Source organism: Pseudomonas juntendi, from assembly GCF_021560075.1.
Taxonomy (GTDB): domain Bacteria; phylum Pseudomonadota; class Gammaproteobacteria; order Pseudomonadales; family Pseudomonadaceae; genus Aquipseudomonas; species Aquipseudomonas juntendi.
The window spans coordinates 1,472,815-1,703,500 of the sequence record NZ_CP091088.1; the positions used below are offsets into that span (position 1 = coordinate 1,472,815).

General features: G+C 60.8%; 203 protein-coding genes, 5 tRNA genes and 2 pseudogenes (2 of these 210 running past the window's edge). 145 read left to right on the top strand and 65 right to left on the bottom strand.

What is annotated here, in order from left to right:
- From L1P09_RS06775 to L1P09_RS06885, 23 genes are all read left to right on the top strand, one after another.
- Positions 1 to 515: the end of a phage portal protein gene (locus L1P09_RS06775; protein WP_064314514.1), read on the top strand. It extends 883 nt beyond the left edge of the window; the window shows 515 of its 1,398 coding nt (coding positions 884-1,398); its start codon lies off the left edge, out of view; it ends in the stop codon at positions 513 to 515.
- A 13-nt stretch (positions 516 to 528) separates the two neighbouring features.
- A complete protein-coding gene (locus L1P09_RS06780; protein WP_009685295.1) occupies positions 529 to 1,404 on the top strand; it encodes a head maturation protease, ClpP-related in 876 nt (291 codons plus the stop codon).
- Between the two features lie 14 nt (positions 1,405 to 1,418).
- The gene (locus tag L1P09_RS06785; RefSeq protein ID WP_064314513.1) at positions 1,419 to 2,633 is read left to right on the top strand and encodes a phage major capsid protein; all 1,215 of its coding nucleotides are present in this window, start codon (positions 1,419 to 1,421) and stop codon (positions 2,631 to 2,633) included.
- A 43-nt stretch (positions 2,634 to 2,676) separates the two neighbouring features.
- The gene (locus tag L1P09_RS06790; protein WP_064314512.1) at positions 2,677 to 3,066 is read left to right on the top strand and encodes a hypothetical protein; all 390 of its coding nucleotides are present in this window, start codon (positions 2,677 to 2,679) and stop codon (positions 3,064 to 3,066) included.
- A gap of 3 nt (positions 3,067 to 3,069) precedes the next feature.
- Entirely contained in the window at positions 3,070 to 3,546 is a 477-nt protein-coding gene (locus tag L1P09_RS06795) for a head-tail connector protein (RefSeq protein ID WP_235768629.1), read from the top strand.
- Positions 3,546 to 3,887 carry a phage head closure protein gene (locus L1P09_RS06800; protein WP_212632418.1) on the top strand — a complete coding sequence of 114 codons (342 nt, stop codon included), beginning with the start codon at positions 3,546 to 3,548 and terminating at the stop codon, positions 3,885 to 3,887. Before L1P09_RS06795 ends, L1P09_RS06800 begins: the two co-directional genes overlap by 1 nt.
- Positions 3,880 to 4,344: an HK97-gp10 family putative phage morphogenesis protein gene (locus L1P09_RS06805; protein WP_235768631.1), complete on the top strand. Its 465-nt coding sequence runs from the start codon at positions 3,880 to 3,882 to the stop codon at positions 4,342 to 4,344. The genes L1P09_RS06800 and L1P09_RS06805 overlap by 8 nt, the downstream gene beginning before the upstream one ends.
- 7 nt (positions 4,345 to 4,351) lie before the next feature.
- A complete protein-coding gene (locus L1P09_RS06810; protein ID WP_103446289.1) occupies positions 4,352 to 4,720 on the top strand; it encodes a DUF3168 domain-containing protein in 369 nt (122 codons plus the stop codon).
- A 52-nt stretch (positions 4,721 to 4,772) separates the two neighbouring features.
- A complete protein-coding gene (locus L1P09_RS06815; protein ID WP_103446290.1) occupies positions 4,773 to 5,288 on the top strand; it encodes a phage tail tube protein in 516 nt (171 codons plus the stop codon).
- 9 nt (positions 5,289 to 5,297) lie between these two features.
- Positions 5,298 to 5,681, top strand: coding sequence for a phage tail assembly chaperone family protein, TAC (locus L1P09_RS06820; RefSeq protein ID WP_172287375.1), 384 nt, complete (start codon positions 5,298 to 5,300; stop codon positions 5,679 to 5,681).
- Positions 5,651 to 5,920 carry a hypothetical protein gene (locus L1P09_RS06825; RefSeq protein WP_235768945.1) on the top strand — a complete coding sequence of 90 codons (270 nt, stop codon included), beginning with the start codon at positions 5,651 to 5,653 and terminating at the stop codon, positions 5,918 to 5,920. Before L1P09_RS06820 ends, L1P09_RS06825 begins: the two co-directional genes overlap by 31 nt.
- A gap of 50 nt (positions 5,921 to 5,970) precedes the next feature.
- Positions 5,971 to 6,342 (top strand): hypothetical protein, encoded by a 372-nt coding sequence (locus tag L1P09_RS06830; protein ID WP_235768633.1) that lies wholly within the window; start codon positions 5,971 to 5,973, stop codon positions 6,340 to 6,342.
- A 57-nt stretch (positions 6,343 to 6,399) separates the two neighbouring features.
- On the top strand, positions 6,400 to 9,816 hold the full coding sequence (locus L1P09_RS06835) for a phage tail tape measure protein (protein ID WP_235768635.1): 3,417 nt from the start codon (positions 6,400 to 6,402) through the stop codon (positions 9,814 to 9,816).
- Between the two features lie 9 nt (positions 9,817 to 9,825).
- The gene (locus L1P09_RS06840; RefSeq protein ID WP_235768636.1) at positions 9,826 to 10,410 is read left to right on the top strand and encodes a hypothetical protein; all 585 of its coding nucleotides are present in this window, start codon (positions 9,826 to 9,828) and stop codon (positions 10,408 to 10,410) included.
- Complete coding sequence (locus tag L1P09_RS06845; protein ID WP_235768637.1) at positions 10,411 to 11,007, top strand: hypothetical protein; 597 nt, start codon at positions 10,411 to 10,413, stop codon at positions 11,005 to 11,007.
- A gap of 5 nt (positions 11,008 to 11,012) precedes the next feature.
- Positions 11,013 to 11,411, top strand: coding sequence for a DUF6950 family protein (locus L1P09_RS06850; protein ID WP_235768638.1), 399 nt, complete (start codon positions 11,013 to 11,015; stop codon positions 11,409 to 11,411).
- Positions 11,411 to 18,292 (top strand): phage tail protein, encoded by a 6,882-nt coding sequence (locus L1P09_RS06855; protein ID WP_235768639.1) that lies wholly within the window; start codon positions 11,411 to 11,413, stop codon positions 18,290 to 18,292. The genes L1P09_RS06850 and L1P09_RS06855 overlap by 1 nt, the downstream gene beginning before the upstream one ends.
- Complete coding sequence (locus L1P09_RS06860) at positions 18,289 to 18,669, top strand: hypothetical protein (protein WP_064314712.1); 381 nt, start codon at positions 18,289 to 18,291, stop codon at positions 18,667 to 18,669. The genes L1P09_RS06855 and L1P09_RS06860 overlap by 4 nt, the downstream gene beginning before the upstream one ends.
- Positions 18,653 to 18,823 carry a hypothetical protein gene (locus L1P09_RS06865; RefSeq protein ID WP_235768640.1) on the top strand — a complete coding sequence of 57 codons (171 nt, stop codon included), beginning with the start codon at positions 18,653 to 18,655 and terminating at the stop codon, positions 18,821 to 18,823. The genes L1P09_RS06860 and L1P09_RS06865 overlap by 17 nt, the downstream gene beginning before the upstream one ends.
- A gap of 61 nt (positions 18,824 to 18,884) precedes the next feature.
- Positions 18,885 to 19,109, top strand: coding sequence for a hypothetical protein (locus L1P09_RS06870; protein ID WP_064314711.1), 225 nt, complete (start codon positions 18,885 to 18,887; stop codon positions 19,107 to 19,109).
- 59 nt (positions 19,110 to 19,168) lie between these two features.
- Positions 19,169 to 19,657 (top strand): glycoside hydrolase family 24 protein, encoded by a 489-nt coding sequence (locus L1P09_RS06875; RefSeq protein ID WP_064314362.1) that lies wholly within the window; start codon positions 19,169 to 19,171, stop codon positions 19,655 to 19,657.
- Positions 19,654 to 20,148, top strand: a complete 495-nt coding sequence (locus tag L1P09_RS06880) for a DUF2514 domain-containing protein (RefSeq protein ID WP_064314710.1) — start codon at positions 19,654 to 19,656, stop codon at positions 20,146 to 20,148. Before L1P09_RS06875 ends, L1P09_RS06880 begins: the two co-directional genes overlap by 4 nt.
- A gap of 13 nt (positions 20,149 to 20,161) precedes the next feature.
- Positions 20,162 to 20,386, top strand: coding sequence for a hypothetical protein (locus L1P09_RS06885; RefSeq protein ID WP_064314709.1), 225 nt, complete (start codon positions 20,162 to 20,164; stop codon positions 20,384 to 20,386).
- A gap of 2 nt (positions 20,387 to 20,388) precedes the next feature.
- On the opposite strand, the gene L1P09_RS06890 is transcribed toward L1P09_RS06885, so the two are convergent.
- Entirely contained in the window at positions 20,389 to 21,132 is a 744-nt protein-coding gene (locus L1P09_RS06890) for a hypothetical protein (protein ID WP_064314708.1), read from the bottom strand.
- Positions 21,133 to 21,961: 829 nt separating this feature from the next.
- On the opposite strand from L1P09_RS06890, the gene L1P09_RS06895 reads away from it, so the two are divergent.
- The 8 genes from L1P09_RS06895 to L1P09_RS06930 all read left to right on the top strand — a co-directional run bounded on the left by L1P09_RS06895 (position 21,962) and on the right by L1P09_RS06930 (position 30,411).
- Complete coding sequence (locus L1P09_RS06895; protein WP_009681801.1) at positions 21,962 to 22,822, top strand: SH3 domain-containing protein; 861 nt, start codon at positions 21,962 to 21,964, stop codon at positions 22,820 to 22,822.
- 7 nt (positions 22,823 to 22,829) lie between these two features.
- Complete coding sequence (locus L1P09_RS06900; RefSeq protein WP_235768641.1) at positions 22,830 to 24,674, top strand: hypothetical protein; 1,845 nt, start codon at positions 22,830 to 22,832, stop codon at positions 24,672 to 24,674.
- Between the two features lie 10 nt (positions 24,675 to 24,684).
- Entirely contained in the window at positions 24,685 to 25,893 is a 1,209-nt protein-coding gene (locus L1P09_RS06905; RefSeq protein WP_054905777.1) for a hypothetical protein, read from the top strand.
- Between the two features lie 113 nt (positions 25,894 to 26,006).
- Positions 26,007 to 26,198 (top strand): YhfL family protein, encoded by a 192-nt coding sequence (locus tag L1P09_RS06910; RefSeq protein WP_182337245.1) that lies wholly within the window; start codon positions 26,007 to 26,009, stop codon positions 26,196 to 26,198.
- A gap of 504 nt (positions 26,199 to 26,702) precedes the next feature.
- Entirely contained in the window at positions 26,703 to 28,124 is a 1,422-nt protein-coding gene (gene ltrA, locus L1P09_RS06915) for a group II intron reverse transcriptase/maturase (RefSeq protein WP_222186725.1), read from the top strand.
- A gap of 246 nt (positions 28,125 to 28,370) precedes the next feature.
- Entirely contained in the window at positions 28,371 to 28,805 is a 435-nt protein-coding gene (locus L1P09_RS06920) for an acyl-CoA thioesterase (RefSeq protein WP_197886035.1), read from the top strand.
- A gap of 51 nt (positions 28,806 to 28,856) precedes the next feature.
- Positions 28,857 to 29,825, top strand: coding sequence for a tRNA dihydrouridine synthase (locus L1P09_RS06925; protein WP_197886036.1), 969 nt, complete (start codon positions 28,857 to 28,859; stop codon positions 29,823 to 29,825).
- 142 nt (positions 29,826 to 29,967) lie between these two features.
- Complete coding sequence (locus L1P09_RS06930; RefSeq protein WP_009685045.1) at positions 29,968 to 30,411, top strand: Hsp20 family protein; 444 nt, start codon at positions 29,968 to 29,970, stop codon at positions 30,409 to 30,411.
- A gap of 235 nt (positions 30,412 to 30,646) precedes the next feature.
- Here L1P09_RS06930 and L1P09_RS06935 read toward each other — a convergent pair whose 3' ends face one another.
- A complete protein-coding gene (locus L1P09_RS06935; protein WP_235768642.1) occupies positions 30,647 to 33,943 on the bottom strand; it encodes a PAS domain S-box protein in 3,297 nt (1,098 codons plus the stop codon).
- 62 nt (positions 33,944 to 34,005) lie between these two features.
- Positions 34,006 to 34,884 carry a LysR family transcriptional regulator gene (locus L1P09_RS06940; RefSeq protein ID WP_125855449.1) on the bottom strand — a complete coding sequence of 293 codons (879 nt, stop codon included), beginning with the start codon at positions 34,882 to 34,884 and terminating at the stop codon, positions 34,006 to 34,008.
- Between the two features lie 131 nt (positions 34,885 to 35,015).
- Between L1P09_RS06940 and leuC the strand changes: the two genes are divergently transcribed.
- The 24 genes from leuC to L1P09_RS07060 all read left to right on the top strand — a co-directional run bounded on the left by leuC (position 35,016) and on the right by L1P09_RS07060 (position 61,390).
- Positions 35,016 to 36,449, top strand: a complete 1,434-nt coding sequence (gene leuC, locus L1P09_RS06945) for a 3-isopropylmalate dehydratase large subunit (protein ID WP_235768643.1) — start codon at positions 35,016 to 35,018, stop codon at positions 36,447 to 36,449.
- Complete coding sequence (gene leuD / locus L1P09_RS06950; protein ID WP_009681664.1) at positions 36,446 to 37,090, top strand: 3-isopropylmalate dehydratase small subunit; 645 nt, start codon at positions 36,446 to 36,448, stop codon at positions 37,088 to 37,090. Before leuC ends, leuD begins: the two co-directional genes overlap by 4 nt.
- A 146-nt stretch (positions 37,091 to 37,236) precedes the next feature.
- On the top strand, positions 37,237 to 38,001 hold the full coding sequence (locus L1P09_RS06955; protein ID WP_235768644.1) for a class I SAM-dependent methyltransferase: 765 nt from the start codon (positions 37,237 to 37,239) through the stop codon (positions 37,999 to 38,001).
- 54 nt (positions 38,002 to 38,055) lie between these two features.
- Positions 38,056 to 39,138, top strand: coding sequence for a 3-isopropylmalate dehydrogenase (gene leuB / locus L1P09_RS06960; RefSeq protein WP_009681662.1), 1,083 nt, complete (start codon positions 38,056 to 38,058; stop codon positions 39,136 to 39,138).
- Positions 39,139 to 39,201: 63 nt separating this feature from the next.
- Positions 39,202 to 40,314, top strand: a complete 1,113-nt coding sequence (asd, locus tag L1P09_RS06965; RefSeq protein ID WP_029887368.1) for an aspartate-semialdehyde dehydrogenase — start codon at positions 39,202 to 39,204, stop codon at positions 40,312 to 40,314.
- A gap of 478 nt (positions 40,315 to 40,792) precedes the next feature.
- Positions 40,793 to 42,214, top strand: a complete 1,422-nt coding sequence (gene ltrA, locus L1P09_RS06970) for a group II intron reverse transcriptase/maturase (protein WP_222186725.1) — start codon at positions 40,793 to 40,795, stop codon at positions 42,212 to 42,214.
- 497 nt (positions 42,215 to 42,711) lie between these two features.
- Entirely contained in the window at positions 42,712 to 44,133 is a 1,422-nt protein-coding gene (gene ltrA, locus L1P09_RS06975; RefSeq protein ID WP_222186725.1) for a group II intron reverse transcriptase/maturase, read from the top strand.
- A 497-nt stretch (positions 44,134 to 44,630) separates the two neighbouring features.
- Positions 44,631 to 46,052: a group II intron reverse transcriptase/maturase gene (gene ltrA, locus L1P09_RS06980; protein ID WP_222186725.1), complete on the top strand. Its 1,422-nt coding sequence runs from the start codon at positions 44,631 to 44,633 to the stop codon at positions 46,050 to 46,052.
- Between the two features lie 226 nt (positions 46,053 to 46,278).
- Positions 46,279 to 47,283: an aspartate-semialdehyde dehydrogenase gene (locus tag L1P09_RS06985; protein ID WP_235768645.1), complete on the top strand. Its 1,005-nt coding sequence runs from the start codon at positions 46,279 to 46,281 to the stop codon at positions 47,281 to 47,283.
- 71 nt (positions 47,284 to 47,354) lie between these two features.
- Positions 47,355 to 50,129, top strand: a complete 2,775-nt coding sequence (locus tag L1P09_RS06990) for a FimV/HubP family polar landmark protein (protein ID WP_235768646.1) — start codon at positions 47,355 to 47,357, stop codon at positions 50,127 to 50,129.
- Between the two features lie 103 nt (positions 50,130 to 50,232).
- Positions 50,233 to 51,093 carry a tRNA pseudouridine(38-40) synthase TruA gene (gene truA / locus L1P09_RS06995; protein WP_009686022.1) on the top strand — a complete coding sequence of 287 codons (861 nt, stop codon included), beginning with the start codon at positions 50,233 to 50,235 and terminating at the stop codon, positions 51,091 to 51,093.
- Between the two features lie 61 nt (positions 51,094 to 51,154).
- Positions 51,155 to 51,775 (top strand): phosphoribosylanthranilate isomerase, encoded by a 621-nt coding sequence (locus L1P09_RS07000; protein WP_235768647.1) that lies wholly within the window; start codon positions 51,155 to 51,157, stop codon positions 51,773 to 51,775.
- A gap of 219 nt (positions 51,776 to 51,994) precedes the next feature.
- Positions 51,995 to 52,888 carry an acetyl-CoA carboxylase, carboxyltransferase subunit beta gene (gene accD, locus L1P09_RS07005; protein ID WP_009686024.1) on the top strand — a complete coding sequence of 298 codons (894 nt, stop codon included), beginning with the start codon at positions 51,995 to 51,997 and terminating at the stop codon, positions 52,886 to 52,888.
- Positions 52,888 to 54,174 (top strand): bifunctional tetrahydrofolate synthase/dihydrofolate synthase, encoded by a 1,287-nt coding sequence (gene folC, locus L1P09_RS07010; RefSeq protein WP_235768648.1) that lies wholly within the window; start codon positions 52,888 to 52,890, stop codon positions 54,172 to 54,174. Before accD ends, folC begins: the two co-directional genes overlap by 1 nt.
- Before the next feature lie 4 nt (positions 54,175 to 54,178).
- Positions 54,179 to 54,829 (top strand): SPOR domain-containing protein, encoded by a 651-nt coding sequence (locus L1P09_RS07015; RefSeq protein ID WP_009686027.1) that lies wholly within the window; start codon positions 54,179 to 54,181, stop codon positions 54,827 to 54,829.
- A 496-nt stretch (positions 54,830 to 55,325) separates the two neighbouring features.
- Positions 55,326 to 55,883: a CvpA family protein gene (locus L1P09_RS07020; protein ID WP_235768649.1), complete on the top strand. Its 558-nt coding sequence runs from the start codon at positions 55,326 to 55,328 to the stop codon at positions 55,881 to 55,883.
- 42 nt (positions 55,884 to 55,925) lie between these two features.
- Positions 55,926 to 57,431: an amidophosphoribosyltransferase gene (gene purF, locus L1P09_RS07025; protein WP_009683775.1), complete on the top strand. Its 1,506-nt coding sequence runs from the start codon at positions 55,926 to 55,928 to the stop codon at positions 57,429 to 57,431.
- A gap of 16 nt (positions 57,432 to 57,447) precedes the next feature.
- Positions 57,448 to 58,659 carry an O-succinylhomoserine sulfhydrylase gene (locus L1P09_RS07030; protein WP_009683774.1) on the top strand — a complete coding sequence of 404 codons (1,212 nt, stop codon included), beginning with the start codon at positions 57,448 to 57,450 and terminating at the stop codon, positions 58,657 to 58,659.
- Positions 58,659 to 59,429, top strand: a complete 771-nt coding sequence (locus L1P09_RS07035) for an SDR family oxidoreductase (protein WP_161893395.1) — start codon at positions 58,659 to 58,661, stop codon at positions 59,427 to 59,429. Before L1P09_RS07030 ends, L1P09_RS07035 begins: the two co-directional genes overlap by 1 nt.
- Positions 59,430 to 59,714: 285 nt before the next feature.
- Positions 59,715 to 59,790 (top strand) — tRNA-Val (locus L1P09_RS07040).
- Between the two features lie 66 nt (positions 59,791 to 59,856).
- Positions 59,857 to 59,933: transfer RNA gene (locus L1P09_RS07045), tRNA-Asp, on the top strand.
- A 99-nt stretch (positions 59,934 to 60,032) separates the two neighbouring features.
- A tRNA-Asp gene (locus tag L1P09_RS07050) sits at positions 60,033 to 60,109 on the top strand.
- A 140-nt stretch (positions 60,110 to 60,249) separates the two neighbouring features.
- A tRNA-Asp gene (locus L1P09_RS07055) sits at positions 60,250 to 60,326 on the top strand.
- 200 nt (positions 60,327 to 60,526) lie between these two features.
- Entirely contained in the window at positions 60,527 to 61,390 is an 864-nt protein-coding gene (locus tag L1P09_RS07060) for a DUF2242 domain-containing protein (RefSeq protein ID WP_235768650.1), read from the top strand.
- 33 nt (positions 61,391 to 61,423) lie between these two features.
- On the opposite strand, the gene L1P09_RS07065 is transcribed toward L1P09_RS07060, so the two are convergent.
- Positions 61,424 to 62,677 (bottom strand): arsenic transporter, encoded by a 1,254-nt coding sequence (locus tag L1P09_RS07065; RefSeq protein ID WP_054905331.1) that lies wholly within the window; start codon positions 62,675 to 62,677, stop codon positions 61,424 to 61,426.
- Between the two features lie 7 nt (positions 62,678 to 62,684).
- Positions 62,685 to 63,929: an MFS transporter gene (locus tag L1P09_RS07070; RefSeq protein WP_054905330.1), complete on the bottom strand. Its 1,245-nt coding sequence runs from the start codon at positions 63,927 to 63,929 to the stop codon at positions 62,685 to 62,687.
- Positions 63,930 to 64,161: 232 nt separating this feature from the next.
- On the opposite strand from L1P09_RS07070, the gene L1P09_RS07075 reads away from it, so the two are divergent.
- The 4 genes from L1P09_RS07075 to tcuB all read left to right on the top strand — a co-directional run bounded on the left by L1P09_RS07075 (position 64,162) and on the right by tcuB (position 68,714).
- On the top strand, positions 64,162 to 64,956 hold the full coding sequence (locus L1P09_RS07075; protein ID WP_232892716.1) for a substrate-binding domain-containing protein: 795 nt from the start codon (positions 64,162 to 64,164) through the stop codon (positions 64,954 to 64,956).
- A 78-nt stretch (positions 64,957 to 65,034) separates the two neighbouring features.
- Positions 65,035 to 65,955 (top strand): LysR family transcriptional regulator, encoded by a 921-nt coding sequence (locus tag L1P09_RS07080; protein WP_054905328.1) that lies wholly within the window; start codon positions 65,035 to 65,037, stop codon positions 65,953 to 65,955.
- A 142-nt stretch (positions 65,956 to 66,097) separates the two neighbouring features.
- Positions 66,098 to 67,552, top strand: a complete 1,455-nt coding sequence (tcuA, locus tag L1P09_RS07085; RefSeq protein WP_232892715.1) for an FAD-dependent tricarballylate dehydrogenase TcuA — start codon at positions 66,098 to 66,100, stop codon at positions 67,550 to 67,552.
- Positions 67,533 to 68,714 (top strand): tricarballylate utilization 4Fe-4S protein TcuB, encoded by a 1,182-nt coding sequence (gene tcuB / locus L1P09_RS07090; RefSeq protein ID WP_235768651.1) that lies wholly within the window; start codon positions 67,533 to 67,535, stop codon positions 68,712 to 68,714. The genes tcuA and tcuB overlap by 20 nt, the downstream gene beginning before the upstream one ends.
- A gap of 59 nt (positions 68,715 to 68,773) precedes the next feature.
- Here tcuB and L1P09_RS07095 read toward each other — a convergent pair whose 3' ends face one another.
- Entirely contained in the window at positions 68,774 to 69,667 is an 894-nt protein-coding gene (locus L1P09_RS07095) for a LysR family transcriptional regulator (protein ID WP_009683764.1), read from the bottom strand.
- A 147-nt stretch (positions 69,668 to 69,814) separates the two neighbouring features.
- Between L1P09_RS07095 and L1P09_RS07100 the strand changes: the two genes are divergently transcribed.
- From L1P09_RS07100 to L1P09_RS07115, 4 genes are all read left to right on the top strand, one after another.
- Positions 69,815 to 70,894 carry a 4-oxalomesaconate tautomerase gene (locus L1P09_RS07100; RefSeq protein WP_082416152.1) on the top strand — a complete coding sequence of 360 codons (1,080 nt, stop codon included), beginning with the start codon at positions 69,815 to 69,817 and terminating at the stop codon, positions 70,892 to 70,894.
- A 72-nt stretch (positions 70,895 to 70,966) separates the two neighbouring features.
- Entirely contained in the window at positions 70,967 to 72,280 is a 1,314-nt protein-coding gene (locus L1P09_RS07105) for a dicarboxylate/amino acid:cation symporter (protein WP_029886337.1), read from the top strand.
- A 122-nt stretch (positions 72,281 to 72,402) separates the two neighbouring features.
- Complete coding sequence (locus L1P09_RS07110) at positions 72,403 to 73,707, top strand: CitMHS family transporter (RefSeq protein WP_125854883.1); 1,305 nt, start codon at positions 72,403 to 72,405, stop codon at positions 73,705 to 73,707.
- Between the two features lie 59 nt (positions 73,708 to 73,766).
- Positions 73,767 to 75,020 (top strand): OprD family porin, encoded by a 1,254-nt coding sequence (locus L1P09_RS07115; protein WP_232892713.1) that lies wholly within the window; start codon positions 73,767 to 73,769, stop codon positions 75,018 to 75,020.
- 90 nt (positions 75,021 to 75,110) lie between these two features.
- Here L1P09_RS07115 and L1P09_RS07120 read toward each other — a convergent pair whose 3' ends face one another.
- Entirely contained in the window at positions 75,111 to 76,211 is a 1,101-nt protein-coding gene (locus L1P09_RS07120; RefSeq protein WP_232892712.1) for an SDR family oxidoreductase, read from the bottom strand.
- Between the two features lie 74 nt (positions 76,212 to 76,285).
- Between L1P09_RS07120 and L1P09_RS07125 the strand changes: the two genes are divergently transcribed.
- Positions 76,286 to 76,678 (top strand): MerR family transcriptional regulator, encoded by a 393-nt coding sequence (locus L1P09_RS07125; RefSeq protein WP_161893111.1) that lies wholly within the window; start codon positions 76,286 to 76,288, stop codon positions 76,676 to 76,678.
- Positions 76,679 to 76,889: 211 nt separating this feature from the next.
- On the opposite strand, the gene L1P09_RS07130 is transcribed toward L1P09_RS07125, so the two are convergent.
- Both L1P09_RS07130 and L1P09_RS07135 read right to left on the bottom strand, forming a co-directional pair.
- Entirely contained in the window at positions 76,890 to 77,975 is a 1,086-nt protein-coding gene (locus L1P09_RS07130; RefSeq protein WP_232892711.1) for an AraC family transcriptional regulator, read from the bottom strand.
- Between the two features lie 4 nt (positions 77,976 to 77,979).
- The gene (locus L1P09_RS07135) at positions 77,980 to 79,098 is read right to left on the bottom strand and encodes a carbon-nitrogen hydrolase family protein (RefSeq protein WP_110679551.1); all 1,119 of its coding nucleotides are present in this window, start codon (positions 79,096 to 79,098) and stop codon (positions 77,980 to 77,982) included.
- Between the two features lie 194 nt (positions 79,099 to 79,292).
- Here L1P09_RS07135 and L1P09_RS07140 point away from each other — a divergent pair, with 194 nt between their 5' ends.
- Positions 79,293 to 81,329 (top strand): NADPH-dependent 2,4-dienoyl-CoA reductase, encoded by a 2,037-nt coding sequence (locus L1P09_RS07140; protein WP_054905317.1) that lies wholly within the window; start codon positions 79,293 to 79,295, stop codon positions 81,327 to 81,329.
- A 58-nt stretch (positions 81,330 to 81,387) separates the two neighbouring features.
- Positions 81,388 to 82,281, top strand: coding sequence for a 1-aminocyclopropane-1-carboxylate deaminase/D-cysteine desulfhydrase (locus tag L1P09_RS07145; protein WP_232892710.1), 894 nt, complete (start codon positions 81,388 to 81,390; stop codon positions 82,279 to 82,281).
- Here the strand turns inward: L1P09_RS07145 and L1P09_RS07150 are convergent.
- Both L1P09_RS07150 and L1P09_RS07155 read right to left on the bottom strand, forming a co-directional pair.
- The gene (locus L1P09_RS07150; RefSeq protein ID WP_009683752.1) at positions 82,272 to 82,817 is read right to left on the bottom strand and encodes a cytochrome b; all 546 of its coding nucleotides are present in this window, start codon (positions 82,815 to 82,817) and stop codon (positions 82,272 to 82,274) included. The genes L1P09_RS07145 and L1P09_RS07150 overlap by 10 nt on opposite strands.
- A gap of 146 nt (positions 82,818 to 82,963) precedes the next feature.
- A complete protein-coding gene (locus tag L1P09_RS07155) occupies positions 82,964 to 83,986 on the bottom strand; it encodes a DUF1853 family protein (protein WP_054905315.1) in 1,023 nt (340 codons plus the stop codon).
- Here L1P09_RS07155 and L1P09_RS07160 point away from each other — a divergent pair.
- The 10 genes and pseudogenes from L1P09_RS07160 (at position 83,985) to L1P09_RS07205 (ending at position 96,010) form a co-directional block, all read left to right on the top strand.
- Positions 83,985 to 84,875 (top strand): NAD(+) kinase, encoded by an 891-nt coding sequence (locus L1P09_RS07160; RefSeq protein WP_009683749.1) that lies wholly within the window; start codon positions 83,985 to 83,987, stop codon positions 84,873 to 84,875. The two genes, L1P09_RS07155 and L1P09_RS07160, sit on opposite strands and share 2 nt — an antisense overlap.
- Positions 84,875 to 85,846, top strand: coding sequence for a metallophosphoesterase (locus L1P09_RS07165; protein WP_054905314.1), 972 nt, complete (start codon positions 84,875 to 84,877; stop codon positions 85,844 to 85,846). The genes L1P09_RS07160 and L1P09_RS07165 overlap by 1 nt, the downstream gene beginning before the upstream one ends.
- The gene (locus L1P09_RS07170; protein ID WP_232892709.1) at positions 85,843 to 86,721 is read left to right on the top strand and encodes a rhomboid family intramembrane serine protease; all 879 of its coding nucleotides are present in this window, start codon (positions 85,843 to 85,845) and stop codon (positions 86,719 to 86,721) included. The genes L1P09_RS07165 and L1P09_RS07170 overlap by 4 nt, the downstream gene beginning before the upstream one ends.
- Positions 86,722 to 86,734: 13 nt before the next feature.
- Positions 86,735 to 86,995 carry a YeaC family protein gene (locus tag L1P09_RS07175; RefSeq protein ID WP_003260154.1) on the top strand — a complete coding sequence of 87 codons (261 nt, stop codon included), beginning with the start codon at positions 86,735 to 86,737 and terminating at the stop codon, positions 86,993 to 86,995.
- Positions 86,992 to 87,822 (top strand): DUF2797 domain-containing protein, encoded by an 831-nt coding sequence (locus tag L1P09_RS07180; RefSeq protein WP_009683746.1) that lies wholly within the window; start codon positions 86,992 to 86,994, stop codon positions 87,820 to 87,822. The genes L1P09_RS07175 and L1P09_RS07180 overlap by 4 nt, the downstream gene beginning before the upstream one ends.
- A gap of 13 nt (positions 87,823 to 87,835) precedes the next feature.
- On the top strand, positions 87,836 to 90,505 hold the full coding sequence (gene pepN / locus L1P09_RS07185) for an aminopeptidase N (RefSeq protein WP_110679557.1): 2,670 nt from the start codon (positions 87,836 to 87,838) through the stop codon (positions 90,503 to 90,505).
- Between the two features lie 267 nt (positions 90,506 to 90,772).
- Positions 90,773 to 91,795 carry a WD40/YVTN/BNR-like repeat-containing protein gene (locus tag L1P09_RS07190; RefSeq protein ID WP_232892708.1) on the top strand — a complete coding sequence of 341 codons (1,023 nt, stop codon included), beginning with the start codon at positions 90,773 to 90,775 and terminating at the stop codon, positions 91,793 to 91,795.
- Positions 91,796 to 91,815: 20 nt separating this feature from the next.
- Positions 91,816 to 94,191, top strand: coding sequence for an efflux RND transporter permease subunit (locus L1P09_RS07195; protein ID WP_033690558.1), 2,376 nt, complete (start codon positions 91,816 to 91,818; stop codon positions 94,189 to 94,191).
- 433 nt (positions 94,192 to 94,624) lie between these two features.
- Positions 94,625 to 94,914, top strand: a pseudogene (locus L1P09_RS07200) (DUF5629 family protein).
- Entirely contained in the window at positions 94,880 to 96,010 is a 1,131-nt protein-coding gene (locus L1P09_RS07205) for a lactonase family protein (RefSeq protein WP_232892707.1), read from the top strand. Before L1P09_RS07200 ends, L1P09_RS07205 begins: the two are co-directional and overlap by 35 nt.
- Before the next feature lie 147 nt (positions 96,011 to 96,157).
- Here L1P09_RS07205 and L1P09_RS07210 read toward each other — a convergent pair whose 3' ends face one another.
- The 9 genes from L1P09_RS07210 to L1P09_RS07250 all read right to left on the bottom strand — a co-directional run bounded on the left by L1P09_RS07210 (position 96,158) and on the right by L1P09_RS07250 (position 108,794).
- Positions 96,158 to 96,751 carry a glutathione S-transferase gene (locus L1P09_RS07210; protein WP_029885844.1) on the bottom strand — a complete coding sequence of 198 codons (594 nt, stop codon included), beginning with the start codon at positions 96,749 to 96,751 and terminating at the stop codon, positions 96,158 to 96,160.
- Positions 96,748 to 100,392 (bottom strand): AAA family ATPase, encoded by a 3,645-nt coding sequence (locus tag L1P09_RS07215; RefSeq protein ID WP_232892706.1) that lies wholly within the window; start codon positions 100,390 to 100,392, stop codon positions 96,748 to 96,750. Before L1P09_RS07215 ends, L1P09_RS07210 begins: the two co-directional genes overlap by 4 nt.
- Positions 100,389 to 101,627, bottom strand: coding sequence for an exonuclease SbcCD subunit D C-terminal domain-containing protein (locus L1P09_RS07220; RefSeq protein WP_054905307.1), 1,239 nt, complete (start codon positions 101,625 to 101,627; stop codon positions 100,389 to 100,391). The genes L1P09_RS07215 and L1P09_RS07220 overlap by 4 nt, the downstream gene beginning before the upstream one ends.
- 355 nt (positions 101,628 to 101,982) lie before the next feature.
- Positions 101,983 to 103,614, bottom strand: coding sequence for a BatD family protein (locus L1P09_RS07225; RefSeq protein WP_154211498.1), 1,632 nt, complete (start codon positions 103,612 to 103,614; stop codon positions 101,983 to 101,985).
- Complete coding sequence (locus L1P09_RS07230; RefSeq protein WP_235768652.1) at positions 103,611 to 105,329, bottom strand: tetratricopeptide repeat protein; 1,719 nt, start codon at positions 105,327 to 105,329, stop codon at positions 103,611 to 103,613. The genes L1P09_RS07225 and L1P09_RS07230 overlap by 4 nt, the downstream gene beginning before the upstream one ends.
- A complete protein-coding gene (locus tag L1P09_RS07235; protein WP_054906021.1) occupies positions 105,326 to 106,402 on the bottom strand; it encodes a vWA domain-containing protein in 1,077 nt (358 codons plus the stop codon). Before L1P09_RS07235 ends, L1P09_RS07230 begins: the two co-directional genes overlap by 4 nt.
- On the bottom strand, positions 106,395 to 106,889 hold the full coding sequence (locus tag L1P09_RS07240; RefSeq protein ID WP_009683483.1) for a DUF4381 domain-containing protein: 495 nt from the start codon (positions 106,887 to 106,889) through the stop codon (positions 106,395 to 106,397). Before L1P09_RS07240 ends, L1P09_RS07235 begins: the two co-directional genes overlap by 8 nt.
- Positions 106,886 to 107,830 carry a DUF58 domain-containing protein gene (locus L1P09_RS07245; RefSeq protein WP_029886675.1) on the bottom strand — a complete coding sequence of 315 codons (945 nt, stop codon included), beginning with the start codon at positions 107,828 to 107,830 and terminating at the stop codon, positions 106,886 to 106,888. The genes L1P09_RS07240 and L1P09_RS07245 overlap by 4 nt, the downstream gene beginning before the upstream one ends.
- Positions 107,831 to 107,834: 4 nt before the next feature.
- Positions 107,835 to 108,794 carry an AAA family ATPase gene (locus L1P09_RS07250; protein ID WP_009683481.1) on the bottom strand — a complete coding sequence of 320 codons (960 nt, stop codon included), beginning with the start codon at positions 108,792 to 108,794 and terminating at the stop codon, positions 107,835 to 107,837.
- Between the two features lie 229 nt (positions 108,795 to 109,023).
- Here L1P09_RS07250 and L1P09_RS07255 point away from each other — a divergent pair, with 229 nt between their 5' ends.
- Positions 109,024 to 110,322 carry a phospholipase effector Tle1 domain-containing protein gene (locus L1P09_RS07255; protein ID WP_235768653.1) on the top strand — a complete coding sequence of 433 codons (1,299 nt, stop codon included), beginning with the start codon at positions 109,024 to 109,026 and terminating at the stop codon, positions 110,320 to 110,322.
- A 38-nt stretch (positions 110,323 to 110,360) separates the two neighbouring features.
- Here L1P09_RS07255 and L1P09_RS07260 read toward each other — a convergent pair whose 3' ends face one another.
- The 4 genes from L1P09_RS07260 to mtlD all read right to left on the bottom strand — a co-directional run bounded on the left by L1P09_RS07260 (position 110,361) and on the right by mtlD (position 115,862).
- Positions 110,361 to 111,569: an MFS transporter gene (locus L1P09_RS07260; protein ID WP_054906019.1), complete on the bottom strand. Its 1,209-nt coding sequence runs from the start codon at positions 111,567 to 111,569 to the stop codon at positions 110,361 to 110,363.
- A 179-nt stretch (positions 111,570 to 111,748) separates the two neighbouring features.
- On the bottom strand, positions 111,749 to 112,636 hold the full coding sequence (locus L1P09_RS07265; protein ID WP_235768654.1) for a dihydrodipicolinate synthase family protein: 888 nt from the start codon (positions 112,634 to 112,636) through the stop codon (positions 111,749 to 111,751).
- A 45-nt stretch (positions 112,637 to 112,681) separates the two neighbouring features.
- Complete coding sequence (locus L1P09_RS07270; RefSeq protein WP_192440661.1) at positions 112,682 to 113,464, bottom strand: aldolase; 783 nt, start codon at positions 113,462 to 113,464, stop codon at positions 112,682 to 112,684.
- 253 nt (positions 113,465 to 113,717) lie between these two features.
- Positions 113,718 to 115,862 carry a bifunctional mannitol-1-phosphate dehydrogenase/phosphatase gene (mtlD, locus tag L1P09_RS07275; RefSeq protein ID WP_192440659.1) on the bottom strand — a complete coding sequence of 715 codons (2,145 nt, stop codon included), beginning with the start codon at positions 115,860 to 115,862 and terminating at the stop codon, positions 113,718 to 113,720.
- A 397-nt stretch (positions 115,863 to 116,259) separates the two neighbouring features.
- Here mtlD and L1P09_RS07280 point away from each other — a divergent pair, with 397 nt between their 5' ends.
- Entirely contained in the window at positions 116,260 to 116,556 is a 297-nt protein-coding gene (locus tag L1P09_RS07280) for a DUF3144 domain-containing protein (RefSeq protein ID WP_009683473.1), read from the top strand.
- Between the two features lie 249 nt (positions 116,557 to 116,805).
- Here L1P09_RS07280 and L1P09_RS07285 read toward each other — a convergent pair whose 3' ends face one another.
- The 9 genes from L1P09_RS07285 to L1P09_RS07325 form a co-directional block, all read right to left on the bottom strand.
- Complete coding sequence (locus L1P09_RS07285) at positions 116,806 to 117,054, bottom strand: CsbD family protein (RefSeq protein ID WP_009683472.1); 249 nt, start codon at positions 117,052 to 117,054, stop codon at positions 116,806 to 116,808.
- 142 nt (positions 117,055 to 117,196) lie between these two features.
- On the bottom strand, positions 117,197 to 117,652 hold the full coding sequence (soxR, locus tag L1P09_RS07290; RefSeq protein WP_029886682.1) for a redox-sensitive transcriptional activator SoxR: 456 nt from the start codon (positions 117,650 to 117,652) through the stop codon (positions 117,197 to 117,199).
- Positions 117,653 to 117,710: 58 nt separating this feature from the next.
- Positions 117,711 to 118,442 (bottom strand): GntR family transcriptional regulator, encoded by a 732-nt coding sequence (locus L1P09_RS07295; RefSeq protein WP_192440657.1) that lies wholly within the window; start codon positions 118,440 to 118,442, stop codon positions 117,711 to 117,713.
- A 122-nt stretch (positions 118,443 to 118,564) separates the two neighbouring features.
- Positions 118,565 to 120,079, bottom strand: a complete 1,515-nt coding sequence (locus L1P09_RS07300) for a DHA2 family efflux MFS transporter permease subunit (protein WP_235768655.1) — start codon at positions 120,077 to 120,079, stop codon at positions 118,565 to 118,567.
- A complete protein-coding gene (locus L1P09_RS07305) occupies positions 120,069 to 121,214 on the bottom strand; it encodes an HlyD family secretion protein (protein ID WP_235768656.1) in 1,146 nt (381 codons plus the stop codon). Before L1P09_RS07305 ends, L1P09_RS07300 begins: the two co-directional genes overlap by 11 nt.
- Before the next feature lie 494 nt (positions 121,215 to 121,708).
- Entirely contained in the window at positions 121,709 to 123,127 is a 1,419-nt protein-coding gene (locus L1P09_RS07310) for an efflux transporter outer membrane subunit (protein ID WP_232892856.1), read from the bottom strand.
- A gap of 103 nt (positions 123,128 to 123,230) precedes the next feature.
- Positions 123,231 to 123,941, bottom strand: a complete 711-nt coding sequence (locus tag L1P09_RS07315) for an AraC family transcriptional regulator (protein WP_235768657.1) — start codon at positions 123,939 to 123,941, stop codon at positions 123,231 to 123,233.
- A 171-nt stretch (positions 123,942 to 124,112) separates the two neighbouring features.
- Positions 124,113 to 124,493 (bottom strand): cupin domain-containing protein, encoded by a 381-nt coding sequence (locus L1P09_RS07320; RefSeq protein WP_054905099.1) that lies wholly within the window; start codon positions 124,491 to 124,493, stop codon positions 124,113 to 124,115.
- 71 nt (positions 124,494 to 124,564) lie between these two features.
- Positions 124,565 to 125,386 (bottom strand): AraC family transcriptional regulator, encoded by an 822-nt coding sequence (locus L1P09_RS07325; protein WP_009684032.1) that lies wholly within the window; start codon positions 125,384 to 125,386, stop codon positions 124,565 to 124,567.
- A gap of 199 nt (positions 125,387 to 125,585) precedes the next feature.
- On the opposite strand from L1P09_RS07325, the gene L1P09_RS07330 reads away from it, so the two are divergent.
- Complete coding sequence (locus tag L1P09_RS07330) at positions 125,586 to 126,494, top strand: LysR substrate-binding domain-containing protein (RefSeq protein WP_009684031.1); 909 nt, start codon at positions 125,586 to 125,588, stop codon at positions 126,492 to 126,494.
- 15 nt (positions 126,495 to 126,509) lie between these two features.
- On the opposite strand, the gene lysA is transcribed toward L1P09_RS07330, so the two are convergent.
- Positions 126,510 to 127,742 (bottom strand): diaminopimelate decarboxylase, encoded by a 1,233-nt coding sequence (gene lysA, locus L1P09_RS07335; RefSeq protein ID WP_054905097.1) that lies wholly within the window; start codon positions 127,740 to 127,742, stop codon positions 126,510 to 126,512.
- Between the two features lie 132 nt (positions 127,743 to 127,874).
- Here lysA and L1P09_RS07340 point away from each other — a divergent pair, with 132 nt between their 5' ends.
- Positions 127,875 to 128,780 (top strand): LysR family transcriptional regulator, encoded by a 906-nt coding sequence (locus tag L1P09_RS07340; RefSeq protein WP_029887872.1) that lies wholly within the window; start codon positions 127,875 to 127,877, stop codon positions 128,778 to 128,780.
- Positions 128,781 to 128,808: 28 nt separating this feature from the next.
- Here L1P09_RS07340 and L1P09_RS07345 read toward each other — a convergent pair whose 3' ends face one another.
- On the bottom strand, positions 128,809 to 129,162 hold the full coding sequence (locus L1P09_RS07345) for a hypothetical protein (protein ID WP_009684028.1): 354 nt from the start codon (positions 129,160 to 129,162) through the stop codon (positions 128,809 to 128,811).
- A 273-nt stretch (positions 129,163 to 129,435) separates the two neighbouring features.
- Here L1P09_RS07345 and L1P09_RS07350 point away from each other — a divergent pair, with 273 nt between their 5' ends.
- The gene (locus tag L1P09_RS07350; RefSeq protein ID WP_235768658.1) at positions 129,436 to 134,301 is read left to right on the top strand and encodes an NAD-glutamate dehydrogenase; all 4,866 of its coding nucleotides are present in this window, start codon (positions 129,436 to 129,438) and stop codon (positions 134,299 to 134,301) included.
- Positions 134,302 to 134,485: 184 nt separating this feature from the next.
- On the opposite strand, the gene ppsR is transcribed toward L1P09_RS07350, so the two are convergent.
- A complete protein-coding gene (gene ppsR, locus L1P09_RS07355; protein ID WP_235768659.1) occupies positions 134,486 to 135,304 on the bottom strand; it encodes a posphoenolpyruvate synthetase regulatory kinase/phosphorylase PpsR in 819 nt (272 codons plus the stop codon).
- A gap of 191 nt (positions 135,305 to 135,495) precedes the next feature.
- On the opposite strand from ppsR, the gene ppsA reads away from it, so the two are divergent.
- The 8 genes from ppsA to L1P09_RS07395 all read left to right on the top strand — a co-directional run bounded on the left by ppsA (position 135,496) and on the right by L1P09_RS07395 (position 143,740).
- The gene (gene ppsA / locus L1P09_RS07360; protein WP_029887870.1) at positions 135,496 to 137,871 is read left to right on the top strand and encodes a phosphoenolpyruvate synthase; all 2,376 of its coding nucleotides are present in this window, start codon (positions 135,496 to 135,498) and stop codon (positions 137,869 to 137,871) included.
- Positions 137,872 to 137,972: 101 nt separating this feature from the next.
- On the top strand, positions 137,973 to 138,965 hold the full coding sequence (locus tag L1P09_RS07365; protein ID WP_029887869.1) for an alpha/beta fold hydrolase: 993 nt from the start codon (positions 137,973 to 137,975) through the stop codon (positions 138,963 to 138,965).
- 219 nt (positions 138,966 to 139,184) lie between these two features.
- Positions 139,185 to 139,676, top strand: coding sequence for a ribonuclease E activity regulator RraA (rraA, locus tag L1P09_RS07370; RefSeq protein ID WP_009684023.1), 492 nt, complete (start codon positions 139,185 to 139,187; stop codon positions 139,674 to 139,676).
- 27 nt (positions 139,677 to 139,703) lie between these two features.
- Positions 139,704 to 140,699 carry a zinc transporter ZntB gene (locus L1P09_RS07375; RefSeq protein ID WP_009684022.1) on the top strand — a complete coding sequence of 332 codons (996 nt, stop codon included), beginning with the start codon at positions 139,704 to 139,706 and terminating at the stop codon, positions 140,697 to 140,699.
- Between the two features lie 112 nt (positions 140,700 to 140,811).
- The gene (locus L1P09_RS07380; RefSeq protein ID WP_009684021.1) at positions 140,812 to 141,084 is read left to right on the top strand and encodes a hypothetical protein; all 273 of its coding nucleotides are present in this window, start codon (positions 140,812 to 140,814) and stop codon (positions 141,082 to 141,084) included.
- Between the two features lie 2 nt (positions 141,085 to 141,086).
- Positions 141,087 to 141,911, top strand: coding sequence for a mechanosensitive ion channel family protein (locus tag L1P09_RS07385; RefSeq protein WP_054905093.1), 825 nt, complete (start codon positions 141,087 to 141,089; stop codon positions 141,909 to 141,911).
- A gap of 113 nt (positions 141,912 to 142,024) precedes the next feature.
- Entirely contained in the window at positions 142,025 to 142,591 is a 567-nt protein-coding gene (gene sigX / locus L1P09_RS07390; RefSeq protein WP_003248665.1) for an RNA polymerase sigma factor SigX, read from the top strand.
- A 111-nt stretch (positions 142,592 to 142,702) separates the two neighbouring features.
- Entirely contained in the window at positions 142,703 to 143,740 is a 1,038-nt protein-coding gene (locus L1P09_RS07395) for an OmpA family protein (RefSeq protein WP_009684019.1), read from the top strand.
- Between the two features lie 81 nt (positions 143,741 to 143,821).
- Here L1P09_RS07395 and cobA read toward each other — a convergent pair whose 3' ends face one another.
- From cobA to L1P09_RS07420, 5 genes are all read right to left on the bottom strand, one after another.
- Positions 143,822 to 144,562 carry a uroporphyrinogen-III C-methyltransferase gene (gene cobA / locus L1P09_RS07400; protein ID WP_235768660.1) on the bottom strand — a complete coding sequence of 247 codons (741 nt, stop codon included), beginning with the start codon at positions 144,560 to 144,562 and terminating at the stop codon, positions 143,822 to 143,824.
- Between the two features lie 27 nt (positions 144,563 to 144,589).
- Complete coding sequence (locus L1P09_RS07405) at positions 144,590 to 146,260, bottom strand: bifunctional protein-serine/threonine kinase/phosphatase (protein ID WP_235768661.1); 1,671 nt, start codon at positions 146,258 to 146,260, stop codon at positions 144,590 to 144,592.
- 9 nt (positions 146,261 to 146,269) lie between these two features.
- Entirely contained in the window at positions 146,270 to 147,481 is a 1,212-nt protein-coding gene (locus L1P09_RS07410; RefSeq protein ID WP_235768662.1) for a nitrate/nitrite transporter, read from the bottom strand.
- Between the two features lie 189 nt (positions 147,482 to 147,670).
- The gene (locus L1P09_RS07415; RefSeq protein ID WP_192440643.1) at positions 147,671 to 148,246 is read right to left on the bottom strand and encodes an ANTAR domain-containing response regulator; all 576 of its coding nucleotides are present in this window, start codon (positions 148,244 to 148,246) and stop codon (positions 147,671 to 147,673) included.
- Positions 148,247 to 148,258: 12 nt separating this feature from the next.
- The gene (locus tag L1P09_RS07420) at positions 148,259 to 149,473 is read right to left on the bottom strand and encodes a CmpA/NrtA family ABC transporter substrate-binding protein (RefSeq protein ID WP_054905089.1); all 1,215 of its coding nucleotides are present in this window, start codon (positions 149,471 to 149,473) and stop codon (positions 148,259 to 148,261) included.
- Positions 149,474 to 149,631: 158 nt separating this feature from the next.
- Between L1P09_RS07420 and L1P09_RS07425 the strand changes: the two genes are divergently transcribed.
- Positions 149,632 to 150,654 (top strand): quinone-dependent dihydroorotate dehydrogenase, encoded by a 1,023-nt coding sequence (locus tag L1P09_RS07425; RefSeq protein WP_235768663.1) that lies wholly within the window; start codon positions 149,632 to 149,634, stop codon positions 150,652 to 150,654.
- A gap of 106 nt (positions 150,655 to 150,760) precedes the next feature.
- Here L1P09_RS07425 and rmf read toward each other — a convergent pair whose 3' ends face one another.
- Positions 150,761 to 150,976 carry a ribosome modulation factor gene (gene rmf / locus L1P09_RS07430; RefSeq protein WP_003248687.1) on the bottom strand — a complete coding sequence of 72 codons (216 nt, stop codon included), beginning with the start codon at positions 150,974 to 150,976 and terminating at the stop codon, positions 150,761 to 150,763.
- Between the two features lie 558 nt (positions 150,977 to 151,534).
- On the opposite strand from rmf, the gene rlmKL reads away from it, so the two are divergent.
- Positions 151,535 to 153,727, top strand: a complete 2,193-nt coding sequence (rlmKL, locus tag L1P09_RS07435; protein WP_232892861.1) for a bifunctional 23S rRNA (guanine(2069)-N(7))-methyltransferase RlmK/23S rRNA (guanine(2445)-N(2))-methyltransferase RlmL — start codon at positions 151,535 to 151,537, stop codon at positions 153,725 to 153,727.
- Positions 153,728 to 153,821: 94 nt separating this feature from the next.
- Complete coding sequence (locus L1P09_RS07440) at positions 153,822 to 156,212, top strand: sensor domain-containing diguanylate cyclase (protein ID WP_054905087.1); 2,391 nt, start codon at positions 153,822 to 153,824, stop codon at positions 156,210 to 156,212.
- A gap of 75 nt (positions 156,213 to 156,287) precedes the next feature.
- Here L1P09_RS07440 and dacB read toward each other — a convergent pair whose 3' ends face one another.
- The 8 genes from dacB to L1P09_RS07480 all read right to left on the bottom strand — a co-directional run bounded on the left by dacB (position 156,288) and on the right by L1P09_RS07480 (position 165,373).
- Complete coding sequence (gene dacB, locus L1P09_RS07445) at positions 156,288 to 157,745, bottom strand: D-alanyl-D-alanine carboxypeptidase/D-alanyl-D-alanine endopeptidase (protein ID WP_029887788.1); 1,458 nt, start codon at positions 157,743 to 157,745, stop codon at positions 156,288 to 156,290.
- 186 nt (positions 157,746 to 157,931) lie between these two features.
- Positions 157,932 to 158,276: a YggL family protein gene (locus tag L1P09_RS07450; RefSeq protein ID WP_009684007.1), complete on the bottom strand. Its 345-nt coding sequence runs from the start codon at positions 158,274 to 158,276 to the stop codon at positions 157,932 to 157,934.
- A 41-nt stretch (positions 158,277 to 158,317) separates the two neighbouring features.
- Positions 158,318 to 161,950 (bottom strand): ATP-binding protein, encoded by a 3,633-nt coding sequence (locus tag L1P09_RS07455; protein WP_235768664.1) that lies wholly within the window; start codon positions 161,948 to 161,950, stop codon positions 158,318 to 158,320.
- A gap of 8 nt (positions 161,951 to 161,958) precedes the next feature.
- On the bottom strand, positions 161,959 to 162,576 hold the full coding sequence (locus tag L1P09_RS07460) for a response regulator transcription factor (protein ID WP_009684005.1): 618 nt from the start codon (positions 162,574 to 162,576) through the stop codon (positions 161,959 to 161,961).
- Between the two features lie 284 nt (positions 162,577 to 162,860).
- A complete protein-coding gene (locus L1P09_RS07465) occupies positions 162,861 to 164,192 on the bottom strand; it encodes a deoxyguanosinetriphosphate triphosphohydrolase (RefSeq protein ID WP_054905086.1) in 1,332 nt (443 codons plus the stop codon).
- Positions 164,193 to 164,348: 156 nt separating this feature from the next.
- Positions 164,349 to 164,678: a hypothetical protein gene (locus L1P09_RS07470; RefSeq protein WP_009684003.1), complete on the bottom strand. Its 330-nt coding sequence runs from the start codon at positions 164,676 to 164,678 to the stop codon at positions 164,349 to 164,351.
- A complete protein-coding gene (locus L1P09_RS07475) occupies positions 164,675 to 165,049 on the bottom strand; it encodes a phage holin family protein (RefSeq protein ID WP_009684002.1) in 375 nt (124 codons plus the stop codon). The genes L1P09_RS07470 and L1P09_RS07475 overlap by 4 nt, the downstream gene beginning before the upstream one ends.
- A gap of 9 nt (positions 165,050 to 165,058) precedes the next feature.
- Positions 165,059 to 165,373 carry a DUF883 family protein gene (locus tag L1P09_RS07480; protein WP_009684001.1) on the bottom strand — a complete coding sequence of 105 codons (315 nt, stop codon included), beginning with the start codon at positions 165,371 to 165,373 and terminating at the stop codon, positions 165,059 to 165,061.
- 324 nt (positions 165,374 to 165,697) lie between these two features.
- Between L1P09_RS07480 and L1P09_RS07485 the strand changes: the two genes are divergently transcribed.
- From L1P09_RS07485 to L1P09_RS07505, 5 genes are all read left to right on the top strand, one after another.
- Entirely contained in the window at positions 165,698 to 166,906 is a 1,209-nt protein-coding gene (locus L1P09_RS07485) for an ammonium transporter (protein WP_054905085.1), read from the top strand.
- Between the two features lie 65 nt (positions 166,907 to 166,971).
- On the top strand, positions 166,972 to 167,211 hold the full coding sequence (locus L1P09_RS07490) for a glutaredoxin family protein (RefSeq protein ID WP_009683999.1): 240 nt from the start codon (positions 166,972 to 166,974) through the stop codon (positions 167,209 to 167,211).
- A 108-nt stretch (positions 167,212 to 167,319) separates the two neighbouring features.
- Entirely contained in the window at positions 167,320 to 167,751 is a 432-nt protein-coding gene (locus L1P09_RS07495) for a D-Ala-D-Ala carboxypeptidase family metallohydrolase (protein WP_029886185.1), read from the top strand.
- Between the two features lie 65 nt (positions 167,752 to 167,816).
- Positions 167,817 to 168,125: a hypothetical protein gene (locus L1P09_RS07500; RefSeq protein ID WP_009683997.1), complete on the top strand. Its 309-nt coding sequence runs from the start codon at positions 167,817 to 167,819 to the stop codon at positions 168,123 to 168,125.
- A gap of 51 nt (positions 168,126 to 168,176) precedes the next feature.
- Positions 168,177 to 169,061 (top strand): pseudouridine synthase, encoded by an 885-nt coding sequence (locus L1P09_RS07505; RefSeq protein WP_054905084.1) that lies wholly within the window; start codon positions 168,177 to 168,179, stop codon positions 169,059 to 169,061.
- A gap of 67 nt (positions 169,062 to 169,128) precedes the next feature.
- On the opposite strand, the gene L1P09_RS07510 is transcribed toward L1P09_RS07505, so the two are convergent.
- Together L1P09_RS07510 and L1P09_RS26310 are read right to left on the bottom strand one after the other, a co-directional pair.
- Positions 169,129 to 170,694 (bottom strand): methyl-accepting chemotaxis protein, encoded by a 1,566-nt coding sequence (locus L1P09_RS07510; protein ID WP_029886187.1) that lies wholly within the window; start codon positions 170,692 to 170,694, stop codon positions 169,129 to 169,131.
- Positions 170,695 to 170,874: 180 nt separating this feature from the next.
- A pseudogene (locus tag L1P09_RS26310) lies at positions 170,875 to 170,961 on the bottom strand (hypothetical protein); the annotation flags it as partial.
- A 368-nt stretch (positions 170,962 to 171,329) separates the two neighbouring features.
- Here L1P09_RS26310 and L1P09_RS07515 point away from each other — a divergent pair.
- Complete coding sequence (locus L1P09_RS07515; protein WP_235768665.1) at positions 171,330 to 171,659, top strand: hypothetical protein; 330 nt, start codon at positions 171,330 to 171,332, stop codon at positions 171,657 to 171,659.
- A 101-nt stretch (positions 171,660 to 171,760) separates the two neighbouring features.
- Here the strand turns inward: L1P09_RS07515 and L1P09_RS07520 are convergent, their stop codons facing one another.
- Positions 171,761 to 172,729, bottom strand: coding sequence for a hypothetical protein (locus tag L1P09_RS07520; RefSeq protein WP_235768666.1), 969 nt, complete (start codon positions 172,727 to 172,729; stop codon positions 171,761 to 171,763).
- Between the two features lie 27 nt (positions 172,730 to 172,756).
- Positions 172,757 to 172,975, bottom strand: a complete 219-nt coding sequence (locus L1P09_RS07525; protein ID WP_235768667.1) for a helix-turn-helix domain-containing protein — start codon at positions 172,973 to 172,975, stop codon at positions 172,757 to 172,759.
- A 473-nt stretch (positions 172,976 to 173,448) separates the two neighbouring features.
- Between L1P09_RS07525 and L1P09_RS07530 the strand changes: the two genes are divergently transcribed.
- Complete coding sequence (locus L1P09_RS07530; protein WP_235768668.1) at positions 173,449 to 174,078, top strand: hypothetical protein; 630 nt, start codon at positions 173,449 to 173,451, stop codon at positions 174,076 to 174,078.
- 64 nt (positions 174,079 to 174,142) lie between these two features.
- On the opposite strand, the gene L1P09_RS07535 is transcribed toward L1P09_RS07530, so the two are convergent.
- Positions 174,143 to 175,420: a hypothetical protein gene (locus tag L1P09_RS07535; RefSeq protein ID WP_235768669.1), complete on the bottom strand. Its 1,278-nt coding sequence runs from the start codon at positions 175,418 to 175,420 to the stop codon at positions 174,143 to 174,145.
- 446 nt (positions 175,421 to 175,866) lie between these two features.
- Between L1P09_RS07535 and L1P09_RS07540 the strand changes: the two genes are divergently transcribed.
- The 21 genes from L1P09_RS07540 to L1P09_RS07640 all read left to right on the top strand — a co-directional run bounded on the left by L1P09_RS07540 (position 175,867) and on the right by L1P09_RS07640 (position 194,807).
- A complete protein-coding gene (locus tag L1P09_RS07540) occupies positions 175,867 to 178,089 on the top strand; it encodes a DEAD/DEAH box helicase family protein (RefSeq protein ID WP_235768670.1) in 2,223 nt (740 codons plus the stop codon).
- Between the two features lie 152 nt (positions 178,090 to 178,241).
- Positions 178,242 to 178,997 carry a PDDEXK family nuclease gene (locus L1P09_RS07545; protein WP_235768671.1) on the top strand — a complete coding sequence of 252 codons (756 nt, stop codon included), beginning with the start codon at positions 178,242 to 178,244 and terminating at the stop codon, positions 178,995 to 178,997.
- A 14-nt stretch (positions 178,998 to 179,011) separates the two neighbouring features.
- Complete coding sequence (locus L1P09_RS07550; protein ID WP_235768672.1) at positions 179,012 to 179,503, top strand: RuvC family protein; 492 nt, start codon at positions 179,012 to 179,014, stop codon at positions 179,501 to 179,503.
- A 2-nt stretch (positions 179,504 to 179,505) separates the two neighbouring features.
- Positions 179,506 to 180,030, top strand: coding sequence for a hypothetical protein (locus tag L1P09_RS07555; protein ID WP_235768673.1), 525 nt, complete (start codon positions 179,506 to 179,508; stop codon positions 180,028 to 180,030).
- A 489-nt stretch (positions 180,031 to 180,519) separates the two neighbouring features.
- Positions 180,520 to 181,956: a terminase large subunit domain-containing protein gene (locus L1P09_RS07560; RefSeq protein WP_235768674.1), complete on the top strand. Its 1,437-nt coding sequence runs from the start codon at positions 180,520 to 180,522 to the stop codon at positions 181,954 to 181,956.
- Positions 181,957 to 181,986: 30 nt separating this feature from the next.
- Positions 181,987 to 183,312 (top strand): DUF4055 domain-containing protein, encoded by a 1,326-nt coding sequence (locus L1P09_RS07565; protein ID WP_235768675.1) that lies wholly within the window; start codon positions 181,987 to 181,989, stop codon positions 183,310 to 183,312.
- A 59-nt stretch (positions 183,313 to 183,371) separates the two neighbouring features.
- Positions 183,372 to 184,313 carry an STM4504/CBY_0614 family protein gene (locus L1P09_RS07570; RefSeq protein WP_235768676.1) on the top strand — a complete coding sequence of 314 codons (942 nt, stop codon included), beginning with the start codon at positions 183,372 to 183,374 and terminating at the stop codon, positions 184,311 to 184,313.
- Positions 184,314 to 184,442: 129 nt separating this feature from the next.
- Positions 184,443 to 185,342, top strand: coding sequence for a hypothetical protein (locus L1P09_RS07575; RefSeq protein WP_235768677.1), 900 nt, complete (start codon positions 184,443 to 184,445; stop codon positions 185,340 to 185,342).
- A gap of 107 nt (positions 185,343 to 185,449) precedes the next feature.
- Positions 185,450 to 186,199: a hypothetical protein gene (locus L1P09_RS07580; protein WP_235768678.1), complete on the top strand. Its 750-nt coding sequence runs from the start codon at positions 185,450 to 185,452 to the stop codon at positions 186,197 to 186,199.
- A gap of 255 nt (positions 186,200 to 186,454) precedes the next feature.
- Positions 186,455 to 187,294: a hypothetical protein gene (locus tag L1P09_RS07585; protein WP_235768679.1), complete on the top strand. Its 840-nt coding sequence runs from the start codon at positions 186,455 to 186,457 to the stop codon at positions 187,292 to 187,294.
- Between the two features lie 91 nt (positions 187,295 to 187,385).
- Positions 187,386 to 187,745 carry a histone-like nucleoid-structuring protein, MvaT/MvaU family gene (locus tag L1P09_RS07590; RefSeq protein ID WP_023661705.1) on the top strand — a complete coding sequence of 120 codons (360 nt, stop codon included), beginning with the start codon at positions 187,386 to 187,388 and terminating at the stop codon, positions 187,743 to 187,745.
- 34 nt (positions 187,746 to 187,779) lie between these two features.
- Entirely contained in the window at positions 187,780 to 188,553 is a 774-nt protein-coding gene (locus L1P09_RS07595) for an FRG domain-containing protein (protein ID WP_235768680.1), read from the top strand.
- Positions 188,554 to 188,637: 84 nt separating this feature from the next.
- The gene (locus L1P09_RS07600; RefSeq protein WP_023661703.1) at positions 188,638 to 188,904 is read left to right on the top strand and encodes a hypothetical protein; all 267 of its coding nucleotides are present in this window, start codon (positions 188,638 to 188,640) and stop codon (positions 188,902 to 188,904) included.
- Positions 188,905 to 188,974: 70 nt separating this feature from the next.
- Positions 188,975 to 189,781: a hypothetical protein gene (locus L1P09_RS07605; protein WP_023661702.1), complete on the top strand. Its 807-nt coding sequence runs from the start codon at positions 188,975 to 188,977 to the stop codon at positions 189,779 to 189,781.
- The gene (locus L1P09_RS07610; protein ID WP_235768681.1) at positions 189,778 to 190,179 is read left to right on the top strand and encodes a hypothetical protein; all 402 of its coding nucleotides are present in this window, start codon (positions 189,778 to 189,780) and stop codon (positions 190,177 to 190,179) included. Before L1P09_RS07605 ends, L1P09_RS07610 begins: the two co-directional genes overlap by 4 nt.
- Complete coding sequence (locus L1P09_RS07615) at positions 190,160 to 190,816, top strand: hypothetical protein (protein ID WP_235768682.1); 657 nt, start codon at positions 190,160 to 190,162, stop codon at positions 190,814 to 190,816. The genes L1P09_RS07610 and L1P09_RS07615 overlap by 20 nt, the downstream gene beginning before the upstream one ends.
- Entirely contained in the window at positions 190,806 to 191,423 is a 618-nt protein-coding gene (locus L1P09_RS07620; protein WP_235768683.1) for a hypothetical protein, read from the top strand. The genes L1P09_RS07615 and L1P09_RS07620 overlap by 11 nt, the downstream gene beginning before the upstream one ends.
- Positions 191,424 to 191,569: 146 nt before the next feature.
- Entirely contained in the window at positions 191,570 to 191,959 is a 390-nt protein-coding gene (locus L1P09_RS07625) for a hypothetical protein (protein ID WP_235768684.1), read from the top strand.
- Between the two features lie 4 nt (positions 191,960 to 191,963).
- Positions 191,964 to 192,665: a hypothetical protein gene (locus L1P09_RS07630; protein ID WP_235768685.1), complete on the top strand. Its 702-nt coding sequence runs from the start codon at positions 191,964 to 191,966 to the stop codon at positions 192,663 to 192,665.
- A 91-nt stretch (positions 192,666 to 192,756) separates the two neighbouring features.
- Positions 192,757 to 193,524, top strand: a complete 768-nt coding sequence (locus L1P09_RS07635; protein ID WP_235768686.1) for a hypothetical protein — start codon at positions 192,757 to 192,759, stop codon at positions 193,522 to 193,524.
- Between the two features lie 119 nt (positions 193,525 to 193,643).
- Positions 193,644 to 194,807 (top strand): P22 phage major capsid protein family protein, encoded by a 1,164-nt coding sequence (locus L1P09_RS07640; protein WP_235768687.1) that lies wholly within the window; start codon positions 193,644 to 193,646, stop codon positions 194,805 to 194,807.
- A 329-nt stretch (positions 194,808 to 195,136) separates the two neighbouring features.
- Here the strand turns inward: L1P09_RS07640 and L1P09_RS07645 are convergent, their stop codons facing one another.
- Positions 195,137 to 195,820, bottom strand: coding sequence for a hypothetical protein (locus L1P09_RS07645; RefSeq protein WP_235768688.1), 684 nt, complete (start codon positions 195,818 to 195,820; stop codon positions 195,137 to 195,139).
- A gap of 235 nt (positions 195,821 to 196,055) precedes the next feature.
- Between L1P09_RS07645 and L1P09_RS07650 the strand changes: the two genes are divergently transcribed.
- The 9 genes from L1P09_RS07650 (at position 196,056) to L1P09_RS07690 (ending at position 201,303) form a co-directional block, all read left to right on the top strand.
- Complete coding sequence (locus L1P09_RS07650) at positions 196,056 to 196,331, top strand: hypothetical protein (protein ID WP_235768689.1); 276 nt, start codon at positions 196,056 to 196,058, stop codon at positions 196,329 to 196,331.
- Positions 196,328 to 196,849: a hypothetical protein gene (locus tag L1P09_RS07655; RefSeq protein WP_235768690.1), complete on the top strand. Its 522-nt coding sequence runs from the start codon at positions 196,328 to 196,330 to the stop codon at positions 196,847 to 196,849. The genes L1P09_RS07650 and L1P09_RS07655 overlap by 4 nt, the downstream gene beginning before the upstream one ends.
- Positions 196,849 to 197,340, top strand: a complete 492-nt coding sequence (locus tag L1P09_RS07660) for a lysozyme (protein WP_235768691.1) — start codon at positions 196,849 to 196,851, stop codon at positions 197,338 to 197,340. The genes L1P09_RS07655 and L1P09_RS07660 overlap by 1 nt, the downstream gene beginning before the upstream one ends.
- Positions 197,340 to 198,287 carry a minor capsid protein gene (locus L1P09_RS07665; protein WP_235768692.1) on the top strand — a complete coding sequence of 316 codons (948 nt, stop codon included), beginning with the start codon at positions 197,340 to 197,342 and terminating at the stop codon, positions 198,285 to 198,287. Before L1P09_RS07660 ends, L1P09_RS07665 begins: the two co-directional genes overlap by 1 nt.
- Positions 198,288 to 198,419: 132 nt before the next feature.
- Positions 198,420 to 198,782 carry a phage protein Gp36 family protein gene (locus L1P09_RS07670; protein WP_235768693.1) on the top strand — a complete coding sequence of 121 codons (363 nt, stop codon included), beginning with the start codon at positions 198,420 to 198,422 and terminating at the stop codon, positions 198,780 to 198,782.
- Complete coding sequence (locus tag L1P09_RS07675; RefSeq protein ID WP_235768694.1) at positions 198,779 to 199,237, top strand: phage virion morphogenesis protein; 459 nt, start codon at positions 198,779 to 198,781, stop codon at positions 199,235 to 199,237. Before L1P09_RS07670 ends, L1P09_RS07675 begins: the two co-directional genes overlap by 4 nt.
- A 16-nt stretch (positions 199,238 to 199,253) precedes the next feature.
- Positions 199,254 to 199,688: a hypothetical protein gene (locus L1P09_RS07680; RefSeq protein WP_235768695.1), complete on the top strand. Its 435-nt coding sequence runs from the start codon at positions 199,254 to 199,256 to the stop codon at positions 199,686 to 199,688.
- A 36-nt stretch (positions 199,689 to 199,724) separates the two neighbouring features.
- Positions 199,725 to 200,477: a phage tail tube protein gene (locus L1P09_RS07685; protein WP_235768696.1), complete on the top strand. Its 753-nt coding sequence runs from the start codon at positions 199,725 to 199,727 to the stop codon at positions 200,475 to 200,477.
- A 70-nt stretch (positions 200,478 to 200,547) separates the two neighbouring features.
- Entirely contained in the window at positions 200,548 to 201,303 is a 756-nt protein-coding gene (locus L1P09_RS07690; RefSeq protein ID WP_235768697.1) for a hypothetical protein, read from the top strand.
- Between the two features lie 40 nt (positions 201,304 to 201,343).
- Here the strand turns inward: L1P09_RS07690 and L1P09_RS07695 are convergent, their stop codons facing one another.
- Both L1P09_RS07695 and L1P09_RS07700 read right to left on the bottom strand, forming a co-directional pair.
- Positions 201,344 to 201,664, bottom strand: coding sequence for a hypothetical protein (locus L1P09_RS07695; RefSeq protein ID WP_235768698.1), 321 nt, complete (start codon positions 201,662 to 201,664; stop codon positions 201,344 to 201,346).
- Entirely contained in the window at positions 201,657 to 201,890 is a 234-nt protein-coding gene (locus L1P09_RS07700) for a hypothetical protein (protein WP_023661683.1), read from the bottom strand. The genes L1P09_RS07695 and L1P09_RS07700 overlap by 8 nt, the downstream gene beginning before the upstream one ends.
- 200 nt (positions 201,891 to 202,090) lie before the next feature.
- Between L1P09_RS07700 and L1P09_RS07705 the strand changes: the two genes are divergently transcribed.
- The 11 genes from L1P09_RS07705 to L1P09_RS07755 all read left to right on the top strand — a co-directional run bounded on the left by L1P09_RS07705 (position 202,091) and on the right by L1P09_RS07755 (position 216,101).
- A complete protein-coding gene (locus L1P09_RS07705) occupies positions 202,091 to 202,498 on the top strand; it encodes a phage pre-tape measure protein (RefSeq protein WP_023661682.1) in 408 nt (135 codons plus the stop codon).
- A gap of 299 nt (positions 202,499 to 202,797) precedes the next feature.
- Positions 202,798 to 205,593 (top strand): coiled-coil domain-containing protein, encoded by a 2,796-nt coding sequence (locus L1P09_RS07710; protein WP_235768699.1) that lies wholly within the window; start codon positions 202,798 to 202,800, stop codon positions 205,591 to 205,593.
- A gap of 36 nt (positions 205,594 to 205,629) precedes the next feature.
- Positions 205,630 to 206,502, top strand: a complete 873-nt coding sequence (locus tag L1P09_RS07715) for a hypothetical protein (protein WP_235768700.1) — start codon at positions 205,630 to 205,632, stop codon at positions 206,500 to 206,502.
- The gene (locus tag L1P09_RS07720) at positions 206,502 to 207,452 is read left to right on the top strand and encodes a hypothetical protein (protein ID WP_235768701.1); all 951 of its coding nucleotides are present in this window, start codon (positions 206,502 to 206,504) and stop codon (positions 207,450 to 207,452) included. The genes L1P09_RS07715 and L1P09_RS07720 overlap by 1 nt, the downstream gene beginning before the upstream one ends.
- Positions 207,445 to 209,130 carry a hypothetical protein gene (locus L1P09_RS07725; protein ID WP_235768702.1) on the top strand — a complete coding sequence of 562 codons (1,686 nt, stop codon included), beginning with the start codon at positions 207,445 to 207,447 and terminating at the stop codon, positions 209,128 to 209,130. Before L1P09_RS07720 ends, L1P09_RS07725 begins: the two co-directional genes overlap by 8 nt.
- Positions 209,087 to 209,887 carry a baseplate hub domain-containing protein gene (locus L1P09_RS07730; protein WP_235768703.1) on the top strand — a complete coding sequence of 267 codons (801 nt, stop codon included), beginning with the start codon at positions 209,087 to 209,089 and terminating at the stop codon, positions 209,885 to 209,887. Before L1P09_RS07725 ends, L1P09_RS07730 begins: the two co-directional genes overlap by 44 nt.
- A 16-nt stretch (positions 209,888 to 209,903) precedes the next feature.
- Positions 209,904 to 212,273 (top strand): phage tail protein, encoded by a 2,370-nt coding sequence (locus L1P09_RS07735; RefSeq protein WP_235768704.1) that lies wholly within the window; start codon positions 209,904 to 209,906, stop codon positions 212,271 to 212,273.
- A 53-nt stretch (positions 212,274 to 212,326) separates the two neighbouring features.
- On the top strand, positions 212,327 to 212,785 hold the full coding sequence (locus L1P09_RS07740) for a DUF6957 family protein (protein ID WP_235768705.1): 459 nt from the start codon (positions 212,327 to 212,329) through the stop codon (positions 212,783 to 212,785).
- A gap of 217 nt (positions 212,786 to 213,002) precedes the next feature.
- On the top strand, positions 213,003 to 213,491 hold the full coding sequence (locus L1P09_RS07745) for a 3'-5' exoribonuclease (RefSeq protein WP_235768706.1): 489 nt from the start codon (positions 213,003 to 213,005) through the stop codon (positions 213,489 to 213,491).
- A gap of 422 nt (positions 213,492 to 213,913) precedes the next feature.
- On the top strand, positions 213,914 to 214,924 hold the full coding sequence (locus L1P09_RS07750; RefSeq protein WP_235768707.1) for a restriction endonuclease: 1,011 nt from the start codon (positions 213,914 to 213,916) through the stop codon (positions 214,922 to 214,924).
- The gene (locus L1P09_RS07755; RefSeq protein ID WP_235768708.1) at positions 214,917 to 216,101 is read left to right on the top strand and encodes a DUF3800 domain-containing protein; all 1,185 of its coding nucleotides are present in this window, start codon (positions 214,917 to 214,919) and stop codon (positions 216,099 to 216,101) included. The genes L1P09_RS07750 and L1P09_RS07755 overlap by 8 nt, the downstream gene beginning before the upstream one ends.
- 38 nt (positions 216,102 to 216,139) lie before the next feature.
- On the opposite strand, the gene L1P09_RS07760 is transcribed toward L1P09_RS07755, so the two are convergent.
- From L1P09_RS07760 to acnA, 4 genes are all read right to left on the bottom strand, one after another.
- Positions 216,140 to 217,330 (bottom strand): relaxase/mobilization nuclease domain-containing protein, encoded by a 1,191-nt coding sequence (locus tag L1P09_RS07760; RefSeq protein ID WP_235768709.1) that lies wholly within the window; start codon positions 217,328 to 217,330, stop codon positions 216,140 to 216,142.
- A complete protein-coding gene (locus tag L1P09_RS07765; RefSeq protein ID WP_235768710.1) occupies positions 217,327 to 217,605 on the bottom strand; it encodes a ribbon-helix-helix domain-containing protein in 279 nt (92 codons plus the stop codon). Before L1P09_RS07765 ends, L1P09_RS07760 begins: the two co-directional genes overlap by 4 nt.
- Before the next feature lie 401 nt (positions 217,606 to 218,006).
- A complete protein-coding gene (locus L1P09_RS07770; RefSeq protein ID WP_235768711.1) occupies positions 218,007 to 219,311 on the bottom strand; it encodes a tyrosine-type recombinase/integrase in 1,305 nt (434 codons plus the stop codon).
- Positions 219,312 to 219,445: 134 nt separating this feature from the next.
- Positions 219,446 to 222,196 (bottom strand): aconitate hydratase AcnA, encoded by a 2,751-nt coding sequence (gene acnA, locus L1P09_RS07775; protein ID WP_235768712.1) that lies wholly within the window; start codon positions 222,194 to 222,196, stop codon positions 219,446 to 219,448.
- Between the two features lie 224 nt (positions 222,197 to 222,420).
- On the opposite strand from acnA, the gene rlmM reads away from it, so the two are divergent.
- The 3 genes from rlmM (at position 222,421) to pdxB (ending at position 227,593) form a co-directional block, all read left to right on the top strand.
- The gene (rlmM, locus tag L1P09_RS07780) at positions 222,421 to 223,485 is read left to right on the top strand and encodes a 23S rRNA (cytidine(2498)-2'-O)-methyltransferase RlmM (protein WP_054905083.1); all 1,065 of its coding nucleotides are present in this window, start codon (positions 222,421 to 222,423) and stop codon (positions 223,483 to 223,485) included.
- Positions 223,486 to 226,147: 2,662 nt separating this feature from the next.
- Complete coding sequence (gene tusA / locus L1P09_RS07785) at positions 226,148 to 226,390, top strand: sulfurtransferase TusA (RefSeq protein WP_009686255.1); 243 nt, start codon at positions 226,148 to 226,150, stop codon at positions 226,388 to 226,390.
- 60 nt (positions 226,391 to 226,450) lie between these two features.
- Entirely contained in the window at positions 226,451 to 227,593 is a 1,143-nt protein-coding gene (pdxB, locus tag L1P09_RS07790) for a 4-phosphoerythronate dehydrogenase PdxB (protein ID WP_029887248.1), read from the top strand.
- 132 nt (positions 227,594 to 227,725) lie between these two features.
- On the opposite strand, the gene L1P09_RS07795 is transcribed toward pdxB, so the two are convergent.
- Positions 227,726 to 227,899, bottom strand: a complete 174-nt coding sequence (locus L1P09_RS07795) for a PA1571 family protein (RefSeq protein ID WP_009686257.1) — start codon at positions 227,897 to 227,899, stop codon at positions 227,726 to 227,728.
- Between the two features lie 207 nt (positions 227,900 to 228,106).
- Here L1P09_RS07795 and L1P09_RS07800 point away from each other — a divergent pair, with 207 nt between their 5' ends.
- Complete coding sequence (locus tag L1P09_RS07800) at positions 228,107 to 229,870, top strand: ABC transporter transmembrane domain-containing protein (protein ID WP_054904153.1); 1,764 nt, start codon at positions 228,107 to 228,109, stop codon at positions 229,868 to 229,870.
- A gap of 108 nt (positions 229,871 to 229,978) precedes the next feature.
- On the opposite strand, the gene L1P09_RS07805 is transcribed toward L1P09_RS07800, so the two are convergent.
- Both L1P09_RS07805 and L1P09_RS07810 read right to left on the bottom strand, forming a co-directional pair.
- A tRNA-Pro gene (locus tag L1P09_RS07805) sits at positions 229,979 to 230,055 on the bottom strand.
- Positions 230,056 to 230,135: 80 nt separating this feature from the next.
- Entirely contained in the window at positions 230,136 to 230,357 is a 222-nt protein-coding gene (locus L1P09_RS07810) for a YgdI/YgdR family lipoprotein (protein ID WP_009686259.1), read from the bottom strand.
- A gap of 186 nt (positions 230,358 to 230,543) precedes the next feature.
- Between L1P09_RS07810 and moaB the strand changes: the two genes are divergently transcribed.
- A protein-coding gene (moaB, locus tag L1P09_RS07815; protein WP_009686260.1) for a molybdenum cofactor biosynthesis protein B crosses the window boundary here: on the top strand, positions 230,544 to 230,686 show its beginning. It continues 397 nt past the right edge of the window; the window shows 143 of its 540 coding nt (coding positions 1-143); its start codon is at positions 230,544 to 230,546; its stop codon lies off the right edge, out of view.

The following is a 230,686-nucleotide window of genomic DNA, read 5'->3' on the forward strand; positions in this document are numbered from 1 at the left end:
AGCAGTCCAGCTGGGCCGCCTCGGTTGAGGCGCAGAACCTTCACTTCCTCACCAACAGCCTGCGCCCTCTGCTGGTCAACATCGAGCAGGAGATCACGCGCTGCCTGATCGGCGAGGCCGATGCCGACGACTACTTCGCGGAGTTCGCGGTGGAAGGTCTGCTGCGCGCGGACAGCGCCGGCCGCGGGGCCTGGTACAACACGGCTCTGCAAAATGGCTGGATGTCTCGCAACGAGGTGCGCCGGCTGGAGAACCTGCCGCCTATCCCGGGCGGTGACACCTACACGGTCCAGTCTGCGTTGGTACCTCTGGATCAACTCGGGAAGCCGAGCGCAGGCGTATCCCCGGCGGCCTCGGCATTCATGCTTCGGCTGGTCTCGGCGCGCAACAGCGACGACCGAGAGGCCATCAACCAGGCGGTCGAACTGGCGACCCAGGCTCTGGAAGCCGGAAACCCGGACGGCCCAATGATGGCCCACGCGCTGATATCGATGCCGCTGCTCAAAGCGGCCTGACCTGGAGTAACCCATGACTCTCAAGACACTACCGGCAGCGCCGGCGGTGCGGCCGCACGCGCGCGTCGAATCCGATCTACTGCCCAAGGCCATGGAGCGCTGGAATCCAGCGATCAAGGCGGCAGCTGGTGACGACTCCACCACCATCACCATGTACGACCCGATCGGCATGGACTGGTGGACGGGTGAGGGCGTTACCGCCAAGCGCGTCAGTGCCGCACTTCGCAGCATCGGCGACAAAGACATCACCGTGAAGATCAACAGCCCAGGCGGCGATGTTTTCGAAGGCTTGGCGATCTACAACCTGCTGCGCGAGCACAAGGGCAAGGTAACCGTCCAGGTGCTTGGCCTGGCTGCATCGGCTGCATCGTTCATCGCCATGGCAGGCGATGAGATCCAGATCGCCCGCGCCGGCTTCATGATGATCCACAACGCCTGGACCATCGCCGCCGGCGATCGAAACGACTTCACCGAGGTCGCCGACTTCCTCGACCAGATCGACGCGACCCTAGCCGACATTTACTCGGTCAGAACCGGCGATGAGGTCTCCGCGATGCGCGCCCTCATGGATGTCGAGACGTGGATGGGCGGGAGCGGGGCCGTAGAAGCGGGCTTCGCTGACGGCCTTCTCCCATCGGACGCCGCGCAGGAAGACCCACAGGCCAAGGCGCCGCACCAGGTCGCAGCTCGCCGATTGGACGCGATCCTGGCCAAGCAGGGGATGCCCCGCTCCGAGCGGCGGTCCCTCATTCAAGAACTCAAGGGTGGTACGCCAGGCGCTGCCCCCTCCGGTACGCGCAGCGCTGCCGAACCCCCGGCCGATCTGGCCACCCACTTTGCCGAACTACAGACCGCCATGTCGCGGTTCTCGGCAGCAGCCCTCAAATAACCGGAGACAATCCCATGGCAGACAATACCGCTGACCTGCTCAAGCAGGTTTCCGCCGAGCTCAAACAGGCGACCAGCGATTTCAGTAAACAGGCCGAAAACGCCCTGGCCGAGGCCAAGAAGGCCGGCAGCCTGTCCGAAGAAACCAAAGCCGCCGTCGATGAGATGGCCACCAAGTTCAACAGCCTGACCGAGGCCGAGAAGCAGCTGAAAGCCCAGCTGGGCGAGCTCGAACAGGAGTTCGCACGCCTGCCTTCGCCAGGCACCCCGCAAGCCCAAGACAGCCTTGGCGGCGTGGTGATCAAAAGCGAAGCGCTGAAGCAGTTCGCGGCCAGCATCGAAGGCGGCAAGCGCGTGAACATCCCGGTCAGCGCCGCCCTGCTGTCCACCGATGTTCCCGCCGGCATCGTCGAGCCTCAGCGCCTGCCCGGGATCGACACCGCGCCCAAGCAGCGGCTGTTCATTCGCGACCTGATCGCCCCGGGTCGAACTACCGCCCCGGCGATCTTCTGGGTGCAGCAGACCGGTTTCACCAACGCCGCCAAAGTCGTGGCCGAGGGAACTGCCAAGCCGTACTCGAGCATCGAATTCGCGTCGAAGCTCACCGCGGTATCGACCATCGCCCACATGTTCAAGGCCTCCAAGCAGATCTTGGACGACTTCGCCCAGCTGGGTTCGACCATCGACGTAGAAATGCGCTACGGCCTCAAGTACGTCGAAGAGCAGGAGATCCTGTTCGGTGACGGCACCGGTGTGCACCTGCACGGTATCGTCCCGCAGGCCTCCAAGTATGTGCCGGCATTCGAGGTCGAGAAGCGCTCGGGCATCGACGACCTCCGCTTGGCGATGCTGCAGGCCCAGCTAGCGCGCCTGCCTGCGTCTGGCCATGTCCTGCACTTTATGGACTGGGCCAAGATCGAATTGACCAAGGACACGCTGGGCCGTTACATCCTTGCCAACCCGCTGGGTCTGGCTGGCCCCGTGCTGTGGGGGCTGCCTGTGGTGGCTACCGAGGTCGCTGCTTTCCTGGGCAAGTTCCTGACCGGCGCATTCCAGACCGGCGCTCAGTTGTTCGACCGTGAAGACGCCAACGTGGTCATCTCGACCGAGAACGCCGACGACTTCGAGAAGAACCTCATCTCGATCCGCTGTGAAGAGCGTGCTGCGCTGGCGGTCAAGCGTCCTGAAGCGTTCATCTTCGGTGAGTTCGCCGCCCCGGTCACCCCTTAACCCTGCGTAAGGGCCGTCCGAGTGACGGCCCCTGGAGGCATTCATGAAGCTGAAAACCCTGAAACCTCTGTACCTGGGCGGCCAGACGCTTGTGGAGGGCACGTCCTTCGAGACCATCGAGCAGCACGGACGCCAGTTGATCCAGAAGGGCTATGTCGAACTGGACGACTCCGAAGGCGAGGTGGTGGTGACCATTTCGAAGGAAGATGCCGCTGGCGCGGGCGTGCTGACCACCAGCAGCCTGGGGCCGGTAGCCTTGCCGATTGCTCCGCCAGTCGCCACCTTCAAGGCTAAGCACAAGGGCGCTGGCAAGTACATCGTGGTGGACGTTGAAGGCAACCAGGTTGGCGCGTTCTCCGGTAATCAGGAAGAAGCCAATGCGGAAGCTGAGCGACTGATCGCCGGTGGCGAGCCGGCGCAGGCCGAGGAGTAACCCATGCCCGTGATCGCCATCGATCTGGCCATGCATCACCTGCTGGCCGAGCCGGAAGACCAAGTGCTGGTCGAGGCGCAACTTGGCGCGGCGGAGGATGCGGCGATGAATTTCCTCAATCGTCGTTTCTACCTGGATCAGGTGGCTCTCGACCAGGCCCGCGCCGGCGTATCGGCTTCCATGCAGCAAGCCAGGGTGGCAAACGCGGCGGCGGTTGCTGCTGCTGATGGCGAGCAGGATCACACACTGCGCTGCCGCCTGCTTGAGCATGCCCGCCAGGCGCTGGCCGACGCCTACGATCAAGCCGACGCCATCGCCTACGGAATAGTGCTCAACCCTGCGATCCAGGCTGCTTGTCTGCTGAAGCTGGGTCACCTGTTCGCCAACCGTGAGGAAGTGGTCACCGGGACGACCGCAGTCGAGTTGCCGCTGGCGTCCCAGCACCTGCTGATGCCGTACCGCATCCGGATGGGTGTGTGATGCAGGCCGGTAAGCTCCGGCACCGCATCGACATCGAGGAAATGACCATTCCCCGAGATCCGGTTACCGGTGAATACGGCGAACCCCAGTGGGTGGCGCGCTGGACGAAGTGTCCGGCGCGTGTCGAGCCGCTATCGGCCCGCGATCTGGTGGCGGCTCAGGCAGCCCAGTCCGAGGCCACGGCGAGAATGGTGATCCGGTACCGGGCCGGCCTGCTGCCCACTATGCGCATCGTTTACCGCGATGAGGTTTACAGCATGGAGGGGCCGCCCTTGGCAGATCCCAACTCGGGGCTGGAGTACCTGACGATCCTGGTATCGAAGGGGGTGAAAGATGGCTGACGGTATCAGTGTCAGCCTGCAGGGCTTGAAGGCTGCCACCGACAAGATGGTTGGCTTGGCTCCCAAGCTGCGCCGCAGTGGCCTGCGTAAGGCTGCCCGGCAGGCCATGAACATCGTCAGGGACGACGCCAAGGCGCGGGCGCGAGCGCTCGACGATCCAGAAACCGCCGAGAAGGTCTGGAAGAACATCGTCACCCAGGAATCTGCCCGCCAGGGGCGGCGCGAAGGCGGCGTGGTGATGAAGGTCGGTGTTCGCGGTGGCGCCAGTTCCAACCAGCACAGCCAGGACGCCAGCGGCAACCCCGGCGGCGACACCCGACACTGGCGCTACCTGGAGTTCGGCACCCAGCACAACCCGCCGGCCCCATTCATGAGGCCGGCGTTCTCCACGAACGTCAACGCCGTGACTGAGCGCTTCGTGCAGGTGTTCGTTCAGGAAATCGACGCAGCACTGTGAGGAATCCATGGAAGCGCCAATTTTCGCCGTTTGCTCGGCAGACCCCGGGGTGGCCGCGCTCATCGGCTCAGGCATCGATTGCCGCCTGTATTCCTTCGGGGAAGGGCCGGAAAAACCGCTGAAGCCATATGTCGTCTGGAGCGTGATTTCCGGCAGTCCTGAGAACTACCTGGCCGGCAGGCCAGACACCGACGGCTTCACCCTGCAGCTGGACGTGTATGCCGCAACCGGCGCACCGGTGCTGGCCGTCACCAAGGCGCTGTGTGCAGCGATCGAGCCGCGCGCCTATGTCGTCCGCTGGGGAGCCACTGACCGCGACCCGGATACCAAGGACTTCCACCGAAGTTTCGACGTGGACTGGATAGTCCCCCGATGAACCAACCGAGCCCGCCCAGTGCGGGCTTTCTTTTACCTGACAGGAGACCACCATGTCGATTTTGACCCAAGGCACCCAGGTTTTTGCCCTGGTACCGCCTGCCACTGGTACCGGCCCGATGACCGTGATGGAGGTGGAGTGCGCCACCGCCTTCAACCCCGGCGGCTCCCCCAAAGAGCAGATCGAGGATACCTGCCTCAGCTCCGACGAACGCACCTACAAACCGGGGCTTCGTACTCCGGGCCAGGCTTCGTTGACAATCAATGCTGATCCAAAAAGCCCGAGCCATGTCCGGCTGCATCAGCTGTCCGAGGCAAATGGTGACACCACCTTGAAATGGGCAGTGGGCTGGTCTGATGGCCCGCGGGATGCTGAAGGTAAGCCGACCGCGCTGCCGACAGTGAACGCAGACGGCGATGACTTCGAGTTGCCAGCGAGCCGAACCTGGTTCTTGTTCCAGGGCTATGTCGCTGACTTCCCCTTCGACTTCGCCGCCAACACCGTGGTTAGCACCGCGGTTTCCATCCAGCGCTCGGGCGGCTCTGCCTGGGTACCGAAAACCGCTTAAGGGGTAACCATGGATCTCGCGCAACTGAAGAAGAAAGGAGGCGTCATCGCCGACGCCCTGGTGCCCAAGAAAGTCGAGTGGAAACACACTGACGAAGAGGGCAAGCCCATCACCGACAAGTTCACGGTCCACGTCCGCCGTCACGCTTTCGGCGTCATGGAGGCGATGTTCGCCGGAGGAGAGGCGGAGCGCTATAAGAATGCCAGGTATTTGTCAGCCAGCATCATGCTTGGCGAGGGTGGAGTTGAGGAGCTTCCATTCGAGGACGCAGTCAATCTTGATCCAGGCCTGGGCATCCTCCTGCTCAACGCTGTCAACGAAGTGAACAATCCGCCAGCAAAGAAATCACCCCGGCCGAAGAGATCTGGCACGAACTCGTCCTTAACGGCGTAGGGGGGAATTCGATTGCAGAGGCCAAGGCCACGCTTTCTTATGCGGAAGTGCTGGCCTGGGTTGCCTACCGTGACAAGCATGGATCGTTGAACCTGGCCGGCCGGGTCGAGCTTTCCAGCGCCCTTATTGCGCTGCAGGTCAACCGCGGTGCAGGGGGCTCGGCTGACCTGCAAGCCTTTATGCCGCATCATGTTCGCCGGGGTACGGATCTAGAGCGAGCAATGGCCGAATGGGTGTGAAGCAGATTCCGCTGATGATACATTGCCAGCATTACATCCAAGGAGGATATATGGCGACAGTTAAAGTTGAGGCAGGGGATCTTGATAAGGGTTCGTGGCAATTCTCTGGATTGTTTGGGGCTGCGATCATGACCCGGGCTAGCACAAAGGACCATCCCTGGAAGGGTGAAACTATCAATCTGGGGATTGATCTTGAAAGCGTAGAAATGCTTGACGAGGAGAAAGTTAAGAAATTGCTAGGGACGGCCGGCTGGGGCGTAGCTGGAGCGGTGCTGCTTGGACCTCTAGGAGCAATTGGAGGCATCCTCCTTGGCGGTAATAAAAAGGAAGTCGCATTCGCTGCATACCTCAAAGATGGCCGGAAATTCATGGCAACCACCGATGGGGGCACATGGAAAAAGCTGATGGCCATCACATTCTGAACTTACTTAGCTCAACGACCCGCTCCGGCGGGTTTTTTTATGGCCGGAGAAAAGTGAATGGCTACTCGCTCGCTGGGAACGCTGACTTTAGACTTGATCGCTAGGATTGGCGGCTTTCAGCAGGGAATGGACCAAGCAGCCAGGACGACTCAGCGGTCAATGGCGCAAGTTCGGCGTGAGTCTGAGCAGGCCTCTCAATCTGTTGCCTCGTCTTTTAAGGGTATCGCCGGGGCTGCTGCTGCATATTTGAGCGTGCGCGAACTAACTGATTACTCGCAGGCGTGGATTGGCGTACAAAATCGGATAAAGCAGGTTTCTGATACCTACGAGCAGTTTTCCAAGCAGACGCAATCTGTTTTTCAGATTGCTCAAAACTCTCAGTCTTCGCTTGATGCTACTGCCGAGCTCTATCAACGAATTGCAGCTTCCTCGGGCCAGTTGGGTGCAACACAGGAGAAAATCGCCCAAGTCACCCAGAACATCAGCAGGGCTATGTCTGCCAGCGGCGTATCCGCTGAGGCCGCTCAAGGAGCGCTCGTTCAGCTCGGCCAGGCCTTTGCATCTGGGGTGCTAAGAGGAGAGGAGTTGAACTCTGTTCTCGAGCAGGCTCCTGGATTGGCACAGGCAATTGCCGACGGATTGGGTGTTTCGCGAGAGTCCCTGAGAAGCCTAGGGGAGCAAGGGAAGCTTACCTCTAAAGAGGTATTCCAGGCGATCCTGAACCAAACGCAAGCTATCGACGATGCATTTGCTCGCTCACAAACCACGCTTTCTGCAGGCTGGACGGTTATTCAGAACAGCGCTACCAGAATCGTTGGATCTCTTGACGAGGCCTACGGCGTCACCAAATCGGCAGCACAAGCGATGCTTGATCTCTCTGAGGCTGCCGACTCGACCAACATCAAAAATCTGGTAAACATCCTTGAAACTGGCTTGTATGTGGCGTTGGGGCGAGTAGCTGGCGGGATGGCGAGCACGCTTCTCGCCTGGAGGGCTGCCCGCGCCGCAGCTTCCGAGCAGGCCTTTGCAAGTTCCGTGGCTGCTGCTGGCGAGCTTAGGAGGGCCGAGGCTACTCAGGCCGCCGCCGCATCTGATTTGGCGGCGGCCAGGGCTGCGGTGTCCGCAGCGGCAGCCAAGGTAAGTGCCGATAGGCAGGTGATAGGAGTTGAGGTAGCAAGGCTTCAGACCGTACAGGGTGCGATAGCTGCAGAGAAAGTATTGGAGGCACAGCGCCTCCAGGCTCAAATCACAGATGCTGGTCGACAGCAGTCGGTAGCTCGAATGGCCGAGCTTCGATTGACCGAAGTAGCGATTACTAAGCAACTCACAGCAGCTGAAGCTCAGCTATCTGCCGTAACGGTTGCAGGGTCGGCCGAAATGAGTGCCGCGCTGGCTCAAAGGACGGCTGCAACGGAAGTCTTGGCGACTGCCAACGGCCATTTGACCAGCACGCAACTTGCTGCGAATGCTGCCACCACTTCTGCGATGGCTAGTTTCCTTCCGGCGACTACAGCGCTCGGGGCGGCGATTGCTAGCCTTCGCACCGCTGGCTCTGCATTGCTGAGAATGGCGGCGGGGTGGCCGGGCCTTATTATCACGATGGGGGTACTGGCTTATTCCTTTATCGACTTCGGTGACAAGGCTGAGGAGGGGGCCGGCAAGGCAGCGGACGCTTTTGAGGATGCTTCGACGCGCATTCGCCAGGCTTCGCGGTCGATGTTGCCGGAAAACCTGGGCACCCAGTCCTACGATCAGTTGCAAGATCGGCTGAAGGGCCTGCAGGCTGAACTCAAGGAAACCGAGAAACTGCAGGAGCAGTTCCAGAAAGGCGTCGATGACAAAAGCGATGTTCCGTTTGAAGCTTCGCTCGACGCTTCGAAGGAAAAAGCTGATGCGCTCAGGCTGGCCATCCAGTCGGTCCAGAAGGAGCTGAATAGCTCTCGCCTTGCGTCTGACAAGGAGGGCGGCACCTACCTCAAGAACCTCGAAAAGCAGGCGGTAGTCGCGGGCAAGCTGACCGAAGTCGAGAAGCTTAGGGCCCAGATCGCCGCCGGCTCGGTGAAGTTCTCGCCGGACGATGAGAAGAAGGCTCTGGCCGCCGCTGAGGCGATCGACAAGGCGAACAAGGCCTTGAAGGAATCGAAGGCTGGCGATAAGGACAGTAAGTCCCTCAGTCGCCGCTTCGAGGATATGGAGGAGGGGTACCAGCGACAAATCGAACTGATCAACACCTCGACCGACAAGCGCAAGAATGCCACTGAAGTCGAGAAGCTGGCCTTCGAGGTATCCGCCGGAAAGCTGGAGGGCGTCAACGCTCAGCAGCGCAAGCGCCTGGAAGGGCTAGCGGCTGAGCTAGACGCGCTGAAGAAGCTGAAGCAGGCCGAGGAGGATGCCAAAAAGCTTGCATCCTTCCGCTCCAGCGTGAACGAGGACTACCAGACCGCGAAAAGCGGGTTCGATCAGGAGCTTGCTGGCGCCGGCCGGGGCGACAAGTACAAGGATCGGCTGAAGGAGCGACTGGCGATCGAGGAGGACTTCAACCGCCAGCAGCGCGAGTTGGTCTTGCAGCGAAACAGCGGCGACATCAGCCAGGGCCTGTACGACCAGGAAACCCAGGTGCTGAGCGATGCCCTGGCCGAGCGCCTGGACCTGCAAAACCACTATTACAGCCAGCTCGATGAGGCGCAGAGCAACTGGATGGATGGCGTAACCAGCGCCTGGGAGAACTTTGCAGACGCCGCGACCGACTACTCAGCCATGGCCGCTGATGCCACCACGTCTGTCCTCGGTAGCGCCAGGAGCGAGCTCAGTTCGTTCATCTCTGATGTGGCCACGGGCTCGAAGGATGCCGGTGATGCGCTGATGGATATGGTGGGCGGGTTCGCCAGGTCGATGGTTGATGCGCTGGCAGACATGGCCGCGCAGTGGCTGGTCTATCAGGCCGTGCAGCTTATGGTGGGCAAGACAACGCAGTCCTCTGCCGGCTTGGCTATGGTTGCGAACGCCCAGGCCACGTCATTCCAGGCGCAATTGGCGGCATTTGCTTCAACGGCTGCGATTCCGCTCATCGGCCCTGGGTTGGCACCTGCCGCGGCGATGGCTGCCGCAGCCGCAACCGCCCCGATGGTTGCAGGTGTGGCATCCACAGCTCTAATGGGCATGGCGCACGACGGTATCGATAGTGTTCCCCGGGAAGGCACCTGGCTGCTGCAGAAGGGCGAGCGGGTCACTACCGCCAACACTAGTGCAAAGCTGGACAAAACACTCGACGAGGTGAACAAAGCCAGCAGAGGAGGTCAGCCGGAAGGCGCCGGCCAGCCTGTGGCGGTGCACCAGGTCTTCCATGTAAATGGCGATGTGAGCCCTCAGACGGTTGCCATGATTCAACAGGGCATGCGCCAAACCATGTCCGCGATCCTGCAGGACGTGGGCCGAAACGGTCAGATCATGCAGAGCATCCGTAAGAAACTTTAAGGTGGAACGATGGCAATCGAATGGCCGACTCAGGTGTGCCCGGCTGAGATGAGCTGGGGCATGGTCTACAACAACCGCGACTTCAGCTCCACGCTGAACAACAGCCAGCAGATCGTGGGTTACCCGGGGTCGTACTGGAAGTGCTCACTGTCGCTGCCCCCGATGACCCGCGACGGAGATCGGATCGTGACTGCGTTCATGGGGCGCCTGCAGGGGCGCTTCGGCACGTTCAAGCTGCCTGCGTTCACGCGCAAGCGGACTGACATTATCGGTGCCCCGGTTGTGCAGACCGGTTCAGCCATGGCCTCAACTATTACCCTGAGTGGATTGCAGGGCAGCCGCCGGGTGTTCAGGCAGGGCGACTACATCACCATTGATGGTGTGATGCACGAGGTAGTTGAGGATGTGGTATCCAGCTCCGGTGGCACGGCTGTATTGCCCCTGAACAGACGGTTGCGCTCTGCGCTGGTAGCTGGCACAGCAGTGGAATACCGAAACCCTTACTCGATCATGCGCCTCACAGAAGACAGCTACACCCTTGCTATCAGGCCTGTGGTGGCCGAACTTTCTATCGAATGTCGGGAGGCCTTCTAAATGGCGGCAGTTTTCCCATTTTCCCAATCAGTGCTGAGCATCATTGCCGCCGGCAACTTTACGCCGGTTTTTGCATGCGAGTTGGATTTCGCCGATGGCGTGGTCAGGGCGCACACCGGCACTGGCCAGCTGGTCATCAACGGCTACGCCTACGACGGCGTTGGCACCTTCGGCGAAGTGGGCGCGGCCAGCGAAAGCGCTGACTCGAGTTCTTCTCTGTCCATCGATCTGACGCTGAATGGCCTGGACAGCTACATCCTCTCCCAAACATCGGTTGCGGGCTGTCGAGGCCGGTCGGCCCGCCTGATGTTCGTCGTCTATGACGAGGCCGGGAATTACGCGGCTGACATTCTGTTCAGCGGTCGTATGGACGCCGCCAAACTTTCCTATGGGGGATCGGGCGAGGATAGCACCATCACGGTCACCATTATCGACCGCATGGCCGAGTGGAACCGGATTGGTACTGAGCGCTGGACCGACGAGAACCACCGAGCCCGCCACGACGGTGACCGCTTCTTCTACGCCGTCGCGCAGATGGCGGAATGGCCCATCTACTGGGGTGCCAAGAAAGACGCGCCGTCCTTCACCTACGAGTAAATGTCATGCGCTATCGAGACTGGCCCGCGAGGCTACACGAAACCATCCAGGCCGCTTCCGAGCGGCCTTTTTTATGGGGCGAATTTGACTGCTGCCTGTTCGTGTCGGACTGCTCAATGGCTATTTGCGGCGTTGATCCGGCGAAGGAGTACCGCGGGCGATACAAGACGGAGATCGGCGCCAAGCGCGTCATTGCAGCGCGTCATGGCTCGCTCGAGGCCGTACTGGATGCTCACTTCATGCGGGTGCCCGTTGAGTTCGTGCAGCGCGGCGACATCGTCGCCTTCGAGAACGAGCAGGGCAAATGCGTGGCGGTGTATTGGTCAGATCGCTATTGGGCGGCAACCGACATAGGCGCGTCCAGCGTGGACTGCAAGCCACTGGCGGCATGGAGAGTTGAATAGTGAGCAAATCTATCAAGTCGGTTGCCAAGCTGGTAACGGCTCCAATCAAAGCGCTGTACGACCCCGTTGGCGCGATCAAGGACGTGTTCGGCGGCGTACAGGGCATCTTCGCCGGCCTAACTGGCGCAGCCAAGGTATCAGGTGCCAATAGCTCCGAGCCAAGCTCACAGACCGTTCGGTCGTCCAAGGCTCCGGTGCGCTTCATTCTCGGCCGTGTCAGCACTGGGGGTGTGCTCGCCTGGGTTCAGGAGCAGTCGGGCGATCAGACCAGTGGTGAGTGGCTGCATATTGTCTATGTACTGTCCGAAGGCGCCATTGCGGGTGTCGATGAGATCTACGTAGATGAGCGCCCCCTGTCCGAGTTGGGGGAGAATGCCACTTCTGAGGTGATCATCGACCCGGCCCAGGCAAACGCGTTCCTCCTGGCCAACTGCCCAGACTGGCGCCAAGAGCAGATCGGCCGCGGCCTATCGTTTGTTCGCCTGTCGTTCAAGTACGACGCAGAGAAGTTTCCATCCGGCATTCCTGATGTGCGCTTCGTGGTCCGCGGGCGCAGTGATGTATATGACCCGCGCAACGGCGCCTCGGGATATTCGGCCAACACGGCGCTGCTGATTCTCTGGTACCTGCGCAACCGCTGTGCGATTCCTGATGACGAGATCATCTTTGAATCTTTCGCCAGTGCGGCCAACGTCTGTGATGAAACCGTTATCGGGCCAGATAGCAAGGACACCCGCAGGTATTTCGCAGGCGCGGTCATTGGTGCCGATGAAAAGCGAAACACCGTTCTGGATAACCTGTTGTCGGCCTGCGCCGGGACACTGATCCGTGTTGGCGGCCGCTGGTCGCTGCAGGTGGGTGCTTACTATGGCCCAGCTGACTTCACTATTAACGAAGACATGGTCATCGGCACCGTTGAGGGCACGACCGAGGTCAGCAACAGTGACGCCATCAACACCATGCGCGGGACGTTTGTTGACCCCGCGCAGGCCTGGGCAGAGACCGACTATCCGGAGGTCGCAATTCAGGACTGGATCGCTACCGACGGCGGCGAGCTCGCTGAGTCGCAGTCGTTTGCCTACGTGACAGATGCGTACCTGGCGCAGCGGCTCGCAAACATCAGCCTTCGGCGGCGGCGCTCGGGTGGCTCTTTGGCCGTGCCGCTGAACTTCAATGGTTACAATTGCCGCCCGGGGCGTGCAGTCAAAGTCGATCTGCCGTCGCTGAATATCCTGGGCGAGTTCATGATCACCGATTGGACCATGGGCGCCGCTGATGCCTGCAAAGTCACCCTCAAGCCCTATGAGCAAGCCATTTTTGATGATGCTGTGGGTCAGCCCTATGATCCGCTGGGGTTCATCAACCTGCCGGTTGGCGGCCTGGCTGCAGTCACTGGCTTGGCCTGGGCCCCCAGCGGTGTGGCCGAGGTAGTCCAAGGCGTGCTGAGCTGGACGCCACCGATACAGACCGTGCTCAGCTACACCGTGACGATTCGCAAGGGCACCGAGGTAGTACAGTCCCTCAAGATTGGCGGTGAAGCCTCGAGTTGCAACATCAATGGCCTCACCTCTGGCGTTTACGCCATGAGTGTTGTTGCCTTTGGCCCTGGCACCCGATCTGGCGAGGCAAGCATCAGCGTTAACGTGGGTGGCCCTCCCGTTCCGGAGAGCTGTGCTGTGTTTGCGTCGGTCGATACCATCACGCTGGTACCGGCCAACCTGCAAAACAGCCTTAATGGCGGCACCTATGAGTACTTCTATGCCACCAACCCTTCGGCGCCTATTGCGGACGCTGTGTACTTGGGACAGGGCCTGACCTTTACCCACACTGGGCTGGCATTCGCCCGGGAGTACTTCTACTACGTGCGGGCCGCGAACGCGTATGGAAAAAGTGATTTCCTGTTCGTGCCTGCTGCGACATCCAGCGATCCAACCCAGATGCTGGATGTCATTGCAGGCCAGATCACCGAAAGCGAACTGGGTAAACAGCTCACCAGTCGCATCGACCTGATAGACATGAACGGGCCTGGGTCGGTCAACGATCGAATAGGAACGGCCAAGACCGAGCTGGCCCAGCAGATCAGTGAGGTGAACAACGCCCTCAACACCACCAAAGGCAATTTGCAGCAGCAGATCACCGCTGTGAGCACTGATGTGTCGGCTGCCAAGGCCGACCTGCAGCAGCAGATCGCCAACGTCTCGGCCTTGGCCGGCTCGTTGCCGTACCGGAAAGACAAGGCCTACAGCGTCGGGCAAAGCGCCCTGGGCAGTGATGGCAAGTTGTACCAGGCCCTAAAAGCGGTACCGCTGAACACGCCACCGCCGAACGCCACCTACTGGACCGATGTTGGCCAGGCGGTGGTGACTGCCAACGGCATGGCCGCGCGCGTCCAGACCATGGAAACAAAAGTCGAAACCCTGGAGGGCGCCACCTCAGCCCAGGCCCAGCAGATCTCGGGCCTGCAGTCGAGCCTTACCACCACCAACGGCAACGTGTCGGCTGCCCAGCAGGCTGCGCAGGATGCGGCCACGCTCGCGGGCGGGAAGGGCAAGGTCATTGTTCAGTCGGCCGCGCCTGCCGTCGCCGACCGTCTGGCTCAGAACCTTTGGATCGACACCACCAGCAATGCCAACACGCCGAAGAGGTGGAGTGGCACCGCCTGGGTCGCTGTTACTGACAAGGTTGCAACCGATGCTGCCGCAGCTGCCGCCGGCGCATTGGCCTTGGCCCAGACTAAGGCCGACGCCACGGTAGTCAGCAGCCTGACCACCCGGGTCAGCGATGCCGAGGGCAAGCTCACGTCGCAAGCCACCCGCATGGACGGCATGCAGACCAGCATCGACGGCAAGGCCAGCTCGCAGGCGCTGCAGCAGGTCACCACCCGGGTGGCGGCTACCGAAGACAAGGACAAGGCGCAGGATCAGCAGCTTTTGTCGCAGAGCCAAGCCCTGACTTCGTTGACCGATAGTGTGAGCAAGAAGGCGGATGCTTCGGCTGTCCAGTCCCTGGGTAACCGAGTGGAGGCTGCTGAAGGGGCACTGAGCAGCCAGAGCACTGATATCACGCAGCTGAAAAACAGCGTAGGCGCTGCCCAGCCATTCGTTGCTGGCCGTGCCTGGGAGTTCACCGGTTCGACAAGGGGTTGGGTGGCGACCGCGACAAACGGGACGATTACTGCGGGCCCGCTGTTTGCTACCGTGACTGCAAACCCGAACCTTCAGTGCAATTTCACCCCAGTCGTTGCAGGCGCAGAGAACCCTTATCTGCGGATCAGGCTACGGCGGCGTAATACCAGCCGGGCGGGTGCCCAGATGTACTGGGCCAACGAAGACGGCGGATTGGCCGAGGCAAGGCGCTTTGGGTGGTTCATCAGCGCCACAACCACGGATTGGCAGGACATCGAGCTTGACCTGTCCGGCCATGCCGGGTGGAACGGCAAGAAAATTTACGCCATCCGCCTGGACATGATGAACTCCGGTGATACAAGCGGCGAGATCGATATCGCTTATATCGCCGTTGGTAGGCGTTCCGCCTCGGCCTCGGCAGAAGCCGTTTCCACTCTGAACAACGCGGTTACCGAAGCAGAAGGAAAGCTATCCAGCCAGAGCCAGTCGATCGTAAATCTGCAGGGTGGGCTCAATGCCACCAACGGTAATGTGTCAGCTGCGCAGAAGGCTGCCCAAGACGCATACAGCCTCGCTGACGCCAAGGGCAAGGTGATCGTCCAAAACTCAACACCTTCAGCCATCAACCAGCAGATCCAGAACCTTTGGATTGATACCACAGGTGGCGGGAACACACCCAAACGGTGGAATGGCTCCGCATGGCAGGCAGTTTCGGACAAGGTAGCCACGGATGCCGCAGCAGCAGCGGCCAATGCCCTGAGCCAAGTAGCGACAAAGGCTGATGCCTCTACCGTTCAGAGCCTCACGAATAAGGTAGAGCAACAGGGCACAGCCATCACCGCCGCTGGCGAGGCGATCACTGGCATTAATGCATCGCTCGGCCAGGTTGGCGGCGAGAACCTACTGCCTAACCCTTCGTTTGAGGTAGAGGGGCCAACTGCCGGCCTTGCTGATGGCTGGCGTATTGGCTCCTCGCTGTCTGCACCCAATCGGCTCCTGTCGTTGGTGCCGTCAACCTTGGACCCTCGCGGTAAGGCGCAGCGTGTCGATGCCAAAGGGCTGTCCGGCTCCGCGTATGTGGATGTTGCGCTACCGAACGCAAGCTGGGTGTCCATGGCGCCAGGGCAGGTACTGACAGTGTCGGCGTATGTCCGGGGCACCCAGGATCTGGTCAGCGAGATATACCTGCAATACAAGAACAGTGGTGGGGCCACGGTAGGGACGCATGGACCGCTCCGAACCATTCTGAGCGACGCATGGAACCGACCAGTCTTCACTGGCGCTGCCGCTCCAGCGGGGACGATCGGGGCAGACCTTCTTTTACGCGTCAGAGGTCCTTTGGGTGGTACCGCCAGTGACGGCTACTACGAGATTGATCGCGCCCAAGCTGAACTATCCACGGTAGTGAGTGCCTGGAAGGACAACGCCAAGAACGCTCAAAGCGCAGCGCAAGCAAACGCTGCAGCGATCAACAGCGTATCGGGTCGTGTCTCCAGCACGGAGGAGGGGCTGACGTCAGTCAGTGGTCGGCTAACTCAACTGGACAATTCGATCGGAGACGTTGGCGGAGAGAATCTGCTCTACAACCCGGCTTTCACCAAATTGGGAGCAGCTACGGGGAACAATCCTGATGGATGGGTGCCGGAAGGGACGGCGACCTATACGCCCTCAATGGTCAGCTCCTGGCTTAACGCTGCAGAAAATGCATATCGGTGCACCACCACCGGCGTTGGCACAACAGCTTCGGGCAACCCTTACACGTCGCTGGTCACAGCAAGTGAACGGGCTCCTGCAGTTGCCCCAGGTCAGACGGTGACGTCGTCGATCTATGCAAGAAAGACCTCCGATTCAGGCGATTTGGGATTGAGGATCTTCCATCAGTGGGCAAACGCCGCCGGAGCCGTAATCTCTGCTCCGGCCTCGCTGGTTGTGCCCGTATCGGTGTCCGGCGATCGCGTGTCGTTCACATCGATTGCTCCTGCTGGCGCCGCCAAGGTTCGGGTGTTTTACCGGGCCCACGCTGCAAGCGGGAGTAGTGCTGCTGGTACTTTCGAGGTTGCCAGGCCACAGGTCGAATACGGTTCGCGGCCGACTGGCTGGCGAGACAACGGGCAGGTCAACAGCACCACCATCGGCGCCGTTTCTACGGCAGTCGACGGCCTGACATCCAGCGTGAGCCAGCAGGGCAAAGACATCACCTCTGTGTCCGGCAGAACGACCAGCCTTGAGAACAGCGTCAACAACGGTTCCACTGGCCTGGCCAGTAAGGCGTCGACCGCTGCGCTGACCAGCGTGGCCAACCGCGTCGCTGCTACGGAAAGCGGACTGACTGCGCAATCCACGAGCATCACCAACCTGGAGGCGAAGATTGGCACCGCTCTGCCATTCGTGGCTGGGCAGACTTGGGAGTTCGTTAACTCGGTCGAGGGATGGATAGCCAATACGTCTGGAGCAACCCTGACCGCTGGCCCTCAGTACGCAACTGTCGCCAAGTTCACGACCATTCAGGCAACCAACACCTTCCCCGTCATAGACGGAGCCGCGAACCCTCTTGTGAGGATCAGGCTGCGCCGGCGCAACACCGGCCGGACCAGTGCGGCTATGTACTGGGCCAATGAGGATGGGGGCCTTGCCGAGGCCCGGCGGTTCAATTGGCCTATCAGCACCTCTAACGGGGACTGGCAGGACATTGAGTTCGACCTTTCCGGCCACGCAGGCTGGAACGGGAAGAAGATCTGGGCCATCCGCCTGGACATGTACAACTCAGGTGATGCCAATGGCGAGGTGGACATTGCCTACATCGCAGCCGGTCGGCGGTCGGTGGCTGCTTCGGGTAGGGCGTTTGATTCGCTCAGTGTCAACGTATCCCAGCAGGGCGACAAGCTGGCGGCTGAAACACAGAGGATAAATGGACTGCTGTCCTCTGTCGGAGATGCCAACGCCGCGATTCAGAACGAAGCCAAGGCCCGAAGCGATGCTGATGGAGCACTCAGTCAGCAAATTCAGAGCACCCAATCGTCTTTGGGGGCCACCAATGCTTCGGTACAGCAGATCAGTACCGCGCAGACCGGATTGAATAATCGGGTCAACGCTCAGTTCTCGATCAAGGTTGCAGTTACGCAAAGCGGAGTTTATGCGCTCGGTGGGATTGGAGTAGGCATTCAGAACCAGAATGGGGTGCTGCAGTCGGTCGTGGCCGTCTTGGCGGACCAGTTCGCGGTAATCAACGCCGCCGGCAATGGTTACGTCAGCCCGTTTGCGATTCAAGGCGGCCAGGTGTTTATGAATGATGCCTTCATTCGTGATGGCAGCATCATCAACGCCAAGATCGCCAACGGTGCGATTACGTCCGCGAAGATCGGGGTGGCGGAAATCGACACGCTGCGAATTCGTGGTAACGCTGTCACTGTGCCGGTATCGGCAAGCAGCCCCGGGAATGTGCTGGGTGCGGGGGTAGGCCAATGGCAAAACCTAGTCGCTGTCGGCGTTCAGATGGACGAGGGCGGTTTCATCACGGCCCAGTACAGCTGCTACCAAGGGTTTGGCAGTGGTATCCGTAAGTACCAATTCCAGATGGATATCAACGGCTTGGTGATCGCGGAAGGTGGCGGCGACTGGGCGGATGGTTTCCCTAACCTGATGGGATCAATCGGCGTTGGCCCGGGTTTTTTCGTCGTCACTGTGAAGTGGTGGGGGGAGAACACGGGGGTCGGCGTGAAAAATCATAACCTCTTTGCGATGGGAACCAAACGATGATCAACACTGGACACTTCGCAGCCTATGAGCCTGACGGCCGGATCGTATTTGCCGTCAGCTGCCCGCCCGAGTACGGGAAGCAGATCATCAGGCTCAACACCGACCGGCCTTTCATCCAGGTGGCCACACCGGCAAGGCCGGCCGATCACTTCGTGATGGGGCAAATGCTCAAGGAGCGCCCCCAGATGGGGGCGGTTCTCCAAGGGCTCTGGTTGAAGGGGGTGCACGAAGGTGCCGCCGTCAACATCGAGAGCGAAACCTACACCGCTGACGGCAGTGACATCGAGCTGGGATTTTCGGCGCCGGGTATCTACACCGTCACGGTCACCCTTTGGCCATACCGCGATCAGGAGTTCACCGTTGAAAATTCAGCATAAGAGCGACCACAACAAGCGCCGTGCGGCCGAGTACCCGCCGGTGGAGGAGCAACTGGACATGCTGTGGCACGCGATGAATCAAGGGCATATGCCCAAGGCTGAGCCGTTCTTCTCGACCCTGCAGCAGATCAAGCAGCAACACCCCAAGGCTTGAATCCAAGCCGACTACCCAATGCCCGCCATCGAGCGGGCTTCTTTTGCCTGGAGATTTACCCATGCCATTTGTCGCCATCAACCTGAGCAATGACTACGAAGTTGCCAACAAAACTCGCTACGCCACCCAGGAGGAGGCCGACGCCCGAGCCCGCGAGATTCTGACCCAGTTCCCGGCCGCCCAGGTCTGTGTCGCCCAAGTGCTGAAGGACTACACCGCCAAGGTCTCCATCAGCGCGAAAGATCCGGCAGAACCAGCACCAGGGCCTGAGGCGTCTGCTGCCTGACGGCGTTCGCAACCACCCAATGCCCGCCAAGCGCGGGCTTTTTTTCGCTTGGAGAAACCATGGCCAGACTCACCGAACCCCAGGCCGGAGGCGCGAATGTGCTCCGGTTTCTGGATCTGATCGCTTTTTCCGAAGGCACCTCGACCGTAAAAGCCAGCGATGACGGCTACAACGTGCTGTACGGTGGCGGCCTGTTCCAGGGGTACGCCGACCACCCAAGGCGCAAGCTGACATTCCCCATCAACGGCAAACCGGTCACCAGCACCGCTGCCGGCCGGTACCAGCTGCTCGAGCGTTACTGGGATGCGTACCGGGTCAGCCTGCGCCTGTCTGGCGGCTTCACCCCTGAGAATCAGGATCGCGTAGCCCTGCAGCAGATCCGCGAGCGCCGCGCCCTCGACGATGTCAAAGCCGGCCGCATTCAGGAGGCGATCGCCAAGTGCTCGAACATCTGGGCCAGCTTCCCGGGCAACAGCTATGGGCAAAACCCGCACCGCCTGGACAAGCTGCTCGGGCGCTGGGTGGAGCTCGGCGGAGCGCTGGCATGAACTGGCCGGTGCGGCTGGGCCTATTGGCCCTGGTGCTGGCTTCATATTGGGGCATATACCAGCATGGCCGGTCGGTGGAGCGCAGTCAGGCGCTTGCCACATCGGCGCAGCGTGATAGCGGCGATCGGCTGGCCGAGACGTTGGGACAGCGCGATGCCCGCGCGGAAGAACAACGACGCGCCCAGGCGCAGGAGGAGGCGAGAGCCCGTGCACACGAACAACACCAAGTGGCTGACACTGGGGCTGCTGGCGCCGATGTTGCTGGCCAGCGGCTGCAGCACGACGTCGCTCAGCTCGCAGCCTCCGTCAGTTGCCCCGGCCCGGATACCGGTGCTATCGCCCGAGGCAAGGCAGCCACCCGCGCCGCCATGGTGCTCTCCGACCTGCTCACACGGGCTGATGCTCGAGCGGGAGAATTGGCGAAAGCTTATGACCAAGCCCGAATAGCGGGGCTCGCATGCGAAGCATCCTATAATGCGCTGATCAAGTGATCGGAGCAGGGCAGTGGACAAGCGCACCTTCATCGGCATGGTCGAGGCCGGCGAGCCGCTGATTCAGCAGGCCATCGACGCAATGCGCGAGTATCACCAGGCCAAGGATTGCGGCGCGCCGGCCGAGGAGGTCGAGCGGCTGCGGCTGCTGGCGGAATCTTTGTTCCAGGCGGTATCCGACTATCAACTGCGCGTGGTGGCCACGGCCCGGGGCAAAGACCTGCCCCGTCTTCACTGATATCAGACTGATTGCGGTAAGAGACCTTTCAAGCCTTCTCCCAACTGAGCCCACAGAGAAGGCGGTGCTCCGGTAGCTATTGACACGCCATCGGCTACTGCACCCAAGGTCGAAAAGACCTTGTATCCGAGATCCGCGTCCAACGATTTTTTGAAGTTCGAGTCAGTAAACATATGGCCAGCTACGATCTCAATTGACTCCAGTACCGGTACGACTCCAGTGAAGCGGTAATTGTCAAGTGCTGATTCCACTTTTCTAAGTGACTTGACAAGGTATTCTTTAACTTTGATTTCAACGTCGCTGCTTATAACTTCTTTGATCAAGTTGGAGATAGCCTGCTGGAAATCGAGAATAACCAGGCTGTCAATTTCAGGAGGCGAATCTATAGCGAGCATTTGATTCATGACCTGTAGGAAATCGTTCGAGGCGCTGCTATATCTCGATGTGAAAGTCGAGATGTGGCTAGTTAACACCTGCTCTTGCATGGCCTTCGTGAACGTCCGGTGCCACGTGGTGGTCTGGGATTTCAGGGGAGGGTATCGATCATTCATAAGCTCAACGGCTTCGGTTGTGACCGCGATGAATTGACCAAGCCCAATCAGCAGGGGGCCTTCATCATTCCCCTTGATTCCCAATGCTTCACGCCATGCCTTCTTCGTCTCAGTTGTGTTAGGCATCGCTTCGATTGCTTTCAGTACGCGAAATGCGCGAGCGGCTGGATTATCTGTAGTCATCTGTTCATCCATGGGGTAAATCAGTAAACGCTGGGGTAGCGGTGAGTAGAGCTACGACGCTGGTTTGGAGAGGCCAAATGCTATCAGAAGCTGTGGGGGAATCTTGGGGGAATCGATCCCCCGAATGTTGTGGAATGCTGTTGCGTCACCTTGCGTCGAAGTTTCTGATTTATTTAGATTTTATGAAAATACCTCAAAAGAATATGAGGCCAAAAACGGATTCGAAATCCGTTGTACTGGCAACAGTACCTAGGGTTCAAATCCCTATCTCTCCGCCATACACGTAGTAGCCGAAGCCCCCGAAAACGTTGAAGTTTTCGGGGGCTTCGTCGTTTTGGTGGTTTGGATCAGGGCAGCCATAGGCAAAATGGTTCTGTGATGTTGTCGGTGGGCAGTGTTTTTATTGCCCTGGAATCGTGTTTGCCGGGCTGGCCCCTTCGCGGGCACGCCCGCTCCCAAAGGGGACGGTGCTGCACCTGAAAACCTGTGGGAGCGGGCGTGCCCGCGAAGGGGCCGGTCCTGCCGACGCTGAGGACCGCAACATTTTGTCTTGAACTGCCAATAGCACCTTGGGCTACAATGCGGCCCTCTACTACACCACTCACGCCCAGGTCAAACGCCGTAATGATTACGCGCGCTGGGCGATGACTTTTTCTGACATGGATTCGTTGGATGCTTCGCGCCGTACTGGTCTTCCTTTTTGCCCAGCGCCGGGCGGCTGAATTGCCGCTCGCGACCAGTGCCGCGCCCCCTCTCAAATCAACGCACACCTTCGCCTGCCGCCGCCTGCCATTGGCTGCGGTACGCGGCTGTGCGCCCCATCGACAATGGAGTGCTCCACTTGCGTAAGAAATTCGTCGCGTCCCTACTGGCGGTCGCCATCGCTTCTACCACGGCCTGTGCACAGCTCGGGATCAGCAAAGAGCAAGCGGGCACGGTGATCGGTGGCCTGGCTGGCGTTGCCATCGGTTCGACCTTGGGCAGTGGCAACGGCAAGATTGCCGCCGCGCTGATCGCGGGTGGGATTGGCGCCTACGTCGGCAACCGCATCGGCAACATGCTCGATGAGAAGGACCAGCAGGCCCTGGCGCTGCGCACCCAGGAAGTACTGAGCCAGCAACAGGCAACGGCCAGCGCCCAGCCCGTGACCTGGAAGTCCGACCACTCTGGTGCCAGCGCGCAGATCGTGCCAGGCAAGGAATACACCAAGACCAAGCAGGTCGAGGTCAAGCGCGCGCCCAAGATCCAGGCCGTGCCGTCGATGAAGCTGATCAACGAACCGTATGTGACCACCAGCGACAACCTGAACGTACGCGCCGCGCCGAACGCCTCTGGCGAGAAGGTCGGCAGCCTGAAGAACCACACCGAGTTCACCGCAGTGGGCGCCACCGGCGACTGGATCCTGGTCGGGCGCAAGGGGGTGACCGTGGGCTACGTGCACAAGGACTACGTGGAGCCCAAGGCGCAGGCCGTGGCCAAGCGCGTGACCCCGGCGGTAAACCTGGACGAGCTGGACGTTGCCGCCAGCAAGGAAACCCAAGCCTTCGACCTGGACTCGCTGCAGTCGCTGCCCACCCAGACCGTTGCCGCCGAAGCGGCCTGCCGCCCGGTCACCGTCAGCCTGAAGGCGCAAAACGGCAAGACCGAACAAGAGCAGAACACCTTCTGCAAACAAGCCAACGGCACCTGGGAACTGATCTGAGGACTCCATGAAAAAGCACGCGCTCGCGCTGGCTGTGGTCGGCGTTTGTGGTCTGGTACCGCAAGCGTTCGCCCATGAGCTGGCCTATTCCAAGAAAGACAACATCAAGGTCGAAGTGCCTGGCGATGCCAGCACCTGGTGCAAACCCCAGGTCGACCTGACCATCAGCCGCCCAGCCTGGGATAACCAGGAACTGCTGACGGGCCTGCTGAGCAAGCTGCCGTTCGTGTTTGCCAAGGACTGCTCGACCGCCAAGGTGAGTTGGAAGGCAGTCGATGGCAACGGCAAGCTTTACGCCAGCGGCTCGGGCAATGCCAGCAACCTGGGGCTGGTGACACTGGCTGCTGCACCTGCCGTTGCCGCCCCGGCGCCTGCTGCACCGGAACCGGTACCGGAACCGGCAGCGGAGCAGGCACCTGCCCCGACCCCGGCACCTGCCACGGCAGCGGCCCCGGCAGCCGCCGAACCCGCCCCCGCGCTGGCACAACCGGCACCGGCGCCCGCCGTAGCGGCAGAACCAGCGCCTGCTGCGCCCGCCCAAGCCCCTGCTGCACCACCCGCGGCGGCCCCAGCCCCAGCAGTGGCCGCAGCCCCCAGCTCGGACTTTGGCCGCCCGGTGGTCCTGGCAAACCCCAACCTGATGCAGGTAACCGACGGCGCCGGCTGCAAATGGGTGCTGAGCAAGTCGATCATCGGCGCAGGCGACACCCTGTCGTTCGGTACCACCCCGGCCATGCCGTGCCCGGCCTCCGGCTTTGGCCAAGGCAGCTTCGACAGAATCAGCTGGAAAGCGGTGGGTACCTATCGCGGCGATAACTGGGACAAGGTCTATGCCCACCCCAGTGGCCTGATCTTCACCAAGCGCCTGGAGGCCGCAGTGAAGGACAAGGCGGTTTCCTACCTGACTGCCGACGCAGACCAGGCCGCATTCCTGGTGGGTGAGATCCCCGGCCGGCAGATGAAGGTGTACCTGACCTTCAGTCGTTCCAGCTATGGCGTATTGCGCCCGTTCGGCAGCGACCCGTACTACGTGGCGGTCACCCCGGACGAATCATTTGCCCTGGACCCGGCCAAGTACAAGGAGGCCGCGCTGGAGATCTTCGACCTGGTCAAGACCGCCTCGCCGTCCACCACCGATGTGGCCACCCTGTTGATCGTCAAGGACATCTCGGCCATCACCAACAGCCTTTGGGGCAATGACGCGCAGAAAATCACCCGCAACCGCATCGGCATCAACCGCCAAGGCCTGTTCTTCGATGTGCGCGACGGTGCCAACTGGGCGGTACAGCGTGAGCAGCAACGCCAGCGCGAGCTGCGCCAGCGCCAGCAGGAACTGGCGCGCGTGCACACCCGTGTGCTGGAGCGCTACCAGCAGCTGCAGGACGGCATGAGCGAGTTCAAGGGGCGTGAAACCGAGGCACTGGCGCAGATGGCCGGCATCAAGGTGCGCTTCGCGTCGCCACTGGAGCAGCAGAACCCGGCGACCTCGGCCACTGTGGCGACGATGATGGTGCATGTAACCGGCAAGCAGGGCGACTTCTACAACATCGATTTCCCGAGCAAAGGCCGCCTGGTCGCGGACGAGGAATACGGCGAGGGCTGGTACGTAACCCAAGTGGCCAACGCCACGCCGTACTACCCGCTGGACGACGGCCGCGCGGTGCCCACCTTCCGCGCCTACAGCGCCGGCGAGCCTGCGGCCTGCAAGCAGGAACACTGTGCCGACCGCGTATCGTTCGGTGCCGTACTGGCCAAGGAATTCCCCAACGCCGGCATCGATTTCAGCTGGACCCCCGAGGTCTCCCAACAGTACGTGAACGACTGGAACAACGCTTCCGCCATGGTCCAGTGAGGCAAACACCATGATCAAACAGATGAACAAGAAGCAGCTGCTGATGGGCGGTGTGGCCGCAGCGGTGCTGGTGCTTGGCGGTGGCTATGCCCTGCTTTCCAGCTCGGGCAAGAAGGCTGCGATGGCCTACTACGACGACTTCAAGGAGCGCTACTTCCTGGAAGACGTCTTGTCAGAGGGCGACATTTCCTACTCGGCGTTTTCCGGCAACCTGACCGTGGCCGACCCGGAGATCCGCGTGGCCGCTGCACAGACCAACGGGGCTCAGCAGTTCATGCGCGGCCTGTCAGGCCTGATGGAGTCGGTGCAGGGCAGTTCGGCTGAGGAAGGCCTGGCCGGTTGGGCCAAGTACCAGCTCAACGCCAGCCGTGATGTGGCCGGCGTGTACCTGAAGGCAGATGCGCTGAAGCTGGCCCATGACGGGGACAGCAAGGACGGCAGTATCCATGTGCAGTTGCTGGGCATGCAGATGGGCAACCCGTTCGTGGCCACCAAGGGCGCCGAGGTGGTGTTGGTGGCCGATGTCAGCGACGAGATCCAGCCACGGGCCGAGCTGCTCGCCAACGGGCGCGCCGCCCCGTCGAGTTTCAACTGGGGGGGCAACATGGCCGTGCGCCAGCCGCTGACCGGTGCCTTCCTGGTCAGCAGTACCGGCGACTTTGGTACCACGGTCGACCTGGACTTCACCATCAAGCGCTCCAGCGACGGTGAAGGCTCGATGACGTTCGTGGTTACCCACCGCAACGACGGCTCCAAGGTCGGTGAGATCGTGCGCAAGGCGGAGTTCCAGTCGCTGCCGGAGCTGGACGATGTTGAAACCCAGCTCAAGAGCGCCCTGAGTGCCATGGTGATCGGTGCCTACAGCGCGTATTCCGGCCAGGCGGTGCTGGCGGAGGCGGTGAGCGGCTTTGCCCGCAAGGCCAAGGTCGAGAACTACACCTTGAGCTACAGCGGCTTCAAGCCGCTCAAGCAGGCGTTCAACGATTACCAGCAGCGGGTTCCCAAGGCCAAGTTCGCGGCATTCTGCCAGGAAGTGGGGCTGTCATCGTGGAGCAGTGATTTCGGCACGAAGGCGAAGAACCACAGCGACTCCGAATGTGCCATCGGGCAGAAGCTGGTCGAAGACGGCCAGTTCGAGGAAACCTACACCTTCAAGGAAGGCAAGAGCCTGTTCGCAGCAGTGTTCGTGAGCAAGGCGTACCAGCTGGAAACCGATTGATAGGGGAGGGCTGAGCATTCAAGACCCTGCGACTTGGATCCAATGCTCAGTTTCTGTATCATCCCGCCGCCATCAGACGATGGCCGCAAATGTTTCATTTAAAGGACTTAGTAATGAAAAAGCTGTTCAAGGCCACTGTAGCCGTTGCTGTCGTTTCGGGTATTGCCCTGTTGTCGGGTTGCACTGGCCAGGTTTACAACCAACCGAAAAACTGCACCTACGACTACCTGTTCCACCCTTCGGTTTCCATCTCCAAGATCATCGGTGGCTGCGGCCCGATCGATAAACTGCCTCAGCAGCAGTAATCTTGGCGGTACCCTGATCGCGCCCCTTGCGGCGTGATCCAATGCCCCCGGTCATGCAAATGGCCGGGGGTTTTTGTTGTGCGCCAGGCATGGCGCGTTGCGCGTAAGCGCAACCTGCTTGGCTGTGGTGGCCAAGCGGGTGACTTGGAGGTGAAAGTCCTCTACACACCCGGCAAGGGGAAGTGTTAGCCGGAGGCAAGGGTGTCGCGGGCGACTGCGAATCTGAAGGAAGCCCGAGGCAAAATGCTGGCCTGACGAACAGGAAGCGGATCAGGCGGCACAGCGGGGTTAGGCGGCAACAATCGCCAAAGCCCAATACTTGCACGGAACGCTGTGACGTAAATCCGACAGGCATAAGCAGGAAGGTCACGCGAATTACCCTGGGAGATCTGTACGTTTGCCATTGTGCTACCGCGCGTCGAAAGGCGACGGGATGAGCGTGCAGAAGTCAGCCGAAGCCGTAGTAAGTGGCGGATAACCGCGCCACCAAGGGCCGAACAGGTTATGCCGCTAGTAGGCGTCACTGTCTCGTTGGTAGCCGTAATGCAGAAATTTCCCACAGCGGAAACTGTCATCCCGAATCCCGGCCAGAAGCCGAGGGTGATGCCTGACAGTGCAAAGGTGCCGGCGGCGTCAGCGACGTGGACGAACGCGGAGCCGGACACGCTGATGGAGCGGGTGCTTGCACCGGCCAACCTCAGACGTGCGTATCAACGCGTGGTCAGCAACAAGGGAGCGCCGGGTGCCGATGGCATGACGGTCGCTGACTTGGCGGGCTACATGAAACAGTATTGGCCAACCCTCAAGGCCAGGCTACTGGCCGGTGAATACCATCCACAAGCAGTGCGAGCGGTTGAAATTCCCAAGCCGCAGGGCGGCACACGGCAACTGGGAATCCCCAGCGTCGTGGATCGCTTGATCCAGCAAGCCTTGCAGCAACAGCTCACGCTCATCTTCGACCCACTGTTCTCGGACTACAGTTATGGCTTCCGTCCGGGCAGAAGCACACATCAAGCTGTCGAGATGGCCCGTGCCCATGTGGCATCGGGACATCGGTGGTGCGTGGAAATCGATCTGGAAAAGTTCTTCGATCGAGTCAACCACGACATCCTCATGGCCTGTATCGAGTGCCGGGTCAAAGATAAGTGCGTACTTAGGCTTATCCGTCGCTACCTTGAAGCGGGAGTCATGTCAGGTGGTGTCGTTAGCCCACGGCAGGAAGGGACGCCGCAAGGCGGCCCGCTCTCGCCGCTGCTGTCGAATATCCTGCTCGATGAATTTGACCGCGAACTGGAGCGGCGGGGCCATCGCTTCGTGCGCTATGCCGATGACGCGAACATTTATGTGCGCAGTCCTCGGGCTGGCGAGCGAGTACTGGTCAGTGTCGAGCGCTTCCTGAACCAACGTTTGAAACTGACGGTGAATCAGAAGAAGAGTCGAGTCGCGAGAGCCTGGAAGTGTGACTACTTGGGCTATGGGATGAGCTGGCATCAGCAGCCAAGGCTGCGGGTGGCAACGATGAGCCTGGGTCGCCTGCGCGACCGGCTCGCAGAGCTGCTACGCGGTGCACGGGGTCGCAAGATGGCAAATACCATCGAGCGGATAAACCCTGTATTACGAGGCTGGGCGGGTTACTTCAAGCTCAGCCAGAGCAAACGGCCACTTGAGGAACTGGATGGCTGGCTCAGGCACAAACTCCGCTGTGCCATCTGGCGCCAATGGAAGCAGCCCTCTACGAGGGTGCGCAACCTGATGCGCCTGGGTCTAAGTGAAGAGCGTGCCTGCAAATCAGCCTCTAATGGTCGAGGCCCATGGTGGAACTCGGGAGCATCTCATATGAATCAGGCGCTGCCGAAGAAGCTATGGGATCGACTCGGACTGGTCTCGATACTGGATACGATCAACCGGCTTAGCCGCATAGCCTGAACCGCCGTGTACGGAACCGTACGCACGGTGGTGTGAGAGGACGGCGGGTGTGAACCCGCCTCCTACTCGATTTTCCCCTTCCCCCGTTTTCCCTGTCATACCTGCTCTGGACTAGGGCCATGGCTTTTGCCTGGCTAACGCATTCTGCAGGCTGCGCAGGGTGCATTGACTCTGGAGCATGGCGATGTCGCTGGACATTGACCCGCTCGCCGCTGCTAAATCGGCTTTTGCGCCAAGGAAGCGAACATGAGTTGGGACCTGCCAACACCCTTCGTCATCGACCTGCGCGTCGGCAGCGAGGACATCGATGGCCTCGGCCACGCCAACAATGCCGTCTACGTCACCTGGCTGGAGCGCTGTGCCTGGCGTCACTCCCAGCGCCTGGGCCTGGACCTTGCCGCGTATCGCCGGCTGGACCGTGCAATGGCTGTGGTGCGCCACGAAATCGATTACCTGGCGGCCGCCTACGAAGACGACGAATTGCAACTGGCCACCTGGATCATCGACTGGGATCAGCGCCTGCGCATGACCCGGCGTTTCCAACTCCAACGCCCGCGTGACGGTGTGACCCTGCTGCGAGCGCGGACCACCTTCGCCTGCATCGAGCTTTCCAGCGGCAAGCCCAGGCGCATGCCGGCAGAATTTCTCGACGGTTACGGGCCGGCGCTGATCGGTGCCTGAAACGCCGGGTTTTTTTGTTAGACTGCCGCCTTTTTCCGCCGAGACCCCGACATGCAAATTGCTCTGGCCCCCATGGAGGGGCTGGTCGACAACATCCTGCGCGACGTGCTGACCCGTGTGGGCGGCATAGACTGGTGCGTCACCGAGTTCATTCGGGTGTGCGACCGCCTGTTGCCGCCGGCTTCGTTCCACAAGCTGGCGCCCGAGCTGCGCCAGGGGGCGCTGACGGCTGCCGGGGTGCCCATGCGCGTGCAACTGCTGGGGTCGGACCCGCTATGCCTGGCGGAAAACGCCGCACTGGCCTGTGAACTGGGCGCGCCGGTCATCGACCTGAACTTTGGCTGCCCGGCCAAGACAGTGAACAAGTCCCGCGGTGGCGCCGTGCTGCTCAAGGAGCCGGAGTTGCTCAATACCATCGTGCATGCCGTGCGCCGCGCGGTGCCTGCGCATATCCCGGTAACCGCGAAGATGCGCCTGGGCTTCGATAGCCCGGCCGGCGCGCTGGATTGTGCCATGGCGCTGGCTGACGGTGGCTCGGCGCACCTCGTGGTGCATGCGCGGACCAAGGTCGAGGGCTACAAGCCACCCGCCCATTGGGAGTGGGTGGCGCGGGTGCAGGATGTGGTCAAGGTGCCCGTGTTTGCCAATGGCGAGATCTGGACCGTGGACGACTGGCGGCGTTGCCGTGAGGTCAGTGGTGCCGAGGACATCATGCTTGGCCGTGGGCTGGTTTCGCGCCCTGACCTTGGCCTGCAGATAGCCGCGGCGCGGGATGGGCGTGATTACCAGCCGCTGGGCTGGCAGGACCTGCAGCCGCTGCTGCGCGAGTTCTGGCGCCAGGCCCAGGCCAAGCTGTCACCGCGTTATGCGCCCGGCCGACTGAAGCAGTGGCTGGCCATGCTGACCCGTAGCTACCCGGAGGCGGTGCTGCTGTTTGCCGAGTTGCGCCGCGAGGATGATTGTGCGCGGATCAGCCGGTTGCTGGGCTGTGAGGCGGTGGCCGAGGCCTGTGTTGCCTGATCAGCCATCGCCCGTTCAACCTCTGCAGATTTTTTCAATTTACCCCCTTGAAAGCCTTTGTCTCGTCCCTATCTCTTGAGTACGCGATGCCGAATTCGGGTCGCGCAATGATTTACTTGCTGATACTCAGGAGTTTATGACCATGACTACCGCTTTCTCTCTTGCTCCACTGTTCCGTCATTCCGTTGGCTTCGACCGCTTCAATGACCTGTTCGAATCCGCGGCCCGTAATGAGGCTGGTAGCAGCTACCCGCCCTACAACGTGGAAAAGCATGGCGATGACCAATATCGTATCGTGGTTGCCGCAGCCGGTTTCCAGGAGCAGGACCTCGACCTGCAGGTCGAAAAGGGTGTCCTGACCGTTATCGGTGGCAAGCGTGACAATGGCGATGCTGAAGTGACCTACCTGCACCAGGGTATCGCGCAGCGCGCCTTCAAGCTGTCGTTCCGCTTGGCCGACCACATTGAAGTCAAGGCTGCCGGCCTGGCCAATGGTCTGCTCAGCATCGACCTGCTGCGCATCGTGCCTGAAGAAGCCAAGGCCAAGCGCATCCCGATCAACGGCGACAAGCCAGCGCTGAATTGATGGGATCGTTGTAAACAAGGGCATCTATGGGTTAATGCCTGCGTTACTGGGGCTGCTTTGCAGCCCTTCGCGGGCACGCCCGCTCCCACAGGTCTAGCGCTGAACTCAAGATGTGGGAGCGGGCGTGCCCGCGAAGGGTCGCAAAGCGGCCCCAAATGACTTAACTGACTGGCATTGACCTACGGGTGCCCTTTTTATGCCTGGCCCTGCGAAAGCGGCCACACCGGGGTTCCAGTCAGTAATCCGCCGGTGCTTCCAGCAGCATCTGCCGGAACTCCGCCAACGGCAACGGCCGGCTATGCAGGTAGCCCTGGTACAGGTAGCACCCCAGCTGCTCGAGAAACTCCAGCTGCTCTGTCAGTTCTACCCCTTCGGCAATCACCGCCAGGTCCAGGCTGCGGGCCATGGCGACGATGGCACGGACGATTTCCGCATCGTTCGGGTCGACCGTCGCATCGCGCACGAAGCTCTGGTCGATCTTCAGTGCATCGACCGGTAAGCGCTTCAGGTACGTCAGCGACGAGTAGCCCGTGCCGAAGTCATCCATGGCGAAACTCACCCCATAGCGCTTGAGCTCGCGCATCTTGCTGATGGTGTCCTCCAGGTTCTGGATGACGATGCCCTCGGTGATTTCCAGCTTCAGCATCTTGCGGGGCAGACGGTAGTCGTCGAGGCTGCGCAATACCCGCCCCACGAAGTCGGCCTGGCGGAACTGCCGCGGGCTGATGTTCACGCACAGGCTGAAGTCGTCGGCGTCGATCAGGCCGTCCGTCAGCATGCGCGCGCAGGCGTCGCAGGCCTCGTCCAGGATCCAGCTCCCCACTTCCAGAATCAGCCCGCTTTCCTCCAGTACCTGGATGAACTGCGCGGGTGGCTGCTGGCCAAGTTGCGGGTGGTGCCAGCGCAGCAGCACCTCGGCACCGACGATGCGGTTGTCACGGGCATCCACCTGCGGTTGGAAGTGCAACGCCAGTTCGCCGCGGGCCAGGGCCAGGCGCAGGTCGTTCTCCATGCGCAGGCGTTCGCTGGCGGCCTTTTGCATGGTGGTGTGAAACAGCTGGGTAGTGTTGCGACCGGAATCCTTGGCCCGGTACAGGGCGATATCGGCACGTTTGAGCAGGTCGGCCGGGGTGGCACCATGGTCGGGGATCAGCGCCACGCCGATGCTTGGCGTGACCTGCAGGCGCTGGCCATCCAGCGACATGGGCTCGGCCAGCAGCTCGCGTAGGGTGTCGGCCAGTTCGCGCACTTGTGCTTCCACCAATTCTCGGCTGCCTTCCAGACCACTGAGCAGCACCACGAACTCGTCGCCGCCCAGGCGCGCTACGGTGTCTTCCAGGCGCACGCTGGCTTCCAGGCGCGCGGTAATGATCTTCAGCACCGCGTCGCCCACCGGGTGGCCCAGCGAGTCGTTGATGTGCTTGAAGTGGTCAAGGTCGAGGAACAGCAGCGCGCCGCGCAGATTGTGGCGCTTGAGCAGGGCGATCTGCTGGCTGAGGCGGTCCATCAGCAGGGCGCGGTTGGGCAGGTTGGTCAGCGGGTCGTGGTAGGCCAGGTGCCGGATCTGCGCCTGGGCGTTCTTCAGCTGGCTGACGTCGCGGGCGGTCAGCAACAGGCAGTCCACTTCATTGAGGGTGATCCGCTCGACCGACACCTCCACGGTCAGGATATCGCCGCGCTTGTTGCGCCCGAGCATCTCGCGGTGATGAACCCGACCGCGCTCGCGCAGTTCGGCGAGCAAGGCGCCGCGTTGCTTGTCATCGGCCCAGATGCCGATTTCGTACACCGTCTGGCCCACCACTTCCGCAGCGCTATAGCCGGTCAGGCGGCAGAAGCCATCGTTGATTTCCAGGTAACGGCCACTGTTGCATTCGGTGATGGTGATGGCGTCAGGGCTGGAGTGGAAGGCCTTGGCGAACTTTTCCTCGCTGGATTTCAGGGCCGCTTCGGCGCGTTGCTGTTGGGTGATGTCGCGCAGGGTGGTCACGCTGCAGGGCTGGTCGTCGACAGTAATCAGGCGGCTGGAGATCACGCACGTCAGGGGCGCCCCACTGCGGTGGTTGACGACCACGGCGACATTGCTCAGCGCCTGTTCGCGGATCACCCGTTCGATGCGTTGCGCACGCTCGATGGATTCGGCCCACAAGCCGATCTCCTCGGCCGTGCGGCCAAGCACTTGCTCGCTGCTCCAGCCGAAGTTCTGGGTGAAGGCCGGGTTGATCTCGATGAACTGGCCAGTGTCCTGGCGGGTAACGCAGATGGGGTCGGGGCTGACCTGGAACAGGCTGGCGAACTTCTCCTCGGAGGCGCTCAGGCGCTGCTCGCGTTCGACCTGGTCGGTAATGTCGAGCAACGTGCCGGCCATGCGCAGCGGGTTGCCCTGGTCGTCCCGGTAAAGCCGGGCGCGGCTCTCGATGTAGCGCGAAACGCCGTTTTCCAGCTGCACCCGGTAGGTGATCTGGTAGTTGCCGGCAGGGCCTTCGCGCAGGCTTCGGTAGGCCTGGCGCATCGAGTTGCGCTCTTGTTCCGGTACACCCTCGAAGAAGGCGTCGAACGACTCGTGGAAAGGAATCGGCGGCAGGCCGTGCAACTGCGCGGCGCGGGCCGAGCCATAGAGCATGCCGCTGGGGATATGCCAGTCCCAGGTGCCCAGCTGCGCCGAGTCCAGGGCCAGGTCCAGGCGCTCCTGGCTGTCTTTCAGGGCCTGCTCGGCGCGCTTGCGCTCGCTGGTATCGACGAAGGTGCTGATCAGGAAGGTCACGCCTTCCAGTTCGATGCCCTGGGTGCAGAGAATGCCGTCGTGCACCTTGCCGCTTATGGCCCGGAACTGGACCTCCATGATCTGCGGGTCGCCGTTGGCACGGGTCGATTCGATCACCTGCTGACGCTGCTCGGGGTTGACCCACAGGCCCAGCTCCAGGCTGGTCTTGCCGATGACCTGGCTGCCAGGCCAGCCGAACATGTCTTCGAAATGCTGGTTGACCTCGAAGATCATGCCGTCGTGGCGGCGGGAGAGCAAAATGGCGTTGGGGCTGAGGTGGAACAGCGTGGCGAAGCGCTTCTCCGAGTTGATCAATGCCGCTTCCCGCTCGCGCTGGCGGGTGATTTCACGCACCACCCCGATCATCTGTGGCCGGCCATGCTGGTCGTGGGTCAGGCTGCCGTTGATCTCCAGCCAGTGCAGGCTGCCGTCCGGCCAGCGGATGCGGTGGCGCATGGCGCGCTCCACCGGCTCGCCGTTGAAAATCGCCTGGAACACCTGGCGGGTACGGGCACGGTCCTCTTCGGGCAGCAGGTCGAGGTAGTCGGCATCGGCGGGCAGCGGGCGCTGGGGGTCGAAGCCGAACAGCGCCTGGGTGCCGCGTGACCAGCTGACCCGGCCGCTTTCGATATCCCATAGCCAGGCACCCAGGCGAGCGCCGTTGAGCGCGGCCAGCAGTTGTGGGGCGTTCTGCCAGGCCTGCTCGGATTCCTGCGGGTCGGCCGCAGGTATTCGCGGCAGGCGCAAAAAGCGGTTCACTGTTTTGGGCATCGGTACCAGACCTTTGGCGTAAGACGCGTCCTTGGAGTTGGAAATGCCGGGCTGACGGCCGCTCAGGCGGACCCTGCGTGGCTGTCGAGCAACGCCATGAACGCCCTGGCCGCGTTCGACAGCGTACGCTCCGTGTGCAAAATGTAGCCTAGCTGGCGCGACAGCTGTATGCCGGGCAAGGCGATGGGTGCAACCTGTTCATCGAGCATGGTGCGCGGCAGCACGCTCCAGGCCAGGCCGATCGATACCATCATCTTGATGGTTTCCAGGTAGTTGGTGCTCATGGCGATGTTCGGCGTCAGGCCCTGGCTTTCGAACAGGCGCTGGACGATATGGTGGGTAAACGTGTTGCCACCGGGGAACACCGCCGGGTGGCGGGCGACATCGGCCAGGCTCACTGCCTGGTTGTTGGCCAGCGGGTGCTCGGGCGCCGCGACGAAATCCAGGGCGTCGTCCCATACCGGTACCGCCTTGACCAGGTGGTGCGGTTCGGGCGCCAGGGTGATCACGGCAATTTCGGCGCGGCCATGCAGAATCTCGTCGTAGGCCTGTTCTGAATCCATGAACTGAATATCCAGTGCTACCGCTGGGTATTCGCGGGTGAACGCCCGTAAAAGCGGGGGCAGGCGGTGCAGACCGATATGGTGGCTGGTGGCCAGGGTCAGCCGACCACTCACTGCCCCGTTCAGGTTGGTCAGCGCCCGTCGGGTATCATCAAGGACGTTGAGGATCTGGTAAGCGCGGGGCAGCAGTGCCCGCCCGGCCTCGGTCAACGTCACTTCGCGCCCCAAACGGTCGAACAGGCGTACGTCCAGCTGCTGCTCCAGGCCCGCGATGCGCTTGCTGATGGCGGGCTGGGTCAGGAACAGGCGTTCCGCTGCCCCGGAAAAGCTGCCGCTTTCCGCAATAGCGATAAAGGCACTAAGGTTGGCCAGGTCCATGGTTTGGTATTCCTTTTGGCTATCCAAAGCATAAAAATTATGAATTTGAGTTATTCAATCTAACCCCATAGCATCGTCCATACAAGCCAAGGGGTTTTTGGCACAGAAAGACGCTGATGAGGAACAGTCTGATGGCTGGCAAAACGCTCTACGACAAACTCTGGGAAGCCCATGAGGTCAAGCGCCGTGATGACGGCTCGTCCCTGATCTACATCGATCGCCACATCATCCACGAAGTGACATCGCCTCAGGCCTTCGAAGGCCTGCGCCTGGCCAACCGCAAACCGTGGCGCATCGACGCCAACATCGCGACGCCGGACCACAACGTGCCAACCACGCCTGAGCGCAAGGGCGGCATCGAGGCCATCGTCGACCAGGTGTCGCGCCTTCAGGTGCAGACCCTCGACGAGAACTGCGACGAATACGGCATCGTCGAATTCAAGATGAACGACGAACGCCAGGGCATCGTCCACGTCATCAGCCCGGAGCAAGGCGCCACCTTGCCGGGCATGACCGTGGTCTGCGGCGACTCGCACACCTCGACCCACGGCGCGTTCGGGGCCCTTGCCCACGGTATCGGCACCTCCGAGGTCGAGCACGTGCTCGCCACCCAGTGCCTGGTCGCCAAGAAAATGAAGAACATGCTGGTCCGGGTGGAAGGCGAGCTGCCGGCCGGCGTCACCGCCAAGGACATCGTCCTGGCCGTGATCGGCGAGATCGGCACCGCCGGTGGCAACGGCCACGCCATGGAGTTCGCCGGCAGTGCCATTCGTGCGCTGTCGATGGAAGGCCGCATGACCATCTGCAACATGTCCATCGAAGCCGGTGCCCGTGTGGGCCTGGTGGCCACCGACGCCACTACCGTTGCTTACGTCGAAGGGCGCCCCTACGCGCCGAAGGGCGAGCAGTGGAAGCAGGCGGTCGAGGCGTGGAAAGACCTTGTGTCGGATGACGATGCGGTGTTCGACACCGTGGTCGAGCTGGATGCCAGCCAGATCAAGCCGCAGGTCAGCTGGGGCACTTCGCCCGAGATGGTCCTGGCCGTCGACCAGCGCGTACCGGACCCGGCCGCCGAAGCCGACCTGGTCAAGCGCGGCTCGATCGAGCGTGCCTTGAAGTACATGGGGCTGACGGCCAACCAGGCCATCACCGACATCAAGCTGGACCGCGTATTCATCGGCTCGTGCACCAACTCGCGCATCGAAGACCTGCGCGCGGCGGCGGAAATCGCCAAGGGCCGCAAGGTGGCCGCCAGCGTCAAGCAAGCCATCGTCGTGCCGGGTTCGGGCCTGGTCAAGGCGCAGGCCGAACGTGAAGGCCTGGACAAGATCTTCCTCGAAGCCGGTTTCGAATGGCGTGAACCAGGCTGCTCGATGTGCCTGGCGATGAACCCGGACCGCCTGGAGAGCGGCGAGCATTGCGCGTCCACCTCCAACCGCAACTTCGAAGGCCGTCAGGGTGCCGGTGGGCGTACCCACCTGGTCAGCCCGGCCATGGCCGCCGCTGCCGCGGTAGCCGGTCATTTCATCGATGTTCGCGAGTTGATCCAAGGGAGCGCAGCATGAAAGCCTTTACCCAGCACACTGGCCTCGTCGCGCCGTTGGACCGTGCCAACGTCGACACCGACCAGATCATCCCCAAGCAGTTCCTCAAGTCGATCAAGCGCACCGGCTTTGGTCCGAACCTGTTCGACGAGTGGCGTTACCTGGACGTGGGCCAGCCCTACCAGGACAACAGCAAGCGCCCGGTCAACCAGGAGTTCGTGCTCAACTACCCACGCTACCAGGGTGCCAGTGTGTTGCTGGCGCGGGAGAACTTCGGTTGCGGCTCCAGCCGCGAGCACGCCCCCTGGGCGCTGGACGAGTATGGCTTCCGCAGCATCATTGCGCCGAGCTTCGCTGACATCTTCTTCAACAACAGCTTCAAGAACGGCTTGCTGCCAATCATCCTCAGCGATGAGGAAGTGGACGAGTTGTTCAAGCAGGTGGAAGCCAACCCGGGCTACCAGCTGACCATCGACTTGCAGGCCCAGGCGGTGACCCGCCCAGACGGCAAGGTGCTGCACTTCGAGATCGATGCCTTCCGCAAGCACTGCCTGCTCAACGGCCTGGACGATATCGGCCTGACCCTGCAGGACAGCGATGCGATCAAGGCCTTCGAAGGCAAGCACCGTGCTGCGCAGCCTTGGCTGTTCCGGGATGCCTGAATGATGTAGCCGGGTTTGCTGGCCTCATCGCCGGCAAGCCAGCGCCCGCAGGGCTCCCACAACTTTCAGGCTGTGGTGCTCCTGTGAGCGCTGGCTTGCCGGCGATAGCGCCCCTAGAGCCAACCCAGAACCAAAAGGATCGAGACATGACCAGCAGCCAACACACCGACGTGGTCCAACGCCAGTTCGGCGAACAAGCCAGTGCCTACCTCAGCAGCGCCGTACACGCCCAGGGCAGTGAATTTGCCTTGCTCCAGGCCGAACTGGCAGGGCAGGGCGCCGCCCGTGTGCTGGACCTGGGCTGCGGTGCCGGGCATGTCAGCTTCCACGTTGCGCCGCTGGTCGCCGAAGTGGTCGCCTACGACCTGTCGCAGGCCATGCTCGATTTGGTCGCCAGCGCCGCTGCCGAGCGCGGCCTGGGCAATATCATCACCGAACGCGGCGCGGCCGAACGCCTGCCGTTCGGCGATGCATCGTTCGACTTCGTTTTCAGCCGCTACTCGGCCCACCACTGGAGCGACCTGGGCCTGGCCTTGCGCGAAGTGCGCCGGGTGCTCAAGCCAGGCGGCGTGGCGGCGTTCATCGATGTGATGTCACCGGGCAGCCCGCTGCTCGACACCTACCTGCAAACGGTCGAAGTGCTGCGCGACACCAGCCACGTGCGCGATTATTCCGCCGCCGAATGGCAGCGCCAGGTTAGCGAAGCCGGTTTGCACGTGCGCAGCCACACCCGCCAGCCGCTGCGCCTGGAGTTTTCCAGCTGGGTCGAGCGCATGCGTACCCCCGAGCCGATGCGCGTGGCTATCCGCCAATTGCAGCAAGCCATGGGCGAAGAAGTACGGCAGTATTATCAGATCGACAGCGATGGCTCGTTCAGCAGCGATGTACTGGTGCTGTGGGCAGAGCGATAAGTTTTTTTCGGTGGGGCCCGCTTGGCCACGCCGTGTGAATGGATAGAGGAAAGCATGAGCAAGCAGATTCTGATTCTCCCAGGTGACGGTATCGGGCCGGAAATCATGGCCGAAGCGGTCAAGGTGCTGGAGCTGGCCAACGACAAGTTCCAGCTCGGTTTCAGCCTGGCCCACGATGTGATCGGTGGCGCTGCCATCGACAAGCACGGCGTGCCCCTGGCCGACGAAACCCTGGAGCGTGCGCGCAAGGCCGACGCGGTCTTGCTGGGCGCGGTGGGCGGGCCGAAGTGGGACAAGATCGAGCGTGATATCCGCCCGGAGCGCGGCCTGCTGAAAATCCGTTCGCAACTGGGCCTGTTCGCCAACCTGCGCCCGGCCATCCTCTACCCGCAACTGGCCGACGCGTCTTCGCTCAAGCCCGAGATCGTTTCCGGCCTGGACATTCTCATCGTTCGTGAGCTGACCGGCGGTATCTACTTCGGTGCCCCACGCGGCCAGCGGGAACTGGAAGGTGGCGAGCGCCAGGCCTACGACACCCTGCCGTACAGCGAAAGCGAAGTGCGCCGCATTGCCCGTGTCGGTTTCGACATGGCCCGCGTGCGCGGCAAGAAACTGTGCTCGGTGGACAAGGCCAACGTGCTCGCTTCCAGCCAGCTGTGGCGCGAAGTGGTCGAAGACGTGGCCAAGGACTACCCGGATGTGGAACTGAGCCACATGTACGTGGACAACGCCGCCATGCAACTGGTGCGCGCCCCCAAGCAGTTCGACGTGATGGTGACCGACAACATGTTTGGTGACATTCTGTCGGATGAAGCTTCCATGCTGACCGGGTCCATCGGCATGCTGCCTTCGGCCTCGCTGGATGCCGACAACAAGGGCATGTACGAGCCTTGCCACGGCTCGGCCCCGGACATCGCCGGCCTGGGTATCGCCAACCCACTGGCGACCATTCTGTCGGTGTCGATGATGCTGCGTTACAGCTTCAATCAGTCGGCCGCCGCCGAGGCGATCGAGAAGGCCGTGAGCCTGGTTCTGGACCAGGGGCTGCGCACGGGCGACATCTTCTCGGAAGGCTGCACCAAAGTTGGTACGCAGGAAATGGGCGACGCAGTAGTCGCAGCCCTGCGGAATCTGTAATCTCTCTGGCCCGCCACCCCACATTCCTGGTGGCGGCCCACTTTTAGCAAAGGTGTAGTTGCGATGAAACGTGTAGGTCTGATCGGTTGGCGCGGTATGGTCGGTTCCGTGCTCATGCAGCGGATGCTGGAGGAGCAGGACTTCGACCTTATCGAGCCGGTGTTCTTCACCACCTCCAACGTGGGTGGCCAAGGCCCGAACGTGGGCAAGGATACAGCGCCGCTCAAGGACGCTTATTCGATTGAAGAACTCAAGACCCTCGACGTTATCCTGACCTGCCAGGGCGGCGACTACACCAACGAGGTCTTCCCCAAGCTGCGTGAAGCCGGCTGGCAGGGTTACTGGATCGACGCCGCCTCGTCCCTGCGCATGCAGGACGACGCGGTCATCATCCTCGACCCGGTCAACCGCAAGGTCATCGACCAGCAGCTGGACGCCGGTACCAAGAACTACATCGGCGGCAACTGCACTGTCAGCCTGATGCTGATGGGCCTGGGTGGCCTGTTCGAAGCTGGCCTGGTCGAGTGGATGAGCGCCATGACCTACCAGGCAGCCTCGGGCGCTGGCGCACAGAACATGCGTGAGCTGATCAAGCAGATGGGTGCTACCCACGCGGCCGTCGCCGACGACCTGGCCAACCCGGCCAGCGCCATTCTCGACATCGACCGCAAGGTCGCCGAGGCCATGCGCAGCGAAGCGTTCCCGACCGAGAACTTCGGCGTACCGCTGGCTGGCAGCCTGATCCCGTGGATCGACAAGGAACTGCCGAACGGCCAAAGCCGTGAAGAGTGGAAGGCCCAGGCCGAGACCAACAAGATCCTCGGCCGCTTCAAGAGCCCGATCCCGGTCGATGGTATCTGCGTGCGCATCGGCGCCATGCGTTGCCACAGCCAGGCGTTGACCATCAAGCTGAACAAGGATGTGCCGATTGCCGATATCGAAGGCATGATCAGCCAGCACAACCCTTGGGTGAAACTGGTGCCTAACCAGCGTGAAATCAGCATGCAGGAGTTGTCGCCGACCAAGGTCACCGGCACCCTGAACATTCCGGTTGGCCGCCTGCGCAAGCTGAACATGGGCTCGCAGTACCTGGGCGCGTTCACCGTGGGTGACCAGCTGCTGTGGGGCGCTGCCGAGCCGCTGCGCCGCATGCTGCGGATTCTGCTGGAGCGTTGATCGTTCTGGTTCGTCCGAAAACCCGTGCTGGCAACAGCACGGGTTTTTTGTTGTGCGCCAGGCATGGCGCGTTGCGCGTAAGCGCAACCTGCTTGGCTGTGGTGGCCAAGCGGGTGACTTGGAGGTGAAAGTCCTCTACACACCCGGCAAGGGGAAGTGTTAGCCGGAGGCAAGGGTGTCGCGGGCGACTGCGAATCTGAAGGAAGCCCGAGGCAAAATGCTGGCCTGACGAACAGGAAGCGGATCAGGCGGCACAGCGGGGTTAGGCGGCAACAATCGCCAAAGCCCAATACTTGCACGGAACGCTGTGACGTAAATCCGACAGGCATAAGCAGGAAGGTCACGCGAATTACCCTGGGAGATCTGTACGTTTGCCATTGTGCTACCGCGCGTCGAAAGGCGACGGGATGAGCGTGCAGAAGTCAGCCGAAGCCGTAGTAAGTGGCGGATAACCGCGCCACCAAGGGCCGAACAGGTTATGCCGCTAGTAGGCGTCACTGTCTCGTTGGTAGCCGTAATGCAGAAATTTCCCACAGCGGAAACTGTCATCCCGAATCCCGGCCAGAAGCCGAGGGTGATGCCTGACAGTGCAAAGGTGCCGGCGGCGTCAGCGACGTGGACGAACGCGGAGCCGGACACGCTGATGGAGCGGGTGCTTGCACCGGCCAACCTCAGACGTGCGTATCAACGCGTGGTCAGCAACAAGGGAGCGCCGGGTGCCGATGGCATGACGGTCGCTGACTTGGCGGGCTACATGAAACAGTATTGGCCAACCCTCAAGGCCAGGCTACTGGCCGGTGAATACCATCCACAAGCAGTGCGAGCGGTTGAAATTCCCAAGCCGCAGGGCGGCACACGGCAACTGGGAATCCCCAGCGTCGTGGATCGCTTGATCCAGCAAGCCTTGCAGCAACAGCTCACGCTCATCTTCGACCCACTGTTCTCGGACTACAGTTATGGCTTCCGTCCGGGCAGAAGCACACATCAAGCTGTCGAGATGGCCCGTGCCCATGTGGCATCGGGACATCGGTGGTGCGTGGAAATCGATCTGGAAAAGTTCTTCGATCGAGTCAACCACGACATCCTCATGGCCTGTATCGAGTGCCGGGTCAAAGATAAGTGCGTACTTAGGCTTATCCGTCGCTACCTTGAAGCGGGAGTCATGTCAGGTGGTGTCGTTAGCCCACGGCAGGAAGGGACGCCGCAAGGCGGCCCGCTCTCGCCGCTGCTGTCGAATATCCTGCTCGATGAATTTGACCGCGAACTGGAGCGGCGGGGCCATCGCTTCGTGCGCTATGCCGATGACGCGAACATTTATGTGCGCAGTCCTCGGGCTGGCGAGCGAGTACTGGTCAGTGTCGAGCGCTTCCTGAACCAACGTTTGAAACTGACGGTGAATCAGAAGAAGAGTCGAGTCGCGAGAGCCTGGAAGTGTGACTACTTGGGCTATGGGATGAGCTGGCATCAGCAGCCAAGGCTGCGGGTGGCAACGATGAGCCTGGGTCGCCTGCGCGACCGGCTCGCAGAGCTGCTACGCGGTGCACGGGGTCGCAAGATGGCAAATACCATCGAGCGGATAAACCCTGTATTACGAGGCTGGGCGGGTTACTTCAAGCTCAGCCAGAGCAAACGGCCACTTGAGGAACTGGATGGCTGGCTCAGGCACAAACTCCGCTGTGCCATCTGGCGCCAATGGAAGCAGCCCTCTACGAGGGTGCGCAACCTGATGCGCCTGGGTCTAAGTGAAGAGCGTGCCTGCAAATCAGCCTCTAATGGTCGAGGCCCATGGTGGAACTCGGGAGCATCTCATATGAATCAGGCGCTGCCGAAGAAGCTATGGGATCGACTCGGACTGGTCTCGATACTGGATACGATCAACCGGCTTAGCCGCATAGCCTGAACCGCCGTGTACGGAACCGTACGCACGGTGGTGTGAGAGGACGGCGGGTGTGAACCCGCCTCCTACTCGATGTGCGCCAGGCATGGCGCGTTGCGCGTAAGCGCAACCTGCTTGGCTGTGGTGGCCAAGCGGGTGACTTGGAGGTGAAAGTCCTCTACACACCCGGCAAGGGGAAGTGTTAGCCGGAGGCAAGGGTGTCGCGGGCGACTGCGAATCTGAAGGAAGCCCGAGGCAAAATGCTGGCCTGACGAACAGGAAGCGGATCAGGCGGCACAGCGGGGTTAGGCGGCAACAATCGCCAAAGCCCAATACTTGCACGGAACGCTGTGACGTAAATCCGACAGGCATAAGCAGGAAGGTCACGCGAATTACCCTGGGAGATCTGTACGTTTGCCATTGTGCTACCGCGCGTCGAAAGGCGACGGGATGAGCGTGCAGAAGTCAGCCGAAGCCGTAGTAAGTGGCGGATAACCGCGCCACCAAGGGCCGAACAGGTTATGCCGCTAGTAGGCGTCACTGTCTCGTTGGTAGCCGTAATGCAGAAATTTCCCACAGCGGAAACTGTCATCCCGAATCCCGGCCAGAAGCCGAGGGTGATGCCTGACAGTGCAAAGGTGCCGGCGGCGTCAGCGACGTGGACGAACGCGGAGCCGGACACGCTGATGGAGCGGGTGCTTGCACCGGCCAACCTCAGACGTGCGTATCAACGCGTGGTCAGCAACAAGGGAGCGCCGGGTGCCGATGGCATGACGGTCGCTGACTTGGCGGGCTACATGAAACAGTATTGGCCAACCCTCAAGGCCAGGCTACTGGCCGGTGAATACCATCCACAAGCAGTGCGAGCGGTTGAAATTCCCAAGCCGCAGGGCGGCACACGGCAACTGGGAATCCCCAGCGTCGTGGATCGCTTGATCCAGCAAGCCTTGCAGCAACAGCTCACGCTCATCTTCGACCCACTGTTCTCGGACTACAGTTATGGCTTCCGTCCGGGCAGAAGCACACATCAAGCTGTCGAGATGGCCCGTGCCCATGTGGCATCGGGACATCGGTGGTGCGTGGAAATCGATCTGGAAAAGTTCTTCGATCGAGTCAACCACGACATCCTCATGGCCTGTATCGAGTGCCGGGTCAAAGATAAGTGCGTACTTAGGCTTATCCGTCGCTACCTTGAAGCGGGAGTCATGTCAGGTGGTGTCGTTAGCCCACGGCAGGAAGGGACGCCGCAAGGCGGCCCGCTCTCGCCGCTGCTGTCGAATATCCTGCTCGATGAATTTGACCGCGAACTGGAGCGGCGGGGCCATCGCTTCGTGCGCTATGCCGATGACGCGAACATTTATGTGCGCAGTCCTCGGGCTGGCGAGCGAGTACTGGTCAGTGTCGAGCGCTTCCTGAACCAACGTTTGAAACTGACGGTGAATCAGAAGAAGAGTCGAGTCGCGAGAGCCTGGAAGTGTGACTACTTGGGCTATGGGATGAGCTGGCATCAGCAGCCAAGGCTGCGGGTGGCAACGATGAGCCTGGGTCGCCTGCGCGACCGGCTCGCAGAGCTGCTACGCGGTGCACGGGGTCGCAAGATGGCAAATACCATCGAGCGGATAAACCCTGTATTACGAGGCTGGGCGGGTTACTTCAAGCTCAGCCAGAGCAAACGGCCACTTGAGGAACTGGATGGCTGGCTCAGGCACAAACTCCGCTGTGCCATCTGGCGCCAATGGAAGCAGCCCTCTACGAGGGTGCGCAACCTGATGCGCCTGGGTCTAAGTGAAGAGCGTGCCTGCAAATCAGCCTCTAATGGTCGAGGCCCATGGTGGAACTCGGGAGCATCTCATATGAATCAGGCGCTGCCGAAGAAGCTATGGGATCGACTCGGACTGGTCTCGATACTGGATACGATCAACCGGCTTAGCCGCATAGCCTGAACCGCCGTGTACGGAACCGTACGCACGGTGGTGTGAGAGGACGGCGGGTGTGAACCCGCCTCCTACTCGATGTGCGCCAGGCATGGCGCGTTGCGCGTAAGCGCAACCTGCTTGGCTGTGGTGGCCAAGCGGGTGACTTGGAGGTGAAAGTCCTCTACACACCCGGCAAGGGGAAGTGTTAGCCGGAGGCAAGGGTGTCGCGGGCGACTGCGAATCTGAAGGAAGCCCGAGGCAAAATGCTGGCCTGACGAACAGGAAGCGGATCAGGCGGCACAGCGGGGTTAGGCGGCAACAATCGCCAAAGCCCAATACTTGCACGGAACGCTGTGACGTAAATCCGACAGGCATAAGCAGGAAGGTCACGCGAATTACCCTGGGAGATCTGTACGTTTGCCATTGTGCTACCGCGCGTCGAAAGGCGACGGGATGAGCGTGCAGAAGTCAGCCGAAGCCGTAGTAAGTGGCGGATAACCGCGCCACCAAGGGCCGAACAGGTTATGCCGCTAGTAGGCGTCACTGTCTCGTTGGTAGCCGTAATGCAGAAATTTCCCACAGCGGAAACTGTCATCCCGAATCCCGGCCAGAAGCCGAGGGTGATGCCTGACAGTGCAAAGGTGCCGGCGGCGTCAGCGACGTGGACGAACGCGGAGCCGGACACGCTGATGGAGCGGGTGCTTGCACCGGCCAACCTCAGACGTGCGTATCAACGCGTGGTCAGCAACAAGGGAGCGCCGGGTGCCGATGGCATGACGGTCGCTGACTTGGCGGGCTACATGAAACAGTATTGGCCAACCCTCAAGGCCAGGCTACTGGCCGGTGAATACCATCCACAAGCAGTGCGAGCGGTTGAAATTCCCAAGCCGCAGGGCGGCACACGGCAACTGGGAATCCCCAGCGTCGTGGATCGCTTGATCCAGCAAGCCTTGCAGCAACAGCTCACGCTCATCTTCGACCCACTGTTCTCGGACTACAGTTATGGCTTCCGTCCGGGCAGAAGCACACATCAAGCTGTCGAGATGGCCCGTGCCCATGTGGCATCGGGACATCGGTGGTGCGTGGAAATCGATCTGGAAAAGTTCTTCGATCGAGTCAACCACGACATCCTCATGGCCTGTATCGAGTGCCGGGTCAAAGATAAGTGCGTACTTAGGCTTATCCGTCGCTACCTTGAAGCGGGAGTCATGTCAGGTGGTGTCGTTAGCCCACGGCAGGAAGGGACGCCGCAAGGCGGCCCGCTCTCGCCGCTGCTGTCGAATATCCTGCTCGATGAATTTGACCGCGAACTGGAGCGGCGGGGCCATCGCTTCGTGCGCTATGCCGATGACGCGAACATTTATGTGCGCAGTCCTCGGGCTGGCGAGCGAGTACTGGTCAGTGTCGAGCGCTTCCTGAACCAACGTTTGAAACTGACGGTGAATCAGAAGAAGAGTCGAGTCGCGAGAGCCTGGAAGTGTGACTACTTGGGCTATGGGATGAGCTGGCATCAGCAGCCAAGGCTGCGGGTGGCAACGATGAGCCTGGGTCGCCTGCGCGACCGGCTCGCAGAGCTGCTACGCGGTGCACGGGGTCGCAAGATGGCAAATACCATCGAGCGGATAAACCCTGTATTACGAGGCTGGGCGGGTTACTTCAAGCTCAGCCAGAGCAAACGGCCACTTGAGGAACTGGATGGCTGGCTCAGGCACAAACTCCGCTGTGCCATCTGGCGCCAATGGAAGCAGCCCTCTACGAGGGTGCGCAACCTGATGCGCCTGGGTCTAAGTGAAGAGCGTGCCTGCAAATCAGCCTCTAATGGTCGAGGCCCATGGTGGAACTCGGGAGCATCTCATATGAATCAGGCGCTGCCGAAGAAGCTATGGGATCGACTCGGACTGGTCTCGATACTGGATACGATCAACCGGCTTAGCCGCATAGCCTGAACCGCCGTGTACGGAACCGTACGCACGGTGGTGTGAGAGGACGGCGGGTGTGAACCCGCCTCCTACTCGATTGGCGCCAGCTGCTGCAGCCTCCGCGAACCACCGCTGGCCCCGCCAAGCAGTCTGCTACCGCAGCTGGCCCAACCAAGCTGAAGTCGTCACAGACAAAACCCTGCAATCCGAGTAAAGTGCCGCCCCCGCCGTTTTCTGCAAGAGGATCCCTGCCATGACACACCCATTGGACATCGCCGTCGTCGGCGCCACCGGCAGCGTCGGTGAAGCCTTGGTACAGATCCTCGAAGAACTGGATTTTCCCGTGGCGACCCTGCACTTGCTCGCCAGCATGGAGTCTGCCGGCAGCAGCGTGATGTTCGCCGGCAAGAAACTGAAGGTTCGCGAAGTCGACAGCTTCGACTTCGGCCAGGTCAAGCTGGCGTTCTTCGCCACTGGCGCTGCGGTCAGCCGCAGCTTTGCCGGCAAGGCGCTGCAAGCCGGTTGCACGGTGATCGACCTGTCCGGTGGCCTGGACGACGCCCTGGCGCTGGTGCCCGAAGCCAACGCCGAGCGCATCGCCGGCCTGGCGCTGCCCGCGCGAATTGTCAGCCCGTGCTCGGCTGCTGTCGCCTTGGCCGTCGCCCTGGCGCCGCTCAAGGGCCTGCTGGAAATCGAGCGTATCCAGGTGATGGCCGCACTGGCCGTTTCGGCACAAGGCCGCGAGGGCGTCAGCGAACTGGCCAGGCAAACTGCCGAACTGCTCAATGCCCGGCCGCTGGAGCCACGCTTCTTCGACCGCCAGGTAGCGTTCAACCTGTTGGCCCAGGTCGGTGCCGCCGACGATCAGGGCCATACCGCGCTGGAGCGCCGCCTGGTCAACGAGCTGCGTGTGCTGCTGGGCCTGCCTGAGCTGAAGATTTCCGTGAGCTGCATTCAAGTACCGGTGTTTTTCGGCGATAGCTTCAGTGTGGCTGTGCAAAGCCGTCACCCGGTCGATCTGGCCGCGGTCAACCAGGCCCTGGAGGCTGCCGACAGTATCGAACGGGTGGAAAATGATGACTATCCAACCCCGGTTGGTGACGCAGTCGGGCAAGACGTGGTCTATGTTGGTCGTGTACGGCACGGTATCGATGAACAGCAGCAGCTCAACCTCTGGCTGACCACCGACAACGTGCGCAAAGGTGCCGCGCTCAACGCTGTGCAAGTGGCGCAATTGTTGATTAAACACAGGCTGTAAAAGATACTGGCGAGCACTTTTGTCCTGCTCCGCATGCAGGTTTCGGGACGATTCATACAAGGGAAGAGGTCATGCTTCGAATTCGCAAACTGGTTCTGGCCATGGCTGCAGCTTCAGCGCTGTCGTCTGGCATGGCGAATGCGCTGGGCCTGGGGGAGCTGACCCTGAAGTCGGCACAGAATCAGCCGCTGGACGCCGAGATCGAACTGCTCGACGTGCGCGACCTCAAGGCCGCCGAAGTGGCACCCAGCCTGGCGCCTGCGCAAGAGTTCAGCAAGGCCGGGGTGCCATTCGCCGCCTACCTCGAAGACCTCACCTTCACGCCGGTCATCAACCCCAACGGCAAAAGCGTGCTGCGGGTGACCTCCAGCCAGCCGCTGCCTGGGCCCGTGGTCAAGTTCCTGGTCCAGGTGATGTGGCCGCAGGGCCGCCTGCTGCGTGACTACAGCGTGTTGCTCGACCAGGCCCAGGCCCAGGGCGACAAACCGGCTGCTGGCAATCTCAACCCGGCCAGTACCGCTGCCAGCAGCTACACCACCCAGCGTCGCGACACGTTGTGGCAAATTGCCGCTCGCAACACCCAGGGCGGTTCGATCCAGCAGACCATGATCGCCATCCAGGCCCTGAACCCGGATGCCTTCATTGGCAATAACATCAACCAGCTGAAGGTTGGCCAGGTGCTGCGCCTGCCCGACCAGCAGCAGGTTCAGAGCATCGCCCAGGCCGAGGCCAACCGTGAGGTGGCCGAGCAGTACGCGGCCTGGCGTGAGGGCCGTCGGTTGGGCCCGCGGGCCCGTCAGCTGGACGCCACTCGCCGTGGTGCCGCCGACGCCGTCCCGGCGCGTGTTGCCCAGGGCGACAACCTGCGCCTGGTCAGCCCGGGCAACCAGGCGGGGGCCGACCAGGCCAAAGCGCTAAGCGACAAGCTGGCGGTGGCGCAGGAAAGTCTCGATACCAGCCGCCGCGACAACGACGAACTCAAGAGCCGCATGAGTGACCTGCAGAGCCAGCTGGACAAGCTGCAGCGTCTGATCGACCTGAAAAACGACCAGTTGGCGCGTCTTCAGGCGCAGGGTGCTGCCACGCCGTCCCCGGCAGGCGTCGCCCCGGCGCCCGCGCCGCAAGCCGCGTCAGCGCCTGCGGCAGGTGCCGAGGCGAGCGGCGAGCCAGCCCCCACCCAGGCTGCACCTGCCAGCAAGCCGGCGGCAGAGCCTGCCCCGGCGCCGGCCAGCCAGGCGAACGGCGCGCTCGAGCAGATTCTCGGTAACCCTTGGCTGCTGTGGCTGATCGCCGGGTCTGCCATTCTTGTCCTGGCACTGCTGCTGTGGCTGCTGGCGCGCAAGCGCAAGGCTCAACAAGAGGCGGAAAAGCACCTGCGCATGGCGCGGGCGCTGGAAGAAGAGCAGGGCACCGGTTTCGACACCGACACTGAAAGCTTCGACGGCGTCGAAGTGGCCGAACCGAGCGTCACCTTGTCGCCTGCAGTGGTCGCCGCATCGGCCGCCGCTGCCGTGGCTGCGGAAAAAGTGGCCGAACCGGCTGCCGCAGAGCCATCGGCAGACCCTCACGCCGTGCTGCTGGCGGAGGTCGACCAGTGCCTGGACGAGGGGCGCCTGAACCGTGCCGCCGATCTGCTGGAGCCTGCCGTGGCCGCTGCCCCGGCCCGTGATGACCTGCGCCTGAAGCTGATGGACGTGTATGCGCGCCAGGGTGATCAGACGGCCTTCGCCGAACAGGAGCGCCAGCTGCAAGCCGGCGAGCACAATGGCGCCGCTGTGGCCGAGTTGAAAGAACGCTACCCAGCCATGCTGGGCCTGGCAGCTGCCGGCCTGGGCGCGGCAGCTTTGGCTGCCGAAATGGACGAGCAGTACGTGCAGGAGTTGTTGCACGACGACGCCGCGGCGCCGGTGGTTGCCGATGGGGTGCCTGAGCAGGTGCCAGCGCTTGAACCGCAGGCAGTGGCTGAGCCGGAGGTTGGCGCTGAACCTGATGCCGGGCTGGACCCTCTCGATGAGGTGCCTATCCTGGACGTCGCCGGCCTGGAGGATCAGGGGCTGGGCGAGCCGGACCTGGACCATGCCTTTGACCTTGACCTTGGCCTTGGGGAAGACCTGCCCGAGGACGATCCGCTGGCCGCGGCGATGCTCGACGAGCCCGCGGCGCAGGCGCCAGTGCCTGATGAGCTGGTGATCGCCGAACCGGTGCTGGACGAGCCGGTGCAGCCAGGTGCGCCGCCAGAAGAACAGCCGTTCGCCCTGGATGAGGACCTGCAAGCCGACGCCGATGCGGATTTCGAAGCCATGCTGGCCCAGGCCGAGCCGCAACCCGCGGTCGACCTGTCGGATTTCGACCTCGATGTCACCGAACCCGTCACCCCCGCTGCTGCGCCAGCAGCCGACACCGCCGCGGGCGATGTGGCTGCCGAGCTGGCGGCCTTCGACAGCGTGCCAGAGTTCGATCCGGTCTCCGAGTTCGATCTGCCCTCGGACTTCGACTTGTCACTGTCGCTGGAAGACGACTCGCCGGCAGACAAAAGCTTTGCCTCGGAACTCGATGACGTGAACGCCGAGCTGGACAAGCTGTCGCAGAGCCTGGAGGCGCCCTCGCTGGAACCGCACTTCACCAGCGAAGATGCAGCCGCGCAGCCAGAGCCGGAGCCGCTGGACGATCTCGACTTCGACTTCTTCTCCGGCAGTGATGAAGTGGCCACCAAGCTGGACCTGGCTCGCGCCTATATCGACATGGGCGACAGCCAGGGCGCACGCGATATCCTCGACGAGGTGGTCAAGGACGGCGACGACACTCAGCGCCAGGAAGCCAAGGACATGCTGTCCCGGTTGGTCTGACGCCGGCGAGGCAGCCATCGGTTACAGTGGACAAGCAACGGCAGCCCTACGCGGCTGCCGTTGTCGTTATAATCCCCGCCATTTCGTACACCCCACAGGTTTCATGCTCTTGGACATCATCGACACCGCCGCCACCGAATCTGCGGCCGAAGGCTACTCCCGCATCGCCCTGGGTGTGGAATACAAGGGCGCACGCTACCGCGGCTGGCAGCGCCAGGCCAGCGGCGTGCCCAGTGTCCAGCAAGCCTTGGAGCAAGCGCTGTCCAAGGTCGCCAACGAGCCGATCGCCGTGGTTTGCGCCGGCCGCACCGATGCCGGTGTTCACGGTTGTGGGCAGGTTGTGCATTTTGACACCCGTGCCGTGCGCGACGAACGTGCCTGGACCATGGGCACCAACTTCAACCTGCCGCACGACATCAGTGTGGTCTGGTCGCAGCCGATGCCGGCTGATTTCCACGCTCGCTTCAAGGCATGCGCCCGGCGCTACCGCTATGTCATCTACAACGACCCGATCCGCCCGGCGCACCTGGCCGAGGAGGTGACCTGGAACCACCGCCCGCTCGACGTCGAGCGTATGGCCCAGGCGGCACAGTCGCTGCTCGGCACGCACGATTTCAGCGCCTTCCGCGCCAGCCAGTGCCAGGCCAAGTCGCCGATCAAGCATATCTACCACCTGCGGGTTACCCGCCATGGCCAGATGATCGTGCTGGACGTGCGCGCCACCGCCTTCCTGCACCACATGGTGCGCAACATTGCCGGCGTGTTGATGGCCATCGGTAGCGGCGAACGCCCGGTGAGCTGGGCGCGTGAGGTGCTGGAAGGGCGTGACCGCCGCGAAGGCGGGGTAACCGCCCATCCCTATGGGCTGTACCTGGTGCAGGTGGAGTACCCCGACACATTCACCCTGCCCAGGCGTTACATTGGCCCACACTTTTTAAGCGGTTATGAAGGGTTGGCGGACTGACGGGCGAAAAGCCATTTGCTAACATCCGGCCTTTGACCGTTATCATCAGGGTTCGCGTTTCATGAGCTATGTTCGCAGCAAGATCTGCGGGATTACCCGCATCGAAGACGCGTTGGCTGCTGTCGAGGCCGGGGCCGATGCCATCGGTTTCGTCTTTTATGCCAAAAGCCCACGCGCAGTGGACGTGCGCCAGGCGCGGGCAATCATTGCTGAACTGCCGCCGTTCGTGACCACGGTGGGGCTGTTCGTCAATGCCTCGCGGTGCGAATTGAACGAGATCCTCGAAGTGGTTCCACTGGACCTGCTACAGTTCCACGGCGATGAAGCCCCGGAGGACTGCGAGGGCTACCACCGCCCCTGGATCAAAGCCCTGCGGGTGCGCCCGGGCGATGACCTCGAGGCAGCCTGCCAGCGCTATGCAGGCGCTCGCGGCATTCTGCTCGATACCTATGTGGCGGGTGTGCCTGGGGGAACCGGCGAGGCGTTCGACTGGTCCCTGGTACCGGCGCGGCTGAGCAAACCGATCATTCTTGCCGGTGGGCTTTCGGCGGCCAACGTCGGCGAGGCCATCGCCCAGGTACGGCCCTATGCGGTAGATGTCAGCGGTGGGGTGGAGCAGGCCAAGGGCATCAAGGACGCCGCGAAGATCGAAGCCTTCATGCAGGCGGTGAGGCAGGCGTGATGGCAGATGTGACGGCTGGCTGCGCGCCATCGTCCATAGCATTCGCAGCCCTGCCGGGCAGCCGCACCCATGGTGGCGGCAACACAACGCATTAGCGGTGGAGTGGCGCGCTGGAAGCCCCGGCGGCCGGTCCATCATCGTTTCGTAACAGATTTTGAGCTCAAGGGCAGGGCAGGCCGACGATAACGGCCGCGCCTGCCAATACTGGAGAAAAAAAGCATGAGCAACTGGTTAGTCGACAAACTGATCCCTTCGATCATGCGTTCCGAGGTGAAAAAGAGCTCGGTGCCTGAAGGCCTGTGGCACAAGTGCCCGTCCTGCGAGGCCGTGCTGTATCGCCCGGAGCTGGAAAAAACCCTCGATGTCTGCCCCAAGTGCAACCATCACATGCGCATCGGCGCACGCGCGCGCATCGACATCTTCCTCGACGCCGAAGGCCGTGCCGAACTGGGTGCCGACCTCGAGCCGGTCGACCGCCTGAAATTCCGCGATGGCAAGAAGTACAAGGACCGCCTCACCGGCGCGCAGAAGCAGACCGGCGAAAAAGACGCGCTGATCTCCATGAGCGGTACCCTGATGGGCATGCCGATCGTGGTCAGTGCCTTCGAGTTCTCGTTCATGGGCGGTTCCATGGGCGCCATCGTCGGTGAGCGCTTCGTCCGCGCTGCCAACTACGCCCTGGAGCACCGTTGCCCAATGGTCTGCTTCTCCGCTTCCGGCGGTGCGCGCATGCAAGAGGCGCTGATCTCGCTGATGCAGATGGCCAAGACCTCGGCGGTGCTGGCGCGCCTGCGCGAAGAAGGCATTCCGTTCATCTCGGTGCTGACCGACCCGGTCTACGGCGGTGTATCCGCCAGCCTGGCCATGCTCGGCGACGTCATCGTCGGCGAACCGAAGGCGCTGATCGGCTTCGCCGGCCCGCGCGTGATCGAACAGACCGTACGCGAAAAGCTGCCGGAAGGCTTCCAGCGTAGCGAGTTCCTGCTGGAGCACGGCGCCATCGACCTGATCATCTCCCGTGGCGAACTGCGCCCGCGCCTGGCTCGCCTGCTGGCGCAGATGACTGGCCAGGAAACCCCCGAGCAAGCGCGTGAGGCGGCTGCCGTCGCGTGATGAAACAACGATCCCTGGGCGAATGGCTCGCCTACCTCGAGCAGTTGCACCCCTCGGCCATCGACATGGGCCTGGAGCGGTCGCAGCAGGTACTTGCCCGGCTGGCGCTGGGTAAGCTGGCGCCCCGTGTGGTGACCGTGACCGGCACCAACGGCAAGGGTTCGACCTGTGCCTTCGTGGCCTCGTTGCTGCGCGCCCAGGGGCTCAAGGTCGGCGTGTACAGCTCGCCGCACTTGTTGCGCTACAACGAGCGGGTGCTGATCGATGGCCTGGAGGCCAGCGATGAGCGCCTGTGCGAAGCCTTTGCCGCCGTGGAGGCGGCGCGGGGCGATATTTCCCTGACCTACTTCGAGATGGGCACGCTGGCTGCGTTCTGGTTGTTCTACCAGTCGCAGCTCGATGCCGTGGTGCTGGAAGTGGGTCTTGGCGGGCGCCTGGACACCGTGAACGTGGTGGATGCCGACCTGGCCCTGGTGACCAGTATCGGCGTCGACCATGTCGATTACCTGGGCGACACCCGTGAGCAGGTGGCCTTTGAAAAGGCCGGTATCTTCCGCCCGGGCAAACCGGCCCTGTGCGGCGATCTCGACCCGCCACAACCGCTGCTGGACAAAGCCGCCGAACTGGCAGCGCCATTGTTCCTGCGCGGCCGTGACTTTGACCTGGCAAGCGCGGAAAACGGCTGGAACTGGCGTGGCACTGCAGCCGATGGCGCGCCCGTTGAGCTGAACGGCCTGCCGTTGCTCGACCTGCCGATGGAAAACGCCGCGCTGGCCCTGCAGGCGTACCTGTTGATGAGCCTGCCGTGGGATGCCGCGCAGGTGCGCCAGGCGTTGCTGGATACCCGGATTACCGGGCGTCTAGACCGTCGCAAGCTGGTCTGGCAGGGCCGGCCGGTGGAGCTGCTGCTGGATGTCGGGCACAACCCGCATGCGGCGCAGTACCTGGCCCGTCGCCTGGCGAGCCGGCCGCTGAAGGGGCGCCGGCTGGCGGTATTCGGCCTGCTCGCCGACAAGGACCTGGCAGGCGTGGTCGCGCCGCTGCACGGGCTGATCGATGACTGGGCCGTGGCCCCGCTGGACACCCCGCGCAGCCGGCCGGCTGCCGAGTTGGCCGACGCCTTGGCGAACCTTGGCGCGGCGGTGAAGTCTTATGCCGGAGTCGACGCGGCCCTCGAAGGGCAATGCGCGCAGGCAACGGCAGATGACCAGATCGTGCTGTTCGGTTCGTTTTTCTGTGTCGCCCAGGCCCTGGCGTGGCTGGAGCGGCATGCCCAGGAGGGTTGAGTAGATGGCAGTGCTGGATAAAGGGATGAAACAGCGCATGGTCGGTGCGCTGGTGCTGGTGGCACTGGCGGTGATCTTCCTGCCGATGCTGTTCACCCGCGAGGACGAGATGCGCCAGGTGCGCGTCGAAGCCCCGCAGGCACCTGCCATGCCCAGCCTGCCGGAAGTGAAGGTAGACCCGGTGACCGTGCCGCAGCCGCAGGAAGTTCCTGAAGCACCGCAGTCGGCGCCGGTGGTGGTCGACGAGTCGACTGCCCCTGCCAGCACGCCCAGCCAGCCGATCACGGCCTCACCACAGACCCAGGCACAGGCTCAGCCGGCCAAGCCGCAGGCCGCCGCACCGGCGGCCAAGGTCGAAACCAAACCTGCAGCGACGCCGGCCCAGGCTGCGCCATCGAAGATCGACGTCAACGGGCTGCCGGTCAGCTGGTCGATCCAGCTGGCCAGCCTGTCCAACCGCGCCGGTGCCGAGAAGCTGCAGCAAACCTTGCGTAGCCAGGGTTACAACGCCTATATCCGTTCGGCCGGCGGCATGAACCGGGTGTATGTGGGGCCATTGATCGAGCGCGCCGAGGCCGAGCGCGTGCGCGATGCGGTCAACCGCCAGAACAGCCTGAAGGGCTTTGTGGTGCGCTTCCAGCCTGAGCGCGGCTGATATCGCCGGGGCGGCTTTGCCGCCCATCGCCGGCAAGCCACACACACAGAGATCGCATCAGGGCTGGCAGGTGTTTGTCAGAAGATATGCAGCGCCTGTGAGATCGAGCGCCGCCCGCGCGGCGCAATCGCGAGCTGCGCTCGCTCCTACGTTTGTTTAGGGCCAGTAACGCCTGTGACAGGCGCGCGCGGCCGCCTTGTTTGTACGGCGCGATATTGAGGCATGCACCAAGGGGTTCGCGCGCGAATCCCACAGGAATAATTGGCCCGAAACAAAAGTAGGAGCGAGCGCAGCTCGCGATTGCGCCGCGCGGGCGGCGCTCGCTCTAACAGGCGCTGCCATACCTTGCGGCAAACACCTGTCAGCCCTAAAGGCGATCCCTGTGGGAGCTGGCTCGCTGGCGATGAAGCAAACACCAATCCACCTGACATTCCGCTTACCCAAGCCCCCACCGCTCTGGTAAAATGCGCCGCCTCAAACGTCTGCAGGCAGCACCGTGGCATTTACCCTGGTTGATTGGGCGATCATCGCGATCATCGCCGTCTCCACACTGATCAGTCTCAAGCGCGGCTTCGTCAAGGAAGCCTTGTCCTTGCTCATCTGGATCATTGCCGGTGCGGTTGCCTGGATGTTCGGCGGTTCGCTCTCGGTGTATCTTGAAAGCTACATCCAGACGCCATCGATGCGCGTCATCGCAGGCTGCGCCATTCTTTTCGTCGCCACCTTGCTGGTGGGGGCCATGGTCAACTTCCTGGTCGGCGAGCTGATCCGCGTGACCGGGCTGTCCGGCACCGATCGCTTCCTGGGCATGGCCTTCGGCGCCGCGCGCGGGGCCTTGCTGGTAGTGGTGGCCATCGGCCTGATCAGCCTGGGGCCGGTTCAACAGGACACCTGGTGGCAGGAATCGCGCCTGATACCACAATTTCTTCTGGTCGCCGACTGGTCGAAAAACCTGATTCTGAGTTTCGCCGGCCAGTGGTCGCCCGGTGGTCTGATCAGCGCTCCGGCTGATCTTCCGTTCAAGGAACAGTTGCTCGGGCCAGCTAAGCCCTGAGCGCTATTCACTCAAGTTTCATCAAAGTAGGGGTTGCGTCGCATGTGTGGCATCGTCGGTATCGTCGGTAAGTCGAACGTCAATCAGGCGCTGTATGACGCGCTTACGGTCCTCCAGCACCGCGGCCAGGACGCTGCCGGTATCGTGACCAGCCATGACGGCCGGTTGTTCCTGCGCAAGGATAATGGCCTGGTGCGCGACGTGTTCCAGCAGCGCCACATGCAGCGCCTGGTGGGCAACATCGGCATCGGCCATGTGCGCTACCCGACCGCGGGCAGCTCGACCTCGGCCGAGGCCCAGCCGTTCTACGTCAACTCCCCGTATGGCATCACCCTGGCGCATAACGGCAACCTGACCAACGTCGAACAGTTGGCCAAGGAGATCTACGAGTCCGACCTGCGCCACGTCAACACCAACTCCGACTCGGAAGTGCTGCTCAACGTGTTCGCCCACGAGCTGGCGGTGCGCGGCAAGCTGCAGCCGACCGAAGAAGACGTGTTCGCTGCCGTTTCCCATGTGCACAGCCGCTGTGTGGGTGGCTACGCCGTGGTGGCAATGATCACCGGCTACGGTATCGTCGGCTTCCGTGACCCGCACGGCATTCGCCCGGTGGTGTTCGGCCAGCGTCACACCGACGAAGGCGTGGAATACATGATCGCCTCCGAAAGCGTCGCCCTGGACGTGCTCGGTTTCACCCTGATCCGCGACCTGGCACCTGGCGAAGCGGTGTACATCACCGAAGAAGGCCAGCTGTTCACCAAGCAGTGCGCCGAAGCGCCGAAGCTGCAGCCATGCATCTTCGAGCATGTCTACCTGGCCCGCCCAGACTCGATCATCGACGGTGTGTCGGTGTACAAGGCGCGCCTGCGCATGGGTGAAAAGCTCGCCGACAAGATCATGCGCGAGCGCCCCGATCACGACATCGACGTGGTCATCCCGATTCCCGACACCAGCCGCACCGCCGCCCTGGAGCTGGCCAACCGCCTGGGTGTCAAGTTCCGCGAAGGCTTCGTCAAGAACCGTTACATCGGCCGTACCTTCATCATGCCTGGCCAGGCGGCGCGCAAGAAGTCGGTGCGCCAGAAGCTCAACGCCATCGAACTGGAATTCCGTGGCAAGAACGTGATGCTGGTGGACGATTCGATCGTGCGCGGTACCACGTGCAAGCAGATCATCCAGATGGCCCGCGAAGCCGGCGCCAAGAATGTCTACTTCTGCTCGGCAGCCCCGGCAGTGCGCTTCCCCAACGTCTACGGCATCGACATGCCGAGCGTGCACGAACTGATCGCCCACAACCGCACCACCGAACAGGTGGGTGAGTTGATTGGCGCCGACTGGCTGGTCTATCAGGACCTGCCGGACCTGATCGACTCGGTCGGCGGCGGCAAGATCAAGATCGAGCACTTCGACTGCGCGGTGTTCAACGGTGAGTATGTCACCGGCGATATCGACGAAGCCTACCTCGACCGCATCGAGCAGGCCCGTAACGACCTGGCCAAGGTCAAGAACCAGGCGGTCAGCGCGATCATCGACCTCTACAACAACTGATTCAGGGAGCGACGGCATGACGGATCAATGGGATGCCGGGCGACTGGACAGCGACCTCGAGGGTGTCGGTTTCGACACCCTGGCGGTGCGCGCTGGCCAAAGCCGTACACCGGAAGGCGAGCACAGCGAAGCGCTGTTCCTGACCTCCAGCTATGTGTTCCGCACGGCGGCAGACGCCGCTGCGCGTTTCGCCGGCGAAACGCCAGGCAACGTCTATTCGCGTTACACCAACCCGTCGGTGCGTGTCTTCGAAGAGCGGCTGGCAGCGATGGAAGGCGCCGAGCAGGCCGTGGGCACCTCCACCGGCATGGCGGCGCTGCTTGCGGTGGTCATGTCGTTGTGCAGTGGCGGTGACCATGTGCTGGTGTCGCAGAGCGTATTTGGCTCGACCATCAGCCTGTTCGAGAAGTACTTCAAGCGCTTCGGCCTGCAGGTGGACTACGTGCCGCTGGCCGACCTCGCGGGCTGGGAAAAGGCCATCAAGGCCAATACCAAGCTGCTGATCGTCGAATCGCCGTCCAACCCGCTGGCCGAACTGGTCGATATCACTGCCCTCAGTGAAATCGCCCATGCCCATGGCGCCATGCTGGTCGTCGACAACTGCTTCAGCACCCCGGCACTGCAGCAACCGTTGAAGCTGGGTGCCGATATCGTGTTCCACTCGGCGACCAAGTTCATCGACGGCCAGGGGCGTTGCATGGGCGGCGCAGTGGCCGGCCGAGCCGAGCAGATGAAAGAGGTGGTGGGCTTCCTGCGTACCGCAGGCCCGACCCTCAGCCCGTTCAATGCCTGGATCTTCACCAAGGGCCTGGAAACCTTGCGGTTGCGCATGCGTGCGCATTGCGAAAGTGCCCAGGCCCTGGCTGAGTGGCTGGAGCGACAGGACGGCGTGGAGAAGGTGCATTACGCCGGCTTGCCAAGCCACCCCCAGCACGCCCTGGCCAAGCGCCAGATGAGTGGCTTTGGTGCAGTGGTCAGCTTCGAGGTCAAGGGCGGCAAAGAGGGCGCCTGGCGCTTCATCGACGCCACTCGGGTGATTTCCATCACCACCAACCTGGGCGACAGCAAGACCACCATCGCCCACCCGGCCACCACGTCCCACGGCCGCCTGTCGCCGCAGGAGCGTGAGGCTGCAGGTATTCGCGACAGCCTGATCCGCGTTGCGGTGGGCCTGGAAGACGTGGCAGACCTGCAGGCCGACCTGGCGCGTGGGTTGGCCGCGCTGTGATGCAGATTGGCGGCAGCACCCCGGGCCACAACGGCCGGGTAGCACTGGTGACCGGTGCCGCGCGCGGCATCGGCCTGGGCATTGCCGCCTGGTTGATCTGCGAGGGTTGGCAGGTGGTGCTCAGCGACCTAGACCGGCAGCGGGGGGCCAAGGTGGCCAAGGCCCTGGGTGACAATGCCTGGTTCATCACCATGGACGTTGCCGACGAAGCCCAGGTCAGTGCCGGGGTGTCCGAGGTGCTCGGGCAATTTGGCCGCCTGGATGCACTGGTGTGCAATGCAGCGATCGCCAACCCGCACAACCAGACCCTGGAAAGCCTGAGCCTGGCGCAGTGGAACCGGGTGCTGGCGGTGAACCTCAATGGCCCGATGCTGCTGGCCAAGCATTGTGCGCCGTACCTGCGTGCGCACAACGGGGCGATCGTCAACCTCACCTCCACCCGGGCGCGGCAGTCCGAGCCTGATACCGAGGCCTACGCGGCGAGCAAGGGCGGCCTGGTGGCCTTGACCCATGCGCTGGCGATAAGTTTGGGCCCGGAGATCCGCGTCAACGCGGTGAGCCCTGGCTGGATCGATGCCCGTGACCCGGCGCAGCGCCGTGCCGAGCCATTGAGCGAAGCCGACCACGCCCAGCACCCGACGGGCAGGGTAGGGACCGTGGAGGATGTGGCTGCCATGGTTGCCTGGTTGCTGTCACGGCAGGCGGCGTTCGTCACTGGCCAAGAGTTCGTGGTCGATGGCGGCATGACCCGCAAGATGATCTACACCTGAGCTTCAAGCTGCAAGCTGCAAGCTGCAAGCTGCAAGAGGGGACCGCAAGGTTCCTTCGTCATTTGTAGGGTTCAGAAATTCATCAAGCGACCCCATGCTTCTTCTTGCCACTTGCCACTTGCCACTTGCCACTTGCCACTTGCCACTTGCCACTTGCCACTTGCCACTTGCCACTTGCCACTTGCCACTTCTTCGAAAAAAATCCAACGGGGCTATTGACTTAGCTTCGCCACCTGCGTAAATTTCGCGGCCTCAGCGAAGCAAACGCAACAAGTAACATCGCGAGGGTGATTAGCTCAGCCGGGAGAGCATCTGCCTTACAAGCAGAGGGTCGGCGGTTCGATCCCGTCATCACCCACCACTTCCTGAGATGTTCCTGCCGCTTCAGGTTTCGCAAGAAGCCCAGAGCCAGAGAGGAACGCACTGCGCAGCGGTAGTTCAGTCGGTTAGAATACCGGCCTGTCACGCCGGGGGTCGCGGGTTCGAGTCCCGTCCGCTGCGCCATTTTTCAGTAACAGATGGGTGCCTGGCACCGGTCTGAAGCCACAAGGCCAACGCCTTGGGCTGATCCCAGTTTCAATCGGGCGCAAGCCTGAACGATACGCAGCGGTAGTTCAGTCGGTTAGAATACCGGCCTGTCACGCCGGGGGTCGCGGGTTCGAGTCCCGTCCGCTGCGCCATCTTCGTTTCAAGGTCCCTAGAACGCCTTGAAACAAACACGAGAGAAGCGATGATCCAGTCGCTTTTTTTGTGCCTGCCTCGCGGCCCTCGTGCCCCAAGGTCAGACCCAGTTTCAATCGGGCGCAAGCCTGAATGATACGCAGCGGTAGTTCAGTCGGTTAGAATACCGGCCTGTCACGCCGGGGGTCGCGGGTTCGAGTCCCGTCCGCTGCGCCATCTTCGCCCCAAGGCCCCATGAACGCCTTGAGGCAACGTCAAAGCGACCTTCGGGTCGCTTTTTTCGTTCTGGTACCTGGCTGTTATTGGCCTGGGCCCACATTTACACCAACCTTACAGGTTCTTCACCGACCAGTGGTTGGTGTGCTTGCCTGCTGTGTTGCACAATAGGCACCCTCTCGACATACCCGGAATACGCAATGACCAGATCTTCCGTCTTTGGTGCGCTCGGGCTGGCCCTGGTGCTGGCGGGCGTGAGCGGTTGTTCCTCGAAAAAAGCGGCTGTCTACGAGCACGAGAACTTCGCTGACTCGGGTACGTTCTCGCGCAGTTTCCCGGTAAGCGATGCCGGCTCTTGCGAGGCGGCGCGGCGCGCCTTGCTCAGCCAGGGCTACATCATCACCAGCAGCGGTGCCAACCAGGTAGTGGGCAACAAGAGCTTCCAGCAGAACAGCGAAAACCACCTGCAGATCAGCTTCAACGTTACCTGCGCGCCAGACGCGAGTGACGACCAGCACTCGACCATGTTCGCCAACGCCCTGCAGGACCGCTACGCGCTGAAAAAGTCCAACACCTCGGCCAGCCTGGGCGTGGGCGTGCTGGGGTCGGTGTCGATGCCGATTGGCTCCAGCGACGACTCGATGGTCAAGGTCGCGAGCGAGACGGTAACGGCGGCGCAATTCTACGATCGCTATTTTGCCTTGGTGGAAAGTTACCTGCCCAAGCCGAAGAAGGTCAGCAAAGCCAAGGTCGAAGCGCCAAAAGGGGAAAAGCCGGCGGTTACCCTGGGGCTGCCGGAGCAAGCGGCGGCGAACCCGCTGGCACCGACCCCGGCGGCAGCAGCGCCGGCACCCGCTGCTGAAACTACGCCCGCCGCGCAGGCCGCGCCTGTCACCGAAACGCAGCCCGCGCCAGCAGCGGCTGCCCCAGCCACGGAGGCGCCAGTGGCACCCGTGGTGGATGACAGCCAAGGTTCGCAGCCGCTGGCACCGCCGCCCGAAGCAGCGCCGATTCAGGTGCAGCAGGAAGCGCAGCCGGCCGAGGCAGCCACGGCCACGCCTTGATGCTTTAGCAGTGCTGGCCGCTGGCGGGCCCTGTCATACCCACAGGGCCAGCAGCGCGGCGGCCAACGCAGGTGGCATCACCAGCGCACCCAGGCACAGAAAACGCCATGCGCTGACATGTTCCCCCTCCCTGCGGATCGCCACCAGCCACAACAGGGTGGCCAGGGAGCCGGTAATCGACAGGTTCGGCCCCAGGTCGACGCCGATCAGCAAGGCTGCAGTGGTTTGCTGGGGCAGCGCCACCAGCGAGCCCATGGACCCGGCGATCAACCCGGTGGGCAGGTTGTTCATCAGGTTGCTGGCGATCGCTACACCCACGCCGCCGACCCAGCTGGCGGTAACCGGTGTTTGTGCGGACAGGCTGGCCAGTGCCTGGGCGAGGCGTTCGATCAGCCCGGTCTGTGCAACGGCTTCGACCAGTATGAACAGGCCTGCCACCAAGGGCAGCACGCCCCAGGCCACGTGGCGCAGCACCGGCAGTGGGCTGCGTCGCTGCCACAGGTGGATCAGTGCCGTGGTCGCCACCCCGGCACAGAATGTTGGCAGCCCCAGCGCCCGGTCCAGTGCCGAGGCGCCCAGCAGCAACGCGCCGGTGACCACGATGCCCATTGCACACAGGCGGGCGCCAGTCGTCAGGGGCGCGCCGCTCACGCTCAGCGCCAGCGGTTGGCGGATCTGCCGGCGCTGAGTCACCCGCAGCACCCCATAGGTCAGGCAGATTGCGGCCAGGGAAGGCAGGCTGAACTGGCGTAGCCAGTCCAGCAGTGGCGGCATATGGCTGCCGAATACCACCAGGTTGGCAGGGTTGGAGATAGGCAGTACGAAACTCGCGGCGTTGGCGATGAAGGCGCAGATGAACAGGTAGGGCAGTGGGTCGGCCTTGGCGGCCTTGCACGCGGCATAGACTGCCGGGGTAAGGACCACGGCCGTGGCGTCGTTGGACAGGAACACCGTAACCAGCGTGCCCACCAGGAATACCAGGTCGAACAGCCGTTGCCCGGAACCCCGCGCATGCTGCACGGCATACCGTGCCAGCCAGTCGAACAGGCCTTCCTGGCGAGCGAGTTCGGCCAGTACCATCATGCCGATCAGAAACAGGTAGACGTCACCGCCTTCGGCCACCGCGGCCAGGGCCCGCCGAGGCGTCATCAGGCCAAGGCCGACCAGCAGCACCGCCCCGCCCATGGCCCAGACGTACTCCGGAACGCGCCATGGGCGCAAAATGACGCCGCAGGTCGCCAGTGCGGCGACCGCCCAGATGATCAATGCACTTTCACTGACCTGCATAAGGCGCTCAGTTTCCGACAGGGGTGGGCAGTGGCGCTGGCAGGCTGCGCGGGTGCGTTTCTGGCAGCGCCAGCACTACCAGGATGAAGGCGACCCCGGCGATACCGGCCAGGGTCAGGAACGCCGCATCGTAGCCCGCAGCCTGCACCACCAGCCCGGCGATGCCAGGGCTGAGCGCGGCGCCAAGCCCGAACACCGCGGTCAGCGCGCCAAGGCTCACATTGAATCGGCCGGTGCCTTCGGTCAGGTCCTTGACCACAATCGGGAACAGCGCACCGAAGATCCCGGCGCCGATGCCATCGAGCAGTTGCACGCCCACCAGCCAGAACGGGTTGTCAGACACCACGTAGAGCGCCCCGCGAAGCGGCAGTATCAGGAAACCGATCAGCAGGAACGGCTTGCGGCCCCAGTGTTCGGCCTTGGCGCCTACCAGCAGCGCCATGGGCACCATCACCAGTTGCGCGGCAACGATGCAGGCGGAGGTCAGCGGGGTGGCCAGCTGCAGGTCGACCTGCGAGAGCTTCTGGCTGACCAGTGGCAGCATGGCCGCGTTGGCCAGGTGAAACAGCGCGCAACACGCGGCGAATACCAGCAGGGTCCGGTTGTGCAGCAGTACCCGCAGCCCTGCAGGGGCGTCATCACCGCCAGGGCTATGCGCCAGGCCGCGAGCCAGTTGGTGATCGATGGCCGTGGCAGGCACGCAGCTCACCGCCACCACACTGGCCACGGTCAAGACGGCCATCAGGTAGAACACCACCACCGGGCCGAACAGGTAGGCCAGGCCGCCGGCCAGCAGCGCCGAACAGGCGTTGCCGGCATGGTTGAAGGTTTCGTTGCGGCCTACCCGGCGGGTAAAGGCCTTGGGGCCGCTGATGCCCAAGGATATGGCGGCAATCGCTGGCGCAAAGATCGAGCCCGCCAGGGCACTGATGGTCTGGGTCAGGGCTACCCCGCCGAACGAGGAAATCCACGGCAACAGCAGGCAGCTGCCAGTCACCAGCAGCGCAGCGATCACCACCACGGCACGCTTGGCTTTGGTACGGTCGATCAATGCCCCTGCCGGGGTTTGCGCCAACAGTGCAGCAATGCCTGCCAGGCTCATCACCAGGCCGATGCTTGCCGGTTGCCATTGATGCACCGCCAGCAGGTAGATGGCCAGGTATGGCCCAAGCCCGTCGCGCACATCTGCCAAAAAGAAGTTCAGCCAGTCGAGGGCGCCGTCGGGGGAAGCGGGAGAGCGTGGTTTGGCCAAGATGCAATCTCGAAAGGGATCATGGGGGGAGCGCACCTGCGGTGTGCGCCGGCCGCAACGGACAGGCACACAGCTTCGCCCGGGCCATGCTCGGTGGTCGTTATTCAATTGACAACTGGGTGGTGAAAAGCGCTTCGAAAACCGTACGTGAAACATTCTTAATGGCTGCTTCACGCCGCAGGCGCTTCCCGCTTCGCTAGCATGCCGTGCTTTTACTGCGGAGAAAACTCCAGTGTTTCGAATGTTGTCCTGTGCTGCTGTATTGGCATCTTCACTGACCTGCTCGCTCGCCCAGGCTGCGCCTGCCGAACCGGCGACCCTTACGGTCCTGAGCTCCGGTGGCATCATGGGCGCAATCCGGGAAGTGGCGCCTGCCTACGAGAAGAAATTCGGGGTCAAGCTGCAGGTGCTGGCCGCGCCTTCCATGGGCGAAACGCCACAGGCCATTCCCAACAGGCTTGCCCGTGCCGAGCCGGCGGACGTTGTGCTGATGGTGGGTGCTGCCTTGGACAAGCTGGTGGCGGGTGGCCAGGCTGACAAGAGCAGCCGGGTCGACCTGGGCCAATCGTTCATCGCCATGGCCGTGCGCCAAGGCCAGCCCAAGCCGGATATCAGCACCTTGCAGGGCTTGCGCGCCGTACTGCTCAACAGCAAATCCGTGGCGTACTCCGACAGCGCCAGCGGCGTCTACCTGTCCAAGACCCTGTTCCCCGGCATGCACCTGGGTGCTGGCTTCGCGGCCAAGGCCCACATGATTCCTGCCGAGCCGGTAGGCTCTGTGATCGCTCGCGGCCAGGCTGAAATCGGCTTCCAGCAGTTGAGCGAGCTCAAACCCGTCAAGGGCATCGATATCGTTGGCCTGATCCCGGCCGAAGCCCAGAAAATGACCCTGTATTCGGGCGCGGTGGTCAGCAACAGCCAGCACCATGCCGCCGCGCAGGCGCTGCTTGACTACCTGGCATCGCCACAAGCCGACGCAGCGATCGAGGACAGCGGCCTGAAGCCACTGCCCCATTCGCGCGGTTAGCGGCAGGGGGCGGCGCCATCGGGCCTGCTACAGGCTAAGATGCGCAAGGATAGCCCCCTATCGTTGAAAGAGAGCTGTATGGAGTTACGTCAACTTCGCTATTTCCTGAGTGTCCTGGAGCACGGCAGCCTTGGCAGGGCTGCGGTCGAGCTTGGCGTCGGTGCTTCGGCACTGAGCCAGCAATTGTCAAAGCTGGAAAGCGAGGTCTGTACCCGGTTGCTGACGCGCTCGAGCACCGGCGTGTCGCCGACTGCTGCGGGCCTGGCCTTCGAGTACCACGCGCGCCTGGCCCTGCGCCAGGCAGAGCACGCTGTGTTGGCCGCGCAAAGCGGCCGCATGAGCGGCTATGTCAGCGTGGGCCTGGCGCCGACTACAGCGTCGGTGCTGGGCCTGGCGCTGATCGACAAGATGCGTGAACGCTACCCCGACATCCGCCTGCACCTGGTGGAGATGCTCTCGGGCTACCTGGTGAACCAGCTCAACGCCAGGCACCTTGACCTTGCGGTGTTGTTCCAGGCAGAAGCGGGGCCGCGGCTGGATGTGCGGCCGCTGCTGACCGAGCGGCTGTTTGCACTCATCCCCGCCGCGCTGGTGCGCCCCGAATGGGGTGAATCGCTGACGTTGCAGCAGATCGCCACGCTGCCCTTGGTGATGCCCAGCACACAGCACGGCTTGCGCGCGACCCTGCGCGCGATCTTCGAGCGTGCCGGGCTGGAGGCCAACATTGTCATGGAAGTCGATGGCCTGTCGCTGCTGATGGATTGCGTTTGTGCGGGCCATGCCGCCACCCTGCAGCCGGGCGCCACGGTGGCCCGGGCGCACCAGGCGGGGTTGCGGGTCTATGCCATTGATGATGCCCAGGCGCAGCGCCGCAATGTGATGGTCAGCCTGGCCGACGACGAGCTGTCACCGGCTGCACTGGCGACCCGGATCGTGCTGCAGGAAGTGGCGCGGGCGCTGGTGGAGCAGGGGCGGTGGCCTGGCGCCCGGCTGCTCTGACGGTGGCCCGCTGCTTGCCCACCCTTTAGAAAAACTGAAGGCCCCCCCGGTGTCATCGCGTTTCGCCCCGCCCAGGCACTGATTAAAGTCCCTGGCCACGAGGAGCAGCCGACCATTCGGCGCTTCGTGATCTGGAGGCGAAATGATCGATGTGCTAGTCATCGGAGGGGGTAATGCCGCCCTCTGTGCCGCGCTGATGGCGCGCGAGGCCGGAGCCAGCGTGCTGCTGCTCGAAGCCGCACCCCGCGCCTGGCGTGGTGGCAATTCCCAACACACGCGCAACCTGCGCTGCATGCATGACGCCCCGCAGGATGTGCTGGTCGAAGCATACCCCGAAGAGGAGTTCTGGCAGGACCTGCTCAAGGTCACCGGGGGCCAGACCGACGAAAAGCTCGCGCGCCTGGTGATCCGTGCCTCTGCCAGTTGCCGGGGCTGGATGCACCGGCATGGCGTGCATTTTCAGCCTTCCTTGTCCGGTGCGCTGCACACTGCCCGCACCAACGCGTTTTTCATGGGGGGTGGCAAGGCGCTGGTCAATGCCTATTTCCGCAGTGCCGAAAAGCTGGGCGTGCAGATACGCTACGACACGCCTGTGGCCGACATCGAGCTGGACAACGGCCGCTTCGTTGCGGCCCATGTGCCGGCGCGCGAGGTTCAGGGGCGCACCCTGCCGGGCGAACGTATCGAGGCGCGCAGTTGTGTGCTGGCGGCCGGTGGCTTCGAGTCCAACCGCCAGTGGTTGCGCGATGCCTGGGGGCAGAACGAGCGGGGCGAATGGCCTGCGGACAACTTCCTGATTCGTGGTACGCGGTTCAACGAAGGGGTGCTGTTGCGCCGCATGATCGAACAGGGTGCCGACACCATCGGCGACCCCACGCAAGCGCACATGGTGGCGATCGACGCCCGGGCGCCGCTTTACGACGGCGGCATCTGCACGCGTATCGACTGTGTGTCGCTGGGGGTGGTGGTCAACCGCGACGGCCAGCGCTTTTACGATGAAGGCGAGGATTTCTGGCCCAAGCGCTATGCCATCTGGGGCCGGCTGGTGGCTCAGCAGCCAGGGCAGGTGGGTTTCTCGATCATTGACCAGAAAGCCCTAGGTCGTTTCATGCCGCCAGTGTTCCCGGGCGCCCGCGCCGACACCCTGGAGGAGCTGGCGGCGTTGCTCGGTTTGCCCGTGCCGGCCTTCGTCGAGACGGTGCAGGCCTACAACCGCGCCTGCCGGGTCGGCAGCTTCGATCACACCCGCCTGGACGACTGCCACACCCAAGGCCTGCAACCGGTGAAAAGCCACTGGGCTCGGCCGCTCGACACGCCGCCTTACTACGGCTACCCGCTGCGCCCCGGCGTGACCTTCACCTACCTGGGGCTGCGCACCGATGAAACGGCGGCCGTGCATTTTGCCGGTCGGCCCAGCCCCAACCTGTTCGTCGCCGGCGAAATGATGGCGGGGAATGTGCTGGGCAAGGGCTACACGGCAGGTGTCGGCATGTCCATCGGCACTGCCTTCGGCCGCATCGCCGGCACCAGCGCCGCTGCCGCAACCGGCCACGACCATCCAGAACACGAGAACGACCATGACCGCGCAACTGCCTGAAGCACACCAGCCCGTCGCCCAACCCGCAGCACTTGAACTGATACCTGCGCTGAACCTGGAAGAGCAGGAAGTCGACCGGCAAATGCGTATCTGCAATGCCTGCCGCTACTGCGAGGGCTTTTGTGCCGTATTCCCGGCAATGACCCGTCGGCTTGAGTTCGGCAAGGCCGACATCCACTACCTGGCCAACCTGTGCCACAACTGTGGGGCCTGCCTGCATGCCTGCCAGTACGCCGACCCCCACGAATTTGCCGTGAACGTGCCCCAGGCCATGGCCAAGGTGCGTGGCCAGACCTACGCCGAGTATGCCTGGCCGGCCCGCTTCGGCCGGCTGTATCAGCACAACGGCACCTACGTCGCCGTTGCCCTGTCGCTGGCCCTATCGCTGTTCCTGCTGCTGACCTTGTGGCTCAACGGCACGTTGTTGCCGGGGCGGCTGGCCGGAAACTTCTACGCGGTTTTCCCGCACAATACCCTGGCATTGATGTTCGGTGGGGTATTCGCGGCGGCGGGCCTGGCGCTTGGGGTGGCGGTACGTCGCTTCTGGCGTGCTGTAACGCCTGCAAACGCCCAGGCGCAACCCGCCCAAGGCGCTGTGCTGGAGGCAACCAGCGCGGTGTTGACCTTGAAGTACCTGGACGGTGGCCACGGCCAGGGCTGCAACAATGCCGATGACCGCTACACGCTGTGGCGCCGGCGCTTCCATCACATGACCTTCTACGGCTTCATGCTGTGCTTTGCCGCCACGGTCGTCGCTACCGGTTACCACTACCTGCTGGGCCAGCAGGCGCCATACCCGCTGCTCAGCGCGCCGGTGCTGCTTGGTACCTTGGGGGGTATCGGCCTGATCGTCGGCCCGCTCGGGTTGCTGGCGCTGAACCTGCGCCGGGCCCCGGAGCAGGGCGACGTCGCCCAGCGCCCCATGGACCGTGCCTTCATTCTGCTCCTGCTGCTGGTCAGCGCCAGTGGCCTTGCCTTGCTGGGCCTGCGTGATACCGCAGCAATGGCGATCGTGCTGGCGCTGCACCTGGGTACGGTCATGGCGCTGTTCATCACGTTGCCCTATGGCAAGTTCGCCCATGGGCTGTTCCGCTCGGCGGCCCTGCTCAAGTTCGCCATCGAGAAGCGCCGCCCCAACACCCTCGGCCTGGGCGGGGAATGACGATGAGTGCTGCCGCCCTGCACCCCTCGCTGCACCCAGGCCAACGCCAGGCTGACCGGTCAGCGGTTGGGCCACTTCTCCAGCAGGATCGAGACGAATTTTTCCGCCGCCGGCGACAGCGAGGCGCCACGCCGGTAGACCAGGCCCAGGGTGCGCGTGACCTCGGGTTCGGTCAGCGGCACGCTGACCAGCGTCGGGTGGTCGGCGTTGGGCATGGCCAGGCTGGGCATGGCCGACACGCCCAGCCCGGCTTCGACCATGCCCAGCGAGGTGGACAGGTGCTGCACTTCATAAAACCACTTGGGCCGCAGGTTGAGCCCGGACAGGGCGTGGTCCAGCAGCATTCGGTTGCCGCTCAGCCGGCCCACGCCAATCAGGCGGTAGTCGGCCAGTTCCGTCCAGGTCACGCATTCCCGGTTTGCCAGCTTGTGGTCGCGACGGCAAGCCAGCACGAAATGCTCCTGTACCAGCGAGACGAACTCGATGTCCGGGTGCTGGCCGCTCATCATGTTGATGCCGAAGTCGGCTTCACCGCGCAGCACGGCTTCCAGCCCGTCGTTGGCACTGAGGTCAAGCAGGCGGATACGGATCTTCGGGTATTGCTCGTTGTAGTCACGAATCACCGACGGCAGGAAATAGAACGCGGCGGTGGGGATGCAGGCCAGGGTCACCTGGCCGGTCTGGCGCTCGGCCAGCTCGCGAATGCTCAGGATCGAGTCTTCGAAGTCATCCAGCAGGCGCCTGGCCTTGGGCAGGAAGTCGCGCCCGACACTGGTCAGGCTGACGCGACGGGTGGTGCGCTCAAGCAGGGACGTGCCCAACCCTTCTTCCAGCTTCTTGATCCGCCGGCTGAGCGCCGGCTGGGACAAATGCAGCGCTTCCGCAGCCTCGTGGAAACTGCCGAGTTCGGCGATTTTCACGAAAGATCGGATGTCTTGGAGTTCATATTCCATCTCGAATCGCTCTCTGGCCCCGGTGTTTAATTGATGCCTGGATCGGAATAATAACTACGATATTTGCATTGGATTGATTTATCCATCCCTGTCAATCTTGTGTCCACAACATCAATGATGTCCATTGATCAACAAGAGTGCGAAATCATGCAACGAATTCCTTGCGTACTCATGCGCGGTGGCACCTCCAAGGGGCCGTTTTTCCACGCCTGGGACCTGCCTGCCAACGTGGTCGAGCGCGACGAATTACTGATCAACCTGATGGGCTCCGGGCATGAACTGGAGATCGACGGGATCGGTGGCGGTAGCCCGCAGACCAGCAAGGTGGCGATTGTAAGCCCTTCGCTGCATGCCGACGCTGACGTAGATTACCTGTTCGTGCAGGTCATGGTCGCGCAGCGCAGGGTCGACACCGCCCCTAACTGCGGCAACATGCTGTGCGCCGTTGGCCCGTTCGCCATCGAGCAAGGGTTGGTCAAGGGCCAGGAAGGCAAGACCCTGGTGCGCATCCGCAACCTCAACACCGGAACGTTCGTCAACTCGCTGGTGGAAACCCCCGGCGGGATCGTGCGTTACGAAGGCCGCACGGCGATCGATGGCGTTCCGGGCACTGCCGCCCCGGTGCAGCTGACGTTCCTCGATGCGGTTGGCAGCAAGACCGGCAAGCTGTTCCCGACCGGCCAGGCAACCGACGTGATCGACGGCGTACCGGTCACCTGCATCGACATGGCCATGCCGATGATGGTGGTCGAGGCCAGCCAGCTCGGTGTCACCGGTTCGGAAACGCCTGCCGAACTCGATGCCAACGAAGACCTGCTCAAGCGCCTGGAAGCGCTGCGCCTGAAGGCCGGCAAGGCCATGGGCCTGGGCGATGTCAGCGGGATGGTCATCCCCAAGCCGGTGTTGGTTTCCAAACCGCGCTATGACGGCACCCTGCAGGTTCGCTACTTCATGCCGCACAGCTGCCACCGCGCGCTGGCCATTACAGGTTCGATCGGGTTGGCCACTGCCTGTGTCAGCCCTGGCACCGTGATCGGTGAACTGCTGGGCGAGGGCGCCGAGCAATTGACCGAAGTGCGCCTGGAACACCCAAGCGGTGGCATCGATGTGGCATTGTCGCGCACCGGCGCCGATGGCAAGACCATCCAGGCCTCGGTGGTGCGAACTGCCCGACGGTTGTTCTCAGGTTTCGTTTACGCCCCTACATTCCGCAGATTGGCCGGGTAGCTCTGGCAGCCGTTCAGCTCCAAACAATTGCAACAAGCGCATCCGCACAATTTCAACAATGGGTGATGCCTCATGAGACTCGCCAAATCGCTGTACTTTCAGATCCTCTGCGCCGTCCTGCTGGGCGTAGTGGTCGGCCACTTCTGGGCGCAACAGGCTGTTGCGCTCAAGCCGCTGGGTGATGCTTTCATCAAGCTGATCAAGATGATGATTGCCCCCGTGGTGTTCTGCACCATCGTCACCGGCATCGCCGGCATGACCGACAAGCGCTCCCTGGGGCGCTTGATGAGCAAGACATTGCTGTTGTTCCTGGGCCTGACCGTGGTCAGCCTGATGATCGGCCTGGCGGCGGTGTACCTGTTCCGCCCGGGCGTCGGCATGAACATCGACCCTGCGACCCTCAGCACTGCCGGGCTGAGCCAGTACGCTGCGTCGGCGGCCAAGCTCAGCGTGGTCGACTTCTTCATGCACATCATCCCGGACACCTTCATCGGTGCGTTCAACAAGGGTGAGGTGCTGCCGGTGCTGTTCATCGCCGTGCTCAGCGGTTTTGCCCTGTCGTCCATGGGCGAGAAGGGCAAGCCGGTACTGAATGTGCTGGAATCGGCCTCGACCATGGTGTTCCGCATCTTCGGCTACCTGATGCGCTTCGCCCCCATCGGCGCCTTCGGTGCACTGGCGTTCACGGTCGGCCAGTACGGCGTGACCTCGCTGGGTGCCTTGGCCAAGCTGGTCGGTACGCTGTACATCGCCTGTGCGTTCTTCGTGCTGGTGGTGCTCGGCGGCATCTGCCGTGCGTATGGCTTCAGCCTGTGGAAGCTGCTGCGCTACTTCCGCGAGGAATTCCTGGTAGTACTCGGCACGTCCTCCACCGAGCCGGTGCTGCCGCGCATGCTGGAGAAGCTGGAGAAACTGGGCTGCAAGAAGGGCGTGGTCGGGCTGGTGCTGCCGACTGGCTATTCCTTCAACCTCGACGGCACGGCCATCTACCTGTCGCTGGCCGCGGTGTTCATCGCCCAGGCCTGCAACATCGACCTGACCCTCGGCCAGACGGTGACCATGCTGGCGATCATGCTGCTGTCGTCCAAAGGGGCAGCAGGCGTGACCGGCAGTGGTTTCGTGGCCCTGGCCTCGACCCTCACCGTGATCCACGACATCCCGCTGGCCGGGCTTGCCTTGCTGATCGGTATCGATCGCTTCATGTCCGAAGCGCGCGCCCTGACCAGCCTGGCCAGCAACGCCGTCGCGACCGTGGTCATCTCCTTGTCGGAGAATGCCTGTGACCGGAAAACGCTGCTGCGCCGCCTGAACGGAATCCCGGCCGCTGCAGACGAAGCCGATACGGCACAGGCCGACTGGGCTGCGGAGCCTCGGCACCACGGCTGAACACCTTTTCCATCTGTCCTCGCTGACTTGAAATCCCACCCAGCACCCTGACGGTGCGGGTGGGGTAGGGGGCCGTCTGCCCTGCTGGCGGCCGCAACACAATAAAAACAAGAGAAAAAACCATGCTCGCACTCCTGGGCCTGATCATGGTGGTGACCTTCACCTACCTGATCATGAGTAAACGCCTGTCACCCATCGTGGCACTCACCGTCGTACCGATTGTCTTCGCAGTGATCGGTGGCTTTGCCCCCGACCTGGGCAAGATGATGCTCGATGGCTTGAAAATGGTGGCACCGTCAGCCGCACTGTTGTTGTTCGCCATCCTGTTCTTCGGCCTGATGATCGATGCCGGCCTGTTCGACCCGCTGATCCGCAAGATCCTCAAGCGCGTCAATGGCGACCCGGTCAAGATCGCCATCGGCACCGCGCTGCTGTCGCTAGTGGTGGCGCTGGACGGTGACGGCACCACCACGTACATGATCACCTGCGCGGCCATGCTGCCGTTGTACAAGCGCATCGGCATGAACCCGATGATCCTGGCCACGGTGTCTATGCTGTCGCTGAGCATCATGAGTGGCATGAGCCCCTGGGGCGGGCCGGCTACCCGGGCCATCGCCGCGTTGGGCCTGGACGCCACCGAATACTTCATCCCGATGTTGCCGACCGTGATCGGTGGCGCTGCCTGGGTGGTGTTCACCGCCTTCCTGCTGGGCCGTGCCGAGCGTCGCCGCATCGGGAACACCGCCCTGGAGTCGGGTGGTGGCAATTGCTACATCAAGGAAATCCTTGGCGACGCTCCCTACAAGCGCCCACGCCTGGCCTATGTGAACCTGGCCCTGGTGATCGCCGTGATGACCGCGTTGGTCTTCGGGGTAATGCACGCAGCGATCCTCTTCATGATCGGCTTCGTCGCCGCGCTGATGATCAACTACCCACAACTGGACCTGCAGAAAGAACGCATCCTCGCCCATTCGGGCAATGCCATGACCGTGGTGTTGCTGGTATTTGCCGCAGGTATCTTCGCTGGGATCTTCTCGGGCACCAAGATGGTCGACGCCCTGGCGCAGACCCTGGTCGACTGGATTCCTGCCGCCTGGAGCCACTGGTTCCCACTGGTGGTGGCCCTGACCAGCATGCCATTGACCTTCGTGCTGTCGAACGACGCCTACTACTTTGGCGTGGTACCGATCCTGGCTAATGCCGCGACCGCCTATGGCATCGACCCGATTGAAATCGCCCGCGCCTCGGTGCTGGGCCAGCCGGTGCACCTGATGAGCCCACTGGTGGCCTCGACCCTGCTGTTGGTGGGGATGGTCGACCGCGACATCGGTGACTTCCAGAAAGCCACGGTGAAATGGGCGGTGCTCACATCGTTGGTGATCACTGCGCTGGCGCTGGCCACCGGTGCCTTGTCCTTCTTCGTCTGAACTGCTTCGGGCGCCGACCGGCGCCCCGCTCACCCAAAAACAACAATAGAGTATCAATCATGTCCCGAGCTGTTTTCCGTGGGGCCACCTGTGGCCTGCTGTGCGGCTGGCTGCCTGTGGCCGGCGCCGCCGGTTTCGTCGACGATAGCAAGCTGAAGCTGCAACTGCGCAATGTGTACTTCAACGAAAACTTTCGCGACGAACAGGGCATGAGCCCGCGCGCCGCCGCCACCGCCAAGAGCGAGCGGGTGGAATGGGCGCAGGGCTTCCTGCTCGACTATCAGTCCGGCTTCACCCAGGGCCCCCTGGGGCTGGGGCTCGACGCCATGGGGCTGCTCGGCGTGCGGCTCGATTCGGGCCGCGGCCGCAGCGGTACCGGTTTGCTGCCGACGCATGACGATGGCCGTGCCGCAGACGAGTTTGCCAGTGCCGGCGTGACGGCCAAGGCGCGCCTGGGGCAGACCGTGGTCAAGCATGGCACCTTGCTGCCGAAAACCCCGGTGCTGATCTACAACGATGCCCGCTTGTTGCCGCAAACCTACCAAGGCACCCAGCTGACCAGCACCGACATCGACAACCTGACCCTGACTGCCGGGCACCTGAACCGCTTCAAGCTGCGCGACTCCTCTGACAGCACTGGCCTGTACCTGGACGGTTACAGCGGTGACGAGTCTGGCGATTTCAACTTTGCCGGCGCCGACTACGCCGTCAACAAGCAGTTGAAGTTGAGCTATTTCCACGGCCAGCTGGAACACTTCTACCGCCAGGACTTTGCCGGGTTGATCTACGACCTGCCCCTGGCCGGCGGCGTGCTCACCACCGACTTGCGCTATTTCAACAGCCGCGACAGCGGCGCTGCCCAGGGCGGCGAAATCGACAATGACATGTTTAGCGGGCAACTGTCGTACACCCATTCCGGGCACACATTCGGGGGTGGCTACCAGGTGCTCGACGGCAAGGCCGGGCTGCCCTACATCAGCGGCGCCACGGTGTACTCGTTCAGTAACGTGGGTATCGGCAAGTTCATCGAGGAAGAGGAGAAAACCTGGATGGCCAGCTATGCCTACAACTTCGCTGCGGCAGGCATCCCAGGGCTTACCTTCATGACCCGCTACCTCAGCGGGGATAACGGGCGCTCGGCTGACGCTGGGCTGAGCGAGTGGGAGCGCGACATGGAGCTTGCCTACGTGGTGCAATCCGGGCCGGTCAAGGGCCTTGGCGTGAAGCTGCGCAACTACGTGTACCGCTCCGACTTCTCCCGCGGGCGTGACAGCAACCGCATCTACCTGACCTACGACATCGCCCTCTGGTAAGGGATAAGCGCCGCAGTCAGCCCTGGCGGGTCAGCCTGAGTGGTCTGCCGCGCCGGGGCGACGTGCAGGCGGTTGCGCGGCCATGTGGGTTCAGGTGTTGGTCGGTATGTTTGCCCCAGGCATGCTGCCGTGGCCCAGGTTGCGTTCGACGTGACGCACGGTTTTTGCCAATGTGTGTTTGATGTTCGGGTGAGTGAGCTGATACCTGCGTTCCAGTTGTTCGCTGAAACTCAGGTCGAAGCGCTGCGGCTGGATGAAGTTCAGCGACTCGGGGCTGATTGCCAGGCGGGTCGCTACTCCAGGAATTGCCAACAACCACTTCAGCACGCCTATCGGCACATGGTGGCGCGGGGCTTTTACCTGCAGGGTGGCGGCGATATCCTCCAGCAAGCCTTGCAGGTTAGGGGTGTGCGGGTCGAGTGCAAGCACCTGGCGGTTGGCCATTGAAGGGTCGAATGCCACGCAAGCCATCAGGGTAACCAGGTAGTCGACGCTGACCAGTGGCAGCCAATGGCTGGGCGAACCCGGAATGGCCTTGAACCGGCCCAACGCCAGGCCGCTAATCAGTGCTGCCAACGGCTGCCCGTCGAGGATGTGCCCGCGCTCACTGTCGCCGCAGACCGTGGCTGGGTGAACGATCGAGTACGCTGCGCCCGCACCTTGCATGTAGCGGATGACGGCGAAATGCGCTTCCAGCTTGCTCGCCTCATAACCGCCTACGCGGCGGTAAACCGCGGGCCAGTCGGTATGCTCCGGGTCCTCGTGATCCACCCCGATGCTGGCCAGGTGGCTGAAATTCTGCAGCATGTAGCCGCCCACCATCAGCAGGCGGGTGCCCTGGCTAGCCGCCAGCTGCGCGACCCGCAGCGCACCTTGCACGTTCACGGCACGGGCATGTTCCAGGGAAAGCCCCCAGGTGAAGTGCGCCGCGAGGTGGAACACCACTGCGGCAGCCGACACGCGTTGGCGGTCGGCTTCGCTGAGCCCAAGGCCTTCTGTGCCGATATCGCCGGCAACTGCCTGTACGCCTGCAGGCTTGCCCCCCAGGCGGCCTACCTGTTCACGGAGCCGGGCGAGGTTTTCCGGGTGGCGCATCAGCACCCGCACGGTGTGCCCGGTGGCGGTGAGCCGCGCCAGTAGATGCTGGCCGATAAAACCACTGCCGCCGGTAACGAAGCATTCCACGCTCATGTCAGTTTCCTTGTCTGCAAGATGGGCGCAGGTTAGGGTGTAGAGCGCACTCTAAGGTCAAGGGGTTTTGTGCCATGAACATCGGGGAGCTGGAGCGCCGCAGCGGCGTCGGCCGCCATGCGTTGCGCTATTACGAGCAGCTCGGGCTGATCGTGGCCCAGCGGCAAGCCAACAATTATCGCAGTTACAGCGAGCAGGCCGTCGCTGACCTGAACTTCGTGCAAACTGCCCAGCGGGGCGGTTTCACGCTTGCCGAAATAGGGGAGATACTGGCTGCCAGGCGCGGCAATACCCTCGATTGCGTGCAGGGTGCACTGCTGGTCACTGGCAAAATGGCTGAAATCCAGGCCAAGATTCAGACGCTGCAGGCCGCATATGAGGTGCTTGATAGCGAGCGTGCCAAGCTCGTCGCCAGTGCTATTGCGACTGGGCTGACAATTCCTGAAAACATTTCCGCTGGCGCCTGAACGCCTGTCCTCCTAAAAAGGATTTTGTGGTACTCGAGCAGCGTTGCATCGCGTTTTCACTGGAACGATGGCCGCGTTGCCTGATCATAAGCTTGTCATCATTGCGTCATGCCACTGGCTTAGCATGACGGCGATAACTACGAAGATGAAATGAGTAAAGAGGGAGCAGGACCATGGATGAATACCAGGAAGAACTACTCGAATCCCAAGCCTACGAGCTGGACACCCCGGAACCGGCCGACGACGCCACCGAGCTTTGACCTGCCCGCCGCTGGCTGCGGCGAAACTCTCCCGGCGTAAGGCCCGTCCAGCGCTTGAACGCGCGCTGGAAGGCCTCGGCCGAAGCGAACCCCAATAAATAAGCAATCTCGCCGAACGCCAGTTCCGTATCACGGATGTAGGTCTCGGCCAGGTCGCGTCGTGTTTCATTGAGCAGGTCACGAAACCGCGTGCCTTCTTCGGCCAGCTTGCGCCGCAGTGTCCAGGTGGGCAGTTGCAAGTGCAGGGCTACCTCGACCAGGTCCGGTTCGCGGCCACCGTTGAGTAATGGGCCAAGCAGGTGGGTGATGCGCTCACCCAGGCTGCGCACCCGCGTGCGCTGCAGCATGTCTGCTTCACACAACTGCAGCAGGTGCTGCCAGGTGCTGGGGCAGTGCCTGGGGTTGGCCAACTGCAAGGTGGCGCGGCTCAGGCGCAATTGATTACCGTCGGCAGCGAACTGCACCGGGGTGCTGCACAGCGCCTGGTACTGCGCGGCGTAGGCGGGGGCGGCAAATTCGATTTCGAGGCGCTCGGCCTGCAGCGCAACACCCGCCAGGTCGGCCAGTTGAGCCAGCCAGCCTGCCAGCACCGAGTCCACCACAAAGCGGTTGTAGGCGTTGTAGGGGCTGATGGAGTAGAAACGCAGCCAGGCACCTTCGGCGTCTTCATGAAAGCTGGAGTGGCCGCGGTAGTTGGCGGCGTACAGCGGTTCGAAGCGCAGCAAGGTGCGCGCGGCTTCCCCCACGGTAGGCGCCTGGGCTGCAGTGACCCCCGCCAGGCCCGCCTGGGCCAGCCGGCTCAGGCGGCCCATGTGCAAGCCCAGCGCGGCTTCGCCACATTGTTCGATGGCCGCATGGCCCAGGTGCATGTAGCGCGGGATCGAAAGGCGCGCATTGGCTTCGCTCAGGCGCGGTGCCTCCAGCCCATAGCGGCGCAGCAGCGGTTCGGGGGCGTGGCCCAGTTCGCGCAGGGCTGCGATCAGCGGCTGAACAAAGCCGACCGACAGCTCGCCCAGGCGCACGCGGGGGCGGGCCATGGCCTTACAACCACAGGTTCAGCAGGCGGGCGCCGGGGCTCGGCGTGCCTGCCAGCAACTCACCGGCCTGGCGGGCGAAGCCTTGGCCGTCACTGCCGTGTTCCCAGAACTGCCCCCGCATGAACACGCTCATGCTGCTGACCCTGGCTCCGGCCGCCTCGGTCAGGCGTTGCCAAGCCGTTTGTTCACTGACCTGGCCGCGCTGCACGGCCAGCCCGGCACTGGCCGCCTGGTGGCGGTTGCCACGCCAGGGGGCTTGCCAGCTGCCTTTGCCGCTGAGAAACACCGGGTTGGCTACCAGCTGCACGCCCTGGCTGGCCAGTTGCTGATGGTTCTGCGGGTACCAGCTGTCACTGCCCACCAGCACGCCCAGGCGCCCGGCGGGGGTCTGCACGACCTGCAGCGGATAATCGCGGCCCTCCTGCACATAACGGCGCATGTCACTGTCGGGGTATTGCTGGCGTTGCGGTTGGCCGAGCAGGGAACCGTCACCGGCGAACACCACGCTGCTGTTGAACAGTGCGCCACGCCCGGCATGCAGGACGCCTTGTTGCACATAGGGGGCGGGCAGCACGATGGAGCCGGCCACCAGGGTCACGCCAAACTCCTTGGCCAGGCCACCGAACAGCTGTTGATAGTCGGCAGCCATCTGCTCGGCCTTCATGCGCAGGTGGGCGTCGGCACGCCGGTCGTCGCCCTCGGCCGCTACCATGGCCAGCGCGTAGCGCAGCGGGTTGCTCAGTTCCAGCCATTGCTGGGCCTCGCGGCTCTGGGTGACCTGGTACAGCTCGTTCTTTTCGCCGCGTGCCCACAGCCAGGTACCGATGTGTTCCGGCAGCACGACCACGGTGCGCGGGCCGACCAGGCCCTGGGCGCGCGCCTGCTCCAGGTAGGCGGCCAGCTTGCGGTGCAGGCGTTGCAGGTTCTGGTAGTCGCTAGGGAACAGCAATGGCTCGATACCCAGCAGGTTGCCGCGGTCGCCCGGCACGCCATGGTTCAACGCCAGTTCGATGCGCAGGTCGGACAGGTAGTGGCCTTCCGGGCGCTGCTGGCTCCAGAAACCGTAGCCGCAGAGCGCGGCGATCATTACCAGCGCCAGGGCGCTTGCCAGAAGTTTTCGCATGAAACAGAACGGCACATTGGCTGACGAAGGCTATCTAGGGTAAGCGCCCTGTTTGCCAGGATCAATAACTTGTCAGTTTCGATCATTGAGCCAATTCAAACGGCTGTTTAATGTCGCTGACAGACAAACGACGGAGGCCCGCCATTCGGTGAGGCGCCCGCACACCGTGAATCACGCCACCTGGGGACCTTTCCATGGCCGCCGAACGTTACCCGCACCTGCTTGCCCCGCTGGACCTTGGCTTCACCACCTTGCGCAACCGCACCCTGATGGGCTCGATGCACACCGGCCTCGAGGAGCGTCCCGGGGGTTTCGAGCGCATGGCGGCCTACTTTGCCGAGCGTGCCCGGGGCGGCGTTGGCCTGATGGTCACGGGCGGTATTGCGCCCAATGATGAAGGCGGGGTGTATTCCGGCGCGGCCAAACTCAGCACCGAGGCGGAGGCCGACCAGCACCGCATCGTCACCGAGGCGGTGCACGCCGCCGGTGGCAAGATCTGCCTGCAAATCCTGCATGCCGGGCGCTATGCCTATAGCCCACGGCAGGTGGCACCCAGCGCGATACAGGCGCCGATCAACCCGTTCAAGCCCAAGGAGCTGGACGAGCAAGGCATCGAGAAGCAGATCGCCGACTTCGTCAATTGCGCAGTGCTGGCCCAGCGTGCCGGTTATGACGGCGTCGAAATCATGGGTTCGGAAGGTTACTTCATCAACCAGTTTCTCGCCGCCCACACCAACCAGCGCACCGACCGTTGGGGCGGCAGCTACGAAAACCGCATGCGCCTGGCGGTGGAAATCGTCAGCCGGGTACGCGCGGCAGTAGGGCCGAACTTCATCATCATCTTCCGCCTGTCGATGCTCGACCTGGTCGAGGGCGGCAGCGACTGGGCGGAAATCGAGCAGTTGGCCAAGGCCATCGAGCAGGCCGGCGCTACCCTGATCAACACCGGGATCGGCTGGCATGAGGCGCGGATCCCGACCATCGCCACCAAGGTCCCGCGCGCGGCGTTCAGCAAGGTCACGGCCAAGCTGCGGGGCGTGGTGAACATTCCGCTGATTACCACCAACCGCATCAACACCCCGGAAGTGGCCGAGGCGGTGCTGGCCGAAGGGGATGCCGATATGGTTTCGATGGCTCGGCCGTTCCTGGCCGACCCGGATTTCGTCAACAAGGCTGCTGCCGGTCGTGCCGACGAAATCAATACCTGCATCGGTTGCAACCAGGCCTGCCTGGACCACACCTTCGGCGGCAAGCTGACCAGTTGCCTGGTCAACCCGCGGGCCTGCCACGAAACCGAGCTCAATTACCTGCCTGCGCCAGCGCCGAAGCGCATTGCCGTGGTCGGCGCCGGCCCGGCGGGCCTGGCCGCCGCCACCGTTGCCGCCGAGCGCGGCCATCACGTGACGCTGTTCGACGCTGCCAGCGAAATTGGCGGCCAGTTCAATGTCGCCAAGCGCGTCCCGGGCAAGGAAGAGTTCTTCGAAACGCTGCGCTACTTCCGCAACAAGCTGCAAAGCACTGGCGTCGACCTGCACCTCAATACCCGCGTGGATGTGCAGGCGCTGGTGCAGGGCGGCTATGACGAGATCATCCTGGCCACTGGCATTGCCCCGCGCACTCCGGCCATCCCCGGGGTCGAGCATGCCAAGGTGCTCAGCTACCTGGATGTACTGCTTGAGCGCAAGCCGGTGGGCAAGGCGGTCGCCGTGATCGGGGCCGGCGGTATCGGTTTTGATGTATCCGAATACCTGGTGCAGGAAGGGCGGGCCAGCAGCCTGGACCGTGATGCGTTCTGGAAGGAGTGGGGCATCGATACCCGGCTTGAGGCACGCGGCGGCGTTGCCGGCATCAAGGCCGAGCCGCATGCGCCGGCGCGTCAGGTGTTCCTGCTGCAGCGCAAGGCATCGAAGGTGGGGGACGGGTTGGGCAAGACCACCGGCTGGATCCACCGCACCGGCTTGAAGAACAAGCGCGTGCAGATGCTCAACAGTGTCGAGTACCTGGGCATAGACGATGCCGGTTTGCACATTCGCGTGGCGGGCGGTGAGCCGCAGGTGTTGGCCGTGGACAACGTCGTGATCTGCGCCGGGCAGGAGCCGCTGCGCGAACTGCAGGATGGGTTGGTGGCTGCGGGGCAATCGGTGCATTTGATCGGCGGCGCCGACGTGGCGGCCGAGCTGGATGCCAAGCGGGCGATCAACCAAGGGTCGCGGCTGGCGGCGCAGCTCTGAGATCGGCCCGGGGCAGCCCACAGGCGCTGCCCCGGGCTTTGCCTGTAAACTGCGATCCATGCATGCATTCGACCTTCCTCAAGCCCCACTGCAACGCTTGAACCTGCCGTGGTTGCAACACGCCCAGGTACAGGTTGCCATTCTGCGCCTGGACCTGATCGATCCGCTGATCAGCGGCAACAAGTGGTTCAAGCTCCGCCACCACCTGCAGCAGGCCGCCACAGGCAATGCCCCCGGGCTGATCAGCCTGGGTGGCAACCACTCCAACCACCTGCATGCGCTGGCTGCGGCCGGCAAGCGGTTTGGCTTCGCCACTGCCGGCCTGCTACGCGGCCATGCCCAGGACACGCCCACCGTACGGGACCTGCAGGCGCTGGGCATGCACCTGCACTGGCTGGGTTATGGCGGCTACCGCGCACGCCACCAGCCCGGTTTCTGGGAACCTTGGCAAGCGCGCTATCCGGGCTGGCAGTGCATTCCCGAAGGCGGCGGTGGGCTGGTTGGCGCGCAGGGCTGCGCGCTGATCGTGCAGCAGGCGCAGGCGCAGATCTCGGCCCTGGGCTGGCCGGACTACGATGGCTGGTGGTTGGCTGCCGGAACAGGCACTACCGTGGCTGGCCTGGCCATGGCCGAGGCGGGCGCGCGTACCGTGCATGGCGCCTTGGCGGTACCTGCAGACCATGGGGTGGCGCAAGGGGTGGCAGCGCTGGCGGGCGCACATGGCTACCAGCTACATGAGGCCTGCCGAGGTGGGTTTGCCCGGTTCGACGACGAACTGCTGGCCTTCATCGCCGACTGCGAGCTGCACACGGGGGTGCCGCTGGAAGCGCTCTATACCGGCAAGGCCCTGTTGGCCCTGCGCGATCATGTCGCCGCCGGGCTGTTGGCGCCCGGCAGCCGCATGATCTTCGTGCATACCGGCGGCCTGCAAGGCCGACGTGGTTACTTGTAGGGCAGCATGCGCAACAGGGTGTTGTCGCGCACCACATAGTGGTGGTAAAGCCCGGCCAGCGCATGCAGGCCGATCAGCCAGTAGCCCCAACTGCCGACGCGCTCATGCCAGCCCTTGATGAACTTGGCCTGGTCCGGGTTCGGGCCGATCAGGTGCGGCAGCTCAAGGCCGAAGAAAGGTACCGGTTTGTCGGCGGCGCTGAGGATCAGCCAGCCGGCCAGCGGCATGCCGATCATCAGCAGGTACAGTGCCAGGTGCATCAGGTGGGCAAGGCCGGTCTGCCAGGCGGGCGGCTTGGGCAGGATCGGCGGGGTAGGCCGGCTCAGGCGCATCGCCAGGCGCAACCAGACCAGCACGAAGACACTGAGGCCAAGCATGAAGTGCAGGTCTTTCATCAGGTTGCGCTCGGCGCTGTCCTTGGGGAACAGGCCACGCAGTTCGATAAGGGCGTAGACAGCGGCCAGCAGCACCAGCATCAGCCAGTGCAGGGCAATGGACAGGCGTGCGTAATGCGGTGCTGGGGTGGATGAAACCATGATCAGTCCTCGTCATCAGGTTTGGATAGCGCTCTTGTTGGCGCTCAGGTGTCACTTTAATGGCTACCGGCAGCAGATAGTTGCGCCAGGCCTGTGAAAATTGTGTTGCCTGCACGGGCTTTTGTGCGGGCCAGCCTTGATCTGCGTCAATCACTGCGTAGCTGCGGCCAATTGTCAGCCACCAGAAACACCCGTTCGGCTTCCTGCCAGGCGCCATCGGCCTCCTGCTCAAGCCTTACCAGCAGTTGCGCCGGGGCCTGCGGGTCCAGCACATGCAGCCACGCTGCAAACTGCTCTGCCTGCCAGCATAGCGCCGCTTCGACCCGCGCTGGCGCCAGCCATGCGCTGCGCGGCAGCGGTTGCCAGCGCTCGCCAACCGCCATCGCCCAATCCCGCCGCCTGACCCAGCGCCCGCGCAGGTGCTGCGGGTTGGCGCCTTCCGGTTCCTCGGCATGCCCAGGCCACGGATAGAACAGATAGCCCCCCAGCCACATATGCGCCTGCACCTGCTGCGCCCCAAGCCGGGCCAGCGCCTGCTGGCTGTGCGCCCCCCGCGACATCGGCAACTGGTGCTGCGCCAGGTGGGCCAGCTTGGCCCCTAGCCGGTCATGACAGCCTGGCCCCAGCCAGGCCTGGGTATCGTGCCCGCCACCGGGCGGGCCCAGGTACAGCTTGATCGCCAATTCCAGGTGGTGGACCCCGTCAGCATCACGCAGCAGCACATCCAGCTCGCCCAAGGTCAGGCCGCCCTCGCGAATGGCCAAGTTGGCGGCCAGCAGTTCAATGCCCGGTGCGTGGCGCAGGGCGAATTGCCACAGGCGTTCGTAGTAAAGCCCCAGGCGCCGGCTGCCCAGTTTCGCCAGCCAGTCGCGCAGCGGATGGTCATCCTTCTCCAGCGCCCGCAGCCACTGCTCCAGGCGGTGCGGCTGCTGTGCCCACAGGCTGCCCGCCAGCGGGTGGCGCTGAGGGCAGGGCGCGCCAGCGAGCAAGGGCGGCGACAGCACTGCCCAGGCCAGGTCGCGTACGGCCGGGCGCTGCAGTTGCCGGGGCAGATCGTGGAGTTGGCTGAAGGGTGTCATCCTGCGAGCATAGCCGGTTTGCCGCTGCCCGGTGGTTTCGCCCATAATCGGCGCATCGTCACCCGCCGCAGAGCCTTGCAGGAGCCCCATGGAGCAATTTCGCAATATCGGTATCATCGGTCGCCTCGGTAGCTCGCAGGTGCTCGACACCATCCGCCGACTGAAAAAATTCCTCCTCGACCGCCACCTGCACGTGATTCTCGAGGACACCATTGCCGAAGTGCTGCCCGGGCATGGCTTGCAGACCTCCACGCGCAAGCTGCTGGGCGAAGTCTGCGACCTGGTCATCGTGGTGGGTGGCGACGGCAGCCTGCTCGGCGCCGCCCGGGCCCTGGCCCGTCACAACATTCCGGTGCTGGGCATCAACCGGGGTAACCTGGGCTTTCTCACCGACATCCGCCCCGACGAACTGGAAGAAAAAGTCGCCGAGGTGCTCGACGGCCACTACCTGGTGGAAAACCGCTTCCTGTTGCAGGCCGAGGTCCGCCGCCATCACGAAGCCATTGGCCAGGGCGATGCGCTGAACGACGTGGTGCTGCACCCAGGCAAGTCCACGCGCATGATCGAGTTCGAAATCTATATCGACGGCCAGTTCGTCTGCAGCCAGAAGGCCGACGGCCTGATCGTTGCCACCCCCACCGGCTCCACCGCCTACGCGTTGTCGGCTGGCGGCCCGATCATGCACCCCAAGCTGGACGCCATCGTCATCGTGCCAATGTACCCGCACACCCTGTCTGGGCGGCCGATCGTGGTCGACGGCAACAGCGAGCTGAAGATCGTGGTGTCCAAGGACTTGCAGATCTACCCGCAGGTTTCCTGTGATGGCCAGAACCATTTCACCTGCGCCCCCGGCGACACCATCACGGTCAGCAAAAAACCGCAGAAGCTGCGCCTGATCCACCCGCTCGACCACAATTACTACGAGGTCTGCCGCACCAAGCTTGGTTGGGGCAGCCGCCTGGGGAGCAGTGACGACTGATGCTCGACCCGGCGCGCAGTTTCGACATCATCGGCGACGTGCACGGTTGTGCGCATACCCTTGAACGCCTGCTCGATACCCTCGGCTACAAGCGCGTGGCCGGCGTGTGGCGCCACCCACGGCGCCAGGCGCTGTTCCTCGGCGACATCGTCGACCGTGGGCCACGCATCCGCGAGGCCCTGCACCTCGTCCACGACATGGTTGAGGCTGGCCAGGCGTTCTGCATCATGGGCAACCACGAGTACAACGCCTTGGGCTGGGTGACGCCGGCGCTGCCCGGCAGCGGCAAGGCCTTCGTCCGCGAGCACACCCCGCGGCACGCCCGGCTGATCGACGAAACCCTGGCCCAGTTCGCCCAGCACCCCGCTGACTGGCACGACTTCGTCAACTGGTTCTACCAACTGCCGTTGTTCATCGATGCCGGGCGTTTCCGCCTGGTACACGCCTGCTGGGACCGACAACTGATCGAGCCGCTGCGCCAGCAGTACCCCGACGGGCGCATCGATGAGCACTTCATCCAGGCTTCTGCCGTGAGCAACAGCTTCGCCGCCACCGTGTGCAACCGCCTGTTGCGCGGTACCGACATGCGCCTGCCCGACGGCCTGACCTTGACCGGCGGCGACGGCCTGACGCGCGCCTTCTTCCGCACCAAGTTCTGGGAGGAAGACCCGCAAACCTACGGCGACATCGTGTTCCAGCCTGATGCCCTGCCGGCCGAGGTGGCCAATGCGCCGCTCAGCCACAGCCAGAAAAATGCCTTGCTGCGTTATGCCGAAGACGAGCCGATGCTGTTCGTCGGCCACTACTGGCGCAGCGGCCACCCCGCGCCGATTCGCCCCAACCTGGCCTGCCTGGACTACAGCGCGGTGCTGTACGGCAAGCTGGCGGCCTACCGGCTGGATGACGAAACCCGCATCGACCCGCACAAGTTCGTGTGGGTCGACGTAGACCGCCCACAGGCCAACCAATGAGCATAATCGAAGTGATGCGCCTGCCGCTGTCGGTCGACCTCAGCGGCTTCATTCACATGCTGCAGCGCCTGCAGGTGCCGCACCGGGTCAGCGAAGAGGGGGACGTGCAGGTACTCTGGGCGCCCGACACCCTGGCCGAAGACGTCCGCGAACTTTACCAGCGCTACCCGCAAGGCAACGCCGAGCTGTCGGCTGCCCCCGAGCCGGTGGCAGCTGGAATGGCCGCGAAAGTGCCGTCCCTGGCAGAACAGGCCCGGGCCTGCAAGGTCACCACGCTCACCCTGCTGGCGTGCTTCATCGTCGCCGGCCTGACCAGCCTGGGCGACAACTTCACCACCATCAGCTGGTTTACCTTCCTCGACTTCCGGGTGCAGGGCGACTACCTGTATTTCACCCCGCTGGCAGAAACCCTCGACCAAGGGCAATGGTGGCGGTTGGTATCACCCATGCTGCTGCACTTCGGCGTGCTGCATCTGGCCATGAACAGCCTGTGGTACTGGGAGCTGGGCAAGCGCATCGAGCTGCGCCAGGGCCCCTGGATGCTGCTGGGCCTGACCCTGCTGTACAGCCTGGTCTCCAACCTGGCGCAGCACTACACCAGCGGGCCGAGCCTGTTCGGCGGGCTGTCTGGCGTACTGTACGGCCTCCTGGGGCATGTATGGCTGTTCCAGTGGCTGGCACCGAACCGTTACTTCAGCCTGCCCAAGGGTGTGCTGGTGATGATGCTGATCTGGCTGGTGGTGTGCCTGACCGGTGTGGTCGGCAGCCTCGGCCTTGGCCAGATCGCCAACGCCGCCCACGTAGGCGGGCTGCTCATCGGATGCCTGACCGGGCTCTTGGGTGGGGCGCTGGCCCGGCGTAAACTGTCGGCTTGAATCAGGAGACTGTATGTCCACTTTCGCGCAAATGATTGAAAACATCACCCCGGAAATCTACGAAAGCCTGAAACTGGCCGTGGAAATCGGCAAATGGTCGGATGGCCGCAAGCTCACCGCCGAGCAGAAAGAGCTGTCGCTGCAGGCCGTGATCGCCTGGGAGATGAAAAACCTGCCAGAAGACCAGCGCACCGGTTACATGGGCCCGCAGGAATGCGCGTCGAAGTCTGCGCCGATCGCCAACATTCTGTTCAAGTCGGACTCGGTACATTGATCGAACTCGCTCGTGGCTCGTTGAGCAAAATGGCGGTAAGCCTGCAGGCGCCGGTGGTGCAGTACAGCTTCCGCCTGGGTGACACGCAGGTGCCGGTCAACCCGCTGATCGGCCAGCGCCTGCGCCTGGAATACCTTGGCGCCATTCACTGCAGCCATTGCGGCAAGCGCACCAAGACCAGCTTCAGCCAAGGTTACTGCTACCCGTGCATGACCCGGCTGGCCCAGTGCGATGTGTGCATCATGGCCCCGGAAAAATGCCATTACGAGGCCGGCACCTGCCGTGAACCGGCCTGGGGCGAACAGTTCTGCATGACCGACCATGTGGTCTACCTGGCCAACTCGTCAGGGATCAAGGTCGGCATCACCCGCGCCAGCCAGCTGCCCACCCGGTGGCTCGACCAAGGGGCCAGCCAGGCCCTGCCGATCATGCGCGTGGCTACCCGCCAGCAGTCTGGCCTGGTCGAAGACGTGCTGCGCAGCCAGGTGCCCGACCGCACCAACTGGCGTGCACTGCTCAAGGGCGATGCCGAGGTGCTCGACCTGGCGGCCATTCGTGAGCAGGTATTCGACGCGTGCGCCGAGCGCCTGGGCGAGCTGCAAGGGCGTTTCGGGCTGCAGGCGATCCAGCCGCTGCCGGACGCCGAAGTGGTGCAGATCAACTACCCGGTCCAGGCCTACCCGCAAAAGATCGTCAGCTTCAACCTGGACAAGGACCCGGTCGCCGAAGGCACGCTGCTGGGCATCAAGGGCCAGTACCTGATCTTCGACACCGGTGTGATCAATATTCGCAAGTACACGGCCTACCAGTTGGCCGTGCTCCAGTAAAAAGGACCTGCACATGCGCACCGAACAACCGCAAGTGATCTACCTGAAGGATTACCAGGCGCCCGAGTACCTGATCGACGAGACGCACCTGACCTTCGAGCTGTTCGAGGACCACACCCTGGTTCACGCGCAGCTGGTGATGCGTCGCAACCCGGCACGCGGTGCCGGCTTGCCGCCGCTGGTGCTCGATGGCCAGCAGCTGGAGCTGCTGCGTGCCGCGCTGGATGACCGGGAATTGCAGGCCGCCGACTACCAGCTGGACGGTGACAGCCTGACCGTGCAGCCGCAAGCCGAGCACTTCACCCTCGACACCAGCGTGAAGATCCACCCGGAAAGCAACACTGCGCTCGAAGGTTTGTACAAATCCGGCAAGATGTTCTGCACCCAGTGCGAGGCCGAGGGGTTCCGCAAGATCACCTACTACCTCGACCGCCCGGACGTGATGAGCAGTTTCACCACCACGGTGATCGCCGAGCAGCATCGCTACCCGGTGCTGCTGTCCAACGGTAACCCCACCGGCAGCGGGCCGGCCGAGGACGGCCGCCACTGGGCCACCTGGGAAGACCCGTTCAAGAAGCCAGCCTACCTGTTCGCCTTGGTGGCCGGTGACCTGTGGTGCGTCGAAGACACCTTCACGCGCCAGTCGGGCCGTGATGTGCTGCTGCGCATCTATGTCGAGCCCGAGAACCTGGACAAGTGCGACCACGCCATGGTCAGCCTGAAGAAGTCGATGCGTTGGGACGAGGAAGTCTACGGCCGTGAATACGACCTGGACATCTTCATGATCGTTGCCGTCAACGACTTCAACATGGGCGCCATGGAAAACAAGGGCCTGAACATCTTCAACTCCAGCTGTGTGCTGGCCCGCGCCGAAACGGCCACCGATGCCGCGCACCAGCGTGTCGAAGGTGTGGTCGCCCACGAGTATTTCCACAACTGGTCGGGCAACCGCGTCACGTGCCGCGACTGGTTCCAGCTGTCGCTGAAGGAAGGGTTCACGGTGTTCCGCGATGCCGAGTTCAGTGCCGACATGAACTCGCGCACGGTCAAACGCATCGAGGACGTGGCCTACCTGCGTACTCACCAGTTTGCCGAAGATGCCGGCCCCATGGCCCACCCCGTGCGCCCGGACAGCTTCATCGAGATTTCCAACTTCTACACCCTGACAGTGTACGAGAAGGGCGCCGAAGTGGTGCGCATGGTCCGCACCTTGCTGGGTGCCGATGGTTTCCGCAAAGGCAGCGACCTGTATTTCGAGCGCCACGATGGCCAGGCGGTGACCACCGACGACTTCATCAAGGCCATGGAAGACGCCAACGGCGTGGACTTTACCCAGTTCAAGCGCTGGTACAGTCAGGCAGGCACCCCGCGCCTGGAAGTCAGCGAAGCGTACGACGCCGCCGCCCAGACCTACAGCCTGACGTTCCGCCAAAGCTGCCCGCCCACCCCGGACAAGGCCGAGAAGCTGCCGTTCGTGATCCCGGTGGAGTTGGGCCTGCTGGATGCTGCCGGCAACGACCTGCCGCTGCAACTGGCAGGTGAAGGCGCCGCCACGGCGGCCGAACCAGCCACCAGTCGGGTGCTGTCGGTGACCGAGGCCGAGCAGACCTTCACCTTCCAGGGTATCCAGGCCAAGCCGCTGCCGTCGCTGCTGCGTGGCTTCAGCGCCCCGGTCAAGCTCAGTTTCCCGTACGACCGCGACCAGTTGATGTTCCTGATGCAACATGACAGCGATGGTTTCAACCGCTGGGAAGCGGGCCAGCAGCTGGCGGTCCAGGTATTGCAGGAACTGATCGGCCAGCACCAGCGTGGCGAAGCCCTGAAACTGGACCAGCGCCTGATCACGGCCTTGGGCACGGTACTGGGCAACCCGTCGCTGGACCCGGCCATGGTTGCCGAAATGCTCTCGCTGCCGGGTGAGGCCTACCTCACCGAAATCAGCCAGGTGGCCGACGTGGACGCCATCCATGCCGCCCGCGAGTTCGCCCGCCAGCAGATCGCCGAGCAACTGTTCGACGCGTTGTGGGCGCGCTACCAGGCCCACCGCGAAGCGTCGCGCAGCACTGCCTATGTGGCCTCGGCCGAGCACTTCGCCCGCCGCAGCCTGCAGAACATCGCCCTGTCGTACCTGATGCTGAGCGGCAAGCCGCACGTGCTGGAAGCGACCCTGGAGCAGTTCGAGCACTGCGACAACATGACCGAGCGCCTGACCGCGCTGGCGGTGCTGGTCAACTCGCCATTCCAGGCCGAGCGGGCGAAAGCGCTGGAGGCGTTCGCCGAGCACTTCAAGGACAACCCGCTGGTGATGGACCAGTGGTTCAGCGTGCAGGCGGCCAGCACCTTGCCGGGCGGGCTGGCGCGGGTCAAGGCGTTGATGCAGCACCCGGCGTTCACCCTGAAGAACCCCAACAAGGTGCGTGCGCTGATCGGTGCGTTTGCCGGGCAGAACCTAGTCAACTTCCATGCCGCCGATGGTTCTGGCTACCGTTTCCTGGCTGACCTTGTGATCGAACTCAATGCGCTGAACCCGCAGATTGCTTCGCGTCAGCTGGCGCCGCTGACCCGCTGGCGCAAGTATGACGAGGCGCGCCAGGCGCTGATGAAGGGCGAGCTGGAGCGGATTCTGGCTTCGGGTGAGCTGTCCAGTGATGTGTATGAAGTGGTGAGCAAGAGCCTGGCTTGAGGGCAATCGGGCTGCTTTGCAGCCCATCGCGACACAAGGCCGCTCCTACAGGGTAAGGTGCGATTGTAGGAGCGGCCTTGTGTCGCGATGGGCCGCACCGCGGCCTTGGCTTTTTCAGGCCGACAACAAAACATAACACCCCGCCCGTTGTAATCCCGCGAACATCCCCGCTACGATCCCTTCAAGCTGTTGCAGGCCTCTAGATCAGGCTTTTCGCAGTGCCTGCAATGCATTGACCCGCCGAATAAAAACACCAAGGGGACAGTCATGAGGGAACACAACAGGCGCCGCGCCTGGCCATTGGCAGCGGCATTGGCGCTGGCACTGGGCGCGTGGGCCGGCAGCGTGCAAGCCGCCAGTGCCGACCAGTACTCCACCGAATCGGCCAAGGCCAGCCAGAGCCTGTTGATCGGCGCCACCCACGCCGGCAAGCGCCTGGTGGTGGTCGGTGATCGCGGCCATATCCTGTTCTCCGACGACCAGGGCAACACCTGGACCCAGGCCCGGGTACCTACCCGGCAGTTGCTCACGGCGGTGTTCTTCATCGACGACAAGCGCGGCTGGGCCGTCGGCCATGACGCCCAGGTGCTCACCAGCAGCGACGGCGGCGCCACCTGGACCAAGCAGTTCGAAGACCTTGCCCGTGAAGCGCCGTTGCTTAATGTCACCTTCCTGGATGCCCGGCATGGCTTTGCCGTGGGCGCCTACGGGGCCTTGCTGGAAACCACTGACGGCGGCCAGCACTGGCAGGACGTGGCCGAGCGCCTGGACAACCCCGACCAGTTGCACCTCAACGGCATCACCCAGGTGCGCGATGCCGGCCTGTTCATCGTTGGCGAGCAGGGCGGCATGTTCCGCTCAGCGGATAACGGCCAGACCTGGGCCAAGGTGCAAGGCCCCTACGAGGGCTCGCTGTTTGGCGTGATCGGCACCCGTTCACCCCGCACCCTGCTGGCCTACGGCCTGCGCGGCAACCTGTTCCGTTCAGCCGACTTCGGTGACAGCTGGCAGCAGGTCGAACTGAAGGCCGCGCGCGGCAGCCTGGAATTCGGCCTGGCTGGCGCTGCGCTGCTGGCTGATGGCGCCCTGGTGCTGGTTGGCAACGGCGGCAGCGTGCTGCGCAGCACCGACGATGGCCAGACCTTCAGCGTGTACAACCGTGGCGACCGCATCGCCCTGGCCGGCGTCAGTGGTCTGGCCGATGGCGGCCTGCTGCTGGTGGGCCAGGGCGGTGTGCACCTGGCAACCGCGCAAGGTGCCGATCGCATTGCCGAGGAGCCGCGCCAATGACCAGCCGGGAGAGCATCACCATGCATCCGCATCACCAGGACAAGCCTACGCTGCTCGAACGGCTGATCTTCAACAACCGCCCCGTGGTCATCGCCCTGTGCGTGCTGATCAGTATTTTCCTGTTCTGGCAGGCGACGCAGATTCGCCCCTCCACCAGTTTCGAGAAGATGATCCCGCTGCAGCACCCGTTCATCGAGCAGATGATGGAGCACCGCAATGACCTGGCCAACCTCGGCAACACCGTGCGCATCTCGGTGGAGGCGGTCAAGGGTGACATTTTCGACAAGGATTACATGGAGACCCTGCGCCAGATCCATGACGAGGTGTTTTACCTGCCTGGCGTCGACCGTGCCGGGCTGAAGTCGCTGTGGAGCCCCAGCGTGCGCTGGAGCGAGGTCACGGAAGAGGGCTTTTCCGGTGGCGAGGTGATCCCCAACACCTACAACGGCTCTCAGGACAGCCTCGATACCCTGCGCGACAATGTGCTCAAGTCCGGCCAGGTCGGGCGGCTGGTCGGCAACAACTTCAAGTCCAGTATCATCGATGTGCCACTGCTGGAAAGCTACCCTGACCCGCAGGACCCCAGCCGGCTGCTGAAACTGGATTACCAGCAGTTCTCGCACCTGCTGGAAGAGAAGGTGCGTGACAAGTTCCAGGCGCAGAACCCCAATGTGAAAGTGCACATTGTCGGCTTTGCCAAGAAGGTCGGTGACCTGATCGACGGGCTGGTGATGGTGGCGATGTTCTTCGGCGTCGCCCTGGTGATCACCTGGGTGCTGTTGTACTGGTTCACCTGGTGTATCCGCAGCACCATCGCCGTGCTCATCACCACCCTGGTGGCGGTGGTCTGGCAACTGGGGCTGATGCACGCGGTGGGTTTCGGCCTGGACCCATACTCGATGCTGGTGCCGTTCCTGATCTTCGCCATTGGCATTTCCCACGGGGTGCAGAAGATCAACGGCATCGCCTTGCAGTCGAGTGACGCCGACAACGCGCTCACCGCAGCACGGCGAACGTTCCGGCAGTTGTTCCTGCCGGGCATGATCGCCATCCTGGCCGATGCGGTGGGCTTCATCACCCTGCTGATCATCGACATCGGGGTGATTCGCGAGCTGGCCATCGGCGCGTCCATCGGGGTGGCGGTGATCGTGTTCACCAACCTGATCCTGCTGCCGGTCGCCATCTCCTATGTCGGTATCAGCAAGAAGGCCATCGAACGCAGCAAGAAGGACGCCACCCGCGAACACCCGTTCTGGCGCCTGCTGTCGAACTTTGCCAGCGCCAGGGTGGCGCCGGTGTCGGTGGCGCTGGCGCTGCTCGCCTTCGGCGGGGGGCTGTGGTACAGCCAGAACCTGAAAATCGGCGACCTCGACCAGGGCGCGCCGGAGCTGCGCCCCGACTCGCGCTACAACCAGGACAACAACTTCGTCATCAGCAACTACTCGACCAGTTCCGATGTGCTGGTGATCATGGTCAAGACGCCGGCCGAGCAGTGCTCCATCCACTCGACCATGACCCCGATCGACGAGCTGATGTGGACCATGGAAAACACCCCCGGGGTCCAGTCGGCGATCTCCCTGGTCACTGTGTCCAAGCAGGTGATCAAGGGCATGAACGAGGGCAGCCTGAAATGGGAAACCCTGTCGCGCAACCCCGACATCCTCAACAACTCCATCGCCCGTGCCGACGGGCTGTACAACGGTGACTGCTCGCTGGCGCCGGTACTGGTGTTCCTCAACGACCACAAGGCCGAAACCCTGGAGCGGGTCACGGCGGTAGCCCAGGCGTTTGCCGACAGCCACAACAAGGAGGGCCTGCAGTTCCTGCTGGCAGCAGGCAATGCCGGGATCGAGGCCGCGACCAACGAGGTGATCAAGTCGGCCGAACTGACCATCCTGATCCTGGTGTACATCTGTGTGGCAGTGATGTGCCTGATCACCTTCCGCTCGTTGGCCGCCACCCTGTGCATCGTTCTGCCGCTGGTGCTGACCTCGGTGCTGGGTAACGCGCTGATGGCCTACATGGGCATCGGTGTGAAGGTGGCCACCTTGCCGGTGGTGGCGCTGGGCGTGGGCATTGGCGTTGACTACGGCATCTACATCTACAGCCGCCTGGAAAGTTTCCTGCGCGCCGGGTTGCCGTTGCAGGAGGCGTATTACCAGACCCTGCGCTCGACTGGCAAGGCAGTGCTGTTCACCGGGCTGTGCCTGGCCATTGGTGTGTGCACCTGGATCTTCTCGGCGATCAAGTTCCAGGCAGACATGGGCCTGATGCTGACCTTCATGTTGCTCTGGAACATGTTCGGGGCGTTGTGGCTGCTGCCGGCCCTGGCGCGGTTCCTGATCAAGCCGGAGAAAATGGTGGGCAAGCAAGGGGGGTCGATTTTCGCCCATTGAAGGCAGGGGGCCGCGTTGCGGCCCAATCGCCGGCAAGCCAGCCCCCACAGGGATCGCCTTAGGGCTGACAGGTGTTTGCCACAAGGTATGGCAGCGCCTGTTAGAGCGAGCGCCGCGCGGGCGGCGCAATCGCGAGCTGCGCTCGCTCCTACGTTTGTTGCGGGCCAATTATTCCTGTGGGATTCGCGCGCGAACGCCTTGGTGCATGCCTCAATATCGCGCCGTACAAACAAGGCGGCCGCGCGCGCCTGTCACAGGCGTTACTGGCCCGAAACAAACGTAGGAGCGAGCGCAGCTCGCGATTGCGCCGCGCGGGCGGCGCTCGATCTCACAGGCGCTGAAGATGCCCTGGCTACCCTTGCCAGGAACCATAGAATCTCCCACAGGGATGTCACAGGGTTATACTGGCAGCACTTCCCTGACAGGTAACCCAATGTCCTCCCTCAGCCACGCCCTGCAGTCCTGCGACATGCTCCTGATCGACGGCCTGCACGCCTTCGAGTTCACCGCCGATACCACTGGCCTGCGCGTCGAGTGCATGGACGGCCGCCAACTGCGCCGCTGGTCGTTTACCCCCGAGCAGGTCGCCGCGCGACCGCCATGGGTGACGAGTGGCAACTGGACGATGCCAACGGCGCGCATCGGCTAGTCTGCATGAGTGCCTTTCGCGCCCCGGATGAAGACCAAGATGAACCGCACCTGGACGACCCTGCTGACCGCTAGCCTGATGAGCCTGACTATCCCGACCCATGCCGCGACCCTGCTGGTGGGCAGCTATACCGATGGTGCCAGCCAGGGTATCTACCGCTACCAGTTCGACGAACAACGGGGCCACATCGACCCTACCCCGCAGCAAGTGGTGAAAAGTGTCAGCCCGTCGTGGCTGGTGCTGTCGGCCGACCGCCGCCTGCTGTTCGCTGTCAATGAAACCCCGGGCGGCAATGCCAGCAGTTTCAGTGTCAGTGCAAAGGGCGACATCAAGCCGCTCAACCAGGTGGCCAGCCAAGGCGACGAGCCAACCCATGCCAGCCTCAGCCATGACCAGCGCTACCTGTTCGTGGCCAACTACGCGGTCAACCCTGACCCCGGCGGCAGCCTGGCAGTGATGCCGGTAGCCAGGGACGGTCAGCTCAAGCCGGTCGTGCAGCAACTGCGACACCGGCCCAGTGGCGTCAACCGCGAGCGCCAGGCGGGGGGGCATGTGCATTCACTGGTGTCGTCACCCAATGGGCAATATCTGTACGCTAGCGACCTCGGTGCCGACAAGGTATTCATCTACCGCTACGACGGCGCCAGCCCGGACCAGCCGTTGAGCCCGGCCACGCCGCCGTCGGTGGCGTTGCCGCCAGGCAGCGGACCACGCCACCTGCTGTTCGATGCCACGGGGCAGCATGCCTACCTCACGTTGGAAATGAGCGGGGAAGTGGTGATGTTCGATGTCAACGGTGCGGGCCTGACCGAGGGTCAGCGCCTGCCACTGACCGAAGACTCTGCGTCGACGGCCAAGGCGGCGGGCGGGTTGCACCTGTCGGCCGACGGGCACTTCCTGTACGTGAGCAATCGCGGTACAGCGAATGAAATCGTGGTGTTTGCGGTTGGCAAGGGCGACGGCAAGCTGACGTTTGTGCAGCGCCGCGCCGTGGAAGGCGACCACCCCCGCGAGTTTGCCCTGGACCCCAGCAACCGCTTCCTGCTGGTGGCGAACCAGAAGAGCAACCAGATCGTGGTCATGCGCCGTGACGCCGAGACTGGCAAGCTGGGCGAGACGGTGCAGATCCTGGACCAGGACGCACCCTCGGACTTGAAGTTCATCGACTGATATCAACACCACGCCTTGTAGGAGCGGCCTTGTGTCGCGAAAGGGCCGCGGCGCGGCCCCGGCAATGTCCGCGGTAACGCGAGAACCCGGGGCCGCTGCGCGACCCTTTCGCGACACAAGGCCGCTCCTACAGGGAGCCGGGTGAAGCTACCTGGCCATGATCGAGCGGAACAGGTCTGATGCCAACCACCCCTCTAGCCAGCTCCGCAGCCGCGGATAGGCGGCCTCGGCGAACCACTGGGGTTCCACCCCGGCAAACTGGCGCATCAGGGGCAGCAAGGCGGCGTCGGCGATGCTCGGCTGGTCAGCCAACAGGTACGGCCGGCTCTCCAGCAACCCTTCGAGCTCCGCCAGCCAGGCCTCGGCCTGCTGGCGGTAGTACGCGCGAGGGTGCTGCGGGTAGCGCTCGGCATACTTGTACAGGTTCACCTGCGACTTGAACGTGCTGTCATTACGCGCGATCAGGGCATGCGCCTGCTGCGCCGCCGCGGGGTTCGCGCGCAGTTGCCAATCTTGCGGGTCGTTCTGCGCCAGCGCCCAGCGCATGATATCCAGGCTCTCTTCCAGCACCTGGCTGCCGGTGTCCAGCACCGGCACCGTGCCCTTGGGGGACAAGGCCAGCAGTTCTGCCGGCTTGTTCTTCAGCGCCACTTCGCATACCTCGACCTCACAGCCCGCATAGCGCAGGGCCAGGCGCGCGCGCATGGCCCACGGGCAGCGACGGAACGAGTACAGGATCACCCGCACACCTGCACCTCGCTCAGGCCATTGCCTTGGCGGTGCACCTGAATCTGCACCGGGATCCGCTCGTGCATTTCCTGCACGTGGGAAATCACTGCCACCTTGCGCCCCTGTGCCTGCAAGCCGTCCAGGGCATCCATGGCCAGCTGCAGCGACTCGGGGTCCAGGCTGCCAAAACCTTCGTCGATGAACAGCGATTCGATGCGCAGGGTGCTGGAAGCCATCGAAGCCAGGCCAAGGGCCAACGCCAGCGACACCAGGAAGGTTTCGCCGCCGGACAGTGAGTGCACCGAGCGCAGCTCGTCGCCCATTTCGGTGTCCAGGACCAACAGGCCCAGGGCGCTGCCGCCTCGCTTGAGGCGGTAACGGCGGGCCAGTTGGCGCAGTTGGCTGTTGGCATGGTGCAACAGCAGGTCAAGGTTGTAACCCTGGGCGATCTTGCGGAACACATCGCCCGAGGCCGAGCCGATCAGGGCATTGAGGCGGGCCCAGCGCTGCCACTGCTGGCGGGCTTGCTCGATCTCGGCTGCCAGTGCCTGATGGGCCTGCTGGCGGCGCTGGTCATCGGCCTGCTGCGCCCGCAGTTCGGCGCATTGCTGCTCGTGGCTGGCCATGCGCTCGCGCAGTTCCAGCAGGGCTTGCTCGAGGGCTTCGGCCGTGGTGTCCACGGTCATGTCGGCCACGTGCTGTTGCAGGCGCTGTTCGCGCTCCTGCAGCAACACGCGGCTTTGTTCGATGGCTTTTTCCGCGCCTTGCAAGCGCTGGCGCAATGCTGTGACCTGCGCATCCTCCATGGCCAGCAGGCGATCCAGCCCGGCGTCATCCAGCTCTGGGTGCTGGCTGCGCCACTGCGCGATCTGGCCCTGCAACTGCTGGCATTCGGCAACCAGCGCCTGTTGCTGCTGGCCGTCGGCCTTCAGCTCGCTGGCCAGTTGCACGGCTTGCGTGCGCAGTTCCTGCAGGCGCTGGGCGGTGTCGGCGTCCAGGGCGCGGGCTTGGTCCAGCGCGGCGTCCATGTGCTGTTGCCAGGCTTCGGCAGTGGCGTGTTCACCGAGCAGTTCGCCGAGGGCGGCCTGGGCCTGCTGGCGCTGCTCGTCCAGGGCGGCAAGTTGTTGCTGCAACTGCTGCAGGCCTTGCACGCGGGCCTGGTGCTGGTCGCGCAGCTTGTCGAGTTGGGTTTGCCGGGCCTGCTGTTCTTCCAGTTCGTCCTTGCGCTGTTCCAGTTGCTGCAAGCGCTGGGCGATCTGCTGGTCCAGGGCCAGGAAAGCATTGGCCGGGTCTTCGTCGAGTGCCTTCAGGGCCTGCTCGGGCAGCACCCCGGCCAGGTCGTGCAAGCCTTGCTGCAACTGCTGCTCGTCGTTGGCCAGGGCCTGGTGCTGTTGTTCGAGGTGGCGCTGGGCCTGCTGTTGAGCGTCTTGGGCGGCCTGCAGTTGCTGGGTGAGGCGGGCAGCATCGCGTTGCAGCGTGAGCAGCGCGCTCTGGCGTTTCTCGTCCTGCGCAATTTCCGCCTCCAGGCGCTGCAGCTGGCTGGCCAGCCAGGTGCTACGGGCCTTGTCATCCTGCGGGGCCAGGGCCGGACACAGGCTGTGCGCCTGCACTTGCGCCACCAGCGGTTGCAACTGATCGCCCAGTTGCTGCTGTTGCTGCTGGAAGTCCTTGAGCTGGGCGTTGACCACGCCCAATTGGGTGCGCAGCTCGACCAGCTTGGCGTTGAGGGTGTCGACCTGTCGCTGCGCGGCAGCTTCTTCAGCCTGGTCATGCCGACCCAGGCTGTGCAGCAGTGCGTCAGGCTGGTGGAACGGGTGTTCGGCACTGCCGCAGACTGGGCAAGGTTCGCCATCGCGCAATTGCTCGCGCAGTGCCTCCACGCTGGTGGTGCGCGCCAGGCGTTGCCGCTCCAGCAACTGGCGGGTGAGGTTGAGCGCCTGTTCGGCCGCCTCCAGCTCGGCCTTCGCCGCGGTGCCTTCGCTGATCAACTGCTGGCGTTGCTGCATGGCCTGTTGCTGGCGTTCACGAACGCTGTCCAGTTGCTGGCGCAGTTCCAGTTCGCGGCCGTGCAGGCGCGACATTTCTTCAACAGCGCGCTGCTGCTTGCGGTTGTCCTGCAGCATGCCACCGAGCAGGTCGATCTGCTCGGCCAGGGCCTGGGGTTCGGCCTTGGCTTCGCGGAACAGCAGCTCGTAGGCATCGCGCTCGGCCTGCAGCTGCACATTGGCCTGGCTGGCCTGGGCCTGCAGGCCGGGCAGCTCTTCGCGGCCCTTGGCCAGGCGGCCGCCAATCAGCATCACCTGTTTGAGTTGCGGCAGGTAGGCGTGCCACGCACTGGCCAGGCCTGCCAGGTGCTCGCTGTCGGCAAGGGCACTGTCGATCTGCGCCAATTGCTGCAGGCTGCGCTGCTGGTTGGCCTCCAGCTGTTGCAACTGCTGCTGGCCATCGGCGACGTGTTGTTCAGCCTGTTGGCTGCTGCTGTGTTGCGCGGCCAGCGCTTCGTCCAGGCGCGCCAGGTTGTCCTGGGCGGCGAAGGCCTGGCGCAGGCGTGGGGCATTCTCGCCGTGTTGCGCCTGGCTGTCGGCGAGCGCCTGGCGTGCGGCGTTCAGTGCTTGCTCCAGGGTATTTGCGCGTGCCTGGAGTTCGTCCTGCTGCTGTTGCTGCTGCGCAATTCTTGCCGCCAGTGGGGCCAGTTGTGCGTTCAGCGCCTGCTGGCGGTGGAACTGGTGGCGCTGAGGTGCCAGGCGCTCCAGGCGCAGCAGGTCCAGGCGCGGTTCGGCCAACTGCTGCCAGTCCTGCTCGGCGGCCTGCAGCGCGCGGGCCGCCTCGGCGTGCTGGGCTTGCAGCCGGTTTTGCTCTTGCAGCCAGTTGCGTTGCTGTTCCAGCTGGCGCTCACTGGCCTGGTCAGCCTTCAGGTGCTGCTGCGCCTGCTCCAGTTGCTGGTCGAGCTGGGCGCGGGCTTCGGCGTCCATCGGCAGCAGGTGGCTGGCGCGCGCGAGCAGGTCGTTGTGCACCTCACCGGCCTCGCGGGCCTTGCTGAACGCGCGCTGGCCCAGGCGGGTGTAGATGGCGGTGTTGGTCAGTTTTTCCAGCAGTTCGCTGCGCTCTCTGTCGTCGGCCTTGAGAAACGCGCCAAACTCGCTCTGAGCCAGCATCACCGCGCGGGTGAACTGCTCGAAGTTCAGGCCCAGGCGGGCTTCGACCAACTGTTTGTATTCGTTCTTGCCGCTGGCCAGGACCTGCTCGCTGTCCAGGTCGTAAAAGCTCTGGCGGCTGTGCTGCAACTTGCCGTTGGCCTTGTCGCGGGCGCGGTTGGCTTCCCAGCGGGCACGGTAGCGGCGGCCGTCGACGCCGACGAAATCGACTTCGGCAAAGCCGCTGCCGGTACCACGGCGTAGCAGGTTGCGCGGGTCGGATGTGGGGATGTCGCCGTCGGCATCCGGCACCTTGGCTTCGCGACCGATGTCATTGAGCCGCGGCACGGTGCCGAACAGGGCCAGGCACAGGGCGTCGAGCAGGGTGCTCTTGCCGGCGCCGGTGGGCCCGGTAATGGCGAACAGGCCGGCGCTGGCCAGGGGCTCGGCAGTGAAGTCGATGTCGACGGGGCCGGCCAGCGATGCCAGGTTCTTCAGGCGGATGGCAAGAATCTTCATGGCTGCTCCTCTTCCTGCTGCACGTCCTGCAACAGCAGGGCAAAGTCGGCCAGCGCCTGCTCGTCGACAGCGCTGCCGTAGGCTTGCTCCCAGGCCCGGCTGAACAGGTCTTGCGGGGTCATCTGGGCCAGTTCGACAAAGGCCAGGTCATCATCTTCGCTACTGTTGCGCCCAGCGTACTCGGCACTGATACGCACCAGCCGCACTGCCTTGCCCGCCAGCGCGGTCTCGATCTGCTGGCGCAGGTCCGGTTGCGGCTCGTCGAGAATGACCCGCACCTCCAGCCAGGGTTGGCGATTGGGGTCTTCCAGCAGGTCGATTACCGGCTGGTCTGCCAGTTGCTGTAACAGCTCACCCAGCGGTGCCGGGCCGATGCGTTGCAGGGCTACGGCGCGCGGTACCGGGCGCGGCTCGACGCTGACCAGGCCGCTGCCGTCCAGTTCCACCTCCAGCACCTGGTGCGGGTAGTTGATTTCGGCGAACGACAGTGGGATCGGTGAGCCGCTGTAGCGGATGCGTTCTTCGCGGTTGACCTTCTGTGGCTTGTGCAGGTGGCCGAGGGCGACATAGCTGATGGCCTTGTCGAACAGCTTGGCCGGCAGCGCCTCGGCGTTGCCGATGATCAGGCTGCGCTCGGAGTCTTCCGACACTGCGCCCCCGGCCATGTGCGCATGGCTGATGGCAATCAGCGCCTGGTCTTTCTTGCGTTTTTGCAGTGCTGCGGCGATCAGTTGCTGGTGCACCTGGGTGATGCCTTGCAGGTAGTCGTCGCCCAGGTGGGGGCCGGTGACTTCGGCCGGCCGCAGGAACGGCAGCGCCAGGCACCAGGCTGCGACCTTGCCGCGGCCATTGGTCAGCGGGATCAGCAGCCGCTCGGCATCCAGTTGGCCCTCGTCCAGCCAGTGCACACGGCCCAGGGCGTGGGTGCGCAGGCGGCGCATGAGTGCGGCAGGCAGCTCGATGCGCGAGCCGGAATCGTGGTTGCCGGCGATCATCACGATGTCCAGCTTGGGCTGCTGCTCATGCGCCTGGACGATGAAGTCGTACAGACGCTCCTGGGCTTTGACGGGGGGGTTGACCGTGTCGAAGATATCGCCGGCGATCAGCAGCGCATCCGGCTGGCGCAGGCGAAGCTGGCCGAGCAGCCAGTCGAGGAAGCAGGCGTGTTCGAAATCGCGTTCCTGGCCGTGCAGGCTTTGGCCCAGGTGCCAGTCGGAGGTATGAAACAGACGCATGGATGACCTGTGGTGTCGAGTCGAGCAAGCCAGAGGGCTTGGCTTTGGGGATGGGCGTTGCGCGAGGGCGGTATGGTAACCCAAGCAGGGGGGTGGGGGGCAGGGCGGGGGATAGGGGGGAGGGCTGGCAGCGGTTCGTCATCACATTTGCAGCGCCTGTGAGATCGAGCGCCGCCCGCGCGGCCGCCTTGTTTGTACGGCGCGATGTCGAGACATGTACCCAGGGTGGGGGCTGGCACCGGCTGCGCCGGTGTTCGCGGGCGCGCCCGCTCCTACAGGTACCGCGTAACGCTCAGGCATACGTCGTACCTGTGGGAGCGGGCATGCCCGCGAAGAGGCCCTGGCAGGCAGCCGGCTACTTGGGATAAAGCGGCGGCAAGCTGCCGTTCTCCCCAGCCGGCAACAACACCTGCTCGGCCGGCGGTATCGTGCCGATCGCCCGCCACAAATCCTCACCCTGCCAATACTGCCCACTCTCGCTGTACAACGCGCCATTCAACCCATCCAGCGCATCCGACAACGGCACGAAGCGCGCCGCCATCTCGGCCAGGGTCTCCGGTTGCTGCCGGGCCCAGGCGTCCAGCGCCTGGCGGGTGGCCTGGGGGTCGTTCGCCAGGCAGGCGCGCTTGAGGTCATCCAGCAAGGTGCGCGGGCTCGGCCCGTTCTGCGCCGCACGCAGCACCGCCGGTTGCGAGCGGGCGCGCCACCACAGGGCGAAGCCCAGTACGGTGGAAAGGGCGAACAACAGAGTCGCCAATTGCCAAGGCCACAGCGCGCTGCTGGCGCTGCTGCTATCGCCCACCGGGCTGTCGGCACTCAATGCCGGGTTGTCCTGCACGTTCAGCGTACGCGCCGGCAGGCTGCTGTGCTCCAGGTGATCTTCACGGGTGTTCCACCACGCCACTTCCAGCGCCGGCAGGGCCAACGTGCCGGCATGGGTGGGCACCAGTGCTTCGCGTTCCTCGCGGTTGGCGGTCATGCCGCGTTCGTTGATTTCGTTGCGCAGCAGCGGCTGGTCGGGGTAGCGGCGCAGGCCGGTGATCTCGGTGGCGGGTAACGGCGGCAACTGGGTGCTGGAAAGGCCTTCGGCGCGCAAGGTGATGTTGCGCGTCAGCGAGTCGCCAATCTGTACCTGCTGGTTGCCGGGGTCGGGGTTCCAGTGCTCTTCCAGTGTCAGGCTACGCGCCGGCAACCACGGCACACCCGCAGGCCAGGCGGCGGGAATCGGGCGTACCGCCAGCCGCAGCGGCAGCGAGCTGACCTGTACCTGGTGCCCGGCCCGGGCCGTGCCATTGGCTTGCGGGGTTTCGTCGCTGCTGGCTGCGGCGGTGGCGCTGAACGTCAGTGGCGGGATCTCGAGCGTGCCACTTTGCTGGGGGTACACGGCATAGCGGGTTTCGATCACGCCGTGGCGCACGCCATTGATTTCCTTTTCATAAGTGCGCGATTCGCCGAGCGGTTCGACCTTGGCGCCTTCCAGCTGCAGCGGGCTCAGGCTGCTGTCGTCATAGAGCGCCACCGAGTGATAGATGCGCAAGGTGAGCACAGCCTGCGCCTGCACGTAGACGTCGGGGCTGTCGAGGGTGGCCTCGATGAACACCTGTGAAGTGTCCTGGCGGCTGGCATCGGCCTGCAGCACTTGCAGGTCGATGGCCTGGCTGCGTGACTGACCCAGCTGCAGCTCGGGGATACGCAGGCTGCCGCTGCGCCGCGGCAGCAAGGTGATGATCCAGCGGGTGCTGGCGCGGGTTTCACCGTCGAGGGTATGCAGGCTGTTCAGCTGGCGCGTGCCGCGCACCTCGAAGTCGCCTTCCAGGGCGCGCAGGTCGGGCTTGCCGAACTGGGTGACGTCCTGGCTTTCCAGGGTCAGTTCCAGGCTTTCGCCAGCCTGCAGGCGGGTGCGGTCGACGCTGGCCTGCAGCAGGGGTTCAGCCTGGGCCAGGGTGGCCCACAGCAGGGAGAGGAGCAAGACGCCGAAGCGACTCATCGTGGGGTTTCCTGTTGCAGTTGCTGTTCGTACCAGAATTTGCGCCGCAGCAGCTCCGCCGGGTTATCGGGGATCTCCCGCAGCCATTGTTCCAGGGCTTGGCGCTGTTCGGCGTCGAGGCTGGTCGACACCGGGCGCTGGGGCGGCTGGATGACGCCCTCATCGGCACCCGGCTGATTACCCGGTGCACCCTGGCTGTTGCTGCTGCTTTCGCCAGGCTGCTCGGCGCTGGCTTGTTCATCACCGCCGGGGGTGCCCTGGGCGGCGCTGCTGGCCGAACTGCTGTTGCCTTCGGTGTCGCTGCCGGGCGTGCCTTGGGCATCGTTACCGGGCGGTTGTTCCTCGGCCTTGGCCTGGCGCTGTTGCAGCAGCTGTTGCACCAATGCCTGGTTGTCCAGTGCCACTTGCAGATCGGGTTCGCGCTCCAGCGCCTGCTCGTAGGCGTCCAGGGCCGCTTCCAGCTCACCGGCACGGGCCAGTGCATTGCCTCGATTGTAGTGGTCGGCGGCCGTGTCGCCTTGGGAAAATGCCTCGGCCGCACCCGCGTAGTCGCCGGCCTGGTACAGCGCCAGGCCGCGCCACTGCGTGTCATGGAAGTGCCGAGCCGCGCTGGCTGGGCGGTTCAGCTCGAGCAGGCGTTGGCCTTGCTGGTCGGGGCGCAGCCACAGGTCATCGAGCTCGAAAGCCTGGCTGGGCTGGGGCAGGGCCAGCAGCAACGGCAGGCAGAACAGCCAACCGCGCCGGCCGGCACACGCGGCCAGCAGCAGCAGCGGAATCAGCAACCAGTAGCCCTGGTCGGCCCAGCTGTCCAGCTGCAGGGTCTGGCCGTCGTTGCGCCCGGCCCGCGGCTGGTCGAACAGGCCCAGGCCACGCAGGTCCAGGTCGTCGATACGCGCATGCCGGTAGCGCCCGCCGGTGCCGTTGATGAAACCCTTGAGGCTGGCGTTGTCCAGGCGGGGCACCAGAATGCCGCCTTGGTCATCCTTGAGGTATTCGCCATTGGCCTGGCGCACGGGGGCACCGTCACGGCTACCGATACCCAGCATCAGCAGGCTGGGGCCCTGCCGGCCAAGGGCCTGGGCGATGCCCTGGCGCTCCGGGGCGCTGAGCGACGACCCGATCAGCAGCAGGCGGCCCTGGCCGAGCCCGCTCTGGGCCAGCAGGGCCAGGCCCTTCTGCACGGCCAGGTCGGCGCGCTGGCCGGGCTTGGGCATGATCGACGGGTCGATGGCCTCCAGCAGGTTGCGCGTGGTGGCCAGGTCATCGGACAGCGGCACCAGGGTGTGTGCGGAGCCGGCATAGACCACCAGCGCCGTCTGGCTGTCGCGGCGGTGCTCCAGCAGGTCGAGGATTTTGCGCCGGGCCTGTTCCAGGCGATTGGGCGGGCTGTCCTCGGCGAGCATCTGCGGGGTCAGCTCCAGCAATATCACCAGCGGGTCGGCCGGGCGCTGGCGGTTTTCTTCCACCCGCTGCCAACTGGGCCCGAGCAGGGCCAGGATCACCAATAGCCAGGCCAACCCCAGCGCCACCCACGGCAGTTTGCTGGTGTTGCCGTTGCCGCCGCCCAGCAGCACAGCGTGGAATGCCGGCGGCAGGATCAGCTGCCAGCGCCCGGCCCGTTTGCGCCGATGCCACAGCTTGTACAGCAGCCAGCCAAGCAGGGGCACGGCCAGCAGCCACAGGGGGCGCAACCATTGCGGCCACAGGTCGATCATCGCCGCCTCCGCAAGCGCAAGCGCTTCAGGCGTTGGCGCCATTCCGGGTGTGGCTGCAAGAAGCGCGGCTTGCGCAGCAGGCGCTGCATCAGGTTGTCGGGCCATTGCACGGCCACCACCAGCAGCACGCTCAGCAGCAGTGCCAGGGCCAATGGCCAGGCGTACAGGGCTTGGGCGGTGCGGGCCTGGGTCGGTTGCTGGGCCACCGGTTCGAGTTGGTCGAGGGTGTCGCCAATAGCGTCCAGTTCGGCTCCGTCATGCGCGCGGAAGTAGGCACCGTGGGTGATTTCGCCGATTTCCCTGAGTGCGGCTTCGTCCAGGTCCAGGCTCGGGTTGAGGCCGAGCAGGCCTGGGGTGCCACTGGCTTCGGGGTTGGCGCCAATGCCGATGGTGTAGATGCGCACGCCTTCCTGGGCTGCCAGGCGGGCTGCCGTCAGCGGATGGATCTGCCCGCCATTGTTGGCACCGTCGGTAATCAGCACCAGTACCCGGCTTTGCGCCGGGCGCTGGCGCAGGCGTTTCACCGCCAGGCCAATGGCGTCGCCGATGGCCGTGTTCTTGCCGGCGATGCCGATTTGCGCTTCGTCGAGGAAGGTGCGCACGGTACGCCGGTCGAACGTGAGCGGGGCCTGCAGGTAGGCCTGGCTGCCGAACAGGATCAGGCCCACGCGATCGCCTTCACGGTCCTGCAGGAAATCGCCGAGCAGGGCCTTGACCAGGTCGAGGCGGCTGATGTCTTCGTTTTTCCACTGCATGTCCGGGAAGTCCATCGACCCGGACACGTCCACCGCCACCAGCAGGTCGCGGCCGCTGGCCGCCACTGGCAACGGGTCACCGAGCCATTGCGGGCGCGCGGCAGCGCACAGCAGCAACAGCCAGATGACCACGAATGGCCCTTGCTGGCGCCAGGTGGGCAGGTTCAGCCGCGCGCGCCGCCCGGCCAGGCCTTCCAGTTCGTTGAGGAAGCCAACCTTGAGTACCGGTTCGCCGCTGTCGGCGGCGGGCAGCAGCAGGCGCGCCAGCCACGGCAGCGGCAACAGGGCAAAGACCCACGGCCAGGCCAGTTCAAACATGCTTGCGGATCCAGGTTTCGACGGCTTGGCTCAGCCCGGCGATGGCCTTGTCGTCGAGTTTGCACTCGGGTTTATAGGCGCCTTCGACCAGCACCATCCAGCGTGTGAGGCCGGCTGCGGGGCAGCGGTTGTCGAGAAATGCCAGCCACTGGCGGCCGTTGAGGGTGTGGCTATTGGCGCCCGGGTAGTGGCTGCGGCACAGGCGCTTGAGCAGGGCGTTGATCTGTTGCAGCCAGGCGCCGGCGGGGGCGCCGTCGTAGGGGCGTGGCAGGCGTGCCAGCTCGGCCAGCGCTTCTACCCGCACCGGGTCCAGCGGTTGCTCGGCGCGTACGACACGGCGCTTGCGCGGGCGCCAGTGCCGCAGCCGCCACAGGCCCCAGCCCAGCACTGGCAGGATGACCAGCAATGCCCACCAGCCGGGTGCCGGCGGCCACAGGCCGATGGGCGCCGGTTCGATCAGCGGTTGCAACTGATCGAGCGGGTTCATGACGCGCTCCGCGGGCGCTGTGCGCTCAGGTATTCGCGCAATTGCTCGATCATTTCACTTTGCGTGCTCAGCGGCATCAGCAGCACCCGCAGCTTTTGCGCCAGCAGCTCCCAGCGCTCGATGCGGGCTTCGGCCTGCTGGCGGTAGGCCTGGCGCAGGTTGGCGTCGAGGGTGTCGAGCTCCAGCTGCGCGCTGCGTTGGGCAAAACGCAGCAGGCCAGCGGCCGGCAGGGCATGGTCGAGTGGGTCGGACACCGGCAGCAGCAGCAGGTCGCAATGCCGGGACAGCATGGCCAGGTGCTGCTCCACCTGGGCGCTGAGCGAACGCTCGTCGCAGATCACGATGGCCAGGCTGCCCGGGCGCAGCACTTCGCGGGCGCGGCGCAGGGCCAGGCCAAGGCTGTCGGCCCCGGCAACCGCCTCGGTGTGCAGCGCCTGGTTGACCTTGGCCATGCGGTTGAGCAACTGCAGCAGGCTCTGTTTGCTGCGCCGGGGCTTGATTTCGTGGTGCTCGTTGTCGCCGAACACCAGGCCGCCGATGCGGTCGTTATGGGCCAGCGCGGCCCAGCCAAACAAGGCGGCGGCCTGGGCGGCGAGCACCGACTTGAACATCAGGCCCGAGCCGAAGAACAGCCGCTGGCTCTGCTCGACCAGGATGAAGATAGGCCGTTCGCGTTCTTCGTGGAACAGCTTGGTGTGGGGCTCCTGGGTGCGTGCGGTCACCCGCCAGTCGATGTTGCGCACGTCGTCGCCGGCCTGGTACACGCGCACCTGGTCGAAGTCCACACCGCGCCCGCGCAGCTTGGAATGGTGCAGGCCGACCAGCGGGCTGCGTTGGCCGGGCTTGGAAAACAGCTGGATTTCGCGCACGCGGTGGCGCATGTCGATCAGCTCGGCGAGGCCGATGCGGATGCCGGGTTCGGCCAGGTGCGCAGTGGGCATGGGGTCAGGCAACGGCGACGACGTCGAGGATGCGCTGGACCACGCGGTCCTGGTCGATCCCCGCGGCCTCGGCTTCGAAGGAGAGGATGATGCGGTGGCGCAGCACGTCGAACAGCACCGCCTGGATGTCTTCGGGGCTGACGAAGTCGCGCCCGGCCAGCCAGGCGTGGGCACGTGCGCAGCGGTCCAGCGAAATGGAACCGCGCGGGCTGGCGCCATAGGCGATCCAGTCGGCCAGCTCGGTATCGAATTTGGCCGGGGTGCGGGTGGCCATGACCAGCTGCACCAGGTACTCCTCGACGGCATCGGCCATGTACAGGTTGAGGATTTCCTTGCGCGCGGCAAAGATCGCCTGCTGGCTGACCCGCCGTTCGGGTTTCACTTCGCCGCCCAGCGCTTCACCGCGGGCCTGTGCCAGGATGCGCCGCTCGACCGCGGCGTCCGGGAAGCCGATTTTCACGTGCATCAGGAAGCGGTCGAGCTGGGCTTCGGGCAGCGGGTAGGTGCCTTCCTGCTCGATCGGGTTCTGCGTGGCCATGACCAGGAACAGGGGCGACAAGTCGTAGGTGCTGCGGCCCACACTGACCTGGCGTTCGGCCATGGCCTCGAGCAGTGCCGACTGGACCTTGGCCGGTGCACGGTTGATTTCGTCGGCCAGCACCAGGTTATGGAAGATCGGCCCCTGCTGGAACACGAAACTGCCGGTTTCCGGGCGGTAGATTTCCGTGCCGGTGATGTCGGCCGGGAGCAGGTCGGGGGTGAACTGGATGCGATGGAACTGCGCTTCGATGCCCTCGGCCAACTCCTTGATGGCCTTGGTCTTGGCCAGCCCGGGCGCCCCCTCGACCAGCATGTGGCCGTCTGCCAGCAGCACGATCAACAGCCGCTCGACCAGTTTCTCCTGGCCTAGGATCTGGGTTGAAAGAAAGGTGCGCAGCGCGATCAGCGCTTCACGGTGTTCCATCGGCGACGGTTCCTGGTAGGGGGCCGGAGGCGGCTGACGGCAGCTGCCCTGGCAAGGGCTGATACTTTAATCCATCCGGGGGGGCGGCGACTAATGGCACGGGGTAAATTTATCGCTGCAGCGGGCCTGGGGTATGGAAAACTCTCACGAAGGCTTGGCGATTGCCTGATGTTGCCTGACGGCGTACTGGCGCCTGCTTGTGCTTTTGGGTCAAGCACAAGGCACGAAGATGGTAGCGAGCAACGGCGGTACGCCGACCCCTCGGCGGGTAACCCTGCGTTTCGGGGTGTTCTTCGATGGCACCGGTAACAATCAGCACAACGCCACGGCATTGGCGGGGCACGGCGGCAGTTATGCCAATGCGCTGAGCAACGTAGCCCTGCTGCATGCGTTGTACCCGGCGCAAGCGGCCGATGGCGAGGCGCGCCAGGTCTTTTTCAAATGCTACATGGAAGGCATCGGCACCTTGGCCGGTGAAACCGATCCGGTGTATGCCTCTGCCACCGGGCGTGGCCGCACGGGCGTGGAAGCCCGGGTAGCCGAGGCGTTGCAGGTGATTGCCGGGCAACTGCAGGGTTGGTGCCAGGCGCACCCGCAGTGTGTGCCGGCACGCCTGGAGTTCGACTTGTTCGGCTTCAGCCGTGGGGCGGCGGCGGTACGCCACCTGGCCAACCTGTTGCACGACGGTGCCGGGCAATTGTTGCCGGTGGCGTGTGACATCGCGATCAACTTCATGGGCTTGTTCGACACGGTGGCCGCGATCATCGCGCCGTTGCAGGGCGACTTCGACCCCACCGACGAGCGCCACGGTGGCTTGCGCCTGGGCCTGGGGGCGGGTATTGCCCGGCAGGTGGTACAACTGGTCGCGCGGGATGAGCGGCGGCATAATTTCCCGCTGGTGAGCAGTGGCCACGACATAGTGCTGCCGGGTGTGCACTCGACTATCGGTGGCGGCTACCCGGAAACCACATGGGAACAGGTGCTGTTGTGCAAACCGCAATCCCAGCGCGTGCCGGTGGCGACGCCTGCCGGGCAGTGCCGCGTGCATGCCGTGATGCAGGGCCTGTTGGCGACGGATTTTGCCGACATGGGGGAACCCCGGCCACGGGTGATCACCTGGGAGGAGCCGATCGCTGGCGGCCACCCGCGTGAAGCAGAGAAGCAAGTCTACGCAGCAGTAGCCCGCGAGCGGGAGGTGGCCGGGCACCTGTCGCGTGTCTACCTGAGCGTGATGCGCGAGCTGGCGGTACGGGCTGGCGTGCCGTTTGCGCCGTTGGGCGGCCAGGCGGAGCACCGTTTGCCGGCTGAATTGCAGGTGATCAGCGCAAAACTGCATGGCTTCGCTTTGGGCGAAACCGGGCAATTGGCGCTGAGCGAGCAAGAGCAGCGGTTATTGCGCGACAAGTATGTGCACGCTTCGGCGAACTGGAATGCGCTGAAAGGGTTGCGTAACAGCGTGCTGGATGTGTTGTTTGTCAACCGGCCAGGGGTGGCAGGGCGGGTGGTGCATGGGAATCCGGTGGGGTGAATGCGCCTGGGGTGGCAGGGGTTCGCCACCCCATTCATTCATAGCTGCGCGTTCCTGCGTTTTCGGGCCATATACCCCTCCTGCGCCACGGTCAGCGCCACCGTCAGCACCATGAACGCTACCGAAGCAACGAAAATGCCATTTGGCAGCCCCCGGTCGAGCATCCAGCCGAACGCCACTGGCCCGACGGCGCCACCGATGTTGAACCCGGTCGAGACCAGCCCGAAGGTCTTGCCTTCGGCACCCTTGGGCGCGGCCGCTTTTACCAGCATATCCCGCGACGGGGCGATCATTCCGGTCAGCAGGCCGATGCTGCCCAGCACCACCACCAATGCCCATTCGCGCAGCACACCCAGGGCCACCACGGCGGTCAGCACTGCAGCCAGGGCGAAAGCCAGCGCCGCCACCAGGCCATGCCGGCGGGTACGGTCGGCCAGGGCACCGCCACACAGCACCCCTGCGGCGCTACAGAGCAAGAAGGCGGTAAGCGCGGTATTGGCCCAGGCCAAGGTCAGGCCTTGGCCTTGCACCAGTGCGGCAACGGAGAATTTCTCGATGGCACTGGTGCTCAGGTTGAGCAATATGAACAGCACTGTCAGCACGCCGATCATGGGGGTGAACAAGCGCACTCGGCCGTTTGCCGGCGGCGCGCCGGCATTGCCCGGGTTGCCCATCTCCGTTACCCGGTACACCCCGCTGCCTGGCAGCGATATCAACAGCAGCGCAGCAGCGCCGAACACTGCGCCCGTCGCCAGGGCTGCCCGTGTGCCCAACACGGCAGCGATACCGAGGAATATTGCCGGGGTTACCGCCGAGCCGAGAAAGCCGGCGAAGGTATGAATGGAGAATGACCGCCCCAGCCGGTCTGGCTCGATACCCTTGGCCAGCAGCGCATAGTCGGCCGGGTGGTATACCCCATTGGCCAGGCCGGCCAGCGCCATGCTCACCAGCAACACCGCATGGCCGGGGCTGGCGGCCAGCAGCAGGAAACTGAGGCTGCCCAACAGCAGCCCGGCCTTGAGCACCTTGCGCGCGCCAAAGTGGTCGACGGCATGACCCAGCGGGGCCTGCACCAGGGCAGAGACGATATTGAACACCGCCAAGGCCACGCCGAGTTCGACGAAACCGACCCCCAGCAGGGAGGGCAGCACTGGCAGCAGTGCCGGGATCAGCATGATGTGCACATGGCTGACGAAATGCACGGCGGCAACCTGGGTCAGCAGCTTGGGGGCAGCAACGTAGCGCATGTCGGGACCTGTAGACAGCGTGCGCGCCTGGCGCACGGCAAGGGGATGGAATGCCCGCGTGGCGGGCGTCGCTGCGCAGCGCCCGAAGGCGGCCATGCAAACGCTGGCAGCGATCCCGCCACCCAGCGCGTTGCCTGTTGCGCGGGTAACCCGCGCTTACAGGGCTGCGCTGTCGAGGGTCAGGCAGCCAGTTCGGTCAGCAGGTTTTTCAGATAGTCGCTGCCTTGCGCATCCAGCGCCTGCAACGGCAGGCGGGGCGCGCCGACATCCTGGCCCAGCAGCTTCAGGCCGGCCTTGATGGTGGTGGGCAGGCCGCGGCGGGTGATGTATTCCAGCAGTTCGTACTGGCGGTAGAACAGCGTGCGGGCTTCGGCCAGTTGGCCTTGCTGCACGGCGTCCCACAATGCCAGGTTCAATGCCGGGATCAGGTTGGGCGCGGCGGTGCACCAGCCGCTCGCGCCTGCCACAAGGGCCTCCAGTGTCAGTGGGTTGCAACCGTTGTAGAACGCTACCTGACCCTTGCTGGCCTGGAACAGGCGGTGCATGCGCTGAATGTCACCGGTGCTTTCCTTGACCATGGTCACATTCGGCACCTCGGCGAGGATGCGCAGGATCAGTTCCACCGATAGGTCGGTGCCGCTGGTGCCCGGGTTGTTGTAAAGCATGATCGGGATGTCGATGGCGGCGCCGACGGCCTTGTAGTGGGCCACCACTTCGGCTTCGGTGAGTTTCCAGTACGAAACGGGCAGCACCATGACCGCCGTGGCGCCGCATGCCTGCGCCAGGCGCGCACGCTCCACGGTGCGTGCGGTGGTCAGGTCGGAGACGCTTACCACGCTGGGTAAGCGCCCGGCGATGCGCGCCTGGCTGAAGCGCACCACGCTTTCCCATTCGCTGTCGCTCAGGTAGGCCCCTTCGCCGGTGCTGCCCAGCGGCGCGATGGCGTGCACGCCGTGCTTGATCAATTGGTCGATGGACGTGCCCAAAGCCTCCAGGTCGAGTGTGCCGTCTGCTGAGAAGGGAGTGATGGTGTAGCCGATGACGCCGCGAATTACAGGTGTAGGCATGACCAGGCACCTTTGCCGTTGTTGAGGGAAGAGTACAGCTTCGAGTCAGGCCAGGCAGTCGCCGTGGGCCCGCAAGGCACGCCGCGCGTAATAGCTGAACGCGGCGCCATGACGCTTAGGGGTGGAGATCCAGTCGTGGGCTTCCTTGCCCAGGGCTTCGGGGATGAGGCGGATGTCACCGGCCCCCATGGCCAGCAGCTGCATCCTGGCGGCCCGCTCGAACAGCAGGGCAAGCACGCAGGCTTCTTCGATCGAGCCGCCAGCGATCAGCAGGCCATGGTGGGAAAGCAGGATCGCGCGCTTGTCGCCGATGGCCGCCGCGATGATTTCGCCTTCTTCATTGCCTACCGGCACACCAGGCCAGTCCTTGAGGAAGGCGCAATCGTCGAACAGCGGGCACAGGTCCATGTGCGAGATGGCCAGCGGTACCTCCAGCATCGACAGGGCGGCGCTGTGCAGCGGGTGGGTGTGGATGATGCAGTTGACGTCAGGCCGGGCGCGGTAGAGCCAGCTGTGGAAACGGTTGGCCGGGTTGGCCATGCCACGGCCTTGCAGCACGGTCAGGTCTTCGTCCACCACCAGCAGGTTGGAGGCGGCGATTTCGTCGAAGCCCAGGCCCAGTTGCTGGGTGTAATAGGTGCCAGGCTCCTGGGCGCGGGCGGTGATCTGCCCGGCCAGCCCCGAGTCGTGGCCGCCGTCGAAGAGGATGCGGCAGGTGAGGGCCAGCTTTTGCCGGGTACTGTAGGTGTTGTCGGCCAGGGCCGTCAGCATCTGCTGCTGGGCGTGCTTGACCAGTTGGTCCTTGGGGGCGTGCATGGTGGTCGTCATGGGCGGTACCTGCAGGAAAGGGCGGTGAATTGCTGAGCGACACAGGGAGGTCGCCAGGACACACGGCGATCATAATGACACCTTGTGTCATTATCAAGCAGGGAATGACACAATCAGCCTGCAGTGGGGCTCCAGAGGTGGCGGGCCGGGCGGCAAGGAGGTGCGCGAGGGGGCGTTGGCAAAGCGCGCGGCGCAGGCGCTTACACCGGCCGGGCCGGTGTTCGCAGCTGGCGCCGCGGCAAAAAGGCGCGCGTTACGCGCCTATGCAGCGCGAAGCGGGCAGCGGGGCCGGGTGCGCGTGCTGGTATTGCCGGAAGGCCTCGGCAATGGCATTGATCAGCGGCGCGTCGCTGAGCGGGTTCAAGGCCGGGAAGCGCTTGCCGTTGCAGATGCCCTGGTAGGTCAGCACAGCCTCGACGCTGTGATCATGGTCCAGGTACACTTGCCTGATCGCCTGGGCGTCCAGGTTCTTCGCATCGTCGCAGCGCAGGGCGTGGTGAATGGCCAATGCCGCGCCAAAGGCCAGGGCCGGGGTGTCGATGCCGTGCCTGCCGGCCAGCTCGATGCTGCTGAGGATACGTTCATTGCGCTGCAGTTTGCGCAGCGGGTCGCGGCCGACGCGGGCGCACGGGTCCTTGAACGAGGTTTTGCAGCGCGCCAGAAAGGCGTCGGCGAACCGGCTGATCACCTCGCTCATTTGCGGGTACTCCGCTTCCAGGGCGGGCGCCACTTCCTGGCGTATCAGCCGCTCGGCCAGGGCATTGACGCGGGCGTCGCCCATGCCCTGGCCCACCCAGGCATGGCCCAGCAGGCTGGCGTACCAGGCAATGATCGCGTGCGGGCCGTTCCACAGGCGGTTCTTGATGACCTGGATCTGGGCAATGTCCGGCACTGTGTGCACTTGGCGCAGGCGTTCGAGCAGGTCGCTGCCGCGCTCGACATACAACGGCATGTCGGCTTCGCTGTTGAACAGCACCAGGTGCAGTTGGCTCATGGCGCTGCTGGGCTGCGCAAATGGCCTGAAATGCCCGAGCAATCGCTCGTATTCAGCCGGCGGCGCCGAGGCACTGCGCGGTGCGGCAGGCTCTTCTTCCAGGCTGTTGCGAAACATCTGCGACTTGATCCGCAATTGCCGCACCAGCGCATCGTTGCTCAGCTTGGAAACGATGCGGCTGACTACCGTTTCCGCGAAATGGGTCTTGAGCATTACCTGCTCGCAGATTGCCGGCGGGCACAAGGTTGCCAGCTCGGCTTGCACATGCCGGCGCACGAACGCGCCACTACCCACCTTGTTCAGCACGATCAGCAACGTCAGTTCGCGGCCGCGGCGCTCGAAGCGCTGCAGCAGGCCTTGGGCAATTACCCTGGCCTGGTTGCGAATGGCCTGTTCAGGCAGGCTCAGGCCGATGATCTCGGCATCGTTGTACATGGCGATCACCGCCTGTTCATCGTCCAGGTCGATCATGCGCACATTGTCGATGGTCTGGTCGAACGAGGTGCTGCCATAGCGCACGCTGTAGCTGCCGAAGGCACTCACGCTCTCGCGCAGCATGCGTGAGCGGGTAGCGGCGATGATTTCGCAGGGCCGGGTGTAGCCGTCCCAATGGGAAAACACCTGGGTCAGGTAGCCGCCGCCGATGGCGCCAAAGCCATGAATACCGACACGGAATTGGTTCAACGACGCCGGGAAGGGTTCGCTGAGCGCGGGCATGCCCAGCTCGGGCACGCATGCATTCAGGTCGGCAAGGAACTCCGGCATGCTGTGGTAAGCCTTGAGTGCGCCGGCCTTGATGTCGGCGGCAGGTGGCTTGATGTCTTCGATCAGAATCGCCTGGCCCTCGGCACGCATGGCCGACAGCATGCCGTTTTCCGAATCCTCGACCATGAAGCACTGCGCTGGCGTGCAGTTGAGTGCGCGGGCGGCCTTCAGGAAAATCTCCGGGTGGGGTTTGCCCTGGCTGACTTCATCGCCACACACGGTGATGTCGAAGTACTTCAGCACATTGGCGTTGATCAGGTATTCCTCGGCGATGGCGCGGCGGCTGGAGGTGGCCACGGCCATGGTCAAGCCGGCCTTGCGCAGGCGCTCCAGCACCTCCAGCAGGCCGGGCTTGATCGGCACGCCGTGATTGCGCACGTACTCCAGCTCCAGTTCATCGGCGCGCCGGCGGATGGCGGCATAGGGGAAGTCTGCGCCGTTATGCGCCTTGGCCAAGGCTTCGGCTTTTTTCGCGCTCAGGCCCAGAGAGCCGAGCAGTGTGTGCTCGCCCAGCGGCTTGCCGAAGATTTCCAGCGACGCTTGCTTGAGGGTCTTGAAGCGCAGGCGTTCGGTGTCGAAGAGGGTGCCATCCATATCGAAGATAGCGCTGAAGATGCGTTTGCCGTGAAAGAAAAGCATGGGTTGTTGCCCCTTGTCGGTGGGTCGTACATCCCGCCTGCAACAGGCGAGCATGGCGTGCGAGCTGCAGCAATGGCAGTCAGGTAGGAGGCACGCGGTCGACAGGAGGGCGCTGGGGGGTGACGCAGAGGTAGGGCGGGATGGAGCGGGGGGTGCACAGCAGGTTGGCGAACCTGGAAGCGAGGCGGGCGGCACGTTTGGCCTTGAGGTCACGCCCACTGGCTGCAGTCGGTTTTGCAGGCAGTGGGCGCAAATAGCGATGGATACGTGTGATTCCGAGCATGAGGTACTGTGAGTCCTTTTTCGACTTTGGTAATCCTTTTTCAGCCTTGCACGTATGCGCCGCGACATGCAAGGCTTGGCCTTTCGCTCGTCTTGCACAACCAGGTGAACCGCCATGACCCAAGCTACCGACCAGGCCTTCTACGACCGTGCCGATGCGCACATAGAACTGGCCAACCAGCAGATCGACAGGGTCGAGGACCTGGGCAAGGTAAGCGCCTCGCTGACCTTCGGTGCCGCGCGCTTCAGCGCCTGGATGAGCGCCCGCAGCTTCAAGAGCGGCGCCGAACTGGGCGCTGCGCGGGACGAGATCCTGAAATACTTCTGCGAGCAGTACCGGATGATGCTCGAAGATAACCTGGACGAGCATATCAAGCATTTTGACCAGTACATGTTGGGCAAGAATGACTAACACCGCAGGTCGCTCGCCCCAGCCTCTTCAGCGCCCTCTGGCCAACAACTGCCAGCCCTGATGCGACCCCTGTGGGAGCGGGCGAGCCCGCGAATAAACCAGCGCGCTGCATGGCACCGGCTGGGCCGGTGTTCGCGGGCATGCCCGCTCCCACAGGTATTGCACCTTTGTCTTGGCTCCGATATCGCCAGCGGTGATGGCGTGGGCCGGACGACATGTCCGGCCCTTAAGCGCCTGTTGCGCCCCGGGTCAACGGCGCAGCAGGCGAGAAATCACCAGTGTGACGGCGGCGGTGATGGCCAGTGCGGCGATAGGCTTTTCCTTGACGAACGAAGTCACCGTGTCCACGGCATCACCATAGGTCTTAGTCACCTGGCCTGCCGCCTGACGCGCATCGCCTTCGGCTTCCAGCGCCGGGTCTTCGACCAGCCGGCCTACAGCGCTTTGCGCCTTGCCCGCAAGGTTCTCGGCAACACCTTCGATCTGTTCGCGTTTCATGATGGCTATATTCCTTCCTGTAAGCGGCTTTGGGTTGATAGCACAGGGTTAGGGAGGTGAAGGGCGGTAATGGTTCCAACTACTCATCACCTTCAAGCCACACGCCCCTGCAAGGAATCGCACGTGGCGTGAGTGGACGAGGCTAGCGCGCCTTCTTTTCCAGAATCCGCGCGCCGCTCCCTTCCTTGGCCAGCACATCCCCGGGGTTGCGCAGGGGGCAGTCCTGCAGTGACAGGCAGCCGCAGCCAATGCAGTTGTCGAGGCTGTCGCGCAGCGCCTCCAGGGTACGGATGCGTGCATTCAGGTCTTCGCGCCAGGCGCTCGACATTTCGCCCCACTGCGCCGCGGTCAGCTTGCTGTTGGGCGCATAGCGGCTCAATGCCTGGCGGATTTCCTCCAGTGCGATACCGGTGCGCTGTGCCACCTTGATGATCGCCAGGGTGCGCAGTACCAGCGAAGGGTAGCGGCGCTGGTTGCCCGCCGTACGAACGCTGGCGATCAGCCCCTTGGCTTCATAAAAGTGCAGCGCTGACACTGCCACACCGCTGCGCTTGGCGACTTCGCCCACTGTAAGCATCCGCGTGTTGTCTGCTGCCATGCCTGTCGACCTTGCCTTGGGTTGAGCGCCGTAACGGCGCCTGAGGTTTTGAAACGGGTTACCCCGCTGAGCGATCCCGGCGCAACTGGGTAATCAGGGTAAAACGGTCATGCGGGTGGATCGTCTCGGCCACGGCCATCAGGTCGCCGTTCTCTTCGCGGTAGTGGCGAATGATCTGCAACCCCGCCGAACCCACCTGCGCCTTCAGCGCGTGGGCCAGCTTTGCCTTCAGCGCTACCGCCCGTACTTGCTGGTCGATCACCGCGATCGCGCGGCCGTAATGCTGCTCGATCAGCCTGGCAATCGGCTGTTCGGGCTGCTCGCGGGCGAGTTCGATGACTTCGCCGTAGTCCCGCTGTGCATAGACCTGGGTGCAGCATAGCGGCGGCGCAGCCTGCGCCACGGCGATGCTCGACAGGCAAAAGTAGTGCTCACCCGGCACCAGCCCCAGCCGTGCCGCCTGGCCCAGGTCGGCAACGAAGTGCTGCACATCGCGGATCTGCCAGCGCTGATCTGGCGCCAGCTGTGCCAGGTCGGCGACGCTGGCCAGCGACTGCGTGTAGCCCCCGCGGGGGCTGCTGGCCTCGACCCGTGTGCCGACGCGCTTGCGTCGCGATACCAGCCCCTGGCCGAGCAACTGGTCGATCGCGGCACGTACCGTGTGCCGGCTCACACCGTAAAGGTCGCACAGCTCGTGCTCGGTTGGCAGCAGGCTGCCCACCGGATAGCGGCCACTGGCAATGCCTGCCATCAAGTCCTTGGCCACAGTGGCATAGCGCGTAGGGTTCATACCTGTGTTCTGTCTCGCACCTGTCGTCGGCCCAGAGTGTACCAGCGACCTGTGCCGGGTGGTCGGCGAGCAGACTGCACCTGGCGGTGCAGCCCAGCATCCACGAGGCCCGCTGACGCTTTTCAGGTGTTCTGCCTGGCCCGCAACAGCATCGCCGCCAGGGCGCACCCGAGCAAGGCCAGGCACGCCAGGTAGAATGCGTCGCTGTAGGCCATCAGGTACGCTTCGCGGCGAATGGTTGCCGCCAACCCCTCCAGCGCCTGTTGCTGCTGCGGCAACCAGCTCTGCACCGTGTGGTTGATGCGTTCCTGCATGCCCGGCTCGAACACGCTGACCTGCTCGTGGATGCGTTCGCTGTGGAAACGCTCGCGGGTGGCCACCAGTTGGGTCAACCCGGCCGTCCCTACCGCGCCCCCCAGGTTGCGCAGCATCGAGAACACGGCCGACGCCGACCCGGCTTCACGCTTGTCCAGCCCGGCCACCGCCAGCACCGACAACGCTACCATGATGAACGGCTGGCCGATGCCACGTACCACAGTGGATGGGATGATCACGTTGTCGGCACTGTCGGCGCTCAGGCTTGCCCCCAGCCAGCAACCCACGGCCATGATCAGGAAACCGCTGACGACCATGAACTTGGCGCTGGTCCAGCCCATCAGCCGCGGCATCATGGGCGCCAGCAGCAACTGCACCACGCCATAGGCGATCAGTGCTACACCCACGTCGTGGGCGCTGAAGCCCTGCAGTTGCGACAGGTAGTTGGGCACCAGGAACACCAGGCCGAAGGTTGCCGCGCCGAAGATGAACATGGCCACACTGGCGACGCCGAAGTTGTAACGCCCCAGCAAGCGCAAATTGATGAAAGCGCGCTGGCCGCGCAGTTGGGTAACCACGAACACCACCAGGGCAATTCCGGCGATCGCGCTCATGCCAACGATGAACGATGAGCCGAACCAGTCCAGCCTGCCGCCTTCTTCCAGCACGATCTGCAAGCCACCCAGGCCGATCACCATGGCCGCGATACCCAGCCAGTCGCCCTTGCGCAGCAGCGCGAGTTGCATCGGCCTGGCGTCGATCGACCAGGCGATGGCGAACAGCAGGGCGATACCCGGGAACAGTTGCAGGTAGAAGATCCAGCGCCATGAATAGGCGTCGGTCAGCCAGCCGCCAATCGACGGCCCGGCCGCCTGTGCCACGCTGTTGGCCAGGCTGAACAGCGCCATGCCCATGGCCATCTTGCTGGCTGGCAGCTCGGTGATGATCAACTGGAACGACAGCGGGATCAGCACCGCGCCGGCCGCGCCCTGTACTACGCGCAGGGTGATCATCGTTTCCAGGTTGGGGGCCCATGAGCAGGCCACCGAGGCCAGCAGGAAGATCAGCGAGCCGGTCCACATCACCCGGCGCAGCGAAAACACTTCGACCAGCCACGCGGTCAGCGGGATCATGACGATTTCCGCCACCAGGTAGGCGGTAGAGATCCATGAGCCTTCCTCGAAGCTGGCCCCCAGCGAGCCACGGATTTCCGGCAGCGCGGCGCTGGTGACATGCACGTTCATGCCGGCCATGAAGCAGCCGAACAGGCCGCCGAGCACGGCGACCCAGGCGCGCAACGAGACGGGTTGCTCAGTGGCCATCGGCAACCTCGGCGTGGCGGGTGTCGACGATGCTCACCACCGACATGCCCGGCAGCAGCTGCGGGCCTGCGGGCGCTGGGTCGAGCAGGATGCGCACCGGGAAGCGCTGGACGATCTTGGTGAAGTTGCCAGTGGCGTTGTCCGACGGCAGCAGGGCGAAGACATTGCCCGAGGCGGGGGAGAAACTGGCCACACGGCCGTGCAGTGGCTGGCCGGCAAAGCTGTCGACGCGGATTTCCACGGATTGCCCGGGGCGCATGCGGGCCAGTTGGGTTTCCTTGTAGTTGGCGACCACATAGGCCTGCTGTACCGGCACCACTGCCAGCAGCGGCTGGCCGGGCACCACGTACTGGCCAGCACGCACGCGGCGTTGGCCCACGATGCCAGCGAGCGGGGCGCGAATCACGGTGTCGTGCTGGTCCTGGCTGGCCAGTTGCCGGCGAGCCTGGGCGTGGGCCAAGGCGGCTGCGCGCTGTTGCAGCTCGGCGTCGGCCTGGGTAGAGCGGGCCCTGTCCATGGCCAGTTGAGCGCGTTGTTCGCGCAGCGCGGCCTGGGCCCCTTGCAGCGCCGCTTGTGCCTGGGCCGCCTGGGCGTTGGCACTTTCCAGCCGCTGCGCGGTGGCCGCTTGATCGCGTACCAGGCCGCGGTAGCGCTGCACGTCCAGGGCAGTGCGTTGGCGTTCGGCGGTGGCGCTGCGCACGGTCGCTTCAGCCTGCTGGATGGCGTGCTGGCGCTGGTTGATGCGCTCGGCCGCCAGCTGTTGGCCTGCCTGTGCGGCGGCCAGTGCTGCCTGGGCTTCGGCCACGCTGGCCTGGGCCTGCTCGACACGCGCGCGGTAGTCCTGGTCTTGCAGCCGTACCAGTACATCGCCGGCCTGGACTGGCTGGTCGTCCGCCACCTCCACCTTGGCAACATAGCCGGCAACGCGCGGGCTCAGTGCCACCCAATCGGCACGGACATAAGCATCGTCGGTGGTCTGCAGGTAGCGGCCGGTGGTGAGCCAGTAGCTGGCGAAGGCCAGCACCGTGACGGCCGCCAGGCTGCCGCCGGCGATCCAGGCCTGGCGGCGGCGGGGTCTGGTGCTGGCTTGCTGTGCTGCTTCGGCGGGAGCGTTCTGTTCTACGGCGGCATTCATGTTCGGTTTCCATTTCTGATGTTGGGGCTGCTGCGCAGCCCATCGCCGGCAAGCCCACAGGGATCGCCTTAGGGCTGACAGGTGTTTGCCACAAGGTATGGCAGCGCCTGTTAGAGCGAGCGCCGCCCGCGCGGCGCAATCGCGAGCTGCGCTCGCTCCTACGTTTGTTTCGGGCCAATTATTCCTGTGGGATTCGCGCGCGAACGCCTTGGTGCATGCCTCAATATCGCGCCGTACAAACAAGGCGGCCGCGCGTGCCTGTCACAGGCGTTACTGGCCCGAAACAAACGTAGGAGCGAGCGCAGCTCGCGATTGCGCCGCGCGGGCGGCGCTCGATCTCACAGGCGCTGAAGATGCTCCGGCTACCCTTGCCAGGAACCATAGAATCTCCCACAGGGACCGCGCTGGCCTTGGCGTTTGTTACAGGGCAGCGACCCCCTGATCATTGAAAAGGCTCTCGGCCCAGCGCGGTCCCTGTGGGTTGTTGCTGCGCGCTACCACCGACCACCTAGCGCGCGGAACAGATTGACCTGTGCCTGCGCCAGGCGCCCTTGGGCCTCGACCTGGCTGGCGCGCAGGCGGATCAGTTCGCGTTCGCTGTCGAGCAATGCCAGGCCGTCAGCCGTGCCAGCGCGGTAGTTGTTCTGGGCCAGGGCAAAGCCCCGCTGGCTATGGCCAAGCGCTGCCTCCAGTGCCTGCAGGCGCTGCCGCTCACCGGCGTAACCCGCCAGCGCCTGGCGCACGTCCTTCAGCGCATTCAATGCCACGCCCTGGTAGCGGGCGACCTGCGCCTGCTGCAATGCTCGGGCCTTGCCAACGCGCGCGCGATTGGCCTTCAGGTTGGGAAACTGCCAGTGAATCAGCGGGCCGATCCCGAACATCACTGCGCGGCTGTCGCCGAGGTCGGCCAGGTGAGCGGCGGAGGAGGTCAACGAGGCGCCGAAGCTGACCTTCGGGTACAGGTCCGCCCGGGCGATTTCGGTCTCCAGCGCAGCAGCGCGCAGTTCCCGTTCTGCCTGGCGCAGATCCGGCCTTCGCTCGAGCAGGCGCCACCCATCGCCAAGCGGTAGCGGCACCGACACCGTGGGGATGGCGCTGCAGTCGCCTACCGGTGCCGCAGCCGCCTGGCCACTGAGCATGGCCAGTTCGTAGAGCGCCATTTGCCGCCTGGCAACGAGCATCGGCAGTTGCGCCCGCACCTGCTCACGCAAGCCCAGCAGGCGCTCGCTGTCGAGCGCCGTTGCCACGCCGGCCTGTTGCTGGCGTTCACTCAATTGCACGCTGCGCTCGAGGCTTTGCAACGACTGCCTGGCCTGGGCCAGGCGTGCGCCATACACGCATTGAGCCAGGTAGGCGCGGCTGGTCTGGGTGACCACCTGCAGGCGTACCAGGTCCCGTGCTGCAGCGCTGGCATCGGCTTGAGCCCGGGCACGCTCGATGGCCGCACGTACCTGGCCCCAGACATCCACCTGGTAGGCCAGCTCGATGCCGGGGCTGAATTGCCATTGTGACGGCGCATGGCTGTCAGTGGCCTCGGCCAGGGTCTGGTCATCGGCGCTCTTGCCATAGGTTGCGCCAACCTCCACTGCAGTGGCGGGCCAGCGGCGCGCGTCGAATTCACCGATACCCGCCAGCATGGCCTGCACAGTGGCGTCTGCCTGGGCCAGGTCCTGGTTATGCGCCAGGGCCAGCTGTACCCAGTGGTTGAGTTGCGGGTCCTGGAACAGCGCCCACCATTGCGCGGGTAACGGCTGCTGGCTGACCCCCGCCGGCAGGTCTGCCAGCGGGTTTGCCTGCAGCACGGGTGGCGGCGCGGCGGGGGCCGGCTGCCGCGTGCACGCCGTGAGGGCACCGAGCACGGCGAGCGTGGCGCCCAGCCGGGCAGCGAAGGGAGAAAAGTGCAGTAAAGGCATCACACAGGCCACTTGAAGAGGGTGATGCGAGGTTAACCAGGGACGGGGAAGCGGCGCTGTCGCAAGCAGGACAAGCCTGCGCGCAAGCGGGACAACCTGCTGTTCAGTGGCCGCGTGTGAGGTTGTGCTGCCAGTCACTCGGCGCGTAGCCGAGGATGCGCTTGAACATGGCGGTGAACGCGCTTGCACTTTGGTAACCGTGCTCCAGCGCCACGTTGAGGATCGGCTGACCCTGCGCCAGGCATTGCTGGCTGAGCATTACCCGCGCGCGGGCGCGCCACTCGCCATACGACATGCCCAGTTCGCGTTGAAACAGCCGCGCCACGCTGCGCGCACTCAGGTTCAACTGCGCGCCACACTGCGCCAGCGTCAGGTCCTGGGCCGGGTACTGGAGAAAGCCCTCGCACCAGGCACGCAAGCGCGGGTGCGAGGGCGTGGGCACGAAGGCATGGATGCGCCGAGCGGCGGACAACTCGTTCAGGATCAATGCCCGCGCATGCTCGCCGTCACGCCGGTCGAGCATGCGTGACGCGGCCAGGATCAGTTCGCGCAGCAAGCCGGATACCACGATGACCTGGCAGCACGGGATGCCGGCGTCGAGCAGCAACGTGCGCATGCTTACCACGCCCTGCATGCGGATGGCGTGGCTGACCCCGGCAGGCACCCACAGTGCATGCCCGCCGGGGATCACCCAGTCGCCTCCCGCGCTGCTGACGCGCATTACCCCGCTGGCGGCATAGATCAGCTGGTCTTCAGCGTGGCAATGGCTGGCGACCTGGTCGCCGTGGCCGTAGTCCATTTCCAGTGTTCGCATTCAAGGCATCCTCGATATTGGATCCAATTATACGGCGGTGGATTTTCATCGGGTTGCGATGGTAGGCATGGAAAAGGTGTGACCAAGACGCAAAATGGCTGTTTGGCAGTTGAGCGTGGTGAATTATTGCCAAGCGAGTGCTACGCACAACAAGTAAAGCGGCTTCTGTTGTCAGATCCAGACATCATTGACGGCGGTGCGCTCGCCGCCCTCATGCCCGGTGTTCAGAATGCCGCGGGGCTCGATCATCATCAGTTTTGCTTCGCCCTCTGCGGCTGTCCTGTGTTCGATACCGCGCGGCACGACGTACAGCTCACCGGGATTGACGTACACACAGCCATCGGGCAGATCGATGCGCAAAACACCCTCCAGCACCACAAATGCTTCGTCGGTTTCCGGGTGTGCATGCCAGATGAATTCGCCTTCAATGCGCACCACCTTGAATTGATAGTCGTTCATTTCGGCAACGACCCTGGGGCTCCACTGCTGCTCGATCAGCGACGCTTTGTGCAGCAGGTTGGCAGGCTGGGAGGGGATACGGGCTTCAGACATGACAATTCCTCGTTGAGTGGAGTGGCCAGCCTAACGGTCTGCAACATGGGCATCTTGTACGATCCTGCAAGTCAGCGGGTGGGGCGCAGGCGCTCCAGCCAACGCAAGGGCGGCACCCCATAGCAACGGGTGAAATGCCGCGTCATGTGGCTCTGGTCATGAAAGCCGGCAGCAAGCGCCGCATCGACCAGGCTGAAGCCGTCGACCACCATGCGCCGCAAACAGTCCAGGCGGCGCAAGGTGACGAAGCGGTAGGGGCTGGTGCCGTACAGCGTGCGAAAATCACGCGACAGGCTCCAGCGCTCGCGGCCGCTGGCCTGTTCGAGCATGTCCAGGGTAATGCTCTGGTGCAGGTGCGCCATGATGAAAGCTCTGGCACGTTCGGCGGCTTGGTAGTCCAGGCGCTTGCGCCCGCGTGGTTTGCCGCCGACCGCCAACAAGGCCATGGCCAGGTCGTACAGGGCGTCCTGCTGCTCCAGCGGCTCCAACGGGTGGTCCACGGCCTGTACCAGTGCCTCGCTGGCCTGGTACAGCCGTGGGTCGCTGGACAGCCCGCCAGCGATGAAGGGCAGCGGCTGGCCACCCAGCACGTTCTGGATCAGGGCCGGGTCTACGTAAGCCATGCGGTAGCGAAAGCCTGCGTTGGTGCCGGCCATGCCGTCATGCAGCTCGTCCGGGTGCAGCACCAGGGTGTTGCCGGGTATGCCGTGGCGCAGCGAGCCCTTGTAATGGAAGCTTTGCACGCCGGCCAGGGTTCGCCCGACCGAGTAGGTATCGTGGCGATGCGGGTCGTAACCGTGGCTGCCGAACCAGGCCTCGATACGTTCGATGCCGCCCGGCTGGTCGCTGCGGATTACCCAGTCGGACGGTGGCGGGTCAGCTTTACGGTTCATCGCGGTGGGAGCCTGGGCGGAGCACGGCTGGGGCGGCCGTGAGGGGAGGAGAAGGAAGGGTAACCGGACTGTCCGCTGTCGGGCAATCGGGTCGCCGCCAAGGGCCGCCCTGCCAGGTTATCTACCAACGTTGACTCGACCAGGGTGCTTGTCAGTGCTGAAATCGAGCAAGCACAACCACAATAGGCCGGGAGCGCCAATGAACCGCAACGAACTGCGCAAAGCCGATATCAACCTGATGGTGGTGTTCGAAGCGCTGATGCAGGAGCGCAACCTTACCCGCGCCGCAGAAAAGCTGTTCGTCGCCCAACCTACGGTCAGCGCTGCGCTGGCGAGGTTGCGGGCGATGTTCAATGACCCGTTGCTGATCCGTGTGGGCAACCGCATGGAGCCATCGGCCCGCGCCCAGGAAGTGATCAAGCACCTCACCCCGGCCCTGGATGCGATGTCTGTGGCCCTTAGCCTGACCCACGACTTCGACCCACTTTCCAGCAAGATGACCTTTCGCATCGGTTTGTCCGATGACGTCGAGTCCGGGCTGTTGCCGCCCTTGTTGCGGGCGCTGCGGGTCGAGGCGCCGAACGTGGTGGTGGTCGTGCAGCACGTGGATTACTGGCGCATTCCCGACTTGCTGGCGGCGGGGGATGTCACGGTCGGCATCAGCCAGACCCGGGGCCTGCCGGCCAATGCCAAGCGCAAGGTATTGCGCAGCATGCAGGCCAGGGTGGTGCGCGCCGACAAATCCACCAGGGCGTTGACGTTGGATGAGTTCTGCGCCCGCCCGCACGTTCAGGTCTCGCCTACGGCCAATACCCACGGTGTAGTCGATGACTGGCTCAAGGAGTTGGGGCGCGAACGCCAGGTGGTGTTGTCGGTGCCGCAATTCAGTACGCTGCCGGCGATCCTGGCCGGTACCGAACTGCTGGCCTGCTGCCCCGATTACGCGGCCCAGGGGATGGAGCGCTGGGGCAACCTGCAGGCCGAGCAACTGCCGTTCGCGGCCACGGCGCTGGAACTGGCCATGGTCTGGCTGAGCACTACCGACAATGACCCGGCCGAACGCTGGCTGCGCGGCCGCCTGGAGCACTACATGGGCGGTATGGCCTAGCCGGCAGAAGGGCGCTTAAAGGCCCGCTTCCAGGTCCAGCAGGTCCTGCACGGTCTGCCGCCGGCGGATCATTCGCAGCGCGCCGTTCTCGATCAGGAACTCTGGCAGCAGTGGCCGGCTGTTGTAGTTGGACGACATCGATGCGCCATAGGCCCCGGCATCGTGGATCACCAGCAGGTCGCCCACCTGTGCTTGCGGCAGGTCTTGCGGGGTGAGTTCCTGGTCGTCCTGAGTGAATACGTCACCCGACTCGCACAGCGGCCCGGCCACCACGGTTGGCTGGCGTGGGCGCTCCACCGGCTGGCCGTTGGCATCGAGCAGGGTCATGCCGTGGTAGGCGCCGTACATGGCCGGGCGCATCAGGTCATTGAAGCCGGCGTCGATCATCACGAAGGTATTGCGCCCCACCTGTTTCACCGCCCGCACCTCGGCCACCAGGTAGCCGCACTCGGCCACCAGGAAGCGGCCGGGTTCGATCTCCATACGCACCGGGTGGCCGAGCATCGCTTCGATTTCCTTGCGTGCCACTGCCCAGGTCTGGGCGTAGCGCTGCAGGTCGACCGGCTTGTCGCTGCTGCGGTAGGGGGTGGAAAGCCCGCCCCCGATGGAAAACGCCTCGATGTCCACCCCCAGGCGGCCTACCAGCTCGATCATCGAGCGGGCTACCTGTTCCAGGTGCTGGTAATCCACGCCCGAGCCAATGTGCATGTGCACGCCGACCAGGTGCAGGCCGTGTGCCTTGATCACGCCCAGCGCTTCGTCCAGCTGCTCATGCCAGATGCCGTGCTTGCTGTTTTCACCGCCGGTGTTGGTCTTGCGGCTATGGCCGTGGCCAAAGCCGGGGTTGATGCGGACCCACACGCGGTGGCCAGGGGAGCGCTCGCCCAGCTGGCGCAGCATGTCGATGGAGCCGGCGTTCACTTCGATCTTTTCTGCCACCACCCGCTCCAGGGTAGGCCGGTCCAGTGCATCGCAGGTCAGCACCACGCCGGCCGGGTCGCCCTGAACGCTAGCGCCGGCAGCGAAGGCCCGCTCCATCTCGCCCAGCGACACGGCGTCCAGCACCAGGCCGTGGCTGCGCATCAGGCGCAGCACGTGCAGGTTCGGGTTGGCTTTCTGGGCGAAGCGTACAGTGTCGAACACCTTCAGCTGTTCGACACGCTCTGCGATGGTGCCGGTGTCGTAGGCCCACAACGGCGAGCCATGTTGGCGCACTGCCTCGGCCAGGAGGGTGAAGGGTGTTGTCATGTTGGCGCTACTCGCTCAGGTGATACCAGGAAGGAAAGCAGGATGCGATAAAGCAGGAATTCAGAAAAATAGCTTTTTTTCTGTCGGCCATTCATATCTGATATAGCCACTGTCATTACGCAGGGCGTTGCCGTGAAATTGTCCGTTCGCCATATCGAAGTGTTCCGCGCCATCATGGCGGCGGGCAGCGTCACCGCCGCAGCTCGCCTGCTGTTCACTTCGCAGCCCACCGTCAGCCGCGAGCTGGCCCGGCTGGAGCAGGTCACCGGGCTGAACCTGTTCCAGCGCGAAGGTGGGCGGCTGGTGCCGACAGCCCAGGCACTGCTGTTGATCGAGGAGGTGGAGCGCGCCTATGTCGGGCTGGAGCGGATTGACCGCTTTGCCCAGGCCATTCGCAATTTCGAGCAAGGCCGGTTGGCCATCACCTGCCTGCCGCTGTTCTCGCAAACCCTGCTGCCCAAGGCCTGCCAGCGCTTTCACCAGCAGCACCGGGGGGTGAGTGTGAGCATTCTGGCCCAGGAATCGCCGTTGCTGGAGGAGTCACTGGTGGCCCAGCAGCACGACCTGGGCCTGACCGAGGTCGAGCAGATACCGCGCGGGGCGTATGGGGAGCGGCTGTTCAGCGCCAACATGGTGTGCGTGCTGCCCGAACACCACCCGTTGCAGGCCAAGGCCGAGCTGGCGTTGAGCGATTTTCACGAAGTCGATTTCATCAACCTGGCCAGCCTGGACACCTACCGCCAGCAACTGGACCAGCACTTTCGCGCGGCGGGTGTGAACCGCCGCACGGTGATCGAGACGACCAGTGCGGCCTCGGTCTGCGCCATGGTGCGCCAGGGCCTGGGGGTTGCCATCATCAACCCGCTGAGCGGCCTGGAGGCCGCGCAGGGCGGGCTGCCGATCCGGCCGTTGCGGGTATCGGTGCCATACCAGGTGATGCTGATCCGCCCGGATCATCGGCCGGCTTCGGCTGCGGTGGAGCCGTTTTGTGAGGCATTGCGGGCGCAGGCTAAAGCAATGCAACAAGCGCTGGCATGAGCAGGGGCGACGCGCGGCGTGTGAAGCCCTAAAGCTCGCAGACGAAGGTGCCAGTGCCGGCCAGGATGTTCTCCAGGGTTTCCTTCACCTCATCCAGGTCACTGAGGTCGCTGGTCAGGTTGATTTCCAGCACCTCATCCCCCTTCAGCGCATCGCGGTCACCGGCGGCCACTTCGATCAGCAGGCGCTTGGCACTCAAGGTCACTTTCAGCCCGTCCAGCGTCGACGGCTCGTCATCCAGGGTCAGGTCGACGGTGTCTTCGTCCGGGTAGCGGGTAAGCAGGAACATCTGGCCCTTGTCGCTGTGGCAGCACAGGGTCGCCATGTTGTCTTCCTCGTCATCGCAAGGGGTGGCGAACAGCAGGGCGGTGTTGATTTGCATGAGCAGGCTCGGATCAAAGGAAACGGAAGGGAATTCTGACAGTCTTGGCTACATGCATAAACGTAAAGTTACCGCCCCTTGACCGAAATTGTCGCAGCGCTGCAAGCCTTGATGACCGATCAGTCGTTAAGCTTCGCCAAGCCCGGGCGTGCCTGCGCACGTTCCACCTCTGGTTTTTACCGTCCGCCTTGCCACGGGTTGGCTATCGTTGATCCGTAAATGGCGCACGCAGCGACGCTTCAACTATTACAAAGCCCAAGCGGAGTACCACAGATGGCGTTCTTCACCGCAGCCAGCAAAGCCGACTTCCAGCACCAACTGCAAGCGGCCCTGGCGCAGCACATCAGCGAACAGTCCCTGCCACAAGTGGCGCTGTTCGCCGATCAGTTCTTCGGCATCATCTCTCTGGACGAACTCACCCAGCGCAGGCTTTCCGACCTGGCCGGCTGCACCCTGTCGGCCTGGCGCATCATCGAGCGTTTCGACCCCGAGTCCCCGCAAGTACGCGTGTACAACCCCGATTACGAACGCAACGGCTGGCAGTCGACCCACACCGTGGTCGAGGTGCTGCACCACGACCTGCCGTTCCTCGTCGACTCGGTACGTACCGAGCTCAACCGCCGCGGCTATAGCATCCACACCCTGCAAACCACCGTGCTCAGCGTGCGCCGGGGCGCCAACGGCGAGCTGCTGGAGCTGCTGACCAAGGGCAGCCGGGGCGAGGGGGTGCAGCACGAGTCGCTGATGTACCTGGAGATCGACCGCTGCGCCAACGCCGCCGAACTGGCCGTGTTGACCCGCGAGATCGAACAGGTGCTGGCTGAGGTTCGGGTGGCGGTTGCCGACTTCGAGCCGATGAAAGCCAAGCTGCAGGAAGTGCTCGCCAAGGTGGAGCAAACCGCGTTCGGCCCGGCGCAAAACGAGAAGGGCGAGGTCAAGGCCTTCCTCGAGTGGCTGCTGGACAACCACTTCACCTTCCTCGGCTATGAGGAATTCACCGTTGCCAGCACCGCCGATGGCGGCCAGATGGTCTACGACGAACAGTCGTTCCTCGGCCTGCCGCGCCGCCTGCGTGTGGGCCTGACGGCCGACGAACTGCGCATCGAAGACTACGCCGTGGCTTACCTCAACGAGCCGCTGCTGCTGTCGTTCGCCAAGGCCGCGCTGCCCAGCCGCGTGCACCGCCCGGCCTACCCGGACTACGTCTCGATCCGCCAGCTGGACGCCGACGGCAAGGTCATCAAGGAGCACCGCTTCATGGGCCTGTACACCTCGTCGGTGTACGGCGAAAGCGTGCATGCCATACCGTACATCCGCGGCAAGGTCGCGGAAGTGGAGCGCCGCTCGGGCTTCGATCCCAAGGCTCACCTGGGCAAGGAGCTGGCCCAGGTGCTTGAGGTGCTGCCGCGCGACGACCTGTTCCAGACGCCGATCGACGAGCTGTTCACCACGGTCATGGCGATCGTGCAGATCCAGGAGCGCAACAAGATCCGCGTGTTCCTGCGCAAGGACCCGTACGGCCGCTTCTGCTACTGCCTGGCCTACGTGCCGCGGGAAATCTACTCCACCGAAGTGCGGCAGAAGATCCAGCAGGTATTGATGGAGCGCCTGAAGGCCAGCGACTGCGAGTTCTGGACGTTCTTCTCCGAGTCGGTGCTGGCCCGCGTGCAGTTGATTCTGCGGGTCGACCCGAAAAACCGCATCGACATCGACCCGCAGCAGCTGGAGCGCGAAGTGGTGCAGGCCTGCCGCTCGTGGCGCGACGACTATTCTGCGCTGGTAGTGGAGAACTTCGGCGAAGCCCAGGGCACCAACATCCTGGCCGACTTCCCCACCGGCTTCCCGGCGGGCTACCGCGAGCGTTTCGCCGCCCATTCGGCGGTGGTCGACCTGCAGCACGTGCTCAACCTGTCGGAAAGCAAGCCCCTGGCGATGAGCTTCTACCAGCCGTTGACCCAGGTCGGCGAGCGCATCCTGCACTGCAAGCTGTACCACGTGGACACTCCGCTGGCGCTGTCCGATGTGTTGCCGATTCTGGAAAACCTCGGCCTGCGCGTACTCGGCGAGTTCCCGTACCGGCTGCGCCATGCCAGTGGCCGTGAGTACTGGATCCACGACTTCGCCTTCACCTACAGCGAAGGCCTTAGCCTGGATATCCAGCAGCTCAATGACACCCTGCAGGACGCGTTCATCCATATCGTGCGCGGCGATGCCGAGAACGATGCCTTCAACCGCCTGGTGCTGACCGCCGGCCTGCCTTGGCGCGACGTGGCACTGCTGCGTGCCTACGCCCGTTACCTCAAGCAGATCCGCCTGGGCTTCGACCTTGGCTACATCGCCAGCACCCTGAACAACCACACCGACATCGCCCGTGAGTTGACCCGGCTGTTCAAGACCCGCTTCTACCTGGCGCGCAAGCTGACCCAGGACGACCTGGACGACAAGCAGCAGCGCCTGGAACAGGCCATTCTGACCGCGCTGGACGAGGTGCAGGTACTCAACGAAGACCGCATCCTGCGCCGCTACCTGGACCTGATCAAGGCCACCCTGCGCACCAACTTCTACCAACCGGACGCCAACGGCCAGAACAAGTCGTATTTCAGCTTCAAGTTCAACCCGCGGCTGATTCCCGAGCTGCCCAAGCCGGTGCCCAAGTTCGAGATATTCGTCTATTCGCCGCGGGTCGAGGGCGTGCACCTGCGCTTTGGCAACGTGGCCCGTGGTGGCTTGCGCTGGTCCGACCGCGAAGAAGACTTCCGCACCGAAGTGCTCGGCCTGGTCAAGGCCCAGCAGGTGAAGAACTCGGTGATCGTGCCGGTGGGTGCCAAGGGCGGCTTCCTGCCGCGGCGCCTGCCGCTGGGCGGCAGCCGTGACGAGATCGCGGCCGAAGGCGTGGCGTGCTACCGCATCTTCATTTCCGGCTTGCTCGACATCACCGATAACCTCAAGGATGGCGGCGTGGTGCCGCCGGCCAACGTGGTGCGCCACGACGATGACGACCCGTACCTGGTGGTGGCGGCCGACAAGGGTACCGCGACCTTCTCCGACATCGCCAACGGCATTGCCATCGACTACGGTTTCTGGCTGGGCGACGCCTTCGCCTCGGGCGGTTCGGCCGGCTACGACCACAAGAAAATGGGCATTACCGCCCGCGGCGCCTGGGTCGGCGTGCAGCGGCACTTCCGTGAGCGCGGCATCAACGTGCAGGAAGACCCGATCACCGTCATCGGTGTGGGGGACATGGCCGGCGACGTATTCGGCAACGGCCTGCTGATGTCCGACAAGCTGCAATTGGTGGCCGCGTTCAACCACCTGCACATCTTCATCGACCCCAACCCCGAGCCGGCTTCCAGCTTCGCCGAGCGCAAGCGCCTGTTCGACCTGCCGCGCTCGGCCTGGACCGACTACGACACCAGCATCATGTCCGAAGGCGGTGGCATCTTCCCGCGCAGCGCCAAGAGCATTGCCATCAGCCCGCAGATGAAGGAACGCTTCGCCATCGAAGCCGACCGCCTGACCCCGACCGAGTTGCTGAACGCGTTGCTCAAGGCCCCGGTCGATCTGCTGTGGAATGGCGGGATCGGCACCTACGTCAAGGCCAGCAGCGAAAGCCACGCCGACGTCGGCGACAAGGCCAACGACGCGCTGCGGGTCAACGGCAACGAGCTGCGCTGCAAGGTGGTGGGCGAGGGTGGCAACCTGGGCATGACCCAGCTTGGCCGGGTGGAGTTCGGCCTGCACGGCGGGGCGACCAACACCGACTTCATCGACAACGCCGGCGGCGTGGACTGCTCTGACCACGAGGTCAATATCAAGATCCTGCTCAATGAAGTGGTGCAGGGTGGCGACATGACCGAGAAGCAGCGTAACCAGTTGCTCGGCAGCATGACCGATGAAGTCGCCAGCCTGGTGCTGGGCAACAACTACAAGCAGACCCAGGCGCTGTCGCTGGCCGCCCGCCGCGCCCGCGAACGCATTGCCGAGTACAAGCGCCTGATGGCTGACCTGGAGGCGCGGGGCAAGCTGGACCGTGCCATCGAGTTCCTGCCGTCCGAGGAGCAACTGGCCGAACGCCTGGCCGCCGGCCATGGCCTTACCCGTGCCGAGCTGTCGGTGCTGATCTCGTACAGCAAGATCGACCTCAAGGAGCAGTTGCTGAAGTCGCAGGTGCCCGACGACGACTACCTGACCCGCGACATGGAAACCGCCTTCCCGCCGTCGCTGGTCAGCAAGTTCGCCGAATCCATGCGCCGCCACCGCCTGAAGCGTGAAATCGTCAGCACCCAGATCGCCAACGACCTGGTCAACAATATGGGCATCACCTTCGTCCAGCGCCTGAAGGAGTCGACCGGCATGAGCCCGGCCAACGTGGCCGGGGCCTACGTGATCGTGCGCGACATCTTCCACCTGCCGCACTGGTTCCGCCAGATCGAGGCGCTTGACTACCAGGTGCCGGCGGAGGTCCAGCTGACCTTGATGGACGAGCTGATGCGCCTGGGCCGCCGTGCAACCCGCTGGTTCCTGCGCAGCCGCCGCAACGAGCAGGACGCCGGGCGCGACACCGCGCACTTCGGGCCGAAAATCGCGCAACTCGGGCTCAAGCTCGATGAGTTGCTCGAAGGCCCGACCCGCGAACGCTGGATGGTGCGCTACCAGGGCTTCGTCGAGGCTGGCGTGCCGGAACTGCTTGCGCGCATGGTGGCCGGTACCAGCCACCTGTACACGTTGCTGCCGATCATCGAAGCAGCTGACGTTACCGGGCATGAGCCGGCGCAGGTGGCCAAGGCGTTCTTCGCCGTGGGCAGCGCACTGGACCTGACCTGGTACCTGCAAGAAATCAGCAACCTGCCGGTGGAAAACAACTGGCAGGCGCTGGCCCGCGAGGCCTTCCGTGACGACATCGACTTGCAGCAGCGGGCGATCACCATTTCGGTCCTGCAAATGGCCGACGGGCCGCAAGACATGGACGCCCGTGTGGCGCTGTGGGCCGAGCAGCACCGGGTGATGGTAGAGCGCTGGCGCGCGATGCTCGATGACCTGCGCAATGCCAGCGGCAACGACTATGCGATGTATGCGGTGGCCAACCGCGAGCTGGTCGACCTGGCCATGAGCGGGCAGGCAGCGGTGGTGCCTTCTTAAGCTGCAAGCTGCAAGCTACAAGCTGCAAGCTGCAAGCTGCAAGCTACAAGCTACAAGCTACAAGCTACAAGCTACAAGCTGCAAGCGGACCTCACTGGTTTCGCTTGCAGCTTCTGGCTTTAGCACCGTTTAGATCGTGTACACAGCCCCCGCTTTTTCTTGAAGCTTGAAGCTTGAAGCTTTCCTACTTGAACCGCCGCTCCACGCCTTTCTCCACCAGGATCTTCGCCGAAATCTCTTCCACCGAAAAATGCGTGGAATTGATGTTGGGAATGTTCTCCCGGCGGAACAAGCTCTCCACCTCGCGCACCTCGAACTCGCACTGGGCAAAGCTTGAATAACGACTGTTGGGCTTGCGCTCGTGGCGGATGGCCGTGAGGCGGTCAGGGTCGATGGTCAGGCCGAACAGCTTGTTGTGGTGCTTTTTCAGCACTGCCGGCAACTGCAGGCGTTCCATGTCGTCTTCGGTCAGGGGGTAATTGGCGGCGCGGATACCAAACTGCATGGCCATGTACAGGCAGGTTGGGGTCTTGCCGCAGCGCGACACACCCACCAGGATCAGGTCGGCCTTGTCGTAGTAGTGCGTGCGCGCGCCGTCGTCGTTGTCCAGGGCGAAGTTCACCGCCTCGATGCGTTCCATGTAGTTGGAATTGCCGCCGATCGAATGGGACTTACCCACGGAATACGACGAATGGGCGGTCAATTCCTGCTCAAGTGGGGATAAAAACGACGAAAAGATGTCGATCATGAAGCCATTCGACGTGGCCAGGATCTCACGTATGTCCTGGTTGACGATGGTGTCGAAGATGATCGGGCGCACCCCGTCACGCTCGGCCGCGGCATTGATCTGCTGGACCATGCTCCGCGCCTTGTCGGGCGAATCGATGTACGGCCGGGTGAATTTGTTGAACGGGATGCTCTCGAATTGCGCGAGCAGACTCTGGCCCAAGGTTTCGGCTGTGATACCGGTGCCATCGGAGATGAAGAACGCGGTTCGTTTCATTTGCGACCTGGGCCTTAAGCTGATGAAGATTCTTGGATATGATAAGTTCGGTTTGCCGAATGCGGCTGTCGACATTCTGCCACATTTGCAAAGCCTATTTTCCAGGTACAGGCCACAAACGCCCGGCCAAGTCATAGCGGACAGGCGGGCGCCCTTTGAGCTTTTCCAACACAGTTAGTGGAGAGATCACCTTGGTAGAGTACGTAGTTTCCCTCGATAAGCTCGGCGTCCATGATGTGGAGCATGTGGGGGGCAAGAACGCATCCCTGGGCGAGATGATCAGCAACCTTGCCGGTGCTGGTGTATCGGTGCCGGGCGGCTTTGCCACTACGGCGCAGGCGTACCGCGATTTTCTCGAGCAGAGTGGCCTCAACGACCGAATCCATGCGGCGCTCGACGCCCTCGACGTGGATGACATCAACGCCCTGACCAAGACCGGCGCGCAGATCCGCCAGTGGGTCATGGAAGCCGACTTCCCGGCGCGTCTGGATTCGGAAATCCGTACGGCGTTTGCCGAAATGGCCGCTGGCAACGACAACATGGCCGTTGCCGTGCGCTCCTCTGCCACTGCTGAAGACTTGCCGGACGCCTCGTTCGCCGGCCAGCAGGAAACGTTCCTCAACATCCGCGGCGTGGACAACGTGATCCGCGCGGCCAAGGAAGTGTTCGCTTCGCTGTTCAACGACCGTGCCATTGCCTACCGCGTGCACCAGGGCTTCGATCACAAACTGGTCGCCCTGTCTGCCGGTGTGCAGCGCATGGTTCGTTCCGAAACCGGCACCGCCGGTGTCATGTTCACCCTCGATACCGAATCGGGCTTCCGCGACGTGGTGTTCATCACCGGCGCCTATGGCCTGGGTGAAACCGTGGTACAGGGTGCGGTCAACCCTGACGAATTCTACGTGCACAAGAACACCCTGCAGGCTGGCCGCCCGGCTATCCTGCGCCGCAACCTGGGCAGCAAGGCGATCAAGATGGTCTATGGCGACGAAGCCAAGGCCGGCCGTTCGGTGAAAACCGTGGAAGTCGACCGCGCCGAACGTGCGCGCTTCTGCCTGAGCGACGCCGAGGTCAGCGAACTGGCCAAGCAGGCGATGATCATCGAGCAGCACTACCAGCGCCCGATGGATATCGAATGGGCCAAGGACGGTGACGACGGCAAGCTGTACATTGTCCAGGCCCGCCCTGAAACCGTGAAAAGCCGCTCCAGCGCCAATGTCATGGAGCGCTACCTGCTGAAGGAAAAGGGCACGGTACTGGTCGAAGGCCGTGCCATCGGCCAGCGCATCGGCGCCGGCAAGGTCCGCGTGATCCACGATGTATCGGAAATGGACAAGGTGCAGCCAGGCGACGTGCTGGTTTCCGACATGACCGACCCGGACTGGGAACCGGTAATGAAACGCGCCAGCGCCATTGTCACCAACCGCGGTGGGCGTACCTGCCACGCGGCGATCATTGCCCGTGAGCTGGGTATTCCGGCCGTGGTCGGTTGCGGCAACGCCACCCAGGTGCTCAAAGACGGCCAGGGCGTCACGGTTTCCTGCGCCGAAGGCGACACCGGCTTCATCTTCGAGGGTGAACTGGGCTTTGACGTCAAGCAGAACTCGGTCGATGCCATGCCCGAGCTGCCGTTCAAGATCATGATGAACGTCGGCAACCCGGACCGGGCCTTCGATTTTGCCCAGTTGCCCAACGCAGGCGTGGGCCTGGCGCGCCTGGAATTCATCATCAACCGCATGATCGGCGTGCACCCCAAGGCACTGCTGAACTACGCAGGCCTGCCTGCCGACCTCAAGGACAGTGTCGACAAGCGCATTGCCGGCTACAACGACCCGGTCGGCTTCTACGTCGAGAAACTGGTCGAGGGCATCAGCACCCTGGCCGCGGCTTTCTACCCGAAAAAGGTCATCGTGCGCCTGTCGGACTTCAAGTCCAACGAGTACGCCAACCTGATCGGCGGCAAGCTGTACGAGCCGGAAGAAGAGAACCCGATGCTGGGCTTCCGCGGTGCCTCGCGCTACATCAGCGAGTCGTTCCGTGACTGCTTCGAACTTGAGTGCCGCGCGCTCAAGCGCGTGCGCAACGAGATGGGCCTGACCAACGTTGAAATCATGGTGCCCTTCGTGCGTACCCTGGGCGAGGCCAGCCAGGTCGTCGACCTGCTGGCCGAAAACGGCCTGGCCCGTGGCGACAACGGCCTGCGCGTGATCATGATGTGCGAGCTGCCGTCCAACGCCATTCTCGCCGAGGAATTCCTGGAGTACTTCGACGGCTTCTCGATCGGCTCCAACGACCTGACTCAGCTTACCCTGGGCCTGGACCGTGACTCGGGCATCATTGCCCACCTGTTCGACGAGCGTAACCCGGCCGTGAAGAAGCTGCTGGCCAACGCCATTGCCGCGTGCAACAAGGCTGGCAAGTACATCGGCATCTGCGGCCAGGGCCCTTCGGACCACCCGGACCTGGCCAAGTGGCTGATGGAGCAGGGCATCGAAAGCGTGTCGCTGAACCCCGACTCGGTACTCGAAACCTGGTTCTTCCTCGCCGAAGGCCAGGGCGCAGCCTGACGCAATAAAACGCGGGGGGCGTCTGGCGTGCCCCCGCCTGGTTTTTTCCAGGGCGAGTTCCAGCAATGGATCCCGCCCTTTTTTGTGCACCAAGCAACCTTATGCAAAGCAGTAGCCGTTTATTTCCCGTGGCCTTGCTCAGTGCCGAGCGCCGCGGCGACCTCAGTGAAGACGTGTACCGGATCAAGGCCGGCAACAGCCCTGATCCCAGTGTGGAATTGGCCGTTACCCGCCTGGGGCTGGCCGACCAGGAGCACGCCCAGGGCGTGCCGGTGATTCTGCTGCATGGCAGTTTTTCCAACCGGCGCTTCTGGTATTCGCCCAAGGGCATCGGCCTGGGGGCCTATCTGGCTCGGGCCGGTTTCGACGTATGGATCCCGGAAATGCGTGGCCACGGCCTGTCGCCACGCAATGCAGCCTGGCGCCACAACAGCGTAGCCGGCTATGCCCGGGACGACCTGCCAACCATCAACGCCTTCGTGCGCGAAAAAGCCGGCCAGGCGCCGCACTGGGTGGGCCACTCACTGGGTGGAACAACCTTGGTGGCAGCCTTGGGTGGCGGTTTTCTGACCGCCGACCAGGTCGCAAGCGTGGCCCTGTTCGGCACACAGGTCAGCCGCGTGTACTGGCCGTTGAAAGTCCCGCCAGTGGCCTGGGGCGCGAAGTGGCTGCTCAAGCGCTGGGGGCAGATTTCCGGGCCGCGCTTCAAGCGAGGGCCAGAGGACGAACCCCTGGGGCTGGCCCTGGAAAGCCTGCGCTGGCATGGCTTGTTCGGGCGTTTTGGCGACAAGAAGCAGGATTGGTGGGCAGGGCTGGCTGAGGTTGATGTGCCGCTGTTGGCAGTGGCCGGCGCCGGTGACTTCCAGGACCCGGTGTGGGCCTGCCGCAAGCTGTTCGAGCAGGTGGGGGGCGAGCGCAAGCAGTTCCTGCGGCTGGGGCGTGAAGAAGGTTTTGAAGCCTTCGGGCATGTCGACATGCTGGTGAGCAAGGCTGCGCAGGTGCAGGTGTGGCCGCTGGTAGAGCGCTGGCTGCGTAACCCGCTGTTGCCGGTGCATGCGTCCACAGTGGTTGCAGAGCCTGTGCCGGTCAGCTGAGTTTGCGTCGCCTGTGCTGGCCTCTTCGCGGGCGCGCCCGCTCCTACAGGTACTGCACAAGCCTGCGAACCTGTGACAATCCTGTGGGAGCCGGCTTGCCGGCGATAGGGCCGGCACAGGCAAAACACACATGACTACCTAGTCCCGGATGACTGCAATGGGCTCTACGGTGTAGCCTTGGCCGATACCCGCTTTCGTTGTGACTGACAGGAGCTTCCCATGCAGCATTACGTAACGCCCGACCTGTGTGACGCCTACCCGGACCTGGTTCAGGTGCTGGAACCGATGTTCAGCAACTTCGGTGGCCGTGATTCGTTTGGCGGCCAGATCGTCACCATCAAGTGCTTCGAGGACAACTCGCTGGTCAAGGAGCAAGTCGAACTCGACGGCAAAGGCAAGGTGCTGGTAGTCGATGGCGGTGGGTCGCTGCGTCGCGCATTGCTGGGTGACATGCTTGCCGAAAAGGCTGCCAGGAACGGCTGGGAAGGCTTGTTGATCTACGGCTGCGTACGCGACGTCGATGTATTGATCCAGACCGACGTCGGCGTGCAGGCGCTGGCCAGCCACCCAATGAAGACCGACAAGCGCGGCATCGGCGACCTCAACGTGGCAGTGACCTTCGCCGGCGTGACGTTCCGCCCGGGCGAGTATGTGTACGCCGACAACAATGGCGTGCTGGTGTCGCCAAGCCCGCTGAAAATGCCGGAGTGATGCGCCGCACGCGCTGATGGAGCTTTGATGTTCGAGGAAGACAACGCGCAGTGGGGGCTGGTGCATGCCCTGGTGCTCGATGGCAAAGGCGGCGCGCGCCCGATTGCCCGTACCGAATTGGCCGACCTGCAATTGCAGCCCCAGCAGAGCCTGTGGCTGCACTGGGACCGCAGCCATCCGCAAACCCGTACCTGGCTGCTGAATGAAAGCGGCCTCAGCGAGTTCGCCTGCGAGCTGCTGCTGGAGGAAAACACCCGCCCGCGCTTGCTGCCCATGGCCGATGAACAGCTGCTGCTGTTCTTGCGTGGGGTCAACCTGAACCCGGGCGCCGAGCCGGAAGACATGGTCTCGGTGCGCATTTTCGCCGAGGCGCAGCGGGTCATCTCGCTGCGCTTGCGGCCCCTGCGCGCCAGCGACGAGGTGCTTCAGCTACTGGAACAGGGCAGGGGGCCCACATCCGCATCGGAGCTGCTGCTGCTGATGGGGGAACTGCTGACCGAAAAGGTGCAGGGCCTGGTCAGTGATCTCGCCGAACTGGTCGACCTGGAAGAAGAAAAGGTCGAATCCGACGAACGGTATACCCCCGAACAAGGCAGCCTGCAGCAGATCCGTCGGCGGGCCGCCGGGTTGCGCCGGTTCCTGGCCCCGCAACGGGAAATCTATGCCCAGTTATCACGCAGCAAGTGGAGCTGGTTCGCCTATGCCGATGCCGATTACTGGAACGAGCTGAACAACAGCCTGATCCGCTACCTGGAGGAGCTGGAGCTGACCCGCGAGCGCGCCGCGCTGGTGCTGGAGAGCGAAGACCGTCGCCGTAGCGAGCGGATGAACCGCACCATGTACCGCTTTGGCATCATCACCTGCATCTTTCTGCCGATGAGCTTCATCACCGGGTTGCTGGGCATCAACGTCGGTGGCATTCCGGGGGCGCAAAACCCCTACGGCTTCCTGTTCGCCTGCATTGTGGTGCTGGGGCTGGCGGTGGGGCAGTGGTGGTTGTTCCGCCGGTTGCGGTGGGTATGACGCGTGGGTGGGCTGCAGGCGAACATCACACCATTCGAAACATTCGTGCCAATCGGATGTGTGACCCATCGCCGGGCCATCTCGTCTCTAGCTGACACTGCGCGAGGTGCACATGCACGATCCGTTTGAAGAATCCCTGCGCGACCTGCTCAAGGCGTCACCCTCCGGCAACGACCGGGACGACCGGGATGACGCTGCCTGCTTGGGCCGCGTGCTGAAAACCGCCAACCGCCAGGTCGGTGCGGGTGATCTGTTCAGCTTGCTTGGCCGCTGGAGCCAGGCGCTGCTGATCGCCGTGAACAATGGCTCGGCGCATGTCGCGCCGGTGCGTCGACACACTTCCCGCAACGCTGCCACTGGCAGCAAAGCAGATAAGGCCGATTGAATATGGAACTCGATCTCTGGACCCAGAGCCTGGTCACCGCGATGACCGCCCTTTGGACCAAAGTGGCGAACTTCATCCCTAACCTGTTCGGCGCACTGGTCGTGGTGCTGCTCGGTTTCGTGGTAGCCAAGCTGCTCGATACACTGCTGTCCAAACTGCTGGCCAAATTCGGCCTGGACCGCCTCATGGCCGGTACCGGCCTGACCAAAATGCTGGGCCGGGTCGGCATACAGGTGCCCATTTCCACCCTGATCGGCAAGATCGTCTACTGGTTCGTACTGCTCATCTTCCTGGTTTCCGCCGCTGAATCGCTGGGCCTGGAGCGGGTTTCGGCGACCCTCGACATGCTTGCCCTGTACTTGCCGAAAGTGTTCGGCGGGGCCTTGGTGTTGCTGGTCGGCGTGCTGCTGGCACAGGTGGCCAATGGCCTGGTTCGCGGTGCTGCAGAAGGCATTGGCCTGGAGTATTCGGCAGGCCTGGGGCGTATCGCGCAAGGGCTGGTCATCATCATCAGCATTTCGGTGGCCATCAGCCAGCTGGAGGTGAAAACCGACCTGCTCAACCATGTGATCGTCATCGGCCTGATTACCGTTGGTCTGGCGGTTGCCCTGGCCATGGGCCTGGGCAGCCGCGAAATTGCCGGGCAGATTCTGGCCGGCATTTATGTTCGCGAGTTGTACCAGGTAGGCCAGCAGGTGCGGATTGGAGAGGTCGAAGGGCTCATCGAGGAAATCGGCACGGTGAAAACCACCCTGCTGACCGATGAGGGGGAGCTGGTGTCGTTGTCCAACCGCGAGCTGCTGGAACAGCGAGTCAATAGCCGCTAACCGCGTGAAAGCTGTTAATGTATGCCGCCGCGAAATTCGACCCACGGGGTCGCGCGGCGACATTGACCTGACTGTCGGCCAGATCCGTTTTGAATAAAGTTCCTACGCCGCCCATGCGTTATGACCCTCGCGAGCTCACCGACGAAGAGTTGGTGGCGCGTTCGCATGAGGAGCTGTACCACGTCACCCGTGCCTATGAGGAGCTCATGCGGCGCTACCAGCGGACCCTGTTCAACGTCTGTGCACGTTATTTAGGGAACGACCGTGACGCGGACGATGTCTGTCAGGAAGTGATGCTGAAGGTGCTGTACGGTCTGAAGAACTTCGAGGGTAAATCCAAGTTCAAGACCTGGCTTTACAGCATCACCTACAACGAGTGCATTACCCAGTACCGCAAGGAGCGCCGCAAACGCCGGTTGATGGATGCCCTGAGCCTGGACCCTGTTGAAGAGGCGTCCGAGGACAAGGCACCGAAGCCGGAAGAAAAAGGCGGGCTGGACAAGTGGCTGGTGCATGTGAACCCGATCGACCGCGAGATCCTGGTGCTGCGTTTTGTCGCAGAGCTGGAGTTCCAGGAGATCGCCGACATCATGCACATGGGCCTGAGCGCGACGAAGATGCGATACAAGCGCGCGCTAGACAAGCTTCGTGAGAAATTTGCGGGTCTCGATGAAACTTAGTCGTCTGCAAATATCTCTAACGAATCGGCGAGTTCTGCTAGACTTGCCGTCGAGTTGTCCCCCTTGTTTATGGTGGGACTGCTTAACTATCACCAGATGGGGATTTAACGGATGAAATTGAAAAACACCTTGGGCTTGGCCATTGGTTCGCTCGTAGCCGCCACCTCGATTGGCGCTATGGCACAAGGTCAAGGCGCCGTCGAGACTGAAATCTTCTACAAGAAAGAATTCTTCGACAGCCAGCGCGACTTCAAGAACGACGGCAACCTGTTCGGCGGCTCGATCGGTTACTTCCTGACCGACGACGTTGAACTGCGTCTGGGCTACGACGAAGTGCACAACGCTCGTGGCGATGACGGCAAGAACATCAAGGGCTCGAACACCGCCCTGGACGCCGTTTACCACTTCAACAACCCGTACGACGCTATCCGTCCGTACGTTTCCGCTGGTTTCTCGCACCAGTCGCTGGGCCAGACCGGCCGTGGCGGTCGTGACCACTCCACCTTCGCCAACGTTGGCGCTGGTGCCAAGTGGTACATCACCGACATGTTCTACGCCCGTGCTGGCGTTGAAGCCCAGTACAACATCGACCAGGGCGACACCGAGTGGGCCCCAAGCGTTGGTGTTGGCCTGAACTTCGGCGGTAGCCCGAAGCAAACCGCAGCCCCCGCTCCAGCACCTGTTGCTGAAGTTTGCTCCGACTCCGACAACGACGGCGTGTGCGACAACGTCGACAAGTGCCCAGACACCCCGGCCAACGTTACCGTTGACGCCGACGGCTGCCCGGCTGTTGCCGAAGTCGTTCGTGTTGAGCTGGACGTGAAGTTCGACTTCGACAAGTCGGTCGTCAAGCCAAACAGCTACGGCGACATCAAGAACCTGGCTGACTTCATGAAGCAGTACCCACAAACCACCACCGTGGTTGAAGGTCACACTGACTCCGTGGGTCCAGACGCTTACAACCAGAAGCTGTCCGAGCGTCGTGCCAACGCTGTCAAGCAAGTCCTGACCCAGCAGTACGGCGTGGAATCCAGCCGTGTTGACTCGGTTGGCTACGGCGAAACCCGTCCGGTTGCTGACAACGCCACCGAAGAAGGCCGTGCTATCAACCGTCGCGTTGAAGCTCAGGTAGAAGCCCAGGCCAAGTAATTGGTTTGAAGCTTCACGAAAAACCCGGCCTCGGCCGGGTTTTTCTTTGGCTGGGTTTTGCCGGCCGGCGGGCCGTGGCTGTCAGCCGGTAGCGGCCACCCACTGCTGAGCCACCTGCGCCCCAACCACCTCGCCAATCACCAGGATCGCCGGGCTACGCAAGGCGAACCCACGCGCATCCTCGACCATCCCCTGCACATCGCTCCTGCACTCGCGTTGCTCGGGCAGCGAGGCATTCTCGATCATGGCCACCGGCATGCCGGGTGCCATCCCCCCGTCCAGCAACCCCTGGCGGACCTGCTCCAGCCGGGCCACGCCCATGTACACCACCAACGTGGTGCCAGCCTGGGCCAATGCTGCCCAGTTCTGTGCGCTGTCATCCTGGGTATGCGCGGTCACCAGCGTTACCCCGCGGCTGACGCCCCGCGAGGTCAGGGAAATACCGCACTGCGTGGCGCCTGCCAGGCCTGCGGTGATGCCGTTGACAATTTCCACCTCGATACCATGCCCCTGCAGCCACAGGGCCTCCTCGCCGCCGCGGCCGAAGATGCACGGGTCGCCGCCCTTGAGCCGCACTACACAGCGCCCTTGGCGGGCGTGGCGCAACATCAGGCGCTGGATGAACGCCTGCGGCGTCGAGCGGCAGCCGCCACGCTTGCCCACTGCAATAACCCGCGCCTGCGGGCAATGCTCCAGCACTGCCGGGTTGACCAGGTCGTCGATCATCACCACTGCCGCTTCCTGCAAGGCGCGTACAGCCTTGAGGGTGAGCAGTTCCGGGTCACCCGGGCCGGCACCGACCAGCCACACTTTTGCATTCATTCGTGTTTCCTCATTGGCAAGGTGCATTCAGCCCTTGAGCAGGGTGAGCAGCAATATCAGGTTGATCAGTAGCGACAGCACGGCCAGGGTGCGCCAGACTTTCAGTGGCTCGCGCTCCAGCAATGGCCGCGGGCGGCCGGGCAATTCCTGGCGGTCGCCCAGTTCGAGCAGCAGCAACCAGTGTTCGGCGGTTTCGAAGCGCTGCGCCGGGTCGGCGGCCACAGCCTGCTGCAGATTGTGCTGCAGCCACTCCGGCAGGTCGGGCCGGTAGCGCGCCGGGTTGACCGGTTGGCCGAAGCGCGGCCGCTGAAAGGCTTCCACTTCCCCATATGGGTAGTGCCCGGTCAGCAGGTGATACAGCGTCACGCCTGCGGCATACAGGTCCTGGCGGGGGCTGGGCGGCTGGCCGTCGAAGGCTTCCGGGGCGATGTAGGACGGGGTGCCGGGCAAGGCATGTTGCGGGTCTTCGCAGAGCCCGGGGCAGTACGCCAGGCCGAAGTCCAGCAGGCGCAACTGGCCATCGCCGCCCAGGTGCAGGTTGTCGGGCTTGATGTCGCGGTGCAGCAGGTTGCGCCGGTGCAGCACCCCTACCGCCTGTAGCAACTGCCGGGCGAGCTCCAGCCACTGGGCCAAGGGCAGTGGGCCATTTTCGGCCAGCAGTGCGGCCAGGCTCTGGCCCGGGTATTCGCGCATCACGTAGTACAACTGCTGGCGCTGGCTGCAAGCGTGCAGCTCGGGAAAGTGCCGGCCGGCGACCCTGCGCATGAACCATTCTTCGAGCAGCAGGCCCTGCGCCGCACCAGGCTCCTGCCGCCGCTCGGGCGGCAAAGTCTTGAGCAGCCACGCGTGGCCCTGGCCATCGCGCACCCGGTACAACAACGACTGACGGCTGTGTGCGCGCAGTTGTTCGACCTGCCAGCCATCGATCGACTGGCCTGCCCGTAACGGCTCGGGTACGGGCCAGTGCTGCAGTTGGGCCAAGGTGTCGCCAAGGTTCGCCGTGCCCGGTTGATCGACCTGCACCAGCATGGCGCTGGCGTTATCCTGGCTACCGTTGAGGTGGGCGCTGGCAACCAACGTGTCCACGGCCAGCTGCAGGTCGGGTTGCTCGCGCAGCACCGCCTGGATGTGCTGGTCGCCCAGGCTGGCCCACACACCGTCGCTGACCAGCAGATAACATTCACCCGGCTGCAATTCGCCTTCCAGGTAATCCACCAGCAGATGCTGGTCCAGGCCCAGCGCGCGTTTGAGTACATGCTGCATGCCGGGCTGGTCCCAGACATGGTCTTCGCTCAGGCACTGCAGCTGGCCGGCGTGCCAGCGATACACCCGGCAGTCGCCTACGTGGGCCAGGGTGAAGCGCCGCCCGCGCAGCACCAGTGCGCTGAGGGTGGTCAGCAACGGCTGGCCATTCCCTTGGGCGCGCAGCCAGCGGTTCTGTGCCAGCAGCAGGCGGTCGAGGGCCTGGGCCACGCCCCAGGTGGCCGGCGTGGCGTAGTAGTCCAGGGCCAGCGCCTGCAGGCTGGCCCGCGCGGCAAGGCCGCCGTCGGCACATTGGCTGACCCCGTCGGCCAGGGCGAACAGGTAGCCTTTGCTGGCGGCCAGTTCGGGCGCCGGGGTGACCAGGCGCAAGGCATCCTGGTTTTCCGCGCGCGGCCCGGTGGCGCTGGCCTGGGCAAAGCTCAGTTGCAGGCTCATGGGTGGGCCTCAGACCCGCGCTGCGGTCACGGCCGCCGAGCCCCAGGTGGTGCGCCAGCGTTGTTTCACGCCGTGCAGGCCGAACCAGGCCAGCAGGCCCAGGCTGGCGAACAGCCACAACCCCAGTTGGTAATCGCCAGTGTGCTGCTTGATGGTGCCCAGCCCCGCCGCCAGCAGGAAGCCACCCATACCACCGGCCATGCCGATCAGCCCGGTCATCACGCCGATTTCCTGGCGGAAGCGTTGCGGCACCAGTTGGAACACTGCGCCATTGCCGGCACCCAGGCCGAGCATGGCGCTGACGAACAGGGCCAGGGCGGCTGCCGCGGAGGGCAGGTTGAAGCCGACGGCAGCAATGCAGACGGCCGCTAGGCTGTACATGCCCAGCAGCGTGCGGATGCCGCCAAAGCGGTCGGCCAGGGCGCCACCGAGCGGGCGCATCAGGCTGCCGGCGAACACGCAGGCCGCCGTGTAGTAGCCGGCGGTGACCGGGCTTAGGCCGTACTGATCGCTGAAGTAGCCGGGCAGGGCGCTGGCCAGGCCGATGAAACCACCGAACGTGACGCTGTAGAAGAACATGAACCACCAGCTGTCGCGGTCGCCCAGTGCCTTGAGGTAGTCGGCCATGGCTTTGGGCTTGGGCCGTTGTGGGGCGTTACGTGCCAGCAAGGCGAAGACCACCAGCGCCAGCGACAGTGGCAGCAGTGCAAAGCCGAAGACATTGTTCCAGCCAAAGCCGGCTGCCAGTGCCGGGGCGAGCAGGGCCGCGAACACCGTGCCCGAGTTGCCGGCCCCGGCGATGCCCATGGCCTTGCCTTGATGCTGTGGCGGGTACCACTGCGAAGCCAGTGGCAGCGACACGGCGAACGAGGCGCCGGCAAAACCGAGGAACACGCCCAGCAGCAGTGCCTGTTCATAGCTGTGCACGCCCAGGCGCCAGGCAGCGGCCAGCGCGACGATGACCACTACCTGGCCGATCAGCCCGGCGGTCTTGGGCGACAGGCGGTCCACCAGCACGCCCATGGCAAAGCGCAGGATGGCCCCGGCCAGGATCGGCACCGCCACCATCAAGCCCCGCTGTTGTGCGCTCAATTGCAGGTCGGCGGCAATCTGCACCGCCAGTGGGCCCAGCAGGTACCAGACCATGAAGCTGAGGTCGAAGTACAGGAACGCGGCGAACAGCGTGGGCACATGCCCGGATTTCCAGAAGCTGGTACTCATCGAACACCTCACTCGGTCATGCAACGGAACGAAAAAGACGCCGCCACCCGCTCCACGGCTGTGGAGGGGCGAGCGACGTCTTTGTCGGAATTAAGTGGGGCAACCGCCGTTGGTTACCGGTGCGTTTTGTTCAGCAAGAGATGGGCCAACTGTGCCTGGGCAGGGTGGCCAGGCAGTGCACCGGCCCCCTCAGCCGAGCATCTCGTGCATGGCGATGATCTGCTCGGCCACCTGGATCAGCTTCTGTTGGCGGCTCATGGCCTGGCGGCGCATCAGGGTGTAGGCCTGTTCTTCGTTGCAGTCTTTGATTTTCATCAGCAGGCCCTTGGCTTGCTCGATACGCTTGCGTTCAGCCAGTTGCTGGTCGCGTGCCAGCAACTGGGCGCGCAGGGCCTGGTCGCTTTCGAAGCGAGCCATGGCCACGTCCAGAATCGGCTGCAACCGCGCCGCATGGATACCTTCCACGATATAGGCACTGACCCCTGCCTGGATCGCCTGGCGCATCACCCCGGGGTCGTGTTCGTCAGTGAACAGCACGATCGGTCGGGGTTGGTCACGGCTGACCAGCACCACATGCTCCATCACATCGCGGTCCGGTGAATCGGTATCGATCAGCACCACGTCCGGGCGCACCGTTTCGACGCAAGCGGGCAGGTCGATGGTCAGGCCTGGGGCTTCGGTGACGTCGAAGCCGGCCTCGGTCAAAGCGGCCTTGAGGCGGCCTAGTTTGCTCTGGGTGTCGTCGATCAGCAGGATGCGCAGCATGGTCGTCCCCCCTTACCTGCCAACCTGGGCGTCGGGCAGCTCGCCCAACGCATGCAGGCTGAAGCTACGGGCATAGCCATAGGGGTCGCTGCCGTCCCAGCGGCCACCGTCTATCAGCAGGCTGCTGCGCATGGGGTGCGCCGGGTATGCCACGCCCAGGCTCTGGGCTGCCTCGGTGTACAGCGCCAGGTGCTGGACCTGGCCCGCGACCTGGAGGTAATCCGGGTCTTCGCGCAGCAGGCCCCAGCGGCGAAACTGGGTCATGAACCACATTCCGTCGGACAGGTATGGGAAGTTGGCTCGGCCCTGGTCGAACAGGCGCAGGGCGTGCGGGTCTTGCCAGTGGTTGCCCAGGCCGTCCTGATAGTGGCCCAGCAGGCGTGGCTCGATGCTGGCCAGCGCGGTGTCCAGGTAGGCGCTGCCACTGAGCAGTTGCGCGGCGCTGCGGCGGTTGTCCGGGCTTTGCTCGATGAACCGGCTGGCAGCGAGGATCGCCTTGATCAACGCGCGCGCGCTGTTGGGGTATTGTTCGGCAAAGGCGCGGGCACAGGCCAGGACCTTTTCCGGGTGGTCGGGCCAGATCGACTGGCTGGTGGCCAGGGTAAAGCCCTGGCCTTTGGCGACCGCGTCGGCGGCCCACGGCTCGCCGACGCAGAAGCCGTCGATGCGCCCGGCCTGGATGTGTGCGGCCATCTGCGCAGGCGGTACGACTACGCTGTCGACGTCACGCAAAGGGTGGATGCCCTGGCTGGCCAGCCAGTAATACAGCCACATGGCGTGGGTGCCCGTGGGGAAGGTCTGGGCAAAGGTCAGCCGCGGGCCATGTTGGTGCACCAGCCGCGCCAGTGCTTCAGGGTTGGTCACGCCTTTGCGTTGCAGGGTCGGGGACAGGTTGATGGCCTGGGCGTTCTGGTTCAGCCCCATGAGCACGGCCATGTCGCTGCCCGGCACGCCACCGATGCCCAGGTGCACGGCGTAGACCAGCCCATACAGGCAGTGCGCGGCGTCCAGTTCGCCACTGACCAGTTTGTCCCGCAGGCCGGCCCACGAGCCCTGGCGCTTGAGGTTGAGGGTCAGGCCGTGCTGCTGGGCGAAGCCCTGGGTGGCGGCGACCACGACCGAGGCGCAGTCGGTGAGGCCCATGAAACCGATGTTGAGGCTGGGTTTCTCCGGCGCGTCGCTGCCGTTGACCCAGGCCAGGGGCGTTGCTCGGGGTGCAGTGTTCACAAGGTTCCTCGCCCATACTGATAAGGCTGTGGGCACTTGGGGTGCAACCGATGTGCCATTTACGCGACCACCTCGCCCCATGGCCCCACGATGTGCTGTCATGCCGGCGCCGCGCTGGCTATAATCGCCCCCTCACTCACCCTGAGCCTTGCCCGCCCATGTATACCCTGGCCCGCCAGCTGCTGTTCAAGCTTTCCCCGGAAACTTCCCACGACCTGTCCCTGGACCTGATCGGTGCCGGTGGCCGTCTTGGCCTAAACGGCATGCTGTGCAAGCAACCGGCGGCGTTGCCGGTTTCGGTCATGGGCTTGAACTTCGCCAACCCGGTCGGCCTGGCCGCCGGCCTGGACAAGAATGGCGCGGCCATCGACGGCTTTGCCCAGTTGGGCTTCGGTTTCGTCGAAATCGGCACCGTCACGCCGCGCCCGCAGCCGGGCAACCCCAAGCCTCGGCTGTTCCGCCTGCCGCAAGCCACCGCCATCATCAACCGCATGGGCTTCAACAACCTGGGGGTCGACCACCTGCTGGGTCGTGTTCGTGCGTCGCGCTACAGCGGTGTGCTGGGTATCAACATCGGCAAGAACTTCGACACCCCGGTCGAGCGCGCGGTCGACGACTACCTGTTCTGCCTGGACAAGGTGTACACCGCTGCCAGCTATATCACGGTCAACGTCAGTTCGCCGAACACCCCGGGCCTGCGCAGCCTGCAGTTCGGCGATTCGCTCAAGCAACTGCTCGATGCCTTGGCCGAGCGCCGTGAGCAGCTGGCTGCTGAACATGGCAAGCGCGTGCCGCTGGCGATCAAGATCGCCCCGGACATGAGCGACGAAGAAACCGCCCTGGTGGCGGCTGCATTGATGGAGTCGGGCATGGATGCGGTGATTGCCACCAACACCACGCTGGGCCGTGAGGGTGTCGAAGCGCTGCCGTATGGGGGCGAGGCAGGTGGCCTGTCAGGCGCGCCGGTGCTGGAGAAGAGCACCCATATCGTCAAGGTGCTGGCGGGCGAACTGGGTGGCAAGTTGCCGATCATTGCCGCCGGTGGCATCACCGAAGGGCGCCACGCTGCCGAGAAGATCGCTGCCGGGGCGAGCCTGGTGCAGATCTATTCGGGCTTCATTTACAAGGGGCCGGCACTGATTCGCGAAGCGGTGGATGCGATCGCGGCGATGCCGCGCTAGTTTGGCGCTTTGCCAGCCCATTAAAAAGGGCCCCTTGAAGGGGCCCCTGGGCCTACGCCCGCCGCCCGATTGGGGCGTGCATGTAAATCGAATTCAGTGTCCTCGATCAGCCTACGGCGTGATTTTCGTTGAGTCTATGGATGCCAGCGGTGCCAGTCATTCCGTCCCAGTTATCGCCGCGACCTTCACGCCAGCCGTTGATCCAGGCTTGGCGAACAGAAGGAAGATTGAACGGGCAGAGTTCGCGGGATTTGCCGGTGACCCCGTATTGGTAGCCACGTGAATATGCTCTTTCCAACGGATCACGCTTAAGTCTTCTCATAGGGTGTTGCCCTCACTTGTTGACTGTAATGTCCCGTCGGCCTCTCCGAGGCCGGGCAGAGTCTTTCTGCCGGTTTGCGCTCGCTGCCGGCGTCGCGAGCTGGATGTGCCGCCTCGTTGCGAAGCGGCCTGAGACCAGTTCTATCGAATGCGAGTCACGGTGTGAATGATCGATTTGTCATAACGACGTAACGTTTGTGAGGGTGTGGGGATAAGTAAAGAAATGCGACTCAACCTTGTTTAGCGTTGAGCCCGCTACGATCGGGGTTTGCCGATCATTGACGTCATTTTGCCAGCGTCACTCAAGGAACAGAGAAATAATTTGAAATGCGACGAAGGGTCACACAGGGCTCTACGTCGCCAGAATTTTTCGTACTGCCTGATGATCTAAGCTGTCTTTGCCACCCGGCAAAGTGCAGATCTGTCAGGTGGCCCGGCCCGCTGCGGCACACGTTGTGCCCAACCGGCCACCTGCACGCCTGCTGGAAAGGCGTGCGGGCAAACATCGCGGGGCGATGCGTCGCCTCGTCAGTCAATAGCCCAAGGCTCTGGAATATTCATGTCGGACCGTTTCGAACTCTACCTCACCTGCCCCAAAGGCCTTGAAGGCCTGCTTGCCGAAGAGGCTAAAGGCCTTGGCCTGGACGAAGTGCGTGAGCACACCTCGGCCATCCGCGGCGCCGCCGACATGGAAACCGCCTACCGCCTGTGCATCTGGTCGCGTCTGGCCAACCGTGTGCTGCTGGTGCTCAAGCGTTTTTCCATGAAGAACGCCGACGACCTGTACGACGGCGTGCACGCCGTCGACTGGGCGGAGCACCTGGCGGCCGATGGCACCCTGGCGGTCGAGTTCAGCGGCCATGGCTCGGGCATCGACAACACCCATTTCGGTGCGTTGAAGGTCAAGGATGCTATCGTCGACAAGCTGCGCAACCGCGAAGGCCTGCGCCCGTCGGTGGAAAAAATCGATCCTGACGTTCGCGTGCACTTGCGCCTGGAGCGCGGCGAGGCGATCCTGTCCCTCGACCTGTCCGGGCACAGCCTGCACCAGCGTGGCTATCGTCTGCAGCAGGGCGCCGCGCCGCTCAAGGAAAACCTGGCGGCCGCTGTGCTGATCCGCTCCGGCTGGCCGCGTATTGCCGCGCAAGGTGGCGCGCTGGCCGACCCGATGTGCGGTGTAGGTACGTTCCTGGTAGAGGCCGCCATGATTGCTGCCGACATCGCGCCCAACCTCAAGCGTGAACGCTGGGGTTTCAGCGCCTGGCTCGGCCATGTGCCGGCGCTCTGGCGCAAGGTGCATGAAGAAGCGCAGGCACGGGCCCAGGCTGGCCTGGCCAAACCCCCGCTGTGGATCCGTGGCTACGAGGCCGACCCGCGGCTGATTCAGCCGGGCCGTAACAACGTGGAGCGCGCAGGCCTGGGTGACTGGGTGAAAATCTACCAGGGCGAGGTCAGCACCTTCGAGCCGCGCCCGGACCAGAACCAGAAAGGCCTGGTCATCAGCAACCCGCCCTACGGCGAGCGCCTGGGCGACGAAGCCAGCCTGCTGTACCTCTACCAGAACCTGGGTGAGCGTCTGCGCCAGGCGTGCATGGGTTGGGAGGCTGCGGTATTCACCGGGGCGCCGCAACTGGGCAAGCGCATGGGCATTCGCAGCCACAAGCAATACGCGTTCTGGAACGGCGCGTTGCCGTGCAAGCTGCTGTTGTTCAAGGTGCAGCCTGACCAGTTCGTCACCGGTGAGCGCCGCGAGGCACCGGCCGACACCCGTGAGGTCGGCCAGCAGGTGCCCGTCACCAGCGAGCCGGCACGCCTGTCGGAAGGGGCACAGATGTTTGCCAACCGCCTGCAGAAAAACCTCAGGCAACTGGGCAAATGGGCCCGACGCGAGCAGGTCGACTGCTATCGCCTGTACGATGCCGACATGCCTGAGTATGCCCTGGCAGTCGATCTGTACCACGACTGGGTACACGTGCAGGAATATGCCGCACCACGCTCGGTGGACCCGGACAAGGCCCAGGCGCGCCTGCTCGATGCCCTGGCGGCCATTCCGCAGGCATTGGGCATTGCCCCGCAGCGCGTGGTGCTCAAGCGCCGCGAGCGGCAAAGCGGTTCCCGCCAGTACGAGCGTCAGGCTACCGAGGGCCGTTTCCAGGAAGTCAACGAAGGCGGCGTGAAGTTGTTGGTCAACCTCACCGATTACCTCGACACCGGCCTGTTCCTCGACCATCGCCCGATGCGCATGCGGATTCAGCGCGAAGCAGCCGGCAAGCGCTTCCTCAACCTGTTCTGCTACACCGCCACGGCCACCGTGCACGCGGCCAAGGGTGGGGCGCGCAGCACCACCAGCGTCGACCTGTCGAAAACCTACCTGGACTGGGCGCGACGCAACCTGGCGCTCAATGGCCATTCCGAACGCAATCGCCTGGAGCAGAGTGATGTCATGGCCTGGCTGGAGGGTAACCGCGACAGCTACGACCTGATCTTCATCGACCCGCCAACCTTCTCCAACTCCAAGCGGATGGAAGGTGTGTTCGACGTGCAGCGTGACCACGTGCAGTTGCTGGACTTGGCCATGGCCCGCCTGGCGCCCGGTGGCGTGCTGTATTTCTCCAACAACTTCCGTAAGTTCCAGCTGGACGAACACCTGATGGCGCGCTACGCCGTGGAGGACATAACGGCCCAGACCCTGGACCCGGATTTCGCCCGCAACAACCGCATCCACCGCGCCTGGCGCTTGCAGCTGCGCTGAGCCGACGGGGTACATTGCGCGGGTAGTGGCCAATAGCTATAACTTGGTTCATGGCTGGATAATCCGCAGGACGCTGACGTGACGAGACGTGTGTATGTCAAAGTGTGGCGTGCTTGCGCGGGTGCCTGGCCTGCGCGCAGAGGCGATGTCCGCCTGGGTGATGGCCTTGATTGCGCTGCTGGCCGGCGGCCTGCTGACGGCCGCCCTGGCCCTGGCCACGCAGTCGTTGTACAACCAGCAGCTGCGCCAGCGCTTCGAGTTGCTGGCGGGCGAGCGCTTTGGCCGCATCGCCGAGCGTTTTGCCGAACAGCAGCAGCGCCTGGATGGGCTGCGCTGGTTTTTCAGCTATTCCGATGAAATAACCCCCCGGGAATTTGCCGGTTATGCCCGGCCGCTGCTGCACCGTACCCAGGCCTATGCCTGGGCCCCGCGTGTAGAGGCCGCGCAGCGGGCCATATTCGAACGCCAGGCCAGCACCCTTGCTGGCCCGGGCTTTATGATTCGCGATCAGGACCCGCAGGGGCAGTGGCGCCGCGCCCCCGCGCGCGACCTGTATTTTCCCGTGCTGTATAGCGCGTCAGGCACCTTGCCGGGGCTGCCATCTGGTCTCGACCTGGCTGCGCAGGATGCGGCCCGGGCAGTGCTTGCGCGGGCGCTGGTGCCGGGGAGCATGGCGGTGTCGCAGCCGCTGAAGTTGAATACCAGCGAACCGGGCGTGCGCGGCCTGATGATGGTGGCCCCGGTATTCGCCGTTGCCACGCCCCACGGCGCGGCAGCGGGTTATGTGCTGGCCCTGTTGAGCATGCCCGAGCTGATCGGCGATGGCCGGCCAGTGGCGCCTGACGATAACCTGGTAACGCGCCTGGTTGACCCGTCCGGGCGGCAGGGCCCAGAAGTTCTGTACGACTCCAACAACCCCGTGGCGCCCCTGTCGCTGGTCAGCGATCAGGTGTTGCACCTGGCGGACCGCCAGCTGCTGCTGAGTATCCGCCCCAGCCTGGCATTCCTGCAGGCCAACCGTTCTTCGGCGGTGCTGGCAGTCGGTGCACTGGGCGGTTTGCTGAGCCTGCTGCTGAGCGTGCTGTTGTTCAACCTGTTCAGCCAGCGTCAACGGGCCTTGGCCCTGGTTGCACAGCGCACCGCAGCGCTGCAGGTCAGCGAACAGTCGCTGCGTGGCACCCACAACCAGCTGCGCAGCGTGCTGGATGCCGCGACCCAGGTTGCGATCATCGCCACCAACCTCAAAGGGGTGGTCAGCACCTTCAATGCCGGTGCCGAAAGCATGCTCGGTTACCCGGCCAGTGAAGCCATTGGCCGCCTGCGCCTTGAGCAACTGGTGCTGGCCGAGGAGCTGAGCCAGCGTGCGCATGCCTTGAGTTTGCGCTTTGGCCGCGCCATTGCGGGGGGCCATGCACTGTTTGCCGAAACCGTATACGAACAGGGCGCCGAGCCAGGTGAGTGGACCTTGGTACGCGCCGACGGCAGCCAACTGGTAGCCAACATGCTGGTGACCGCCATGCTGGACGACCAGGGTTTATGGGTGGGTTACCTGGCCATCTGCATCGACGTCACTGAGCGGCGTCGGGTACATGAGGCATTGGCTGCGCGTGACCGGTTGCTGGAAAAACTCAGTGCCGAAGTACCGGGCGGCATCTACCAGTACAGGCTGGATGCAAACGGCCATTCGTGTTTCCCCTATGCCAGCAAGGGGCTGTACGACATTTATGAGCTTGACCTGCAGCAGCTACGCGAAGATGCCGCCGCAGTGTACGAGCGCATTCACCCTGATGACCTGGAGCGGGTGAGCCGTTCGGTGCGCTACTCGGCCGAGCACCTGACGCCATGGCGCGAGGAGTACCGCGTGTGCCTGCCCCGGGCGGGCTTACGCTGGGTGCGTGGCGAGGCAACGCCGGAAGTGGGCGAGCAGGGCTGTACCTTGTGGCATGGCTACCTGACCGATATTTCCGATCTCAAGGGTGTGGAACACGAGTTGCGCAGGCTGTCGGTGACCGATTCGCTGACCGGCATCCATAACCGCCGTTATTTCCAGGAACGGCTGAAAAACGAGTTGGAGCGTGCCCAGCGAGATGGCCAGGCGCTGGCGGTGATCATGCTCGACATTGATCACTTCAAGCGCATCAACGACCGTTTCGGCCATGCGGTCGGTGACCGGGTGCTGCGTAGCCTGTGCCAGCGCATCGGCCAGCGCTTGCGGCGGACCGATGTGTTCTGCAGGCTGGGCGGGGAGGAGTTCATGGTGCTGTGCCCGGGCACTGATGCCGAGCAGGCGCGTGTGCTGGCGCTGGAGCTTTGGCAAGGCGTGCGCAATGACCCGGTAGACGGCGTGGGCCAAGTCACCGCGAGTTTCGGCGTGGCCGGGTGGCGGCCGGGGGAGGGCGCCGACGCGTTGCTGTTGCGCGCCGATGCCGGGGTTTATGCGGCCAAGCAGGCCGGGCGGGACCGGGTAGAGGGGGAGTCTGCCTGACCGCGCTGCCAGGTGCTGGTCACCACATCTTCAGCGCCTGTGAGATCGAGCGCCGCGCGGGCGGCGCTCGATGCATCAATTGGCAGCGGTGCTGCCGGCCAGCTTCGGCTGGCGGTACAGGTCCAGCAGCACCTGGTCCAGCACCTGCGAGGCACCCCATGGTTTCGGGTCGTTGAGGATCGCCGCCACCGCCCAGGTGTGGCCGTTGCTGTCGCGGCTGAAACCGGCTATTGCGCGCACCGTGTTCAGGGTGCCGGTCTTGATGTGCCCTTCGCCGGCCATGGCGGTGCGCTTGAGGCGCTTGCGCATGGTGCCATCCATGCCCACCAGCGGCATCGAACTCATGTATTCGGCAGCGTAGGGGCTCTTCCAGGCTGCCTGCAGCATCTCGGCCATTTCCCGGGTGCTGACGCGCTCGGCTCGCGACAGGCCAGAACCGTTTTCCATCACCAGGTGCGGCGCGGTAATGCCTTTTTTCGCCAGCCACTGGCGTACCACGCGCTGTGCGGCACGCGCATCGTCGCCATCGGCATCGGTGCGGAACTGTGCGCCAAGGCTGAGGAACAACTGCTGGGCCATGGTGTTGTTGCTGTACTTGTTGATGTCGCGGATCACTTCGACCAGGTCTGGGGAGAAGGCACGGGCCAGCAGGCGGGCACTCTTGGGCACGTTCTCGACACGGTCGCCGCCCTGGATGGTGCCGCCCAGCTCGTTCCAGATGGCACGTACGGCACCGGCCGCGTAAGTCGGGTGGTCAAGCAGGGCCAGGTAAGTCTGCGAGTTGCAACCGTCACCCAGTTGGCCGCTGACCGTCACACTGATGCCGTTGGCCTGAGGCACTGGGTTGTAGCGCACATCGCCACTGCATTGTTTCGAGGCTACAGGCTTGACCTGGTTGTCGATGCGGATGCTGGCAATCGGTGGCTCCACCGCAATGGTGACCTTGCCGCCATCGTTGCGGGCAACAAAGCGCAGGGCCTTGAGGTTGACCAGCAGCGAGTCGGGCTTGACCAGGAACGGCTTGTTTTCGTCACCGCCGTCGTCGTTGAACTGGGGCAGGTTGGGTTGCACGAAGTGGCTGCGGTCCAGTACCAGGTCACCGGTGACGGTGCGCACACCATTGGCGCGCAGGTCACGCATCAGCAGCCACAGCTTTTCCATGTTCAGCTTGGGGTCACCGCCGCCTTTGAGGTACAGGTTGCCGTTGAGCACCCCGTTGCTCAGGGTGCCGTCGGTGTAGAACTCGGTCTTCCACTGAAAGGTCGGGCCAAGCAGCTCAAGGGCTGCGTAGGTGGTAACCAGTTTCATGGTCGAAGCCGGGTTTACCGACACGTCGGCATTGAACACGGTGGGAACACCGGGGCCATCCAGGGGCAGCATGACCAGCGACAGTGCGGTGTCTTGCAGTTTGTTGGCTTTGAGCGCCTGCTGCACTTTGGCAGGCAAGGTGGTGTTGACGGCTGCGGCTTGGCTGGGCAAGGCAAAGGGCAATAGCAGGCCGGCGAGTACGAGGGGACGAAGCGTTTTGATCATGGTGAGCAAATACCCTGCAGCGAGGGAAAAGGACATTGGGGCTGTAAGCGATGATGGCCCCACGAGCTAAAGAAACCGCATTATGCCCCAAGCGTAGCGACGATGCGCCACGTTCGACGGAAAACCATCGCCAATAAAAAGGCCACCTCGAGAGGTGGCCTTTCTTCGATCGAACCGGGCTGAGGGTTACTCAGCCTTGTTGATCGGCTTTTCCGGGTACCAGGCGTCCAGCAACGGGCTGACTTCGATCTTGGTCAGTTCGCTGCGGCCTTTGAGCCAGGCTTCGACGGCAGCGCGTTGTTCTTCACTGACCGAGCCGCGTTTGACCGAGCACACCAGGCCGTAATCGTCACCGCCTACATAATCCAGGCCGTTGGCGTCCATGGCTTCAGCCAGGAACGCGTCGAGGAAAGCATCGATTGCCTGGTCATCCAGATCTTCCTTGAATTCCAGGTTCAGCTCGAAGCCCAATTCCTGAAACTCGTCGACACACAGCTTCTTGCGCAGACGACGGGAGCGGTTTGTGGCCATGAAACAATCCTCTTAGGTAATAACGCCGCGCAGTCTACCAGTTAACACGCGTGGCTGCCTGCCTGAGTGTCGGCGGGTGGCGCCAACTCCCTGGCCAGGGCGCGCTCCACCCGGCGCATGTGGCGTGCCAGTGCCTGGCGCTTCAAGCGTAGCTGGGCAGGGGTGAGGGTGCCGGCTTCCAGCGCTTCGCATGCCGCCATCAGGGCGGGTGCCTTGAGCATGCGTGCGGCGCTCAGCACCTTGTGGGCCTGGTCGGCGATGGCCGTGCTGTCGTGCTGCGGGTCCAGCGCCATCAAGCTGAGCAGGTCGGCCTGCAGGCTCTGCAGTAGCGCTTGCAGAAAACGCAGGCGGTCGTCGGGTGCTGGCCCGGTCACGGCCGCCAGGCCGTCCAGTTCGTACAACCTGCCCGGGGCGCATTGCTGGCGGCGCGGGTGAATGCCCGCCAGGCACTGGCTGAGCGTACTCAAGCTGATGGGCTTGAGCAGGCAGTCGTCCATGCCGGCGCTCAGGCACTTGCGACGGACCTCTGGCTGGGCGTTGGCGGTATAACCCAGGATGGTGCAGCGCGGCCGCTGGCCATGGCGTTCTTCGGTGCGCACGGCGGTTGCCAGCTGATAGCCGTTCATGTGCGGCATGTTGCAGTCCAGCACCAGCACGTCGAAATCACCGGCGCGCCAGGCGGCCAGGCCTTCCCGGCCATCCCGGGCGCTGGCATGCTGCAGGCCCAGATAACCGAGCTGCTGCGCCATCAGTTCCAGGTTGGCCGGGTGATCGTCGATCACCAGCACGCGCAGACCGGGGTCGGGAACGTCCAGGCATTCCGGCAACTGGGCGGGTTGCGCTGCAGCATCGACCCGTTGCAACGGCATCTTCAGGCGCACCTGGGTGCCGACATCCTCCAGGCTCTTGATGGTCAGGCTGCCCCCCATCATGTCGCACAGGTTGCGGCAGATGGCCAGACCGAGCCCGGTGCCCGCGCGGGCACCCTGGCTGTGCGGGTTGGCCTGGATGAACGGGTTGAACAGGCGTTCCAGGTCGTCGGGATGGATGCCGATACCACTGTCGCGCACCTCCAGGTCCAGCATTGCAGGCCTGCCAGGGGCTTCGTCCAGCAGGCTGACGCAGATGCGTACCTGGCCATGCTCGGTGAACTTGATGGCGTTGCTCACCAGGTTGGACAGCACTTGCTTGAAACGCAGGGGGTCGAGCAACGCGTGGCAACGTGCGGCCGGTTCGATGATCACTTCCAGCGCCAGGCCTTTTTGCCGTGCCTGGCCATCGAACATGCGCCCCACCGACTCGACCAACGCTGCCAGGTCGACCACCTCGGGGGCCAGAGAGAGATGCCCGGATTCGATGCGCACGATATCGAGAATGTCACCGATCAGGCCCAGCAGGTCTTTGGCCGAATGGTGCGCCAAGGCCAGCGCGCTGCGGTCCACCCACCCTTGATCGGCGCGTTTGACCGCCAGTTCGAGCATGCCGATGACGGCATTCATGGGGGTGCGGATTTCGTGGCTGATAGTGGCCAGGAAGGTGCTTTTGGCGCGGTTGGCATTGTCGGCCTGCTGCTTGGCCTGGCGCAGTTCCGTGACCAGCTGGCGGCGGTCGCTGATGTCGATCCAGCCGCCGATGATGCCCTGCACTTCACCCAGCCAATCACGGTAGGGCAGGATCCAGTGGTAGATGGTCATCTCCCGGCCCTTGATCCGCAACGGGCGGTCCATGATCAGGGGGGAGCCGGCAGCCATCACTTTGTGGTAATCCGCCTGGATCTGCCGGGTCTGTTCGGCGTCGGCGAACAGGCTGGCGCTCAGCTGTTTGCCGATAACCTGCTCGGAGCGGGCCTGCACCGCCTCCAGGTAGCTGTAGTTGCAGCTTTGCAGGCGGCCATCGCGGTCGCGCACGTACATGGGGTGAGGGGTGCCGTTGAGCAGTGCGCGCATGAATGCCAGTTGGTCGTTCAGCGCCCTTTCGGCGCGCTGGCGCTGGCGAATCTGCAAGCGCAGGCGGGCGTTCCAGAGCAACGCCAGCAGAAGCAGCACCGCCGTGGCCAGTACCACCTGCAGCGCCAGCCGGCGGTAGCTCTGGCTCTTGCTGTCTTCGTGCGGGCCAAAGCTGCGCCAGCGGTTGTTGATGACCCCCAGTTCCTCGGGCGAAATGCTCTGCAGGGCCTTGTCGAGAATCGAGGCCAAAGCCGGTGAAGACGCGTTGGTGGCCATGGCGTAGTTGGCGGGCTCGCCGCCGACCGAGGTGCGGATGACCAGGTCGGGGTTGCTGGCCAGGGCGTGGTTGGCATCGATCAGGGTGGTGATCACCGCATCGACGGCGCCGCTGTTGAGCAACGCCATGGAATAGAACGCGCTGGCGCTCTCGACCCAGCCAATGTGCGGATAATGCTGCGGCAACGTGGCATGCATGGCGCTGTGGCGGGTAAAGGCGATGCGGTGGCCCTGCAACTGCTCCAGGGACCCTGGGGCCGGTTTGTCCTTGCGGCTAACCAGAACATAGGCGCTTTCCAGGTACGGCCGGCTGATCTGCAGGTCCTTGTCGACCAACCCGGCGATGGCCAGGGCGGCGATCACGTCAGCGCGGCCATCCTTCAAGCGGGCGATCATGTCGGCAATGCCACTGGCCCGCTGTACCTCGAAGCGCAAGCCGGTCCGCAGGCGAATGAGCTCAAGCAGGTCAGCAGTGATGCCGCGAAAATGCCCCGAGCCATCGAAGTAGGACAAGGGCGCAGCCGTGTCGTCGATGGCCACACGCATCACAGGGTGCTGCTGCAGCCATTGTTGCTCTGTTGCGCTCAATTGCAGGTTGCGGTCGGTCAACAGCAGGTCGCTGCCGGCGCTCCAGCGTTTGAAGATACTGGCGCGCATGGCGGGGGGCTGGCTATCGAGGATGGTATCGACCAGTTCCCTCAGTACGGTGTCCTGCTGGCGCAGGGCAAAGCCGAAGCCGATGGCTTCGTGCTTGCCGAAGTTGGCCATGCGCAGGCGTGGCAGGTGGCCGCGGTTGAGCTGGTAGTGGGTGGAAACGGTGTCGCCGATGAACACGTCGGCCTGGCCGAACGCTACGGCATTCAACGCCTGGCTTGAAGACTCGAACGTCAGCAGCTCGGCCTTGGGGTAGGCGTTGAGCATTTCTGCCTCGGGCAGGTAGTGATAGAGCATGCCCAGGCGCATGCCGGCCAGGCCTGTGTCCAGTGCCCGCGTTTCGTCTTCGCGCGTGACCAGCACCGGCTGGTCAACGGCATAGGGGTGCGACAGGGCCAGGCCGTCGCTGGCCGCTTCGTAGCCATTGGCGCTGCCCAGCAGGTCGATGTCGCCTTGCCGGAGTGCTTCTACAGCGGCTTGGCGGCTGGGAAAACGCAGCACGCGTATCGGCAACTCCAGGGCCGTACCGATCAGGTTTGCATATTCGGCGGTGAGCCCCTGGTAGTCATGGCCGCCACTGGAGATGTCGAACGGCGGGTAGTCGGGGGCCGATGTTCCCAGTACCAGTTCCTGGCGCCCTGCAAGCCATTGCCGTTGCTCGGCGGTGAGTTGCGGTGGCGCTGGCCTGGCCGATGAACGCGCCAGGAGCGTGTACGATGCAGTTTCGTGGTGGGTGCCCAGTGCCGCGCTGCTGAACAGCAGCAGCGCGAGCAGCAGGCGGGCGAAAGGGCGGGCCATGAACATGCTCAGACCAGCGCGTTGCGCTTGGCCATCTCGATCAGGTCGACCAACGTACTGACCTGCAGCTTTTGCATGAGGCGCTTCTTGTAGGTACTCACGGTCTTGCTGCTGAGGAACATGCCCTTGGCAATTTCCTTGTTGCTGCGCCCTTGGGCGAAGAGTTGCAGCACCATCAGTTCGCGATCATTTACCTGGCGGAAAAGTTGCAGGTCGCTCGTGGTTACCTGGTCATGCTTTATTGCCTGGCTGGGGAAGTAGTTATAACCGGCCAGCACGGCCTTGATTGCACTCAGCAGTTCACCGAGGTCCTCCTGCTTGCACACATAACCGGCAGCACCCGAGTGCATGCAGCGCACGGCGAACAACGCCGGGGCCTGGGCAGTCAGCACCAGCACTTTCATGGGCAGCGCCATGGCCTGGAAGCGCGCAAGCACCTCCAGCCCGTCTAGCTTGGGGATGCTGATGTCGAGGATGACCAGGTCGGGGTGGCTCTCGCGGATCATCTGCATCGCGTCCACGCCATTGTCCGACTCACCGACAATCTTGTAATTCTGGTTTTCCAGCAGCATGCGGACGGCAAGGCGGATGACCGGATGATCGTCAACAATAAATATGGAATGCATGTTCAACTTGCCTGCGGTCAATTGTGGGTGACAGGCGGCACCTTATCGCAGTTGGAAGTCAACGGGCATGCAAGGAAGGGCTGTTTGCCCCATATGGGAAATGGCTTACAAGATAAAGCAAAACGGGCTACGAGATAATCGTGCGCGACCCAATGTCAAAGTGCATTTGGTAACTTTTCGTTGGCAAATTAAACGTGTTGTTTAATTTGCCCTCGGTATATGTAGGAAGTTTCCTGTAACCCAGGTGCAGCACCGGCACGCTGGCCGGTCTGCACCGCCATGGCTCAGCCCGGGCCCGAGCGCCCGGTCATTTCCCTGGCCATTTCGCTGGCGTAGCTGTCGGTCATGCCGGCGATGAAATCGATCATGCGCAGGAACGCGTTGTACAGCGAGCCGTGTGGGTCTGGTGCACTGTTGCCGAGCAGGTCCATGACGCGCCGGCTCTTGAACGAGGGTGTGCGCCCGCCGTGTTGTTCGAGCGCCGCGCCGCAGAAGGTATTGAGCAGGATTTCCAGTGTGGTGTAGGCGCCGATTTCGTGCAGGGTCTTGCGCTTGTCCTGGAAGATCTTGTTGCGCGCCATGTCTTTGGCCTGCAGGACGCAGCGCTTGGCCGGGCCGTGCATGTGTTCGACCAGGTCGCCTGGCAGTTGCCCGGCCAGCAACGCGTGCTGCTGCTCGACAAAAGCCTGGGCGGCAGCGTTGGTCAAGTGCTCGATGGCCTTACCACGCAGGATGGCCAGCTTGCGCCGGCGAGAATCGCCGGCGCCCAGTTGGCGATAGGTTTCCGGCAGATCGTCGCCGACCAGGTCGAGCAGCAAGGCTTCGACTTCGCCGTATTGCAGCAAGTCCATCTCCAGGCCGTCTTCCAGGTCGATCAGCGCGTAGCAGATGTCATCGGCCGCTTCCATCAGGTACACCAACGGGTGGCGCGCCCAGCGCTGGTGCTCCAGCTGTGGCAGGCCGAGCTTGCGGGCGATCTGTTCGAGCAGTGGCAGCTCGCTCTGATAACTGCCGAACTTGTGCTTCTTGTAGCCCAGGGCGTCGGCATGGCGGGCGCTCCAGGGGTATTTGAGGTAGGTGCCGAGGGTGGCATAGGTCAACCGGGTGCCACCGTCGAACTGGTGGTACTCCAGTTGCGTAAGCACGCGGAAGCCCTGCGCATTGCCCTCGAAATTGAGGAAGTCGGCACGCTCGTCATCACCCATGTCGTCCAGCCACCCGCGCCCGGCCGCCTGCTGGAACCAGTGACGTATGGCGTCTTCGCCAGAATGGCCGAATGGCGGGTTGCCGATGTCGTGGGCCAGGCAGGCCGACTGCACGATCATCCCCAGGTCGCTGGGCGCGCACCAGTCTGGCAAGCTTTCGCGCAGGGTTTCACCCACGCGCATGCCCAGCGAACGCCCCACGCAACTGACTTCCAGCGAATGGGTCAGGCGCGTGTGAATGTGATCGTTACTGGTGACGGGGTGCACTTGGGTCTTGCGCCCCAGGCGGCGAAAGGCGCCCGAGAAAATGATGCGGTCGTGGTCTTTGTGGAAGGGGCTGCGCCCGAGTTCTTCGGCGCTATACAGGGCTTTGCCCAGACGTTCGCGGGTGAGCAGGGTGTGCCAGTCCAAGGCGCGGTCTCCAGGGGGTCAAAGGCTATAGCTTCTGGTGTGCTGTGCCTGCGCGCAAGTGGCAGGGGCAACGCTGGCCGCTGGCACGCATTACCCGCGAATGGCCGGTGGCGGCACCGACACATTCGCGGTCGAGCCTGCGCCCATGCACCGCCTTCAGCGGCGACGGCTACCTTGCAGGTACAGGCGCACCAGCGGCAGCAGGCTGGTGCCCAGGCGCACAAGCCTGCCCAGGTTGCCGCTGCGCACGCCCTTGCCGGTCATGAAGCCCAGGGCTACCACAGCGCCAATGCCCCACAGCGGCGCGTGTTTGATGCCCAAGCCGTCGTGCAGCGAGCTGCCCATGCCGCGCATGCGCTGCAACGGTGCCAGCAGTTGCCCGGATTCGTGGCGGATCTCCTGGCGGTGCATTTCCATGCGCAGGCGCAGCAACGCCTTGCGCAGCTCGCGTGGGTTTCGTGTGTTCGGCAGTTGTGGCAGGTTCATGGCAACAAGCGCTCCCGGTCCTTGGCGAGTTCTTCGAGGGTGGCGTTGAAGGGAGATGACTCGTCGAACACCGCTGCCTTCAACCGTACACCGCAATACAGTGCAGCCAGGCTATAGAACACGCACAGGCCGATGATGCCGGCAAGGCGATAGCTGTCCCACAGCAGCACCAGTAGCAAGCCCGACAGTGCAGTGAGCAGCAGCAGGGCGAACACCAGTGCCAGGCCGGCGAACAACAGCAACCTCAGCGTGCGGCCTTTCTGCTCCTGCAGCTCGATACCGAACAGCTCGATATGGCTGTGCAGCAGCCCCAGCGCGGCTGCGCCCAGGCGCCTGCCCGATGCGCCGGCGCCGTTGGCTTCGTTCTCCATGGGAACCCCTTAACGCCGGTTGGCCAGCAGGCCGATCAACAGGCCGACGCCGGCAGCGATGCCGATGGCCTGCCATGGGTTTTCCTGTACGTACTGCTCGGCGCTGCCCAGCGCAGCCTGGCCGCGGTCGCGTACCGACTCCTGGGTCAACTGCAGGGTTTCGCGGGCCTGGGCCAGGCGCTCGTGAATCTGCCCGCGCAACTCCTCGGCCTGGTCGCCTGCCAGGTTGGCGGTGTCGGCCAGCAGCTTTTCGGTGTCGCGCACCAAAGCCTGGAAGTCAGCCATCAATATCTCTTGTGCAGTCTTTGCCGAATTGCTGGCCATGTGTCTCTCCCTGTCGATGAATATTGGTAGTTCGAGTGATAGCAGGCGCGGAAGGTTCAAGTGACCGTACACCCGCGTGTGCTGGTATGCGCCTTGCTATGTGTTTGCCACGTTGCGGGGCACCTCAGGCTGTTCTTGCGCCGATTCGGGGCGCCCACGCGGCGAATATCGATAAACCTTAACGCAATCCTCGACAAACCCAAGAAAAAACCACGCAGGTCGCGCCCACGCAACTGAAACAGGGTGATGGCTGGCACCGATTCGGTGCAGGGATGCAGGTTCTTGAACTGTCCTGGTGCCTTTTTCAGCAGGTCTGCCTATTTCATGGATAACATGCACAGCGCGATGGACTCCCTGGTCCACGGTTCCAACACCCTGTTCCTTCTCATGGGCGCCATTCTGGTGCTGGCCATGCATGCCGGCTTCGCGTTTCTCGAAGTGGGCACCGTACGCCACAAGAACCAGGTCAATGCCTTGTCGAAGATCCTCAGCGACTTCGCCGTTTCGGCGCTGGTGTATTTCTTTATAGGCTACTGGATCGCCTATGGGGTCAACTTCTTCCAGCCTGCTGCAACGCTGGCTGCCGACCATGGCTACGCGCTGGTCAAGTGCTTCTTCCTGTTGACCTTCGCTGCAGCCATTCCGGCGATCATTTCCGGGGGCATCGCCGAGCGTGCGCGTTTCGTGCCGCAACTGTGTGCCACCGCACTGATCGTGGCATTCGTCTACCCCTTCTTCGAGGGCGTGGTGTGGAACGGCAACCTGGGCCTGCAAGCCTGGTTGCAGGACCGCTTTGGCGCGCCGTTCCATGACTTTGCCGGCTCGGTGGTGGTGCATGCCATGGGCGGCTGGCTGGCGCTGGCGGCGGTGCTGCTGCTCGGCCCGCGCCGCGGTCGCTATCGCGATGGTCGGCTGGTGGCTTTTGCGCCCTCGAGCATTCCCTTTCTCGCCCTGGGCTCGTGGATCCTGATCATTGGCTGGTTCGGTTTCAACGTGATGAGCGCCCAGACCTTGGAGGGGCTCAGTGGCCTGGTGGCGATCAACTCGTTGCTCGCCATGGTTGGCGGCACGTTGTCGGCGTTGCTGGCAGGGCGCAACGACCCTGGCTTCCTGCATAACGGGCCGTTGGCCGGGTTGGTGGCGGTTTGCGCCGGCTCAGACCTGATGCACCCGATCGGTGCGCTGGCTACCGGCCTGGTGGCGGGCGGGCTGTTCGTGTGGACGTTCACCGCGGCCCAGAACCGCTGGAAAATCGACGACGTGCTGGGTGTTTGGCCGTTGCATGGCCTGTGTGGCGTGTGGGGTGGGGTTGCCTGCGGCATCTTCGGCCAGACGGCACTGGGCGGCATGGGCGGCGTGAGCCTGGTCAGCCAGCTGCTGGGGAGCCTGATGGGGGTGGTGGTGGCACTCGCCGGTGGTTTTGCCGTGTATGGTGCGCTGCGCGCCGTGCATGGCCTGCGCCTGAGCCATGAACAGGAGTTCCAGGGCGCCGACCTGTCGCTGCACCGTATCGGCGCCACCAGCCAGGATTGAAGGTGCACGATGGCCGTGGTGGTCCTAGAATAGGTTTCTCTGCATGCCACATCGGGAGCCGCCCCATGCTGCCTGAATGCCAACTGTTCGGCACCCTCGGCTGCCACCTGTGTGAAGTGGCCGAGTCGGTGCTGATGCCCTTCGTCGATCATGGCCTGCTGGTGGAGCTGGTCGATGTTGCCGAAAGCCAGCCTTTGTTCGAACGCTATGGGCTGGTCATTCCGGTGCTCCGGCGCTGTGACAACGGTGCCGAGTTGCACTGGCCGTTCGATGCCGAGCAGGTGGTGGCGTTCCTGGGGCAATGACACCGACAGGGGAGGTACAACCCTGCTCCATGGCAGGTGATGCGCGCTGATGATCAGGCGCCGGCGCACCAGTGCCGGTGCCCCTAGCCATCATCGGAACCGCTTGCCATGTTGATCACACCACATTTCACCCTCGCTGAACTGACCGTTTCCCAGCTCGCGGCCAGGGATGGGTTCGACAACACCCCGCCACCTGAAGCCAGGGCCAACCTGCAACTGCTGTGTTGTGCCCTGGAGCAGGTGCGCGCGCTGTTCGGCGTGCCCATCATTGTCAGCAGTGGCTACCGTAGCGAGAAAGTCAACCGCTTGATTGGCGGTGCCGCCAACAGCCAGCATGTACAAGGGCTGGCGGCTGACTTCACGGTCATCGAGGTCAGCCCGCGCGAGACCGTGCAACGGATCAGCGAAAGTACGGTGCCCTTCGATCAACTCATCCTGGAATTCGACAAGTGGGTGCACCTGTCGGTGGCGCGGGGCACCCCGCGGCGCCAGGTGTTGACCATCCGCAAGGGCAGCGGCTATCTGGCGGGGCTGCAATGAAGCGCATTGACTGCGACGCGAGGATGTTCGTATGCTGTATATAAATACAGTATCGAGGTAAAGCCATGCTCAACGTCGAGCAACTCAAGTACAGCGTCAACCGCATGCCTGTGGAGCGGGTGGCCGACGCCGTTCTGGAACTGCGCCTCGAGGGCCTGGTGACCGATGACCGCACCCCCTTCGGCAAGGTGCACTTCAATACCTGCTTTGCCGAGATCGAAGCCTTGTTCCAGCGGGCCGGCTACCACCGTGGGCTCGATGTGGTCGGGTACCAAGGGGCGCTCTACGCACTTTACGACCCTGGCCGCTGGGAGCCTGTGCAGGTGCTGCGCTGGTTGAAGGAACGCAGCGAGGCGCTGGCCCAGGCTGGTTGATGGGGCGGGGTTGGGTGATAATGCGCGGCCGTTTCTGTTCCGAGCCCTGCCATGTCCACGCCTTTCGACCCCGCCCGCCAGCAAGCCAGCACCGTGTGCCTGCCACCCGGTCACTGGGCAACGGTGCTCGATTGCCTGTGTGACCATTTCAAGGCCATCGACCGTGCCCAGTGGCTCGACCGCTTTGCCAGGGGGCGGGTGCTGGACGCCCAGGGGCAGGCAGTGGCTGCCGAGCTGCCTTACAAACCGGGCATGCGCTTGCACTATTTTCGCGAAGTGCCGAACGAGCGACCGATCCCGGTGCAGGAGCACGTGCTGCACGTGGACGAGCACCTGGTGGTGGCGGACAAGCCGCATTTCCTGCCGGTGACACCGACTGGCGAGTACGTTGAGCACACCTTGCTGCGCCGCCTGATCCGCAGGCTGGATAACCCTCACCTGGTGCCGTTGCATCGCATCGATCGGCATACCGCCGGGCTCGTGCTGTTCTCTGCCAACCCGCTTACGCGTAGCGCTTATCAGCGGCTGTTCCCCGAGCGACGTATCGACAAGCGCTACCAGGCCATCGCGGCCGCTTTGCCGCAACATGCGTTTCCGTTGGTGCACAAAAGCCGCCTGGTGCATGGCGAGCCCTTTTTCCGCATGCATGAGGTAGAGGGTGAGGCCAATAGTGAAACCCTGGCCGAAGTGCTGGAGAAGCGCGGAGCGCTGTGGCGGTACGGGTTGTCGCCGGTCACCGGCAAGACCCACCAGTTGCGGGTGCACATGGCTGCGTTGGGCGCGGGCATCAGCAATGACCCGTTCTATCCGCAGTTGCTCGACACCGCAGACGATTACCAGCGGCCATTGAAACTGCTGGCGCAGAGCCTGCGTTTCACCGACCCGTTGAGCGGCGAAGAGCGCTATTTCGAGAGCCGCTTGAGCCTGGACTGGTAACCCTGCCTGGGCATGCGTTGCCAGCCAGGGGCTGCTGTGCAACCCCTCGCGGCGCGCAGGTCTGCGGTCAGCGGTTGAAGCGCTCCACAAGTGAGTACTGGCTCCCGGCCGTAGTGGTCAGCTCTTCGCTCAACAGCGCCGAGTGCTGTGCCTGCTCGGCGGTCTGGTCGGCCAGTTCGGCGATGGTGCTGATGTTACGGCTGATCTCATCGGCCACGGCGGTCTGCTCTTCGGTCGCGGCGGCAATCTGGGTCGCCATGTCGGTGATGTTGGCGACCGCTTCGCTGATGCCGACCAGCGCTTCGTCAGCCTGCATCACACGATCAACGCCTTCCTGCGCCTGACGGTGGCCGGTTTCCATGGTCAGTACGGCGTTGCTGGCGGTTTGCTGCAGCTTGGCGATCAGGCTGTGGATCTGCCCGGTGGACTCGGCGGTGCGTTGAGCCAGCTGGCGCACTTCGTCGGCCACTACGGCAAAGCCACGGCCCATTTCCCCAGCCCGCGCCGCCTCGATGGCGGCATTCAATGCCAGCAGGTTGGTCTGGTCGGCAATGCCCTTGATTACATCGACGACACCGCCAATTTCGTCGCTGTCCTTGGCCAGTTGCGTGACGGTCTGGCCGGTTTCGCCCACTGCTGTCGACAGGCGTTCGATGGCCTCGCGGGTTTCCCCGGCAATCTGCCGGCCTTGGCTGGTCAGGCGGTTGGCTTCCTGGGTGGCATCGGCTGTGCGTTGCACGTGGTTGGCAACTTCCTGGGTGGTCGCAGCCATCTGGTTGACGGCGGCGGCGACCTGTTCGGTTTCGACCCGCTGGCGTTCCAGCCCCGAAGAGCTCTTGTGTGCCAGGGCGTCGGACTGCCGCGCCTGGTCGCTGAGGTGCTCGGCGCTGTCCTGCAAGCGGGTCAGGCAGGTTTTCATGCGCGCATCCTGGCTGAGCATGGCCATTTCCAGGCGGGCCTGCACGCCACGGCTGTCGGTGTACATCTGCGCGATCAGCGGGTCGGAGGTGGTCTGTTCAGCCAGCCGCAGCAAGCGCTTGAGGCCGCGTTGCTGCCAGCTCAGGCCGATCAACCCAAGCGGTACGGAAAGCGCGGCGGCCAACGCGAAGCCCCAGGAATGGCCCAGCCAGTTGCCAATCAGGAAGCCCGCCTGGCTGATCAGGATGAACGGCAACCAGTCCTGCAGCACCGGCAGCCACTTGTCACGGCGCGGTACCGGCGGCTTGCCCTGATTGATGCGCTGGTACAGCGCCTCGGCGCGGCGGATCTGTTCGGCGGTGGGTTTGACCCGCACAGACTCGAAGCCGACCACCTGGTTGTTGTCGAAAATCGGTGTGACGTAGGCGTTGACCCAGTAGTGATCGCCCGACTTGCAGCGGTTCTTGACGATACCCATCCACGGCTGGCCTTGCTTGAGGGTTTGCCACATATGGGCAAACACAGCAGGCGGCACGTCGGGGTGGCGCACCAGATTGTGCGGCGCACCGGTCAGTTCTTCGCGGGTGAACCCACTGATGTCGATGAAGGCATCATTGCAGTAGGTAATCACGCCCTTGGCGTTGGTGGTGGAGATCAACCGCTGCTGGGCAGGGAAAGTCCGTTCTCTCTGGGTAATCGGCTGGTTGTTACGCATGGGGTGATAGTCCGCAGGGCTTTGGATGGGTATCGGCAAGCCACCGGGATTATTGAGTGATTATTTAACATGCGTGACAAAAGGTGTTCGATTTTGGTGCAAGGGTGCCTGAGCAATCGAACGCCGTGTGGGCGGCGCTCGATTGGCAGGTGTCGCAGGTTTTTCGGTGCGGCTGCGCCCTCAACCCGCAATCAGCTGGCGCAGCACATAATGCAGAATCCCGCCTGCCTTGAAGTACTCCACCTCGTTGACGGTATCGATCCGGCACGCTGACCTACCTGCAATTCCATCGGTGGCTACAGAGTAGATCCCAGATTTTTCAGCAGCTTACGCGATTTGTGTAGCCCGTGATTTTTCCTCTGGTCGTAGCTGTGGCAACACCCTGGCTACACCGCAAATGCAGCAGGATCATGCAGCATCAAAGCAAAGCAAACCAAATGCAGCCGGATTGACAAATTGTCCATGGCATATATTATTTCATCAGTTACTAACTGATGGGGAGGCAGCACGATGGAAGGCTTGGTCAACCTGCTGTTAAGGCGTGTCAGCTTTAAAAAGTGGATGCTTACGCTCGTCGCCATCTGCGTGTTGGGCCAGATCATCAAATACTGGGTTGGGGCGCCGGAGGGAAGGTTATGGTGAGGTTGGCATGGCTTTACTTTAAGTATTGGCTACTGCCAGTCACCATCCTTTGCGGGGCTATGGGTTGGCAGGCAAACACCATCCAGGAGTACGCGGCTGTTGCCTATAGGTTTACCCCTGGCTTCCTTGGAGACGGAATTTTTTCAATGATTTTTGTCGTCCCGCCAGCGGTGCTTTCGTTTGTATTTATTCCGCATGGCTTTGTATACCCGTACCTGGCTCTGGCAGCATTTGGCGGGCAGGTAGGGATGGTTGTCGGGGTTTGGGTGCTGTGCAATCTGATTTCGCCGCCGCAGTTCCTGCTCGCTGACGCTCCTGCTTGAGCCCTTGTCGGCAAAGCGCAGGGGGGCGGAGAGGTTTGAGCAGGAGAGCGTCGGCGTGACCAGCGACGATGGGATGACGGGTGAGCCTGTGCGGACGCCCGTTATTTTGCAGCCCTGAGTTTTTTCAGGTCTTTTTCCAAGGCGATTTCGTTGTATATCTCGCGGGTAGTAGCCAGCATAGACTTCGCGTTGAGCAAGTGGAACCGGGGGCTATTGAGGTGCGACACCGGCAGATCAGGTTCGCCAGCTTGGAGATACCTTACTCTTTCTTTTTTCAAGTCCTTCAGCAGCTGTTCAACGCTCACCAGTTGGCTTTTGGCCTCTGACTGAACGACGCCACCGGATTCCTTTACCAGGCGCTTTAAGTTCGAGGCTGTATCGCGGTACAGTTTTGTTGCCCGGTCAAAAATTTCAACCCCGGCCAAACTCTGTTCCGATTTATCGATTAAATTTTCGATTTCGGCGGCGCGCTCGCTATTTTCTTTTACAACTTCGTCAACCGACCTGGATGGTCTGCCCATTGTCTTGGTGGGACGCTCTGAGTTGACGATAGCGCGAGCTAGCGCGTGCCTGCCTGTGAAAACTGACTCAGAAAGGTCTCGGTCAAGGTTTTCCAACATTCCTCGCGCAGGACGACCAGAGCCGAAGGATGCTTGTGAGTAAGCGACTTGATGGATCGAGGAGGGAGTGGATAGGGGAAGCTCTTCGGCTTTCTCGATTTCGTTTAGTTCTGTTATAAGCTGGTCGAAATCTGCTGTTAATTCCAGATACTCGACTTCGCGGCTTTTTCCTATCTTTCCTATCCTTAGACTTACTTCAGCCAACGGGGCATATGCTTGCAGCTCATCAGCGCCAGGTAACAAAGCAAGTTTCTTTTGTAGTTCGGCTTTGTCATCTCGGTTTTCGACTATAGCTTTGGCCAGGGAAAGTCGTTCGGCAAGTGCGTTTGCGCGCAAAATTTGGGTGTGAGGATCATCACTAATCAACTCATCGGCCAAAAGTTGAGCGCATTCGTCGAGCTTTAATTTAAGCCGCATGGCACGTTGTTTGACCTTTTCGTGGTCGCTCATCTTCGGTCGTGCCATAAATTCCTCAACTTAACTAGCTTTTTTAATTGAAAATCGTCGTGTGTGAGCTTTTCTGAAAGCAATACACTCACTGCGGGAGTAATAAATGTTCCGAAAATCTTTAAAATAATCCAGTTCATAACGGCCAGTTGAGCGCCAGGTTGCTAGCGTTGCAACAGATACGCCGACAATTTCTGCAGCAGCATGTACGGAAATAAGGTCATCAGGAAGGATTTGTGCGGAATGCATTGTCTTTACTCGTTCAAAATTTGTGTCGAAAGCGACAGGAACGAGGCTAACCCCCACTAATTAAATAGTAAATGGTAAAATAAAGTATACTAAGTGTACCTAATACCCGCAACCCCAGGGCCAAAACCGCGAAACCCCCGCAGGCATTAGGCATGTCCGAATGTTGTCCGACACTGCCCCGTGGTTCCGTCAATAGCAATCCGACGAACGGTAGTTTTCTCAACCTTGGTGTGCGGATTTGCTGGGTGTCGGGGTGGGGTTTGCGTTCAAAAGCTGGGTGGTTGCGCGCAAAAGCCCATACTGGATGGATGCAACTGCCCGAGGAATTTAGTCAGGGCCTCGCCAAGCGAGAGCTCCCAAAATCCGTGCTATTAGCAACAGCCGCGAGAGCAATGAGAAGTTGTCAATTTCTTGAGTCGCTTGCAGGCATTGCGCTATCATCCATGCTATAAATTTTTTTACATGGAGTTGTGATGGTCAGGAAATTAGTAGGATTGCTATTTTTGGCTGCAGGGATAGCCGTTTTTATTGGCGCTATTGCTGCTCAGATCGCTTGGCTTGGAATATGTTTTGGTACTGTGATTATCGGTATCTTATTGTTATTTCTGGCACCGATGATTTTGCTTTTTCCCGTCAATATAGGGTTTGTCACTGGAATTGCCATCTGGGGGGCTGGAATGGCAATGATAACGAGTGACGAAAATTCTAAATCTGACACGTTACGCAAATTTAATTCTCTGGAGCCTGGAGAGGTAGATAGTCGAATTGCTGATTTTATCAATCCACAGCTTAAAGAAATACGAGATTTTGGCTATTCGCAACATATTGATATTGTAGTGGTGGCCTATTTCATGGCGGTGGCATGTGCGTTGACAAAAAAACGGCTTAGTCTTGCAGATCTCAAGCCTATCTGCCACGGAATATTTCCCGCTAGGCCAATGGATGTGGACAACGCATTTCATGGCGCGATAACAAATCATGCGAAGTATCAGGAGCTTTATAAGGGGGTCAAAGGGTATGTTCGCGACGAAGTCAGAAGTGGTAAAGGTGAGTTTTTAGTCAGATATGCACAAAGGATGACGGCTGAGGCGGAAAAGGTTTGACCTCCCCAGCATTATTGAATTAGCCCGGTTTGTCTTTCGGGCTATATGTGCCTGGAAGCACTGATTACTGCGTAAAAAATGTCCCTATTTCATTCTGCGCAGGATAGCCGTTCGTCCCAGGCTTGTGTTTTATTCGTGCGTGGATGACTACATCCCTTGCTTTCAAAACGTCGCTAAAGCTGGAGGAGGGGAGGTTCGCTGCGGTTTTCAGCTTTTCCAACATTTCGTTTGAGATTTTAATGGCCGTTGGGTGGTTGCCGTTGCTGTAAAAACGGTGCCAAACGTGCCTGCCGGCGTGCTCCCCTGACACGATTTCGAATTCGGCTAGCGCTGTATCGCCGCCAGATTTTGTTTTGCCTGGCTTAAAGTCTTTGAGCTTAATGAGCGCTTCGTGAGTGGGCATTGGGGCTTTGGATTGGGCCTGGCGGTTGATGATCGTGGTGTCCATGCCTTTGGCTTTACGGCGGAGCCAGTTTAGGTGGGATTTGACCCACGATCTGCAGGCGCGAAGAGCTGCAGTGTCGGCAGACTCGCCTGGTCGTGGGCGGTGGCGGGCGTAAGACTGGTCGCGGAAGTACTCGTTGCCATTGTTTTGTTGCTGGTCGACCTGCAGGATTTTGTTGACGATCTGAGTCTCGGTGGCTGATCGGAACATACCGCCGAGTATGCGGTTTAGATCCATCGACCGGCCTTGGGCGCCCACTGCTGTGCCTGGTTGGCGGGGCTTTCCGGTTTTGGTGTATTCGGCGTCGATACCGTAGCTGCTTTGCGCCATTTTTAACTCCAGCGCATTTAGCGGGTTGCCTGGGTTGTAAAAGCTAATGGCGCCGTTGCGACGATCAGGGTGGGTCGTAAACGTGTAGTAGCAGCGGCTTGTTTCCCGCCAGCATCCGTCGATCACTTTCAGCAGCCTGCCGTCCAAGAAGTCATCTAGTGCCTCCAGTGCGGCGGCAGCTACAGGCAGGAACTCATCCGTGGTAACGGCTCGATCGAGCGGCAAGACGATTCGGAATCGAGGGCACTCGGGAGTGTTGCTAAAAGACGTGTAGACAGCGTGTTCGACGTTGAGGTCGATCAGTGCGTCTTCCACTTCTTCCAGGCCGACTTGGTCATCTCCCGGCTTTTGGTCAACATCAAAAATCACCAAGCTTGTGCCGATTACGTTTTCTGCATTGCGCTCTGGCGCCTTGAAAAATGAAGGAGTGAATGTCGGGCCGTCTTTGTTTTCGCTGGTGCGCTGATATGCGAGGATGGAATCGTAGAACTCGCGGAACGAAGCAGCTTCGCGATTTCTTACAAAACGTGTTTCTGCGGTCGTCTGGGTTGAAAATTTGATGCTCATGTTGATGCTCTCTTTTTGTTGTTGTGTCGTGCACATTTATATTTTTGCAATGTAGCTAAAGGCTACGCAACAGGTTTTTGCTTGGCATTTTTGTAGTTTGGGGTATACATGCTAGGAACCTTCAGTTTTTCTTAGCCAAAGAATTTATCCGTACCCTCAACCGTCCTTTCCTTTTTAAATAGGAATGAACCCGTTGAGGGTGGACGGTCACCGGATTCAGCGATATACAACCCTGGAGGCAGGCGTGAAGCAAGATCTTTGGCTAAGAGAAACGCTTTTAGCAACTGCGCGCGACGATGCGCAATTCCGGTTAAACCCCAGCAACCTGTATAACCAATAATCAAAAACCTGCAAGCGAAAACATTGAAAAAGGTGTTGCGCGGCTATTTGCTCATTCTGCAATATAAAAATGTGCAGTAAGCACTCAACAATAATAAGTGACGAAAATGAAGAAATCTAACCTGCAAAATATCGAACGCAAAATCCTTGGTGACGTCCATTCCTCGAAGTCCGTTATCATCAATAACGTAGGCGGAATGGAAGGGTACATGACTATTGCCACGGGTAAGCCGCAAGCGGAAGCCGAGTACTTTAAATCTGAGTACCCACAAATCAAGCGCCTGGTTGATATTTCCACCGACTCCGTAAACGCAATTTATGCTGCCTATGCAACAGCGTCCGGAGTCTTCGACGGTGACAACGGGAAGCTCGCAGACAACGTGTACGACGTTAAGCGATCGGATGTCTTCTTGAGGGTGCTGACCAGAGCTAGAACAGAAAAAGCTTTGGACAAAGCAGCCCTGGAGCTTGTCCGCGAGTCCTACGGCAAAGTAAACATCCCAAGGTCGGTGGAACTGCTACAAGCTGCATCGGACTTCGACGCCCAGGTCTGCACCGAAGCACTCGCTAAAAGTATCGGCAAGGTCGAAGCTGACTACGCAGTCCGCTCTGATGACTTCAAATACCGTTTTAAGTACGACCCCGAATCCCCTGAAGCCCTTTGCGCCGAAATCCTTAGGGACAAACCGCGCAGAAGACTCCTGCAACTGCCAACGGGGTGGGGCAAAACCTCCCGCGTTCTTCAGCCAGTAATCGAAAAATACCTGGTCGACGGCAAAAAAGTCGTGGTTATTTCCCACAGGCGCTCGATCATCAAAAACCTGAACATCGACGGCCTCGTACATTACGAAGATGTGGCACCAAGGCAGATGGAAACCGCCAGGGGCCTGAAAGTCGTGGTCAACTCTATTAATAGCGAGAAATTCAAAGAATTCCTGAGTTATGTTGATCTGGTGGTCGTCGATGAAGCCGCACAAGTCATAAATCACATCTTCGAAGGTTCGGTTGCGGAGCGGGAGGAGGTCTGGAAAACCTTTAAGCGGCTCCTCAAATCGGGATCTCGCTCGGCAATCCTGGCCGATGCCGATATTAACGACGAATGCTTGGCACTGCTTAACGATCACAACGGAATCGTCAGCATTTTCAGTAAAAAGCAGTCCCATGGCGACAACAAAATCCATCTCGGTCAGCTCGATCAAGTCCGCGCCATGGCCTTGGAATCGATTGGCAGCAGCAAAAAGGTGTTGATCGCATGCGACATCGCCAAGGACGCCAGGGCCCTGGGCAAGGCCGCCGAAAAACTTGGCGTGCAAGCACTTGTCATAACTGCCGAAAGCGCCAGCTGGCCTGACCAGGCTGCATTTATCAGTAATCCAAACACAACCGAACATGCTGTGGTGATTTACAGCCCTGCGATCACAAGCGCGCTATCGATCACCAGTGGCCACTTCGATGAGCACTACGGCTTGTTCGAGGGATCGGTAACCCCCAGGGAAGCCGTTCAAATGCTGCGCAGAAACCGTACAACCAAGGAATTCACGGTCGGGATCCGCAACCCTCAAAACCGCAAGGAAGAGGTCGCAGACTTCGAGTTTAACGCTTCGGATAAGACTGATTTTGACGTCGAGGTGCACGCCCACCGCAAACGCAATGCATGGCTTAGGGACAACATTCTATTCACGCTCCCCCGCGAAATGCACCGACAGGGGTTCCAGGTTGAGCAGATGGAGCGCGACGACGAAAAAGGCATCCAAGGATTTAAAGCAAATTCGAGCGCAAGAAAAGCGCTGAAAAAAGACTCCACCCAAAAACTTTTGAGCGCAAAACAAATTTCCGAAACCGAAGCCCAAAAAATCTTTAAAAATGGCTCGGCAAGCGAAGATGAGTACTTTGCTGCACTCAACGCTCAGGCCAGGGCGGCGCTTAAGAAAAATGAACTGACGGTCGAGGACGCAAAATTTTGGGGGGATGGCGTCGGCAAGGTTAAGCTTCAGAACTACAGGAATCTCTACTTTATTGGATTCAATGAGTTCAGGTGTGTTGTTAGGGAGGTCTTCCGGGGTATGCAGTCGGGAAAATGGAGGCCTGAAGATTCCGTCTCAGCCTACGACCGTATTAATAAAGCCCGTGAGCAAGCAATCCTCGCAGGGTTCAGGTTACCCAAAAACTCCCCAAATATTTCGGATCGATCCAAGCAGGGCGCGATCTCCGAAATCATGGCTATGCACGGGTTAAAGACCAGGAGGAAGGATGGTGGCGAAAAGGTTGGGTATTACTACATCATCGACCCCAAGTCTCTTGAGCAGATGCAGGGATACACCGGGTCTTGATTAGAATGGGGCAAGGATGCCCCGTCCGTGGATGCGTCGATCAGGGCAATATAAATATCTTTAATAATTTGCGAAATAGATGTTGCGCCGCTCTTTGCTCATTTTTCATAATAATCATAACAGCACATAACAATAAGAACAGAGTGCATATGATGAACAGCCCACAAGCTATTGCCGATATTTTGAAGTCCCCCGAATACGATACTTTGCTCTTACAGAAGGAAGGCTATAAGCATATTGACCGCAACCTGCTGAAGATTTGCTCCGACGCGATTAGAGCTGTAGAGCTCGATTTTGAATGGAACGACTACAACCGGCAGCGTCATGCCGGAAAGTTCCTGGAAGGGGAGTCAATCATTAGAGCCCCAAGCTTGCCATCTGTACCGCGCCCGTTTCACAGCTGGGCCGAATTCCGGATGTCAGTATTCGGTGGTATGCAGCATATGCCCTTCGAGCAGATCGAGGTGGAGTATACAGTCACGAAAAAGCATCGCTCGGACTGGCACGATAGTTTAAATAATCGGATCTGGTACCAGGGGAAAGGAGTTATCCCTAACTCCGATGCTGCTCGCGACCTTATCTGCGCTGCCAGGCAAAATAGTATACATCACGTTTTCATCTTTACTGTGCCCAACGTAAAATGCCCTTGGTCAAAACCGCGCAAAGATGGCAGCGTTATGACGCAGGAGGAGTGGTGCAAAAAGGAGGGGTTTGACTACATTTACGAAGGGGAAGAACAGGCTTTTTTGGAAAGCCCACACCGCAAATGGCTTGTAGAAAATTTTGCCAAAAATCTTCCGCCGCTGCCGTTAAAAACAGCCCGTGTTTTAGAGGACTTGATTTCCATTAAGCCTGGTCTGGTTGCGCACAAACAACAATCTGCAAGTGTTACAATGACTGTACAATAATAAAGACAGTCGTTATGCGCCACGTCCTTGGAATTGACCCTGGCCTCTCCGGAGGCATTGCAGTGATCGATGAGAACTTCAATCTTGTCGATTGTTTTCGTATGCCCGTAAAAGAAATCGGCGGCAAGAATAAGGTCGATGCAGGGGCGCTTTTTTCTCGGCTCTCTCAATTCAAAATTGACCTGGCTGTTCTGGAGATGGTTGGGACTCGCCCTGGCGAAGGGGCTGTTGGGGCTTTCAGCTTTGGCGATGGCTATGGGGCTGCTCGGGCTGTTTTGGAGTGCCTGGGTGTACCTTACCGCCTGGAGCGCCCGCAAGCTTGGAGAGGCGGTCAAAGTCTCACAGGACTGAGCAAAGAGCAGATTGGTGAAATCGCTTTCGAGGTCTTCCGGGCTGATGCGATCTACAGGGGCAAGCGCCCGAAGAAAGACGGTACACGCGGGTGCAACGATGGCATTTCCGACGCACTGATGATTGCCAAGTTTGGCGTGCGGTTTCTGGAGTGAGCATGGGTACCAGAGCACTCACCCGAGACCTTATCAAGCGCCTGGCTACTGCGCTAACAAAGACCCCGCTGACAGAGGTTGCGGTGGGCTCGATCGGCCTGCCGAAATCAACGTACTACCACTGGAAAGCCCTTGCCCAGGACATCGCTGATGGCAACCCAGATCGGGAAAACCTGGCTCCAAACGATGAGCTGCTCTTAGAGTTTTTGGACGCAATTGAGCAGTCTCGCGCAAAGGTCGGCCAGAAACTCAGTGATGCCGCGCTCAAGGGGGCAATGCAAGACCCCAGGGTCGCGATCGACATTCTACAGCGCATGTTCCCAGACCAATTCGCTGCCCCTGCCCGCCGTGAAATCGTGATCAAGCAAGAGGGAGGTGAGACAGGAACAGGCATCGCCCTCATTCCTACAACCATGATCGACGCGGACATCGCCCAGGTGCTCGCACAGCAACAACAAGATGCCCTCCAGCTCGCAAAAACAAGAACAAAAGAGCTTTCCAGTGATCAAGCAACGGACACCGACTGACTGTGGTGTAGCCAGCCTGGCCAACGCCCTGAGCATCACTTACGAACAGGCCCTAGACTGCTTTGGGCCTTGTGCAGACCTGCGCGGCACTACAGCTGCAGACACGTGCAACGCGCTCCTGCAGCTTGGAGTCACGCCGTCCTACGCCACGTTCCCGGCCTTTTACCTGCACCTCGGAACAACCGGCAACCCCTGCAGCCCCGATGTTGTCCGAAGCTGCCCCGCAATCCTGACAATCCTCTCGCGCAGCGGCCACGGGCTCCATGCAGTTTACTGGGACGGCCACCAAGCCCATGACCCCGACCCGAAATTCCCCAATCCCAGAGCACTAGAAGACCTGGTAATCCTGGAAGCGGTGTTTGTAAGCAAAAACGGCTTGTGCGCAAACCGCGAAGCGGGGCTCAGGGCATGACTGCCTTTCAGGCTATCCGGCCTTTGGTGAGGGCCGTGCAAAACATCATATGGAAGCCTCTGCCGGGAAGTCAGTCGATGTTCCTGGTGCTCGGCCAGCCCCAATACCTGACCCGCGAAGTGCTGTTCCACGGCTCCAGGGGTAACGGGAAAAGCGACGCTTTGATCATGGCTTTCCTGCAGCACGTGGGCAAAGGCTGGGGCGCATATTGGAGGGGGATCATCCTTCGGAAAGAGTTCAAGCATCTTGCTGACCTGGTCAAGACTGCCGGCATGCTGATTCCGCGCATCTTCCCAGGGGCTGTTTGGAACGAGACGAAGCACAGCTGGACGTTCCCCACTGGTGAGGTTTTGATCTTCAACCACATTAAGCACGTCCGGGAGTACGACGGAAAATTCCACGGCCACCAGTACGCGTTTATTGGCTTTGACGAGCTTGCAACGTGGTCAACGATCGAGGTCTACGAAGCCATGCTGTCTACGCTCCGTACTGCGTATCAGCCAACGGCATCCCAGCCACTACCGCCACCCCTGCAAGTCCGATCAACCACAAACCCCTGGGGCTCAGGCCGAACTTGGGTGTACGAGCGCTTTATCGAAGGCCGTAAACCCGGAGAGATCACCTACAACGCCGATGGCACCAGGCAGCGCACCGCGCTCTTTGGCACCATCTTTCAAAACCACTACATCGACGACGGCTACATCCGAAACTACCTGGCCCAGCTCACCGATCCAGCGAAACGGGCCGCATGGCTGGAGGGCGATTGGGAAGCTGTCGATACCGGAGCGATGTTTGGCCCCGTTTGGTCTCAAAACCTGCTGCTCGATCCGTTCCAGATCCCTGCGGGATGGAAGGTTGATCGTTGCTTTGACTTTGGCCAGTCCACTCCATTTTGCTGCTTGTGGGTGGCTGAAGCTAACGGGGAATCTGTGCGATTGGGGAATCGTGAATTCTGCCCTCCCAAGGGCAGCCTGATTGTGGTCGGCGAAGATTACGGCACCGAAATTGATCCAAAAACTGGCAAGCAGGCACGCCCGGATGCTGGGTTATTCCTCTCAGCTCGCCAGATCGGGGCACGGCTCAAACAGAAAGAGGAAAAGCTGCTGACCGGGGTGCTGAGTGCTCACAAAAAAGTCGCTGCAGGGCCGGCAGATAATCAGATCTACAACGGCTCAAAGGTCGATCAGGGGAACGCACCGACAGTAGCGAAAGACCTGAAAGCCGAGGGCATCGACTTTGTGAACTCTGACAAGTCACCTGGCTCCCGTGTGACCTCCGCACAGCTCATGTTCGGGCGGCTGCAGGCCACCAAGGTACAAGATCCATCCAACCCCCATATCTACTTTTTCCCTGCTGCGAAATTCCTGATTAAGACCCTGCCATTCCTGCAGCGTGACGACGATCAGCTGGATGCCGTGGCTAAGGGCCCTGACGATCACGCCTGGGATGCCTTGGCTTACAGGTTGACGTGGAAACGCCCTCACACCTCTGTTTCCCATGGGATAATGGGTTAAATAAACGCCATAATAAGAGTCGAAAAGACCATGAAAGTACAAGATCGCAGTGAGATCTGCGGGAAATACCTGGCCGATCGCAGGATCATCAGGGCTCTCCGTGGCGGTACCGAGGCCATGCGCGCCGCTGGCCAGGAGTACCTGCCGAAAGAGCCTGGCGAAACACCACTCGCATACAGTAAACGGCTGAAACGCTCGGTACTCACGAACTTCATTGCCCGCGTTGTGAAGAATTTGAGTTCAAAGCCTTTTTCCAGGCCAGTAGGAGTCACGTCTGAGAGCCATCCTGAGTTGGCGGAGCTGTTTGCATCCGATATCGACGGTAAAGGGACTTCAGTATCTGCCCTGGCGTCCGTGGTGTTCCAGGATGCGCTGTGGAATGGCACCTCATTCCTGTGTGTTGATGCCCCGGTCGACGGTGGCCAGCCCTACGTTTATTGGCTGTCTGCAGACGACATCTTGGGGTACAAGTTGGATGAGGATGGTCGCCTGCAGGAGATCCGGATAGCTGAAGTCGCAGCTGTCGAGGACGGTGAATGGGGTGAGCGAAATGTTGCCAGGGTGCGAGTTTTTAGGCGTTCTGGGGGGAAGGTTTTGTGGTGCTTGTACCAGGAATCCGATGGCTCTGACTACGTCCAGATTGAGCCATGGAGGGACTTTGGCCTACCAGAAATCCCGGTGATTCCGATCCACTCAAATCCCGCTGAGACACGCGGCACGCTGTTCTGTCCGCCACCGATGATCGACCTTGCTCATATGAACGTCGCTCACTGGCAGGAATTTAGTGATCAGAGAAATATTCTTCACGTTGCCCGTGTTCCGATTCTGTTCGCCTCGGGCGTAGAGGAAGGCGTGGAGATCAAGATCGGTGTCGATAGCGCGATCGTGGCCAACGCCGGCAGTGATTTGAAATTCGTGGAGCACAGCGGGAATGCCATCAATGCCGGGCGTCAGAGCCTGCAAGATCTGGAAGGCCTGATGGCTTCGTACGGGATAGAGATGCTGCAGAACAATGGCGTCGTCGAAACTGCTACTGGCCGTGCTCTGAATGCCGGTGAGAACAACAACCAGATCGCGAGCATGGCCACGGCCACCGCATCGGCTATCGCGAAGGTTTTTGAGATGTTGGCCAGGTTCTCGCGTGTGTCGAATGCCCAGTTCGCGTGCGACATCAACACTGAATATGGCATCAATGCGTCGACAGAGGAGCTGCAGGCCCTGGCCACGGCTCGTGCCAATGGCGACCTGAGTCAGTTCGAGTATCTGGCTGAACTGAAACGCCGGGGCGTGCTTAGGAATGACTTCAGTCAGGAAGACAACGCGGACAGGCTGGCTACCGAGTACATCGCCGCCTGATTTGATGTCAAATGGCCCACGGCTCGCTATGATGCCAATTCACAGCGCCTGGAGGGCCTATGCCAGTCATCGATTTGTATTCAAAACGTAGGAAGCGTGAGCTCGGCCTGGAGCCGGATGTCTATACGTATGACGACTTCAGCTTGAATTTGCGCACCCAAATTTGCTACGTGATCGGTGACGTGCTCGGTATCCAGGATCGTAACGAACAGGAGCGAAATTACGGTGCTATTTGCGAACTATTGCGCCGTGAATATGGGGTTAATAGGCTTGCTCGGGATCTGTATGACCGATCTTCGGTTGTCGAAGAGGTCGTCCAGTTCATAAAAGTTGAAAAGGACGTGGATCGCGTTTTGGACGCTGTTGAGTTATGCTTTATGATTGCTGAAAATTATCGTGAGAAAGCATACGCATACGGGTATCCAAGAGAAGATAGCGGAACATGCATTGATGCTTGTGTTTCTGAAATAAATACACGCTTTAAAGAGCATGGAAAAGGATACGAAATAAGTTCTGGTATGGTGTTGCGGATTGACTCCGAATTGCTCCATGCGGAAGTTGTAAAACCTGCTATTGGCTTTTTAAACCAAGCTGAATATGCAGGCCCTAGAGATGAGTTTTTTGGTGCATACGAGCACTACAGGCATGGCAATCTCAAAGAAGCTCTCAATGATGCGCTGAAGGCCTTCGAGAGTACCATCAAGGTCATACTGGAGTTGCGAGGGTGGGAGTACGATAAAACATCCCCTGCCAAAAGGCTCCTTGCTGTCTTGTTAGCGAAAAATTTTCTGCCGTCATATCATCAGAATCATCTGAATGCCCTCTCTACGCTGCTGGAGAGTAGTGTTCCAACCATCCGAAATAAAGAAGGTGGTCATGGGCAAGGTTCGGGGGTCTCAGAAGTCGATCCAGAGATCGCTGCCTACGTTTTGCACATGACCGCCTCGGCGATTGTTATGTTGTGCAGTCTGGAGAAAAAGACCCCTCCAAATCGCACCTGACGAGTGATGCCTTGACTCGTGGACTCTAGGTGTAGGCCATCGCTCGGAAGAGATGTAGGCCACACACCATGTTTTGATGTCAAAACACCGTGCTCTCGGTATGCTGGCTGATTTTCCGGGAGCACATGCATGACGCTGATTGTCGCTGGTCACACGCTGGAGCAGGTAGACGTTGAAGGTATCAAGAGCATCCATGGCCGAGGTACGTTCTTCGCCTCTGACAGCAGCATCACTCAGAAAGGCGAGGTGGTTGTCAGCGGGTTCAAAAAAGTCTACGAAATGCCCATCCGCGTAAACGGTGTCAACCTGCTTGGCAATTGGTTCAACGGCTATCATGGCTTCATCTACGAAGGGGGCTGTGCCATCGCGTTTGCGGGCAGTACGCTTGTTTCTCAGCACATCATGAATTCGATCCGCAACCACCTGGGTGAGCTGAAACCTACCTACCGGGATGACAAATATCAGCTGGCCATGCTGTGTGAGGAGCACAAATTCATCGGCCGTTTCTGCGACGAAGACATGTTCAAACGCAGCGATTTCGGGCCCAATTGCTTGCTGAGCGCGGCTTTCATTGCTGGTGTTGTGCAGCATTCGATTCAGGCTGTACTCGACCGCGCAGTTCAGCACAACGGCATGAAAAAGAACTTCGCCGCGTACCAGGCCGACTTTATCCTGAGCGTGTGCTGCCCGCTTACGAACAAGTACCACATCTACCGATATGAGATCGTTCCTGGGCCTGACAATGGGGACGCGAGTAAGGCCGACTCGACTCCTGCTGTTGCCACGATGGTTGAGATCCCTGTGGGCAAGGTCGCGGTCATCGGCATGCGCGATTTCTTTGGAGATGATGCCAACAAGGCCTTCGCAGCAGCTATCGACGCAGGTCAGCGAACCGATACTGCCATGCACGATTTTGTGACCAACGCGATTCGTGATCAGAACGCTATCGGGGCGTTCGGTATCGGCCTTCCAGCCTTCCTTTACGAGCACCAGGGTATGCGCCTGGTAAAGAAGGAACGCAACGACTGAGCCAAATCTCCAGCGAAAAGCTCAGCAGTTGATTGACACGCCTGGTTCACTGATGTCAAAGCGCCTCCCTAGCGGTATGCTGGCCGGATTTCAGGGAGAGACGGGGTATGTGGGTCTGGCGTGAAACGAGGGAAAAGTGGCTGCTTGCCGCTGCACTGGCTGTATTGGGCCTCATCATCCTAATCAACCTCAAGCTTGATGTGTGGCCTTGGCTCAAAGGAGGCAAGACGGCTGCTTTTCTCACGGCGGAGGCTACCGGCAGTGTTAGTAGTGATCTGCTCGTGGGGCTATTTTCTGCATATGTATTCTATGTAGTGATTGAGCTCATACCCAGCTATCGCAGGGAAAAGCTGACGCTAACGCCTTTGAATCTGATCGTCGCCTCCGTCATTGACGCCTACGAGCGCACCCGGGTTTTTGGTCACGAAACCCCTATTACATCGATCGACGCATCCATCCTGGCTCTAGACAATCTGAAGGCCCACAAGAGCTCGATCGTGACGAGTGCTCAAATCCTCAAGCTCAAATTTGCAATGGAAACCGCTCATTCAAGGTATCCGGATTTCCAGCACTGCCTGACGATGGCGGCATCCATTTCGCCCGAGTATGCGCTTGACTGGCTTGTTCTGACAGACAAGGTGCGACTGCTTGCGGAACAGTGCAACTCATGGCCTCTGCATCCATTCCCACAAAATTTGGGCAACGAGCTTAGCGAGCAGCAGCGCCTCGATCCGGCATGCGTAACTACTTTTGAAAAGTACAAACGAGACATGAACTTGATGGAACAGACGCTAAAGCTTCGAGTGCTGGAGGTTATCGAGGCTTCGATCTATTGGATGCAGCGACAGGCCTCATAACCCCAAATCACCGGCAAGCCAGAGATCACTTACCCAGGACAGCTGCCCCCTGGTCTGATCAACTCGGTAGATCTCAAAAAGGCGTTTGACTGCAAAATCATGCAGCACTGACCGCAGGCATTGCTTGTTGCTACGGTTGCGGCGTGGGCTCACTGTAGCCAGAAATGCGACCGCATCGCCTGCAACAACTGGATGTGGCTAAATGAAGGCTCCCGCATAGGTAGATGAACACCCACTTTCGACACAAGGCGCGGCATGAGTGTGAGTGTTCTTTGGTTAAGCAAAACCGTTTGTAAACAAAAGCTCCGCAGTGCGGGGTTCTTTTTAAGCTTGAGGTTTTTCAGGGAGATAGCTATGTGGATTTGGAAGGAGGCAAGGGAAAAATGGATGCTGGTTGGGGCGCTGACCTCGTTCGTTCTAGTCATCCTCATTAACCTAAAGCTGGAAGTCTGGTCGTTTCTTAAAGGCGGTAAGATTTCTTCAATTTTGCAGGCGGATGCAACTGGTACTGTCGCCAGTGACTTATTCGTCGGGTTGTGTTCGGCGTACGTTTTTTACGTTTTTATGGAGCTTATTCCTAAATATAATCGTGAAAAAGAATCTGCGGCAGCATTAAATATACTTTTGAATGCCATATTTTCTAAATATCTTAGGCCAGATGCATTTCGTCGGATTGTGAGGGCGCGAGATATAGATCCAAGTCTTCTATCGGATGAAACTATCAGTAGTGTGATTGTGGATTTTGATGAAAATAAAGGTAAGTACGAAGATTTAAAACATATGGCAGAGGCAGCGAGCAGAAGGCTTCCTGACCTGCTCTCAAGCTTCCATCTGGCAGCCGGAATTTCTCATGAGAAGGGCGTGTTGTGGATGGAGATTACCGACGCAACAAGATCTTTGAGTGAATACCATGACTTTATCAAAGATATTAATAAAACTTCATTAGAGGTAGTGACAGATAAAGAGATGTTTCTTCAGTTCAGGAGGCAGCAAGCAGATTTTTTCCAAGACAAGAAAGAAGGTCTGAGAATAGTAATGCAGGCGAGGGCTAAAGAGTGGCTGAAGCTTGTGGGTGAGTGGAAAGAGCTTAACTAGGCACTTACAAGATTTCTTGAGATTTTCAAATCTTGTGGATATAGTGGTGCTCAGGTTCGAATTTTAAAATCACCTATAAGGAACAATGCTAATGTCAAAAGCAGCAGAATACCGCGCCCTGGAGCGCCAGATCGCCGAACAACTCGCAGCCCTGGAAGCCCTGAAAGGCAGCTCCGCACTGCAGAAAGAGCTCGAATTTGAAGAAAAACTGCGCAAACTGCTGAACGAGTACGGCATGTCCCTTCGCAACGTCGTCAACATTCTTGATCCTCAGGCTGGACGCGGACAAGTACAGGTGCAGGCGAAGGCACCGCGCAAGGAAAGGGCAGTTAAGCGGTACCACAACCCGCATACAGGCGAAGTGGTCGAGACTAAGGGCGGGAACCACAAGACCCTGAAAGAATGGAAGCAGCAATATGGATCGGATGTGGTGGAAAGCTGGGTTCAGTAATCCCAATTAACTGTACATAGGGTAGGCACGGTAGATGCGTAAAGTTGAAATCAAGGGAATGGCCGACTTCGTCGAAAAACTAAGTGCCTACGATCTACTGTCGTACCACGCGATTTTCCGGGGGCAGGCTACCGAGGGCAATCTCCTTCCTTCGGTGGCAAGAAAAGACTCCCGAGTCGACAGTACCGCTCTTGAGATGGAATTACTTGCGCAGTTTTCACGAATTGGTGTGACTAAAATTTCCTCGCATCATAATACTGTCTGGGATCTACTTGTCCTTGCTCAGCACTTTGGCTTGAAAACCAGGCTTCTAGATTGGACAAGTAATCCATTAGTCGCATTGTATTTTGCATGTGCATCTAGGAAAGAAGGCGACGTTTTTGTCTATTCTTTGATAGCCGATACTATGCTTCTGGAGTCATTGGAGTGCAATCCTTTCGATCAGGGCAAAACCTGGGTCATCCAGCCCCGTCTTGCGAATGAGAGAATCATTGCTCAGCACGGATGGTTTACCGCACATCCATTTTCGAAGAAAGACAAAATGTTTGTTCCTTTCGAAAAGCATAAGGAAGCGAAAACCCTACTCACCGAGTATCGGGTTCCAAGTAAGCTTCGACGCGAAATTGTTGTTTCACTGGACAGGTGTGGCATTAACAAAAACACACTGTTCCCTGACTTGACTGGGTTGTGTGAGTATTTGAACTGGAAGGTTGAAAATGGTCAATTCCCTGAGCCCAGAAAACAGGTAACTCCATCTAACCTCAATGCACTGCTCCGATACAATAGCTTGCCTAATTCCACGAATTAATTGGTAAATGCTTGTGTTTCGATTTGCTCACTCTGGATAATGTAAATGTAGCGACAGACTACAAATAAAAGAGGAGATGCAAGCATGGATATTAACCACGCCACCCTTGAAGCCCTGACACTCGTTAAACTGATTCCTGGCGCGTCCCAGGGCTTCGACATTCACGATACTGTCAACCGACAAGCCGCCTACGATTTTTGCGTCGACGAAGCTTTCCGACTGGCTCAGCAATTCACCGCCGACCCGACACCGCGTCCAGACATACAGTACCTAGCGTCCTGGCAGGTCATGTGCTGCCACGCCACACTAAACGAATTTCACCGCTGTCTTAAGCGCCTGCAGGCCAGCTAGTCCGCTGACGTTGCATTCCAGCCCAGTCCTTGCCAGAATGACAATATCTGATTAAATATGTAGGTGTGTCATGACGCCATGGCAGCTTCGGATTTTGCAGGCGATTTTGAAGCCAAAGCTGCTGGTTTTGAGGGCCTTAGGTGCGTTGGGAGGGCAGCGGATGGAGCGAAATCTGGCGATCGAGCAGCTGCTGGTGGACGACATTCTGACAGAGCTTTCAGGGTCGACGGCGATGCGCTTGACGTTGTCCGACACTGACCAGCCATTATCGATCTTGATTGAGGAGAAGGGCCGGGCGCCCGAAACCAGACGACTTGATGGGTACCTGGATTTAGCAGTACTGATGGCATTTCAGTTGGCTTATAGGCAGGATCGTTATGAGTACGTCCGACCCGACTATTACGAAGCCGCTTTGCGAGCAAAGTCTGAACAAGATTTTAGAACTGTTTATCAGGATATTAAGCGAGAATCCTGGTTGCGTGATATTCGAGATATGATTGTTAGTGGCTTAATTGTCCTTGAAGGTTTTAGGCTGTCTGGCGATACATTAAGCATTGTTTCGAACATGCTGTTTGGGGATTTTAAACGAGCGTCCGAGCAAGCATTTGTCCCGCAGCTTGGTCTTATTGAGAAGTGTAAGTTACTTGGTATTGACCAGGTGTTGTATTCGCGGGAAGTGCTGGAAGGTCTTGTGCCTCTAGTAAGGCGTGTAATTAATTATAAGTATCCTGCAATTTATACTCTGCTTCATTACTGTGAAAGTCAAACTGATTTTAAGTGCCTGTGTCGTGGTGATTTGGGTTTTTTAAAGCACAAGATGGATCGCTTTACTGACCACGAAATGGAAACTGTGCTGGCCATGGAACTAGGGTTATGAAATATCTCATGCGTTTCCTAAGTTTTATGGAGTTCAGTAATTTCGATTTTGATTATGAGGCGAATGAATACATCTGGAATGGTGATGGTTATACGGACATGCTGGTGTATTTTAGGGACGTTTACAATACCTATGCAGATTTTGAAAGGGGCTCTTGGGGCGACAATCAATCAGATAATCTCGCCAAAGCTGCTTTCTTTTCAGAAAATGAGGATGAGTTTGTAAGCAAGTCCTTGGCAATCGCTATTTCCGAACTGATGCTGGATTCTGAATGCCAGAGTATGTCCATGGATGTTTACTCCTATTACTTAGTGCGCGATTACACTTCTGTCTCCAGGGTTTTAGTCGACTACTTCGACGAATTGGCAAGGAGGGAACGTGTGTCCTTACTTTCTTAACTACCTGCGCTGGTTGTTTCCGGTGGTTTTTGAAACGCCTGGCGAAGACGTTGTTTATAATGGCGTGTTATACTCCGATAGTAGGGAGTTATTTCGAAGGCTGGTTAAGGATTATGATTTTCTTGGCAAAAAGTACTACTGCGCAAGAAAGGTTTATGTTGTAGAAAAGCTTTCCGAGGTTTGCCGGGAGGAAGATGATTTTGTCTGGAGCGTGCAAAAAGAAATCACAGCGCTTGCATTTAAGTTGGGTTTCGAAGCAAGAGTTAAGCGCATCTTCCTTGTCATGGGCGACGATATTAATGATTGGTATTGCTACCTTGTTGCGGAAGATATTCATGGGTTGAAAAAAATTGCAATACAATACGTTACGGAGACGTACAAAGGATTGCTTATTAATTCGCATTTGGTGGGCGTAATGAAATCATTTGTCGAGCGACACAGGGATGAGTTTATCAAGCGTTTTGAGCAACAGCAGCCCGAGCTGGCCGAGATTTTAAGAGAGCTCGACTGGCCTACCGAGCGTGATAAGTTCTTCAGCAAAGATGAGAGTTTTAAAATGGAGTTGCTGGAGCGACTGAATGCCAAAGGCAAAGGCCATCTTTTGGAGCACGTTCTAGGAGTAGACCTTGGTTTATAATCCAGCGCTTAACGCCATTATCACCCGTGATTTCTCGGAATTCATCAGGCCTGGCTCCGACTTCGCGGCCACTGGCCCGGAATTCACGGAGCCCTGGGATCATCTTGTTGTCGCTTTTTTGAGCTACTGCCGGCACGAAATCGACCACAAGCGAATGGTGCAATTTACGATTCGGCAGATGCGCCAAAAGCTCGGCCACCTGCGGATCTCCATTAGCGAAAGTGACTGGAATGCGCGTGCCTGCATTGATTTGCTGTCAAATATGACAACGGTTGGGCAGGCGCCTGTGGCTCAGGGGGAAGCGTTGTACCGGAAGCACCTGGCACCTTTCGAAGCTGTTTACGACTGCAGCGTGGGTGTGGGGAGTGGATGGTATGCGCTGTTGATGGGATTGGGTGCGATTTGTGAGGAAGATGGCTCGTCGTTTAGAGATGTGAAAGAAAAGTACGGCGATCTGAGTCTGTTCCCAAATGCGAACTCCGTGCGATGCGAATACGCCTGCGATTTCGCGGAATACATTAGTGGGTTTATCTGCGATGTATGTGGAAAGCCGGGGCGTAGCAGGAAGGGGGGCTGGGTGGTGACCCGCTGCGATGATCATGCTTGATCTTCTTTGGCTAAGAAAAACGCTTTTATCTGGCCTCATTAGGTATTTATACGATCGAAGTGATAAATAACTGCCAAAATATGTTGATTTGATGCTCGATCACCAGCGATAATTAGTCATGTTTAATAATAAAAAGAATAAATATCATGACCGCTCTTCCGACTCTCACAATTACCGTTGCTGATCGTAGCACTCGCGACATTTGCAGTATTTATCTCGTCGGAGGGTTTGATGAAGAGAAAAATCACTACAAGGGGCGTCCGGAATTCCGTGGAAGCCAAAAGCAGGAATACACGGACATTTGCCATCGAGCTGAGCGCGGAAAAGTCCTTCAGAGGGAAGGTGCCACGGAAGAAAAAGATGAAAAGGGTGATGCGGCAGCGTGGGCCAAACTACAAATGGCGATTCTTGGCTTGCTGGGTAAGGGGATTTTTGAATTCAGGGGGCTACAGTACCAATGCCAAATCAGCACCATCGATCCCGTTACCCTTGATTTCCTGACCTGGGAAGTTATTGCACAAGTAAACGAGTGGTGAATTTATGTACAGTTCAACCGATGCTGTCCTGGATTTTTTCTGTGCTGGTGATGTGGCTGGGTTTCGCGCTATTAAGCACCATATGGACAGGCAGGAAGTTTGGAGCGAGCAGGATTTTATTTGTGCGCAAATCAGCGAATGGCTAAGCGAAAATAAAATTGACTGCGAAAGTAAGCAGCTTCCGCATCCCCAGCGCGAGATTTTGGTGGATCTTTCAACTTTAATCGGTCAGGTGCCAATCCTTTTCTGGATGCACCCCAATCGTTTTCCTGTGTTTAACGATGCTAGTCTTGTTAAACAACTGCTGAATTTGATGGGTGACGTCGACGACGAAAAAGTTTTGGGCAGGATCGAGCGGTGTTTTGAGTGGGATCAGCACAAAATCGGCTTCCTACTTGTCAATTTTTACCTGCACAATCTGGAAGGCGTCAGACGGCCTGCGATAAAGCTGACGGCTAAAGGTCTATACAATATTTTCGAGGCGACGGGGCGTCTACGAATCCTTGGTAAACAGGATGACATCGCCAGGGCAGAAGCGAGACTTATGAAAATGCTTGTCGAAACGGGCTATATTCACAATGTTTTGTACCTCGTCGAGTGCAAAAAACTCAAACCTTGCGCCAGTTTCTACAAAGCTTTAGCTCAGTTACCGCAGGATTGGATGGCGAGGATCGAGCAATTCCACAGGCTGCCGGAATACCCTTAAATAATTAGCCGCTACGTTCCCCCAGGTGACTTCTCCTTTGTTATAATGAATTCATAACAACAAGAAAACAAAATCCCTTGGGGGGATATCAATGTTTCAAGAAAAGCGCCTGGTAAGTCTCGTCCGCTTCGGCGAAGAAGATCCCGAAGTAGACTTCAACAAGCTGGCCGAAAACCCTGCATTCCAAGACTTCCTTCGAGCACATGTCGAAAAAGAAGTCACTCCACTCAAAAATAAGAACGCCGATTTGCTCAATGAGAAGAAAAATCTCGCTGAAAAAATGAAGGCATTCGAAAGTGGTATCCAGGAAAAAGATGATCTGGAAGCCTTGAAGGCAGGCAAGCTCGACTTCCAAGCCCTGCTGGACAAGCGTATCGCCGCAAATAGCCAAAGCTGGCAGGAGAAACTGGCGGCAGAGCAGAGCGAAAAAGAAGAGCTCCGCAAGGCTGTCGACGGCGAAAAAGGCAAGCTTAAGCAGTTCCAAATCAAGCAGACTATTGGGCAGGTTGCGCTCAAAAACGAGTTCTTCCATCCGTCCGCGCTCGACGATTTGATGTCTGTTGCCGGCAGCACCTGGCAGCTTGGCGAATCTGGAGAGCTGGTGGCCCGCGACAGCAGCGGCAACGTTGTATTTGGTAAGACTGGCAGACCACTGACCCCTGAAGAGTGGGTGTCCGGATTGACCGCGACTAAGCCGCATTATTTCAAGCAAATGCCTGGTTCCGGCGCCCGTGGCGTCAACGGCACAGGGAAAACGGTCAGCACAGCAGAATGGCAACGCACATTAATCGCTGCCAGCGCCGACGAAAGAAAGGCTTTGCTCGCAAAACGGGCTTCTGGCGAGATCGTAATCAACTGATTTTTCCGGGGCTTGCGGGCCCCACCTGGCTGTGCCGGGAAACATCGTGCCCTGTGGGCTGATGTAGAGACAAAAACACTCAAAATTAATCACCAATAAAAATAAAAACAGGTGAAGAAATGACTGCATTTTCCCAAATCGTGGCCCTTGTTCGTCATGGCAACGACACCGAAGCACTGATGACAGAGGTGATTCTGCCGCTGGCCATCGACAGGCTGTACGGCCAGCTGACTATGCCTCAGCTTGTTAGCGTTGATACCGCCGACGAGGCCAAAAACCACGGTGATACCATCCGCATCGCTAAGCCGATTGAATTTTCTGACGCCGATGACCACCCGACTGACAGCGCCGGCTCGCAGTCAGAGGACATCACTGCTGGTAAGGTCGATGTAAAGCTGGATCGCCACTTGTACAAGCAGTTCGCGATGAAGGATGTGGAGTTCCTGGCCCACGCAAACTCCCTGTCCTTGCCATCTGCCGCCGAGGCCGCTGTTGATGCACTGGCGCGCACGGTAAACAAAAATCTGTTCAGTCTGTACAAAGATATTCCATACATCTCCGGCAATCCTGCGTCCACCGCTGGCCGCGACAAGACCGACCTGATCGCTGCCCGCAAGGAAATGCAAAACCGCAAAATCCTGAATGGCCGCAACATCGTGCTGACTTCCGACACCGAAGCTGACCTGCTGCTGGAATTCTCGAAAATCAATGAGACTGGTGACGCAAACGTGGTCTCCCAAGGTCTGATCGGGCGCAAATACGGCTTTGATTTGTACAGCGACGTGCAAGCCCCGTATCACGTTGCTGGCTCTGCGTCTGCCAATGCTGGTATGACCCTGGCTGCAGAGGCCCTGGTTGGTGCAACTGCTCTGTCGCTGGCCGGGGTCGACGGGGCCGCTTTTGTAAAAGGCGACGTGCTTACAATTGCCGGTAGCCACCAGACCTTTGTAGTCACTGCCGACACTGCTGGATCTGTTGTTCCGGTTTACCCAGCGGTTGTAGATGGCATCGCGGCTGGTACCGCTGTAACTGTCGTCGGTGATCACCCGGTGGATCTGGCATTTACCAAGTCTGCGTTCCTTATTGCCTTCCGCAACCTGGAGGTGCCGGAGGACGCGGCAGGTGTGAATTTTGCGCAAATGTCCGACCCACGCACAGGCATCTCCCTGCGTATGCTGCGCTGGTACGAGCCGCGCACAGAGTCAACACAGTGGAAATTTGAGACCCTGTGCGGCCTGAAAACCGTAAGTCCGGAGCGTGCTCTTCGCCTGGGCGGCCACTGATAACACCGGGGCCCGGTCGCTGATCGGGCCTTTAGTTAGTAAGTGCTAATAAATGATCCACGTGGAACGCTTGGTTTGGGAACAAAAATGAAGCGTGAAATAGCTACCAATTGCCTGCAGCTTGGGGATCACAAGGTCTTTGTCGACGCTGGATCCAGGGCTGAAGCGTATTGGCTGGGGCTGGGGTATGGTTTTGCTGGGGGCGGCGTTAGCGGGGATGTCGCGTCTGCAGATCAGTATGCTTCGAAACGGCGTGGTCGACCGAAAAAAAGGGCTGAATCAATCGGGGAGTTACAGGTCGACCCCCCGATTGGTTGAGCCACTGCGCGTTAATTACAGTTTAGACAAACTGGCGGGGCTATCATTCGATGCAGATTCTGTACCGGATTTAGCCTTTCATTGTTGTTGTAGACATCGTGAAGCGTTTCGCGCCCCTGTTTAAATTCAAAAGTCTGCCCGTCATCCATTGTTATTACATATTTTGCAGAAAGCATGACCGCTGATGGTGGAGTGTTGTCAATTACGCTCCAGTCAATTATTTGCTGCACCTCGGAAATCTCATTGTCCTTAAAATCTTCAATTTCAGGGATTCTACTTTCGAGGAGTGAGGCAGATTTCAAATAGCCGTTTTTGACGTTCTCACAAGCTTTTTCGTAATACTGGTCTGCATCTTTGTGAATGCATGGCTGGAAGTTGTCTGCGAAGCTGACCTTGCGTTTGTATTCTTTGATTTCAGACTTCGCGTCGTCAATGATCTTATCAAAACCTTTCTGCAATATTGCATCGGATACACCTGCATCCATTTTGCAAACGTAGGTGACAACGTTCCTTCCCGCGCTATCAGTGCTTTCGCTCCATTTGTACGAAGTGCATCGATCCCTGTTCTCTAGCGCGTTTCCTAGCGTGCGAGAGGGATCAATTTCACTTAGGACTTGTTTTTTAATAAAAGAAACATGATCGCTTTCACCACATCCCACCAGCAGCAGGGAGGCCAAAATTGTGAGTTTTTTCATCATCGTCCTTGTAGTTCTAAGGCAGAACCTATGTGTTTGGCAGAATTTTCATTTTCTCCTTATTTGCCATCTGCGTCAATCAACCTTAGTGGACTGCCGTGCCTGATCTACCTGCGTAATAGAAATCACATAATATTCTGTTTCTCCGGTGTTAATTCGCCCGCGCAGTGACTGCTGTGATAATATGATAATAAAGGGCTATAGAGCTCTTCTGGCGACTAATAAGAAGAATAAAATGTCAGCAAACCCTCCGGCGACAACAAACGCCAGCACCCTGGTTGTGTCCCTTTATGCCCTGATCCCCATTTTGTCGATGGTCGTGAGCGGGGTGCTTGCTTATTCAAGCCTAGACAAGAAAATTGAACTCACTGATCAACGCGTTGATGTCCTCAGCACGCAAATTCTATCTTATCAGATCGAGAGAAAAGAAGATTCGAAGCGAATTGAAGATAAACTCGACAAAATCAGTGCTCGTATCGACGCCCTTATCGTCAAGGGGGCGTCGAAATGATTGCGATGATTTCTGCGCTTTTTGGGTTCTTGGGGCCGTTTGTTCCCAAACTCTTTGATTACTTCCAGGCAAAGCAGGATCACGCTCAGGAAATCGAGATGATGAAGCTGCGAATGGAGTCTGCGGCTTCTGAGCATATGTGGCGCCTGGAAGAGATTAATGCCCAGGCCGATATCGCCGAAGCTGTTGCTGTGCACAAACCGGAGGAGAGCTACGCAGACAAGCTGATTTCCTCAGTCGGCGGTGGGACGTTACCGGCGTGGGTCAGGGCGTATGTTGCGCTTATTGGAGTGCATGTAGACTTCGTGATTCGGATGTGCCGCCCACTGATCACCTATGCGCTTGTGGGCTTTTACATGGGTTACAAGGTGGCCGTTTTTCACGCGCTTGAAGCTGCAGGTCTGCCGGGGTTCGAAGCGTTGAAGGGGAGCTGGACGGACTTTGACGAAGCGATGTTGGCCGCTGTGATTTCCTTTTGGTTCGGCGGGCGCGTGTTGCAGCGCTGGCGGTCGAAGTGATGGCCGTTTCGGTGGTGGAGCAGGCAGTAGGGATCGCAGCCAGGTTGGTCAGTCGTCCTGAGTTTGACGGGCTGCATGATCCAGATCCCAGGACGCCGCAAATCGAGCCTTACTACGATCCAGTGGGCCTACCAACAATTGGGTATGGCCATCTTTTGTCACGGACGCCCTGGGCACCGCTGAGCCAGTTTCCGGCCATCAATGTCGAGCGTGCAGAGGCGTTGCTCGGGGCCGATCTATTGAAGGCTGCTAACGCTGTGACCAGGTTGGTGAAAGTGCAGTTGAATGCCAACCAGCTCGCTGCTTTGATCGATTTTGTGTTCAACGCCGGGGCGGGGAATTTCGAGATATCGACGTTGCGCAGGGTCATTAATCGCGGAGACTTTGCGGCTGTGCCGGCGCAGCTGATGCGTTGGGTATATGCCAAAGGAATCAGACTTCCAGGGCTTGTGAAACGCCGTAGGGCAGAAGCTGAGCTATGGGTGGCCTAATGGCGAAGATCAGTCCAAAAAAAGCCATTGCTCGTCAGATCCAGCTAAGGGGGCAATACACCCGCATTGCCCGTGGAGCTGTCGCCCAGCTGTACCAGCTACGTGCGCAGGTGGCAGCGGAACTACAAGCTGACGTCCAGCGTGGAGCAATCCTTAGCGCTGTTAGGGTTGGAGCAAAACTAAAGCGAATCGACAGGGCAATCGGTGATCAGTATTCGGCCATGGAGCGGGATTTGGTCGACGAGCTGACGGAATTGTACAAGGCTCAAGCTGACTGGAATTCTGAGGCCCTGGAGGTTGATCTGGGTGGCGCGCAGACCTCCGAGGACTTTATTCGTAGTTTCATTGAAAGCGACCCGTTTGATGGCAAGTTGCTCCGGGAATGGGTTAGCGAGCAGAGCTTGGCTACGCAAAATGCGGTGAAGCGAGCTGTCAGGCTGGGCGTCGTGAATGGGTTGCCGGTTAGCAAGGTCGTCGATGCTGTGGTGTCAGATCCGGTCAATCCTTTCAACGCTTCGCGGCGGAATATCGAGATCCTCGTGCGGACGGCGGCGGCACACGTTACAGCCAATGCGGACATGCTGGGCTTCCAAGAGGCTGGAGTGGAGATGTACCAGCTGAGTGCGATTTTGGACACCCGCACAACGTTGACTTGCGCTTCGCTTAACGGGAAGAAATTCAGAGTCAACGACCCGAAGAAAAAGGTACCGCCATTTCACCCTGGCTGTCGCACGACCATGATTGCGATGTTTGATGATGACGATGAGCCGGTGCCGGACAGCTTTAACGACTTCCTCCAAGGCCTGGACGAGGAAGATCAGATCAAGGTGCTAGGGCAGACCCGGCACAGGATGTGGAAAAAGGGAATGCCGCTGGATGGGTTCGTAGACCAAGACAACGCACATGTGATCCCGCTGAATCAGTTGCAAGTCTTGCTGCCTTCCTAAAGGCGTTTTTCTTAGCCAAAATCTTAGCTCCACACCCTCAACCGGTACCTTTCCTTTTAAAAAGAAAATAGACCGTTGAGGGTAAAGACCAAGGCAAGGAACATAACAATAAAACTTTGGCTAAGAAAAACTATGTACGCTACCTTCGAAGAATACACCTCGGAATTCCGTAACGACCAAGTGCCCGATGACGGCGAAGCCAGGATTATCCGGGCCGTTGAAAAAGCCTCCCGCCTGGCAGACAGCTACATCCGTGCCGGTGGCCTCGACGCCCCAGTAACAGACGTGGGGGCGGTTGAGGACGTTAAGGGATTCGTGCTGGACATTAGTCGCTACTATCTTTGGGACGAAAATCCCAGCGATGAACAGCGCCGCAGGTTCGAAGACGCAATCCGCTGGTTTGAGGGCCTGGCCAGTGGCCGCAACCGCCTCCGCACTGCAAGCCAGGAATCCCGCAAGTCCGGGTTCCACAACGTAAGGCTAATCCGCTCGTGACTACCTCTGGCAGCCAGCCCATTACCCTGCAGGTCGACACCAGAGGCCTGGAGGAGCTTGTCCGTAAAGTCCGCCAGCTCGGCCCCAGCAACCCCCACGTCCGCCGAGGTCTTAACCAAATCGGCGTGCGCTGGATTGCTAAGGTCAAAATCTGCTTTCAGCGCAGCATTGACCCCTATGGCCAGCCATGGGCGCGCATTACCCATCGTCAGGGCCAGCCGCTCCTCGACACTGGCAGGCTACGCAACAGCGTCAAGCACAACGTGCGTGGAACAAACCTGGAGCTGGCAAGCAACTTAGTATATGCGGACAACCACCAATACGGCATTACTGTAAAGCAGCGGAGATACCTCCCCGACAAATCTGGCCTACCCAGGCAATGGCTTGAGGAATACCAAACTATCCTACTCCAGAATATTGAAAACGCCCTTGCCACCTCAGCGCCAGTGTTATAATAAAAACAAAAACTTTATGTCCATTACTCAAACCCTAGAAGACTACAAAGCCCTAATCGAATCTTTGCCATCAAAGCCAAAGGTCGATCTATTTTCTGGCACTGTTGTTGAGGATACCCTTAAGAATATTACGCTGGATGGTAAGCAGTGTTATGTGCTTCTGGCCTGTGGTGGCGGGCCAATTGTCAGCGAAAAACCAGCAATGGTTTGCGACGCAGTGTTCGGGGCTTTCGTCATTGCTCGTTCCGACCAGGATACGAAGGGGGTATCTCGGCAGGCCATGAATATGGGTGTTGAGATTTCCAGGCTGTTGAAGAAGTACCGTGGTAACTCTGGTAGCAACCCAAATCTGCCAAAGATCCAGTCATTCGAAGAGCTATTGTCCGGGTTTAAGGGAAATAATTTTAGCGCTTGGCAGCTTTCATGGACTCATTTTGTTAGTTTTGACTGAACGAAATCTGATAAAAATAAGAATAAAGGTGATTAAATGTCTGTAAATGTAAAAGATACTAGCATCGGCTGGATCGGCAACGGTGCCATTCTAGTTGCTATTTTGGATGATAATGATGAACCTACAGGCGGCTTTACCGCAGTTGCCCACTCATCTTCTGCTGTTTTGGCGCTGACGAGTGACAAGGTTGAGATGCAGGACACCACGTACGGAACGCTGTCCACCGCGAAAAGCAAGGTCATTAAAAACACTGGCGAGCTGACGATCAACGCCAAGGACTTTAACCCTGAGCTTATGCGCCTGGCCTTGTTCGGAACCTTGACCAAAGATGCTGCAATGGCTTCCAAGGTCTGGACTGGAAAGGCATATCTTGGTAAGAGTGTCGTTGTGCCTGGAGTTATCGCTTCCGTGACCTCCATTACCGTTGCTGGCGAGCCGCTTGATGAGGGCCTGTACCGTGTTTCTGGGGGCTCGATCGAATTCGATGAGGGTGCTGGTTTCGAGGATGGTGCCGCCGCAGAGGTCACCTACGCTTCGAAAGCGACCACGCGCCTGGAAGGCCTAGTAAACAGTGGCATCAACGTCCAAATCGTGTTCGACGGGTGTAACCTTGCCGAGGACGATAGGGAGGTGAAGGTCACTTACCACAAAGTCAGCCTAAGCCCAGCGGCCCAGCGTCAGCTTATAACCTCGGACTACGGCGAACAGGAAATTAAGGGCACTTTGCTTGCATCCAAAGCAGTTAGCGGCAGTGGTCTATCAAAGCTGTTTAAGGAAGAGTACGCGTAGCGCTCAGTAAGGTCGGTCAGTGACCGGCTTTTTTGGTAGCATAGTAGCCATCACATAGGACGAGGTAATCATGGCTGCGCGAGCTGATTTTGAGGTGATGCTGAACGGTGACTCCCAAGACTTGAGAGAGCTCAGCGAACGGGTAGGTTCTACAGAGTATTTTCACATTTGGGGCGGTGTTGATCATTGGAACGACTGTCCGAGCGACTACTTCAGCTTCAATTCAATCTACTTTGAAGGGGAGGATGACGAGAATTTGATCTGGCAGATCTCATACGAGTTGGCTAGCCTTTTCAACGGCGCATCGAAGCTGTTCTGGAGGGACGCAAGACCGCTCACGATTCACAAGATCCTCCTCGAAGGGAAACCGCTTGACTGGCGTGAGCCAATGATGCCCCTTAGTCTCCTGCGACGCCCGGCGATCAGTCCGTATAAGTGGAATGAAGAGATGAAAAAAGCTCTTCAAATGTCTGCCAGACTTGGGTTGATGATCCTTGCCACTGAAAATGAAGACGTCTATATGCTCCTTAAGCAATTCGAGCTGGACAACAGCTGGGTAGGCTACTATCGACTTATGGAGACTATCGACTCGCATGCGAGGGTGAAGAAAATCACTATCGGCGAAGACAAGAAAGAGCGGGAAAGCTTTACGTTCACTGCAAACAACTATTCTCTTACTGGATTTGACTCTAGGCACGGATTCAAAGACAAGGTGAAGGCCAGCAAACTGCCAGTGATGAAAATCGACCAAGCGCACGCTTTTGTGGCAAAAATGTGTAAGTCATATCTTCAACAGGCATACCCGCAGTTCTTCAAATTCGCATAAAATAAGCCGGCCTCCTGGGCCGGTTCTCGCCGCCTCTTGGTTAGTGGTTGTACTTGTACCACACCTGACGTGCCGCTGCAGTTCTCCAGCGTTTTTCATAGCTTCTGATGTCTGGAAAATCCTGGTCGAGATAGGCCTCCGCCAGAAAGCTGAACGAATCGACGCAACCCATGCTCGTCAGATCATCCAGGCAATTCCGCTCAATGAAATCGGCAAGCTCATCAATCTTTTTGCGCTCAAAAGCCGGATCATTGCGCTGAGCGATCATTCGCTTGCATGTGTATTCCATGACTTCTCGCAGAGACATCGCACTCATTTGTGCATCTGAAAGCGAGGGTAGATCGGTGCGTGCATCAAACATGCTCATTCTCCTCGTCAATGGCCAATGACCTGTATTCTTGGATGGCCTCTTCGACGACCCATTCCATTTCTGGGGTAATGATCAGATCAGACCCAATCGCGCCTTCAACCTCTTTTCGAAATTCGACGAAGTTGTATGCAGTGGAGCTCTTGGCAATCTCACGGGCGGCTGCGCGGATCTCGTCCTTCGTTGCGATCAGCTCTGGGTCGTATTCGATATCGTTCATGCTGTCTATCTCTCTTATTGTGCTGCCATAGTTCAAATATCACACATGAGCTCTACTCGGATCTAGTATGCAGTTGCGCTATTTTTAGGTATACACCGAAAATATTTCCACCTGGTTTTTGACGTCAAAGCGCGTTTGGCCCACAGGGGTTGCACGGGGCGGTATAATGGAAAAAAGCCACATAATAATAAGAAGAAAGCATGGCACTCTCAGATCTCGTGATTCCCTCGCGTCCGATTACCATTACTCAAGCCTCTGCAGAAAAGCCTGAGGTCACCATTGATGTGTTCGGCCTTAATACTGAAGATTTCATCTATCTTGTCGATGGCTATCGTGACGCCCTGGCTGCGATTTTCCTTCGCAACGTGAAAGAGTCTCTTGCTGATCCTGACGTGTCTAAAGAGATTCTGATGAGCTTTCCGGGGTTTGCAGCTGCTTGTGTTGCATGCGCCTGTAAACAACGTGCTGCTGAAGAATACGTGCGCAACCTACCATTTCCTATCCAGATCGAATTGCTTGCCACTGTTTTTTCGCTGACGTTCCCGGATGGTCTAAAAAAAAGCCTGGGAAAGCTACTGCCGACGATCTTACCGCTGCTGAGAAAGTAAAACAGTTTGAGGCGGCAAGAAAACAATCCAAGGCAACTGAACAAGATCCACAGCAGTTTGCGCTTGTCTTAATCGAATGCTGTGAGCTGCTGATCGCGAATGGTCATGCTGGCCTTAATCCTTACCAGTACTCAATTAAGCGCCTTCTACACCTAGTGGGTATTCATAAAGAACGCCTACGCGATCAGCTTATGACTTGGATCATCGCTGATCACATGTCTCGTATTGCTATTGCCACTGGTGATGGCAAAGAGTTCAAAAATCTGATCGACCAACTTAGCCAAAAAGAAGAATAAGAAATGGCAGGCTCTACAATCATTCAGCTCGTCCTGCGCGCAAGAGATGAGATGTCTAATGCGCTCAATGGTGCTGCCGGAAAGGTAGCAGGACTTATCGCAGCGTTTGCTGGTGCCAGTGCCATTAAGGAAACGGTCAGCCAGCTCACAGAGCTCGATGTAGCCTCCAAACGACTGCAGGTTAGCGTTGAGGATCTGACTGCTGCGCAGTACGCAGCCTTCAAGACCTCTGGTGTAGGGGCCGAGCAATTCGTCGATGCCTTGGAAGAAGTCCGAATCAAGATCGAGGAGATGAATTCGATTCAATCGGGAGGCGCTATCGATTTTTTCCAAATCATGAAGACCTCCAGCGCTGAGTTTATGAAGCTCAATCCCCTGGAGCAGTTACAGAAGATTTCGGATGTCATGAAGGGAATGTCTTCGAGTGCCCAGTTTACATTTTTGGATCAAATCGGCTCCGATAACCTGCGCAACCTGCTGCCCTTGCTGGAAGATGGTTCTGGCAAATTCAAGGAGCTAATGGCCCAGGCCAGAGCAGCTGGTTACACGCTAAACAGCCTAGACACCAAGAACGTTGAGCAGCTCAACCGAACCTTTAATGAGTTGTCCATTTCAATCTCCACCGGCTTCAAAAAGTCCGTAGCCGATGCTGCCCCGGAGTTTACAGCGCTTGTTCAAATGATGCTCCAGGGCACCACTGACGCTAAAACTGGTGTCGATGATCTTGGCACTTCGGGCCGCGAGCAATTTCGCGGAATCGTGTACGCGGCTGGTCAGGCTTTCGCTGCATTCGGGCGTGCTGGTGATGCGATCTACACGATCTTCTTTGCCATTGCTAAGGGCGCGACAGATACAGCCACGGTCTTCGCTCTGGGCTTCGACCAGATCCTCACGTACTTGAGCAAATTCGTAAGTAGCTTCGTGAGCTTCTACAGGCGCGCCTTCGCCGATGTCCTTACCCTAGTCGGCAACTCGTTCGTTCCGGGTATCCAATCACTGCTAAACAAAATCCCCGGCAGCCTCGCAAGCACCATGTCGTCGTCCCTGGACACCGTTTGGAGCTACATCAACGATTCGGTCGCCGACCTGAACAAACCGATCACCCTGAACCTGGGCGGCGGCATCTTCAAAGACTTCGCTGCTCAGGCTGGTAGGGCATCCCAGACCCTCGACAAGTTAGGGCAGGAGGCGGTGAAGGCCACCCTTACAGGTGTTGGTGGGATCAGCGGTGCTATCTCCACTGCAACCGACAAATTGCTCGATGCAGGCGCTGCCATCGAAGCTCAGAACAAGTCGCTGGTGGATCAGGATGCGGCTCGCGCAAAGCTGGGCATCGGCAGAGGCGGCGACGCCAAAAACGCACTAACAAATACGCAAACAGCGGCAACCCTTGCCGCCACTCAGGCCAAGCTCCAAGCCGACCTGGCAAAGATGGAAATCGACAAATCCATCGAAACCATCCAGACCCGCCAACAGCTCGAAAACAAAGCCCTGGACGCCCGCGCAACAACCGAAAAACTGACCGCCACCGAGATCGCAGATCAACGTCTGGCGATAGATTTGAAAGCAAACCGGGAGATCAGCGATCAGCGCAAAGCGAGCCTGGGCGAAGACATCAAGGTGCTGCAGGCGCAGTTGGCTGCTCAGAAAAAAGTATTGGGGCAGTCGACGATTGATTCGGAGCGCGGGACTGCCCTGGGTGCAATTGCTGATCTTGAAGCGCAGATCGCGGTGAAGCGCCAGGAACAGCTGAATTTGACCTCTGCTCTGGCGAACCAGGAGGCGTTGCTGAAGGCCGATCGCGCTTCGGCCCTGGCCGACTCGAAAGCTCAAGTTGAGGCAATCAAGGAGCAACTGCAGGTCGATCTGCTGCGCATCCGGGGCTCTGACTACAAAGCTGATTTGCTTGAGATTGAGCGCGAGTTTGCTGACACAAAGCGCATCCTGGAAGCCATGGGCGAAGACTCAACGGCTGCTGCTGACCTCGTTGCTGCGAAGAAAGCCAAGGCCGAGTTGGATGAGATTGACCGGCAGTATGCTGCACTGAAGCGGAAGCTTGAGAACAACCAGATCAGCTCCAAGGATTACTTGAGTCAAGTAAATGCCCTGGGTGAGCGGGGGCAAAAGGCGGCAGAGGTCACTGGCAACCAGGAAGATGTTGATCGGACGAAGGACTCACTGGAGTCAGCCAAATCTGAGGTTTTCAGCTTTCAAAAAACTTGGAAAGACCTGCAGGGGAGCATGTCCAGCGGTCTCGGTGACGCATTTACCTCGATCATCAACGGCTCCAAAAGCGCCCAGGAAGCTTTCGCTGATATGGGGGCAGCGATGATTTCCACAATCCTGCAGGTTATCGCGCAGCTTATGGTGCAATACGCAATACAAAGCATGCTGGGAACGTTCAGCGGCGGGGCGAGCACGGCTGTTGGGGCAATTATGGGGGGCGTCAAACATGACGGAGGGTTGATCGGTGCAGCAGGTGGCCGCAGCAGGTCGGTACCGGGATGGATGTTCGGCGGTGCTATGCGCTACCACACGGGTGGGGTAGTGGGCCTCAAACCAAACGAAGTACCGATAATCGCCGAACGAGGGGAGGAAATGCTGACAGCTAATGACCCCCGGCATCGCAACAACATCGGCAAAGAATCTGGTGGTAGCACTGCCGGCCCTCAGCCACGCGTCACAATTAACAACGTGATTGATGCGCCAAGTATTGCCAGTGCGTTGGAAGGCGCTGATGGGGAGCGCGTGATAATGAACCACATTCGCGCAAATCGGGCCGAAATCAAATCAATGTAAATGCTATAATAATAAAAAGCCCAGTATAAGAAAAATATGGCTATCTACACTTTTACCGCAACCGATCAAAACGATTTTGTTAGCAAACTTCTTTCGCATGCCGTGGGGGAAGGGTGGACGCTTGTGCGGGATAACGCCACGGAAAAGGTGCTAAAGATCCCTGCAGTGGGCTACCTAGCCTTGCTCATTTCCGGCGCGAATGTGGAGTTCCAGGCGTTTAGGTTGTACGACGCCGGGCGGGCTATCAGAGATCAGGTTGGGGCATTGCCGACACCGGGAGGTGGGCTGCAACTGCCACGGGTGCCACTGCACAATCAGCCGTTTTTTGTCTGGTTGTCAGTGTCGGAAAGACGGCTGGCTGGGGTGTGCCGGATTTCCAACGCATACCACTCGTTTTACGCAGGCTTGCTGCTCCCATTCGCTCCAACAGATCAGTATCCGTTCCCTTGTTACGTTGGCTGCTCTGGGGATGCCGATACATGGTCTTCGACAACTCAGGCCACATCTGCATATCCGTTTTACGGTGGGCAGAATCGGCCAGGTCGTGTGTGTTTGCCTGGTGGTGGGTGGCAACAGGTAGCCCGAGCTGACACAGGGGACTCTCTCGATTTTCGACCCTCCTATATTTATGAACTGGCCTATGTTTGGCCATTCGATGGCGGCATAGCAAACCTAGGGAAAAACCTGGATGGCGAGCACGAAATTTACAACGCCATGATCGTTTCATCGACGCCGTCAGTAGGCTTAGCGCCCGACGACGGAATGTGGCTAGGGTACCTGGACGGTATTTTTGCCTGCAGCAATGTAGGGGCGTCCGCCGAATCAGTTATTACCATAGATTCCATTCAATATCTGCTGGTGCCAAACGTATTTCGTGGCTCACAGTACTACGCTTTTAGGCTGAATTAATGAAATATCAAACAGGTTCGTACTCGTCCTCGGAAAACCTTCTCCAGGTATTGAGAGATAAGCTTATCGTCGAAGGATGGACTGTTGATCTGCACGACTATGTCGATTCAGCGGATACAAGCTTCGGAAAGCGCCTGCATATCCAGAAAGACGGTATGTATTTCAGCCTTAGAAATTTTGACGACTACAATCCAGCGTTTGACTACAAAGCGACTGGGTTTGGTAAAAGTGGAATCGATGTGCGGGCAAACGATGGCTTTAGCGCTTCGGCAAGGTGGTATGAACAGCCGGGAACTCCATTTGTCCGGATGTATGCGCAGACTGGAACGTCAGGCGTGTATCACTTGTTTACTGGCGCGGCGAAAGTTTTGCTGATTGTTGAGTACGAAACTGAACGTTACAGTCATATTGCTTTCGGGGCTATGGACACCATTGCTGCGAATACAGGTGGCCAGTTTCTGACTGGGGCAAGTGGCACTTTTGAAAATAGTTGGAATATTCCCTTCGATACAAGTACTACTACGACAGCGTGCAAGGTAAAAAAGTCTGATTATAGCGGATGGATTACAGGGTTTGCTTATCCTGGTGATTCTAGCCAAGGGCTTTGCAGTAGCTTTAATTCCAATAGTGCAATTAGGATTCCAAATTTTGCGCCAGGAAGCCCGACGACTGTTGGCGATATTGGTAGTTCTGCGCGTAGTTCGAATCGTCTCAATGGACTGTCTGCTCTGATGCCGATCTACACGTATGTCAAAAACGAAGGTGCTTACAGTCCATATGCCGAATTTGATGACCTGTACTTTATCAATTGCGACTTGATGACTCCGGAGCAATCCTATGTTGTTGGCGATAGAGCGTTTAAGATCTTCCCGTTTTTTGGAAAGCAAGTGCCCTCAGTACCGATTCAACCACTCTTCAACCTAGGATTTGCGGTGGAAGTCGATGTCTAAGGTAGCTCCAGGGTTTGAATTTATTCGCGGGCATGGTAGTTACTGTGGTTACGATTTAGATCTGCAGCCTGCACCTGTGCTAGTTCATAATAGATTGGGTGGTGCGTATGCCTATATCGGGTATTCAAACCTGGATTTGCACTGGGATGGGCATGATGCTATTACATGGGGTGGCATGTTTTTTGATAATGTATTTGTCACGCCAGCCGTTATTGATGCTGGGCAGATATCGTCGGATGAGACATTCGAATTTGCAGTTTGGCACTCCTATCGCTCATCGATCGCGTTGTCAGGCGTGAGCGAATTCGGTGTCGAAGGCGTGGACTTGATCGGTCAAAAGTCGGGGTCATTATTGTCCTTCGAGGCCTCGTCGTACGAAGTTTTTCTTAGCCAAAGTACTACAGATGTTAATTACCGGGCATCGTTCGATTTCGGTGTGGCGGGCTCTTACGATTTTGCACTTACAGCTTCCAGGGCGATTGTTCTGAATTTTGGTATCGATTGGTCTGTGCCACCAGAAATAAAACACTCCTACTTAACTGAGGTAATTGAATCTTACGATGGAACAGAGCAGCGAATTTCCCTGCGCGATAAGCCAAGGATGTCTGCAACTTATCAATACGGGTTGACGGATGCTGAGCAGTACCTCTTTGGAAACCTGGTGGGTAATTTTTCTGGAAAATATCTGGTTCCGCTGTGGCCATTTCAGACCACTGTTTCAACGCCATTACTAGCTGGCCAGAGCTCAATTGCTGTTGATTCCATCAATAACTACATTCGTTCTGCAAGCAAAGTAATGATCATAGAGGGGGATGTGTGGGAAACATTGGATGTAGCAGGAACGTCGGAGCTGTTGATCTCTTTTGATACTTTGGCTAAGAAAAACTTTTCGTCCGCAGCACGACTAGTGCCTGTAGAGCAGGCATTGATCGGCGAGGACACCAGTTCGGTTGTGCACGGAATGGATGTCGAGATCACAACTGCAACGTTTGACTTCGACGAGGTTGAGTATAGTAAGCCTATTGCCTGCGATGACTTCGCAATGTTCAACGGTCGCCGTGTTTTAGATATGCGCCCGGATCGATCCCAGGATGTTTCTATCCGTTATCTGAAACTAAGAGAAACGTTTGATCCGAATATTGGTAAGCGCTACACCCATAATCGCCAACAAGGAGCTATTAAGTTTCTCCAACTTGGATGGCGATTCTTCAACGAACTTGATCGTATGCGATTCGAAGATTTCGCGGAGCTGGAACGTGGAGGGCAGGGAGAGTTTTATGTCGAAAGCCCCCTCGTTGGTCTTGAGTTAAGTAAGGATGTTGAGGCAGCTGCACTGCAGATTGTAGTAAAGAAAGCCAACTACAAAAACTTTTTGCGCTCAAAGGCATTTGCCCCGGCAATAGCAATTAAATTGTATAATGGTACTAGACTGTATCGAAGCGTTTTGAATGCAGGTGATGGACTGGATGGTACCGAGGTCATTGATCTAGCTGAGCCAGTATCGGGGATTGCGATAGCTGACGTAGAATACATTGCCCCACTGTTCCTTGGTCGATTTGAGTCAGATGAGTTTAATTACGTCTTCGATACCACAGTCGACAGTACTATAACAAAAATAATAAGGCAGTTGATAAATGCTGACCCTGAAATCGATCGAACGATCCCTGTCGCTGAATAAGCCGGTCGAGCTATACTTTTTCGAGTTCGGCTCGACCTACTATGCTTATACGTCTGGTACCAAACAGCATCTGCACACGGACGGAATAGTCTACCAACCCCTGGCTCTTAAACGCTCAAAGGTTCAGCGGACATCAGAAGATTACAAGAATAAGCTTGATATTGATATGCCTGGGGATTCGGCAATTCCGCTGTTATTCCGGTCACAATTACCGTCAAGGCACGTAACGCTGAAAGTATTCCGCTCGCAGCGAGACAACCCTAAGCTATTTGTTAATGTGTTTGCCGGGGAAGTAAGTTCCGTGACATGGAATAACTCTGTAGCAACAGTCCAGTGCAATCCATCCAGCGCCTTGCTGCGACGCCAGGTACTTAGATTTGGTTACCAGGCCCAGTGCAATCATCATCTCTATGACGATCTGTGTGGCCTTGATATTGCCAATTATCAAGAAACACAGACGGTTATAAAGGTCGAAGATGGTGGAAGGGTTGTGTATCTTTCAGGATTCAATAATGCTGCAGATTACTACCTAGCTGGCCTACTGTCGTTCGATGAAGCTGACTTTCGAATGATTACAGGTGTTGATGCGTCAACTGGGTATGTTCAACTAATCTCCGGCATCGACTCCCTTGCCCCTGGCGACAAAGTAAAACTAGCAAAGGGCTGTAACCGTTCTGCACAGGCGTGCCATTCTTTCGGGAATTTCGAAAACTTCTACGGCTGCTTGACTATTCCCGACGAAAATCCTTTCGCATAATAAGAAGAATAAAGATATGGTGCTTGCTGCTTATTTCGTCATCATGCTGATCATGATGGTTGTCGCTATGCGAATGGCAAAAACTCCCGATAATGCCAAGGCCGCAGGCATCGAGGATTTCAGTTTTCCAACCGCAGCCGAAAGGCCAGTTCAGGTCTTATATGGAACCCGGAAACTGGGCGGTTCCAATGTTCTTTGGTACGGTGATCTAAAAACAAAAGCAATTAAGCAAAAAGTTAAGACTGGGTTTAGTTCCAAGAAAGTTACCGTCGGCTACAAATATTACATGGGCGTACAGCTCGGGATTTGTCATGGCCCAGATGTAACACTAAAGCAAGTATGGTTTGACGACAATGTTGCTTGGGAAGGTGTGATAAAAAACGGCTCGTTTGAAATCAATAAACCAGAGCTTTTTGGCGGTGAAGAAAAGAATGGCGGGGTTGGCGGGACGGTCAGTTTTTATAATGGTGATCTGGCCCAGGCCGCTAATGCTTACCTCCAGCGAGTCGTGGGTATTGATATCGTTTCGCCGTTGCGTTCCCTTTGTCACGCCGTTCTCGAAGGCTTCTACATCGGCAATTCGGAAACCCCGGCAAAAGTCAGCTTTGTCTGCTCGCGGTTTCCCAAATCCCCAACCGGAAATACTGCCCTGGAAGTCGTCGGTGATGACGCAAACCCAGCGTACGTGATTTATGAATTCCTGACCGACCAGCGCTTCGGCGCTTCGATTTCAAAGTCCCTTGTCGACGTCACAACCTTTGAGTCTGTTGCCCAGGCGCTTTTTGGCGAAGGGTACGGTGTTTCTGGCGTCGTTGACTCGTCGAAAACAGCCTCAGCTATCGTCGATGACCTACTGAAAATCATCAACGGCAATCTTGCCACTGACGCGGCGACAGGCAGGCTAAAACTCAAAATCGTTCGAGAGGATTACGACATTTCAACGCTGCCTGTTGTCGATGCATCAAACATAAAATCCCTTTCAAATTTCAACCGTGGATCGCTGGATACTGCGGTTAATGAAGTTAAAGTTAAGTACCTTTCGATCGCAGACGGATTCACGGAGCGTACGGCGACAGCTCAGAACCTGGGGCTAAGAATCCACAAAGGAGATAGCGATGGCGTCAGCTACGACACCCCGAGCATCTCCACCGCAGCCCTGGCAGCGAAAATCGCACAGAGAGAGATGCGACCTCTGTCCGTGCCGCTGGCAAGCTGCGTTGTAGAGTGCAATCGGTCAATGTTCGACGCGGAGATGTGTGATGTCGTGCTCCTGTCGTGGCCACCACTGAAAGTCGAGAAGATGGTAATGCGGGTCATGGGCGTGGATTTAGGTTCGTTGGAGGACAGCACGATAAAGCTCAGCCTTAGCCAAGACGTTTTCGGGGTAACGAACACTGTTTATAGCGATGGTACGGACAAAGTCTGGGCAAAGCTTACGTTCGAGCCTTCCACCCCGCCCAGCCTGGAAATCGTCGAAGCCCCTGCGATTTTCGCCAGCGCCGCAGGGTTAACACGGTCGCTGCTAGTTTTGGCAGAGCAGCCAAGCGCCGGGCAGCAATACAAACTGCTCACTCGGCAGGATGGGGAGAGCTGGGCAGACCAGGGCGACGCTGCTTTTACTCCGGTTTTTGAGCTGGTTGATACTATGTCCGCAGGTGCCTGGACGATGGCAGATGGCCCAATTATTCGCGGGAATGTCGACGAGCTAGACACCTACAGCGTCGGCGAAAACCGGCAGGCACTTGGGATAATGTGGATCGACGGCGAATGGCTGAGCTACGAGTCAACAATTCAGCTAACAAGCACCACCTGCCAGCTTAAAAACATCCGCCGTGGACTGTTCGGTACCATCCCAATCGAACATCTGGCGGGCCAAAAAATCTGGGCGGTGAGCGAAGGGCATGGCATTACAAATGGTCAGTTTGCCAAAGGATCGACGGTATACCTGAAAACCTTGGTGCAGACGCAAACGCGCAGGCAAACGATCGAGGAGTCCACCGAACAACTGTACGGGGTACAAGGCACAAATGATCAGCCACTTCCTCCTGGGCATCTCCGCGTCAACGGCGGCGAAGGGGGGGAAGTCAGCGGCATAGCAACCCTGAGCTGGAGAGCCCGAGGTGGGTCAGGGCAGGAAGTGGTGTTCTACGACGACGACATTTCCCAAGCATCAGCGTCAACCTATGAAATCACTGTCCTGAACGGCGGCCAGCAGATTTGGCAACAAAGCGGCGTGGTCGGGGAAAGCTGGGAGTTCACTGGGGAGCGGGATGCGAATGGAGGGCGGCTTTTTGACGAGCTTACGTTTTTGGTCAGGGCGACGCAGCCTGGATTCCCCCACAGCGCCCCGGTCGAAATCAGCGTTACCAGGATGTCGGTCGTATAGCCGCCTATTTAAGTATCTGCTAGTATAAGTGGTCACCGTTAGGAGGTTGCCGTATGCGCCATTTTGAGCCCGAGTCCAGCACAGATTTGGAAATGAAAAAGGAATCCATACGCAGCCGCTGGCGCGAAAAAAGCGTTTTGATTAAAGATAGTGGCATGTCGCTGAAGGATGCCGAGCATATTTTTGACCATAGCGTAGAAATCTACGGCAAGCCGGCAACAATAGTTAAAAACTGGTTCTTGGTGCATGTCGATTCCCCTCCTGCGGAAGCATCGCCAAAATATGACGACCTTAAACCGTTTGTTATTTGTTCGCTTGACGTCCTGAAAGATGCTAAAAACACACTTAGCAGCACCGTCAGGACAAGCCAAATGTTGTTGTTTTTAGATAAATCTATATTCGTTACGCGTAATACAGTTTATTTGCTGGTCGGGCAGGGGCGAAGAATTAATTGCAGGGAGGCTCCCGAAGTATTTATCGCTTTTTTCGTGCTCTTGGGGTTGGAGCGATGAAAGTTAGCGAATTAATAGATTTGCTGTCCAAGCTGGATCCTGATGCCCGTGTCGTAACTCCTGGTTTCGAAAGCGGATTCGAAAACATAGAGCATGTCACGTGTGGCATGCTTTATCGGCGAAAGAATCCCGAGTGGTGGGACGGCGCTTTTAACGAAGATAATAACTGGAATACTGAGGGGGAGGACATGGTTATGATTTATGGGTCGTACCGAAAATGAAGCTATTTCTGGATACGGAATTCACTGAGCTTAACGCAGGCAAAAAGCTAATTTCGTTGGCGTTGGTATCTGAAAACGGAGCCGAGTTTTATGTAGAGCTCATTGATACTTACGAAGTGGAGGACTGTTCAGAATTTGTAATCGATACAGTTCTGCCCCAGCTCGACAATGAAAAATATGGGGCGACATTCACCCTGGCTCAGGCAATGCTTGCCGAGTTTCTTGGGCGCTTTGAAGAGCAGGTGGAGATTTGCAGTGATGCTCCGGCCTGGGATTGGGATTTCTTCGCCGAGATGGCCTACAAAGACGGAAAATGGCCTGGCAATGTCAGTAACAGACCGGTCGACATCTCCAAGCTGTTTGACAGCAAAGACCCTGAAATCTTCGTTGAGTTGCGAGGCGTGCCGCATCATGCGTTGCTGGATGCTCGCGTACTTGCGAGAATCTATGACATTGCACTAAGCATAACTCCGGGGAAATTGTAATTAACCTCGACCATCTAGCCACTGCGTACCTCATTTCCTTGGAGCTAGTGCCGATCATTCAGGCGATGGATCGGCATGAGCGGAGGAAACATGATCAAAAATTTGGTTCCCACGTCGCTTAATCCCTAGCCGTCACGCTATTCACCACGCTCGTCGTGAACATTGCTTGCCGCTTATCCATCGACAGGCTGGCCACCCCTGATCCTAATACATCCATGCCCTACATTGTCCCACCTTCGGTACGGCCTGGGCCGCCTCTCGCCTGATCTGCAAGCACCTCCTCAGCTCCCGGAACTGAGCTTTTTGTCCCCCAAAACAGCCTTTGTGTTGCTGCCAAAAAAAGCCTTTTTGCCGGTGATGGCACGAGGATGGCCAGATCAGGTAAGCTCGGGTGATTAACGACCAAGGCATTCAGGGCTGACATGCGCTATATCTTTTATGGAAACAATGACCCGAAAAGCATCATGTATCTGGATGCTGACCGATTCGTCGAAAGGCTTTTCGACATGTCTGATGGCTTTTCATCTATTCCTGGACTTTTTAATGAATGGGCATTGCTGAGCGGAATATATGTTGAGGGGCGTTATTCAGAATTAAAGCCTAAAGTTATGGAGCTTCCGGGTTTTCATACACTTCCGGATGATATTAAGGGTTTTTTTGCTGATAATGTCGATGACCTCTCCGTAACTCAGCGATTCGAGCTGCTCATGGTGCTGATGGATTTGGGTGGGTTGATCAACCCGTCCCTAGATGGTATTGACCCCCACGAAATCCCCTTTTATTCAAAAATGTTTGAGTCATATATCAATGGTAATGCTGACGCAAGCGACCTTGAAGGGCTTTCACGATTAAGCAGAGGCGCATATGACGAAGCGAATGGATTCAAAGTTGCTCTAGACTTTGTAGTCCGCGATAGGGAGTCGGTGCTAAAAGTGTTCTCCACGCAGAATATTAAATACGCTAACGGCACACTGAATTTTGACAAAATCCACAAACTTCTAAAGGCACAATTTGGAGCACCCTGGAAAGGCTATGTGGTATTCAAAGGTTTGGTGATCGATAAGCTGCTGAGCCAAACCTCAAGTCGTCTCGCCAGCCGTCCAAGTAGTCGAGACGTCGGCGGAACGCTTGAAAAGGTGGTGGTAGATCTTTATCGCAATCTGGGTTACACCGTTTCAGAGACCAGTTCTACCGGTGACTTTGGTGTTGACGTATTAGCGCAGTCCAATATCGAAAAAATTGGTATACAGTGTAAGAACTATTCAGGGAACGTTGGTGTTGAGGCAGTGATGCAAGCGCATTCTGGCGGTCACTACTATGGCTGCAGCAAATTTGTTGTGTATAGCGCCAACGGATTTACCCCTGCAGCTGTTGAGATGGCGGCAAAGCTTAAAGTCGAACTACTTATTTACAAGGGAGTTTTAGGTGACTGATTTTTCTAGTTTTGATAATTTGGATGGGTCTCAAAGCGAAGTGGTAGATAGGCCGCTCCCGGTGGAATCACTCGCACCGTTTGATCCTATGGTGCATGGCACCGAAAAGGAAATGGTTATCTACTATGACGAAACAAATAATATTCGAAAGCTTTTGCTCACAGAGGACGGTTTTAACGTAACTAAGTACGACAATTTCGTACTCGGAGGTATTGCGGTCGAGTCTGGAAAAGAGCTTCCGGATATCAATGAACTTCGGGCTATCCTCAAAATACAAAAAAACGCCCCTGAGATTAAATTTGACTTAGTGGCGAAAGGAGACTTCGAAAAAGTTCTTGATTCTAAGAAGCTCGGGCAGTTCTTTTCCTGGCTTATTGAGCATGACATCAAAATTCACTACACGAATCTTAATATCCTCAATTGGGCAATTTTGGATATCGTTGAGTCCATAGTGGCCGAAGATGCTTTTCGTGAATATCTGCTCGGTCATAGAGAGCTTAAAAATGAGCTCTACAGGATGGTTTCCAAAGACGTTCTTGGCTTCTTGGCAATCCTAAAAGGATACAATTATCCTGATTTGAAACCTGATTCAACTGTTGCATTTCTTAAGGATGTTCGATCTTTCGTTGTCAAGCATGCTCCTATCGAGAAGAATGGTGCTCTATCCGCGCTGCTTGAAATTCTACTGAAGGGTCAAATAATCCCTGGTCTTACGTTCCTTATGCATAATAAGCCGGATTATGTAATTGAGGGTTTCGAAGACATATTTATCAATCGTATCGCACGTTTCAAGAATTCTCGTCATATTTTTGATGAGGAAAAGACAGTTCAGGAAGCCATTGCCGGTATAAGGGTTATCGACGGCGATCGAGATGTTGACTTTAGTTTTGCAGATTCAAAATTTACTCCCGGAATACAATTGTCGGACGTGATGGTAGGTTTCCTGGGTAAATATTTTACATTTATAGAACGCACGCCGGTAGCCGTGTTAATGAGTAAAAAGGCGAACCTCACCCCACTCCAAAAACAGAATCTTAAGCTATTCCAGCAACTCGTCACATCGACAGATTTTCACTCTAATGCGCTGCTATTCCGTGTGACAACCATCGATAGCGACTGCAAAGCGGACTTCTTCTTGTACGGGCGAGAGCTGCCGGCGCACATTCTGCCAGCATAAAGGCTGCAGGCCCTGGTTCGGGGATCCAGGGTCTTTTCTTAAATCGACGGTGACTCATCGTGCTCCTGCATCTTCGCGGTAATAAACATGTCGCGGGTCAACGCTATATCGGGATAGTACTCCACGTACCTTGACTCCCTGCGCTCCTTTTCCTTTTTGGACTCAAATGGGATACCGAATAGGGCCGACAGGAAGCGCTGGATGGCCTCAATCATGGCATCTATTTCTCTCTCGGACTTCGATTTCGGCTCGAACTTGACGTTGAATCGTCTGGTTTTCGAGAAAAATCTGACGTAGAGGAAGCGTTTTGTAACTCCGATTTGATCGTCTGGATCTCTTTTTGCAATTTCAATCTCAAGCTCGTAAATGGTTTCTGGGTCATAATTGATACCTTCCTGGATGGTGAGTTTTTGAAAAGTGAGTCGAGAGCGCTTTAATTTTCTGCCTGAAATTACTCTTCCCTGGAACTCGTAGGCGATGCCTTTAGGCTGTCCTGCCTCGTTTTTTGTTAAATGGATGTACACCTGTTGCCGGCGCAGGTGACGAACAAAAGTAAACATGTCTCCGTCTTCGTCCCGAGTTTGCTCGATTGCGCCTGCGATTTTGGCGATCATTCGGGCTTTGTGGGGTATGTCGTTTTCGCGGGTTGCTGCTTTGACTTCCGCGTGGGTGTAGGCGGTGCCCCATGTTTCGGTGGGGCGAGGGGCCTTGCTCAGCCCGAACATGTCCTCGATGTCAGATGCAGAATCCATTGATGTCGAGCGTTCGTTGCTGTCGCTTACTAGTCGGAACTCCTCGTCCAAGTGGATTCTGTTGGCCACGATATGCACGTGCTCATGGTCTGTGTCGCGGTGCATCACCGCCACATACTTGTTGTCCTCGTCGAAGCCCAGGTCGGACATGTAGGTTTGGACTGCCTGAGCCCATTGCTCGTTGTTAAGGTGCTCGCCTGGTCGCAGGGAAAGCATGGCGTGGAAGACAGGCTTTATAGGGCGATCGGAGTCGACTGACATCCGGCGCATAGCTTCCACCTGGTCGAACTCGGCCACCATTGCCAAGACACCTTTTTCGCTGCCGTCCTGCAGGCCCGGCAATGGGTCTGAGGCTAGGCAGTTGAGGGAAATCGTCCGGATTTCGGAGATAGCGTGGTCGTGCTTTGTGCAGCCAAAGATGTACCGGATGCGGTTTTTAAAAGATCCGGACGATTTAGGGAAAATTTTGGCAATCACACGACACCTCCGGCGTTTGCAGAGGCGATAGCGCGCACTTTCTCCAAGAGGTCTGACTTTGGCTTGTCCAGCTTTATCATTCCGGCGAGTGTGGCGAGCTCTTTGGCAATAATGACAATGTTAGAGCTGATTTTAGGCTTGACCTTGCCTGTAACAACGGAGTCTCGGATGAAAGCGCTAGCCGAGGTGTATCCAGCTTCTTTCATCTTCGACTTAAGTTGATTTATTTCTGGCTCAGTGAGTCGGAATGTTATTCTGCAGTCCTTTCTTTTCATCCTGTTCCACCTTTCTTGTTTTTGTTGTTGGCGGAGCAACACGCAACACCCGAAGGGATGTGAGTAGCCGAGTCTATGTCTGACATAGACACAACTGGCTAAGCAGTAGCTCTTAGTTTTATTATGCCTGTGGAGTTTTTCGCGGTGGAAGCACTTGCTTGAAATAAATGCCTCAAATGGCAGTTAAAGTGCCTTTTGTGATACCTTGAGTGCCTCGATTGGCGCTGTATAACCTACTCTTTGCAGTCGTCAATAGTGGATTCGCACTGGTGGGATGTGCCTGGTTGTTTTTGTTGCTTGTCAGGAGGGCGATATCGCAAAGGTCGGGTGCGGTTTGCGCATTCTCGGGCAGCAAATTCGCAGTCAGGCAAAGCGAAGTCCGCACCCCTGACATGCGACTACTATAATTTTCGCTCTACATGGTTGCGCACAAACTCGGGGTCAAGCTTTGAGTGCTCATAAATGTAGGACTCAATTTTTTCGGTTGCTGCTTTAAGCTCAATGTAGTAGGGGACTTTGTAACCATCGGTCACATCATTTTCGCTACCGTCATCGTGGTTTACCAGGGCTTTGACAATAAAACGGCTTAATCCGCTTGCTTCTCCAATACTGATAAATGTGGAGCGCAGGGATTTCATGGTTTGTCGGATTCCGAACTGTTTTGCTGCACGATCGATAAACACTTTCATTGTTGTATGTCGAATTGGCTTGCCATCCAAAGCAGCGAAAAAGTATTTCGAGTCGTGATAGGCGCCTGCGTAAATTAACTGCTGGTACGCTGTTTCGTTCAATGGCAGAGAGTATTCTTTCCTATTTTTAATCAGTAGGTCAGCTTCCTTTGCGCCGAATTTAATAATTTTACGGTCGTGATCAAGCATATCTCTGGTGATGTGTGATGCTTCTGTGGGCCTAAGACCGGAAAAAAGCATGAACATTAGTAAGGAACTTGAGATGTGGTAAATATTGGGCACTGTTCGTGTAGGGCCCATGATTTCTGTTTTGATAATAGATGTCACATATTTGTTGAACTTTGCCGGCTGAAGCCCATCTTTCGAACGTTTTTCACGGTTCCAGAGCTTGCGGGCAGTTAACACAGATACGGGGTTGTAGATAAAGATTGGTGTGTTCTCTGGCGCATAAGCTGTCATCGCATAGTTAAAAACATTACGTAAAAGGCCAAGCGCAACGTTGGAAACACGTCTGCCGACTTTATCCATCTTGTTTTTCATGGTTACTACATATTGCCCATCAAATTCAATAAGCGGTTTATTGCCTGCATATGCAAGATGGTTTTTGTACATTCGACTGTAAAAAATCTTAGTTTTTTCTTTGTACGCATGATTTTTTGCAGACATCATGTCGTTAAAAGCCGTTTCCAGTGTGATAAGCCCTTTGGCTTTTTCGACTTTCTTGGCTGACGTAGCGCCGGAGATGTCACTGCTGATTCGGGCCGCTTCCTTCCTCAGTGCTTCCAATTTGCAGAGTGCGTAGTCGAATGGTTCGATTTTGAATCGTTTGACTGTGTTGCCGACACGCCTTACGACCAAAAATGTCTTGGCGCCGCCAGCAGTCACACGTAGCGCTAGGCCTCCAGCGTTTGGGTGGGAATCTCGGTACGTCACGTCGCCGGAGGCGGGGAGGGGAAGATCTCTAATCGTTTGTTTTGTAAAAGAAAATTTTCGGTCTAGAGGGGTTGATGTAGCCATAGGAGCTCCAGCACACGTAGCCAAGGGTTGTGGCTACAGCATGGCTACGGTGCGGAGCGCGGTCAATATTAACTGATTAAATAAGTACTATCTCGCTCAGGGTCAAGCAAAGCCAATCAAAGCTTGTAACGCTGCTAAACCTCTGAATTTCCTATCAATTGTCGCAGCACGTAGTGAAGAATCCCCCCCGCCTTGAAGTACTCCACCTCGTTCAAGGTATCGATCCGGCACAGCACCTCGATCTGTTCCTGCTGGCCATCCTCGCGGGTGATGCGCACCTGTAGCGGCATGCCGGGGTGAATCGGTGCGCCGTCCAGCCCCAGCACGTCGATCTGCTCCTTGCCGGTCAGCCCCAGCGCCTTGCGGTCATGCCCGGCCGTGAACTGCAGCGGCAGCACGCCCATGCCCACCAGGTTGGAGCGGTGGATACGCTCGAAGCTTTCCGCCAGCACTGCCTTCACGCCCAGCAGGTTGGTGCCCTTGGCCGCCCAGTCGCGGCTGGAGCCGGTGCCGTATTCCTGCCCGGCAATCACCACCAGCGGGGTTCCTTCCTGCTGGTAGCGCATGGCCGCGTCATAGATCGACAGTTTTTCACCCGAGGGCACGTGCAAGGTGTTGCCGCCTTCCTCGCCCGCCAGCATTTCGTTGCGGATTCGGATATTGGCGAACGTACCGCGCATCATCACTTCATGGTTGCCGCGCCGCGAACCATAGGAGTTGAAGTCGCGTGGCTCCACACCTTTTTCGCGCAGGTACCGCCCCGCGGGGCTGTCGGCCTTGATGTTGCCGGCAGGGGAAATATGGTCGGTGGTCACCGAGTCGCCCAACAGCGCCAGCACGCGGGCGCCGCGGATGTCGGTGATGGCCGGTGGCGGCCCGCCGATGTCGTCGAAGAAGGGAGGGTGCTGAATATAGGTGGAGTCTGCCTGCCACACGTAGGTAGCGGCCTGGGGTACCTCGATGGCCTGCCACTGGGCATCGCCGGCGAACACTTCGGCATATTGCTTGTGGAACATGGCCGTGTTGACTTTGGCCACGGCCGCCGCGATCTCCTGCTGGCTGGGCCAGATATCGCGCAGGTACACCGGTTGGCCGTCCTTGCCCGTACCCAGCGGGTCACGCGTCAGGTCCACGCGCACACTGCCAGCGAGCGCATAGGCCACGACCAGGGGCGGCGAAGCCAGCCAGTTGGTCTTGACCAGCGGGTGAACGCGCCCTTCGAAATTACGGTTGCCCGACAGCACCGAGGCCACGGTGAGGTCCGCGCTGGCAATGGCCTTCTCGATGGCTTCATCCAGCGGGCCGGAGTTGCCGATGCAGGTGGTGCAGCCATAGCCAACCAGATCGAAGCCCAGTTCGTCGAGGTAAGGCGTGAGCCCGGCGGCCTGGAAGTAGTCGGTGACCACCTTGGAGCCCGGTGCCAGCGAGCTTTTCACCCAGGGTTTGCGTTGCAGGCCTTTTTCCAGGGCTTTCTTGGCTACCAGCCCGGCAGCCATCATCACGCTGGGGTTGGAGGTATTGGTGCACGAGGTGATGGCGGCGATCACCACGGCGCCATCGCGCAGGGTGTGGGTCTGGCCTTGGTGGCTGTAGTCGATCTCGCCGGCCTGGTCGGCATTGCCAACGGCCACGCCGCCACCCCCTTCACTTTCCAGGCGGCCGACTTCCTTGGCCAGCGGCTTGGGTTGCAGTTCGATGAAGTGGTCGAAGGCCTGGCTGACCTGGCCCAGTGCGACCCGGTCCTGCGGCCGCTTGGGCCCGGCCAGGCTGGCTTCGACGTCGTGCATGTCCAGCGCCAGGGTGTCGCTGAACAGCGGCTCGTGGCCGGGCAAGCGCCACATGCCTTGGGTTTTGCAGTACTGCTCGACCAGTTGCACGGTCGCTTCTGGCCGCCCAGACAGGCGCAGGTAGTCCAGGGTGACGTCATCGACCGGGAAAAACCCGCATGTAGCGCCGTACTCCGGGGCCATGTTGGCGAGGGTGGCGCGGTCGGCAAGCGGCAGCTCGGCCAGGCCGTCGCCATAGAACTCGACGAACTTGCCGACCACGCCTTTCTTGCGCAGCATCTGGGTCACGGTCAGCACCAGGTCGGTCGCAGTGATGCCCTCGCGCAGCTTGCCGGTCAGCTTGAAGCCGATCACTTCCGGGATCAGCATCGATACGGGCTGGCCGAGCATGGCCGCCTCGGCCTCGATACCGCCGACCCCCCAGCCGAGCACGCCCAGGCCGTTGATCATGGTGGTGTGCGAGTCGGTGCCGACCAAGGTGTCGGGGAAGGCATAGGTGCGGCCATCGGCTTCACGGGTCCATACCGTGCGGCCCAGGTATTCCAGGTTGACCTGGTGGCAGATGCCGGTGCCCGGCGGTACCACGCTGAAGTTGTCGAAGGCGTTCTGGCCCCAGCGCAGGAAAGCATAGCGCTCGCCGTTGCGCTGCATTTCGATTTCCACGTTCTCGCTGAAGGCTTGCGTTGTGCCGTAGCGGTCGACCATCACCGAGTGGTCGATCACCAGGTCGACCGGTGACAGCGGGTTGATGCGTTGTGGGTCGCCGCCGGCCTTGGCCATGGCGGCGCGCATGGCGGCCAGGTCGACCACTGCCGGTACGCCGGTGAAGTCCTGCATCAGTACGCGTGCGGGGCGGTACTGGATTTCGCGGTCGGAGCGCCGCTCGCCCAGCCATTGGGCGAGGGCGCGCAAATCGTCGCCGGTCACGGTTTTGCCGTCTTCCCAGCGCAGCAGGTTTTCCAGCAGCACCTTCAGGGACATGGGCAGGCGTTGCAGGTCACCCAGCTGGCGGGCGGCTTCGGTGAGGCTGAAATAGTGGTAGGTCTGGTCGCCGACCTTGAGCGGCTTGAGGGTGTTCAGGCTATCGAGCGAGGGCATTGCCAACTCCTTCTGCGCCGGTGCCCGGCATTGAATTGCGGTTTGCCGGTAGCACCGTTATGTATCGGCCCGCACGGCACGGACCTGGCTGAAAGGTCAGGTTAGACCGGTTTAGGCCACCTGACCCTTTTCTGGACCGGCGGGGCGTGTCGCAGGTTCCGAACTTCCTTTATCATCGCCGCCCTGCCGGCGCCTGTGACGCGCCCGCCGTAGTGGAGTGAGAGATGAATACCCTGTTCATGCATTGCCGGCCCGGTTTCGAGGGTGAGGTGTGCGCCGAGATCAGCGAACATGCCGCCCGCCTGGGTGTCGCGGGCTATGCCAAAGGCAAGCCGCAAAGTGCCAGCGCCGAGTTTGTCTGTAGCGAGGAGGGCGGTGCCGAGCGGTTGATGGGGGAGCTGCGTTTCAATCAGCTGATCTTCCCGCGGCAATGGGCCCGGGGTGCGTTTGTCGAGCTGCCGGAAAGTGACCGTATCAGTGTGCTGCTGGCGCAGTTGGCTGGTTTTCCGGTGTTCGGCAGCCTGTGGCTGGAAGTGCTGGACAGCAACGAGGGCAAGGCGTTATCGACGTTCTGCCGCAAGTTCGAAGTGCCTTTGCGCAAGGCCCTGGAAAAGGCCGGGCGCCTGGTTGACGACGCCAGCCGCCCACGCTTGCTGCTGACCTTCATCAGTGGCCGGCGGGTATTTGCGGGTATCGCTGCGGCCAACAACAGCGCGTTGTGGCCCATGGGTATCCCGCGTCTCAAGTTCCCCCGCGAGGCGCCCAGCCGTTCGACCCTCAAGCTGGAAGAGGCCTGGCACCATTTCATCCCGCGTGAGCAGTGGGAGCAGCGCTTGGGCGATGATATGACCGGCGTCGACCTGGGGGCTTCGCCGGGAGGGTGGACTTACCAGCTGGTGCGTCGTGGCATGTTGGTGACGGCTATCGATAATGGGCCGATGGCCGAGAGCCTGATGGATACCGGCTTGGTCCAGCACCTGATGGCCGATGGTTTTACCTGGCAACCCAGGCAACCGGTGGACTGGATGGTTTGCGATATCGTCGAGAAGCCGGCGCGGACGACTTCGCTGATCGAAACCTGGTTGGGTGAGGGGCTATGCCGGGAGGCGGTGGTCAACCTGAAGTTGCCGATGAAGCAGCGTTATGCCGAGGTACGGCGGCTGCTCGAGCGCATGGAGGCGACGTTCAAGGCGCGCAAGGTACGGGTTTCGATTGCGTGCAAGCAGCTGTATCACGACCGTGAGGAAGTGACATGCCATTTGCGGCGGCTTGAGCTGAAACCTCGTTGAATCGGTGCTTGGTGCTTGAGGGTGGGGCCGATGGGAACGAATACCTATGCGGTTTCAACGCCCACATTGTTGCAGAGCTTGGAATCCTGGGCGCTGGTTTTTGGTGGCGCGATAACTCCAGCTGCGATAGCGACGCATAGTCACCTTTTCGCCCTTACGGCGAGTCACTTTTTGTCAGACGCGACAAAAAGTAACCAAAAAACGCTGCGCTCCCGTCATCCGGCCCCTGCGCTGCGCTCCGGGGTTCCCTCGCTACGGGCATGCTCCCGGGAGTACGCGCTGCAGGCCCCATCCCTGGGGCCTCAGCGCTTGACGGGCATCCATGCCCGTCACCTCCCTCCGCTCGGCCTCCTGAGGTCGCGAAGATCAAGATCAAGATCAACAGCCAGATCAAAAGCTGTGCGGGGGGGTTGGTTGCATGGTGCGAAACCCAAGAAAGCGCTGCTGTTGCTTCTGCTTTTTGCTTTTGCTTCTAAACGCGCGGTAGCACAGGCGCTGCAGATTGCGACTTCAGGAGGCTGAGCGAAGGGCATGCGGAGGGAGGTGACGGGCATGGATGCCCGTCAAGCGCTGAGGCCCCAGGGACGGGGCCTGCAGCGCGTACTCCCGGGAGCATGCCCGCAGCGAGGGGACCCCGGAGCGCAGCGGAGGGGCCGGATGACGGGAGCGGGCGGCTTTGGTTACTTTGGCCAAGACCAAAGTAACCCGCCCTAAGGGCGGAAAGGTGACTCGGCGCCGCCAACGCGAACGAATACCTATGCGGTGTAAATGCCCACACTTTTGCAGCGCTTGAAATTTTGAGCGCTGGTTTTGATAGCGCGGAAACTCCAGCTGCGATAGCGACGCATAGTCACCTTTTCGCCCTTACGGCGAGTCACTTTTTGTCAGACGCGACAAAAAGTAACCAAAAAACGCTGCGCTCCCGTCATCCGGCCCCTGCGTTGCGCTCCGGGGTTCCCTCGCTACGGGCATGCTCCCGGGAGTACGCGCTGCAGGCCCCGTCCCTGGGGCCTCAGCGCTTGACGGGCATCCATGCCCGTCACCTCCCTCCGCATGCCCTTCGCTCGGCCTCCTGAAGTCGCGAAGATCAAGATCAAGATCAAGATCAAGATCAAGATCAAGATCAACAGCCAGATCAAAAGCTGTGCGGGGTTTGGTTGCGTGGTGCGAAACCCACTAAAGCGCTGCTGTTGCTTCTGCTTTTTGCTTTTGCTTCTAAGCGCGCGGTAGCACAGGCGACGCAGATTGCGACTTCAGGAGGCCGAGCGAAGGGCACGCGGAGGGAGGTGACGGGCATGGATGCCCGTCAAGCGCTGAGGCCCCAGGGACGGGGCCTGCAGCGCGTACTCCCGGGAGCATGCCCGCAGCGAGGGGACCCCGGAGCGCAGCGGAGGGGCCGGATGACGGGAGCGGGCGGCTTTGGTTACTTTGGCCAAGACCAAAGTAACCCGCCGTAAGGGCGGAAAGGTGACTCGGCGCCGCCTACGCGAACGAATACCTATGCGGTGTAAACGCCCACACTTTTGCAGCGCTTGAAATCTTGAGCGCTGGTTTTGATAGCGCGGAAACTCCAGCTGCGATAGCGACGCATAGTCACCTTTTCGCCCTTACGGCGAGTCACTTTTTGTCAAACGCGACAAAAAGTAACCAAAAAACGCTGCGCTCCCGTCATCCGGCCCCTGCGCTTCGCTCCGGGGTTCCCTCGCTACGGGCATGCTCCCGGGAGTACGCGCTGCAGGCCCCGTCCCTGGGGCCTCAGCGCTTGACGGGCATCCATGCCCGTCACCTCCCTTCGCATGCCCTCCGCTCGGCCTCCTGAAGTCGCGAAGATCAAGATCAAGATCAAGATCAAGATCAACAGCCAGATCAAAAGCTGGGCGGGGTTTGGTTGCGTGGTGCGAAACCCACGAAAGCGCAGTTGTTGCTTCTGCTTTTTGCTTTTGCTTCTTAGCGCGCGGTAGTTCAGGCGCTGCAGATTGCGACTTCAGGAGCATTCCCGTAGCGAGGGGACCCCGGAGCGAAGCGGAGGGGCCGGATGACGGGAGCGGGCGGCTTTGGTTACTTTGGCCAAGACCAAAGTAACCCGCCGTAAGGGCGGAAAGGTGACTCGGCGCCGCCTACGCGAACGAATACCTATGCGGTGTAAACGCCCACACCTTTGCAGAGCTTGAAATCCTGGGCGCTGGTTTTTGGTGGCGCGATAACTCCAGCTGCGATAGCGACGCATAGTCACCTTTTCGCCCTTACGGCGAGTCACTTTTTGTCAAACGCGACAAAAAGTAACCAAAAAACGCTGCGCTCCCGTCATCCGGCCCCTGCGCTGCGCTCCGGGGTTCCCTCGCTACGGGCATGCTCCCGGGAGTACGCGCTGCAGGCCCCATCCCTGGGGCCTCAGCGCTTGACGGGCATCCATGCCCGTCACCTCCCTCCGCATGCCCTCCGCTCGGCCTCCTGAAGTCGCGAAGATCAAGATCAAGATCAAGATCAAGATCAACAGCCAGATCAGAAGCCGTGCGGGGGTTGGTAGGCGGCGCGAAGCCTCTGACCCGCCGTAGGGGCGCAAAGGGCCTGGGCAACGCCCGTCCGGACGTATGGCCTGCAAAGCCGCGCTTGGACCCCGCCGCGTGATGCGCGACAATAGCGATCATTTTCGGAGCCCCCCATGACCGATTTCACCCCCGACGCCATCCTCGATGCCACCGGCCTGAACTGCCCGGAGCCGGTGATGATGCTGCACCAGCACGTACGCAACCTGGCCGCCGGCGGCCTGCTCAAGGTCATCGCCACCGACCCGTCCACCCGCCGCGACATTCCAAAGTTCTGCAACTTCCTCGGCCACGAACTCGTGCAACAGCAGGAAGACGCCGGCACCTTCCTTTATTGGATTCGCAAAAAAGCCGACTGAAACCCTGTGCAAGCCACCTGGCGATGCGCCTACACTGCGCTCCCCAGACAGGAGAGCGCCATGCTGATAGTTGCCGACGAAAACATCCCGCTGCTCGATGCCTTCTTCCAAGGCTTCGGGGAAATTCGCCGCTACCCCGGCCGAAGCCTCGATGCCGCCAGCGTCAAGGATGCCGATATCCTGCTGGTACGCTCGGTGACCAAGGTTGATCGCACATTGCTCGAAGGCAGCCGGGTACGCTTCGTCGGTACCTGCACCATCGGTACCGATCACCTGGACCTGGACTATTTTGCCGAAGCCGGCATTAGGTGGAGCAGCGCGCCAGGCTGCAATGCCCGCGGCGTGGTCGATTACGTGCTGGGCAGCCTGCTGACCCTGGCCGAACTGGATGGCGTTGCGCTGCCCGAACGGGTCTACGGCGTGGTCGGTGCAGGTGAGGTCGGCGGGCGGCTGGTACGTGTGCTGCGCGGCCTGGGCTGGAAGGTGCTGGTGTGCGACCCGCTGCGCCAGGCCGCTGAAGGCGGTGACTACGTCAGCCTGGAAACCATTGTCCAGCAGTGTGATGTGATCAGCCTGCATACCCCGTTGCAGCGTAGCGGCGGCTACCCCACCTGGCACTTGCTGGGCCAGGCGCAATTGGCACAATTGCGCCCGGGTGCCTGGCTGGTCAACGCCAGCCGTGGGCCGGTGGTGGACAACGCCGCCCTGCGCGAGCTGCTGCTGCAGCGCGACGACATCCATGCCGTGCTGGACGTATGGGAAGGCGAGCCGCAAGTCGACCTGCAACTGGCCGACCTGTGTACCCTGGCGTCACCGCATATTGCCGGTTACAGCCTCGACGGCCGCCAGCGTGGCACCGCGCAGATCTACCAGGCCCTGTGCCGCTTCCTCGGGGTGGATGAGCAGGTGCAACTGGCTGACCTGCTGCCGCGCCCGCCGCTGGCGCAAATCGAGCTGGATGCCAGCGCCGACCCGGCCTGGGCCCTGGCCACCCTGTGCCGCGCCGTGTACGACCCGCGCCGTGACGATGCCGACTTCCGCCGCAGCCTGAGCGACGACCCACAACAACAGCGTGCCGCGTTCGACCAGTTGCGCAAGCAGTACCCAGCGCGACGCGAAATCGAGGGGCTGGCGGTGCGCCTGCGTGGCGAGGCGCCGCAGTTGGCGCAACTGGTCAGTGCGCTGGGTGGCGTATTGGTCTGACGGCGTGCCGGCCGCTGCACGGCCATTCGCCCGGGTGAGAGCGCCCAGCCGGGCCTGGCCGTAAGAGGCCAGTGCAGAACTCAGGGCAAATAAAAACCCGACGCGGGCGCCGGGTTGCAAGAAATTCGCCGCTCAACCTTTGCGTACGCGCTCGACCCGGCTCTGTTCCAGGGCCTTGCAAGCCTGCTGGATCATCTGCTCGGTGATCGGTACTTCGCGCCCCTGGGCATCAATGATCGAACCGCATACCTGGGGTTGCTGGTTCGGCCGGGGCTGCTGGTTGTCGCTGGTAGGCTGCAAGCTCATGCATGGTCTCCTCATCAGGTGAACTCAGGGTAGTCCTGCACCGTGACTGGCCTGTGACGACAGGCTCGTCACGGCAATACCAGTCCAACAGAAACGCTGGCAAAGCTCCATACCCTGGTTAGATCGATAGGCTATAGCCACCTGCCCGCGTTCCCCAGCCCTGATGAGTGGTAGTCTGGGCCTTCGCCAGCCATAGTGATCGTCGCCATGTCCGAATCGGTTTCCCCGCAACCACGCCGGGCATTACGCCTGGCCTGGCAGTTCGTTCGCCCCTATCGCCGGCAGGTTCTGCTGGCCTTGCTGGCACTGGTAGTCACTGCGGGCATCACCTTGTCGATGGGCCAAGGCATCCGGCTGCTGGTCGACCAGGGTTTCATGACCCGTTCCGCGCACCAGCTCAACCAGACCATCGGGCTGTTCCTGCTGCTGGTACTGGCCTTGGCGGTGGGTACGTTCAGCCGTTTCTACCTGGTGTCCTGGATTGGCGAGCGCTGCGTGGCCGACATGCGGCGGGCGGTGTTCAACCACCTGATCGGCCTGCACCCCGGCTTTTTCGAGGATAACCGCAGCGCCGAGATCCAGTCGCGGCTGACAGCAGACACCACGCTGCTGCAATCGGTCATCGGTTCGTCGCTGTCGATGTTCCTGCGCAATGCATTGATGGTGCTGGGCGGTGTGGTGCTGCTGTTCATTACCAACCCCAAGCTCACCAGCATCGTGGTGGTGACCCTGCCGCTGGTGTTGGCGCCCATCCTGCTGTTTGGTCGCCGCGTACGCAGGCTGTCGCGGCAGAGCCAGGACCGGGTCGCCGATGTAGGCAGCTACGTGGCCGAGACGCTGGGGCAGATCAAGACTGTGCAGGCCTACAACCATCAGGCACATGACCGCGCACTTTTTGCCGACACGGTCGAGGCGGCATTCACCGTGGCGCGCAAGCGCATTGCCCAGCGGGCCTGGCTGATCACTCTGGTGATCGTCTTGGTGCTGGGGGCGGTTGGGGTGATGCTGTGGGTGGGCGGCATGGATGTGATCGCCGGGCGCATATCCGCCGGCGAACTGGCCGCCTTCGTGTTCTACAGCCTGATCGTCGGCAGCGCCTTCGGCACCCTCAGTGAAGTGATCGGCGAACTGCAGCGCGCCGCCGGTGCTGCCGAGCGCATCGCCGAACTGCTGGCCGCACGCAGCGCAATCCTGCCGGGCTGTGCCGCCTCGGGCCTGCCGGGGCATAGGGCCCGCGGGCACATCGAGTTGCAGGAACTGGTGTTCGCCTACCCGTCACGGCCCACCGTGGCAGCGGTAGCTGGCCTGAGCCTGGTCATCGAGCCTGGCCAGACCGTGGCCCTGGTCGGCCCATCAGGGGCCGGCAAGTCGACCTTGTTCGATCTGTTGCTGCGGTTTTACGACCCCCAGCAAGGGCGCATCCTGCTCGACGGCCAGCCGCTGACAGAATTCGACCCTGACCAGCTGCGACGGCAGTTTGCCCTGGTTGCACAGAACCCTTCGCTGTTCCGTGGCACGGTGGAAGCCAATATCCGCTATGGCCGCCCCGAGGCGAGCCAGGCCGAGGTCGAAGCCGCAGCCCGCGGCGCCCATGCCGATGAGTTTATTCGGCAGTTACCTCAGGGCTACCAGACACCGCTGGGGGAGGGTGGCATCGGGCTTTCCGGCGGCCAGCGCCAGCGCCTGGCGATTGCCCGGGCGCTACTGGTGGACGCGCCGATCCTGTTGCTGGACGAAGCCACCAGCGCCCTCGACGCGCAAAGCGAACACCTGATCCAGCAAGCACTGCCCCGCCTGATGGCCGGGCGTACCACGCTGGTCATCGCCCATCGGCTGGCCACGGTCCAGCACGCCGAGCGCATCGCGGTCATCGACCAGGGGCGCTTGGTGGCGGTGGGCACTCATCGCCAATTGATCGAGCAAAGCCCGCTGTATGCCCGGCTGGCGGCCTTGCAGTTCACCAGTGCCTGACACAGGGGTGACGGGGGCAGCGCAGGGGTGGCTATCGGTTTTCAACGCTACCGTTGGTGGCAGTTTCCAGGCACAAAAAAGCCCGCATCAGCGGGCTTCTGGAGGATCTGGTCGGAGAGACAGGATTCGAACCTGCGGCCTTCTCGTCCCGAACGAGACGCGCTACCTGGCTGCGCTACACTCCGATGAACAAAATCCTACTGCATCGTGTTTTTGCTCGCAAGCCCCTGCTGTGCAAAGGGGCTTTGCTGAAAACGCGCCGCGGTTAAAGCTCTTTCACGGTGCGGATCTGGTCCTTGTTCAGGCGGGTGCGCTTGCCGTCCAGCTGCTCGAATTCGTAGAAGCCGGAGTCTTCGTCGTAGGACGGTTTATCCGTCGCCTGGATTTCTCGGCCATCGTTCAGGGTGATGACGGTTGGGGTGGAGCAGCCGGCAAGGGTGCCCAGGCCCAAAGCGAGCAGGAAGGCGGGTAGGGTCCGTTTGATCATCGTGGTTCTCCAAGTGCGATGGTGCTAGATGACATTTATGACGCAGGACTTTAGTGCAAGTTCACTGCAAGTGCATCATAGCGATAAATCTGCGCGGTTGATCCAGGGCAAGTTTGTTGGGCGCAACCCGGTAAATGTGCGCTGTGATATAACTGCGGCCAACCTATCCTGTTGTGACGGACCCCCATGAAAGCCAAGGCAGATACCCCCTTTGTGCCGCTGAATATCGCGGTGCTCACCGTTAGCGACACCCGCACGCCCGACACCGATACCTCTGGCCAGATGTTCGTCGACCGGTTGAGCGAGGCCGGCCATCACCTGGCAGAGCG

Coding starts and splice junctions, on each gene's coding strand:
- L1P09_RS07190 (WP_232892708.1), top strand. CDS start 90,773: ATGAGGGAACACAACAGGCGCCGCGCCTGGCCATTGGCAGCGGCATTG.
- L1P09_RS07530 (WP_235768668.1), top strand. CDS start 173,449: ATGGTCAGGAAATTAGTAGGATTGCTATTTTTGGCTGCAGGGATAGCC.
- L1P09_RS07485 (WP_054905085.1), top strand. CDS start 165,698: ATGGATAACATGCACAGCGCGATGGACTCCCTGGTCCACGGTTCCAAC.
- L1P09_RS07230 (WP_235768652.1), bottom strand. CDS start 105,329: ATGATCGACCTGTGGCCGCAATGGTTGCGCCCCCTGTGGCTGCTGGCC.
- L1P09_RS07680 (WP_235768695.1), top strand. CDS start 199,254: ATGTCCATTACTCAAACCCTAGAAGACTACAAAGCCCTAATCGAATCT.
- L1P09_RS07315 (WP_235768657.1), bottom strand. CDS start 123,941: ATGCGAACACTGGAAATGGACTACGGCCACGGCGACCAGGTCGCCAGC.
- L1P09_RS07625 (WP_235768684.1), top strand. CDS start 191,570: ATGACCGCTCTTCCGACTCTCACAATTACCGTTGCTGATCGTAGCACT.
- L1P09_RS07065 (WP_054905331.1), bottom strand. CDS start 62,677: ATGCAGGTCAGTGAAAGTGCATTGATCATCTGGGCGGTCGCCGCACTG.
- L1P09_RS07160 (WP_009683749.1), top strand. CDS start 83,985: ATGGAGCAATTTCGCAATATCGGTATCATCGGTCGCCTCGGTAGCTCG.
- L1P09_RS07240 (WP_009683483.1), bottom strand. CDS start 106,889: ATGAACCCGCTCGATCAGTTGCAACCGCTGATCGAACCGGCGCCCATC.
- L1P09_RS06990 (WP_235768646.1), top strand. CDS start 47,355: ATGCTTCGAATTCGCAAACTGGTTCTGGCCATGGCTGCAGCTTCAGCG.
- lysA (WP_054905097.1), bottom strand. CDS start 127,742: ATGACAACACCCTTCACCCTCCTGGCCGAGGCAGTGCGCCAACATGGC.
- L1P09_RS07415 (WP_192440643.1), bottom strand. CDS start 148,246: ATGCTGCGCATCCTGCTGATCGACGACACCCAGAGCAAACTAGGCCGC.
- L1P09_RS07725 (WP_235768702.1), top strand. CDS start 207,445: ATGTCTAAGGTAGCTCCAGGGTTTGAATTTATTCGCGGGCATGGTAGT.
- L1P09_RS07665 (WP_235768692.1), top strand. CDS start 197,340: ATGGCGAAGATCAGTCCAAAAAAAGCCATTGCTCGTCAGATCCAGCTA.
- L1P09_RS07740 (WP_235768705.1), top strand. CDS start 212,327: ATGCGCCATTTTGAGCCCGAGTCCAGCACAGATTTGGAAATGAAAAAG.
- leuB (WP_009681662.1), top strand. CDS start 38,056: ATGAGCAAGCAGATTCTGATTCTCCCAGGTGACGGTATCGGGCCGGAA.
- L1P09_RS07255 (WP_235768653.1), top strand. CDS start 109,024: ATGGTAGCGAGCAACGGCGGTACGCCGACCCCTCGGCGGGTAACCCTG.
- L1P09_RS07405 (WP_235768661.1), bottom strand. CDS start 146,260: ATGAGCCTGCAACTGAGCTTTGCCCAGGCCAGCGCCACCGGGCCGCGC.
- L1P09_RS07765 (WP_235768710.1), bottom strand. CDS start 217,605: ATGAAAAGAAAGGACTGCAGAATAACATTCCGACTCACTGAGCCAGAA.
- L1P09_RS06900 (WP_235768641.1), top strand. CDS start 22,830: ATGAAAAAGCACGCGCTCGCGCTGGCTGTGGTCGGCGTTTGTGGTCTG.
- L1P09_RS07250 (WP_009683481.1), bottom strand. CDS start 108,794: ATGGAACACCGTGAAGCGCTGATCGCGCTGCGCACCTTTCTTTCAACC.
- L1P09_RS07730 (WP_235768703.1), top strand. CDS start 209,087: ATGCTGACCCTGAAATCGATCGAACGATCCCTGTCGCTGAATAAGCCG.
- L1P09_RS07295 (WP_192440657.1), bottom strand. CDS start 118,442: ATGAACCCTACGCGCTATGCCACTGTGGCCAAGGACTTGATGGCAGGC.
- L1P09_RS07015 (WP_009686027.1), top strand. CDS start 54,179: ATGGCAGTGCTGGATAAAGGGATGAAACAGCGCATGGTCGGTGCGCTG.
- acnA (WP_235768712.1), bottom strand. CDS start 222,196: ATGCCCTCGCTCGATAGCCTGAACACCCTCAAGCCGCTCAAGGTCGGC.
- L1P09_RS06910 (WP_182337245.1), top strand. CDS start 26,007: ATGAAAAAGCTGTTCAAGGCCACTGTAGCCGTTGCTGTCGTTTCGGGT.
- L1P09_RS07545 (WP_235768671.1), top strand. CDS start 178,242: ATGAACAGCCCACAAGCTATTGCCGATATTTTGAAGTCCCCCGAATAC.
- accD (WP_009686024.1), top strand. CDS start 51,995: ATGAGCAACTGGTTAGTCGACAAACTGATCCCTTCGATCATGCGTTCC.
- L1P09_RS07150 (WP_009683752.1), bottom strand. CDS start 82,817: ATGGTTTCATCCACCCCAGCACCGCATTACGCACGCCTGTCCATTGCC.
- L1P09_RS07215 (WP_232892706.1), bottom strand. CDS start 100,392: ATGAAGATTCTTGCCATCCGCCTGAAGAACCTGGCATCGCTGGCCGGC.
- L1P09_RS07260 (WP_054906019.1), bottom strand. CDS start 111,569: ATGCGCTACGTTGCTGCCCCCAAGCTGCTGACCCAGGTTGCCGCCGTG.
- L1P09_RS07300 (WP_235768655.1), bottom strand. CDS start 120,079: ATGGCCACTGAGCAACCCGTCTCGTTGCGCGCCTGGGTCGCCGTGCTC.
- soxR (WP_029886682.1), bottom strand. CDS start 117,652: ATGGCAGCAGACAACACGCGGATGCTTACAGTGGGCGAAGTCGCCAAG.
- L1P09_RS07480 (WP_009684001.1), bottom strand. CDS start 165,373: ATGGCCAGCAATTCGGCAAAGACTGCACAAGAGATATTGATGGCTGAC.
- L1P09_RS06870 (WP_064314711.1), top strand. CDS start 18,885: ATGCCATTTGTCGCCATCAACCTGAGCAATGACTACGAAGTTGCCAAC.
- L1P09_RS07345 (WP_009684028.1), bottom strand. CDS start 129,162: ATGCAAATCAACACCGCCCTGCTGTTCGCCACCCCTTGCGATGACGAG.
- L1P09_RS06840 (WP_235768636.1), top strand. CDS start 9,826: ATGGCAATCGAATGGCCGACTCAGGTGTGCCCGGCTGAGATGAGCTGG.
- L1P09_RS07120 (WP_232892712.1), bottom strand. CDS start 76,211: ATGAGCGTGGAATGCTTCGTTACCGGCGGCAGTGGTTTTATCGGCCAG.
- L1P09_RS07520 (WP_235768666.1), bottom strand. CDS start 172,729: ATGAGCGACCACGAAAAGGTCAAACAACGTGCCATGCGGCTTAAATTA.
- L1P09_RS07225 (WP_154211498.1), bottom strand. CDS start 103,614: ATGAGTCGCTTCGGCGTCTTGCTCCTCTCCCTGCTGTGGGCCACCCTG.
- L1P09_RS07720 (WP_235768701.1), top strand. CDS start 206,502: ATGAAATATCAAACAGGTTCGTACTCGTCCTCGGAAAACCTTCTCCAG.
- L1P09_RS07810 (WP_009686259.1), bottom strand. CDS start 230,357: ATGATCAAACGGACCCTACCCGCCTTCCTGCTCGCTTTGGGCCTGGGC.
- L1P09_RS06860 (WP_064314712.1), top strand. CDS start 18,289: ATGATCAACACTGGACACTTCGCAGCCTATGAGCCTGACGGCCGGATC.
- L1P09_RS07155 (WP_054905315.1), bottom strand. CDS start 83,986: ATGGGGCTCCTGCAAGGCTCTGCGGCGGGTGACGATGCGCCGATTATG.
- L1P09_RS07105 (WP_029886337.1), top strand. CDS start 70,967: ATGAGACTCGCCAAATCGCTGTACTTTCAGATCCTCTGCGCCGTCCTG.
- L1P09_RS07630 (WP_235768685.1), top strand. CDS start 191,964: ATGTACAGTTCAACCGATGCTGTCCTGGATTTTTTCTGTGCTGGTGAT.
- L1P09_RS07395 (WP_009684019.1), top strand. CDS start 142,703: ATGAAATTGAAAAACACCTTGGGCTTGGCCATTGGTTCGCTCGTAGCC.
- L1P09_RS07325 (WP_009684032.1), bottom strand. CDS start 125,386: ATGAACCGTAAAGCTGACCCGCCACCGTCCGACTGGGTAATCCGCAGC.
- L1P09_RS07265 (WP_235768654.1), bottom strand. CDS start 112,636: ATGCCTACACCTGTAATTCGCGGCGTCATCGGCTACACCATCACTCCC.
- L1P09_RS07565 (WP_235768675.1), top strand. CDS start 181,987: ATGAAAGTACAAGATCGCAGTGAGATCTGCGGGAAATACCTGGCCGAT.
- mtlD (WP_192440659.1), bottom strand. CDS start 115,862: ATGCTTTTCTTTCACGGCAAACGCATCTTCAGCGCTATCTTCGATATG.
- L1P09_RS07635 (WP_235768686.1), top strand. CDS start 192,757: ATGTTTCAAGAAAAGCGCCTGGTAAGTCTCGTCCGCTTCGGCGAAGAA.
- L1P09_RS06925 (WP_197886036.1), top strand. CDS start 28,857: ATGCAAATTGCTCTGGCCCCCATGGAGGGGCTGGTCGACAACATCCTG.
- L1P09_RS07035 (WP_161893395.1), top strand. CDS start 58,659: ATGCAGATTGGCGGCAGCACCCCGGGCCACAACGGCCGGGTAGCACTG.
- L1P09_RS07490 (WP_009683999.1), top strand. CDS start 166,972: ATGCTGCCTGAATGCCAACTGTTCGGCACCCTCGGCTGCCACCTGTGT.
- rraA (WP_009684023.1), top strand. CDS start 139,185: ATGCAGCATTACGTAACGCCCGACCTGTGTGACGCCTACCCGGACCTG.
- L1P09_RS07110 (WP_125854883.1), top strand. CDS start 72,403: ATGCTCGCACTCCTGGGCCTGATCATGGTGGTGACCTTCACCTACCTG.
- leuC (WP_235768643.1), top strand. CDS start 35,016: ATGGCTGGCAAAACGCTCTACGACAAACTCTGGGAAGCCCATGAGGTC.
- L1P09_RS06935 (WP_235768642.1), bottom strand. CDS start 33,943: ATGCCCAAAACAGTGAACCGCTTTTTGCGCCTGCCGCGAATACCTGCG.
- L1P09_RS07460 (WP_009684005.1), bottom strand. CDS start 162,576: ATGCATTCCATATTTATTGTTGACGATCATCCGGTCATCCGCCTTGCC.
- L1P09_RS07750 (WP_235768707.1), top strand. CDS start 213,914: ATGCGCTATATCTTTTATGGAAACAATGACCCGAAAAGCATCATGTAT.
- ltrA (WP_222186725.1), top strand. CDS start 44,631: ATGCCGCTAGTAGGCGTCACTGTCTCGTTGGTAGCCGTAATGCAGAAA.
- purF (WP_009683775.1), top strand. CDS start 55,926: ATGTGTGGCATCGTCGGTATCGTCGGTAAGTCGAACGTCAATCAGGCG.
- L1P09_RS06815 (WP_103446290.1), top strand. CDS start 4,773: ATGTCGATTTTGACCCAAGGCACCCAGGTTTTTGCCCTGGTACCGCCT.
- L1P09_RS07645 (WP_235768688.1), bottom strand. CDS start 195,820: ATGAAAAAACTCACAATTTTGGCCTCCCTGCTGCTGGTGGGATGTGGT.
- L1P09_RS07495 (WP_029886185.1), top strand. CDS start 167,320: ATGTTGATCACACCACATTTCACCCTCGCTGAACTGACCGTTTCCCAG.
- cobA (WP_235768660.1), bottom strand. CDS start 144,562: ATGAATGCAAAAGTGTGGCTGGTCGGTGCCGGCCCGGGTGACCCGGAA.
- folC (WP_235768648.1), top strand. CDS start 52,888: ATGAAACAACGATCCCTGGGCGAATGGCTCGCCTACCTCGAGCAGTTG.
- L1P09_RS07115 (WP_232892713.1), top strand. CDS start 73,767: ATGTCCCGAGCTGTTTTCCGTGGGGCCACCTGTGGCCTGCTGTGCGGC.
- L1P09_RS07650 (WP_235768689.1), top strand. CDS start 196,056: ATGTCAGCAAACCCTCCGGCGACAACAAACGCCAGCACCCTGGTTGTG.
- L1P09_RS07425 (WP_235768663.1), top strand. CDS start 149,632: ATGTATACCCTGGCCCGCCAGCTGCTGTTCAAGCTTTCCCCGGAAACT.
- L1P09_RS06850 (WP_235768638.1), top strand. CDS start 11,013: ATGCGCTATCGAGACTGGCCCGCGAGGCTACACGAAACCATCCAGGCC.
- truA (WP_009686022.1), top strand. CDS start 50,233: ATGCTCTTGGACATCATCGACACCGCCGCCACCGAATCTGCGGCCGAA.
- L1P09_RS07000 (WP_235768647.1), top strand. CDS start 51,155: ATGAGCTATGTTCGCAGCAAGATCTGCGGGATTACCCGCATCGAAGAC.
- ltrA (WP_222186725.1), top strand. CDS start 26,703: ATGCCGCTAGTAGGCGTCACTGTCTCGTTGGTAGCCGTAATGCAGAAA.
- L1P09_RS07500 (WP_009683997.1), top strand. CDS start 167,817: ATGCTCAACGTCGAGCAACTCAAGTACAGCGTCAACCGCATGCCTGTG.
- L1P09_RS07540 (WP_235768670.1), top strand. CDS start 175,867: ATGAAGAAATCTAACCTGCAAAATATCGAACGCAAAATCCTTGGTGAC.
- L1P09_RS07080 (WP_054905328.1), top strand. CDS start 65,035: ATGGAGTTACGTCAACTTCGCTATTTCCTGAGTGTCCTGGAGCACGGC.
- L1P09_RS07380 (WP_009684021.1), top strand. CDS start 140,812: ATGCACGATCCGTTTGAAGAATCCCTGCGCGACCTGCTCAAGGCGTCA.
- L1P09_RS07245 (WP_029886675.1), bottom strand. CDS start 107,830: ATGCCCACTGCGCACCTGGCCGAACCCGGCATCCGCATCGGCCTCGCC.
- L1P09_RS07560 (WP_235768674.1), top strand. CDS start 180,520: ATGTTCCTGGTGCTCGGCCAGCCCCAATACCTGACCCGCGAAGTGCTG.
- L1P09_RS07525 (WP_235768667.1), bottom strand. CDS start 172,975: ATGCATTCCGCACAAATCCTTCCTGATGACCTTATTTCCGTACATGCT.
- L1P09_RS07670 (WP_235768693.1), top strand. CDS start 198,420: ATGTACGCTACCTTCGAAGAATACACCTCGGAATTCCGTAACGACCAA.
- L1P09_RS06920 (WP_197886035.1), top strand. CDS start 28,371: ATGAGTTGGGACCTGCCAACACCCTTCGTCATCGACCTGCGCGTCGGC.
- L1P09_RS07125 (WP_161893111.1), top strand. CDS start 76,286: ATGAACATCGGGGAGCTGGAGCGCCGCAGCGGCGTCGGCCGCCATGCG.
- L1P09_RS06805 (WP_235768631.1), top strand. CDS start 3,880: ATGGCTGACGGTATCAGTGTCAGCCTGCAGGGCTTGAAGGCTGCCACC.
- sigX (WP_003248665.1), top strand. CDS start 142,025: ATGCGTTATGACCCTCGCGAGCTCACCGACGAAGAGTTGGTGGCGCGT.
- L1P09_RS07320 (WP_054905099.1), bottom strand. CDS start 124,493: ATGTCTGAAGCCCGTATCCCCTCCCAGCCTGCCAACCTGCTGCACAAA.
- L1P09_RS06875 (WP_064314362.1), top strand. CDS start 19,169: ATGGCCAGACTCACCGAACCCCAGGCCGGAGGCGCGAATGTGCTCCGG.
- L1P09_RS07695 (WP_235768698.1), bottom strand. CDS start 201,664: ATGTTTGATGCACGCACCGATCTACCCTCGCTTTCAGATGCACAAATG.
- L1P09_RS07735 (WP_235768704.1), top strand. CDS start 209,904: ATGGTGCTTGCTGCTTATTTCGTCATCATGCTGATCATGATGGTTGTC.
- L1P09_RS07710 (WP_235768699.1), top strand. CDS start 202,798: ATGGCAGGCTCTACAATCATTCAGCTCGTCCTGCGCGCAAGAGATGAG.
- L1P09_RS06780 (WP_009685295.1), top strand. CDS start 529: ATGACTCTCAAGACACTACCGGCAGCGCCGGCGGTGCGGCCGCACGCG.
- L1P09_RS06800 (WP_212632418.1), top strand. CDS start 3,546: ATGCAGGCCGGTAAGCTCCGGCACCGCATCGACATCGAGGAAATGACC.
- L1P09_RS07795 (WP_009686257.1), bottom strand. CDS start 227,899: ATGAGCTTGCAGCCTACCAGCGACAACCAGCAGCCCCGGCCGAACCAG.
- L1P09_RS07145 (WP_232892710.1), top strand. CDS start 81,388: ATGCATGCATTCGACCTTCCTCAAGCCCCACTGCAACGCTTGAACCTG.
- pdxB (WP_029887248.1), top strand. CDS start 226,451: ATGCTGATAGTTGCCGACGAAAACATCCCGCTGCTCGATGCCTTCTTC.
- L1P09_RS07700 (WP_023661683.1), bottom strand. CDS start 201,890: ATGAACGATATCGAATACGACCCAGAGCTGATCGCAACGAAGGACGAG.
- L1P09_RS07060 (WP_235768650.1), top strand. CDS start 60,527: ATGACCAGATCTTCCGTCTTTGGTGCGCTCGGGCTGGCCCTGGTGCTG.
- L1P09_RS06940 (WP_125855449.1), bottom strand. CDS start 34,884: ATGGACCTGGCCAACCTTAGTGCCTTTATCGCTATTGCGGAAAGCGGC.
- L1P09_RS07510 (WP_029886187.1), bottom strand. CDS start 170,694: ATGCGTAACAACCAGCCGATTACCCAGAGAGAACGGACTTTCCCTGCC.
- L1P09_RS07285 (WP_009683472.1), bottom strand. CDS start 117,054: ATGAAACGCGAACAGATCGAAGGTGTTGCCGAGAACCTTGCGGGCAAG.
- L1P09_RS07600 (WP_023661703.1), top strand. CDS start 188,638: ATGGATATTAACCACGCCACCCTTGAAGCCCTGACACTCGTTAAACTG.
- L1P09_RS07640 (WP_235768687.1), top strand. CDS start 193,644: ATGACTGCATTTTCCCAAATCGTGGCCCTTGTTCGTCATGGCAACGAC.
- L1P09_RS07310 (WP_232892856.1), bottom strand. CDS start 123,127: ATGCCTTTACTGCACTTTTCTCCCTTCGCTGCCCGGCTGGGCGCCACG.
- L1P09_RS07100 (WP_082416152.1), top strand. CDS start 69,815: ATGCAACGAATTCCTTGCGTACTCATGCGCGGTGGCACCTCCAAGGGG.
- L1P09_RS07715 (WP_235768700.1), top strand. CDS start 205,630: ATGGCTATCTACACTTTTACCGCAACCGATCAAAACGATTTTGTTAGC.
- L1P09_RS07220 (WP_054905307.1), bottom strand. CDS start 101,627: ATGCGTCTGTTTCATACCTCCGACTGGCACCTGGGCCAAAGCCTGCAC.
- L1P09_RS06830 (WP_235768633.1), top strand. CDS start 5,971: ATGGCGACAGTTAAAGTTGAGGCAGGGGATCTTGATAAGGGTTCGTGG.
- L1P09_RS07350 (WP_235768658.1), top strand. CDS start 129,436: ATGGCGTTCTTCACCGCAGCCAGCAAAGCCGACTTCCAGCACCAACTG.
- L1P09_RS06835 (WP_235768635.1), top strand. CDS start 6,400: ATGGCTACTCGCTCGCTGGGAACGCTGACTTTAGACTTGATCGCTAGG.
- L1P09_RS07580 (WP_235768678.1), top strand. CDS start 185,450: ATGTGGGTCTGGCGTGAAACGAGGGAAAAGTGGCTGCTTGCCGCTGCA.
- L1P09_RS07140 (WP_054905317.1), top strand. CDS start 79,293: ATGGCCGCCGAACGTTACCCGCACCTGCTTGCCCCGCTGGACCTTGGC.
- L1P09_RS07690 (WP_235768697.1), top strand. CDS start 200,548: ATGGCTGCGCGAGCTGATTTTGAGGTGATGCTGAACGGTGACTCCCAA.
- L1P09_RS06930 (WP_009685045.1), top strand. CDS start 29,968: ATGACTACCGCTTTCTCTCTTGCTCCACTGTTCCGTCATTCCGTTGGC.
- L1P09_RS06890 (WP_064314708.1), bottom strand. CDS start 21,132: ATGGATGAACAGATGACTACAGATAATCCAGCCGCTCGCGCATTTCGC.
- L1P09_RS07595 (WP_235768680.1), top strand. CDS start 187,780: ATGCGTAAAGTTGAAATCAAGGGAATGGCCGACTTCGTCGAAAAACTA.
- rlmM (WP_054905083.1), top strand. CDS start 222,421: ATGAATACCCTGTTCATGCATTGCCGGCCCGGTTTCGAGGGTGAGGTG.
- L1P09_RS07585 (WP_235768679.1), top strand. CDS start 186,455: ATGAGTGTGAGTGTTCTTTGGTTAAGCAAAACCGTTTGTAAACAAAAG.
- L1P09_RS07550 (WP_235768672.1), top strand. CDS start 179,012: ATGCGCCACGTCCTTGGAATTGACCCTGGCCTCTCCGGAGGCATTGCA.
- L1P09_RS07030 (WP_009683774.1), top strand. CDS start 57,448: ATGACGGATCAATGGGATGCCGGGCGACTGGACAGCGACCTCGAGGGT.
- L1P09_RS07280 (WP_009683473.1), top strand. CDS start 116,260: ATGACCCAAGCTACCGACCAGGCCTTCTACGACCGTGCCGATGCGCAC.
- L1P09_RS07410 (WP_235768662.1), bottom strand. CDS start 147,481: ATGAGTACCAGCTTCTGGAAATCCGGGCATGTGCCCACGCTGTTCGCC.
- L1P09_RS07570 (WP_235768676.1), top strand. CDS start 183,372: ATGCCAGTCATCGATTTGTATTCAAAACGTAGGAAGCGTGAGCTCGGC.
- asd (WP_029887368.1), top strand. CDS start 39,202: ATGAAACGTGTAGGTCTGATCGGTTGGCGCGGTATGGTCGGTTCCGTG.
- L1P09_RS07505 (WP_054905084.1), top strand. CDS start 168,177: ATGTCCACGCCTTTCGACCCCGCCCGCCAGCAAGCCAGCACCGTGTGC.
- L1P09_RS07745 (WP_235768706.1), top strand. CDS start 213,003: ATGAAGCTATTTCTGGATACGGAATTCACTGAGCTTAACGCAGGCAAA.
- ppsR (WP_235768659.1), bottom strand. CDS start 135,304: ATGAAACGAACCGCGTTCTTCATCTCCGATGGCACCGGTATCACAGCC.
- L1P09_RS06785 (WP_064314513.1), top strand. CDS start 1,419: ATGGCAGACAATACCGCTGACCTGCTCAAGCAGGTTTCCGCCGAGCTC.
- L1P09_RS07475 (WP_009684002.1), bottom strand. CDS start 165,049: ATGGAGAACGAAGCCAACGGCGCCGGCGCATCGGGCAGGCGCCTGGGC.
- L1P09_RS07235 (WP_054906021.1), bottom strand. CDS start 106,402: ATGTTTGAACTGGCCTGGCCGTGGGTCTTTGCCCTGTTGCCGCTGCCG.
- L1P09_RS06955 (WP_235768644.1), top strand. CDS start 37,237: ATGACCAGCAGCCAACACACCGACGTGGTCCAACGCCAGTTCGGCGAA.
- L1P09_RS07470 (WP_009684003.1), bottom strand. CDS start 164,678: ATGAACCTGCCACAACTGCCGAACACACGAAACCCACGCGAGCTGCGC.
- pepN (WP_110679557.1), top strand. CDS start 87,836: ATGCGCACCGAACAACCGCAAGTGATCTACCTGAAGGATTACCAGGCG.
- L1P09_RS07450 (WP_009684007.1), bottom strand. CDS start 158,276: ATGGCCACAAACCGCTCCCGTCGTCTGCGCAAGAAGCTGTGTGTCGAC.
- L1P09_RS07095 (WP_009683764.1), bottom strand. CDS start 69,667: ATGGAATATGAACTCCAAGACATCCGATCTTTCGTGAAAATCGCCGAA.
- rlmKL (WP_232892861.1), top strand. CDS start 151,535: ATGTCGGACCGTTTCGAACTCTACCTCACCTGCCCCAAAGGCCTTGAA.
- L1P09_RS07770 (WP_235768711.1), bottom strand. CDS start 219,311: ATGGCTACATCAACCCCTCTAGACCGAAAATTTTCTTTTACAAAACAA.
- L1P09_RS07175 (WP_003260154.1), top strand. CDS start 86,735: ATGTCCACTTTCGCGCAAATGATTGAAAACATCACCCCGGAAATCTAC.
- L1P09_RS07705 (WP_023661682.1), top strand. CDS start 202,091: ATGGCACTCTCAGATCTCGTGATTCCCTCGCGTCCGATTACCATTACT.
- ltrA (WP_222186725.1), top strand. CDS start 42,712: ATGCCGCTAGTAGGCGTCACTGTCTCGTTGGTAGCCGTAATGCAGAAA.
- L1P09_RS06985 (WP_235768645.1), top strand. CDS start 46,279: ATGACACACCCATTGGACATCGCCGTCGTCGGCGCCACCGGCAGCGTC.
- L1P09_RS07605 (WP_023661702.1), top strand. CDS start 188,975: ATGACGCCATGGCAGCTTCGGATTTTGCAGGCGATTTTGAAGCCAAAG.
- L1P09_RS06795 (WP_235768629.1), top strand. CDS start 3,070: ATGCCCGTGATCGCCATCGATCTGGCCATGCATCACCTGCTGGCCGAG.
- L1P09_RS07440 (WP_054905087.1), top strand. CDS start 153,822: ATGTCAAAGTGTGGCGTGCTTGCGCGGGTGCCTGGCCTGCGCGCAGAG.
- L1P09_RS06905 (WP_054905777.1), top strand. CDS start 24,685: ATGATCAAACAGATGAACAAGAAGCAGCTGCTGATGGGCGGTGTGGCC.
- L1P09_RS07330 (WP_009684031.1), top strand. CDS start 125,586: ATGAACCGCAACGAACTGCGCAAAGCCGATATCAACCTGATGGTGGTG.
- L1P09_RS06845 (WP_235768637.1), top strand. CDS start 10,411: ATGGCGGCAGTTTTCCCATTTTCCCAATCAGTGCTGAGCATCATTGCC.
- L1P09_RS06790 (WP_064314512.1), top strand. CDS start 2,677: ATGAAGCTGAAAACCCTGAAACCTCTGTACCTGGGCGGCCAGACGCTT.
- L1P09_RS07375 (WP_009684022.1), top strand. CDS start 139,704: ATGTTCGAGGAAGACAACGCGCAGTGGGGGCTGGTGCATGCCCTGGTG.
- L1P09_RS07610 (WP_235768681.1), top strand. CDS start 189,778: ATGAAATATCTCATGCGTTTCCTAAGTTTTATGGAGTTCAGTAATTTC.
- L1P09_RS07305 (WP_235768656.1), bottom strand. CDS start 121,214: ATGAATGCCGCCGTAGAACAGAACGCTCCCGCCGAAGCAGCACAGCAA.
- L1P09_RS07135 (WP_110679551.1), bottom strand. CDS start 79,098: ATGCGAAAACTTCTGGCAAGCGCCCTGGCGCTGGTAATGATCGCCGCG.
- L1P09_RS07515 (WP_235768665.1), top strand. CDS start 171,330: ATGGTGAGGTTGGCATGGCTTTACTTTAAGTATTGGCTACTGCCAGTC.
- L1P09_RS07555 (WP_235768673.1), top strand. CDS start 179,506: ATGGGTACCAGAGCACTCACCCGAGACCTTATCAAGCGCCTGGCTACT.
- L1P09_RS07170 (WP_232892709.1), top strand. CDS start 85,843: ATGAGCATAATCGAAGTGATGCGCCTGCCGCTGTCGGTCGACCTCAGC.
- leuD (WP_009681664.1), top strand. CDS start 36,446: ATGAAAGCCTTTACCCAGCACACTGGCCTCGTCGCGCCGTTGGACCGT.
- L1P09_RS07205 (WP_232892707.1), top strand. CDS start 94,880: ATGAACCGCACCTGGACGACCCTGCTGACCGCTAGCCTGATGAGCCTG.
- L1P09_RS06880 (WP_064314710.1), top strand. CDS start 19,654: ATGAACTGGCCGGTGCGGCTGGGCCTATTGGCCCTGGTGCTGGCTTCA.
- L1P09_RS07165 (WP_054905314.1), top strand. CDS start 84,875: ATGCTCGACCCGGCGCGCAGTTTCGACATCATCGGCGACGTGCACGGT.
- L1P09_RS07685 (WP_235768696.1), top strand. CDS start 199,725: ATGTCTGTAAATGTAAAAGATACTAGCATCGGCTGGATCGGCAACGGT.
- L1P09_RS07535 (WP_235768669.1), bottom strand. CDS start 175,420: ATGAGCATCAAATTTTCAACCCAGACGACCGCAGAAACACGTTTTGTA.
- L1P09_RS07385 (WP_054905093.1), top strand. CDS start 141,087: ATGGAACTCGATCTCTGGACCCAGAGCCTGGTCACCGCGATGACCGCC.
- L1P09_RS07130 (WP_232892711.1), bottom strand. CDS start 77,975: ATGGCCCGCCCCCGCGTGCGCCTGGGCGAGCTGTCGGTCGGCTTTGTT.
- tcuB (WP_235768651.1), top strand. CDS start 67,533: ATGACCGCGCAACTGCCTGAAGCACACCAGCCCGTCGCCCAACCCGCA.
- L1P09_RS07270 (WP_192440661.1), bottom strand. CDS start 113,464: ATGACGACCACCATGCACGCCCCCAAGGACCAACTGGTCAAGCACGCC.
- L1P09_RS07655 (WP_235768690.1), top strand. CDS start 196,328: ATGATTGCGATGATTTCTGCGCTTTTTGGGTTCTTGGGGCCGTTTGTT.
- dacB (WP_029887788.1), bottom strand. CDS start 157,745: ATGATCAAAACGCTTCGTCCCCTCGTACTCGCCGGCCTGCTATTGCCC.
- L1P09_RS07195 (WP_033690558.1), top strand. CDS start 91,816: ATGCATCCGCATCACCAGGACAAGCCTACGCTGCTCGAACGGCTGATC.
- tusA (WP_009686255.1), top strand. CDS start 226,148: ATGACCGATTTCACCCCCGACGCCATCCTCGATGCCACCGGCCTGAAC.
- tcuA (WP_232892715.1), top strand. CDS start 66,098: ATGATCGATGTGCTAGTCATCGGAGGGGGTAATGCCGCCCTCTGTGCC.
- ltrA (WP_222186725.1), top strand. CDS start 40,793: ATGCCGCTAGTAGGCGTCACTGTCTCGTTGGTAGCCGTAATGCAGAAA.
- L1P09_RS07590 (WP_023661705.1), top strand. CDS start 187,386: ATGTCAAAAGCAGCAGAATACCGCGCCCTGGAGCGCCAGATCGCCGAA.
- L1P09_RS07365 (WP_029887869.1), top strand. CDS start 137,973: ATGCAAAGCAGTAGCCGTTTATTTCCCGTGGCCTTGCTCAGTGCCGAG.
- L1P09_RS07575 (WP_235768677.1), top strand. CDS start 184,443: ATGACGCTGATTGTCGCTGGTCACACGCTGGAGCAGGTAGACGTTGAA.
- L1P09_RS07660 (WP_235768691.1), top strand. CDS start 196,849: ATGGCCGTTTCGGTGGTGGAGCAGGCAGTAGGGATCGCAGCCAGGTTG.
- L1P09_RS06810 (WP_103446289.1), top strand. CDS start 4,352: ATGGAAGCGCCAATTTTCGCCGTTTGCTCGGCAGACCCCGGGGTGGCC.
- rmf (WP_003248687.1), bottom strand. CDS start 150,976: ATGAGAAGACTTAAGCGTGATCCGTTGGAAAGAGCATATTCACGTGGC.
- L1P09_RS06820 (WP_172287375.1), top strand. CDS start 5,298: ATGGATCTCGCGCAACTGAAGAAGAAAGGAGGCGTCATCGCCGACGCC.
- L1P09_RS07800 (WP_054904153.1), top strand. CDS start 228,107: ATGTCCGAATCGGTTTCCCCGCAACCACGCCGGGCATTACGCCTGGCC.
- L1P09_RS07455 (WP_235768664.1), bottom strand. CDS start 161,950: ATGGCCCGCCCTTTCGCCCGCCTGCTGCTCGCGCTGCTGCTGTTCAGC.